This is a genomic window from Streptomyces lomondensis (assembly GCF_014651035.1).
Classification (GTDB): domain Bacteria; phylum Actinomycetota; class Actinomycetes; order Streptomycetales; family Streptomycetaceae; genus Streptomyces; species Streptomyces lomondensis.
The window spans coordinates 1-222,758 of record NZ_BMWC01000011.1; the positions used below are offsets into that span (position 1 = coordinate 1).

Below are 222,758 nucleotides of genomic sequence, written 5' to 3' on the forward strand. Positions count from 1 at the left end.
CGACAACGCGGCAGATGTGCGTGCCAGACCCCGCGTCTGCGGCGTGATCCAAACGACAGGCCCTAGACCGCCTCGTACGCCGCCAGTCCCTCGAAGGCAGGTCCGCCGTACGCCACCGCGCCGCCCCCGCACGACGCCGTGACCTCGCGGGACTTCGCGCAGCGGTCCAGTTCGCACCAGATGCGCTTGCCGGTGCTCTCGACGCTCCAGCCCCAGCGGTCGGCGAGACCGTCGACGAGGGCGAGGCCCCGGCCGCCGGTCGCGTCGTCGTCGGCGCACCGGGGCACGGGGGCCCGGCCGCTGTGGTCGGCGACCTCCAGGCGGACCGTGGCCTCCTCCGTCACCGCCGGCGGCAGGGACAGTCGCAGCACCGCCGGACGGCCGGTGTGCACCACGGCGTTGGTGACGAGCTCGGAGACGAGCAGGACCAGCGTCTCGGCGAGCGGCTCATCGGCCTGTATGCCCGACCCGGCCAGGCGGGAGCGGGCCCACCGCCGGGCACGCCCCACCTCTGCGGGGTCGGGCCGGATCTCCAGCTGCACTTGAAGCACCTGCACCGCTCACACCATCCGAACCGGCGGACACTTAGGCTCGCGCCTCACGAGGGCCACGATCGTAGCCATTTTCTGCATGGCCAGAACAACGGCCGGGACAAGGATCACGGAACGTGAATCCGTTGTGGGACAGCATGGTTGACGTACAGTCACCCCAACAAGCGCTTCGGGCATATTCCAGCGCGAAGGAGTACCCGTGCGGCATACTGTGCGACGCCCGTCGCGGGCAGTCGAACAGGCGGCGTCACTGGGTCGCGCTGCGCTCAGAGCCACTCGCATCTCACACAAGGTACCGGAGCGCGCTGTCGACTTCGGGCCGTGACGAGTCACGCAGAGGACACAAGCCGGTATCAACGCTCCGTGACCCCCGCGTGCCACGATCCGTGACATCTCCGCAGGCATATTCGGCGATGCCGCAGCCAGAGGGCCTGTCAGGCCTCTTCCGCCGTCAGAGCGGCCGCGAGGATTTCCTCACTCTCCGTGACTCCGCCCGCACGTTGGGTTCGAACCCATGCCCGTTTCAGATGGAGATGGACCTCGGACTCCCAGGTGAAGCCCATGCCGCCGTGGACCTGGAGACAGTCGCGGGCGCCGCGCACGGCGGCCTCGTCGGCGAGCAGGCGGGCGGCGGCGATGTCGACCGGGTCGCCGGTGACGGCCGCCGCGTACACCGCGGCACGGGCCGTCTCCGTCCGCACCAGCATCCCCGCGCACAGGTGCGCGACCGCCTGGAAGGCCCCGATGGGCCGACCGAACTGTTCGCGCGCCCGGGCGTGTTGCGCCGCGAGTTCGCCGACGCGGGCCGCTGTGCCGAGCTGCTCGGCGGCGGTGAGGAGCACCGCGACGGGGTCATGCCCGGGACGCCGCGCGGGCACCCGGTGCAGGGGTGTCAGCGGGTCGAGCGAGCGCAGCGGAACGGCCCCGGTGGCGTCCCCGCGTACGACGTCCGCCTCCGCCAGCCACTCCACCAGCGCGCCGTCGACGGCCGCCACGACCGTCTCCCCGGTCGCCGCGCCCGGCACCGCGCCGGCCGCGAGGTGCGTGGCGACCAGCGGCCCGGGCAGCAACGCCCGCCCCGCCTCCTCGAACACCAACACGGCCTCCGGCAGCCCGAGTCCGACCCCACCGTCCGCCTCCGGCAGCCGCAACGCGAAGAACCCGGCGTCACCGAGGGCCCGCCACAGGGCCCGGTCGAGCCGCACCGGGCCCTCCGAGGCGGCCCGCAGTGCCTCCCGGTCGAAGCGCCGGGCAAGCAACTGCCGTATGCCCTCCCGCAGTGCCCGCTGGTCGTCCGTCAGCCGGAAGCGCACGGTCACCGCCCCTTCGGCAGGCCGAGGATCCGCTCGGCGATGATGCTGTGCTGGATCTGCGAGGTGCCGGCCGCGATGGTGTACGAGAGGGAGGAGAGGCGGTCGAGCGTCCAGGGGCGGTCCAGGTCGAGGCAGTCGGCGCCCAGTACCTCGGCGGCGGCGTCGTACAGCTCCTGGCGGGCGTGCGAGTAGCGGAGCTTGAAGACCGAGCCGCCGACGCCGGGCACTCCGCCCGAGGCCTCCGCCGCGCTGACGTTCCACTGCGTCAGCCGCCACAGCGCCCGGAACTCGGCGTGGAGCCCGCCCAGCCGGCGGCGCAGCGCCGGGTCGTCCCACCGGCCGTTCTTGCGGGCTTCGAGGGCCAGTTCGCCCAGCACGCGGCGGCAGGCGACGACCTCGCCGGCGAAGGCCGTGCCGCGTTCGAAGGACAGCGTCACCATGGTCACGCGCCAGCCGTCGTTCTCGTCCCCGACCCGGTTGCCCACCGGCACCCGCACCTCGTCGAGGAAGACCTCGGCGAACTCGGCGGACCCGGCGAGCGTGCGCAGCGGCCGTACGGTGATGCCGGGCGCGTCCATGGGCATGGCCAGCCAGGTGATGCCCCGGTGCTTCGGGGCGCGGGGGTCGGTGCGGACCAACAGCTCGCACCAGTCGGCGACTTCCGCGTGGGAGGTCCAGATCTTGGAGCCGGTCACCACGTAGGCGTCGCCGTCGCGCCACGCGCGCGTGCGCAGGGCCGCCAGGTCGGAGCCGGCCTCGGGTTCGCTGAAGCCCTGGCACCAGACCTCCTCGCCGCGCAGGATCGGCGGCAGCCAGCGCGCCCGCTGGTCCGCCGTGCCCTCGGCGGCGATGGTCGGGCCCGCGTGCAGCAGCCCCACGAAGTTGGCGCCCACGTAGGGCGCGCCCGCCTTCTCGGTCTCCTCCAGGAAGATCAGCCGGGTCGTCGGGGAGGCGTCCCAGTGGACGTCGGCGTATCCGGCGTCGTACAGCATGCGCTGCCAGCCAAGGTCGTACGCACGCCGCCCGGGCCAGTCGTCGGGGTGCGGCCTGGGCGGGAGGCCGGGCAGCACCCGGGCGAGCCAGTCCCGCAGCCGGGCCCGGAACTCCTCCTCCTCGGGCGTGTACGACAGGTCCATCAGCGGGCCTCAGCGGTCCAGGTCCAGGCCGAGCATGCGGATGGCGTTGCCCCGCATGAGCTTGTACACCGTCTCGTCGTCGAGGCCCTTGACGTGGTCGAGGGCGACCTCCTTGGTGTGCGGGAAGGTCGAGTCGACGTGCGGGTAGTCGGTCTCGAAGGTGGCGTTGTCGCGGCCGACCACGTCGATCGAGGCGACGCCGTGCTTGTCGCGGAAGAAGCAGCAGAAGATCTGCCGGTAGTAGTACGTGGACGGCGGCTCGGGGATCGTGTCCCGGACCCCGCCCCAGGCGCGGTGCTCCTCCCAGACGTCGTCGGCGCGCTCCAGGGCGTACGGCACCCAGCCCATCTGGCCCTCGGAGTAGGCGAGTTTGAGGCGCGGGAACCTCACGAGCACCCCGCTGAAGAGGAAGTCCATCATCGAGGCCATCGCGTTGTTGAAGCTGAGCGAGGCCTGGACGGCGGGCGGGGCGTCCGGGGAGGCGGCCGGCATCTGGGAGGACGATCCGATGTGCATGTTGACGACCGTCCCGGTCTCCTGGCAGGCCGCGAAGAAGGGGTCCCAGTAGCCGGAGTGGATGGACGGCAGTCCGAGGTGGGTGGGGATCTCGGAGAAGGTCACCGCCCGGACCCCGCGCGCGGCGTTGCGGTGGATCTCCGCGACCGCCAGTTCGACGTCCCACAGCGGGATCAGGCACAGCGGGATGAGCCGCCCGCCGCTGTCGCCGCACCACTCCTCGACCATCCAGTCGTTGTAGGCGCGCACGCAGGCGAGGGCGACCTCCTTGTCGTGCGCCTCGGCGAAGGTCTGGCCGCAGAAACGGGGGAAGGAGGGGAAGCAGAGGCTGGCCTCGACGTGGTTGAGGTCCATGTCCGCAAGCCGTGCCTTGGGGTCCCAGCAACCGCGCCGCATCTCCTCCCGGGTGATGCCCTCCAGGGTCATCTCGTCCCGGTCGAAGCCGACGGCGGCGATGTTGCGCTTGTACGGGAACTTCAGGTCCTCGTAGACCCACCAGTCGGTGGGCGGGCCGTCCGGGTCCATGGTGATCCGGTACTTGCCGCCGGTGTAGGCGAGTTCACCGATCCCGGCGGTCAGCGGCTTGGGGCCGCGGTCGCGGTACTTGGCCGGCAGCCAGGTGTCGAAGAGGTGGGCGGGCTCGATCACGTGGTCGTCGACGCTGATGATGCGGGGCAGTTCGGTCGCCATGGGTCCCCTCCGCCGGACGGTACTTATCTGATGCAGCGTCAGATAGCATCCCATCTGACGACCCGTCAGCCAAGCAGCAGGGGGCATCCGTGAACGAGACCCCGCACGCCCTGAGCTCCTCCCGCACCCTGTGGGAGCTGGTCACCCGCCGCGCCGCCCTCGCGCCCGACCGCCCGCTCTTCCTCCAGGACGACCGCACGCTCACGTTCGGCGAGCTGGCCGCGCGTGCCGAGCGGGTCGCGGCAGGGCTGTACGGCATGGGCGTACGCCCCGGCACGGTGGTCGCCTGGCAGCTGCCCACCCGTATCGAGACGGCCGTGCTGTCCTTCGCGCTGGCCCGTCTCGGCGCCGTGCAGACCCCGGTGATCCCCTTCTACCGGGACCGCGAGGTGGGCTTCGCGCTGCGGGAGTCGAAGGCCGAGTTCTTCGCGGTGCCGGGCGTGTGGCGCGGCTTCGACCACGCGGAGATGGCCCGACGGCTGGGCGCGCGGGGCGTCTTCAAGGCCTACGACGACCTGCCCGACGGCGATCCGTCCGTGCTGCCTCCCCCGCCCTCCGACGGCACCGCGGTCCGCTGGATCTACTGGACGTCCGGCACGACCTCCGACCCCAAGGGCGTCCTGCACACGGACCGTTCCCTGCTCGCGGGCGGCTCCTGCCTCGCGCACGCCCTGCGGCCCTCGGCGCACGACGTGGGGTCGATCGCCTTCCCGTACGCCCACATAGGCGGGCCCGACTACACCGTGATGCTGCTGCTCTACGGCTTCCCGGCGGTGCTGTTCGAGCAGTTCGCGCTGCCGGACGCGCTGGAGGCCTACCGCGCGCACGGGGTGACGATGGCGGGCGGGTCGACGGCGTTCTACTCGATGTTCCTGGCCGAGCAGCGGAAGCAGCCCGGGGTGCCCGTGGTGCCGTCCCTGCGACTGCTGGCGGGGGGCGGGGCGCCCAAGCCGCCGGAGCTGTACCACGCGGTCGTGCGGGAGATGGGCGTGCAGCTCACCCACGGCTACGGCATGACCGAGGTACCGATGATCACCATGGGGTCGCCGGACGACAGCCCCGAGCTGCTGGCGACGACCGAGGGGCGGCCGCCGGAGGGCATGGAGATACGGATCGTGGACGGGGAGGTGCGGTTGCGCGGGGAGGCCGTGTGCCGGGGGTATCTGGATCCCGGGCAGACGGCACAGGCCTTCGACGAGGAGGGGTTCCTGCGCACCGGCGACCTCGGGCGGCTGACGGAGACCGGGCATCTGGTCCTCACCGGCCGGCTGAAGGACGTCATCATCCGCAAGGGCGAGAACATCTCGGCCCAGGAGATCGAGGCCCTGCTGCACCGGCATCCGGCGGTCGGGGACGTGGCGGTGATCGGGCTGCCGGACGCGGCGCGCGGGGAGCTGGTGTGCGCGGTGGTGGAACAGCCGCCCGGAGCCGGGGCCTTGACGCTGGAGGCGGTGACCTCGTACCTGCGCGCCGAGGGACTGGCGGTGCACAAGCTGCCGGAGCGGCTGGAGGTGGTGGACGCCCTTCCGCGGGGCGAGACCCTGCGGAAGGTACTGAAGTACAGGCTGCGCGAGCGCTACTCGGGCGGCTGACAGGCTCCTCAGGGGCGCGGGGAACTGCGCGAGCAACCACGGACAGCCCGCAGCCGCCCATCCGAGAACAACCCCTACGGCGAAGGGGCGCGAGCGCGGGAACCTACTCGGGCACGGTGAAGTAGCGGGCGAAGGCGGGGACGACATCGGCCTCGCCGACCTTGCCGTCGCCGTCCGCGTCGAGCGTGGCGGCGGCCGGTCCGGCCATCTCCTCGGCAGCGCCCAGGCACTTCAGTACGCGCCCGGCCTCCTCGACCGTCACGGCGCCGTCACCGTCGGTGTCGGCGACGTCCAGGGCCGCGTGCAGGAACGGGCGGGCGATCTCGGCGAACCGGTCGGGGTTGTCGCGCAGGCGCTTGACCGCGCCGGTGACGAACTCCTCGCGCGTGATGCGCTGGTCGCCGTCGCGGTCCGCTATCCCCGCCATGCCCTGCCAGAACGCCTCGGCGCCGCCGTACAGCGCCTGCCCCTTGTCGGAGCGGGCCGCGACGGCGAACTCCGCGAGCAGCGCCTTGGCCGCCCCGTAGAAGTCCTCGCGGTCGATGTAGCCGTTGCCGTCCTGGTCGAAGGTGGCGAACCGGGCGGCGATCCTGCGCTCGTACTCGCTGCTGACCATGTCTCTTTCGGGCCGCCTTACGTCAGGTGGGGTGCGTCTCGGTCGGAGCGTACGACGGAGGGGGGCGTTCGGTCGCGGGAAAACGTCACTTGTGCCAAGACCGGGGGAATTCCGGGACAACAGCGTGTCGGAACGGCAACACTCGGCCTACCGTGCGTGGTGGCCCCGTCACGCGGACAGGGGTTCGCCCTCGTCGCCGAGGGCCGCGTCCAGATCGCCGTACACGTCGAACAGGCGGCGGACCCCCAGCGCGCCCAGGACCCGGTTGACATGGGACCCGTCGGCCGCGCCCCGGGCGGGCAGCACCAGCCGCAGCCGGCCCTGGCAGGAGCGGATCAGGCGGCGGGCGGCGATGAGCACGCCGACGCCGCTGGAGTCGCAGAAGAACACCTCGGACAGGTCCAGGACGAGACAGTGGTGCCCCTCGGCCACCACGTCGTGCACCCGCTGACGCAGCACCGGCGACGTCACCAGATCCAGCTCGCCCGACACCTGGAGCACGGCCCATTCGCCCTGCTCGCCGCCGGTCACTTTGAAGGTCACCACCACGCCCCTCGCTCGCCAAAACGGAAGCAGTCCCTACGCTTCCTTGCAGCGCGGCTGCCCAGCGGCCGTTCCCTGAAACACAACCCGAATAACGGATCCCCCGCGGAAGAGGCTTGTTTTAGTCGACTTCGATCCTGTTCGATCCTCTTCAGTCAGGTCTGATCGGAGGGCGGGTGGGTAGGCGCGGCCCCAGGACACCCGGTACGGGCGCCCGCGACCCTCTACCACCTGCGGCCGGTCAGGGGGCGCACATTGCCACAAAGGGGCGTGCGCAACCGGACGTGCCGACTACATTCGGGGAGACGGCGAGCACAGGCTGAACAGGTCACGGGCGCGGGACACGAGCAGGGGGTGAGGGGGCCGCATGGCGAAAAAGGACGTACCGCCGCGCTGGGACCGCAAGATGCAGCAGCGGCTCGCCCGCGGGGAGGCGGCCGCCCTCGGTGAGCTCTACGACCGCTTCGCCTCCCTCGTGCACGGCCTCGCCCACCGCGTGCTCGGCGACGAGCGCGCCGCCGACGGCATCACGCGCGAGGTCTTCGTCCACGTCTGGGAGCACCCCGACTCCTACGACCCCAGGCAGGGCCCGCTGCGCACCTGGGTCGCCACGCTGACCCACCGGCTGGCGGTGCAGCGGCTGCGCGCCACCGAGACCGCCGCCCTGGCCCGCGCCGGCTCCGGCACAGCGGAGGAACTGGAGCACAAGGTGCGTCACGCCGCGGTCGCCGCCCGCGCCGACTACATCGTCCAGTCGATGCCGGTCCCGCTGCGCTCGGCCCTGGAACGGGCCTACTTCCAGCGCCGCGACTACCGCCAGACCGCCGCCGACCTCGGCATCACCGAGGACGAGGCCCGCCGCCGCCTGCGCCTCGGCCTGCAACTGCTCTCCACCGCCCACGACACCGAGGCACCGGGCGCACCGCCCGGATACGGGGGTGCGGTGTGAACGGGCCGGACCGGTTCGAGGCGTACGACGACCACGAGGGAGAGGGCGCAGGCGGTGCGAGCGGGCATGGCCCTGGAGTCCCGGAAGGGCCGGACGGGCCCGAGCCCGGCCAAGGGCCGGGGCCGGGCCGGGCGCCGCGGATCCCCCTGCCCCGGGCCTCCGTCGAGGACAGCGGGCTGCCGCTGCCCGCGCCGGCGGACCTCGGTGACGCGGCCCCGCCGCCCGTACGGCCCGTGTTCGAGCACCGCGTGCTGAAGACCCTGCTCGGCGCCTGGGCGCTGGCCGCCTGCTCGGCCGAGGAGGCCACGGCCGTCGAGGAGCACCTCGGCGAGTGCGGTGCGTGCGCCGACGAGGCACGGCGGCTGCGCGAGGCGGTCGGGCTGCTCCAGCGCCCCGAGAGCCTCGACCTGGACCCGGGCCTGCGCACCCGGGTCCTGGAGACCTGCCTGGAGCGGCGCCCGCCGCGCATCCCGGTGCCGGACTGGGCCGCCCCGTACGACGCCGAGGCAGCCCGCCTGGACGCCCTGCTCCAGGACTTCGGCGACGCCGAGTGGCACGCGCCGGTACGGCTGCGCTGGTTCCGGGGCGACGAGCCGACGAGCCGCCGCACCACCGTCGCCGGGGTGATCGCGCATCTGCTCAGTGTCGACGGGCTGGTGGCGGTCGCGCTCGGCCTGGACGACCCGCTGGGCGACGTCACGCCCCGGCGCCCGACCCCGGCGGCCCGCACCGAGGCGTACTGGCACGCCTCCCACTTCCCGCCGACCCGCGCGGTGCGGGCGCCCTGGCGGGAGCAGAGCCACCACCTCGTGCGCACGGTGTCCTTCACGGGCAGCGGCGTCGGCCGCATGCCGGTGTCGTACGGCGACTTCGAACTGCCCCTGCACGACGCGATGCTCGACCGGGCCTTCGAGTGCTGGGTGCACGCCGAGGACATCGCGGACGCGGTCGACTACCCCTACGATCCGCCCTCGCCGCGCCACCTGCACCGCATGATCGACCTGGCTGCCCGCATGCTGCCCACGGCCCTGGCCGACCGCCGCCGCGCCGGCCTCGCGGCCCCCGCCCACCACCGCCACCTCGTGGCGGCGGGCGAACCGGGCCGCAGCCTCCGCCTGGAGATCGAGGGCTCGGGCGGCGGCGAGTGGCTGATCCCCCTCGACTCCCCGCGGCCAAGGGCTCCGCCGAACACGAGGTGGCCCACGTGGCCCTGGACGGCGTCGAGTTCTGCCGCCTGGCAGCCGGCCACGTACCCCCGCAGGAAGCGGCGGCAGGCCAGGTAGGAGACAGAGAGGCCATCAGAGACGTCCTCCACGCCGCCGCTTCACTGAGCAGGATGTAGAACCCACCTCAGGGGCACGTCCTCAGGGGCGCGGGGAACTGCGCGAACAACCCCCACACACCCGCACGCGCCCACGAAACAGGAACGACCCGAGCTCCTAGGCGAAAATCACAGTCCGCCGCCCATTGAGCAGAATCCTCCGCTCGGCATGCCACTTCACAGCCCGCGCGAGCGCCTGGCACTCCACGTCCCGCCCGATCGCGACCAGCCCCTCCGGCGTCACGTCGTGCCCGACCCGCTCGACCTCCTGCTCGATGATCGGCCCCTCGTCGAGATCGGCCGTCACATAGTGCGCCGTCGCACCGATCAGCTTCACACCCCGGGCATGAGCCTGGTGATACGGCTTCGCCCCCTTGAAGCTCGGCAGGAACGAGTGGTGGATGTTGATGATCTGCCCGGCCAGCGCCTTGCACAGGTCGTCCGAGAGCACCTGCATGTACCGGGCGAGAACGACCAGCTCCACGCCCTCCTCACGCACGATGTCGAGCAGCCGCGCCTCCGCCTCGGCCTTCGTCTCCTTCGTCACCGGAATGTGGTGGAAGGGAATGTTGTACGAGCCCACCAGCTCGGCAAAGTCCGTGTGGTTGGACACCACACCCGCGATCTCCACCGGCAACGCCCCGGTCCGCGCCCGGAACAGCAGGTCGTTCAGGCAGTGCCCGAACTTGCTGACCATCAGCACGACCCGCATCTTCTCCTCGGCCCGGTGGATCTGCCAGTCCATCTGGAAGGAGTCACCGATCGCCGCGAAGCTCGCCCGCAGCTTCTCCACGGTCACCGGCGGGTCCGCCGAGAAGTGGACCCGCATGAAGAACAGTCCCGTGTCGTGGTCGCCGAACTGCTGGCTGTCCTCGATGTTGCAGCCGGTCATGAACAGATAGCTCGACACGGCGTGCACGATGCCCTTCCTGTCCGGGCAGGAAAGGGTGAGGACGTACTGGTCGGCCGGGACCGCGGCGCTGGTGGACTGCTCGTTCATGCAGGACAGGTTCCCACAAGGAAAGACGGCACCGGCAATCGTCCCGCTAGGCGGACCTGGTCATGATCCGCAGTACCTCCAGGCTGCGCGGCGGTGTGTCCGGCTCCTCGCCGTCGCTCGCGGCGAGCCGCACATGCGCGTCCCGGGCCGCCCGGACCGCCTCCGGCCACCCCTGGTGCTCCAGGTACGCGGCGACCGGCGCGTCCGGCCCGACCTGGTGCATGATCCGCAGCACCCGCAGCACGGCGGTGTCGACGAGGGCCGCCTCCTGGGAGTCGCGGAAGATCGTGCCGACGTACTTCTCGGCGGACCAGTGGTCCAGCCAGGTGTCCTCGACCAGCCGGTACACCGCGTCGGTCACGTCGCCGTAGCCGTCCACGCCGGCCAGCCAGACGTCCCGCTGGAACACGGGATCGGAGAGCATGTGCAGCGCCGAGCGCACGTTGCTGCGCCAGCGCCACCACGGCATGTCATTGACAGGCATGCCGCCCATGGTGGATGAGCGACGGCCACGACGGGAAGAGTTCTCCGAAGCTTGCACGGTCATCGATCGTACGTTCCCCTCCACATGATCCCCACCGACCCCTGCAATTCACCTGCGCGTCACCAATTGTTGACCAAAGATCACTCGCCGGTTAGCCGTGTGACGGAATCGTGCGGAACCATGACCGGCAGGCGACGCACCCCCAGCACATACCTCCCCGGCCTCCTCACCCGTCACGCCAAAAAAGGCGTCCTGTCCGCGGGCACGGCGGTCGCGTGCGCGTCCCTCCTCGCCGGCTGCGGGGTCGTCCCCGGTACCACGGGGGGTGCCGGGGACGACGCGATCACCGTCATGACCTGGGCGCCGGAGAACACCAAGGCCACCAACAAGCCCGGCATGCCCGCCTTCGCCCGCGCCTACGCCCGCTGGATCAACGCCCACGGCGGGATCCACGGCCGCGAGCTCAACGTGCTGACCTGCAACGACCACAACGACAGCGTGGCCGCCGCGAAGTGCGCCCGGCGGGCCGCCAAGGAGAACGTCGTCGCGGTCGTAGGATCCTACAGCCAGTACGCCGACTCCTTCTTCCCCTCCCTGGAGGGCGCGGGCATCCCCTACATAGGCGGCTACGGCGTCACCAACGACGAGTTCACCAGCCCCCTGTCCTACCCCGTCAACGGCGGCCAGCCCGCGCTGCTCGCCGGTCTCGGCAGGGCGCTCGCCGACTGCGGGCCCGTCACGCTGATCCGACCCGACACCATCGCGGGCGACCAGCTGCCCCCGCTGCTCGACTCCGGCCTGAAGGCGGGCGGGCACGAGGCCGCGAACGACCAGCGGGCGGCGGAGGACGCCACCGAGTACGACGGCCAGGCGGCCCGCGCGCTGCGCGCGACGACCGGCGACCCCACGGACAAGGGATGTGTGGTGCCCGCGCTCGGGGACCGCAACGGCACTTTCATGGACTCCTTCCGGCGCGCCCGCGTGGACTACCCCGAGGTACGGACGGCCACCGTGCTCGGCAGCGTCGACCAGACGGTGATCGACGCGACCGGCGGGGCGTCGGGGCCGTACGAGGGCTCGTACATCACCGGGTGGTACCCGGTGGCGAGCGATCCGCGCTGGGACGGGTTGAAGAAGGTGATCCGCGAGCAGGCCTTCGGCGACAACCGCATCGACCCCGCGGACGCCGGCGTGCAGACCACGTGGATCGCCTACACCGTCTTCAAGAAGATAGTCGAGTCGCTCGGCAGCGGAGAGGTGACCGCCGACACGGTGACGGAGGCCCTCGACGACGGCCTCAAGGTCAGCACGGGCGGGCTCACGCCGACACTGCAGTGGAAGTTCCAGGACAAGCTCGCCTCGGCCGGCTTCCCGCGCATGGTCAACGCCAACGTGACCCTTCAGGTGGTGCGGGAGGGGCGGCTGGTGTCGGCGCGGAAGGGCTTCGTCGACACCACGAGGACGCTCCAGGACGCCGACGTGCACTACTGAGCGGCCCGCTCGGCAGTTCACGCCCGGACCGGCTCCGTCACAGCTGCGTCGGCTGACGCTCGGTCAGGCCGTAGGTCTTCGCGATCCCGTTCCACAGCTTGGCCGCCTTGGCCTTCTCGGCGCTCGCCACACCGCTGGCCCGGTTGCCGGCCTGGGTCTGGCCGGTGACCCGGGCCTGGCCCTTCCTGCACCCCTTCTTGCCGGCGGTCTGGTCGGCCCAGGCCGCGTAGTGGTTGTCGGCCGAGGCCGAGGCCTGCCACGCCTTGGTGAGGGCGGTGGTCAGCGCGGCGTGGTCGGGCAGCTGGTCGACCTTGATCCCGCCGAGCCGGGTGACCAGCTGGGTGCGCTGCTTGGCGGCGTCGCGCAGGTCCTTGGCCGCCTGGGCGAGGTTGTCGCAGCCCTTGACGTCGGCCACCGCGTTGATCACGGTGCTGCGGCTGTCGCCGCTGTCGGCCAGGAGCTTGTCCAGTTCGACGGCCTGGGCCCGGGCCGGGTCGGCGGACGGCGAGGCGGAGCCGTCCGTGGCGGGCGCGGAGGCGGCCACGGTCTTGTTGTCGCCGCCGTCGTCGCTCCCGCCTCCGCCGCCGGCGAGCAGCGCGCCGGCGCCGACGCCGAGGACGGCGATGCCGATGCCGACGGCCGCGATCACCGGCACGCGCGAGCCGCCCCGGCCGCCGTGGGACCGGCCCCCGGCGGCCGGGGTGTGGGACGGCTGGGGAGCGCCGTACGAGGGCTGCGGCTGCTCGAAGCGGGGGAGCTGCTGTGTGGCCCCGGCCGGGCTCTCGGCACCGTGGTCGCTGCGGAAGAGGTTGTCGAACTCGGCGGGCGGGTGCTTGTCCCCGCCCGGCACCGGCGGGATGTACTGCGTGGCCTCGGCGTCCGGGTTCGAGGCCGGCGGCAGCGGCCCGGCTCCCGCGCCGGCCCGGGGGCCGGTCCCCAGGAACCGCGTCGTCTCGGGGTCCTCGGCGGCGGGCCTCTCGGGCGGCAGGGCGCCCGGGCCCACCGGGGGTATGTACTGCGTCGCCCCCTCGTCGGCGGCCGGGGCGACAGGCGGCAGGTACTGCGTGGCCGCGGCGGCCCCGTCCGCTGTGACGGGCGGCAGGTACTGGGTGACTCCCTCGGCGGAGGCCGCGGGCCCCTGGGCGCCGCCCGAAGCGCCGCCGTGGGCGTCGGAGGCCGGCGGCAGCGGGGCGCCTCCGGCGGTGTTGCCGTGCGCGTCGGACGCCGGCGGCAGCGGACCACCGCCGGCCGGCCCGTAGGCGGCGGGCGGGTACGCCTCGTTGGCCTGCGGCAGGCCGCCCCCGGTGTGGGACCCGTACCCGGCACCGGCCTGCTGCGACGGCCCACCGGCCGATCCGGCCCCGTGCCCACCGTGTGAAGTCTGCGGCAGCGGACCCCCTCCGGCCGAGGAACCGTACCCGTCGGCCTGCGGCAACGAACCGCCGCCCGGTCCGGACCCGTGCCCACCAGGCGCCGCATGCGGCAGCGAACCCCCTCCGCTCGGGGAGCCGTACGCGGCGGTCTGCTGCGACGGTCCGGCCCCATGCCCACCGTGTGAAGCCTGCGGCTGCGAGCCCCCTCCGGCCGGAGAGCCGTACCCGTCGGTCTGCGGTGGTGGGCCGCCCGCGGCGGGGCCGTAGGCGTCGGAGGCCGGGGGCAGGCCGGTGCCGGGGTGGGACCCGTAGCCGGCAGGCGCCTGGGGCCGGGGGCCGCCGTACGGGCCGTTGTCCGCGGGCTGCTGCGTCCCGGCGTAGGGGTTCGGGGGCTGCTGCGTCCCGGCGTAGGGGTTCGGGGGCTGCGTGCCCTCCGGGGGGAGCGCGCCCGGGCCCTGTGCGCCCCAGGCCGGGGGTTCCGGCGTGGACCACTGCTGGGGCGGTGGGGACTGCCAGGGCTGGCCCGGCGGCGGGGGCGGGGTCTGCTGGTCCGGGCCCCACGGCTGGCCCCAGGTCTGGCCCTCCGCCGGGGCGGAGGCCGGAGCCGGGCCGGGACGGCGGCCCGCGGGAGCGTCACCGGGTCCGCCCGTCATGCCCGGCAGCAGCGGTTCGCCACCGTCGGAGGGCAGCACGATGCCTTCGCGCGCGGGGCGCGCCGAGGGCTCCTCGCCCTGTCCACTCTGCGTCACCGGGACTCCTACTAATGGGGGACCTTGTGAATCGTCGGCTCACGCTACCGGGTCCCCTGAGCCCGGTGCCACGCAGCACAGGGCGCAACCTCCTGCCCTGTGAGCGCGGTAACAAAACCGGGTCACGGCACGCTGTTCATGTCACCTCCCGCGCGCCGAGCAGCCGTTTCCCGCACGTTCACGCATGCGGGGACCTTGTGTTCACGCCGCCGCCTGGAGATCCAGCCGCGCCCCGAACTCCCTTACCACCGCCTCGTCCCGGTACGGCTCCAGCCGCTGCTGGAAGTCCTCCAGATACTCGGCGCCCCGGTTGGAGCGCAGCCCCTCCAGCAGCTCCACGGCCTTCATGCCCGTGCTGCACGCCTCTTCGATCTCGCGCTGCTGCACCTGCGCCGTGGCGAGCAGCACATAGCCGATGGCCCGGCGGCGCGCCCGCGTCTCGGGGTGCCCGGCCAGCGACTCCTGCGCGCACCGCGCCGCCGCCTCGGCCTGCCCCAGGTCGCGATGGCAGTGGGCCAACTCGTCGGCGAGGTAGGCCTCGTCGAAGTGCTTGATCCACACCGGGTCGTCCCCGGCGGCCGGGTCGGCCGCCTCCAGGGCGCTCACCGCGCGCCCGGCCGCGGTCTGGGCGGCGCGCGCGTCGCCCATCAGGGCGTGCCCGCGCGCCTCCGCCGCGTGGAACATCGACTCCGCACGCGGCGTCACGCGCCCCCGCGCCCCCTCCTGCGCCGCGCGCGCCAACTGCGCGATCTCCCGCGGGTTCCCGAGCTGCGCGGCGAGATGGCTCATGGAGGCGGCGAGGACGTACCCGCCGTAGCCGCGGTCCCCGGCCGCCTGGGCCAGTCGCAGCGCCTGGATGTAGTAGCGCTGGGCCAGGCCCGGCTGCCCGGTGTCCACGGCCATGTACCCGGCGAGTTCGGTCAGCCGGGCCACCGCGGCGAACAGGTCCCGCCCCACCGCCTCCCGGTACGACCCCGCCAGCAGCCCGGAGACCACGCTGTTGAGGTAGTGCACGACAACCGGGCGCACATGCCCGCTGCCGTACTGGTGGTCGAGGTCCACCAGCGCCTGCGTCATGGCCCGCACGGCCTGCACGTCGGACTGCCCCACCCGCGGCCCGGCCGAGCGCGACACCTGCGAGTCGGGCGCGGAGATGAGCCAGTCCCGGCTGGGCTCGACCAGCGCCGAGGCGGCGACGGAGGAGCCGGACAGGAAGTCCCGCCGCCCCACGTCACTGCGCCACAGCTCGCAGACCTGCTCGATGGCCCCCAGTACCGTCGGCGAGAACTGGAGGCCCACCCCCGAGGCGAGGTTCTTGCCGTTGGCCATGCCGATCTCGTCGATCGTGACCGTACGGCCGAGTTTGCGGCCGAGTGCCTCGGCGATGATCGCCGGAGCCCGGCCCCGCGGCTGCTGCCCGCGCAGCCAGCGCGCCACGGACGTCTTGTCGTAGCGCAGGTCGAGGCCGTGCTCGGCACCGCACATGTTGACCCGGCGGGCGAGGCCGGCGTTGGAGCATCCGGCTTCCTGGATGAGTGCCTGGAGCCGTTCGTTCGGCTGCCGGGCGACGAGCGGCCTTGCGGCCATGGCGTACCCCCTGTGGCTGCGGTGCCTGCCCACGCACCGAGTTGACGTGTCTTCCGCGGCCGGGGTCCCTCGCGTCCCGGCGAAAAGATCCGGCCGTGAAGATCAATGCCCCGCCGACCAGGCGAAAATGCGAGGCATGTGAGGATTGCCGGGGTATCGGCTGCTGCCGGCCCCACTCCTGGCTACCCACCTCCGGCCACGGATCCTCCTGCGCGCCCCCGCACATGCACCCATGCGCCCCGGCCACGGAAGCGATGCTCCTCCCCGCGCACACGGGCGGGCGTAACCCCTGGTGACGACCAGAGTTGTGTTCATCGTGGAAGAGACGATCGCCGGCACCGAAGCCGCTCAGATCCCGAAGCAGCGCGGGGAATCGCTGCTGGAGACCGCTGTCCGCTACGCCGAGGAGCGCCACTGGGACGTGTTCCCCGGCACCTGGCTGGAAGCCGCCGACGGCGCTCAGCGCTGCTCCTGCGGTGACGCCGAGTGCCCGGCGCCCGGGTCGCACCCGGCGCGTCCGGACTGGGAGTCGCAGGCGACGGGCAGCGCGACCGTCGCGCGGCGGATGTGGCAGAAGCAGCCGACCGCGTCGATCCTGCTGCCGACGGGGCGTACGTTCGACGCGATCTCCGTGCCGGAGACCGCCGGGTTCCTGGCGCTGGCGCGGATGGAGCGGATGGAGCTGACGCTGGGGCCGGTGACGCTCACGCCGGATCGGCGGATGGAGTTCTTCGTGCTGCCGGGGGCTTCCGTGAAGGTGCCTGATCTGGTGCGGAAGCTGGGGTGGTCGTTGTCGTCGCTGGATCTGACGGTGCTGGGTGAGGGCGCGTATGTGGCTGCGCCGCCTACGCGGTTCGGGTCGCGGGGGGCTGTGCAGTGGGCCTGCCGGCCTACGCCTGCGAATCGGTGGCTGCCGGATGCGGAGGAGTTGATCTCGCCGTTGGCGTATGCGTGCGGGCGGGATCGGTGAGCGCCTGATCGTCTGTGTGGCTCGTCTTCGTCGGCGGCTGCGGGTCGTTCGTGGTTGATCGCGCAGTTCCCCGCGCCCCTTGGGCACGACCGAAACCGTAGGGTTCAGGGTGACGGAGGGAGTTGCGGTGGGAACCAGCGCTGTGCGGGTGCGGGGGCTCTGGAAGCGGTTCGGGCAGCAGGTCGCTGTCGCCGGGATCGATCTGGAGTTGCCCGCGGGCAAGTTCATCGGGCTTGTCGGGCCCAACGGGGCCGGGAAGACCACCACGTTGTCGATGGTGACCGGGCTGCTCCGGCCCGACCACGGGACCGTCGAGGTGGTCGGGCACGACGTGTGGCAGGACCCCGTCGAGGTGAAGGCGCGGATCGGGGTGCTGCCGGAGGGGCTGCGGCTGTTCGAGCGGCTGTCGGGGCGGGAGCTGCTGGCGTACACCGGGCGGTTGCGCGGGCTGCCCGGTGCCGAGGTCGACAAGCGCGCCACGCAGCTCCTCGACGTCCTCGACCTGGCCGGGGCCCAGCACAAGCTCGTCGTCGACTACTCGACCGGCATGCGCAAGAAGATCGGGCTCGCCGCCGCGCTCCTCCACAACCCCGAAGTGCTGTTCCTGGACGAGCCGTTCGAGGGCGTCGACCCCGTCTCCGCCCAGACCATCCGGGGCGTCCTGGAGCGGTACACGGCCTCCGGCGCCACGGTCGTGTTCTCTTCCCACGTCATGGAGCTCGTCGAGTCGCTGTGCGACTGGGTCGCGGTGATGGCCGCCGGGCGGATCCGCGCCACCGGCACCCTCGCCGAGGTGCGCGGTGACGCGCCGTCGCTCCAGCGGGCGTTCCTCGAACTCGTCGGCGCCCAGAGCCGGGACGCCGGGACCGACCTCGACTGGCTGGGCGGCGGGCCCCGGTGAGCGCCCCCGCGATCACCCCCGTCTTCGTACGGCTGAAGCTGTCGCTGCTGCGCAACGGGCTGCGGCAATCCGGCGGGCGCAAGGCCGCATACATCGCATCGGCCGTCTTCGCCTTGCTGTTCGCCGCGCTCCAGTTGATCGGCCTGATCGCGCTGCGCGGCCAGGCGCACGCCGAGTCGCTGATCGTGCTGGCCGTCGCGGTGCTGGGGCTCGGCTGGGCGGTGATGCCGCTGTTCTTCCCCAGTGGTGACGAGACGCTGGATCCGACCCGGCTCGTGATGCTGCCGCTGCGGCCCCGGCCGCTGATCCGGGCGCTGCTCACCGCCTCACTGGTCGGGATCGGGCCGCTGTTCACCCTGTGCCTGCTGGTGGGTTCCGTGGTCGCGGTGGCCCGGGGTGGGGCGGCGTTCGCGGTGGGTGTGGTCGCCGTCGTCCTGGCGCTGCTGGTGTGCGTGGCCCTGGCGCGGGCCGTCGCCGCCGCCAACGTACGGCTGCTGACCAGCCGCAAGGGACGGGACCTGGCGGTGCTGAGCGGACTCGTCATCGCGATCGGGGCGCAGGTCGTCAACTTCGGGGCGCAGCGCATCGGTGCCTCGGGTCTTGGCGAGCTCGACCCGGTGGCGGAGGTGCTTCAGTGGGTGCCGCCCGCGTCGGCCATCGCCGCCGTGCACGCGGTGGGCGAGGGGTCGTACGGCCTGGCCACCGCCCAACTGGCGCTGACCGCCGGCGCGCTCGTGGCGCTGCTCGCCGTGTGGTCCCGGCATCTGACGCGGCTGATGACCTCGCCCGACGGGTCCACGCTGGCCACCGCCGAGACGGCCGCCCGGGAGCGGTCGTCGACCGGGCTCGGACGGCTGCTCCCCGCGGGCCGTACGGGCACGGTCATGGAGCGCAGCCTGCGGTATGTGTGGCGCGACCCGAAGATCAAGGCCGCCTGGGTGACCTCGCTGGCCATCGGGCTGATCGTGCCGGTGTTCAACGCCTGGCAGGGCACCGGGTCCGTGTACTTCGCGTGCTTCGCCGCCGGGATGCTCGGCATCCAGATGTACAACCAGTTCGGGCAGGACACCTCGGCGTTCTGGATCGTCGCGATGACGATCTCCTCGACGCGTGACGCGTACGTCGAGCTGCGGGCCCGGGCGTACGCGCTGCTGCTGATCACCCTGCCGTACGCCACGCTGGTGACGGTCGTGACGACCGCGATGCTCGGCGACTGGCGGCGGCTGCCCGAGGCGCTCGGGCTGTCCTTCGCGCTGCTCGGCGCGATGCTCGCGACCGGGGCGTGGACGTCCGCCCGCTTCCCCTACTCCATCCCGCAGGAGGGCTACAAGAACGTCGCCCCCGGGCAGACCGGGCTCGCCTGGATCTCCATCTTCGGCGGGATGATCGCGGCGGCCGTGCTGTGCGCGCCCGTCATCGCGCTCACGATCTGGCTGAACGTGAGCGCGGAGGGCGACGCCTGGACATGGCTGCTGCTGCCGGTGGGCGCTGCGTACGGGGCGGGGCTGACGGCGGTGGGACTGCGACTGGCCGCTCCGCAGACGGCTCGGCGGTTGCCGGAGATCCTGGTGGCGGTCAGCAAGGGCTGACCGGGGCGGGGCTCAGCCGTGGTCGAGGGAGTCCAGGAACGGTTCGATGGCCGCGCGCCAGGCCTCCGGCTGGTCGTAGTGGACCAGGTGACCGGCGTCGGCGACCTCCGCGTACTGGCCGCGGGGCAGGACGCGGACCATCTCCTGGGCCTCGGCGCGGCCCAGCTCGCCGTCCAGGCCGCGCACGACCAGGGCGGGGCACTGGACCTGGGCCAGCTCCTCCCAGTGCGCGTCGTACACCCAGGTCTCGCGGGAGCGGAGCATCTGCTCCGGTTCGAAGACGGGGCGCCAGCCGTCCGGGGACTCGGCCATCACCTCGGCGTAGAACGCGCCGCGGGCCGGATTCGGCCGCTCCACCCAGGGGTCGTCCTCGCCGAACCACTTGCGGACGTCGGCGAGGGTGGCGAAGGGCAGCGGCCAGGACTTGAACCACTGGTCCCACTCGCGCTGCGACGCGGCGCCGAGGGCGGAGGCCCGCATGTCGCAGATGACCAGTCCGCGGACCAGGTCGGGACGCTTGGCTGCGAGCTGCCAGGCGGTCAGCGCGCCCATGGCGTGGCCGATGAGGACGACCGGGGCGAGGCCGAGCTGTTCGAGAGCGGCCTCGGCGTCGTCGACATAGGCGTCACGCGTGAAGGCCCCCTGCGGGGGCTTGTCGCTGCGGCCGTGGCCGCGCTGGTCGAGGGCGACCGGGCGGTACCGCCCGGAGAGCCAGCGCGCGGTGGGGGCCCAGTGCGAGGCGCGGCCCATGAGGCCGTGCAGTAACAGCACGCCCGGGGAGCCGTCCGGTGCGGTCCGCGCGTCCCGCGCCGCATCCGGTCCGGCCGGTCCGGCCGGATCGACGCCGGCCGGATCGGTCTTGGGCGGGTCGCCGAACTCCCAGGCCGCGAGGCGTACGCCGCCCGTCCCGGTCACGTCGATGCGTCGCGCCATGTCCTGGCACCCCCCAAGCTTCGCGCGGACCGCGGCTCCCTCGAGCCGGCCGGTCCTGTGAACCGTGTTCTGCCTGCTGTGCCTGTCGTGCTCTGTCCGCCGGTGGATCCGTGCAAATCCGTGCCTTGCGTCATCCGCAGACTATCGAATGCGCTTTCGAAGATGCCGTTCTCGCGGGCAACACCCCTCCTTCGAGTGACCGCCCGCGGGGATTGATCCCCGCTGCCGAGGGGAGATCTTCAGCGGGAGGCGGACCGCTCGGGGAAAAACGGTCCGAGGGGGATGACCCTGAGAGCTCGGGGCTCCGGGTCAGCACAGGGGAGGACAGGCCCCGGCGCCACACGGCGCCGGGGCCCTCCACTTCTCCACGGCACATCCTCCCGCCCCCTCCCCGGCCGGGCGACATCGCTGTCGAGCCGCGGCCCAGAGCCCCTCAGGTCATATGCCTCACGCGACAGCGTCGCACGGGAAGCGACCGAGCGCTGCCATTCGGCGGACTGAATACGGGATCCCGGTACGGATCACGCCAACACGGCAGGACTACCGCCCCCCGGCGGCAGCCGACGACGGCCGGCGGCGGCCGGCGGCTGCTGCCGGCGGCGGCCGGCGACAGCCCGGCGCGGCTCAGGGCTTGGCGACGAACACGTGGGAGGCGACGTCCGACTCCAGCTCGGCCGCCTCGCCGCCGCTGCCCACCAGCACCCCGCCCGCCGACTCCGTCACGCTCACCACCGAGCCGGGCTGCACGCCCGCCCGCCGCAGCGTGTACATCAGCTGCGCGTCCGTCTGGATCGGCTCGCCGATACGGCGCACCACGACCGTCTTGCCCTCGGCGCCCGGGTCGAGACTGGCCAGCGACACCATGCCCTCGTCCAGGAACGGGTCGGCGCCGTCCTTCTCGCCGAGCTCCTCCAGACCCGGGATCGGGTTGCCGTACGGCGACTCGGTCGGGTGCCGCAGCAGCTCCAGCACGCGGCGCTCCACGGCCTCGCTCATCACGTGCTCCCAACGGCACGCCTCGGCGTGGACCTGCTCCCACTCCAGGCCGATCACGTCGACGAGCAGGCACTCGGCGAGCCGGTGCTTGCGCATCACGCGCGTGGCGAGGCGGCGGCCCTCGTCGGTGAGCTCCAGGTGACGGTCGCTGGCGACGGACACCAGGCCGTCGCGCTCCATCCGCGCCACCGTCTGGCTGACCGTCGGCCCGCTCTGGTCGAGCCGCTCGGCGATACGGGCGCGCATGGGGACCACACCCTCTTCCTCCAGCTCGAGGATGGTGCGGAGATACATCTCCGTGGTGTCGATCAGTCCGGACATACGTGCCCCTCGAATGAGATCTGCCGGAGGCTGGACGGCTCACCGGCTCGTGCGCTGGCCCTGCACCCAATTCTGCCGGATACCACCGACAACCGTGCCGCGGGAGGGACAGCGAGGGGTTACGAGGGCCGGCGGACGGGTACGAACGTCTCTTTCGGGGCCCAGAAGCACACCAGAAGCGCTCGCGGCGCCGCTCTCCCGGCCGTATTGACACCGCACTGGTCCAGACCGCACCGTGATGCGCGACATCAGCCCGCGAGGCCAGCCTGAAGGGACCCCGTATGAGCGACCGCGCGCCGGCCGGCCAGTTCCTCGACGCCGCCATCGGCCTGCTGCGGCGGGTGCGCGACGAGGAGGCCGACAGCATCGCGGCGGCCGGCACGCTCCTCTCCGACACCGTCGAGAACGGCGGCCGCCTCTTCGCCTTCGGCGCCGGGCACTCCTCCCTCGCCGCGCAGGACCTCGTCTACCGCGCCGGCGGTCTCGCCCTGATGAACCTGCTCGCCGTGCCGGGCGCCGTCGGCGTCGACGTCATGCCCGCGCCGCTCGGCTCCGCCCTGGAACGCGTCGACGGCCTCGCGACCGCCGTCCTCGACAACTCCCCGCTCCGCGCGGGCGACGCCCTGCTGATCATCTCCCTCTCGGGGCGCAACGCCCTCCCCGTGGAGATGGCCATGACCGCGCGCGCCCTGGGCGTACGGGTCATCGGCGTGACGTCGGTGGCCTACGCGACGGAGACCAAGTCCCGGCACTCCTCGGGGACGTACCTGAAGGACCACTGCGACCTCGTCCTCGACTCGAAGATCGCGGTCGGCGACGCGGAACTCACCCACGACAAGGTGCCCGCGCCCTTCGCCCCCGCCTCCACGGTCGTCACCTCGGCCCTCCTCCAGGCCGTCATGGCGACGACCGCCGCCGCCCTCGCCGACCGCGGCATCGAGCCCCCGCTGCTGCGTTCCGGGAACGTCGACGGCGGACACGACTGGAACGCGCGGGTGATGGACCAGTACCGGGACCGGATCTTCTACCGGCACTGAGGGGGGCCACGGCGCCGGCCCGCTCACACCTCCTCGGACTCGGACAGCCCCGCCAGATCCAGTGCCGCCGCGATCCGTAGCGCCACGTCCTCCGCGTACACCGCGTCGGACCGCTCGAACGCGCTGCGCCCGGCACCCCGCAGGAACGTCACGACGCCCAGCGTCCGCCCCCGGCTGCGCAGCACCGCGCACAGCGCGTGCACCGCGTCCGGCGGCCACTGGCGGGCCAGCGCCCACTCCCGGGCCTCCTCGGGCCGCACGGCGCCCGCGCTCGCCCGCAGCGCGCCGACCCGCTCCACGCACTGGAGGGCGGGATGCCCCTCGGCGTACCGCACGGGCAGGCCCGCCCGGTCGGCGAGCTTGCTCGGCCCCGGCGCACCGGAGGGCGTCGCCGCGACCCGCACCAGCCGAACCGGCCCCTCGGCCTCCGCGTCGGTGAGCGCGCCGCCCGCCACCCGGTCGATCAGCGCGTGGTCGGCGAAGCCGGCCAGCGCGAAGTCCAGGTGGACGGTCGCCGCCTCCGCCGGGTCCTCGCACTCGGCGGCGGCCCGCGACGCCCGGTGCAGCTGCTGCGTACGGAACCGCAGCAGCGACGCCTCCTGCTCGCTCTGCCTGGCCTCCGTCACGTCCTGGAACAGCCAGCCCACACCCAGCGGAACCGGCTCCTCCGCGAGCGGCGAGGCCAGCCGCAGGAAGCCGCTGCGCCAGCACCGCCGCTTCTCGCCCTCCGGCGTGCGCACACTCACCCACATCTCGGCGGGCGCGGGCGGCGCACCCTCCGCGAGCACATGCTGGAGCGCGCTCTCCAGCTCCTCCACACCCTGCGCGAGCAGCTCCCCGAGCGGCCGTCCCAGTACGGACGTACGCCCCGTGCCCAGCGCCCGGGCCGCGTGCGCGTTCACCACGGCGGGCCGCAGATCGACGTCCACGAGGACGACACCCCAGCTGGCGTCCTCGAACAGCGCCTCACTCAGCGCGATCGACCGCTCCAGATCGATCTGCGCGTGCACCTCGCTGAAGGCGCAGTACACACCCGCCGGCTTCCCGTCAGGCCCCCGCACGGCCGCCGACTGCGTCCGCACGAGCACCCGCCCGCCGTCCTTCGTCAGCAACGCGAACTCGTGCACCTGCCGACCCGGGGCGTGCATCGCGGACAGCAGCCGGCTCTCGACCTCCTCGGCGTCCGCGCTGCGCACGGCCCACCCGGCCAGGCCCCGCCGCCCCACGGCCTCGTCCGCGCTCCATCCCAGGATCCGCTCGGCCTCGCGGTTCCAGTGCGTCACGACACCGTCGGCGTCGAACGCGCACAACGCTGCGTCCATGCCGTCCAGCAGCGCGGCAAGCAGATCCGAACCATCCGAACTGTCCCGCTCGGGCTCGTCCGGCCCCAGCTCGTCGGTGGTCCCACTACGCCGGGAAGCACTCACCTGGACCCCCTGCAGGCTGCGTCCGCACGTACGGCACGTCGGTTCGCTACTTGCAATCATTCAACTGGAACGTGACCCAGCGCACACCGAGTTCCCACAACATTGAGGGAATCGTCGTACGACGGCAATCCCCACGTCAACGCCGCGGAGGCCGGGCCGGTGCCCCTCGGCGCTCCCCCGCCGCGCGTACACCTCGGTCTCGGTTCGCACGAAGGAGCGTTTCCCGGCCCGTGCAGCACCTTCCGCACAGCACGGACCACTAATTTCGACGGCATACACGAGACGGGAGGTCACCCGCTCCCCGGCCGAAGGCCGTCGGGTGACCAGCTCCAGTCCTCACGATCCGAGGGATCAGGGAGGTGCGACCCGATGACTACGTTTCCTGTGGGCGAGCAGACCCACCAGGCTGTGCTTCCTCAGCAGCCTGCTCTGGAATCCGTGGGAGCAGACACCCCTGGGAGCAGGGACGAAACGGCTCACGGCCACTCCGCCGCCGTGCGGGGCACCGGCAGGGAACATGGGCGAGGGGAGACCGGCGGGCGTGGCACCGCGGCCCGTCGGCGTCACGCCAAGCGCGCCGTTCCGGCGGCGCAGGCGGCAGAGACCGGGAGCGGTGACGTTCCCGCCTTGGACCGGAGCGGCCGACCGTATACGGGCGGGACCGGCGCGAGCAGGGTCTTCGTGTTGTCCCGGGACGGGCGACCTCTCATGCCCTGCCATCCCGCCCGTGCCCGTGAACTGTTACGCAAGGGCCGGGCTGTGGTCGTCCGGCAGGTGCCCTTCGTGATCCGTCTGAAGGACCGCACGCACGACGAGTCGGAAGTCGAAGGGGTGCAGTTGCGCATCGATCCCGGCTCCAAGGGCACCGGCCTCGTCCTCACCGATGAGAAGAAGGAGTCCGGCGACCAGGGCGCCGTCATCACCGTCCGGCGTGGCCTGGTCTCCGTCGAGCTGCGGCACCGCGGCGACCAGATCCGCGCCGGTATGCGTCAACGCGCCGGGTACCGACGCCGTAGACGCAGCGCGAACCTCCGCTACCGGGCAGGGCGGTCGGACAACCGGGCTCGCCGAGCAGGCTGGCTGCCTCCGTCCGTTCGCCATCGCGTCGATACGACCTTCTCGCTGGCCGACCGACTGTGCCGCTGTGCGCCCGTGACGGAGATCCACGTGGAACACGTCGCCTTCGACACGCACTCACTGAGCGCGGGCAGGCTGCTCAAAGGAACCGAACACCAACGAGGTCCTTTGGCTGGAACCAGCGTCCGAGATCATCTGCGTGTCACATGGGACGGTTCGTGTGCCTACTGCGGCGTGTCCGGCGTGCCCTTGAACGTCGAACATGTCAGGCCCCGCAGTCGAGGAGGGTCAGACCGGATCTCCAACCTTGTTCTGGCCTGCTCTCCGTGCAACAAGGCCAAGGGCAGCAAGCCGGTCGAGGCCTTCCTGGCGGATAGCGCCGACCGTCTTACGGCGATCCTTACCCAGGTCAGGGCACCACTCGACGACGCCGCCTCCATGAACGCCACCCGCTGGCAACTCACGGACGCGCTGTCCGCCCTCGGCAAGCCCGTGCACACCTGGTCCGGCAGCCTTACCAAGGCAAACCGCGTCGCCATGGGCTTGGACAAGACACACACCCTGGATGCCCTCTGCGTCGGGCCTCTTGATCACGCGGTCGGCGACCGGATCGTGAGGTTCCCCCAGCATGTGCTGACGGCCCGAGCCACTGGCCGAGGTTCTTACGCCCGTACCACTCCGGACAGATACGGGTTTCCCCGTCTGCTGAGGACTCGAGCCAAACGGCACTTCGGATACGTCACCGGAGACCTGGTGCGTGCGGTCGTGCCTGGCGGCAAGTGGGCGGGGACATGGACCGGGAGGGTCTCCGTCCGCGCCAGGGGCCAGCACAGCCTCTCTACGCCCCGGGGCCGGATCAACGTCTCCCACCGGAATCTGCGACTGCTTCAGCGGGGTGACGGATACGGCTGGGCCATGCGGCCCGAATCGCCACAGTCACCCTCTCCGAAAATGGGTTGAGCGGCGACCGAGCAGTTCTTAGTGTGTGGGTCACACTGGAAAGGAGGTGATCCGGCAGATGTATGAATCCCGGACGCGTGAGGTGGCTGCGGGCTAGCGGCCCGACACCACACTCAGTGCGGTGCCGGACCAGCACGTGAGCGAAACGTGCAGCCGGCCCAATCTCAGGCAGTCACCCGACCCGCGAGTCGCCGGTACGTCCGGCCGGCTCCTCCTAGGAGGACCCAGACTCGCGGGTCGTCTGCGTTTCGGGGGGCGATCGTGACGGGTGCGTGGCGCACCGACCGGGTCGGCAGTGCCCTGCGGGGCGAGAATCCGGCCGTCATGCGGAGACTGGACGCCGGGTTCGCGGCGATCGGTGATACGCAGTTCCTGCCCGGCTACTCGGTGCTGCTGACCGATGATCCGGCGGTGGAGCGGCTGTCGGAGCTGCCGCGGGGCAGGCGGCTGGCGTTCCTGAGCGACATGGACCTGCTCGGGGAAGCGGTGGAGCGGGCCTGCCGGCGGGTGGAGCCGGGGTTTCGGCGGGTCAATCTGGAGATCCTGGGGAACACCGACGGGTTCCTGCACGCGCATGTGTGGCCGCGGTACGCATGGGAGCCCGAGGATCTCGTACGGCGGCCCGTGTGGCTCTATCCGCGGGAGATGTGGAGTGAGGAGCGGTACGCGCTCGGGCCGCGGCACGACCCGCTGCGGGAGGCTGTCGGTGAGGAGCTGGACCGGCTCGCGGGGCGGGACAGGCGGACGGCCCCACCCGGAGCCGGGTGAGGCCGTGGGTGGGGCGGGTCAGTGGGCGATGTCCTCGTAGCCCTCGATCTCGCGGGGGTCGCGGGTGCCCGGGCCGACGTAGCGGGCCGAGGGGCGGACCAGGCGGCCCGTGCGCTTCTGCTCCAGGATGTGGGCGGACCAGCCGGCCGTGCGGGCGCAGGTGAACATGGACGTGAACATGTGGGCCGGGACCTCGGCGAAGTCCAGGACGATGGCCGCCCAGAACTCGACGTTCGTCGCGAGGACGCGGTCGGGGCGGCGGGCGTGGAGTTCCGCCAGGGCCGCCTTCTCCAGGGCCTCGGCGACCTCGAAGCGGGGGGCGCCCAGTTCGCGGGCGGTGCGGCGCAGGACCCTGGCCCTGGGGTCTTCGGCGCGGTAGACGCGGTGGCCGAAGCCCATGAGGCGCTCGCCCTTGTCGAGGGTCTGCTTGACGTAGGCCTCGGCGTCGCCCGTGCGCTCGATCTCCTCGATCATGTGGAGGACCCGCGAGGGGGCGCCGCCGTGCAGCGGGCCGGACATCGCGCCCACGGCGCCGGACAGTGCCGCGGCCACGTCCGCGCCCGTCGACGCGATGACCCGCGCCGTGAACGTGGACGCGTTCATGCCGTGTTCCGCAGCACTAGTCCAGTACGCGTCCACCGCCGCCACGTGCTTGGGGTCCGGCTCGCCCCGCCAGCGGATCATGAAGCGTTCGACGACGGACTGCGCCTTGTCGATCTCGCGCTGCGGGACCATCGGCAGGCCCTGGCCGCGGGCCGACTGGGCGACGTACGACAACGCCATGACGGCCGCGCGGGCGAGGTCCTCGCGAGCCTGCTCGGCATCGATGTCCAGGAGGGGTTTCAGGCCCCAGACCGGGGCCAGCATGGCCAGCGCGGACTGCACGTCGACGCGGATGTCGCCGGAGTGCACGGGGATGGGGAACGGCTCGGCGGGCGGCAGGCCGGGGTTGAAGGCACCGTCGACGAGCAGGCCCCAGACATTGCCGAAGGAGACATGTCCGACGAGGTCCTCGATGTCGACGCCCCGGTACCGGAGTGCGCCGCCCTCCTTATCCGGTTCGGCGATCTCCGTCTCGAACGCGACGACTCCCTCGAGCCCGGGTACGAAGTCGGACATCAGGCGGCTCCTCGTGATGTAAGTGACAGATGGTGTTGTGGGGTGTGCGGAAGAACCATGTGTCAGTCAGCTTGCGCAGCGGGCGGACGTCCGGTGGATCCACGGTCGTGTGCGGCGACTCGCGGTCCCGGCCGGTCTCCCCTGTGATGCCCCGTGCGGCTGGCGGTCACCCAACCGGAACGGCACGGAAACGATATCCCCGAGTGCCATCCTTGGGGAGGGTTCACGGCACTCAGTGCCACTCAGTGACGAAGGACACCGTCCATACGGCAAGATGACCGGGTGACCGACCGCGACGCCGTCCCCTTCGATCTGGCCTCGATGCGCAAGCAGTACCGGGCCGAGGGGCTCTCCGAGAACGAGCTGGCCGCCACCCCCGTCGAGCAGTTCGCGCGCTGGTTCAAACAGGCCGCGACGGACGGCGGGCTGTTCGAGCCGAACGCCATGATCGTCTCGACGGCCGACGCCGAGGGCCGGCCCAGCGCCCGTACGGTGCTGCTGAAGCACTTCGACGAGCAGGGGTTCGTCTTCTACACGAACTACGACTCCCGCAAGGCGCGCGACCTGGCGGAGAACCCCTACGTCTCACTGCTGTTCCCCTGGCACCCGATGGCCCGGCAGGTCATCGTGACCGGGCTCGCGCGGCGCACCGGGCGGGACGAGACGGCGGCGTACTTCCGGACCCGGCCGCACGGCTCCCAGCTGGGGGCGTGGGCCAGCGCCCAGTCGTCGGTGGTCTCCACGCGTGCCGACATCGACGGGGCGTACGCCGAGCTGGCCGCCCGCTACCCCGAGGGCGAGCAGGTGCCGGTGCCGCCGAACTGGGGCGGTTTCCGCGTGGCGCCGCAGACGGTGGAGTTCTGGCAGGGCCGCGAGAACCGGCTGCACGACCGGTTGCGGTACGTGGAGCAGGCCGACGGGAGCTGGCGGGTGGAGCGGCTCAGCCCCTGAGGGCCGGGGCGTCAGCCCAGCGCCTCGTCCAGCAACCCCGCCCACTGCGCCACCACCCGTTCCCGTCGTGCCGTGTCGTCCGTGAGGAGGTTGGCGAGGCCCAGGCCGCGGGCCATGTCGAGGAGGCCCTGGACCGTTTCGCGGACGCCGGGGACGGACTCGTCGGCGGACAGGAGGTCGACCGCGATGCGGTGGGTCTCGCGGCCGACGCGGGATTCGAGTTCGGTGACGCGGGAGCGGAGCTGGTCCTCGTTGGAGGCGGCGACCCAGAGGTGGAGGGCGGCGCGGAACAACGGGCCCGTGTAGAGGTCGACCAGGGCGGCGACGACCGCGTGGCGGTCTCCGGACGCGCCCTCGGGGAACAGGGCGCGCAGGGCCGTGGAGCGTTCCTCGGCGACGTACTCGACGGCCGCCGTGAACAGGTCCTCGCGGGTCGGGAAGTGGTGCTGGGCGGCACCGCGGGAGACGCCGGCGCGTTCGGCGACGACGGAGACGGTGGAGCCGGCCCAGCCGTGTTCGGCGAGGCAGGCCACGGCGGCTTCCAGGAGCCGCTGCCGGGTGGCCCGGCTGCGGTCCTGCTTGGGGACTCTCTCCGCACGGTCGACCGTGCTCACACCACCCATGCCGGATCCCGTCGTTCGAGGAAGGCCGTCATCCCCTCGCGGGCCTGCGCGGAGGAGAACAGCCGGGCCGAGAGCGCGGTCAGGTCGGCCGCGTCCCGGTCGAAGGCTTCCAGCACCCTAGCCGTGAGCAGCCGTTTCGTCTCGGCCAGGGCGTCGGGGGCGGATCTGCGCAGGCCGTCGAGGATGGGGGCCAGGGCCGTGTCGACGTCGTCGGCGTGGGTGGTGAGCAGGCCTGTCGCGGTTGCCTCGGCGGCGTCGAAGAGTTCGCCGGTGAGGTAGTGGCGGGACAGGGCGCGTGCGTTCGTGCGGGGCAGGAGCGGCAGGGAGATGATCGCGGGGGCTACGCCGATGCGGACCTCCGTGAAGGCGAAGGTGGACTCGGTGGAGGCGGCGGCGATGTCGCTGGCGGCCAGGAGGCCGAGGCCGCCCGCGCGGACGTGGCCCGTCACCCGGGCGACGACCGGTTTGGGCAGTTCGATGATCTGGCGGAGCAGGGCGACCAGGGCCTCGGGGGGCGGGGGGTCCTTGAGGTCGGCGCCGGCGCTGAAGGTGGTGCCGGTGTGGGTGAGGACGACGGCCCGGACGGCGGTGTCCTCGCCGGCGTCCGTGAGTGCCTCGGCCAGTTCGGCGACCAGGGCCGCCGACAGGGCGTTGCGGTTGCGGGGCGAGTCGAGGGTCAGGGTTTCCACGGCACGCGCGCGCGTGCGGGCTACGAGGGTCATGCGCGCTCCCTGAGCCGGCGGCGGAGGATCTTGCCGGAGGCGGCCCGGGGGACGCCGTCGATGAAGGTGACCTGCCGGATCCGCTTGTAGAGGGCGACGCGTTCGGAGAGGTACCCACGGCGACGGCTTGGTTTTCGCTGTGCCGCCATGCACCGGGCTCCCGAGGAAGCTCTTGTACTTGTTGACCTGCCCCCACCGCGAGCGGCAGGAGACCGACCCTCACGGATCGGCCTTTCTGCTTCGACGCCAGTCGCTGCCCCGGTGGCGATCTGCCGGTGGGTGAGCATCACGCCCTTGGGGGTGCCGGTGGTCCCGGAGGGGTACGGGAGGGCGGCGGCGTCCTCGGCGGGGTCGATGGCGACCTGCGGCTCGGGGGCGGTGGTGGCCGGCATGTCGATCAGGGGGCGGTGGCCGGTCGCGCTGTCGCAGACGTCCTGCGCGGTGGCGAGCGGGTGCACGGTGGCACCGGCGCGCGTGGCGGCGTAGAAGGCGGTCGGGAAGGCGACGGTGTCGGGGCTGTGCAGGGCGAGGACGTCGCCGAACTCGGCGGCCCGGGCCAGGACGGCGTCGTGGATGGGGAGGTCGACGGGCGGGACGTCTGCGTACTCGCTGCGGAACATGGCGGTTCCTCCTCGCGCGCGGGTCGTCTCAGTACGACTTGGGCAGGCCCAGGGTCTGGTGGGAGACGTAGTTGAGAATCATCTCCCGGCTGACCGGGGCGATCCGAGCCACGCGCGCGGCCGTTATCAGCGAGGCGAGTCCGTACTCGCGGGTGAGGCCGTTGCCGCCGAGGGTGTGCACGGCCTGGTCGACGGCCTTCACGCAGGCCTCCCCGGCGGCGTACTTGGCCATGTTGGCGGCCTCGCCGGCGCCCATGTCGTCGCCCGTGTCGTACAGGTGGGCGGCCTTCTGCATCATCAGGCGGGCCAGTTCCAGGTCGATGTGCGCCTGGGCGAGGGGGTGGGCGATCGCCTGGTGGGCGCCGATGGGGGTGGTCCAGACGGTGCGGTCGCGGGCGTACGCGACGGCCTTGGCGAGGGCGTGGCGGCCCATGCCGATCGCGAAGGCGGCCGTCATGATGCGTTCGGGGTTGAGGCCGGCGAAGAGCTGCAGGAGTCCGGCGTCCTCGTCGCCGACGAGCGCGTCGGGGGGCAGGCGTACGTCGTCCAGGACCAGTTCGAACTGCTTCTCCACGGCGTGCAGTTCCATGTCGATGGGGTGGCGGGTGAAGCCGGGGGCGTCGCGCGGGACGATGAACAGGCAGGGCTTGAGGCGGCCGGTGCGGGCGTCTTCGGTGCGGCCGACGATGAGGGTCGCGTCCGCGATGTCGACGCCGGAGATGAAGACCTTGCGGCCGGTGAGGATCCAGTCGGCCCCATCGCGGTGAGCTGTGGTCGTGATGCGGTGTGAGTTGGAGCCGGCGTCGGGTTCGGTGATGCCGAAGGCCATGAGGCGGGTGCCGTCGGCCAGGCCGGGGAGCCAGTGTTGTTTCTGGGCGTCTGTGCCGAAGCGGGCTATCACCGTGCCGCAGATCGCCGGTGAGACCACCAGCATGAGGAGGGGGCAGCCCGCGGCGCCGAGTTCTTCGAGGACGATGGAGAGTTCGGAGATGCCGCCGCCTCCACCGCCGTAGGCCTCCGGCAGGTTGACGCCGAGGTAGCCGAGCTTGGCCGCCTCGGACCAGAGTGCTTCGCGGTCGTAGGCGGGGCCGTGACGTTTGCCGAGGGCGGCGACGGCTGATCGGAGGGTCTTGTGCTCGTCGGTTTCGGTCGTGGGCATGTGGCTCCTTCGTTGTGGCTGGTCGCGCAGTTCCCCGCGCCCCTTAGGTTTCCGACACGACCGCCAGCAATATGCCCGGCTCCACTTGTTGTCCGGGTACGACCGGCAACGCCGTCAGCGTTCCTGTGGCCGGGGCCGTGATCTTGTGCTGCATCTTCATCGCCTCCAGCCAGAGGAGGGGCTCGCCTGCCTTGACGGGCGTTCCTACGGTGAGTCCTTCGGCCACGCGGACGACCGTGCCGGGCATGGGGGCCAGGAGGGAGCCGGGGGCGTGTTGCGTGGTGGGGTCGGGGAAGCGGGGCAGGGCCGTCAGGGCGGTGGCGTTGACGTACACCTGGTCGCCGTAGCGGGAGACCTCGAACCGGTGCTGGACGCCGTCCACTTCGAGGATCACGAGACGCGCGTCGGCGTGCACCACCCGCGCCCCGTCCGCCTCCAGGCCCTGCCTCGTGTGCCGGTAGCGGGCCTCGTGTTGTTCGCCCGCCATCAGGTAGCGCTTGGTCTGCGGCTGTGAGGGGACGTTGCGCCAGCCGCCGAAGCCCGGGCGGGAGCGGCCGTGGGCGTCGGCGAGGGCGGCGGCCAGGGGGGCGTGCGGGTCGGGGGACGGCTCGGTCAGGTCCGGCAGGTGGCGGTCGTAGAAGCCGGTGTCCATGCGGGCCGCGGTGAACTCCGGGTGGCGCAGGGAGCGGACGAGGAGATCGCGGTTGGTGAGGGGGCCGTGGATCGCGGCCCGTTCCAGGGCGGCGGCGAGCTTGCGCAGGGCCTCCGGGCGGGTGGGGGCGTGGGCCACGACCTTGGCGATCATCGGGTCGTAGTGGACGCCGATGGTGTCGCCGTCCGTGTAGCCGGTGTCCAGGCGGACCGAGCCGGGCACCGTCAGGCGGTGCAGGGTGCCGGTCTGCGGGGACCAGTCGCGGGCGGGGTCCTCGGCGTACAGGCGGGCCTCGACGGCGTGGCCACGCGCGCGTGGCGGGTCGGGTTCGAGGGCGTGGCCCTCGGCGATGCGGATCTGCTCCGCCACCAGGTCGAGGCCGAAGACGGCTTCCGTGACGGGGTGTTCGACCTGGAGGCGGGTGTTCATCTCCAGGAAGTGCGCCCGGCCGTCGGCGACGAGGAACTCGACCGTGCCGGCGCCGACGTAGTCGACGGCCCGGGCGGCTCGTACGGCCAGGGCCCGCACCTCGGCGTCGAGTTGCCCGGGCAGGCCCGGGGCGGGGGCCTCCTCGACGACCTTCTGGTGGCGGCGCTGCAGGGAGCAGTCGCGGGTGCCGAGCGGCCACACCGTGCCGTGCGTGTCGGCGAGGATCTGCACCTCGACGTGGCGGCCGTTCTCGACGTACGGCTCGACGAAGACCTCGCCGTCGCCGAAGGCGCTCGCCGCTTCGGCGCGGGCGGCGGCCAGTTCGGCGTCCAGGTCGGCGAGGCGGCGTACGACGCGCATGCCGCGGCCGCCGCCGCCCGCGGCCGCCTTCACCAGCACGGGCAGGTCGGCCTCGGTGACCTCGGTGAGCGGCCGGATGCCCATGAGCTGCTTGGCGCGGGTCTTGGACGCCATGGCCTCGATGGCCTCCGGGGGCGGGCCGATCCACCGCAGGCCGGCGTCCTGGACGGCCCGGGCGAAGTCGGCGTTCTCGGAGAGGAAGCCGTAGCCGGGGTGCACGGCGTCCGCGCCGGCCGCGACGGCCGCCTTCACGATCAGGTCGCCGCGCAGGTAGGTGTCGGCGGGCGCCTCCCCCGGAAGTCGTACGCTCGCGTCGGCCACGCGCGCGTGGAGGGCGTCCTGGTCGGCGTTGGAGTGGACGGCGATCGTGCGGATGCCCAGCTCGCGGCAGGTGCGGAAGACGCGGCAGGCGATCTCGCCCCGGTTGGCGACGAGCACAGAAGTGATCACTGCAGGTTCCTCACATCCGGAAGACGCCGAAGCCGCCGCGCGCGCCCTCGTAGGGGGCGGTGTGGATCGCGGACAGGCACAGGCCGAGGACGGTGCGGGTGTCGCGCGGGTCGATGACGCCGTCGTCGTAGAGCCGCCCGGACAGGAACATCGGCAGCGACTCGGACTCGATCTGCTGCTCGACCATGGCGCGCAGCGCGGCGTCGGCCTCCTCGTCGTACGGCTGTCCCTTGGCCGCCGCCGACTGCCGGGCGACGATCGACAGCACGCCCGCGAGCTGCTGCGGGCCCATGACGGCCGACTTGGCGCTGGGCCAGGCGAAGAGGAAGCGGGGGTCGTAGGCGCGGCCGCACATGCCGTAGTGGCCGGCGCCGTAGGAGGCGCCCATGAGGACGGAGAGGTGGGGGACTTTCGAGTTGCTGACGGCGTTGATCATCATCGCGCCGTGCTTGATGATGCCGCCCTGCTCGTACTCCTTGCCGACCATGTAGCCGGTGGTGTTGTGCAGGAAGAGCAGCGGGATGTCGCGCTGGTTGGCGAGCTGGATGAACTGGGCGGCCTTCTGGGACTCCTCGCTGAAGAGGACCCCTCGGGCATTGGCCAGGATGCCGACGGGGTAGCCGTGCAGGGTCGCCCAGCCGGTGGCCAGGCTCGTCCCGTACAGCGGCTTGAACTCGTCGAAGTCGGAGGCGTCGACGATCCGGGCGATGACCTCGCGCGGGTCGAAGGGGCTCTTCAGGTTGCCGGGGACGATGCCGAGGAGGTCGTCGGCGGAGTACTCGGGCGGCTCGGCCGGTCCGGGATCGCCGTAGGCCTTGCGGTGGTTGAGGCGGGCGACCACGCGGCGGGCCTGCCGGAGCGCGTCGTGCTCGTCGACGGCGAAGTGGTCGGCGAGGCCCGACACGCGCGCGTGCATCTCGGCGCCGCCCAGGGACTCGTCGTCGCTCTCCTCCCCGGTCGCCATCTTCACCAGCGGCGGACCGCCGAGGAACACCTTCGCCCGCTCCTTGACCATGATCACGTGGTCGGACATGCCGGGGACGTAGGCGCCACCGGCGGTGGAGTTGCCGAAGACGACGGCGAGGGTCGGGATCCCGGCGGCGGACAGCCGGGTGAGGTCCCGGAAGATGGCGCCGCCGGGGATGAAGATCTCCTTCTGGGACGGCAGGTCGGCGCCCCCGGACTCCACCAGGCTGATGCAGGGCAGCCGGTTGGCCAGGGCGATGTCGTTCGCGCGCAGGGCCTTCTTCAGTGACCAGGGGTTGCTCGCTCCCCCGCGCACGGTCGGGTCGTTGGCCGTGATCAGGCACTCGACGCCCTCGACGACACCGATGCCGGTGACGAGGGAGGCGCCGACGGTGTGGTCGCTGCCCCAGGCGGCCAGCGGGGACAGCTCCAGGAAGGGCGTGTCGGGGTCGAGGAGCAGCTCGATCCGCTCGCGGGCGAGGAGCTTGCCGCGCCTGCGGTGCCGTTCGACGTACTTCTCGCCGCCGCCCGCAAGGGCCTTGGCATGCTCGGCGTCGAGTTCGGCGAGCCTGGCGAGCATCGCCTCGCGGTTGGCCCGGTACTCGGGACTGTCGAGGTCGAGCGCCGAGGTCAGGACGGTCACAGCAGGGCCTCCGGTATCTCCAGGTGGCGGGAGCGCAGCCATTCGCCGAGGGCCTTGGCCTGCGGGTCGAAGCGGTGCCGGTCGGCGACGCCGGCGCCGAGGATGCCCTCGACGACGAAGTTGAGGGCGCGGAGGTTGGGCAGCGCGTGCCGTACGACGGTCAGCTCGCCGCTCTCGGGGATCAGCTGCCGGAACCGGTCGACGGTCAGCTCGTGCGCGAGCCAGCGCCAGGCGGCGTCCGAGCGGGCCCAGACGCCGACGTTGGCGTTGCCGCCCTTGTCACCGCTGCGGGCTCCGGCGACCAGCCCGAGCGGGGCGCTCCTGCGGGGCCCGGGCGGCAGCGGCTCGGGCAGCGGCGGCTCCGGCACCGGGTCGAGTACGGCGGTGTCCTGGGGCGGGGGCACGGAGACCCGACGTCCGTCATGGAGGACAGCCACATGGTCGACGGCACCATGGGGGACGTACACATCCTCGAAGACCCCATAGGGCGCGCCCTTCCCCGGTGGCGCCAGCACATGGAAGCCGGGGTAGCTGGCCAGCGCGAGCTCCACCGCGGCCCCGCTCAGCGCCCGTCCGACGGTCTCCCGGTCGGGGTCCCGTACGACGAGCCGCAGCAGCGCGCTCGCCGTCTCCTCGGTGCCGGCGTCGCGCCGGTCGGTACGGACCAGTTCCCAGCGGACGTCGGCGACCTTGCCGAGGGCGGGTTCCATCTGCTCCCGCACCAGGGCGGCCTTGGCCTCGATGTCGAGGCCGGTGAGCACGAACACGACCTCGTTGCGGAAGCCGCCGAGCTTGTTGAGCCCGACCTTGAGGGTGGGCGGGGGTGCCTCGCCGCGCACGCCCTCGACACGGACGCGGTCGGGGCCGTCCTGGGTGAGCCGTACGGTGTCCAGCCGGGCGGTGACGTCCGGCCCCGCGTACCGGGCGCCGGCCGTCTCGTACAGCAGCTGGGCCGTGACCGTGCCGACGTCGACGAAGCCGCCGGTGCCGGGGTGCTTGGTGATGACGCAGCCGCCGTCCTCGTGGAGCTCGGCGAGCGGGAAGCCGGGGCGGCGGACGTCGCCCTCCCGGAAGAAGGCGTAGTTGCCGCCGGTGGCCTGCGCCCCGCACTCCAGGACGTGCCCGGCGACGACGGCACCCGCGAGCCGGTCGTGGTCCGCCGGTGTCCATCCGAAGTGGGCGGCGGCGGGCCCGGTGACCAGGGCCGCGTCCGTCACCCGCCCGGTGACCACGACGTCGGCGCCCGCCCGCAGACAGGCCGCGATGCCGAAGCCGCCGAGGTAGGCGTGGGCGGCGAGGCTCCCGGGGTGCGCGGCGGTGAGGTCGTCGCCCTCGACATGGGCGACGCGTACGGGGATGCCGAGCCGGTCGGCCAACTGCCGTACGGCGTCGGCGAGTCCGGCCGGGTTGAGCCCGCCCGCGTTGGTGACGATCTTGACGCCCCGCTCGTGGGCGAGCCCGAGGCAGTCCTCCAGCTGCCGCAGGAAGGTCCGGGCGTATCCGGCTGCGGGGTCCTTCAGCCGGTCCCGGCCGAGGATGAGCATGGTCAGCTCGGCGAGGTAGTCGCCGGTGAGGACGTCGAGTTCGCCGCCGGTGAGCATCTCGCGCAGGGCGTCGAAGCGGTCGCCGTAGAAGCCGGAGGCGTTGCCTATGCGCAGGACCGTCACAAGGCGGCCTCCCCACCGGTGCGCGACGCCGTCACGAGGTGGCCCCCTTCGGCGGGCGTCCGCCGCCCGGTGGTCCCGCGAAGGCCTGCGCGATGTCCAGCCAGCGGTCGGCGTCACCGCCGTCGGCGCGCAGGGCGAGGTCGGCGCGGTGGGCACGCTGGGTGACCAGGAGGCAGAAGTCGAGGGCGGGTCCGGTGACGCGCTGCGGCGCGTCGTCGGGGCCGTAGGTTTACAGGTCGCCGGAGGGCGCGCGGAGTTCGACACGGAAGGGGTCGGCGGGCGGATTCAGTCCGTGCACACCGTAGGCGAAGTCCCGGGTCCGCACCCCGAGCCAGGCCACATGCCGCAGCCGGTCGGTGGGGGTGCGCACCACACCCAGGGCGTCGGCCACATCCTGCCCATGGGCCCAGGTCTCCATCAGACGGGCCGTCGCCATGGAGGCGGCCGACATGGGCGGGCCGTACCAGGGGAAGCGCGCCTTGGGCGGTGCGGCCCGCAGGGCTTCCTCCAGTGCCGCACGGCCCGCGCGCCACCGTGCGAGCAGTTCGTCGGGCGGGAGCCCCGCGTCCTCCTCGGCGCCCTCGTCGACGAACGAGCCCGGCGCGGCGAGCGCCTTCTCGACCAGGGCGCGGAAGCCGTCGGCGTCCGTGACGGCGAGCAGGGCCGAGCGGTCCGTCCAGGCGAGGTGGGCGATCTGGTGGGCCACGGTCCAGCCGGGCGCGGGCGTCGCGAGCGCCCAGCGCGGTGTGCTCGACCCGGCCACGAGGCGGTCGAGTTCCTCGCTCTCCTCGCGCAGGTCGTCGATCACGGACGTCGGATCGGACACGGGCGCTCCCCTCGGGGCACGGCGGTGTGCGGGGTGGTGGGGGGTGGTGCGGCGTGCTGAGGAGCATGACAGCGGGGCCAGAAACAATCAAGCGTGCTTGCATGAAATTAGCACCGGCTGAGGGTGCATTACGGGATCGCGGTACGCGGGACCCTGGTGCGCCGAGGACCGGCCACCAGAGGGCGCCCGATCACCAGGGGCGCCCGATCACCGATACGACGCGACCAGCCTGGCCAGATGCCGCCCCGCCACCTCCAGCGGTGTCCCGCTGCGGGCGACCTGGGCCGCCAGCTCGGCGCCCTCCAGGGTGGCGATCACCGTGTGGGCCAGCTCGTCGGCGTCGGTCTCGGAGAACCCGGCGGCGACCAGCTTCCCGGCGACCACGCCCCGCCAGCGCGTGAACGCCTCGGCCGCCGCCTGCTGGATGCCGGGGGCGCTGGTCGCCGTGCCCACGACCATGGAGGTGACCGGGCAACCGTCGAGCCAGTCGGAGTCGCGCAGACCCTGGGCGAGGGAGGCGGTGAGAGCGAGCAGGGCCTTCTCGGGTTCCGGCTCCGCGTCGAGCGTCTCGCGCAGCAGTTCGGTGAACTCCTCGTCGCCGAGTCGTACGGCGGCCGTGCCGAGCTCCTGCTTGCCGCCCGGGAAGAAGTGGTAGAGGGAGCCGAGCGTCGCCCCGGCCTCGCGGGAGATCTGCTTGATGCCGGTGCCCTCGTAGCCCTGGCGCTGCATCAGGCGGGACGCCGTACGGACGATCCGCTCGCGGGTGCCGGCGGTGTCGAGGTCGTGCGGGGCCTTGGTCTTCACCCCGCCACTCTACCGAGCTAGAACGATCGCTCTAGCCGCTGTGCTAGGTTCCTCACTGGATAGAGCGTTCGCTCTAGTCCCAGTATCTGAGGGGGATCTCCATGAGTACTTCCGTGACCGTCATCGGGCTCGGGCCCATGGGCCGGGCCATGGGCGGTGCCTACCTGGACGCCGGCTACCGGGTCACCGTGTGGAACCGCACCGCGAGCCGCGCCGACGAGTTGGTGGCCAGGGGCGCGGTGCGTGCCGCCACCGTCGAGGAGGCGCTGGCGGCGAACGAGGTGGTCGTGCTGAGCCTGACCGGCTATGCCGCGATGTACGCCGTCCTGGAACCCGCCGCCGCGGCACTGGAGGGCCGCGTCCTGGTCAACCTCAGCTCGGACACCCCGGAGAACACCCGCGCGGGGGCGGTCTGGGCGGCGCGGCACGGGGCACGCCATCTCACCGGCGGGGTCCAGACACCGCCGTCCGGCATCGGCTCGCCGGAGTTCGACACCTTCTACAGCGGCCCGCGCGACCTCTTCGAGCGGTACGAGGACGTTCTGAAGGTCCTCACGGGCACCGACTACCGGGGCGAGGACCCGGGTCTGGCCGCGCTCTACTACCAGCTCCAGATGGACCTCTTCTGGACCACCCTGACCGCCTGGCTGCACATGCTGGCGCTGGCGGACGCGAACGGCATCAAGCCCTCCGAGATCACGCCGTACGCGGCCGGGACGCTGGGCGGGATGGGCCAGTTCCTCGACTTCTACACGCCGCGGATCGAGGCGGGGCGGCACTCCGGTGACGTCGAGCGGATCTCGATGGCCGTGGCGAGCCTGGACCACGTCGTGCACACGACGCGCGACTCGGGCGTGGACCCGGCGCTGCCCGCCGCGGTGCTGGAGACGTTCCGGCGCGGGGCGGCGGAGGGCTACGAAGAGGACAGCCTGACGCGGCTGGTCGAGGTGTTCGGCGGGGGCGCGGCCGCCTGAGACGGCGGGGACGCGGCCGCCTGAGTACGAGCGAGGGCGCCCCGCACACGCGGGGCGCCCTCGGTCACGTACGCGAGAAGGGTCAGAGCTTCTCGATCACGTAGTCGACGCACTTGGTGAGCGCCTCGATGTCCGCCGGGTCGATCGCCGGGAACATCGCGACGCGCAGCTGGTTGCGGCCGAGCTTGCGGTAGGGCTCGGTGTCGACGATGCCGTTGGCGCGCAGGACCTTGGCGACGGCGGCGGCGTCGACCTCGTCCGTGAAGTCGATCGTGCCGATGACCTGCGAGCGCTTGGCCGGGTCGGTGACGAACGGGTTGGCGTACTTGCTGTCCTCGGCCCAGCCGTACAGGGTGCGCGCGGAGGTGGCCGTGCGGCGGACCGACCAGTCCAGGCCGCCCTGGCCGTTGAGCCACTCCAGCTGCTGGTTCAGCAGGAAGAGCGTGGCGAGGGCCGGGGTGTTGTACGTCTGGTTCTTGCGGGAGTTGTCGATCGCCGTCGGGAGCGAGAAGAACTCCGGGATGTGACGGCCGGAGGCGTGGATCCGCTCGGCGCGCTCGATCGCGGCCGGGGAGAACACGCCGATCCACAGGCCGCCGTCGGAGGCGAAGGACTTCTGCGGGGCGAAGTAGTAGACGTCGGTCTCGCTGATGTCGACGGGCAGGCCGCCGGCGCCCGAGGTGGCGTCCACGAGCACCAGGGCGCCCTCGTCGGCACCGGCCACGCGCTTGATCGGCATGGCGACACCGGTGGAGGTCTCGTTGTGGGTGAGGGCGTAGACGTCCACGCCCGCCTCGGCGACCGCCTCCGGGTGCGTGCCCGGGTCGGCGGAGATGACGTCCGGGTCGGCCAGCCACGGGGCGAGCTTGGCAGCCTTGGCGAACTTCGAGGAGAACTCGCCGAAGCTGAGGTGCTGCGACCTGTTCTCGATCAGGCCGTGGGTCGCGATGTCCCAGAACGCGGTGGAGCCGCCGTTGCCGAGGATCACCTCGTAGCCGTCGGGGAGCTGGAACAGCTCGCTGATGCCCTCGCGGACCTGGCCGACCAGGTTCTTGACGGGTGCCTGGCGGTGGGAGGTGCCCATGAGGGAGGTGCCGGTGGCGGCGAGGGCGTCCAGCGCCTCCGTCCGCACCTTGGAGGGACCCGCGCCGAAACGTCCGTCCGCGGGCTTGATGTCAGAGGGAATCTGGATCTCAGCCACGGAGGGGAGCGTAGCCGTTCACGGAAACGCGGGCGAAACGTCGTCCGTCGGGTGAGACGCGATAGGGACGGTGGTGGGCCGGGCCGACGGCCGCGGGGTCGTTACTGTCAGTGGTCGCGTGCATGCTGGAGGCATGACGGATCTTCAGCACGGCCGGGACCTGACGGCCCTCGAGGGCGAGTTGCGCGCGGCCGTCCGCGGTGACGTGGGGTTCGGTGTCATGGACCGCGCGCTGGTCACCATGGACGCGTCCAACTACCGGCGGGTCCCGCACGGGGTCGTCGCCCCGGTGGACGCCGACGACGTGGCCGCCGTGCTGGCCGTCTGCCGGGAACACGGCGTGCCCGTGGTCGCCCGCGGCGGGGGCACGTCCATCGCGGGGCAGGCCACCGGCGCCGGTGTCGTGCTGGACTTCACCCGGTACATGAACCGGCTGGTCGCCCTGGATCCCGGGGCGCGGACGGCCGTCGTGCAGCCGGGGCTGGTGCTCGACCGGCTCCAGGAGGCCGCCGCCCCGCACGGGCTGCGGTTCGGGCCCGACCCCTCCACCCACAGCCGGTGCACGCTCGGCGGCATGATCGGCAACAACGCGTGCGGCGCGCACTCGGTGGCGTGGGGGACGACCGCGGACAGTGTGCGCGAGCTGGACGTCGTCACCGCGCGCGGGGAGCGGCTGCGGCCCGGGCAGGGCTGGGCCGGGGCGCCGGACGGGCTGCGAGCACTGGTGGAGGGCGAGCTGGCCCGGCTGCGCACGGGCTTCCCGGAGCTGCCCCGCCGTATCTCCGGGTACGCGCTGGACGCCCTGCTGCCCGAGCGGGGCGCCGACGTGGCCCGGTCCTTCTGCGGTTCCGAGGGCACGCTCGGCGTGCTGACGGAGGCGGTGGTACGGCTGGTCGAGGCGCCACGCGCGCGTGCCCTGGCGGTGCTGGCGTACGCCGACGAGAGCGCGGCGGCGGAGGCCGCTGCCGGGCTGCTGCCGCTCGGCCCGTTGACGGTGGAGGGCATGGCGGCGGACCTGGTGCCCTCGGCGGCCGCGCTGCCGCGGGGCGGCGCCTGGCTGTTCGTGGAGACCGGCGGGGAGTCGGCCGGGGAGGCACGCGCGCGTGCGGAGGCGATCGTGCGGACGGCCGACGTCGTGGAATCCCTGATCGTCACGGACCCGGCAGGGCAGCGCGCGCTGTGGCGGATCCGGGAGGACGCGGCCGGTACGGCGACGCGCATGCCCGACGGGAGAGAGGCGTGGCCGGGGTGGGAGGACTGCGCGGTGCCGCCCGCCCGGCTCGGGGCGTATCTGCGGGACTTCCGGGCGCTGCTCGGCGCGCACGGGCTGCGCGGCACACCGTACGGGCACTTCGGGGAGGGCTGCGTCCACGTCCGGATCGACTTCGACCTGCTGACCGAGGCCGGTGTCGCCCGTTTCCGCCGCTTCTCGGAGGAGCTCGCCGAGCTGGTGGTGGCGCACGGCGGGTCGCTGTCCGGGGAGCACGGGGACGGGCAGGCGCGGGCGGAGCTGCTGCCCAGGATGTACGGCGCGGAGCTGGTGGGCCTGTTCGAGCGGGTGAAGGGCGTGTGGGACCCGGACGACCTGCTCAACCCCGGGATGCTCGTGCGCCCCGCGCCCCTGGACACCGGCCTCCGCTTCTCCGTCCTGCCGCGCGAGCCCGTCGACGTGGCCTTCGGCTATCCCTCCGACGGCGGTGACTTCTCGGCGGCGGTGCGGCGCTGCGTGGGCGTCGCCAAGTGCCGTACGGCGTCGGTGTCCGGCTCCGCCGTCATGTGCCCGTCCTTCCGGGCGACCGGCGCGGAGGAGCACTCCACGCGCGGGCGTGCCCGGCTGCTGCACGAGATGCTCGCCGGTGAGGTGGTGACCGACGGCTGGCGCTCGGCCGAGGTGCGGGACGCGCTGGATCTGTGCCTGTCCTGCAAGGGCTGCCGCTCGGACTGCCCGGTCGGGGTCGACATGGCCACGTACAAGGCGGAGTTCCTGCACCACCATTACGCCGGGCGGCGCCGGCCCGCCGCGCACTACGCGATGGGGTGGCTGCCGGTGTGGCTCCGGGCGGTGGCGCGTACGCGCACGGCGCCCCTGGTCAACGCCCTCGCTCGCGTCCGGCCGTTCGCCTGGGCGGCGAAGCGGCTGGGCGGGATCGCGCCAGAGCGGGAGATTCCACGGCTGGCGGCACGGACGTTCAGCCGGTGGTGGGAGCGACGGCGCGCACACCGGGCCACCGCGGACGGCGACCTGGTGATCCTCTGGCCGGACACCTTCACCGAGCACCTTTCGCCCTCGGTGGGGCGGGCGGCCGTACGGGTGCTGGAGGCGGCCGGGCTGCGGGTGGCGCTCCCGCCGACCGTGCGTCTGGAGAAACCCCCGGTGGGCGACGGCAGGACGGTCGCCCTCGACCCGCTGTCCCTGCTCCGGGGCCGGGGCCGGGTCTGCTGCGGTCTGACGTACGTGTCGACGGGCCAGCTCGACCGCGCCCGCGCGGTCCTGCGCCGCACGCTCGACCTCATGGAACCGGTCCTGGACACCGACGCCCCGGTCGTGGTCCTGGAGCCGAGCTGTGCCGCGGCCCTGCGCACGGACGTCCCCGAGCTGCTGCACGACGACCCGCGCGCGGCCCGCCTGGCCGCGAAGGTCCTCACCTTCGCGGAGACCCTGGAGCGCCACGCCCCGGGCTGGACGCCGCCCCGCCTGGACCGCCCGGTGGCCGGCCAGACCCACTGCCACCAGCACGCGGTCCTCGGCGACGCGCCCGACCGCCGCCTGCGCGCGGCCGCAGGCCTCACCGGCGAACTGAGCGGCGGCTGCTGCGGCCTCGCGGGCAACTTCGGCTTCGAGAAGGGCCACTACGAGGTGTCCACGGCGTGCGCGGAGGAACAGCTCCTGCCGTCCGTACGAAACGCCCCGGACGGGACGGTCGTCCTGGCGGACGGCTTCTCCTGCCGCACGCAGCTGGGGCAGCTGGCGGGGGTGCGGGGGAGGCATCTGGCGGAGGTGCTGGCGGAGGGGCTGGAGGGGGCGGGGGATGAGAGATGACGCGGCCACGGGCGTGGCCGTTCTCCGGGCCGGCGAGGCCGGACCCGCTTGAGGCGTTCGGGCCACGCGGCGGGCGGACCCGAGTGTCTGAGCCGGGGAAGGGCCGGGGCCGCTCCTAGGCTCACGGGACCAGCCACTGCCCGTCGAGGGCCGCTGCTCGAAGGAGCCCGCGCATGAGCGTCCGCGTCCAGCCCATCACCCGCGACGAGCACCTGGCGTTCGTCTCGGCCCGCCCCTCCGCCAGCCACACGCAGGTCCCGTCCTGGGGCGAGGTGAAGCCCGACTGGCGGGCGGAGAGCCTGGGCTGGTTCGACCAGGGCGGGCAGCTCGTCGGCGCGGGACTGGTCCTGCTGCGCCCGCTGCCCGGCCCGCGACTGCCGGGACTGCGTCGGTACCTCGCTTACCTGCCCGAGGGCCCGCTGATCGACTGGCACGAGCCGGGCCTGGAGCGCCTGCTGGAGCCGATGGTCGCGCACCTGGGGCGGCAGGGCGCCTTCGCGGTGCGGATGGGCCCGCCCGTGGTGGTGCGCCGCTGGAGCGCCGAGGCGGTCAAGGCGGCGATCGCGGACCCGGCCGCCCGGCGGCTGCGGGACGTGCGGGCGACCTCGTACGAACCGCGCGCCGGCCAGGTCGCGGACAGCCTGCGCCGGATGGGCTGGCGGCAGACCGAGGCCGGCGGCGAGGGCGGCTTCGCCGCGGGCCAGCCCCGGTACGTCTTCCAGGTGCCGTTCGCCGGACGCTCGCTGGACGACATCCACAACGGCCTGAACCAGCAGTGGCGGCGCAACATCAAGAAGGCGGAGAACGCCGGCGTGAAGGTCGTGCGCGGCGGCTTCGAGGACCTGCCGGCCTTCCACGAGCTGTACACCGAGACCGCCGAGCGGGACCGTTTCGTCCCGCGCCCGCTGCCGTACTTCCAGCGCATGTGGAGCGCGCTCACGGCCGAACACCCGGACCGGATGCGGCTCTACCTCGCCTACCACGACGGCGAGGTGCTCGCCGCCGCCACCATGCTGACCGTCGGCGACCACGTCTGGTACTCCTACGGCGCCTCCACCAGCCGCCGGCGCGAGGTGCAGCCGAGCAGCGCCGTGCAGTGGCGCATGATGAGCGACGCCCACGAGCTCGGCGCCGCCGTCTACGACCTGCGCGGCATCACCGACACCCTGGAGGAGTCCAGCCACCTGCTGGGCCTGCTCCGCTTCAAGGTGGGCACCGGCGGCGAGGCCGTCGAGTACCTCGGCGAATGGGACTTCCCGCTCAACCGGCTGCTCTACAAGGCGCTGAACCTGTACCTCGCGCGCCGCTGAGGAGCCCGCATCGCGAGACAGTGGCATAAACGGTTTACGCGCCTGACCCAGTCCATTACTCTGGACTCGGCAGTACACCTTGATGCACATGCGCGTGCAAGACGGTGTACGCACCCAGCAGCCTCAAAGCCGAGCCGCGCCGAGCCGAGTACAGGACCGCCCGTGACCACCCCTGACAGCGCCACCTCACCCCAGCCCGCGACCACCGCCGCCGCCCCCGCCCCGGCGACCGGTCCGGGTCGGCTCGGCTCCCTCGGGCCCCTGGGCCTGGTGCTCGCGGGCGGGATCTCGGTGCAGTTCGGCGGCGCGCTGGCGGTGACGCTGATGCCGCGGGCCGGTGCCCTCGGGGTGGTGGCGCTGCGGCTGCTCGTGGCGGCGGTCGTCCTGCTGCTGGTCTGCCGCCCGCGGCTGCGCGGCCACTCGCGCACCGACTGGGGCACGGTCGTCGTCTTCGGCATCACCATGGCCGCGATGAACGGCCTCTTCTACCAGGCCGTCGCCCGTATCCCGCTGGGCCCCGCGGTGACCCTGGAGGTCCTCGGCCCGCTCGCCCTCTCGGTCCTGGCGTCCCGCCGCGCGATCAACGTCGTGTGGGCGGCACTGGCCCTCGCCGGCGTCTTCCTCCTCGGCGGCGGAGACTTCAGCGGTCTCGACCCCGTAGGAGCGGCCTTCGCCCTGGGCGCGGGCGCCATGTGGGCCGCCTACATCATCTTCAGCGCCCGCACGGGCCGCCGCTTCCCGCAGGCGGACGGGCTGGCCCTGGCGATGGCGGTGGGCGCGGTGCTCTTCCTGCCCCTGGGCATCGCCGAGTCGGGCGCGAAGCTGGCCGACCCGGTGACGCTGGGCCTCGGCGCGGCGGTGGCGCTGCTCTCCTCGGTCCTGCCCTACACCCTCGAACTCCTCGCCCTGCGCCGCATGCCCGCCTCCACCTTCGCGATCCTGATGAGCCTGGAGCCGGCCATCGCCGCGACGGCCGGCTTCCTCCTCCTCGACCAGACCCTCACCACCCCGCAGGCCGCGGCGATCGCCCTGGTCATCGCGGCGAGCATGGGCGCGGTGCGGACCCAGGTGGGCCGGGGGAGGACGAAGGGGCTGGAGGGGGCGGGGCTGGAGGGCTAGGGCGTGTTGCGCGCCACGCGGAACCCCACATCGTCGATCCGGAACGTCGGATGGCTCCGGCGCCGTACCGAAGCGCGGCAGCTCCAGTGCTCGTCGGACCAGCCGCCGCCGCGCAGCACCCGGTAGCTGCCGTAGACCTCGGGGTCGTAGAGGTCCCAGCACCAGTCCCAGGCGTTGCCCAGCATGTCGTACACGCCCCAGGCGTTGGGCTGCTTGGCGCCCACGGGGTGGATCCTGTCGTCCGAGTTGGCGCGGTACCAGGCGATCTCGTCGAGGGGGCCGTAGCGCGGGCCCGTGCCGCCGGCGCGGCAGGCGTGCTCCCACTCGGCCTCCGTCGGCAGCCGGTATCCGTCGGCGGAGGTGTCCCAGTCGGGCGTCTCGCTGTCGCTCCGCAGGTGATACGCGGGGGCCAGGCCCGCTCGACGGGACAGGGCGTTGCAGAAGCGGACCGCGTCCCACCAGGACACGCCCTCCACCGGCAGCCGGTCGCCGCCGGCCGTGCTCGGCCGCTCGCCGGTGACCTCGGCGTACCACTCCTGGGTGACCGGGAACGCCGAGAGGCGGAACGGCGTGACCTCGACCGGCCAGCTGCGCTGCGTCCGCCGGTCCGACAGCGTCACCCGGCCGGCCGGGACGGCGATCATCTGGTTCTGCGAGTCCCCACCCATGATCGGCCACCCTACGGGTGGGGGCGCCCGGAGCACACCGGGCGCCCCTGTCACGCCGGCGTCACGTCGCCGTGCAGCTCACACCCGGCGCACCCCCGCCCCCGGGCGCACCCCCGAATCCGAAGCTCGCCGAACCACCCACCGGCACGCTCCCGTTGTGCGCGGCGTTCACCGCCGTGACGCTCGCGCCGCTCTGCGTGTACGACGCGTTCCACATGCTCGTGACCTTCTGGGAGCCGCTCCACGTCCACGTCACCTTCCAGGACGTCAGCGGAGCGGTGCCCGTGTTGGTCACCTTCACCTCGGCGTTGAAGCCGCCGCCCCAGTCGCTGCTGACGGTGTAGGCGGCGCTGCACGCGGCCGCGCCGCCGCCGGGGCCGCCAGGCCCGCCCGGGTCGGTGCCGGGGTCGCCGGTCGCGAACGCCGGGGCCTTGATGGGCGCGAGGTAGGCGTCCTTGGCCGTGTCGACGGTCTGCCAGTCGTCCTTGAGGATGCCGCCGGTGTCACCGGAGTTGGGGTTCCAGGACCAGAACGTCCAGTGGAAGCTGTCGGCGCCGTACGCCGAGGTCGAGCGCAGGTACTTCACCAGCTCGGCCAGCCACTTCCGGTCCACCGCCGGCTGGAGCGTCGTACCGAACTCACCGAGCCACACCGGCGCGATGTTCTGCTTGAAGACGTAACCCCAGTACTTGTCCCAGATGCCCGGCATGTTGGCGGGGAAGGACGGGTCCGAGAACCAGGGCTGCTGGGCCACCGACGTGGCGTAGTCGTGGGCCGAGTACACCAGCCGGTTCGCCACGTCCAGCCGGACCGGGTGCTGGGCCACGCCCATGAGGTTGCCGCCCCACCAGCCGTTCACGCCGTTGTACGACTGCACGCCCTCGACCATGATCAGCAGCTCGGGGTTGACCGAGAGCACCGCGTTGCCCGCGCGCTGGGCGGCCAGGCGCCAGTCGCGGGAGGTGTCGCCGCAGCCCCAGCAGGCGGGGTCGTGGGGCTCGTTGTGCAGGTCGATGCCGACCACGGTGGAGTTGCCCTTGTAACGGGACGCCAGCGCCTTGAGGTTGGTGATCCACGTCGACTCGGGGACCGCGTTCGTGTACCAGAGGGCCGACTGGCCCGCCGCGTCCGGGCGGTGCCGGTCAAGGACGATCTTGAGGCCGGACTGACCGGCGTACGCCACGATCCTGTCGAGCACCTGGAGCGAGGTCAGGCCCCGCAGGTCGGTGTTCTTGCCGTCGTAGCTGATGCTGTCGGGCATCATGCCGGGCTTGAGGATGTCGTCGCTGTAGGGCATCCGGATGGTGTTGTAGCCCAGCGACTTCATCTGGTCGATCATGCTCTTGTAGTCGCGGGCCCACAGGCCGTGGACGACGTGGTTGGCGGTCTCGAAGCCGAACCAGTTGACGCCTGCGATACGGACCGGCTGCCCGGCCGCGTCCAGGATCTGGCGGCCGCTGGTGTGCCAGTAGCCGGCACCGGCGGCCTTCGCGTCCACGTCGGCGTGTGCCGACTGCACACCCGCCAGCGGTAACAGGAGTGCCGCGGCAACACACAGCGCTCTGCGCAGAGTGCGGAACATGTGGCTGCTTCCTCTCGGGGGAGGCGCGGCGTCCGGAACGAATGGGAGCGCTCCCATAAACGCCGCGCACCTCCCAGAGAACTGACGCACCATGAGCACGTCAAGACTCCGGGAGGTGCGCGACTCCGCGTACTACCGGCTGAGCTTCTGGAACCGCCGTACCGCGAGCGGCAGGAAGACCGCCGTCAGGATCACCGGCCACACCCCGGCCATCAGCAGCGCGTGCTGCTCCACCCAGGAGTCGCCGCCCCCGACCGGCGTGCCGAACAGCTCGCGGGTCGCCGCCGCCGTGGAGGAGATCGGGTTCCAGGCCGCCACCCAGCCCAGCCAGTCGGGCATGAGCTGCGGCGCGACGAAGATGCTGGAGATCATCGTGAAGGGGAAGGCGACCGCGAACAGGCCGCCCGCCGCCTCCGGGTTGGGCACGATCAGGCCGAGCCACACACCGATCCAGATCAGCGAGAAGCGCAGCCACAGCAGCAGCCCGAACGCGCCGAGGAAGCCCAGGCCGCCGTCCGGTCGCCAGCCCATGGCGAGCGCGGTGAGCATCATGATCGCCAACTCGGCGCAGGCGACGATCAGGTCGGTGACCCCGCGCCCCGCCACGACCGCGGAGGACGCCATCGGCATGGAGCGGAAGCGGTCGATGACGCCCTTGGTGGAGTCGTAGACCACGAGCGTCGCGGTGTTGATGAAGCCGAACGCCATGGTCATCGCGAACATGCCCGGCATCAGGAAGTCCTTGTAGTCCCCGCCGCCCGGCACCTTCATCGCGCTGCCGAAGACATAGCCGTAGAGCAGCACGGACAGGATCGGGAAGCCGAGCTGCCAGGCGATGTTGACGGGCTGGCGCCGGTAGTGGGTCAGGCCGCGGCGGACGATGTTCCAGCAGTCGGCGAGCAGCCAGTACGCCCCGCTCCGCGTGCCCGGCGTGCCCAGGTCGACGGCGCTCATGCGGCGGCCTCCTTCTCGGTCCGGTGTCCGGTCAGGCGCAGGAACACGTCGTCGAGGCTCGGCCTGCGCAGCCCGATGTCCTTGACGCGGACGCCCTCGTCCTGGAGGGTCCGCGCCACCTCAGTGAGCGCCGTGACCCGGTCGGTGACCGGGGCGTGCACCCGCAACTCGGTGTCGTCCTCCTCGGGTTCGCGGTCCGCGACCCGGGCGACGACCTTCACCACCTGCGGGATCTCGGACCGCTCGGCGACCACGACCTCGATGCGGTCGCCGCCGACCAGGTTCTTCAGCCCGTCCGGGGTGTCGTCGGCGATGGCCCGCCCCTGGTCGATGACGGTGATGTGCGAGGCGAGCTTGTCGGCCTCCTCCAGGTACTGCGTGGTCAGCAGCACGGTCGTGCCGCCCGCCACCAACGCCCGGACGGACTCCCAGACTTCACCCCGGCTGCGCGGGTCGAGGCCCGTGGTCGGCTCGTCGAGGAAGAGGACGGCCGGGGCGAGGATCATGGACGCCGCCAGGTCCAGGCGGCGCCGCATGCCGCCGCTGTACTTGCCGACGCCCCGGTCGGCGGCGTCGGTCAGGTCGAACTGCTCCAGCAGCTCGGCCGCCCGGAGCTTCGCGCGCCTGCCGCCCAGGTGGAACAGGCGGCCGAACATCTCCAGGTTCTGCCGGCCGGTGAGCACCTCGTCCACCGCCGCGTACTGGCCGGTGAGCCCGATCCGGGCCCGCACCCCGCGCGGCTGCCGGGCCACGTCGAGACCGGCGACCGTCGCCCTGCCCCCGTCCAGCCGGATCAGCGTCGACAGGACGCGCACCGCCGTGGTCTTGCCCGCGCCGTTCGGCCCGAGCAGGCCGTGCACCGTGCCCTCGCGCACCGCCAGGTCGAAGCCGTCGAGGGCGCGTTTCTCGCCGTACCTCTTCTCCAGCGCCTCGGCCCGCACCGCGTATCCGTCCATGCCGCCCTCCCTGTGTCCGTGCTCTCCCGGCACCGAACTGAGTACAGCGTACCCTATTACGCGTACGCCGTACCCAGTTTTTTGCGCGGGGACTTAAGCTGGGCACCATGACGAGCGGCACGAGTGGCACGGGCGGTACGGAGACCAGCGGCAGCGGCGATATCGCCCGCACCCTCGAACTGCTGTGGGACACCGGCCGGCGGCCCAGCCGGGGTCCCAAGCCGACCCTGACCCTGGACCGGATCGTGGAAGCCGCCGTCCAGGTGGCGGACGCCGAGGGCCTCGAGGGGTTCTCCATGCGCCGCGTCGCGGCCGAACTCGGCACCGGCACCATGTCGCTGTACCGGTACGTCCCCGGCAAGGGCGAACTGCTCGACCTCATGCTGGACCGGGTCCAGCGCCCCTCCGGCGACCCGGCCGCCCTCGGCGACGGCGGCTGGCGCGCGGCCCTGGAGGCACTGGGCCGCGAGACCCTCGCCCTCTACCGCCGCCACCCCTGGCTGCTCCAGGTCAACCAGTCCCGCCCGATCCTCGGCCCGAGCGCCCTCGACGGCATGGAGAAGGTCCTCACCCGGATCCGCCCGATGGGGCTGACCGACCCCGAACTGATCTCGGCGATCATCATGATCGACGGATACGTCGTCGGGGCCGCGCGCACGCAGCTGTACGAGCAGGAGGCGGAGCGCCGCACGGGCCTGACGGACGCCGAGTTCTGGCAGGCGCAGGTGCCGGTCCTGGAGAAGGTCCTGGCCTCGGGCCGCTACCCGGTCATGGCGTCACTCTCCGAGGACGCCTTCGGATCCGACTTCGACCACTTCGAGTTCGGCCTCCAGCGGATCCTGGACGGCCTGGAGGTCCTGGTGGCGCGGCGCCGGGCCTCGGAACCGGATACCTCGGAAGGGCGACCCTAGTCCCGCCGCCTCAGCCGCCGCAGGCCGAACAGGACGACCAGGGCGGCGGCAGCGGCGATGGCGCCGGTCTTGAGGTTGCCGGTCAGCCCGTCGCCGCCGGTGCCGCCGTCCGAGGCGGCCGAACCGCCGTTGCCGGAGGGCGAGTCGGAGCCGTCGGCCCCGGGGGCGTCCTGCGGCTCGACGGGACTGTCGGCACCCTCGGCGCCGTACATGAGCTTCATCCCGTCGGCGGTGTAGGTGACGGACTCGCCCTGCCCCAGGAACGGCACGCCGAGCCGCTCCTTCCGCTTGATCTCGCCGCCGTTCCAGTCGTACGCGATCGCGCCGAAATAGCTGCGTACGACGAGGTGTTCGCCATCCGGGGAGAGCGTGGCGTCGGTCGCCTCCAGGTCGGGGACGGCGGCGACGGGCCGGAAGACGTTCGTCCCGGACGGGGAGAGGTCGGCCGGGCCCTCGTAGAGATGCCCGCCCTTCTCGTTCTTGTCGACGATGTAGACCCGGCCGGTCTTCGGGTGCACGACGAGCGACTCGGCGTCCCGCGCGCCGTCGGAGTACTTCACGACGTACTGCGTGGCCCGGATCGTCTGGTCGCGCAGCTCCTTCGGCTCCGGCAGCCGGTAGATCCAGACGTGCGGCCAGGTGCCGCCGAGGTTGTCGCCGATGTCGCCGACGTAGATCTGGTTGCCGGGCCCGATGGAGATGGCCTCGACGTCACGTGGGCTGCCCACGCCGGTCATGGTGACCGTCGCGACCGTCTCGCCCGTCGCGCTGTCGACGGCGTACAGGTACGCCCCGTCGTCGCTGTCGTTGTGCGTCCAGTAGATGCCGGGGTGCTGCCGCGAGGCCGCCAGGCCGCTGGACTCGGTGATGCGCGGATCCTTGATCGTGAACTCCTCGTCCCCGTCGGCGGCTGAGGCGGGCACGGCGAGGACGCCCACGAGAAGGGCCGCGGCGAGAAAGACGGAGGGTCTGCGCATGCCCCCAAGCCTGCCATCCCGCTCCGCGGTTCATGGGGTGCTGTTCGGGGACGGCTGCTCTCTACAGTCGGTGACGGCTGCTCTCTACAGACGGTATACAGATCCGCCATCGGGCGGCGGGGGCTTTGGCTCCGCTCTTGGCTGCCACATGGCCTGGGCAGTGAGGGCGCATCACGCCGGTCGGCGTCCGATCGCCAGCAGGTGGGAGCTCGCTGCCAGCAGCTCGGGGTAGGGCTCGGCCATGCGCGCTGCGGTCAGTGCCGACTCGAAGAGGGCCGAGTCGCGGAAGTCGCCGCCGGTGTTGCGCTCGGCTGCCGCAAGCATCGACCAGGCAGGGCCCTCGATGCCGAAGACCTCGGCTCCCTCGAACCCGGCCGCGGCGACCTCGTTGCGCAGTTGCTCGCCGCTGTGGAAATAGGCAGCGGTGAACGCCTTCTTCCCGTCGTGGATTTGGCTGCGCAGGATGCCGCCGATGCTCACCTGTACCGCCTCTTTGTGGAGGTGGGCGAAGGCGGCGTGTTCGAACAGGGACGAGTATCGGTTGATGCCCGCGGCCGCCAGGAGGCCGCCTGGCTTGAGTACGCGGTACGCCTCGGCGAGGGCTCGGTCGCGGTCGGCGCGTTCGATGAGGTGGTAGAGGGGGCCGAGCAGGAGCACGACGTCGTATGAGGCGTCCTCGCCGGTGAGCCGGCGGGCGTCCCCGAGCTCCACGGTGGCGCCCGTGTCCTTGGCCTGCTCGATGTGGCGTGGGATCGGGTCGACGAGGTGCACGGTGTAGTCGTCCTTCACGAGCCAGCGGGCGTGGGCGCCGGGGCCTCCGCCGACATCGAGGACCCGGGCTGGTGGCTGGGGGAGGTGTCGGCGCAGCAACTCCTGCGTGCGTACCATCTCCAGGCGTCCATCGGCAGTGGTGGTCAGCCTGTCCGCCTCGTCGATGGTCTCGCTGTAGAACCGCGTGATCTCCGGCGCTAGCTCAGGGCGCGTCATGCAAGCATTCTGGTGGCCCCCGGGTTCCGCCGAGTGCGAGGGCGGCCCGGCCCCCTGCCGCGACTACTGTGGCCCCAAGAAGTAGACGCCCGGCCCTTGTTACGCACCTGACTTGCTCTGTCACGTGACTTGCTCTGTCACGGACGGCTCTTGAGGCAGTTCCACGGCCGAGGCCGATCATGGCGCGTGGCCCGACTCACACCCCTCCGCACCCCGCCGGAGGCCGTGATCGTCCATGATGAGCGGATGCTCAGGTTCATGCCCGTCGGTGACTCCATGACGATCGGGAGCGCGGGCGACCACACATGGCGCTACCGGCTGTGGCAGCACCTGTGCCGTTCCTACGGCGGCACCTTCACCCTCGTCGGCCCCCGCGAGACGCTCTACGACAAGCTCGCCGAGGCCCCGACGTCGTACGCCTACGCCGAACCGGACTTCCCGCGCGCCCACCTGGCCGGCTGGGGCGAGGGCTGGCTGCACATGGCGCCGCTGATCGGCGAGGCGGTGCGCTCCTGCCGGGCGGACGTCCTCCTGGTCTCTCTCGGTCTCATCGACCTGGGCTTCTACACGAACGCGGAGCAGACCGCCGAGAACGTCCGGGCCTTCGCCGCCGAGGCACGGGCCGCGAACCGGCGGGTGCGGATGGTGTGGCTGCCGGTCACCCCGAACGTGCGGGCCGAGACGGACGCGGCCTTCGCCACCGAGGTCGCCCGCTTCAACGAACTGCTGGCCAAGACGGCCGCGGACCTCGACGAGCCCGGCTCCCCCGTCCTCCTCGCCTCGCCCCCGCCGTCGTACGACGTCGACACCGACACCTACGACGGCACCCACCCCGGCACGAGCGGCGAGCACAAGATCGCGGCGGCCTTCGCGGAGGCGATGTACCAGGGCTGGGACCTCGGCGAGCCCTACGAGGCGTGACTCTCGGTGATCATCCGGGTCAGGAACTCCGCACAGGGCCGGGGCGCCAGGTCGTCCCAGCGCTCCGTCTCCTCCCCCAGGTAGACGGCGCGGGCGCGGGCGAGGACGGGCCGGTGCTCGGCGGGGAGCCGGTCGAGCGCCCACGCGGCTGCCGCGTCCTTCGAGCGGATGGTCCCGGTGGTGAGGGTGGTCCAGATCCGGGCGAGGGTGAGCAGCACGTTGCGGGTGTCGGTGTCCAGCTCGTCCATGAGTTCCGGCACGCCGGCGACGATGGCGCGCCTGAGGTCGTCGTGCGGCACGGGGTCGAGGAGCTCGGCGGGCGGCGGCCCGTGGAGCGGGGCGTCGGCGCGCAGGACCATCGTGAGGAGAGGCGCGAGGTCGGGGCTGGGCTCCGGGCCCGGGATCACTCCGCGCTCGTAGTCCTCGCGCAGCCAGTCGCCGTAGAGGAAGTCGCAGGTGGGCGGGTAACGCCAGGGCCGTACGTCGTCCTGCACGACGACGATCAGCTCCACGTACCGCCGCCCGTCCACGCCGGACACCTTGAGCAACTCCTCTACCAGGGCCCGGCGTTGGCCCTGTGTCGTGCGGTCCCGTACGACGGCCAGGACGTCGATGTCGCTGTGCGGTCGTAGGCCGCCGAGGGTGGCGGAGCCGTGGAGGTAGATGCCGAGGACGGAGTCGCCGAGGGTGGTGCGGAGCAGCTGGACGAGGTGGTCGGTGGTGGGATGGTCTGGCATATGCGCTCTTTCCCGTGTCCTGGTCACCGTGCGTATCGTTGTACTGCGCGGCTGCCCACGTCCATGGGGTGGCCGGGGAGGAGCGCCACGATGACCGTCCTTGAAGACAGGATCGAGATGGCCGAGGCAGACGACGAGCTGACTTTGGACGAGCTGTTCGAGTCGCTCGAGCGGACCACCCCCGAGGGTTACAAGGTCGAGATCGTCGAGGGGGCCATCTTCATGTCGCCGCAGCGGGACACGCACTGGGAGATCATCCTGGACATTGTCGAGCAACTGCGCACCAAGTACCCGCGCAAGCGCGTGAAATCGGACGTCCGCGTCGACTACCCGGGGCACCTCAACGGCTTCGCCTCCGACGTGACCCTGGTGGCCGAGGGGGCCGAGAAGAACGAGAAGGGCCTCTGGCGCTGCCAGGACATCGAGTTCGTGGCCGAGGTGATCTCGAAGGGCACGGCGCACAACGACTACGGCCCCAAGAAGACCGCCTACGCCCTCGCCGAAGTCCCCGTCTACCTCATCGCCGACCCGTACCAGGGCAAGTGCCACCTGTACACCCAGCCCAAGGACGGCGACTACCTCACGGAGACGACGGTCGTCTTCGGCGGGGGCGTCGATCTCAACGTCACGGACATCGGCCTCACCCTCAAGACCGACGAGTTCCCCCGCGACTGACTTCCGGGCCCCCGAGGTCAACACGTGCTTGCTTGGAGCGCACTTCAACACGTTGGCTTGGGCAGCATGGAGTACACGCAGCTCGGACGCACGGGACTCAAGGTCAGCCGGCTCGTCCTCGGCACCATGAACTTCGGCCCGCAGACCGACGAGGCCGACAGCCACGCCATCATGGACGCGGCGCTGGACGCGGGCATCAACTTCTTCGACACCGCCAACGTCTACGGCTGGGGCGAGAACAAGGGCCGTACCGAGAGCATCATCGGCACCTGGTTCGCCAAGGGCGAGGGCCGGCGCGACAAGGTCGTCCTCGCCACGAAGGTGTACGGCAACATGGGCGCCGACGGCCCGGCCTGGCCCAACCACGACAAGCTCTCCGCCGTCAACATCCGCCGGGCCGTGGACGCCAGCCTCAAGCGGCTCCGGACCGACTACATCGACGTCTACCAGTTCCACCACATCGACCGGGCCACCCCGTTCGAGGAGATCTGGCAGGCGATCGACGTCCTCGTGCAGCAGGGCAAGATCCTGTACGTCGGGTCGTCGAACTTCCCCGGCTACAAGATCGCCCAGGCCAACGAGATCGCCGCCCGGCGCGGCGGGACCATCGGGCTGGTCAGCGAGCAGTGCCTGTACAACCTCGCCGAGCGGCGCGCCGAGATGGAGGTCATCCCGGCCGCGCGGGAGTACGGCCTCGGCGTCATCCCCTGGTCCCCGCTGCACGGCGGTCTGCTGGGCGGTGTCCTCAAGAAGGAGGTCGAGGGCGGCCGCCGCACCTCGGGCCGGGCGGCCGACGCCCTCGCCGACCCCGCCACCCGCGCGCGGATCCAGTCCTACGAGGACCTGCTCGACAAGCACGGCGTCGAACCCGGCGAGGCCGCACTGGCCTGGCTGCTCACCCGCCCCGGCGTGACCGGCCCGATCGTCGGCCCGCGCACGGCCGAACAGCTCGCCTCCGCCGTGCGAGCGTCCGAGCTGGAGCTGTCCGAGGAACTCCTGACCGGCCTCGACGAGATCTTCCCGGGCCCGGGGCCGAGCCCGGAGGCCTTCGCCTGGTAAAACGCCTGTTCTTCAGGGGCGCGGGGAACTGCGCGACCGGCCCCCCACCGGCCCGCAGCCGAACAGCGACGGGCAGTCCCCGCCCCCTCACCTCCCCAGCACAGAAGCCAGGGCGACAACGAGGAACATCAGCACAAGCACACCGGCCATGATCCGGTTCCGGGTTTTCGGGTCCACGCTCCGAGCCTAACCGGCACTCCCGAGCGCCCAGCGCCCGACCGCCTCGTACCGGGGCTGCTCCCCCGGAACCCCCGACGTCGGCAGATTGCTCCGCACCAGCGCCAGCTCGTCCACCGTCCAGGTCCGGCTGACGAACGCGTTCAGCGCGTCGAGGCAGGCCCGCACATCGCGTGCCTCCCGGCTCCGGGCCACGGTCACATGGGCCTTGTACCGCCGGTGCTCCCCCATCGCCACCCCCGCCTTCCGCGCCGCCGCCTCCGCCCGCTCGGCCAGCAGCCGCAGGGTCGCCAGGTCGCCTTCGGCCCCGGCCCACAACGCCTTCCCGTGCCCGAACTGGCCTCCACCCCGCACGGCCAGCGAGAACGGCTCGGTACGGTGCGCGGCCCGCGCCAGCCGGGCCGACAGCTCCGGCACGAGGTCGTCGTCGACCTCCCCGTAGAACGCGAGGGTGAAGTGCCACCCGGCCCGCCCGGTCCACCGCATCCCGTCCGCGCCGGGCAGCCCGCGCAGCTCGTCGACCACGGCACCGAGTTCACGACGCACCTCGTCGGGGGGCAGCACGGCGGCGAAGAGTCTCATGCGTCCAGTCTGCCGCCCCCGTCCCGCGGGACCGGGCGTGTCCCGGTCACCGTGCGAGACTCACTTCGAAATCACCTTCGACATCCTGGAAGAGGTACGCGCGAGGACACCGCCGCGAACGACTACGGCCCCAAGAAGGCGGCCTATGCCCAGGCGGGAGTCCCGGTGTACCTCGTCGCCGACCCGTATGAGGGCACGTGCCACGTCTACACGCAGCCCCACAAAGGTGACTACGCGACCGTGACGAAGGTGCCCTTCGGTGACGAGGTCGACCTGACCGGCACCGTGGTCGGCCTCGTCCTCAAGGCCGACGAGTTCCCCCGCGACTGACCCCGCCGAGCCCGTCGACCTCTCGCCGACCCCGCCGACCTCGCCCTACGCCGCCGGAGCCAGTTCCTCCCGCTGCTCCCGCGGCACGAACCGCACCCGTGGATGCCCGCCGTGCCAGCCGATCGACAGGCGCAGGTTGCCGACCCGGGCCAGGATCAGGCCGACCACGGCCGCGGCGACGACCGCCACCGCGCCGCCGGCCGCCAGGCCGACCCGAGCACCGTAGGTGTCGGTGATCCAGCCCACTATCGGGGCGCCGACCGGGGAACCGCCGAGGAAGACCATCATGTAGAGGGCCATGACACGGCCGCGCATGGCCGGGTCCGTGGACATCTGGATGCTGGTGTTCGTCGTGACGTTGACCGTCATGCCGAACAGGCCCAGCGGGACCATGAGCAGCGCGAACATCCACAGCGCCGGCGTCGTCGCCGCCACGATCTCCAGCGCGCCGAAGACCAGGGCCGCCGCGATCAGCAGCCGCAGCCGGGCCGTGCCCCGCCGCGCCGCGAGCAGCGCGCCCGCGACCGAGCCGACCGCCATCAGCGTGTTGAACATGCTGTACGCGCCGGCGCCCGCGTGGAACACGTCGTCGGCGAAGGCGGAGAGGTAGACGGGGAAGTTGAAGGCGAACGTGCCGACGAAACCGACCAGGACGATCGGCCAGATCAGCTCCGGACGGCCGGTGACATAGCGCACGCCCTCCCGCAGCTGCCCCTTGCCGCGCGGGGCGCGTTCGACGACGTGCAGCTCGCGGGCGCGCATCAGCAGCAGGCCGGTGAGCGGCGCGATGAAGGACAGGCCGTTGAAGAGGAACGCGTAGCCCGTGCCGACGCCGGTGATCAGTATGCCCGCGACGGCGGGGCCGACCAGGCGGGCGGACTGGAAGTTCGCCGAGTTCAGGCTGACCGCGTTCTGGAGCTGGCCGGGACCGACCAGCTCGGAGACGAAGGACTGGCGGGCCGGGTTGTCGACGACGGTCGCGAGACCGACCGCGAAGGCGGCGACGTACACGTGCCACACCTGGACATGGCCGGTGAGGACGGCGACGGCGAGGGCGAGGGCGGTGAGGGCCATCGACGACTGCGTGACCAGCAGCGTGGGCCGCTTGCGCAGCCGGTCGACGAGGACACCGCCGTAGAGGCCGAAGAGCAGCATCGGCAGGAACTGCAGGGCGGTCGTTATGCCGACGGCGGCGGAGGAGCCGGTGAGGCTGAGGACCAGCCAGTCCTGGGCGATGCGCTGCATCCAGGTGCCGATGTTGGAGACGACCTGCCCCATGAAGAACAGGCGGTAGTTCCGCACCTTCAGGGAGGAGAACATCGAGGACTTGCGGGCGGGGCGCCCGGCGGGGGCGTCGGAGGTGGGCGGGGAGTCGTGGGGATCAGGTGCGGGGACGGAAGCTGCTCCGGGTCCCGAACTCAAAGGGTTCGCCTCCTTGCGACGTACGGCTTACAGATGCGCGAGCTTCTCCAGCACGGGGGCGGCGGCGCGGAGTTTCGCCCACTCGTCCTCGTCGAGGTTCTCCACCAGCGTGGCCAGGAACGCGTTCCGCTTGGCGCGGCTCTCCTCGAGCATCACTTCTGCCTGCTCGGTGCGCGTGACGACCTTCTGGCGCCGGTCCTCGGGGTGCGGCTCCAGCCGGACCAGCCCCTTGGCCTCCAGCAGCGCCACGATGCGGGTCATCGACGGCGGCTGCACGTGCTCCTTGCGGGCGAGCTCGCCCGGGGTGGCCCTGCCACACAGGGACAGGGTGCCGAGCACCGACATCTCGGTGGGGCTGAGCGACTCGTCGACCCGCTGGTGCTTGAGCCGACGGGACAGCCGCATCACGGCGGAACGTAGGGAGTTCACGGCGGCTACATCGTCGCCATGGCTGAGGTCCGGCATGTTCTTTAGCGTAACTCATTACTCTAACTAAGGACCAGCGCTGACACACAGGAATGACCGTGACACCCGCCACTGAACCGTGACATCACCCATATGGGTGATCCGGTAGCGGAACGCGACACACTGCACCGAAGGGTGCCGCGACCCTCATGGTCATGGGGACCAGTGTGCTCAGCCTACGAATAGACCACGACCTGCTCGAACGGCTCCGGCACCATGCCGCGAAAAGGGGAATGAGCGTCCAGGACTATGTCGTCCGGACGCTCATCCGAGATGACTTCGACGAACGGTTCCAGACCGCCGTCGAGGAGACGGAGAGGTTCTACGGCTCGTCCGACTCCGGCGACGAGGATCAGGTCAGGCCCAGTGCCGGCATCAGGTAGTAGAAGGCGAACACCGCCGCCACCGCGTACATCGCCGACGGCACCTCCCGGCCCCGCCCGGCCGCGAGGCGCAGCACCACGAAGGTGATGAAGCCCATGCCGATGCCGTTCGTGATCGAGTAGGTGAACGGCATCATCAGCATCGTCACGAAGGCCGGGATCGCGATCGTGTAGTCGGCCCAGTCGATCTCCTTCACCGACCCGGCCAGGATCAGGAAGCCGACCGCGACCAGGGCCGGGGTGGCCGCCTGGGACGGGACCATCGTGGCGATCGGGGTCAGGAAGAGCGCGACGGCGAAGAGACCGCCGGTGACGACGTTCGCGAGGCCGGTCCGGGCGCCCTCGCCGACCCCGGCCGTGGACTCGACGAAGGCCGTGGTGGCCGAGGACGAGCTGGCACCACCCGCGGCGACCGCGAGGCCGTCGACGAACAGCACCTTGTTGATGCCGGGCATCTGACCCTGCGCGTCGGTCAGCTTCGCCTCGTCGGAGACGCCCATGATCGTGCCCATCGCGTCGAAGAAGCACGACAGCAGCACGGTGAAGACGAAGAGCACGCCGGTCAGCGCGCCGACCTTGTCGAAGCCGCCGAACAGGCTGACCTGGCCGATCAGCCCGAAGTCGGGGCTCGCGACCGGGTTGCCGGGCCACTTGGGCGTGGTCAGGCCCCAGCTCGGCACCTTCGCCACCGCGTTGATGACCACCGCGACGACCGTCATGGCGACGATCGAGATCAGGATCGCGCCGGAGACCTTGCGCACGATGAGCGCGAGGGTCAGCAGGACGCCCAGGACGAAGACCAGCACGGGCCAGCCGTTCAGATGCCCGTCGCCGCCGAGCTGGAGCGGGACGGTGGTCTGGGCGGCGTCCGGGATCCGCGAGACGAAGCCGGCGTCGACGAGCCCGATCAGCATGATGAACAGGCCGATGCCGATGGAGATGGCCTTGCGCAGCCCGTAGGGCACGGCGTTCATGACGCGCTCGCGCAGACCCGTCGCGACCAGCAGCATGACGACGAACCCGGCGAGGACCACCATGCCCATCGCGTCCGGCCAGGACATGCGCGGGGCAAGCTGGAGGGCGACCACCGAGTTCACGCCGAGGCCGGCGGCGAGCGCGATCGGCACGTTGCCGATGACGCCCATGAGGAGGGTGGTGAGCGCGGCCGTGAGGGCGGTCGCGGTGACCAGCTGCCCGTTGTCGAGCTGGTGGCCGTACATGTCCTTCGCGCTGCCGAGGATGATCGGGTTCAGCACGATGATGTAGGCCATCGCGAAGAAGGTGGCGAGCCCGCCCCGGACCTCGCGGGGCAGGGTGCTGCCCCGCTCGGAGATCCGGAAGAAGCGGTCGAGTGCGCCGTACGTGCGCCCGGCTCCCGGCTGTTCAGGGGCGGGGACCTTGGCGGGAGCCGAGGAGGACATGTCTTGGTGGTTCCTACGAAGAGAAGTGGTCAGACACAAACCGTTTCAGTATGAACATATAAGGCCCCGAACGGCCATCTCCGCGCGTAGACGTGATCGCCTCGTAAGCTGTCCCTCATGGCAGGCTTTTTCTCGGGATCACCCCGACACGAGGCTCCGGAGCCCCTGGAGGGTCCCGTGGTGGCCACCGTCGTCGGCGGCACGATCATCTGGTTCGTGCTGTTCCTGGTGCAGCTGCCCTTCTACGGCTGGTTCGAGGACCACGGTCACACCTGGTGGGTGTGGACCTGCCTGGCCGGGGCCGGGCTCGGCCTCATCGGCATCTGGTACGTCCGCAGGCGCGACGCCGCGATCAAGCGGGCCGCCGCCCAGGAGACGACCCCGGCACCGTCGGCCGACTGAGCTGCTCCCTAGGGCTGCCCCGTACCGCTGCCCGTACGGCTCTCCTCCGTACGGCTCCTCCGGCGAGAAAGGCTCCCCCCGCGTCCCTACGCTCGAAGAAGCGGCGGCGCGGCCGGCGCGTGGAACCGCAGCCGAACGGGTGAGGAGCGCAGCCATGACGAACGGGAACGGCTCGGCCGAGGCCGACCGCACGCTGAAGGCCAAGCACCGGGCGATGTGGGCCCAGGGCGACTACCCGTCCCTGGCCGCCGAGGTCATCTCCGAGCTGGGCCCGGTCCTGGTCGAGGCGTGCGGGGTGCGCTCGGGGCAGCGGGTGCTGGACGTGGGCGCCGGCACCGGCAACGCCGCGATCCCGGCGGCCCTGGCCGGTGCGGAGGTGGTCGCCTCCGACCTCACCCCCGAGCTGTTCGAGGCCGGCCGGCGCGTGGCCGAGGAGCGGGGCGCGCGCCTCACCTGGCAGGAGGCCGACGCCGAGGCGCTGCCCTTCGGCGACGCGGAGTTCGACACCGTGCTCTCCTGCGTCGGCGTCATGTTCGCCCCGCACCACCAGCGGGCCGCCGACGAACTCGTCCGGGTCTGCCGGCCGGGCGGCACGATCGGGCTGCTGAGCTGGACACCCCAGGGCTTCATCGGCCGGATGTTCGCCACGCTGAAGCCGTACGCCCCACCGCCCCCGCCGGGCGCGCAGCCGCCCCCGCTGTGGGGCGACGAGGACCATGCGCGCGCGCTCCTCGGCGACCGGGTCACGGACGTCCGCGCCGAGCGCCGCACCGTCCGGGTCGACCGCTTCGCCACGCCCGAGATGTTCCGCGACTACTTCAAGGAGCGCTACGGCCCCACCATCACCGTCTACAAGAACATCGCCGGCGACCCCGACCGCGTCGCCGCCCTGGACCGCGACCTGGTGGCCCTCGCCCGCGACGCCGACCTCGGGACCGGGCAGGGCGGGACGGTCATGGACTGGGAGTACCTGCTGCTGACCGCCCGCCGGGCCGGCTGACAGGCGGAACGGCACCAGGGTCCGACGACGTACAACTGCCGTACGACCACGGCATGAAGTCGGTCCTTCCCAGGTCGGATCTTCCCCGCATTCGGCAGGTGAACCCGCAAATCCGCACGTACCGTCGAATGCATGACGCATCTCGACGCGGGTGCCCGGCCCGACTCCGCGCGGCCGGCGACGGTCACCTCACGCGAGACCGGACTGACCAGCGCTCAGGTCGCCGAACGGGTGGAGCGCGGCCAGGTCAACGACGTGCCGGTGCGCAGCAGCCGCTCCACTGTCGACATCGTCCGCGCCAACGTCTTCACCCGCTTCAACGCGATCATCGGCGTGCTCTGGCTGATCATGCTGGTCGTAGCGCCGATCCAGGACAGCCTGTTCGGCTTCGTGATCCTCGCCAACACCGGCATCGGGATCATCCAGGAGTGGCGGGCGAAGAAGACGCTGGACTCGCTCGCGCTGATCGGTGAGGTGCGTCCCACCGTCCGCCGGGACGGGGCCTCCGGCGACGTCAGCACCTCCGAGATCGTCCTCGACGACCTGATCGAGATCGGCCCGGGCGACAAGGTCGTCGTCGACGGCGTCTGTGTCGAGGCCGACGGGCTGGAGATCGACGAGTCGCTGCTCACCGGCGAGGCCGACCCGGTGGTCAAGCGCCCCGGCGATCAGGTGATGTCCGGCAGCTTCGTGGTCGCGGGCGGCGGGGCCTTCCAGGCCACCAAGGTCGGCCGTGAGGCGTACGCCGCGCAGCTCGCCGAGGAGGCGTCCCGGTTCACCCTCGTCCACTCCGAGCTGCGCTCCGGCATCTCCACGATCCTCAAGTACGTCACGTGGATGATGGTCCCCACCGCGATCGGCCTGATCATCAGCCAGCTGGTCGTGAAGGACAACGCCTTCAAGGACTCCGTGGCCCGCACGGTCGGCGGCATCGTCCCGATGGTCCCCGAGGGGCTCGTCCTGCTCACCTCCGTCGCCTTCGCCATCGGCGTCATCCGGCTCGGCCGCAAGCAGTGCCTGGTGCAGGAGCTGCCCGCGATCGAGGGGCTGGCCCGGGTCGACACGGTCTGCCTGGACAAGACCGGCACCCTCACCGAGGGCGGCATGGACGTCACCGAGCTGCGGCCCCTCCAGGGCGCCGACGAGACGTACGTACGGCAGGTGCTCGGTGCCCTCGGCGAGTCGGACCCGCGGCCCAACGCCTCCCTGAAGGCGATCATCGACACCTACCCGGCCGTCGACGGCTGGCGCTGCACCCAGGCCCTGCCCTTCTCCTCCGCCCGCAAGTACAGCGGCGCCGCGTTCAGCGAGGGCGACGGGCAGAGCAGTACGTGGCTGCTGGGCGCGCCCGACGTGCTGCTGCCCGACGAGGACCCGGCCCTCGCCGAGACCGAGCGGCTGAACGAGCAGGGCCTGAGGGTGCTGCTGCTCGCCCGGGTCGAGCGGGACCTGGACGATCCGGAGGTCGCGGAGGGCGCGAAGCCCACCGCCCTGGTCGTGCTGGAGCAGCGGCTGCGGCCGGACGCCGCCGACACGCTGCGCTACTTCGCCGACCAGAACGTCCGGGCCAAGGTCATCTCGGGCGACAACGCGGTGTCGGTCGGGGCGGTCGCCGCCAAGCTCGGGCTGTCCGGGACCACCGTGGACGCGCGGCGGCTGCCCGCCGACCAGGACGGGATGGCCGAGGCCCTCGACGACGGCACGGTGTTCGGGCGGGTCACCCCGCAGCAGAAGCGGAACATGGTGGGCGCGCTCCAGTCCCGCGGGCACACGGTCGCGATGACCGGCGACGGCGTGAACGACGTCCTCGCGCTGAAGGACGCCGACATCGGCGTGGCGATGGGCGCCGGCTCGGAGGCCACGCGGGCGGTCGCGCAGATCGTGCTGCTGAACAACAGCTTCGCCACGCTGCCGTCGGTGGTGGCGGAGGGGCGCCGGGTCATCGGCAACATCACGCGGGTCGCGACCCTGTTCCTCGTCAAGACGGTGTACTCGGTGCTGCTGGCCGTCCTGGTGGTCTGCTCGCAGGTCGAGTACCCGTTCCTGCCGCGCCATCTGACCCTGCTGTCGACGCTGACGATCGGCGTCCCGGCGTTCTTCCTGGCGCTCGCGCCCAACAAGGAACGCGCGAAGCCGAACTTCGTCCGGCGGGTCATGCGGTACGCGATTCCGGGTGGGATCCTGGCCGCGGGGGCGACCTTCGCGACGTATCTGATCGCCCGGGGGCACTACACGGGGGCGGGGGCGCTGGACGCGGAGACCAGCGCCGCGACGCTGACGCTGTTCCTCATCTCGATGTGGGTGCTGGCGATCATCGCCCGGCCGTACACCTGGTGGCGGGTCGCGCTGGTGGCCTCGATGGCCGGGGCGTTCCTGCTGGTGCTGGTGGTGCCCTGGCTTCAGGAGTTCTTCGCGCTGAAGCTGGTGGGGATGACCATGCCGTGGGTCGCGGTCGGCATCGCGGCGGTGGCGGCGGCCGCCCTGGAACTCCTGTGGAGGTGGGTGGACCGCCGCTTTCCCGCTTAGCGCCGTCGTGGTTGTTCGCGCAGTTCCCCGCGCCCCTTTCGGGGCGCTTTTACTTCACGTCGACGTAGTCGCCGGTGGCGTTGACGGCCGGGGTGGTCGTCGTGCCGGCGAAGCTGAAGCGCCAGTAGCCGTCGTACTGGGCCGTGGCGGTGGCCTTCAGGTTGCCGTACTGGTCGGAGTACACGGTCTTGACCGTGGTGTACGTGCTGGTGCCCGCCTTGCGGAACTGGAGCTTGACCGGCTGGTTGGTGTAGCCGTGGTAGGCGTTGTCCTCCCAGTTGGCGCGGGACAGCTTGCCGGTGGACGTGATCGTCTTGCCCTTGGAGACGGGTTCGGGGCCGGCGTTGACGGTCAGCTTGGAGTAGCGCTGCACCTTGGTGGTGGCCAGGCCGCCCTGCTCCTTCTCGTCGCCGTTGCTGGTGACGGCGAGGGCACCCGCGCCCCAGGTGCCGGCGTCGGAGTTCCACAGGTCGCCGTCGGCGGGGTGGATGCTGATGACGCCCTTGCAGTTCAGGACGGTCGACGAGACGGCGGTGCAGGTGGCCGGGTCGTCGCTGATGAAGATGTTGTCCGCGGTGTCGATCGAGGAACCGTGGTAGATCAGCGGGCCCGTGGCGAAGTTGTCGGAGCTGGTGTCCAGGTCCGCGGCGTGCGTCACGGTGTACGTGACGGGGAAGCTGACCACGTTCGTGGTGCCGACGACGATGTTCTTGCCGCTGTTCACCTTCATGTCGGAGAAGGTGACGTCGAGGTTCGACGCGGTGGTGCTGCCCGAGTCGGCGTCGGCCGCGGCGGAGCTGAAGGCCGCCTTGCCGGACGGCGCGTCGGCGGCCTGGGCGGCCGGGACGACGAGGGCGGAGAGGGCCAGGGCGCCGGCGACGGCGGCCACGGTGGCTCGCATGTGCATGTGTTCCCCAGGTGGAGAAGTGATCGTGGAGTCTGTTGACTCACGCGATCAGATACCTCAGCACTGCGCTTGGTTGTACGACAGGTGAAAAATATGTGCGGAAGTTCTCACCTGCCGTACGTCACCACCGGATCAGTCGAACCACCGGTCCCGCGCCAGCTCCTCCGTCCGTGACGGGTCCTCCAGCAGCGCCGCCACCTCGAACCGCCGCGGCCACTGCCCCGCCGCCCAGGCCAGCCCAGCGGCGACGCCCTCCAGCGTGGCGGCGTGCAGGACGTCGTCGTCCGTGAGCCGCCAGTCGATCTCCACGCCGTCGACGACGAGTTCCTCGTGCTCGACGTAGGAGGCCGGGGTCCGTCGGCCGAGCAGCACCCGCACCGCCTCGGGCACGTCGTGCTCGACGCCCTCGGAGGTGACCTCCCCGGTGACGGACTCGCTCAGCCGCCGCACCTGGAACAGCTCGGCCAGCTCGGCGGCGCGGGACGGCCGTACGGGCAGCAGCGGGACGCCCTCGGTGAACGGCAGCAGGTCGGGCGAGTCGCACACCACGGCGTCGGCCGCGTCCACGACCTCCACCCGGCCGTCGACGACCGCGCGCAGCTCGTCCGGCAGGGTCACCTGCTCCGGGTCCAGCTCGGCCAACGCCCCGTACAGGGCGTGCAGCTGAACCCCCGTCACCTCGCGCTCGGGGTCGGCGAGCCGGTCGAGCAGCTCGGCGGCCCCGCCGGGCTCGTCCAGCAGCGCGGCGACCGAGGTGCGCACGCCGAGCGCGCGCAGCACCTGCTCGTCCTCGAAGCCGGTCGCGTCGGCCTCGTCGTACAGCCCGCGCAGGAGAGGGTCGCCGCCGGCGGCCCGCAGACCGGCCGGGCGGCGGCCGTCGAGGACCGGGTTCCCGCGCAGCCACCACGCCGTGTACGGCCGGACGACCTCGTGCGTCCCGTCGTGCAGCAGGATCCGCACGGGCTGCGCGATCGCGTCCCGCAGGGGCGGCCGGGACAACAGGGCCAGCGCCTGCGGCCACTTGTCCTCGTCCACGAGATCCAGGTCCCGTACGGCGATGATCTCAGTCGCGACCGGCGGCACCGGGCTGTCCGGGAAGCGGTCGAGGATGTCCTCGCACCACACGTCCACGGCGTCCAGCAGGCCCGGGTCGTCGGGTTCGGCGAAGTCGCCCTCGCGGGGCTCCAGTTCGTCCGGGTCGAGGACGACGTCGGTGGCCCGGACGACGGCGAAGTTCACCAGGACCCCGCAGGCGGCCAGCGGCTGCTCGCCCCACTTCGCGGCCAGCTCGGCGTCCACGGCGGCCAGTTCGCCCTCGCGCATTACCTGGGCGAAGGGGCCGCCGGGGAAGACCAGTTCGCAGGCCGGGGCCGGTTCGCCGTCCTCGTCGGGCAGCGCGAGCGCGCCGAGCCAGGGCTCGTCACCGGGCTCCAGGCCGGCGTCCCGCACCAGGGCCAGCACGGTGTCGGCCAGTTCGTCGGCGTCGAGGGCGTCCTCCTCCCAGTTCACCCCGCCCTCGTCGTCCAGGGACGCGGCGACGGCGGCCCGGACCTGCGGGGTGGTCAGGACGGCCCGCGGGGTGGCGGGCAGGGCGCCGAGCTTCTCCAGGATCGGATGGGCGGCGTCCGGGTGGGCGACCTTCAGGCCGAGCCGGGCCAGCACCTCCGGGTCGATCCGGGCGGCCTCCCCGCCGGGCAGCAGGACCTGCCGGGGCCCGATGGTGGTACGGCCGTCCGCGAGCGGCACCGGCAGCCCCGACAGCCGGTCCGGGTCGACCCCGGCCAGGCTGTCGTAGAGCCGCCGCCACCAGCCCGGGTCCTTCTCCAGCCCGGCCAGCCGGTCGATCGCGTCGGTCAGCGGGACCCGGGCGACGCCCAGGGTGCGCAGCTCCGCGCGGCGTTCGAGCCCGGCGGGCAGCAGGGTGGGCAGCACCTCGGCGAGGACCCGCACGGTGTCCGCGCCGGCGCCCTCGACGACCTCGGCGTCCCGGGGCCGCAGCGATTCCGGCAGGTCGTCACCGTCGCGGGGCGGGACCGCGGGCGGCAGGAAGGAGGTCCGGGGCAGCCGCTCCAGGATCGCCTGGCGCAGGGCGCCGTCCAGCTCGCCCTTGCCGAGCGGGCCGGGCACGAGGCCGATGATCCCGGCGGTGACGGGCCGCCAGTCGGCGAGGAGTTCGGCGTAGGCGTCGGCCGCGCGCTGGACCAGGAAGTCGGTCAGCGGGCCGGGGGCGGCGTGCCGGCGGGTGGAGTCCAGCGGGAACGAGGCGATGAGCAGGGCCGGGACGCCGAGCGGCTCGTCGCTGGGTGTGGGGGCGTGCACGACCGGGCTGGTGCGGGGCCGGACCGGGCTGCCGTCGCTGTCCACGGGCACGGCCCAGGTGACCGACCAGTGGGGCCGCAGCCGCTCCTCGACGGGCCGGTCGGCGAGCAGGTCGGGGGTGAGGGGGCCGTGGGCGGCGGCGGTACGCCAGTGGGTGACGCCGTCGCCGGAGTCGTCGACGACCGTGAAGGGCCCGTCGGTGCGGCGGGTGAGGGTCCGGGGGCTCTCGCCGTTCACCTCGACGACGAGCTCTTCGAGGCCCGGGAGGGTGAGCAGCAGGGCGTCGTCGACGGCGTGCAGGAGCCGCTCGGCGAGATCGGCGGCGGCCGCGTCGCGCAGCGGCAGGATGACGGCGGTGTCGTACGAGTCGGGGGCCGTGCCCTCGGCGGCGAACGGCAGCCGCAGCAGCGGTACGTGCCCGTCCCGCCGCCGGATCTCGTCCCCGAGGCCGGGGCTGTGCCGGGCGGTCTCGGCGGCCCGCTCCCGGGCCTCGGCGAGGGACCAGCGGACCCCGCCGTGCCGGCCGACGACGGCGGGCTCGTCGGTGACGGCGAGGACGGCGGCGAACCCGACGCCGAACCGGCCGACGGCCCGCTCGTGGGTCTCCCGCTTCGCGGAGGCGCGCAGCGTGGACAGCGACTCGACGCCGGCCGCGTCCAGCGGGGCGCCGGTGTTGGCGGCGACGAGCACCCCGTCGCGCAGGGTGAGCCGCAGCTGCCCCGGCACCCCGGCCCGGGCGGCCGCGTCGGCGGCGTTCTGGGCGAGTTCGACGACGAGCCGGTCCCGGTAGCCGCCGAGGACGAGGTCCTCCTCGGCGTTGGCGTCCTCACGGAACCGGGCCGGGCTGGTGGCCCAGGCGTCGAGGACCCCGCGCCGCAGACGTGCCGTACCGAACGGGTCGGCACCCTCGGCGGCCGGGTGCACGAACTTGCTCACGTTCACTCTCCTCATCGGCGGCGTGGGCCGTGAGGTTGAAGGTACCGCGACCGGAAGGGGCCCTCGGACCAGGTCCTAGGAGTGCCCCAGCTCCGCGGACGACTCGTCCTCCGTGACCGGCACCGAACCCGAGTCGGAGGCCGGGCGCAGCGGGAACGGGTCCACCCGGGTCTCGTCGATCACCGGCGGGGCCGGCTGCGGCGGCTTGGGCATGACGGCGGCCTCGGAGTGGCCGCCGCAGCCGTAGGCCAGGGAGACCATGCGGCCGTCGGCCGGGGAGAACTCGTTGGCGCAGACGCCGAAGGCCTGGCCCAGGGAGCCGCCGACGGGGACGAGGAAGCCGCAGGTGACGCAGGCCGCGGGGGCCGACTGGGCCATGGGGGTCTTGGGCCCGAACGCCTCCTCCCAGCGGTCGGCCGCGGTGTGCAGCCCGTAGCGGGAGAGCACCCGGGCGCGGCGCATGCCCAGTTCCTCGGCGATCGCCGCGATCGACCCGCGGGACGGGGTGACCGGCAGGCGGGACGGGGGGCCCTCGGTGACGTCCGCGTCCTCGGCCTCCACCAGGTCGGCCATCTCGTGCGACACGGCGGAGTTCGGCGGCGGCTCGTCCTCGCCCGAGTAGCCGGGCTCCAGGCGCAGGTCCTCGGCGTCCGTGGGGAGCAGGTCGCCCGGGCCCATGTCGCCGGGGCGCAGCCGCTCGCTCCACGGCACCCACTCGGGCGCGAGCACCGCGTCCGGGCCGGGCAGCAGCACCGCCTCGTCCACCGTGACGATCTTCGCGCGGGACGCCCGGGCCACCGTCACGGCCCAGCGCCAGCCCCGGTAGCCGAGCTCCCGGCACTCGAAGAAGTGCGTGACAACGCGGTCCCCCTCGGAGACCAGCCCCACATGCTCGCCGACGATCCCTGGCGCGGCGGCCTCCTCGGCTGCGGCGCGTGCGAGGTCGACGGCCTCGGCGCACAGACGGTCAGGGGTGCGGCTTCGCGTTGTCGCTGCGCTCACAGGTATCGCTTCTCTCCATACGCCGTCTCACGGGTGCGCCACTCCCAGCGCGGGGGCGGGGACGGAGCGGACCGGAGGACCGCGTCGACGTCCTTCATCCATTCTGCGGGATGGCTGAGATACGCACGCTACCCTTCCGCCCCACTTCGCGTACACCGACGGTTGTGTTCGCCGTCGGCCCGGTCATGAGCCGCCGCCCGGCCGCCGCCCCCGGACAGTCACCCCACAGGCCCTATACAAGCGGTAATGGCACTACCCACAGCCGTATCGGGGCACTATGACGTCGTGGCAGCCGCGAAGACACCCCAGGACGCCACCGGGACCGGTGGGTCGAAAGGGGTCAAGGGAAGCAGCCGACCGCGCGGACCGGGCCGCCTGGGCGGCTCCCTCCGCGCGGTCGGCCGTGCCCTGCACTTCCCGGTGACCGGCACCGCCCGCGGCATCCGCAAGGCGACCCACGCGCACGGCGCCGGTGAGTCGGGCCTGGGCAAGCTGATCGAGCTGCACGGCGTGAACGGCGCCGGCGACGTGATGATCACCGTCGCCCTCGCCTCGACCGTCTTCTTCTCCGTGCCGACCGACGAGGCCCGCGGGCGGGTCGCGCTGTACCTCGCCATCACCATGGCGCCCTTCACCCTCCTCGCCCCGGTGATCGGGCCCCTCCTCGACCGCATCCCGCACGGCCGCCGCGCCGCGATGGCCGGCGCGATGCTGGCCCGGGCGCTGCTCGCGATCGTGCTGTCCGGCGCGGTCGTCAGCGGCAGCATCGAGCTGTACCCGGCCGCGCTGGGCGTCCTGGTCGCGTCGAAGGCGTACGGCGTGGTCAGAAGCGCCGTCGTGCCCCGGCTGCTGCCGCCCCGCTTCTCCCTCGTGAAGGCCAACTCGCGCGTCACCCTCGGCGGCCTCCTCGCCACCGGCATCGCCGCGCCCATCGGCGCCGGCCTCCAGCAGATCGGCCCGCGCTGGCCGCTCTACGGCGCCTTCGTGATCTTCGTGGCGGGGACGGTCCTGTCGTTCACGCTGCCGCCGAAGGTCGACTCCGCCAAGGGCGAGGACACCGCACTGCTCGCGGCCGACGAGCAGCACCTGCACGGGCCGCACCGCAAGCCGGTCAAGCGCCCCGGACTGCGCACGGTCGGCCCGGCCGTCACCCACGCCCTGGCCGTCAACGCCTCCATCCGCTGCCACACCGGCTTCCTGATCTTCTTCCTGGCCTTCCTGCTGCGCGAGCACCCGATCTCCGGCCAGAGCGCCGCCGTGTCCCTGGGGATAGTGGGCGTCTCGGCGGGCGCGGGCAACGCCCTCGGTACGGCCGTCGGGGCGTGGCTGCGCTCCCGGGCGCCGGAGCTCATCATCGTGACGGTCGTGGCGTGCGTGCTGGGCGCGGCGATCACGGCGGCGGTGTTCTTCGGGGCGGTGCTGGTGGCCGGCCTGGCCGCGATCGCCGGCTTCGCGCAGGCCCTGGCCAAGCTGTCCCTGGACGCGCTGATCCAGCGCGACGTGCCCGAACTGGTCCGCACCTCGGCCTTCGCCCGCTCCGAGACGCTGCTCCAGATGTCCTGGGTGCTGGGCGGCGCGGTCGGCATCGTCATGCCGCTCAACGGCACGCTCGGCCTCGCGGTGGGCGCCGCGATCGTCGGCACGGGGTGGCTGACGACCGTACGGGGGCTGCTCGGGTCGGCCCGGCGTGGGAGTACGGGGCGGCCGCGGGTGGCGTAACGCTATGGGCACGGCCGACCCCACGTGGGAGTGGGGCTATGCGCGCCCGATAGCCTTCGCCCATGAACACGTTGCAATCCGCTGTGCGACGCCGCCGCGCCGTCGCCGCCGCCGGCGTCGTTTCCGCCGGACTGCTCGTCCTGTCGGCCTGTGACAAGCCGACGGCGATGGCCACGGTCACCGTGGGCAGCTCCTCGGTGAACTCCGAGGCGACCTGTGGCGGCGAGGGCAAAACCCTGAAGTCCGCCGACCTGACCCAGTGCCTGAAGGACAAGGGCATCAAGAGCATCTCCGTCGACCCGGACGAGACCGTCCGCTTCGGCGTCGACCCGGAGATCGCCGACAAGGGCTGGACGATCCTGATGAACGGTCAGCCGCTGACCGACGCCAGCACGAAGACCTACCGCACCATCCCGGGCAGCGTGTTCTTCAACGCCCAGTACGGCGCGCAGGGCAACTCGACGCTGGTGTCCATCAAGGAGGGCGAGAAGGACACGTCGGGGCTCTGGAACTTCAAGCTCGAGAAGGACGCCTGATCGCTGCCGCTGGGCTTGGCCGGGTGCTTGTCGCCACCGCGGTTTCCGTGGAGAGGGACGCGGTGGTTCGGGCGCTGTCCACGGGGTCCGATGACACGGAACTCGGCGTTGCAGGCCGTGCCCACCCGTGCCGCCCCAGCGGCACGACTGCCCACGGCGGGACAAGCGGTGCCGCCGGCCACGGCGGGACCAGCGGTGCCGCCGGCCACGGCGGTGGCTGGGATGTGATCGTCGCCGGGGTCGGGGCCGCTCTCGCCGCCGCCAATACCGCTTCCGCTCTCACCGCCGCCGCCCTGAACGGCACCCCCTACGACCTCGTCGTCTCGGCCGGGATCGCGGGCGGGTTTGTGCCCGACGCGCCCGTGGGGGCGCTCGTCGTCGCCGATGAGATCGTCGCGGCCGATCTGGGGGCCGAGACCGAGGACGGGTTTCTGTCGGTCACCGAGCTGGGGTTCGGGACCGTCCGGCATCGGCCGCCCGGGGAGCTGGTGCGGCGGGTCGCCGAGGCCGTGGGGGCGCGGGCCGGGGCCGTGCTCACCGTGTCGACCGTGACCGGGACGGCCGAGCGGGCCGCCGTGCTCCGCGAGCGGCATCCCACCGCCCTCGCCGAGGCCATGGAAGGGTTCGGTGTCGCCGAGGCCGCCATCGCGCAGGGTGTGCCCGTGCTGGAGATCCGGGCGATCTCCAACCCGGTCGGGCCGAGGGACCGTGCCGCCTGGCGCATCCCCGAGGCCCTGGCGGCCCTGACCGAGGGCTTCGGGAAGCTCGTGCCCGTACTGGAGGGTTGGAACCGGCATGACAGTTGAGCAGCTGAAGACCGCCTACTCCCCCTGCCCGAACGACACCTTCGTCTTCGACGCCCTGGCCCACGGCCGCGTCCCCGGCGCCCCCGGCCTTGACGTGACCTTCGCCGACATCGACGTCACCAACGGCATGGCCGAACGCGGCGAGTTCGACGTGCTGAAGGTGTCGTACGCCGTGCTGCCGTACGTCCTCGACGAGTACGCGCTACTGCCCTGCGGAGGCGCGCTGGGGCGGGGCTGCGGCCCGCTGGTGCTCAGCCGGGAACCGGGGCTCGACCTCACCGGGCGGACCGTCGCCGTGCCGAGTGAGAAGTCGACCGCCTATCTGCTGTTCCGGCTGTGGGCCGCGGACACCGTGGCCGACGGGGTCGGCGAGATCGTCGTCATGCCGTTCCACGAGATCATGCCGGCCGTGCGGGACGGGAAGGTCGACGCGGGGCTCGTGATCCACGAGGCGCGCTTCACGTACCGCACCTACGGGCTGCACAAGCTCGCCGACATGGGCGAGCACTGGGAGAACACCACCGGGCTGCCGATCCCGCTGGGCGCGATCATCGCCAAGCGGTCACTGGGCGAGCAGAAGCTGCGGCTGCTGGCCGACTCCATCCGGACGTCCGTACGCGCCGCCTGGGACGACCCCGAGGCGTCCCGGCCGTACGTCATGGAGCACGCCCAGGAGATGGACCCGGCCGTCGCCGACCAGCACATCGGGCTGTACGTCAACGAGTTCACCGCCGACCTCGGCGAGGACGGCTACGCGGCCGTACGCGGTCTGCTGACACGCGCGGCGGCCGAGGGGCTGGTGCCGCCCCTCGGCCCGAACGCGCTCGCTTTTCCCTGAGTGTTTCCCTGAGCGGCGGTCACACGTCCAGCTGGTCGGCGACCGCGCGCAGCAGGCCGGCGATCTTCTTTCCGGCGGTCTTCTCGGGGTAGCGGCCCCGCTCCAGCATCGGGGTGATGTTCTCCAGGAGCGTCGTCAGGTCCTGGACGATGGAGGCCAGCTCGTCCGGCTTCTTGCGCGTCGCGGCGGCGACGGACGGGGTCGGGTCCAGGATCGTCAGGGACAGCGCCTGGTCGCCGCGCTGTCCCGCCACGACCCCGAACTCCACTCGCTGCCCCGGCTTGAGCGTCTCGACTCCGGCGGGGAGGACCGAGGAATGGACGAAGACGTCACCGCCGTCGTCGCGGGAGAGAAAGCCGAAGCCCTTCTCGCTGTTGAACCACTTGACCTTGCCGGTAGGCACGTCTGTCCTCGTCCTCGTACTCGTCGGAAAACTGCTTCTGAAACGGCTCTTGATAGCACTCGGGCGGGTCGTACGGACCCGCCGGTACCAAGGCTAATGGTCTTCAGGCCGGTGACAAGACGTCACCCGGTTGTTCCTTCGCGCTGGGAACTACCCTGGTCCGGTGCGTGACAAAACCCAAACGAATTCCGCCGCTCCCGGTGACCGCCTGGTCCGTGCCGGTGCCGTCGTCTTCTTCATCGGCGCCGTGGCCACACTGGTCACGGTCGCCCCGCTGTTCCTCGGGACGACACCCTTTCCGACGTACATGTTCGGATTGAGCATGCTCATGGCAGTCGGATTCCTGATGGCCGGTGCGGGAGTGCTGCGTTCCGTGGCGGCCGGACGGCGTCAGGCGCGCGCGGGGCGGTAGTCCGAAAGCCACCCGGGGAATTCCGTCAGGTCGGTGAGGACGACGTCCGCGCCCGCCGCGCGCAGTTCCTCCGGGGAGCAGGGCCCGGTGGCCACCGCGACCGACAGCGCGCCGGCGACCCGGGCGCCGCGCACGTCGCCGACGTGGTCGCCGACGTAGACACCCGCGTCGTGCTCGCGCAGCGCCTCCGCCTTCTGCTCGGCCCACAGGTCGCCGATGACCGCGTCGGGCTCGATGCCGAGGTGGGCGAGGTGCAGCTTGGCGTTGGGCTCGTACTTGGCGGTGACGACTATCGCGCGCCCGCCGGCCTCCCGTACGGCCGCGATGGCCTCCCGGGCGCCGGGCAGCGCCGGGGTCTCGGCGATCGCGATCGCCGGGTACATCTCCCGGTACACGTCCGCCACGGTCTCGACCTCCTCGGCCGGGAACCAGTTGATCAGTTCCTCGGCCAGCGGCGGCCCGAGCCGCGTGACCGCCAGATCGGCGTCGATGTACCTCCCCGTCCGCTCGGACAGCGCCTGGTAGCAGGCGCGGATGCCGGGGCGGGAGTCGATGAGGGTCATGTCGAGGTCGAAGCCGACGGTGAGCGCGGGCGAGGTCGTGGAGGCCATGGGGGCCATTGTGCCCAGAGGGTGTGAACGGCAGTCGTCACCCTGTGAACGGCTATCGCGGGCGCTGTGAGCGCCACACCAGGAACAGCGCCGACGCCACCGCCGCCCCGCGCACCACCCACGGCCACGTCTCCGCCACCGCGGCGTTCATGTGGCCCTCGGCGATGGGCGCGCCCCAGCGGCCGTTCATCCTGCCCCACAGCCAGACCAGGCCCCCCGCCACCGAGAGGCCGGGCAGGATCACCACCGCCCACTTCGTCTCCGCCTGGGTCAGCCGGCGGGAGGCGTACGCGATGAGCCAGCCGAGGAGCAGCACGAACCAGTTGCCGAGCACGGCACCCGCGACCAGGAGCCCGGCGGCGACCAGCAGGAGCGGGTTGCTCCAGCCGCCCGCGGGCAGGCGCGGCAGACGGCGGCGGGTCCCGGTCTCCTCGGCCTTCTCCACCGCCTCGACGACCGCGGCGGGTTCCCCGGCCGCCTGCTCCTCGACCGGCTTCCTCGGCTGCGGCGGCTTCAGCAGGTCCGGCAGCTCCACCCCGCCCACGAAGCCCGGCACCTCCTCGCCCACGCCGAACGGGCTGCTGTCCACCCGCCACCAGTCCGGCTGGACGACGCTGTCCCCGAGCTCGTGCCCGGCGGCCAGGTGCGGCGGCGCGGCGCCCTCGGCGGCGGCGGGGCTGGGCTCCTCGGCGGACCGCGCCGGGCGGGGACGCGGTACGACGCGCCGCAGCACCCCCTTCGCCCGCTCGCCCCGCTCCTCCGGCTCACGCTGGACGGGGACGGCGGCGGGGGAGGCACTGTGCGGCTCACCGCCCGAGCCGGAGCCCGTACCGCCCGCTGCCGCCGCCACGACCTCGTCGGGGCTGCCGAGGCGGGACAGGATGCGGCGGACGGCGGCGGGCGAGTCGACGGGGGCCTTCGCGCGGCGCCGGTCGATCTCGCCGCGCAGGTCCGCGACCAGGCGCATGCGGGTGGCCGACGACAACTGCCGCTGCTGGGCCACATCGCCGACGCGGCTCAGATACTCGTAAACGACCTGGTCGCTCTCAATCCCCACGAAGTCCCCTCCGGGGCGGGTGCGTTGCGTGACGCCGTCGGACGACGGTACCGCGAGGACCAGCGGCGCTACCAAAAAGCCGACCGCGCACAGTCGGCTCACCCGCCGGAGGCGACCCGCTACCGTGGACCGGATGAGCACCGAGGACACGCCTTCGGCCCCCCGCTCCCTCGCGGAAGCGCTCCGCGCGCGGGGCGACGCCGCGCTGGGCGCGCTGCTGCGCAGCCGACCGGATCTCATCACGCCCGTGCCCACCGACCTCACGCAGCTCGCGACCCGCGCCGGCACCCGCGCCTCGGTCGTGCGCGCCCTGGAGCGGCTGGACCGGTTCACGCTGCAGACGGCGGAGGCGCTGGCCGTGGCGGCGGACCCGGCGACGTACGGGGAACTGCTCGGGCTCACGGCCGGGGACGACGCCGACCCGGCCGTCACCGCCGCCCTGCCGCACGCCCTGGACGTCCTGCGCGAGCAGGCCCTGGTCTGGGGCGGCGACGACCGGCTGCGGCTGGTCCGCACGGCCCGTGAGCTGCTGGCTCCCTCGCCGCAGCACCCCTCGCCGACCGGGCTCGGCCCCACCGTCCAGGAGGCCACGGCCGGGATGTCCCCGGGGCGCATCCAGGAGATCGTCGCGGCCGCCGGGCTGCCCTCCACCCATGACTCGGTCTCCGCGGTGGCCTCCCTGACCGGCCTGTTCACGGACCGGAAGCGGATGGCGGCCCTGCTCGCCCAGGCCCCCGCCGATTCCCTGGAGGTGCTGGAGCGCCTGGTGTGGGGGCCGCCGTACGGCCAGGTCACGGCCGATCCGGCGCCCCGGCTGCGCTGGCTGCTGGACCGCGGGCTGCTGCTGCCGACGGCGCCCGGGACGGTCGTGCTGCCGCGCGAGGTCGCCCTGCATCTGCGGCGCGGGCTGGCGCACCGGACGCCCGAGCCCGTGCCGCCGGCGGTCGAGACGGCCGCCGCGCATCGTCCACAGGTTGTGGACAGCACCGCGGCCGGGCAGGCGTACACCGCCCTCGCGACCGTCGAGGAGCTGCTGAAGGACTGGGACGAGGGCGGCCCCGCAGTGCTGCGCGCCGGCGGGCTGAGCGTTCGGGACCTGAAGCGGACCGCCGTCGCCCTCGACGTGCCCGAGCCGGTGGCCGCGTTCTGGGTGGAGCTGGCGTACGCGGCCGGTCTGATCGCCTCGGACGGGGAGGCCGACGAGCGGTACGCGGCGACCCCCGCCTACGACGAGTGGCTGGAGCGGCCCGCCGCCGAGCGCTGGGCGCGGCTGGCCACGGCGTGGCTCGCGGCGACCCGGACGGCCGGGCTGGTCGGCGGGCGGGACGCGAAGGACCGTACGTTGTCGGCGCTCGGGCCCGGCCTGGACCGCTCGGCGGCGCCCGAGGTGCGGCACCGGGTGCTGGCGCTGCTGGCCGGGCTGCCGGAGGGGGCCGCGCCGGAGGCCGAGTCGGTGCTGGCCCGGCTGCGCTGGGAGCGCCCCCCGCGCGGCGCCCGGCAGGAGGACGACCTGCGCACCCGCCTTGCCCGGTGGGCCCTGTCCGAGGCGGAGCTGCTGGGCGTCACCGGCCGGGGCGCCCTGTCGGCCCACGGCCGGGCTCTGCTGGGCGCGCCCGCGGCGCCCGTGAAGGGTCCCGACGCGGAGCCTTCCGGGCCGGGGGACAAACTGCCCGTCCACCACCACCGGTCCGCCCCGCTCACTCCCCTCTCCCCCGCCGGGCAGGCCGTCGCCTCCGCCGCCGCGGCCCGGCTCCTCACACCCCTCCTGCCCGAGCCGCTGGACCACGTCCTGCTCCAGGCCGACCTGACGGCGGTGGCGCCCGGTCCCCTGCAGCGCCCGCTCGCCGACATGCTGGGCGTGCTCGCGGACGTCGAGTCCAAGGGCGGGGCCACCGTCTACCGGTTCACGCCCGGTTCGGTGCGGCGCGCCCTGGACGCCGGGCAGGCCGCCTCCGACCTGCACGCCTTCCTCGCCGCGCACTCCCGTACACCGGTGCCGCAGCCGCTCACGTACCTCATCGACGACGTGGCCCGCCGGCACGGGCACCTGCGCGTCGGCGCGGCCTCGGCGTACGTCCGCTGCGACGACGACGCGGTACTCAACGAGATCCTCGCCGACAAGCGGGCCGCCGCCCTGGGCCTGCGCCGGCTCGCCCCGACCGTGCTGGCCGCGCAGGCCGACCCGGCGGGGCTCCTGGAGGGCCTGCGGGCGATGGGGTTCGCGCCGGCCGCCGAGTCCGCCGAGGGCGATGTGCTGATCACCCGCGCCCTCGCCCACCGCACCCCGCCGCGCACCGCGCCCGAGCCGGTCCCGGACGGCCCGCCGGTCCCCGACGACACCCTGCTCGCCGCCGCGCTGCGCGCCATCCGGGCCGGCGACCTCGCCTCCACCACCCCGCGCAAGCCCGGCACGGCTCCGGCGGTCGACGGCGAGCTGCCCCGCACCGGTTCCGCCGAGACCCTCGCCACCATGCAGGCCGCCGTCCTGACCGGCGAGGCCCTGTGGATCGGCTACGTCAACGCCGAGGGCGCCGCCAGCCAGCGGGTCATCGCCCCCATCCGCGTCGAGGGCGGCTTCGTCACGGCGTACGACCACACCGCGGACGAGGTCCGCACGTACCCGCTGCACCGGATCACCGGGGTGGCGGAGCTCGCCGACGACGCGGGCTGACGGCCTCGACGCCGCAGGCCGGGCGTGTCTCACCCGTTCGGGTGCACGCCGGGGTTCATGCACGCCACGCCGGGGATGTCCCACGCTCGGGCGACCTTCCCGGGCGTGCCGCATCACGCCGCGCACGCGGGGGCAGCCACCGGGTGTCCTGTGAGCCTCACCGAAAGGAAGTCCCAGCATGCGCGCTGTCCGTCGAGTCGCCGCCGTCCTGGCCACCGCCGCCCTGATGACGTTCGGTGGGCTGGCCACCCCGGCCGCCGCGGTGAGCATCGATGTCGCCGGCCTCGTCGTGGAGACACCGCAGATCTGATCCGCGTCCCGCGCACCCGTGGGCCGGCCCCGGTGTCTTCCGGGCCGGCCCGGGGTGCGGTGTCCTCGTCTCTCAGCCCGTGAAAGGCCCTGTCGTCCTCATGCGTGAAAAGCTGCCCGCCGCCGCCCTCTGCGCCGTCGCCCTCGTGGGCGTGCTCGCGCCGTCCGCCGCCGCGGCCCCCGCGCTGCCGCTGCCCCTGCCGGCCGCCGGCACCGAGCCCCTGCTCTCCGAGGCGATCGGCATCGAGGGCCCGCTGATCCAGAACGTCAGTCTGCCCACGCTGAAGTAGCGCGCCGCATCCGGTAGCTGTCGCCGTCCAGCCGCACGATCTCGGCGTGATGGGCCAGGCGGTCCGCCATCGCCGGGGCACAGGCGCCGAAGACCTCGTCCCAGCGGCCGAGCGGGCGGTCGCTGGTCACGATCAGCGAGGCGCGCTCGTAGCGGTGCGCGACCAGCTGGAAGAACAGGCCGGCTGTGGCCGCGTCGAAGGGCGTGTAGCCGACCTCGTCGACGATCAGCAGAGCGTGTTCGTCGAGAGCGGCCAGCTCCGCGTCGAGCCGTCCGGCGGCCCGGGCCTCGGAGAGCCTGGTGGCCCACTCGGCGGCGGTCGCGAACAGCACCCGGTGCCCGGCCTGGCAGGCCCGCACGCCGAGGGCGATGGCCAGATGGGTCTTGCCGGTGCCGGGCGGGCCGACGAACACGACGTTGCGCCGGGCGGCGACGAAGTCCGCCTTGCCGAGCCGGGCCACGGCCTCCCGGTCGAAGCCCCGGGGGTGCTGCTCGTCGAAGTCCTCCAGCAGCTTGCGGGCCGGGAAGCCGGCGGCGCGGATCCGGGCCTCGGCGTCCGCGTCCGGCTCCGGCTGCCGAGGGAGGGGCGGCAGGGCCGCCGGGGTCTCGGGCTCCGGCGGCCGGTGCCGCTGGTCTCCGTGCCCGGGCTCGGCCTGCGGGTGCTGGGCCGGAGCGCGGTCGGCGTGCCCGCGATCCCCGTGGGCGGCCATCGGTCCGGACATGTACGCGAGGATCGCGGCCGAGGCGATGAACGCCATGTGGATCACCGTCCCCCACAGCAGGGCGTGCCGGGAGGTGTGGTGGACGTCCACGAACATCTGGAGCAGATGGACGGAGGAGATGCCGACGATCGCCGTGGCGAGCTTGACCTTCAGCACGTTGGAGTTGACGTGCGAGAGCCATTCGGGCTGGTCGCGGTGGCCCTGGAGGCCGATGCGCGAGACGAACGTCTCATAGCCGCCGACGATCACCATGATCAGCAGGTTGGCGATCATGACGACGTCGACCAGCTTGAGCACCGCGAGCATCACGTACGTCTCGGTGGCGTGCCCGCTGACGCACATGAGGATTAAGGTCCAGAGCTCCTTGAAGAACTTGTAGACGTAGACGCCCTGGGCGGCCACGAGCCCGAAGTACAGCGGGGCCTGGAGCCAGCGGGTGGCGAACAGGGCGTATCCGAGCGTGGTGGTGGTGGGGTTCCGCACAGTCGGCCATTCTTCGGGGCCGCGCCGGAAAACCTGAATTCACACCACACGTTGGAATGAAAAGGCATTAAGTACGACCGGACGCGCAGATCACACCACCGGGCGCGGTCGATCAGGCACACTGGACGTTTGGCCGAGGCGTCGAGCTGTCGAGCCGTCCGAGCCGTCCGGCCCGAGAAAGGGTGCCCGCGCGTGAATGGTCCGCTGATCGTCCAGTCCGACAAGACCCTGCTCCTGGAAGTCGACCACGAGCGGGCCGACGACTGCCGTCGGGCCATCGCCCCGTTCGCGGAGCTGGAGCGGGCGCCGGAGCACATCCACACCTACCGGGTGACCCCGCTGGGCCTGTGGAACGCGCGCGCGGCGGGCCATGACGCCGAGCAGGTCGTGGACGCCCTGGTGGAGTACAGCCGCTACCCGGTGCCGCACGCGCTGCTCGTCGACATCGCCGAGACGATGGACCGCTACGGGCGGCTGTCCCTGGTCAAGCACCCGGCGCACGGGCTGGTCCTGACGTCCACGGACCGGCCGGTGCTGGAGGAGGTACTGCGCTCGAAGCGGATCGCTCCGCTGGTCGGCGCCCGGATCGACCCGGACACGGTCGCCGTGCACCCCTCCGAGCGCGGGCAGATCAAGCAGACGCTGCTGAAGCTGGGCTGGCCGGCCGAGGACCTCGCCGGGTACGTCGACGGCGAGGCGCACGCGATCGAACTGGCCGAGGACGGCTGGGCGCTGCGGCCGTACCAGAAGCAGGCGGTGGAGAACTTCTGGCACGGCGGGTCGGGCGTCGTCGTCCTGCCCTGCGGCGCCGGGAAGACGCTGGTCGGCGCCGGGGCGATGGCGCAGGCGAAGTCCACGACGCTGATCCTCGTCACGAACACGGTCTCCGCCCGGCAGTGGAAGCACGAGCTGGTGCGGCGGACGTCGCTCACCGAGGAGGAGATCGGCGAGTACAGCGGGACGCGCAAGGAGATCCGGCCCGTCACGATCGCCACGTACCAGGTGCTGACCACCAAGCGGAAGGGTGTCTATCCGCATCTGGAGCTGTTCGACTCGCGCGACTGGGGGCTGATCGTCTACGACGAGGTGCACCTGCTGCCCGCGCCGGTCTTCAAGTTCACCGCCGACCTCCAGGCGCGCCGGCGCCTCGGCCTGACGGCGACCCTGGTCCGCGAGGACGGCCGCGAGTCGGACGTGTTCTCCCTGATCGGGCCCAAGCGGTTCGACGCGCCGTGGAAGGAGATCGAGGCGCAGGGGTACATCGCGCCCGCCGACTGCGTCGAGGTCCGGGTCAATCTCACGGACGCCGAGCGGCTCGCGTACGCCACGGCCGAGACGGAGGAGAAGTACCGCTTCTGCGCGACGACGGACACCAAACGGAAGGTCACGGAGGCGATCGTCCGCCGCTTCGCCGGGCAGCAGATCCTGGTGATCGGCCAGTACATCGACCAGCTCGACGAGCTGGGTGAGCACCTGGACGCGCCCGTGATCAAGGGCGAGACGTCGAACGCGCAGCGGGAGAAGCTGTTCGACGCCTTCCGGGAGGGCGAGATCAGCGTGCTCGTGGTGTCCAAGGTCGCGAACTTCTCGATCGACCTGCCGGAGGCGACCGTCGCCGTCCAGGTCTCGGGCACCTTCGGCTCGCGCCAGGAGGAGGCCCAGCGCCTCGGCCGGGTGCTGCGCCCCAAGTCGGACGGCCACCAGGCGCACTTCTACTCCGTGGTCGCCCGGGACACCATCGACCAGGACTTCGCCGCCCACCGGCAGCGCTTCCTGGCGGAGCAGGGGTACGCGTACCGGATCATGGACGCGGACGAGCTGCTGGCCGAGGAGGCGTAGCGCTCGGCGGTCCGGTCACCGGTGGCGCCGGACCACGCCCACTTCCTCTTCGTACTGGCCGAGGATGATCACGTCGAAGTCGGCGCCGGCGAAGACCCTGACCGCGCGCAGGGCGTCGCCGAGGGGGTGCCGGTGGCTGCCCGTCGCTGCGGTCGCGCCCGGAGGGCGGCCCGATGCCGGGGCGGGGGAGATGGTTGCTGCGCTCATGTCTCCATAGTGCGTTTTCGCACGTAAAGCCCGCGTCGGCCTGGGGGCCCACTCTCGGTACCGCGCTCGTACGCCTGCGGGCCGACTCCTGCCCCTCCGGGAGGAGGGTCTCGTCCCCTAGGGGATGAGAAACAGGGGATGAGAAAACCGTTCGCGGCCACCGCCCCCGCTCCTCTAAGATCTCCGCTCTTCCCGCCTCCCCCACGGAGTGCCGCCGACCGGACGGAAACCGGCCGGCATCTCACCGCCCTCTCCTCAGCAGGTCCTTCCGGAGGCACCCCCGTGTCCACGCCCGTCGGCGACCCCCTTTCCCGTGAGCGCTCCCACCTCGCCGCGTCCCGCTCCGCCCTGCGGGCGATGCGCGAGGACGTCGAGGCCCTCGACATCAGCGACGTCACCGCGAACTGGGTCAACGCCGAAGTCCTCGCCCACCAGATCGACGAGCGCATCAAGGCCCTGGCCGACCTCAGCGACACCCCGCTGTTCTTCGGCCGGCTCGACTACCTGCGGGCGCCCGGCGCTTCACAGGCGGAAGGCGCCGAGGGCGAGCGCTTCTACATCGGGCGGCGGCATGTGCACGACGCCGACGGCGACCCCATGGTCATCGACTGGCGCGCACCGGTCTCCCAGCCGTTCTACCGGGCCTCCAAGAAGGACCCGATGGACATCGCGCTGCGCCGCCGCTTCGGCTACACGGGCGGCGACCTCACGGCGTACGAGGACGAGCACCTCTCCGATCCCGCGGAGGCCGCGCGGACCAGCAAGCTGCTCCAGCAGGAGATCGAGCGGCCGCGTGTCGGCCCGATGCGGGACATCGTCGCGACGATCCAGCCGGAGCAGGACGAGATCGTACGGTCCGGCCTAGCCGGCTCGGTGTGCGTGCAGGGCGGCCCCGGCACCGGGAAGACCGCCGTCGGCCTGCACCGGGTCGCCTACCTCCTCTACGCGCACCGCGAGCGCCTGGCCCGCACCGGCACGCTGGTCATCGGCCCGAACCGGTCCTTCCTGCACTACATCGAACAGGTGCTGCCCGCGCTCGGCGAGTTGACGGTGCGGCAGGCGACCGTCGAGGACCTCGTGTCGCACGTCGAGACCAAGGGCGCGGACGACGCCACGTCCGCGGTCGTCAAGGGCGACGCCCGCATGGCCGAGGTACTGCGCAGAGCCCTCTACTCCCACGTCACGATGCCCACCGAGCCGGTCGTGGTCGTGCGCGGCTCCCGCCGCTGGCGGGTCCCGGCGTACGAACTTCAGGACAGCGTCCGCGAGTTGCTCGACCGCGACATCCGCTACGGCGCCGCCCGCGAGGCCCTGCCGCAGCGCATCGCGCACGCGGTGCTGGTGCAGATGGAGCGCTCGGGTGAGGCGCCGGACGACCGGGTGCAGGACGCGGTGGCCCGCAACAGCGCGGTGAAGGCGGCGGTCAAGGCGGTCTGGCCTGCCGTCGACCCGGCGAAACTGGTGCTGCGGCTGCTGGCGGACGCGGACTTCCTCGCCGCACACGCGGACGGGATCCTCGACGAGGACGAGCAGAAGGCGATCCTCTGGGCGAAGCCGGCGCGCAGCGTGAAGTCGGCGAAGTGGTCGGCGGCCGACGCCGTCCTGATCGACGAGGCCACCGACCTGATCCAGCGCACGCACTCCCTCGGGCATGTCGTCCTCGACGAGGCGCAGGACCTCTCCCCCATGCAGTACCGCGCGGTCGGCCGCCGCTGCACGACCGGCAGCGCGACGGTCCTCGGCGACCTGGCGCAGGGCACCACGCCGTGGGCGACGCGCAGCTGGCAGGAGGCGCTGACCCACCTGGGCAAGGGGGACGCGGTGATCGAGGAACTGACGGCCGGTTTCCGCGTACCGACGGACGTCATCACGTACGCCTCCCGCCTGCTGCCGCACATCGCCCCCGGCCTCACGCCCGTCGTGTCGATCCGCGAGAACCCGGGCCGCTTCGAGGTCCGCGAGGTCTCCGGGACCGCCGACGTGGTCACCGCCTGCCGCGAGTCCCTGCGCCACGAGGGCTCGACGGGCCTGATCGCGGCGGACGCGCGCGTACCGGAACTGGCCAGGGCCCTGACGGAGTCCGGCATCCCGTACCTCGGCCCTGGCGAGGAAACCACCCAGGACACCCGCCTGACCCTGGTCCCGGCGTCCCTGGCGAAGGGCCTGGAGTACGACTACGTCGTCCTGGACGAGCCCCGGGCGGTGGTCGACGGCGAACCGGACGAACGGACGGGGTTGCGGCGCCTGTACGTGGCACTGACGAGGGCGGTATCGGGCCTGACGGTGACACACGCGGCCCCGCTGCCGCCCCAACTCACCGCTTAGCTCGCGCAGCTCGCAGCTCGCAGCTCGCTTAGCTGCGGGCAATCGTGCCGCTAAGGGCGGCACGGGTGGGCGCAGCGGCACCCCGCGGCGCCGGGCTGCGCACCCACCCGCCCCCAGCCACAACACCGGGCACCCTTCAAGCCCCGTCCACCGCAGCCCGCCACTCCGCAACGGCATCGGCAGACACCGGCTCGTCCCAGCCCCCGGGACGAGCCGCCCCACCGATGTGAAACCCGTCGACCCCGGCCTTCAACAGCACCGGCACATGACCGAGCCGCAACCCACCCCCCACCAGCAACTGCTGCTCATACCCCGGCTCCCCCGCCCGACCCGCCTCCGCGAGCAGCACAGGCAGCCCGTCATCGACCCCGCCCACAGCCCCCGCCGTCAGATACGTGTCCAACCCCGGCATCCCATCCAGCTGCTTCCGCAGCGCATCCCGGTCCGCGGCCCGGTCGATCGCCCGGTGAAACGTCCAGGGGCACCCGTCCAGCACCCCCACAACCCGCTCCACAGCCCCCAGATCCACGCCACCCCCCGCGTCGAGGAACCCGAGCACGAACTCCTCCGCCCCGGCCTCCCGCAGCTCCCCCGCCACCCGCACCAGCCGGTCCACGTCCCCCGCCGCGAAACCGTCGGCCGACCGCAGCATCACCCGCAGGGAGATGTCGACGGCCCGGCGGATCCCGGCAACGGTGGCGGCCGACGGCGTCAGCCCGTCGGCCGCCATGTCGGTGACCAGTTCGAGGCGGTCCGCGCCTCCCGCCTGGGCGGCGACCGCGTCCTCGACGCCGAGGGCGATCACCTCCAGGACTGCACGCTTGCTCATGGGGCCCCTTCGTCGGTCGGCATGGCGTCGGCGTTCGGCGACAGGTCTAGTCCAATCAAAGACTACGCTGCCCACTCCCGCCGACTCCCAAGCCCACAGGGCCACGCCCTCACCCGAAGATGTTCAGCTCCTTCGCCTCCACCCCGGCCAGCTCGAACGCCGGCGCCCCGTCGACCGGCCGCCCCGTGTACAGCCGGATCAGGGTCGGCCCGTCCCCGATGAACCGCCCCGGGGGCCGCTCCCCGCCGCTCTCGCCCAGCCGCAGCGGCTCGTCCCGGTCGTCGAGGTCGGCGTGCAACGGCACCTGCCCCCGCTCGCGGGTGATCCGGGCGAGCAGCGCGAGCGCGTCCGGCAGCCCGGCCCCGCCGTACGCCCCCGGCTCCCCGAAGGCCTCGCGCACGTCCCCGGCGTGCACCCACTCCCCCAGCGCGATGGCGTCCAGCTTCCCGCCGGCCCCGGCGATCACGGGCCCGGCCTCGGTCATCCCGCGCTCCAGCTCGTCCACGATCCGCGCGTTGCTCCAGCCGTCCCGTTCGGCGATGTCCCGGTCGTTCGACTCGGGCGAGAACACGCCCTTCTCGAACCGGTTCTCCACCACGCGCGTCAGCGCGGCCGAGCAGTGCGCCAGCACCGCCCGCACCGTCCAGCCCGGACACGCGGCGACCGGCAGGGCGAAGTCGTCGTCGGCCCTGCCCCGCAGCAGCGGAACGAGAGCGTCGCGCTCGGTCGTGAGCAGCCGCCCGGGCTGCTCGGGGTCCCGTACGTCGTGCACATCAGCAGGAGTCGTCATGCACCCCACGCTAGGTCGTGTCCCCCGGTCGGCGGGAGAATGACCCCATGGCCGATCTCGACACCCTGCGCACCCGCTTCGCCCGCGCCCTGGAAGCGGCCCGGGGACCGGCCGGCGGCCCGGACCCGGCGCCGTACGCCGACAACCTGCTCACCCGCTGGCAGGAGCCGCAGCGCCGCTACCACACGGTCGGGCACCTCGCGGCGGTCCTGGACCGCGTCGACGTGCTGGAGAAGTACGCGCACGACCCGGACGTGGTCCGCCTGGCCGCCTGGTTCCACGACGCGGTCTACCTCCCCGACCGCTCCGAGAACGAGGAACGCTCGGCCCGCCTCGCCGAACGCGCCCTCACGGAAGCCGGCGTTCCGGCCGCGAAGACCGCCGAGGTGGCCCGCCTGGTCCGCCTCACCGCCGGCCACGACCCCGCCGACGACGACCCCGACGGCCAGGTCCTGTGCGACGCCGACCTGTCGATCCTGGCCTCGCCGCCGTCGGCGTACGCCGCCTACACGGCCGCCGTCCGCGAGGAGTACCACTTCGTCCCGAACGACGCCTTCCGCACGGGCCGGGCCGCGGTCCTGCGCCAACTCCTCGCCCTCCCGCGGCTGTTCAGGACGCCGTACGGAGCGTCGGAGTGGGAGGCGACGGCCCGCTACAACCTGCGGTCGGAACTGGAACTGCTCCAGGACTCGCCCTCCGGGCCCTAAGGTTGGCCCCACCGCACTACGGGGAGGGGAGCACGGATGGACGACACCAGCGAGCCCGAGGTCATCGAGCCGAGCCTGCCGTTCTGGGTCACCGTCACCGAGGAGGGCGACGACGACTCGATGGGCCTGTTCGGCGGCGGGGGCGGCGAACCGGCCCTGCGGTCCGTCCCGCTCGGCCCCCTGCGCAAGAACCTCACGGAAACCGTCGACGCCCTCCAGCAGCTGTTCGAGGACGCCGCGGCCCGGGGCGGCACCCTGCCGCTCGCCGAGGCCCAGCTGTCCTTCCAGGTCACCGCGAGCGGCGGCATCCAGCTCGTCGGCACCGGCCAGATGCAGGGCACCCGCGGTCTGACCCTGGTCTTCAAGCGGCCCTGAGAACAGGGTTCATCGAGGGACGCAACGGCCGTCCCGTGAACTAAAGTTGTCGGACGAACGGCCGAGGGTCAGGGGGACGGCATGAGCGGCGACGCGGCGAACCGGAGCAGGACGGCGACGACGGCCGCGGGAGCCGAGCCGGTCCACCCCGCCTGACCCCGCCGCGCATGCCCCAGCACAAGGCCCTGCTCATCGGGGCGAGCGAGTACGACGACCCGCGCATCCAGGACCTGCCGTTCGTCCGCGACGACCTGCAGCGGGTCCGGGACGCGCTGGTCGAGCGCGGGTTCCAGGCCGCGGACATCGTCGAGAGCAAGCGCGGCATCACACCGAACACCGTCAACGGCAGGATCCGCGGCTTCCTGCGCGACGCCGGCCCGGGCGACACCCTGCTGGTCCTGCTCAGCGGGCACGGCCAGCACTTCGAGGGCAAGGACTTCCTGATCCCGGAGGACGCCACCTTCGACGTCGGCGTCTTCGCCGACAGCTGTATCGAGATCGGCTGGGAACGCGAGCTGGAGGACTCCCCGGCGAGCCATGTCGTCTTCCTCGTCGACGCCTGCCGCGAGGGCGTCGACCGGGACACCATGGCGGCCCCGCCCGGCGTGCAGCCCTGGCCCCGGCGCAAGGTCGCCAACGCGCTGCGGCGCAAGGTGGCGTACGTGTACGCCTGCACGGCGCCCCAACTGGCCCTGTTCGTCGGCGAGAAGGAGACGGTCCGGCCGGGCTTCGACCCCGGCACGCAGCCGGGCGAGTCGTTCAGCCTGTTCTCCCGCGCCCTCGCGGACACGATCGCGGCCGACCCGCACGCCCTGCGCCTGCGCGAGTTCGCGGCGCGGATCCAGACCCGGGTCGAGGAACTGCACCGCGCCTACGGCAAGACGCGCCCGCCGCAGCAGATCACGGTCGTCACGGAGACCGCGGCCGCCCCGGGCGGCGAGGACTTCCCGCTGCTGCCGGGCCCCGACCGCCGCGCCGAGACCCACCCGTGGATCCGCTCCACGGAACGGCACCCCATCTGGCAGCGCACCCCCGACGGCCCCGCCCGCCACCTGCTCCAGGAGACCTGCACGGCCCTGGCGGCCCGCCTGGCCACGGCGTACGAGGGCACGGCCCACGCCCTGCGCGACGACCCGTGGCACGACGCCGAACTGGCCCAGCGCACCCACGCCAGACTGGGCTTCCTCACCCGTCTGCTCGCCGACGGCGTTCAGCTGTCTCCCTCCGAGGCCGCGCTGGCGGTCCTGCTGCCCCTGGTCGAGCAGACCTTCTGGGCCCAGGAGGCCGCACAGCGCGTCGGCGTACTCGGCACGGACCTGTGCGCCGGCGGGCCCGACCACAGCCGCTTCCGCAAGTTCGGCCAGGGCTTCCCGCGCCTGAAGCGCCGGCTGCTCACCCTGCACGACAAGACGGCGGCGCGCGGTTCCGTGGAGCGGATCCGCTGGTGGCTGTTCCACCGCTGGCTGATCCAGCAGCCCGAGCTGTACGCGGCGGAGGCGCTCAAGTCCCTCCTCGGCGAGGTGACGAGCGGTTCCGACCAGCCGCCGTGGGTGGCCGACGCGCTCTCCGCGGACCGCCTGATGCGGCTGCTGAAGGACCACCGCACGTCCCCCTTCTCGGTACGCCGCACCCCCGCCCACCCCTCGAACAGTGCCTCCCACGAGGACCACGACGTCATCGCCGCCACCACGGGCGACGAGCACGAGGTGCGCGCGCCCCTGGTCTCCGCCCTGCTCAAGGCGGCCTACGCCATGGCCGTGGACCCCGTCGACCTGCCCGAGATCGTCGTGGAGCACATCGGCATCTACGACAGTGTCGACCTCGGCGAACTCATGGTCACCGTGCGGCGCTCCGACTGGCGCCACTCCGGTGTCGGCCGCTCCCTGAACGCGGTGTGCACCCACCCGGCGGTCCAGATCGCCCTGCGGGACCACGCCACCCGCGTCGACACCCTCCTCCGCGAGATCAACCGCGGCGACAACCCGGCCCTGGCCCCGCTCGGCGCGCTGCCGCCGTACGCCGACGGCAGCCGGGTGCGCCTCGACGGCAACACGCCCGACCAGCTCTCCGACGGGATCCGCTTCCAGCTCGCCGAGGACCGCGTCCAGGAACTCCTCATGGGCGAACAGCTCTACGGCGACCGCGAACTGGCCGTCCGCGAGCTGTACCAGAACGCGCTGGACGCGCTGCGCTACCGAGACTGCCGCACGCAGTACCTGCAGCGCACGGGCCGGCCGACGGCCTCCTGGGAGGGCCGGATCGAGTTCGTCCAGGGGGTCGGCTCCGACGGGCGCCCCTACCTGGAATGCCGCGACAACGGCATCGGCATGGGCATCACCGAACTCGGCAGCGTCTTCTCCCAGGGCGGCACGCGCTTCGTCGACCTGCCCGAGTACATCGAGGAACAGGTCGCCTGGAGCGAACTCCCCGAACCCAAGCTCCGCCTGTACCCCAACTCCCGCTTCGGCATCGGCGTCCTCAGCTACTTCATGCTCGCCGACGAGATCGTCGTCCGCACCTGCCGCATGGACCGCGACGGCCGCCCCGGCCGCCTCCTCCAGGTGACGATCGCGGGCCCGGGGAACTTGTTCCGGGTGGAGGACCTGGGCGAGGGCACCGAGCCGGGGACGACGGTCCGGCTGCTGCTCTCCCGCCAAGGGAAGCACGTGTCGTGCGTGGACGCGCTGCAGCGGTTGCTGTGGGTGGCGCCGTATCGGACGTCGGCGGTGCATGGGTCTCGGGGGCATGAGTGGGTGCCGGGGGAGTTGTCCCTTACGGGGCTTGCGATCGAGACGTCGAAGCATCAGCCGGGCATGCGGAACGAGGACCATGTGTGTCTCGCATCGGACTCACCCGACCTGTGGTGGATCGACCGCTCGGGCATCCTCCTGTCGGACGGCCTGTTGACGGAGTCCCACTCGGCCCTTCAGGCGGTGCACCTGTTTCCGCACGGGGTCATCGTGAATCTGCATGGCGAGCACGCGCCGGTCCTCACCGTGGACCGGCGGAAGGTGCGCTCCTTCGACCGCGATCACGTGAGAGCCGTCGTGACCGCCGCCGCCGCGAGCTTGACACGTCCCGGTCTGCCCCTTCCGACGGTCGACTGGCTGACCTCGGTCAGCGCAACCACACCCTGGTTCGGTGACCTCGTGGCGGACCACGCCCGGCGTGCCGGTCTGGAGTGGCGGATCGAGAACATTTCGATGCCCTTCCGCGAGGTCGGCTACTTCCTCCCGGATGCCGACCTCGCGCCCCTGGTGACCGGCAACTTCCCGGGAGGACCGCAGCCCCTGGCCGCCCGCTACTTCTGCACCATGCCGGCGGCAGTGCTGCGCTGGCGGCTGCGCGCGCTGTACCGCGCGGGCCTTGGGAGCTCACTGCCCCGGCTGGAGGCGCACTTGTCCGACGAGTTGTGTGCACGGCCCTCGGACATGCTGCTGCTCACCCGGTCCCGTCAGCAGCCCTGGGACACGTTCTACCGCGACTGGCAGAGGCAGCTACCGTGGGACCACACGGTGAAGCTCGTCGGCCTCCTCTTCGACTGGCGCCACCCCACCCAGCCGCTTAGCGCCACCGACATCTTCAACCTGAGCCAGAAGTCGCAGCGCCCACCGGGGGAGGTGGCCGATCGGCTCACGGCTCTGGGCTATCAGGTCGGGCCGCTCTCGGGATGCGCCGCCGCCGGGTACGACGATCTTCCGCTGTTGCGGAGTATGGGGTCCTTGTGGGCCTGGCTGACTCCGGGAACGGCGCTTTCCGGGGTCCAGGTCTGCATCAGTGCGATGCGCCGTGGCTGCTCCACTCGTCAGGCCGCGCAACGCCTGCGAGAACTGGGCTTCACCGTGTCGGCAGACCACCCGGTCCGGGAACGCTGGATCGACGAGGAGCGGCAGATCCTCAGGTGCCTGTGGTCGTCTCACTCCGAGCCGCTGGAGCCGGAGGCGGCTTTGCACGTCTCCCAGGCCCAGCTGGTCTCGGTGGCCCGTCGGGCGGACACCACCGTGCGGCGCGTCACCGAGTTCCTGTCCGAGCTGGGCTTCGTGTTGCCCGCCAACGCCGCGAACAGCCCCGACCTGACCGAGGACGACCGGTCGATCCTTCAGTACAACGCACAGGAACCCTGGGTGGATCAGGAAGTCTCGCTCCTCTACATGACGGCTGTCGCCCGCTACCTCCACAGGCCCGTCCAAGCTGTCGCGGCGCGGCTGGAGGAACTCGGCTATGCCGTGGCTGCCGTCCCCGGTGATGGGGACCAGCTGCCCTCGCCGGAGCAGACAGCACTCGTCAACGCCAGCGTCAGACTGGACGTGAACCGTCCCCTCCGCGTGCGTGATGTGGCCCGCAGTGCGCAGCAGGCGGGGATCCCTCTGGCCCGGGCGATCTCTCACTTCGAGGCATGGGGCTACCGGTGCTCCATGACCGCCGAGGCCGCCGCCAGCGTGGAGGAAACCGACCAGTCGCTGTTCTCGTACGGCCCGTTCTCCGATCCTGTCGCGTTCGGTCCGGTGCCCCCATTCGTCGTGCAGGCCTTGAGCGACCGAGCCTCTTCCCTCACCCAATTCGGCTACGACGTCGTACGTCCCTCTGCGGCCTGGGTGAGAGAACGCCAACTGGAGAAGGACCTTGTCCTCACGCTCACAGACCCAGCCCACTCCCCGCCCCCCACCCACCCCGACGACCCCCCACTCACCCTCGTAACCCTGGCCGTCGTAGCAATGTCAGCCGCCAAGACGCTCCGCGAGACCGCCCTCAAAGCCACCGAACTCGGCATGCGCCACGAGATCGAGGACTGGTTCCCGGCCCCGGAAAACCCGTCGCCCTGACCCGGCACCCCCCGTAGCCTGCCCCCCATGTGGGCAACAGGCGCGGAACAGGTGGAGCAAGCCGTCGACGAGTGTGTCGGGCTGCTGGGGACGGTCGCCGGGCGGGACTGGGAAGGGGTCCGGGCCGGGGGGCTGGAGTGGAGTTGTCGGCAGACCGCCGTGCACATCGCCGAGGATCTGATCGCGTACGCGGGGCAGCTCGCGGGCCGGGAGCCCGAGGGGTACACGCCGTTCGAGATCTCGCTGGAGGAGGGGACCGACAATGCCGGCGCGCTGCGCGTCATCCGCACGATGGGCGCGCTGTTCGCCTCCGCGATCCGGACGGCCCCGCGCGAGGTCCGGGCCTTCCACCCGTACCCGTTCCGCAGCGCGAACCGCGAGGGCTTCGCCGCGATGGGCGTGGCCGAGGTGCTGCTGCACACCCATGACATCGCCGAGGGCCTCGGCACCACCTACGAACCCGACCCCGCGCTGTGCGACTTCGTGCTCACGCGGATCTTCCCGCACGTGCAGCCCGGGCCCACGCCGTGGCGGACCCTGCTGTGGGCCACCGGCCGCGGCGAGCTGCCCGGGCGCGCGCCCGTCACCGCGTGGCGCTGGAGCAACAACCTGGTGATCGAGACCGACCGGCTCACCCTCGAGGGCGTCACCCCGGCGGCGGCCACCGACCTGTCCACGGTCGGCGACGGCGGCTTCGCATGGCTGGAGGGCGGCCCGGTCGAGGGCACCCGGGTGGGCGCCGGACTGGTGTACAAGCAGTACGAGGACGGCGTCCACCGGCCGGAGTGGGGCATGTACGTGATCGTCCGCAGGGAGGACGACCGTGCGCTCGGCGCCATCGGGTTCCACAGCGTCCCGGACGAGGCAGGGCGGGTCGAGGTCGGCTACGACCTCGTGCCGGGCGCTCGCGGCCAGGGCTACGCCACCGAGGCGCTGCGCGCGCTGTCGGCCTGGGCGCTGGCCCGGGACGAGGTGCGGACCATCGTCGCGAACGTCGAGCGGGACAACCAGCCGTCGCACAACGTCCTCGCCCGGGCGGGCTTCACGGCCGTCGCCGAGGACGCCGAACAGGTCACCTACGAACTGCGCGAACCCGGCGCCCCGTAACGCCCCTTCGGCCGCCGCAGCCCCGCCCCGTGCAGCAGCCGCACCACCTCGCGGCTGCTGACCTCCACCGCCCCGGCGGCCACCACGTCCGCGTACCGCTGCGCGGGAATGTCGTAGTGGTCGCGTTCGAAGGCCCGGCGCGGCACGCCCAGGCGGGCGGCGAAGGTGTGGAGTTCGTCGTAGGAGACGTCGCTGATCAGGTGGGACCACATGCGGCCGTGGCCGGGCCAGGTCGGCGGGTCGATGTAGATCGTCACCGGGGCCTCACGAGGACGCCCCCGCCCCGCCGATGGCCTCGCCCAGCGATCCCACCGCCGCGACCTTCACGCCCGCCTCGCTGCACACCCAGTGCGGGTCGGGCCCCAACTCCGGTTCCACGTCCAGCGCGTGCGGGTCGCCCGTGCCGCACACCGGGCACAGCGGCCAGCGCCCGTACCGCTCCAGCAGGGCGTCCTGGACGTCCTGCGCGACCAGTCCGGCGACGTACTGCGCGCCCTCCGGCCACTGCTCGACCCACCACCGCCGCTGCGTGACGGACTCCTCGACGAGCGACACGACGTCCGCCTCGGCGACGCGTCCCGCGACGAGGTCGGCCAGCACGAGGGCGCGCGCGGCGTGCAGTGCCTGCTCCAGGGGGCTGATGGGGTCCATGCACCCATTGTGCGCACTCTTGACCACAACGCCGAGCCGAAAATATCTTTCAGTAGTGACCCGAAGAGTGAAGGAAATTTTCGCCAGCGACCGCGACGGCTCGGGTGGCGCGGGTGGCACCCCGCCCGCCCCCGCCGCCCTCGCGGCCAAGGTCCGCACCCTGGCCCCGTCGATGACACGCTCCATGCAGCGTGTCGCCGAGGCCGTCGCGGGCGACCCGGCCGGCTGCGCGGCCCTCACGGTCACCGGCCTCGCCGAACTCACCGGCACCAGCGAGGCGACCGTCGTCCGCACGGCCCGCCTGCTCGGCTATCCGGGCTACCGCGACCTGCGCCTCGCCCTGGCCGGCCTCGCCGCCCAGCAGCAGTCCGGCCGCGCCCCGGCCATAACGACGGACATCGCGGTGGACGACCCGATCGCCGACGTGGTCGCCAAGCTCGCCTACGACGAGCAGCAGACCCTCGCCGACACCGCCGCCGGCCTCGACACGGCCCAACTGGCCGCGGCCGTCACCGCGCTGGCCACGGCCCGCCGCACGGACGTGTACGGCGTCGGGGCGTCGGGGCTGGTCGCCCAGGACCTCACGCAGAAGCTGCTGCGCATAGGGCTGGTCGCCCACGCCCACAGCGATCCGCACCTGGCCGTCACGAACGCCGTGCAGTTGCGGGCGGGCGACGTCGCGATCGCCATCACCCACTCGGGGTCGACGGGGGACGTCATCGAGCCGCTGCGGGTCGCCTTCGAGCGCGGGGCGACGACGGTGGCGATCACCGGCCGCCCGGACGGACCCGTCAGCCAGTACGCCGACCACATCCTCACCACGTCCACCGCGCGCGAGAGCGAGCTGCGTCCCGCGGCGATGTCGTCCCGGACCGGACAGCTCCTTGTGGTGGACTGCCTGTTCGTGGGGGTGGCGCAGCGGACGTACGAGTCGGCGGCGCCGGCGCTCTCGGCGTCGTACGAGGCGCTGGCCCACCGGCATCGTTCCTGAGGCAGCCGCCCCGCCCAGCACCGGAAAGACACGGAAAGAGCCGTCCATGACCTCCACCTCCGACCCCCGTGAGCTCAGAGCCGAGTTGGAGTCCCTGACCACCGAGGCCTTCCGGCCGGACCTGGCGGACATCGACCGGCTGCCCACCCTGGACATCGCGCGGCTGATGAACGGCGAGGACGCGACCGTGGCCGGGGCGGTCGCGGCGCGGCTGCCCCGGATCGCCGCCGCGATCGACGCCGTGGCGGAGCGGATGGCGCGCGGCGGCCGCATGGTCTACGCGGGCGCGGGCACAGCGGGCCGGCTCGGCGTCCTGGACGCCTCGGAGTGCCCGCCCACCTTCAACACCGACCCCTCCCGGGTCGTCGGCCTGATCGCGGGCGGTCCGCAGGCCGTGGTCACCTCGGTCGAGGGCGCGGAGGACTCCCGGGAGCTGGCCCGGGCCGACCTGGAGCCCCTCGGCCTGACCCCCGACGACACGGTGGTCGGCGTCTCCGCTTCCGGCCGCACGCCGTACGCCATCGGCGCCGTCGAGTACGCCCGCGCCCGCCGCTCCCTCACCATCGGCCTCGCCTGCAACCCCGGCAGCCCGCTCGCGGCCGCCGCCGACCACGGCATCGAGATCGTCGTCGGCCCCGAACTGCTCACCGGCTCCACCCGCCTGAAGGCCGGCACGGCGCAGAAGCTCGTCCTCAACATGATCTCGACGATCACGATGATCCGGCTGGGCAAGACCTACGGGAACCTGATGGTCGACGTCCGCGCCTCCAACGACAAGCTCCGCGCCCGCTCCCACCGCATCGTCTCCCTCGCCACCGGCGCCGCCGACGAGGAGATCGAGCGGGCCCTGTCCGCCACGGACGGCGAGGTGAAGAACGCGATCCTGACGATCCTGGCCGACGTGGACGGCCCGACGGCGGCCCGCCTGCTGGAGCAGTCCGACGGCCACCTGCGCGCGGCCCTCGCGGCGGCGACGACCGGCTAGCCAGGGCCTGTCAGGTCACCGGAACACTCTGCGTGACCCGCCACAGCCGCCGCGGCAACTGCCCCTCCTCGAAAGCGTGCACCTCATCAAGGACCCAGTCCCCGGCGAGGGCGTCGACGAGCTCCCGGGAGAAGAAGTGCACGGCGAACCCCCCGTGCTCCCAGATGTCGTCGCCGTGCCCGGTCCCGGCACCGAAGTGGGCGTCACCGGTGTGGCGCACGGTGTAGACGAACACCCCGCCGGGCCGCAGCACCCGCCGCACCTCCCCCACCAGCCGGTGGATCTCCGCCGTGGACAGCGCCATGCACAGCAGCATGTGCGCGAACACGGCGTCGAAGGACGCGTCCGGCAGGCGCAGCGGCTCCCGGACGTCCTGCACCGCACCCGTCACGCGCCGGGCGATGCCCTGCTCCCGGGCGGCGGCCCGCAGCTGCTCGATCGCCACCGGGCTGAAGTCGGTGGCGTGGACGGAGAAGCCCTCCCGCGCGAAGAACAACGCGTCACGCCCGTGCCCGGCGCCCAGCTCCAGCACGTCAGTGGCCCCGGCGTCCAGGAACACCCCGGCGGCATGGACGGCGGCGTCGGACGGCCGCTCCCCGTACATCCCGGGGTGCTCCCCGTACGTCCGCTCCCAGTGCGCCCGCTGGCCCTCGCCGAGCGTCCCGTCATCCGTCACGCTGTCCACCCTAGGACCACCGCGCCACCGAGTTCACGACATGCACCGCCCCTCCCGGTTCAGCTGCCGTACCCGCGCCCGCAGCGCCTCACCCACCGGCAGCGAGCGGAGCACGTCGGTCAGGTGCTCGGCCGTGCGTACGTTGCAGCGCCCCAGGTCGACCAGCGCGAACGGCTCGTCGCTCGCGGCCGTGACCGGATCCACGCACAGGGACGGCAGCACGACACCGACTCCCGCGAGAGCTTCTCGCAGCGACTCCACGATCTCTTCGGTCGAGCGCACCTTTTCCTACCTCCACGCTGAGTTTGTGATTCACCACACAGCGTGGTCGCCGGGCGCCTAACCTGGCCATACACGGCGTTCCAACAACCCCAGGTGTACGACAGGGAGTTGCCCATGCCCGGATCCAGGGACCTCGACCCGTCCTCCTCCCCTCGGGCCCTCCTCGGCGCCGAACTCCGCCACGCCCGCGAGAAGGCCGGCCTGAGCCAGGAGGAGTTGGGCCAGCGGTTGTTCGTCAGCGGCTCGTTCATCGGCCAGCTGGAGGCGGGCACGCGGCGGATGCAGCGGGAGTACGCGCGGTTGCTTGACGAGGTGCTGGGGACGGAGGACTTCTTTCAGCGGAACTGTGCCGCGGCAGCCAAGTCGAAGTACCCGGAGCATTTCGCGGAGGCGGCGGAAGCGGAGGTGCAGGCGACCGAGATCCGGGAGTACGCGCCACTCCTGATCCCCGGCCTGCTCCAGACGCCCGCCTACGCGCGGGCCGTCTGCCGGGCTTACCAGCCGACGGCTCCCGAGGAGAAGATCGAGGAGTTCGTCGCCGCGCGGATCGAGCGCGCCCGCCTCCTCAGCGATCCAACAGAGCCTCTGTTGTGGGCGGTACTCGACGAAGCCGCACTGCGGCGGGTGGCAGGGGGACCCGAGGTGATGGCGGAGGCGTTACGCCACATCGCAGACCTGGGCCGCCGTGGCCGGACCATCGTCCAGGTGCTGCCGTTCGACGCGGGACCGCATGCGGCCATGGAGGGCTCGATCAAGCTGATGGACTTTGAGGACGCTCCTCCGCTGGTCTACTTCGAAGGCGTTGGCACCGGACGGCTGGAGGACGACCCGGCCGTCATCAAGCACCAGAGATTCACCTACCAACTCCTCACGGCCAGCGCACTCTCCCCCAAGAACTCCCTGGCCGTCATCGAGGCGATGGCGGAGGATTACGCCCATGAGGAGCATCACTGAGGCCAGCTGGCGCAAGTCCAGCTACAGCGGTGGCAGCGGCGGCAACTGCCTGGAAGTAGCCGGCGGCCACCCCACCGCCGTCCCCGTCCGCGACTCCAAGAACCCCCACGGCCCGAAGCTCGTGTTCCGGACCACCGCCTGGGCCGCGTTCGTCGCAAACCTCAAGGACGAGACGGCCTGAGCTTCGGGCTCCGAGCTTCGAGCCCTCTTTCCAAGGAACGGGTGGAGGGTCTCAACCCACCCTCCCACCCCGCGAGTTGACGTGACGCGTTCGGCTTGCCACGGACAGTGACAGACCTCTAACGTTCGTGCACAAGCAACAGCCCCCGCCAGGTGCGCCAACACCTGCGGGGGCTTAACCAACGAGATCGAAGGACAAGTTCGATCCCATGGCTGAGACCCAGCTTAGTGCTGCCTCCCTGCCCGCGCACCCGATGGCCAACCCCGGCTACGGAAAGCGCTCCGCCCCCGACCAACTCCCCCGCACGAAACACGACTTCGCCCACCTCCCACCCCGCGAAGCCGCCATCGCCGCCTACCTCGACCGGCTCCCCGACGGCGCCGACATCTCCGTGAAGACGCTGGCCAAACAGCTCCCGTACGGACAGTGCGCCCTCGGCACGGCTCTCAACCACCTCCAGCGGGCAGGACACTTACGCCGAGGCCGGGAGTGCGTGACGGCGGACGACGGCAGCTCCCGCTGGATCACCCGTTCGTGGTGGTCCCGTACCGCCCGGGACGACGACTGGTGGGCCGCCTTCACCCGGGGCGACGTACCGCGGCAGCGGCAACGTCCCACCCGCTCCCGCGCCCACATCCTCCTGGCAGCCCTCGGCCGCACCGCGCCCGTGCTGTCGCTCTCCCAGGCCGATTGCGGCGCCCTCGCCCCGCTGGTGGAGGAGTGGTTCACGCGGGGCGCCTCGGAGGAGGCCGTACTGCGTGCGCTCACGGCCGGCCTGCCGACGCCCGTCCACCACCCCGCCGCACTGGTCCACAGCCGCCTGACCAGCAAAATCCCGCCCCCGCCCGCCCCGCGTCCACCCCTACGGGTCCTGGAATGCGCGACCTGCGGCGCCCCGGGGCGTCCGGAAACCCTGCCGGGGGGTCGTTGCAGCGCCTGCCGGGGCGAACGCACCCCCGCACAACCCGCCGCACCCCTTTCCGCCCCTACGGTCCACGCCCGCGCGGCCGAGATCCGCGCCGCGATGTCCCAACGACGCCGAGAGAAGGCATCCACGTGACAGCTCCTACGGTCCGACGCCACCAGCCCGGGGCACGATGGAGGGAAGGAGGCGACGCCATGACCCGAGACACGACCGACCGCCCGCAGATGGATGCCGAGGACTTCGACGAACTCGTTCGCAGGGCCCCGAGGGAGATCCGGAACAGGCTGGAGTTCCTGGGCGGGCGGCTGTGCATTCGGCACGGCCCGCTCGACGTGGACGAGTTCGAGGAGCTTGCAGCGGTGGCCCCCGAAACCGTGCGGCTGGAGTACATCAATGGGAAGGTAGAGGTCAAAGCCATGCCGGACGGCAACCACACGTCGATCTTCATGTGGCTGTTGCGCCAGTGCATGCAGCAACGACCTGACCTGGATCTCGCGCCTGAGCGGGGTGTCAAGGCAGAGGCTTACCGCAAGGGGCGGGCCCGCACGGATGGATTCCTGGCGCCAGTGGACCACTTCAAGGGCGACCGCGAGTGGTCCGACCCTGATGGTTCCCTCATGGCCGTGGAGATCACCTCCCACGACCGCGACACCGATCAGCGCGACCGCATCGACAAGCCCCTCGGCTACGCGGCCGCCGACATCCCCGTCTACCTCCTCATCGACCGCGACAACCACACCCTCACGGTCTTCAGCGAACCGAAGGACGGCCGCTACCAGCAGATCTCGCCGTACCCCTGGGGCGCCACCGTCGAGCTCCCCGCCCCCGTGGACATCACCCTGGACACCGAGAAACTCAAGGACTACGCCGACTGAGGACAATAGGCAGCATGAACCACGCCCAGCTGACCGCCCTAGGCCGTGCCCTCCGGCTTCTCGGTGAACACGGGGAAGCCCTCACCGCCGACACCCCGGACGCCAAGCTGCACGAGGTCAAGGCGGATCTGCGGCGGGCCCTCGACCTGCTGGAGGAGAGCGTCTCGAACGCCGCCCCCAGCACCCGGTGCCCCGAGCACCCGAACGGCCCCGTCGACGAGGCCGCCCCCGACCTGTGCCTGCTGTGCGAGACCCGCCGCAGGGCCGCCCGCCGGGCGGAGTTCAACGGACCGGCCCCGCACCACCCGCAGCCCACCGAGCCCGTCCAGTCCCGCTACGGCGCCCGCGGCGACCGCCCCCAGCCCCAGCAGCGCTGGCTGCCGGAGCTGTGGAACGGCCAGACGTGGCAGCTGTGCGGCACCCCGCGCCGGGACCGCCGCGAGGCCGAGCTGTACATCGCCGCCCAGCGCCGCGCGCCCCGGGCCGCCATGGCGTACCGGCTGGTGCACGAGTTCACCGACTACGAGGTGCTGCGCGTGTGGGGGACGCCGGTCCGGGTCGACATCGAGCCGATGGGCAACCTGTAGCCCGTCACAGCAGGGGCAGCGGAGTGAAGTCGTACCCCTCCCACAGGCGCCGCGAGGCCTCCTCCGGATACGCCGTGACCACCGGCTCGGCGTCCAGCACCTGCACCAGCCGCCGCTCGTCGTCGTACGCCGGCCAGCCCGGGTCGCCCGTCCTCGCGAACGCCGTCCAGGAGGCACGGAAACGGGACGACAGCGCGAGGGCTTCGGCGGGTGGCTCCGCGCCCGCGAACAGCAGGGCCCCGAGGTCCGCCCCGTACGTGCCGAAGAGCAGCGGGATGTCCAGACCGTGGCAGGCGCCGAGCGCGCCGCCGTTGCCGGGGGCCGGCCAGGTCAGCTCGTAGAGGTGCGCGCTGCCACCGCCCGCGCGCTGCGCCTGGGCCAGGTGCAGGGAGGGCATGTTGAACAGCCAGTCCGTCTGGACGCGTTCGTACAGCTCGGTCGGGGAGGCGTCGGGGAAGGCCGCTCGGTAGGCCTGCTCGCCGTCGGGGCCCGGGGCGAACAGGCGCAGGGCCGAGGCCGCCCGCTCGTCGGTGATCCGGCCCAGTTGGTTCGCCAGGGCGAGGAAGAGGCGGTACTCGTCGCGGTTGTGGCCGACCAGCAGGTCGATGTCCTTCGCGGCACCGGCCGCGAGCGCCTGCCAGGGGGTGGTGGGCAGGATCTCGCCGTCGACCACCGGGGAGAAGGGCGTGACCGTGGGGGCCGCCTGACCCCAGCGGTCGAGGTACTGCGGCATCTTGGGGCCCAGTGTCTCGCCCGCCGAGGTCAGCCGGTGCGGGGGCAGCGTCGAGAGGTCGGCGACCGTGGGGCGCAGGCCCACCTCGGCGGCGAGGGCCGTACCGATGTCCCGGGCCAGCTCGGCGGAGAAGAACGTCCCCGGCACGCTCTGCGCGATCGCCCGCCGGAACAGGCCGGACGCGCGGTCCATCACGAGCAGCGAGGCCACCGACCCCGCACCCGCCGACTCACCGAAGACCGTGACCTGCTCCGGGTCGCCGCCGAACGCCTCGATGTTGTCGCGCACCCACTCCAGGCCGGCCACCTGGTCGAGCAGGCCGCGGTTGGCGGGCGCCCCCTCGATGTGGGCGAAACCCTCCATGCCGACGCGGTAGTTGAGGGACACGACCACGAGGTCGCCGTCGGTGGCGAGGTGCCGGGCGTCGTAGCCGGGGCTGCCGGAGTGGCCGAGCTTGTAGGCGCCGCCGTAGATCCACACCATCACGGGGCGGCGGGCGGCCGGGTCGGGGTCGGGGGTCCAGACGTTGACCGTGAGCCACTCGTCGCCCTCGGGCACGTCGAACAGGCCGGGTCCGCCCATCAGCCCGAGGTCTTGCGGGGGCGGCGGGCCGAAGGCGTACGCGTCCCGTATGCCGTCCCAGGCGGGGGCGGGGCGCGGAGCCATGAAGCGGGCTTCGCCCACGGGGGGCGCGGCGAAGGGGATGCCGCGGAAGACGGCGAGCCCCTCCTCCCTGCGGCCCCGGACCGCCCCGGCAGTGGTGCGCACCACCGGGGCGGGCTGCTCGGCCGGACCGTCCGTGGGCGGGCGGGACTCGGTCGTCGTCATCTGGATCTCCTCACGTGGCCGGTGAACAGGCGCTCGGTCAGTGTCCTTGACTGACGCAAGCAGATCCAGAGCCTCGGGTTCCGGGGTCAGCCGAGGCGTCAGCTGAGCGACTTCAGCGACGCCGGGTCGTACGGCGCCAGGTCCTCGAAGCGCCCGTCCAGGACCTTCCGGGCCCACTCGGGGTCCTGGAGCAGGGCGCGGCCGACGGCGACCATCTCGAACTCGTCGCGCTCGAAGCGGTCCAGGAGGTTGTCGAGGTCGCCGACCTCGGCGCCCTGGCCCTGGAAGGTCTTGATGAAGTCGCCGTTCAGGCCGACCGAGCCGACGGTGATGGCGGGCTTGCCGGTCAGCTTCTTGGTCCAGCCGGCGAGGTTGAGGTCGGAGTCGTCGAACTCGGGCACCCAGTAGCGGCGGGTGGAGGCGTGGAAGGCGTCGACACCGGCCGCGGCGAGCGGGGTCAGGATGGCCTCCAGGTCCTCGGGCGTCTCGGCGAGGCGGGCGTCGTAGGCGTCCTGCTTCCACTGGGAGTAGCGGAAGATGACGGGGAAGTCGGGGGAGACGGTCTCGCGGACGGCGGCGACGATCTCCGCCGAGAACCTGACGCGGGCGACCGGGTCGCCGCCGTAGGCGTCAATGCGGCGGTTGGTGCGCTCCCAGAGGAACTGGTCGAGCAGGTAGCCGTGGGCGCCGTGCAGTTCGACGCCGTCGAAGCCGATGCGCTCGGCGGCGGCAGCGGCCTCGGCGAACGCGCCGATGACGGCGTCGATGTCGGCCTGGGTCATGGCCTTGCCGGTGCCCTCGGTGCCGTCCGTGCGGATGCCGGAGGGGCCGACGGCCGGGGCGTCCGCGACCGGGGGCTCGCCCTGGTTGCGGACCATGCCGATGTGCCACAGCTGCGGCACGATCGTGCCGCCCGCGGCGTGCACCGCCTCGGCGACCTTGGCCCAGCCCGCGAGCTGCTCCTCGCCGTGGAACCGCGGCACGCGGTCGCTCTGCCCGGCCGACTCGTGCCCGACGTAGGTGCCCTCGGTGACGATGAGGCCGACTCCGGCCGCCGCGCGGCGCGCGTAGTACGAGACGACGTCCTCGCCGGGGACGCCGCCCGGGGAGAACATGCGGGTCATCGGCGCCATCGCGATCCGGTTCGGAACGGTCAGGCCGCCCAGCGATACGGGCCGGGACAGGATTTCGGCGGCGCGGGAGGCGGCGGCGAGAGTCACGTAGGGGCTCCTCTTTGGATACCGGAAGGTATGTGCACACGCATAAGTCATACGTTTCAACCACCCGGCCCCACCCCGGCATCCCGCTCCCCCTGTGATCCCGGACACGCCCGAGGGCGGCACCCCCTGTTCCCAGGGAGTGCCGCCCTCGATGCTGAAGGACGGTGATCGACCGGAGTCGATCAGAAGTCCATGTCACCGCCCGGCATGCCGCCGCCGGCGGGCGCGGCGGCCTTCTCCGGCTTGTCGGCGATGACGGCCTCGGTGGTGAGGAACAGCGCGGCGATGGAGGCGGCGTTCTGCAGAGCGGAACGGGTCACCTTCGCCGGGTCGATGATGCCTTCGGCGATCATGTCGACGTACTCACCGGTCGCGGCGTTCAGGCCGTGGCCGACGGTGAGGTTGCGGACCTTCTCCACGACGACGCCGCCCTCGAGACCACCGTTGACGGCGATCTGCTTCAGCGGGGCCTCCAGCGCGAGCTTCACGGCGTTGGCGCCGGTCGCCTCGTCACCCTCCAGCTCCAGCTTCTCGAAGACCTGGGAGGCCTGCAGCAGGGCCACGCCACCACCGGCGACGATGCCCTCCTCGACGGCCGCCTTGGCGTTGCGCACGGCGTCCTCGATGCGGTGCTTGCGCTCCTTGAGCTCCACCTCGGTGGCGGCACCGGCCTTGATGACGGCCACGCCACCCGCGAGCTTCGCCAGGCGCTCCTGGAGCTTCTCGCGGTCGTAGTCCGAGTCGCTGTTCTCGATCTCGGCGCGGATCTGGTTGACCCGGCCCTGGACCTGCTCGGCGGAGCCGGCACCGTCGACGATGGTGGTCTCGTCCTTGGTGATGACGACCTTGCGGGCCTTGCCCAGGAGGTCGACCGTGGCGTTCTCCAGCTTGAGGCCGACCTCCTCGGAGATCACCTCGCCGCCGGTGAGGATGCCGATGTCCTGCAGCATCGCCTTGCGGCGGTCACCGAAGCCCGGGGCCTTGACGGCGACGGACTTGAACGTGCCGCGGATCTTGTTGACGACCAGGGTCGACAGGGCCTCGCCCTCGACGTCCTCGGCGATGATCAGCAGCGGCTTGCCCGACTGCATGACCTTCTCCAGGAGCGGGAGCAGGTCCTTGACGTTGGAGATCTTGGAGTTGGCGATCAGGATGTACGGGTCGTCGAGGACGGCCTCCATACGCTCCATGTCGGTGGCGAAGTACGCCGAGATGTAGCCCTTGTCGAAGCGCATACCCTCGGTGAGCTCCAGCTCCAGACCGAAGGTCTGGGACTCCTCGACGGTGATGACGCCTTCCTTGCCGACCTTGTCCATCGCCTCGGCGATGAGCTCGCCGATCTGGGTGTCGGCGGCGGAGATGGAGGCCGTGGAGGCGATCTGCTCCTTGGTCTCGACGTCCTTGGCCTGCTCCAGCAGGGCGGCGGAGACGGCCTCGACGGCCTTCTCGATACCGCGCTTGAGGGCCATCGGGTTGGCGCCGGCGGCTACGTTGCGCAGGCCCTCCTTGACCAGGGCCTGGGCGAGGACGGTCGCCGTGGTCGTACCGTCACCGGCGACGTCGTCCGTCTTCTTGGCGACTTCCTTGACCAGCTCGGCGCCGATCTTCTCGTACGGGTCCTCGAGCTCGATCTCCTTGGCGATGGAGACACCGTCGTTGGTGATCGTGGGGGCGCCCCACTTCTTCTCGAGGACGACGTTGCGGCCCTTCGGGCCGAGGGTCACCTTGACGGCGTCCGCGAGCTGGTTCATGCCGCGCTCGAGGCCGCGCCGCGCCTCCTCGTCGAACGCGATGATCTTGGCCATGTGAAGTGGTCCCTCCAGGACTGGGGGTGATTCCTTCGGACCGCGCCCGCGCCCGCGACGGACGGCTCGCCTGCCTCGTGGTTCCTTCCCACCCGGCCTGCGGGCCTCACCGACCCGGTCCTTCGTTGTCACTCTCACCTTCAGAGTGCTAACGCAATGATTAGCACTCGGGCATGGCGAGTGCAAGCGCCTCCCCGGGATCGGGCCGGGCCGTCAGCCGCCCGCGAACACCGCTCGAAGGGCCTTCGAACAGGCCGAAGGGCCCGCACCCCGGGGGGTACGGGCCCTTCTGAGAAGACCGGTCGCTTGCGGTTGGTCGTGGAACGCGTTCAGCCGGCGACGCGAACCATGTCGGCCTGCGGACCCTTCTGGCCCTGCGAGATCTCGAACTCAACCCGCTGGCCCTCTTCCAGGGTGCGGTAACCGTCCATCTGGATCGCGCTGTAGTGGACGAAAACATCCGCACCACCGTCGACCGCGATGAAGCCGTACCCCTTCTCCGCGTTGAACCACTTGACGGTGCCCTGAGCCATGCCTAACTCCCCTATTACTGGCCCTTGCACAGATCCACACTTCGCGGATCCGGGTCAGACCTCACCCCCCACGGTTGGGGGCGTGCGCCGGAACGCGTCGACCGCGGCTGAATGTATCTGTCCAACTGCCGTCTGCAACAGGTCAATCGGACGAGAATTCTGGACGCGCAGGGTCCGGAATGTAGGGAGAATTCGCCCGAATTCAGGGCAAGTCGGGCCACACAAAAGGAACAAAAGCCGCGAAAGATACACACACTTTGGCTACATCTTGTCGGGCGTGCGGCAGGAATTCAGGGTGCGCGATCAGGGGAGCGGCATCGCGTTCCCCAACTGTACCGCGCTCAATCACACTGAATTGCCCCCTCCGCTTCTCTCACGGAGGGGGCAATTCGATGAACTCTCGGTGACGACCGTTACCGCAAGTAACAATCGGGCCGGTCGACTGGTTCAGCCGCCGGCGACGGCCGGGATGATCGACACACCGGCACCGTCCGGCGTCGCCGTCTCCAGCCCCTGCTCGAACCGCACGTCGTCGTCGTTCACGTACACGTTGACGAACCGGCGCAGCTTGCCCTGGTCGTCCAGCACCCGGGCGGCGATCCCGGTGTGGTTCTTCTCCAGATCGGCGATGACCTCCCCGAGGGTCGCGCCCTCGGCGGACACCTCGGCCTGACCGCCGGTGTAGGTACGCAGGATGGTGGGGATGCGAACGGTAACGCTCATGACTTCAGAACCTCCGGTTGGGTAGCGGACCTGCCTTTAGGGGCGCGGGGCTGTGTCGATATGCGGCTCCGCCGCGTGGGCGCGACCAGCCCCCACCGGCCCGCAGCCGACAACGATCAGACGAGCCCAGCCTCACGGAACGACTCGAGGTTGGGACGAATGGTCGCGGTAAGCCCGGTCCCCGCCACCGCATCCAGCGTCTTGAGACCATCCCCGGTGTTGAGCACCACGGTCGTCTTCGACGGGTCGAGCACCCCGTTCTCGATCAGCTTCTTCGTCACGCCCACGGTCACCCCACCTGCGGTCTCCGCGAAGACACCCTCGGTCCGGGCGAGGATCTTGATCGCGTCGACGACCTGCTCGTCGGTCACGTCCTCCACGAACCCACCCGTCCGCCGTGCGATGTCCAGCACATACGGCCCGTCCGCCGGATTGCCGATCGCCAGCGACTTGGCGATCGTGTCCGGCTTCTGCGGCCGGACGACGTCGTGCCCCGCCTTGAACGCCGTGGACACCGGCGAGCACCCCTCGGCCTGCGCACCGAAGATCTTGTACGGCTTGTCCTCGACAAGACCGAGCTTGATCAGCTCCTGAAGGCCCTTGTCGATCTTCGTGAGCTGGGAGCCGGAGGCGATCGGCACCACGATCTGGTCCGGCAGCCGCCAGCCGAGCTGCTCGCAGATCTCGTACGCCAGGGTCTTGGAGCCCTCGGCGTAGTACGGCCGCAGGTTGACGTTGACGAAGCCCCAGCCCTCGCCCGCCGGGTCGCCGATCAGCTCGGAGCAGAAGCGGTTCACGTCGTCGTAGTTGCCCTCGATGCCGACGAGCTCGCCGCCGTAGATCGCGGCCATGACGACCTTGCCCTGCTCCAGGTCGTGCGGGATGAACACGCAGGAGCGGAAGCCCGCGCGGGCCGCGGCGGCACCCACGGCGCCGGCGAGGTTGCCGGTGGAGGAGCAGGAGAGGGTGGTGAAGCCGAAGGCGCGGGCGGCCTCCAGGGCCTGGGCGACGACCCGGTCCTTGAAGGAGTGCGTCGGGTTGCCGGAGTCGTCCTTGACGAAGAGCTTGCCGGCGTCGACACCCAGCTCGCGCGCCAGGTTGTCGGCCTTGACGAGCTTGGTCCAGCCCGGGTTCAGGTTCGGCTTGTCCGCCACGTCGGCCGGGACCGGCAGCAGCGGGGCGTAACGCCAGATGTTCGCGGGACCCGCCTCGATCTGCCTGCGGAGCTCCTCGGCGTCGTACGCGGAGAAGTCGTAGGCGATCTCCAGCGGGCCGAAACACTCCTCGCAGGCGAAGACCGGGCCGAGGGGCACGCGGTGACCGCACTCGCGGCAGCTCAGGGCGGCGGCCGGGCCGAGGTCTACGGTGGAGTTCGTGGTGCTTGCAACAGTCTGCACAGCCATGTGAGGCGAGGCCCTTTCTCCTCATCTTCCTCACGACGCATCTCGCCGTGAGACGGATTTGGCACCTTCCCTAGCCGGGAGCCTCGCGCTGTGGTCGCCAGTGACCTACGAGTACCGACTGGAGGGTTGCCGGGGCTTCATCGGGCCGTATCCCTCTGCCCCTCTGGATGAGCTGTATGTGGTTGTAAACGACGGACGACCTCGGACATGCGATGGTCATCCGCGTTGTTCAAGACTGTAACCGACGACCAGGACCCTTGAGATAGTCGTCCGAACCGCGAGATGGCTCACAGTCCGTCCCGCCGAGAGAACGCTAAGGAGCCGCCACGGTGCTGGAAGAAGTCGAGCGCTGGCTGAGCACCCGTTCCTGGTCCGCGACCGAGCGTCCGCTCCACCGGATCCTGGCCGCCAAGCAGCGCACGGGCCAGACGGTCAGCGTCGTGCTGCCCGCGCTCAACGAGGAGGAGACGGTCGGCGACATCGCCGCCGTCATCCGCCACGACCTGATGCGGCAGGTCCCGCTCGTCGACGAGCTGGTCGTCGTCGACTCGGGCTCGACCGACCGCACGTCGGAGGTGGCCGCCGCCGCGGGCGCGACGGTGGTGCACCGCGACGACATACTCCCGCGGCTGCCCGCCGTGCCCGGCAAGGGCGAGGTGCTGTGGCGCTCGCTCCTGGTCACGCGCGGGGACATCGTCTGCTTCATCGACGCGGACCTGAGGGACTTCTCGTCCGACTTCGTCTCCGGGATCGTGGGCCCGCTGCTCACCGAGCCGGACGTGGACCTGGTGAAGGGCATGTACGACCGCCCGCTCGGGGGCGCCGCCGGGCAGGGCGGCCGGGTCACGGAGCTGATGGCGCGCCCGCTGCTCAACATGCACTGGCCGCTGCTGGCCGGCTTCGTGCAGCCGCTCGGCGGGGAGTACGCGGCCCGCCGCTCGCTGCTGGAGCAGCTGCCGTTCCCCGTCGGGTACGGCGTCGAGCTGGGCATGCTGGTCGACGCCCTGCATCTGGTGGGCCTGGACGCCCTCGCCCAGGTGGACATCGGGGTGCGCAAGCACCGGCACCAGGACGGGCAGGCGCTGGGCCGGATGGCCGCCGCGATCTACCGCACGGCCCAGCTGCGGCTGGCCCGCGGGCATCTGATCCGGCCGTCCCTGACGCAGTTCGAGCGGAGCGAGGACGGCTTCGAGCCGCGGACGTACTCGGTGGACACCGAGGAGCGTCCGCCGATGGTGGAGATCGCCGAGTACCAGCGGCGGAGGGCGGCCTGACCGGAGTCGTTTTCGGCCGGACACGGCAGGCCCGTACGTTTGAGCGTTTACAGGCCGGGCTAGGTTGAGGCGTATGGCTTCAACGTACGGTGCTCCACAGGTGCTGGTGGCCTCCAACCGCGGTCCGGTCTCCTACGCGGTGGGCGAGGGCGGTTCGCTGAACGCCAAGCGGGGCGGCGGCGGGCTGGTCTCGGGGCTGTCGGCGATCGGGGCGGACGCGGACGCGCTGTGGGTGTGCTCGGCGCTCTCCGACGGCGACCGGGAGGCGGTCCGGCGCGGGGTCGGCGAGGACGGCGTGCGGATGCTGGACATCCCGGCCGACGTGCACGCCGACGCCTACAACGGCATCGCCAACTCGGTCCTGTGGTTCGTGCACCACATGCTCTACCAGACGCCGCTGGAGCCGGTCTTCGACGCGGAGTTCCGGCGCCAGTGGGCGTCGTACGAGACGTACAACCGGGCGTTCGCCGAGGCGCTGGCCGAGGAGGCGGCGCGGGGGGCGGTGGTCGTGGTGCAGGACTACCACCTGACGCTGGTCCCGGGCATGCTGCGCGAGCTGCGCCCGGACCTGAGGATCGGCCACTTCTCGCACACGCCGTGGGCGCCGCCCGAGTACTTCCGGATGCTGCCGGACGACGTGGCCGGGCAGGTGCTGCGCGGCATGCTGGGCGCGGACCGGCTGGGCTTCCTCACGCAGCGCTGGGCGGACGCGTTCACCGCGTGCGCCGAGCAGTTCGCGGGCGGGCTCGGGGGCACGCGGATCGGCGTGCACGGGCTGGGCGCCGACGCGGACTTCCTGCGCAAGCGGTCGCACCAGCAGGACGTCGAGGAGCGGATGGCCGCGCTGCGGGAGGAGATCGGCGAGGGCCGCCGCACCATCGTCCGGGTCGACCGCACCGAGCTGTCGAAGAACATCGTGCGCGGCCTGCTGGCCTACCGCCGGCTCCTCGAGACCCACGCCGAGTGGCGCGAGCGCGTGGTGCACGTCGCCTTCGCGTATCCGTCGCGGCAGGACCTCGCGGTCTACCGGGACTACACGGCCGAGGTGCAGCGGCTGGCGGAGGAGATCAACGCCGAGTACGGGACGCCCGGCTGGACGCCGGTCGTGCTGCACGTCAAGGACGACTTCGCGCGCTCCCTGGCCGCGTACCGGCTGGCCGACGTGGCGCTGGTCAACCCCATCCGGGACGGCATGAACCTGGTCGCCAAGGAGGTCCCGGTCATCTCCGACGCGGGCTGTGCGCTGGTGCTGTCGCGGGAGGCGGGGGCGTACGAGGAGCTGGGCGAGGACGCGATCACGGTGAACCCCTACGACGTGACGGGCACGGCGGCGGCCCTGCACGAGGCGCTGTCGATGCGCCCGGAGGAGCGGGCCGAGCGCAGCAAGCGGCTGGCCGCGGCGGCCACGGCGCTGCCACCGGCGCGGTGGTTCCTGGACCAGCTCCAGGCGTTGAGGGGCTGATCGGCGGATGAGCGGCACGCTGCCCACGCCCACCACACAGGCCGGGAAGGAGGGCCTGGACGCCCTCCTCGCCCGCCCGGGCAAGGCCCTGATCGGGCTCGACTTCGACGGGACGCTCGCTCCGATCGTGGCCGACCCGGAGCGGGCCCGGGCCCATCCGGAGGCGATGCCGGCGCTGGCCGCGCTCGCGCCGAAGGTGGCCGCCGTGGCGGTGATCACGGGCCGGCCCGCCGAGGTCGCGGTGCGCAACGGCGGGTTCGCGGACGTGCCGGGGCTGGAGCACCTCGTCGTCCTCGGGCACTACGGCGCCGAACGCTGGGACGCCCGCAGCGGCGAGGTCAGCGCCCCCGAACCGCATCCCGGTGTCGCGGCCGTCCGCACCGAGCTGCCCGGGCTGCTCGAAGGGAGCGGTGCGGGACAGGGCACCTGGGTGGAGGAGAAGGGCCGGGCCGTGGCCGTGCACACCCGGCGGGCCGCCGACCCGCAGGCCGCCTTCGAGGCCCTGCGCGCGCCGCTCACCGACCTGGCGGCCCGGCACGGCCTGATCGTCGAGCCCGGCCGCATGGTCCTCGAACTCCGCCCGCCCGGCATGGACAAGGGCGTTGCCCTGAGCGAGTTCGCTCGGGAGATCGGCGCCGGGTCCGTCCTCTACGCCGGCGACGACCTGGGCGACCTGCCCGCCTACGCGGCGGTGGACAAGCTCCGCTCGGACGGCACCCCGGGCCTGCTGGTGTGCAGCGGCAGCGACGAGGTGACCGAGCTGCGGGAGCGGGCGGACCTGGTGGTGGACGGTCCCGAGGGTGTCGTACGACTGCTGCGGGATCTGGCGGACCGGCTCGGCTGACGGCGCGCACGCACTCAGGGGCGCGGGGCTGTGTCGATATGCGGCTCCGCCGCGTGGGCGCGAACAACCACGACGCACCTGCACCCGGCAGCGCAGGCCAGGCCCCCCGGGCCCTCACCGCTCCGCCCGGCGGGCCTCCCGTATCCGCCGCAGCCGGTTGACCGTCACCGGGTCGTGGGCCAGGGCCCGGGGGTCGTCCAGCAGGGCGTTGAGGAGCTGGTAGTAGCGCACGGGGGCGAGGCCCAGCTCCTCCCGTATGGCCCGTTCCTTCGCGCCCGGGCCGGAAAAGCCCCGGCGTTCGAGCGCGAGGATGTCCTGCTCCCTGCGCCCGAGCCGGGCCCGGTCGGTCTCCTCGTCCATGCCCGGCACCGTAACGCCTGCCACCGACAGCGGGGCCGGCTACTCGGCGCTCTCCGCCCGGACGGCCGTCGCCTGGAGGTGGCCCAGGACGCCCGAGGGGCTGCCGCCGGGGGCGACCGCCTTGCCGATCTGCTGCTTGACCTGGGCGCTGACGTCGGCCCAGGAGGTCTTGCCGACCGGGTAGAGCTCGGAGGCCGGCAGCTCCTCCAGGAACGGCCTGAGGTGCCGGTCCCGGTCGGAGGCGGCCATGGTCGCGGACGCGGAGGTGGTGACCGGCAGCAGGTCGTACTCGCGGGAGAAGGCCAGCACGTTCTTCTCGCTGTAGACGAAGTCGAGGAAGTCGCCGACCTGGTCGCGGTTGCCGTTCTTCCGGAAGGCCGTCATCCAGTCGGCGACACCGAGCGTGGCCTTGCTCGTGCCCTCCTGGCCGGGCATGGGCACCATGCCGTACTCGACGCCCTTCTTGGCGGCGATCTTCATCAGGGAGGGGTGGCCGTTGACCATGCCGACCTCGCCCTTCGCGAAGGCGGCGAACGCGTCGGCCCGGTTGAGCTCGCCCGGCGGGACGGGCCCGGTCAGGTCCTTGCCGACCAGTTCGTTCTTCAGCCAGGAGAAGGTGTCGATGTTCTCCGGGGAGTCGATGCCGTAGCTGTCGACGCTGTCGGTGTAGCCGCCCCCGCCGCTGAGCATCCACTGCATGGTCTCGGCCTGCGCCTCCTCCGGGCCGAGGGGTAGGGCGTAGGGGTACTTCACGCCCTCGCCCTTGAGCGCCTCGGCGGCGTCGGCCAGCTCGTCCCAGGTCTCGGGCGGGGTGATGCCGGCCTTGTCGAAGAGGGCCTTGTTGTAGAAGAGCACCCGCGTGGAGGAGGCGAACGGCATGCCGTACTGCACGCCCTTCACCTGGCCGGCGGAGGCCAGCTGCCCGACGAAGTCGGCCTGCACGGGTATGGAGAGCAGGTCGTCGGCCTTGTAGAGCTGGTTCTGGGCCACGTAGTCGGCGTACGCGCCCATCTGCGCCATGTCCGGCGGGTCACCGGCGGCGACCATCTCCCTGACCTTGCGGTCGACGTCGTTCCAGGAGTAGACGCTGACGTCGATCCGGACTCCGGGGTGGTCGGCCTCGTACTCCTCGACGAGCTTGTCCCAGTACTTCCGGGAGCTGTTGGCCGCACTGTCGCCGTAGTCGGCGGCGACCAGTTCCAGGGTCACGTCGGCCGAGCCGCCCGTGATTCCGCAGCCGCCGAGGACCGCCGTCATGCCCAGTGCGGACACCACCGCGATCGTTTCTGCCATCCGCCGCCGCTGCACCGCTGTTCTTCCCCAACCCTGGCGTCGCCGCCACTGAAACTTTTCGATATGCGGACCAAGGTCTACACCACGTAAGTGGACTAGACCTCTCGCGGGTCCCCGGGTCACACTGTTCCCCGTGAGACATGTCATCGCCCTCGACGTGGGCGGCACCGGAATGAAGGCCGCCCTGGCCGGGCCGGAGGGCGAGGTCCTGCACCGGGCCCGCCGGGCCACCGGCCGCGCGCAGGGCCCGGACGCCGTGGTCGCGGGCATCCTCGACTTCGCCGCCGAGCTGCGCGCGTACGGCGCCGAGCACTTCGGCACGCCCGCCGTCGCCGCCGGGGTGGCCGTCCCCGGCATCGTCGACGAGGCGCGCGGCGTCGCCGCCTACGCGGCGAACCTCGGCTGGCGCGACGTCCCGCTGCGCGACCTCCTCGTGGAGCGGCTGGGCGTCCCCGTCGCCCTCGGCCACGACGTGCGCACCGGCGGCCTCGCCGAGGGCCGGGTCGGCGCGGGCCGGGGCGCCGACCGGTTCCTGTTCGTGGCGCTGGGCACCGGCATCGCGGGCGCCATCGGCGTGGACGGCCGGGTGGAGGCGGGCGCGCACGGCTTCGCGGGCGAGATCGGCCACATCGTCGTACGCCCCGGCGGCACCCCCTGCCCCTGCGGCCAGCGCGGCTGCCTGGAGCGCTTCGCCTCGGCGGCGGCCGTGAGCGAGGCCTGGGCAACGGCCTCCGGCGCCCCAGGCACGGACGCGGCGGACTGCGCCAAGGCGGTGGACTCCGGCGACCCGAGGGCCCGGGCGGTCTGGCAGGAGGCGGTGGACGCCTTGGCCGACGGCCTGGTCACCGCCCTCACCCTGCTGGACCCCCGCACCCTGATCATCGGCGGCGGACTGGCGGAGGCGGGGGAAACCCTCTTCACACCCCTGCGGGAAGCGATCCGCAGCCGCATCACCTTCCAGAAGCAGCCGTCGATCGTCCCCGCGGCGCTGGGAGACGGTGCCGGTTGTCTGGGGGCGGGCCTGCTCGCCTGGGATCTTCTGCTGTCGACCGACCGTTCGGAGGTAACCACCTGATGGCAACGCCCCCAGGGGCGCGGGGAACTGCGCGACCAGCCCCACACCACCCGCACCCCGCAACGGCCGAACACCCCACGGTCCTCACCGGCGCAACCGTGGTCCTCCCCACAGGAACCGTCCACAACGGCCGGTTGATCATCGACGGCACCCGCATCACCGCCACCGCCCCGCAAAACGCCCAGATCATCGACGTAACAGACCACTACGTGATCCCCGGCTTCGTAGACCTCCACAACCACGGCGGAGGCGGAGCCTCCTTCACCTCGGGGTCGGTCGAAGACGTACTGCGCGGCATCCACACCCACCGCCTGCACGGCACGACCACCCTGGTCGCCTCCACCGTCACCGGCGACATGGACTTCCTCACCCGGCGCGCCGGCCTGCTCAGCGAACTCGCCGAGCAGGGCGAGATCGCCGGCATCCACTTCGAGGGCCCGTTCATCTCCCCCTGCCGCAAGGGCGCCCACGCCGAGGACCTGCTGCGCGACCCGGACCCGGCCGAGGTCCGCAAGCTGATCGACGCGGCCCGGGGCAGGGCGGCGATGGTCACGCTGGCCACCGAACGGCACGGCGGCCTCGACTCCGTACGCCTCCTGGCCGAACACGGCGTGATAGCCGCGATCGGCCACACGGACGCGACGTACGAGCAGACGGTCGAGGCCATCGACGCGGGCGTCACGGTCGCCACCCACCTCTTCAACGCGATGCCGCCGCTCAGCCACCGCTCCCCCGGCCCGATCACGGCCCTCCTGGAGGACGACCGGATCACGGTCGAGCTCATCAACGACGGCACGCACCTGCACCCGGCCGCGCTCCAGCTGGCGTTCCACCACGCGGGCGCACACCGGGTGGCGTTCATCACGGACGCGATGGACGCGGCCGGTTTCGGCGACGGACGCTACTGGCTCGGCCCGCTGGAGGTGGAGGTCGCGGACGGCGTCGCCCGTCTGGTCACGGACGGCACGATCGCCGGCTCGACCCTCACCCTGGACCGGGCCTTCCGGCGGGCGGTCACGGTCGACGGCCTGTCCGTCGAGGACGCGGTGACGGCCCTCTCGGCCACCCCGGCCCGGCTGCTCGGCATGGACGACACGATCGGCTCATTGGAGCCCGGGAAATCCGCCGACCTGGTGCTCCTGGACTCCGCGTTCGAGCTCAAGGGCGTGATGCGCCGGGGCGAATGGGTGGTCGGTCCCCAACTGGGCTGATCCCTCCCGCAGTCGGGAGACGGTGGCCGACTCCAGGACTGGGCCGACCGCCGTCTCTTTGGCATGATCGGGTTTCCGGGGACTCACGGCAGGAGCTTCCGGACGTCACGGCAGCAAGCGCGTTCTCGGGGGAGGTCGGCCCAGGTGATCCTCACCGTCACGCTGAACACCGCTCTCGACATCACCTACCGCGTACGGTCCCTCAGGCCGCACGCCTCCCACCGCGTCTCCGAGGTGACGGAACGCCCCGGCGGCAAGGGCGTCAACGTGGCCCGGGTGCTGGCGGCGCTCGGGCACGAGGTGACGGTGACCGGTTTCACGGGCGGGGCGACGGGCCGGGTCGTGCGGGAGAAGCTCGCGGCGGTGCCGGGCGTGGTGGACGCCCTCGTCCCGGTCACGGGCGCGACCCGCCGCACCATCGCCGTGGTCGACGATCGGACGGGCGACACGACCCAGCTGAACGAACCCGGCCCGACGATCACACCTGCCGAGTGGTCGGCCTTCCAGGAGGCGTACGAGGACCTGCTTCCCGCGGCCTCGGCGGTGGCCCTGTGCGGCAGCCTGCCGCCGGGCCTGCCGGTGGGCGCGTACGCGGGCCTGGTCCGCACGGCACGAGCCGCCGGCGTCCCCGTCCTCCTCGACACCAGCGGCGAGGCGCTGCGCCGGGGCGTCGCGGCCCGCCCCGACATCATCAAGCCGAACGCGGACGAACTGGCGGAGCTGACCGGCTCCCACGAGCCGCTGCGCGCCACCCAGGACGCCCGCCGCCGAGGCGCCGCCGCGGTCGTCGCGTCCCTCGGCCCCGAGGGCCTCCTCGCCGCCACCCGAGAGGGCCGCTGGCGAGCCACCCCACCCACCTCGATACGAGGCAACCCGACAGGCGCCGGCGACTCGGCGGTCGCGGGTCTGCTGTCGGGCTTGGTCGACCATTTGCCCTGGCCGGACCGCCTCACCCGGGCGACGGCCCTCTCGGCGGCGACGGTGCAGGCGCCGGTGGCCGGGGAGTTCGACCGGGGGGTCTACGAGGAGCTGCTGGGGAGGGTGGCGGTTTCTGGGGAGGTCAGCGCCGCGTGAGCGGAGCGCTCACTGCTGCAGCCAGAGCTGGTCGAGCACCGCGTCGCACTGGTTGCCCTGGTTGCAGGCGAGCTCGATCGTGTTGGTGCCCTTGGTCAGGGTGACGTTGGACCAGGTTTCCTTCCAGCCCTTTTCCCAGTCGCCCTTCGGCGTGTTGCCGAAGTTCTTCATGTTCACGGGCCGGGACTGGGCCTCGCCGTTGACCACCAGCGTCGCGTTGGCGTCGACGCCCGGGATGCCGTAGCGCACGTAGAGCCGGTAGGTGCCGGCCTTCTCGATGCCGTCCACCGTCCACGTGACCTTGGCGCCGACCTGGTTGAAGCCCGTCACATAGACGCCGCCGTCGGCCTGCGCGCCCTTGATGTCCGACGCCGTCGTCACACCGGGGCTGAGCCGCAGGGCCTTCGCGTCGATCTTCGGAAGCTCCTGCTGGGCCGCGCCGCTCTCGCTGCTCGACGGGCTCGGCTTCGCGTCCTGGGACTGGGACGGGGGCGTGTTCGCCTCGTTGCCCGAGTCGCCCTTGTCCTTGTCCCCGCCCAGCATGGCCACGCCGATGCCGATCACGACCGCGGCGACCACCGCGATCGCGCCGATCAGCAGGCCCTTGGTGTTGGGCCCGCGACCGCCCCGGCCGCCATGGCCGCCGGACGCCATCGCCGTCTGCGTCGTGGGAGCACCGCCGGGCAGCGTCTCCGGTGCCGCGTAGTGCGCGTTCGGCTGGCCGTAGCCGCCCTGCTGCTGCGGGACCTGGCCGTAGGGCGCCGCCTGCGCGTGCTGCGGCTGCTGGCCGTACTGGCGTGTGCCGACCGCCCGCACCCGGTTGACCGAGTTCGGGTAGCCGTAGCCCCCGGACGGCGGCTGGGCCCCGTTGGCCTGCCCGTCGGCGTAGAGATAGCCGAACGGGTCGTCGTCCTCGGGCGTGCTCGCGCCGTTGTTGCCGGGCGTCATCCCTTGGTCTCCTCAGTCAGGTGCGGTGCGATGCGGTACGGGTCGTGAGAGGGCGAGCCTACCCGCTCCCAGTGACCCAAACGGGTGACTCAGACCGCATCAACTCGCTGACCTGGGGTTCACCCCGCGCGTCTGTGTTGTTTGGGACGAGATCGTTTCTCGACGTACATCCGCTCGTCAGCGGATTTCAACACTTCGTCCGCCGTCATTCCACAGTGTGCCCATCCGATGCCGAAGCTGGCGCCCACCCGGACGGCCCGCCCCTCGGCGCGGATGGGCTGGATGATCTCGTTGCGGAGGCGGACCGCGAGGTCCTGGGCGTCGGCGCGGCCGAGCCCGTCGGCGAGGATGACGAATTCGTCACCCCCGAGCCGGGCGACCGTGTCGCCGTCGCGGACGCCGTTGCTCAGCCGCCGGGCGACCTCGATGAGCACCGCGTCACCCGCGTTGTGCCCGAACCGGTCGTTGATCGACTTGAAGCCGTCGAGGTCGCAGAAGAGCACGGCGAGGCCCTTGGTGCCGTCGTCGTGGTCGCCGTCCGGGGCGACGGTGTGCACATGGTGGTCGTAGGCGTCGTACGGCTCGGCGCTCTGCCGGAAGTCGAAGCCGGGCCCGACGACGTCGAAGGCGTGCCCGTAGGCGGCGTCGTGGGACTCGACGGCGGCGGCCGGCGGCGTGGCCCGCTGGCACAGCCGCGCGGACAGCCGGGAACGCAGCTCCGCGGAGTTCGGCAGGCCGGTCAGCGAGTCGTGCGAGGCGCGGTGGGCGAGCTGGAGCTCGCGGCGCTTGCGCTCCTCGATGTCCTCGACGTGGGTGAGGAGGAAGCGCGGGCCGTCGGCGGCGTCGGCGACCACGCTGTTGCGCAGGCTGACCCACACGTACGTGCCGTCCCGGCGGCCGAGGCGGAGCTCGGCGCGGCCGCCCTCGGCGGAGGTGCGCAGGAGCGTGCCTATGTCCTCGGGGTGGACCAGGTCGGAGAACGAGTAGCGGCGCATCGCGGACGCGGGGCGGCCCAGCAGCCGGCACAGGGCGTCGTTCGTGCGCAGGATCCGGCCGTGCTGGTCGCCGCCCATCTCCGCGATGGCCATGCCGGACGGGGCGTACTCGAAGGCCTGCCTGAAGCTTTCCTCGCTCGCCCGCAGGGCCTGCTGCTCGCGCTCCAGCCGGACGAGGGCGCGCTGCATGTTGGCGCGCAGCCGGGCGTTGCTGATCGCGATGGCGGCCTGGAAGGCGTACATCTGGAGCGCCTCGCGGCCCCAGGCGCCGGGCCGGCGGCCGTTGCGCGGCCGGTCCACGGAGAGCACGCCGATCAGCTCGCCGCACGCCGCGTTGCCCTGCGGGCCCGGCGCGTACATGGGCGCGAAGAGCCGGTCGGCCGGGTGCCACTCGTTCTCGAAGCGGGGGGCGGGGCCGTCGGTGTACCACTGCGGGACGTCGTCGTCGTCGAGGACCCAGCCCTCGGTGTGCGGTATGAACACCAGGTCGCCCCAGTGCTCGCCCATGCCGAGGCGGCGCTCCCAGGACTCGCGCGAGCCGACGCGGCCGGTGATGAGGGCTTCGGCCGCCGGGTTCCCGGCGAAGGCGGCGACGACGAGGTCGCCGTCCGGCCGTACGAGGTTCACGCACGCCAGCTCGTACCCGAGGGCGGCGACCACGCCCTCCGCGACGGTCTGCAGGGTGTCCGCCAGGCTGCGGGCCGTGTTCATGTCGGCCATGACCTGGTGCAGTTGTCGCAGGGACGCAAGACGGACGTAGGGCTCCGACTCGGTCTCCATGCTCGCCCTCCCCCCGAGTACCTCGCAGCGAATCAAGGGTTCTCATCGGCGTATCGTCCTGGCAGCTTCCCCGCCACTGAATCACAGCGCGCTGCCCACTCGGTACACAGGGTCAACAATTCCTGCCTCTTGTGACTCAAGTCACAGGCAAACCTGAACAATTGAGTGGAGTTTCTGCGTTCTTCACGTGCGTCTACCGAACGCAAAGTTTGTCAGGTTGCGCACATCTATTTCCCGGGTGTCCGTCGGGAGCCCATTGGGCAGTCTGTCGGGGAGTCCGTCGGGAGTCCTAGGACCGTGATCGGGCGGGAGCCCGATGCGGGGCGGGCGGGACGGAGATTAGCGTTTCCGGTGTGCCGAACACTCCCCCTGCCACGTCCCCGATCATTCCGAGGCCCGCCTCCGGGCATGCTGAGGGGGTGAGCAACGACGAGTTCCGCGCCGCCATGTCCCGGCTGGCCTCGGGCGTGGTCCTGGTGACCGCGCAGGAGCCGCCGCTCGACCCGGACGACCCCGGCGCGCCGGGCAGCGAGGACGTGGGCATGACGGCCACGGCCTTCATGTCGGTCTCCCTGGACCCGCCGCTGGTGCTCGTCAGCCTGCGCGACGGTTCCCGCATGGACGAGCTGCTGGAGGAACAGGACCTGTGGGCGGTCTCGGTCCTCTCCGAGAGCCAGCGGCACATCGCGGGCCGTTTCGCCATGAAGGGCCGCCTCAGCGACCGCCTGCTGTTCGCCGACATCCCCTACACCCGCGGCGCGTACACGAACGCGCCCCTGGTGGGCGGCGCCCTGGCCGTCCTGGAGTGCCGCACCGAGCAGCGCGTACGGGCCGGCGACCACACCCTGGTGATCGGCCGGGTCCTGACGGCCGGCGTACCGAGCGCGGAGGGCGGCCCGCTGACGTACTTCCGGGGCCGCTACCGGCGCTTGGGCTGAAGAGACCCTGGGCTGCAGAAACCATTGGCCGGGGGGTGAGCCGCCCGCCTAGGGTGCGCGCATGACGACGACCGGCCCGCGACTGGAAGAGATCACCCCGGCGAACCTGGACGCCGCCCTCGGCATCCGCGTCCATCCCGCCCAGGAGCACGCGGTCGCCCCGGTGGTGAAGTCCCTCGCGGAGGCGTACGTCCATCCCGGTGTCGCCTGGCCCCGCCTGATCGTCGACGGCGACCGCCCGGTCGGCTTCCTCATGGCCTTCCTCGACATCGACTGGTACGAGGACGGCAGCGTGCGCCGCTCGGGCCTGTGGCGGCTGAACATCGCGGCCGGGGAGCAGGGCATGGGGTACGGCCGTTTCGCCGTCGAGTCGGTCGCGGAGGAACTGCGCCGGCGCGGCACCGAGCAGCTCTACGTCTCCTGGCACCCGGGCCCGGACGGACCCGAGGGCTTCTACCTGGGGCTCGGCTTCCGCCCGAACGGGGAGACCAGCGGGGATCAGACGGTCGGGGTGCTGGACCTGGCCTGAGCCGGACCCCCGGCTCAGTTCCAGTTCTGCGGGGAGCGCCCCCGCTTCGTCTCCGAGCGCTGCTTCTTCTCGCGCAGCCGGCGTTCGTTGATGCCGCGCGGGATGCGGGTCGGTTTGCGGGGCTTGGGCGGGGGTGCGGTGGCCTCGGCCAGGAGCGCGGCGAGGCGTACGGCGGCGGCCTCGCGGTTGCGCCACTGGGAGCGGTGCTCGGAGGACCGTACGGTGACGACCCCGTCGACCAGGCGCCCGGCCAGCCGCTCCAGCGCCCGCCGCTTCCACACCTCGGGCAGCGCCTCGGTCCGCGCCAGGTCGAAACTCAGCTCGACCTTCGAGTCGCTGGTGTTGACGTGCTGCCCGCCCGGCCCCGACGACCGCGAGAAACGCCACATGAGCTCGGCCTCGGGCAGGGCGACGGAGCCGCGGATGACGTGGGGACCAGACATGCCGTCCATGTTCCCGCTCCTGTCCCGTCCACGTCATCCGAATATCCGCGGGTAAAGAAAGTAAAGGACCTGGAACCTCGTGTACCCCTCTCCACGTTCATGGGGGTAGCTGTAGCTTCGGTGCCGCAGCTTCTTTGCCGCACAAACGAGGGAAGGGACTCCCAACAATGGCTGTAAGCCTGTCCAAGGGTGGCAACGTCTCGCTCACCAAGGAGGCTCCGGGCCTGACCGACGTCACCGTGGGCCTCGGCTGGGACGTCCGCACCACCACCGGCACGGACTTCGACCTCGACGCCTCCGCGATCGCGGTCAACACGCAGGGCAAGGTCTACTCGGACGCCCACTTCGTCTTCTTCAACAACAAGCAGACGCCGGACAACACGATCGTCCACACGGGCGACAACCGCACGGGTGAGGGCGCCGGCGACGACGAGGCGATCAAGGTCAACCTCGCCGCCCTCCCGGCCGACATCGACAAGATCGTCTTCCCGGTCTCGATCTACGACGCCGAGAACCGCTCGCAGAACTTCGGCCAGGTCCGCAACGCCTACATCCGCATCGTCAACCAGGCCGGCGGCGCCGAGATCGCCCGCTACGACCTGTCGGAGGACGCGGCCACGGAGACGGCCATGGTCTTCGGCGAGCTGTACCGCAACGGCGCCGAGTGGAAGTTCCGCGCGGTCGGCCAGGGCTACGCCTCGGGCCTGGTCGGCATCGCCCAGGACTTCGGCGTGAACGTCTGACGGACACCTGAGCGTTGTGAGGAGTCCCCCGGGCCGGACCACCGGCCCGGGGGACTCCTCGTCAGGAGCGCGGGGCTGTATCGACCTGCGGCTCCGCCGCGTGGGCGCGACAAGCCACAACCAGCCCGCACCGGACGCAGCACCCGAGCCCCTACGGCGCGTCGAAACACTCCCCACCCGGGATACGTTTCCCACGTGATCCTCGACCCCCTGCCCCCGGCCCCCCTGGGGGACTCCCTCCTCGCGGAGCTGACCGCCCTCTACGCCTCCAACCACGAGTTCCACACCCTCAGCGGCGACTTCCCCGACCCGAAGGACATCCGCCCCGAGCAGGTCGCGGCCGCCCTGGCCGAGGAGTGGGAGCAGCCCGGCACCGACATCCTGCTCGCCCGCAGCTTCGGCCGGCTCATCGGTATCGCCGTCACCCTCGCCCACCACCCCGACCCCGCCGACCCGGACCCCTGGATCGGCCTGCTGATGGTGGACGCGAGCCTGCACGGCCAGGGCCACGGCCGCCGCCTGGCCGGCCTCGTGGAGGACCGCCTCCGCGACTCCGGCCGCACGGCCGTACGCCTCGCCGTCCTGGCGAACAACCCCAAGGCCCTCGCCTTCTGGACCGCCCTCGGCTACGAGATCATCGACGACCGCCGGGACCTCCGGCTGGACCGCCCGTGCGCGGTGCTGCGCAAGGAACTGGTCACGCCGTAAGGAACTGGTCACGCCGTAGGGGGCTCAGGCCCGCTCAGGCTTGCCCTCCCCGTACAGCCAGTCCTCCCAGACCGCCTCGAAGTCCACGCCGGGCGCCTGTTCCTCGACGTACGCCGTGAAGTCGGCCGTGTCGGCGTTCCCGTGCCGGTACTCGGCCGCCCAGCCCTTCAGGATCCGCCAGAACGCTTCGTCGCCGACGGCCTGTCGGACCTTCTCCAGCACCATCGCGCCCCGCCAGTACACCGGCGGCTCCGAGATCCGCGCGGCGCTCGGCGGCTCCGCCGGCGGGAACGCCCAGACGGCCTCGCCGGCCTCCTCGGTGGCGAAGTAGTCCCCCGAGTACAGCGCGTCGAACGTCTCCCGCGCGCTCCGGCCGCCGTGGTCCTCCTCCCACAGCCACTCCGCGTACGTCGCGAAGCCCTCGTTGAGCCACATGTCCCGCCAGCTCTTCGGCGAGACGGAGTCGCCGTACCACTGGTGGGCGAGTTCGTGGACGAGGAGGGTCATGCCGGGGGCGCCGGGGAAGACGGGGCGGTTCTGGGTCTCCAGGGCGTAGCCGAGGTCGGCAGCGCGGTCGACGATCGCGCCGGTGGAGGAGAAGGGGTACGGCCCGAACCGCCGCTCCGCCCAGCGCAGCACCTCGGGGATCCGCTCCAGCACCGGCCGGCTCGCCGCCGCCTCCACCGGGTCGACGGCCGTGTACACGGGCAGTCCGCCCCCGGCTCTGGAACGGCTGATGTCGAAGCGGCCGATCGCGAGCGTGGCGAGGTAGCTCGCCATCGGCTCGCCGGTGCGCCACACGAACGTCGTACGGCTCCTCGCGGTCGTCTCGCTCCGCAACTCCCCGTTGGACACCGCCCGCAGCCCCCGCGGCACGCTCACCGTCAGGTCGTACGCCGCCTTGTCGGAGGGGTGGTGGTTGCCGGGGAACCACGTCATCGACCCGGTCGGCTCGCCGAGCGCGAGCACCCCGTCCGAGGTGCGCAGCCAGCCCTCCCGGGAGCCGTCCGGGTCGGTGACGGTCTCGGGGGCGCCGGAGTAGCGGACGGTCACGCGGAACGTGTCGTCCCGGTCGATGTCGCCGTGCGGCCGGACGGTGAGCTCCTGCCCGGCGCGGTTCCAGCGGGCGGTCTCACCGCCGACGGTGACCTTCTCGACCTCCATGCCGAGCAGGTCGAGGTTGAAGGCGGAGAGGTCCTGCGTGGCCCGTGCGGTGAGGGTGGCCGTGCCGGTGAGGCGGTGGGCGTCCGGGTCGTAGGCGAGGCGCAGGCCGTAGTGGCTGACGTCGTAGCCGCCGTTGCCCGCCTTCGGGAAGTACGGGTCGCGTACGCCCGAGCCGCCCGGGGTGCCGTGCACTCCGCCGCCGCACGCGGTGAGGGTGAGGACGGGGGCGAGCAGGGCGGGGACGAGACGTACAGATCGGGCCACGCTCGCGATCCTACGATCGCGTGACACCATCACCTCCGTGCTCGACATCGGCTACGCCCTCTCCAACCGCTTCCCGGACCCGCCCCAGACCGACTACCGCCGCGCGGACGTCCGCGCCCTGCGGCACGACCTGTTCTGCGGTGACGTCTACCTGGCGGACACCAGGACCGACCACGAGGTGTCCACAGCCTGGGGATGGGTGCCGGTGCTCGACTTCGCGTGGGCGCTGTGCGACATCGTGGAGCGCATCGACCGCGACCCGGCGGGCTCCCGGGCGTCCCGGCCGCAGCGGGCGGAGCTGGACTTCACCGAGTCGACCGACCGGATGCTCTTCGAGCGCCGCTTCGGGTGGGTGGACATCGAGGCCGACTGGATGCGCGCGGAGGAGCCCCCGCTCACCGTCTCCCACGCCGAACTGCGCCGCGAGGCCCGGGACTTCCTGCACGACCTGATCGCCGACCTGACCGACCTGCACGACGACCTCGCGGAGAACCCGGCGATCTGGACCCTCCAGGCCCGGTTCCCCAGGGTCCCGTAACGAGCGTCGACGGCACGGTGACACCATCACCCGTGATCGATACCTGACACGGGGAGAAGCAGGAGCATGGCGCAGGGGCGTGTGACCTACCGGCTGGACTACCGGGTGCATCCACCGGCCCTCGTGGGCGACGGCGGACCGGGCCAGGGCACCTCCGCCCGGCTCTGCCGGGACCCCGACAGCCCCGCGCCGGACCGGCTCCGCTCCCTGCGGGCCTTCCACCTGCGCGCCGAGGACGGAGCGCCGGTCGCCCGCGTGGTCACGGAGCAGGCCCTGGGTTCACGGCTGAGCGGGCGCCCGGCGGTGTACCACGTCCTTGATCCCTACGGTGCGCCGCTCGGGCGGATCACGCTGCGGCGCCGCCGCGCCTTCCGCTGGGGCCGCAGACGCTGGACCGTCGAGCCCGTCGCCGGACCCGTCCTCCAGGGCTACCAGGGCCGACTGGTGTGGTGGGTGCTGTGGTGGCCCTTCGGCCTGCCGGTCTATCTGCTGTTCCTCCTCTGGGTCCTCATGGCGGAGGCCGACGACGGCTTCCGCCCGCCGCGGCGCATCATCTGGCGCGACCCCGCACGCCGCGCCCACCTCGTCTTCCGCGCGGTGGCCGAGGACTACCGGCTGCTGAGCCAGGACCTGGACCCGCGTCTGATCAACGCCCTCATCGCACTGCACCAGTCCTACGACTGCCCGGAGGAGGCGGGGACGGGAGGCTGGTACGGAGGGTGAAACCCGCTCACGCTCACCCCTCCACCCTGATCCCCCACTGCGCCGCCAGCACCGGCGCCAGGTCCAGCAGCTGCGCCGTACTGATCACCGCCCCCGAAAGCCGGTCCAGACCCCGGCTGATCTCCAGCGACGCGGCCCCGCGCAGGTCGACGTCCACGAGGGTCGCCGCGTGCAGGTCGGCGCCCTTCAGCGCGCAGTCCACGAACTCCACCCGCTCCAGGCGGGCGCCGCCGAAGTCCGGCTCGACGAGGACGCAGCCCTCGAAGACGACGTCTCTGAGCCGGGCCGTGCGCAGGTTCAGATAGTCGATCTTGCCGCCGCGGATCAGCACCCGCTCCAGCACCGCCCCGTGCAGCTGCGGTCCGCCGAGGCGGGCGTCGGTCAGCTCCACGTCCCGCAGGGTCGCCTCGGCGAGGTCCGTGCCGACGCCCCGGACGCCGCTGAGGGTCGCATCGAGGACCCGGGCGTGCCGCAGCCGGGTCTCGTCCAGCGCGCAGCCCGTCAGCGCGCAGTCCATGAAGCGGGCGCCCGACCCGTCCTGCCCGGTGAGGTCCGCGTCCCGGAACTCCAGCCCGTCGTAGTCCCCGTCCGGCTCCAGCCCCCCGCCCTCGTACGGCTCCAGCGCGGGCAGCCGCACCTCCGGTCGCCGCGCGCCCTTCACTCCCGTACCGCCCGCCGCTCTCCTCGCCATGCCCCCATGCTGCACCCCACCACTGACAACAGGCCTTGACCTGCACAAACACCCTCGATGTCACATTCCGGCGCCCCCGACCGGTCGTACTCCCAGAAGGCCACCACGACGACCGCAGGGAGACCCCCAGCCATGCACCGCATCACCGTGATCGGCGGCGGCTTCGCCGGACTGACCGCGGCCATCACCGCTGCCGAGGCCGGCGCCAAGGTCACCGTCCACGAGGCCCACCACACGCTCGGCGGCCGGGCCCGCACCACCGAGGGCCCCTACCGCACGAACGAGGGCCCGCATGCCCTCTACAACGGCGGCCCGCACTGGGCCTGGCTCCGGCAGCGCGACCTCATCGGCCCGCTCGCCCCGATCCCGCCCCTGGAGGCGGCCCGGCTGCGGCTGCGGCACCACGGCGTGCTGCGCCGCACCCCGCCCTTCCCGATGCTGAAGCTGCTGCGCCGGACCGCCGAACAGGCGCCCATGGACGTCGACTTCCTCACCTGGGCGACCGCCATCGCGGGCGAGGAGGGGGCCCGGGCCGCCGCGCACTACTCCGCCGTCGCCCTCTTCCACCACGACCCTGGATCCCTGTCGGCCGCGTTCGTGCAGGAGCGCCTGCGCCGCGCCACCAAGCTGCCGCCCGAGGCGCACTACCCGCGCGGCGGCTGGGCGAGCCTCATCGACCGCATGGCCGCCCGCGCCTGGAACCTGGGCGTGCGGATGGAGACCCTGTCACGCATCGACACGCTCCCCACCGACACACCGGTCGTCGTCGCCACCTCCCTCGACGCCGCCCGGCGGCTGCTCGGCGACGACTCGCTGAGCTGGCCGAGCGGCCGTACCGTCCTCGTCGACCTCGCCGTGCGCACCCGGCGCGGGGACGCCTTCGCGGTCTCCGACCTCGACGCGCCCGGCTGGCTGGAACGGTTCACCGCCCAGGACCGCAGCCTCGCCCCCGCTGGGGAGCAGTTGATCCAGGGCCAGATCCCCATCGCCCCGCACGAGTCCAAGGCCGACGGCACCGCCCGCGCCGAGCAGCTGCTCGACCTGGGCTTCCCGGGCTGGCGCGAGCGCGTCACCTGGCGGCGCGAGGCCGTGGCGCACGGCCGTACGGGCGCGGTCGACCTGCCCGGCACCAGCTGGCGCGACCGGCCGGCCGTGGACCGGGGCGACGGTGTCTACCTCGCCGGCGACCAGGTGGCGGCCCCCGGCGTGCTGTCGGAGGTCTCCTTCAACAGCGCCCTGACGGCGGTGTCCCTGGCCCTCGGCCGACGGGAGCTTGACCTCAAGCAAGCTTGAGGTTGAAAGCTGGGGCGCAGACCACGGCAACGCGCGGACCACGAGACACCGCACAGCCCACGACACCGCGCAGCCCATGACCCCGCGAGGAGCCCCATATGCACGCCATCCGCCTGCACGCCTTCGGCCCGGCCGAGAACCTCACCTACGAGCAGGTCGAGGACCCCCGCCCGGGCCCCGGCCAGGTCCGTGTCGCCGTCCGGGCGGCGGGCGTCCACCTCCTGGACACGGCCCTGCGCGAGGGCATGCAGGGGCCCGCGCCCGAGCCGACGCCCCTGCCCACCATCCCCGGCCGCGAGGTCGCCGGGGTCGTCGAGTCCCTGGGCGAGGGCGTCGCCGGCCTGTGGCTCGGCAAGCGGGTCGTCGCCCACCTCGGCTTCGCCCCCGGAGGCTACGCCGAGCTGGCCGTCACCGCAGTCGAACGGCTGCACGAGATCCCGGAGAACCTCGACTTCGCCGAGGCCGTCGCTATGATCGGCACGGGCCGTACGACGATGGGGATCCTCCAGTTCGCCGACCTCGGCCCCGACTCGGTCGCCGTCGTCCCCGCCGCCGCGGGCGGCATCGGCACCCTCCTCGTGCAGTACGCCAAGAACGCCGGAGCCACCGTCGTCGGCCTCGCGGGCGGGCCGGAGAAGGTCGCCCGCGTCCAGGCCAACGGCGCCGATCTCGCCGTCGACTACACGGACCCCGGCTGGCCGGCGAAGGTCCGCGCCCACCTCGGCGGCCGGACCGCCACCGTCGTCTTCGACGGCGTCGGCGGCGACGCGGCCCGCGAGGCCGTCGCCCTGCTCGGCCCCGGCGGGAAGCACATCGTCTTCGGCTGGTCCGGCGAGGGCCTCCACGACGGCGAGCCCTACCTCGTCGACGGCGTCTCCGAGCAGGTCCTCGGCCCGGTCATGCTCCAGAAGGCCGGCGGCCCCGACCCCGTCCGCACCCTCGAACTGCGCGCCCTCACCGAGGCCGCCGCCGGCCGGCTCACCCCGGCCGTCCACCGCTTCCCCCTCGCCCAGGCCGCGGCCGCGCACCGCGCGCTGGAGACCCGGGGCACGACGGGAAAGGTGGTCCTGGAACCGTGACGCCCCGCCCCGGATAAATCGCATGCTCAGCCCGCCCCGCCCCCACTACCGTGCCAAGGGTGATCGACATCCCCCGGGAACTGGCGGCATCACAGGAGAAGTTCAACGGCGAGGCGGGCCGCGCCTTCATCGCCGGGCTGCCGGACCTGACGGCCGGCTTCCTCGACCGCTGGGAACTGGAACCCGACGGACCACCCATGCACGGCGTCTCCGCCCTGGTCCTCCCGGTCCTGTGCCGCGACGGCACCCCAGCGGTCCTCAAACTCCAGATCCTCGACGAGGAGAGCGAAGGCGAACCGGTCGCCCTGCGCGTCTGGGACGGCGACGGGGCCGTCCGCCTCCTCGACCACGACGAGCCCACCGGCACGATGCTGCTGGAACGCCTCGACGAGACCCGCATGCTGTCCTACGTCCCGGACCCCCACCAGGCCGTCGTCACCATCGCGGAGCTCCTCGCCCACCTCACCTCCTTCCCCGCCCCGCCCGGCATGCGGCGCCTCGGCGACATCGCCCGGGCCATGCTCGACCAGACACCCTGGGCACTCGACCGCATCCCCGACCCCGAGGCCCGCCGCCTGTTCGCCGACTGCGCCGCCGCCGTACGCGAGGTCGTCGACGAACCGGGCGACCGGCTCCTCCACTGGGACCTCCACGACGAGAACGTCCTCGCCTCCGACCGCGCCCCCTGGCTCGCCATCGACCCCAAGCCCCTGGCAGGCGACCCCGGCTTCGAACTCTGGCCGGCCCTCGCCAACCGCTACGACCCCGACGACATCCTCTGGCGCTTCGACGCCATGACCGACATCCTCGCCCTGGACCGCGCCCGCGCCCACGCCTGGACCCTCGGCCGCCTCCTCCAGAACGCCCTGTGGGAGATCGAGGACGGCCGGCCCCTGGACACCGACCAGCTGGAAATCGCCCGCCGCCTGAAAAGGCCGAGGTCCGGAGCGGGCCGGCCTGGGCGATGAAGAGGCCCCTGTCGGATTCGAATCGACGGCCTACGCATAACACGGGCCCAGGATCACCGCAAATGTCACATGTATACCCTCGGCAGGATTCACATATGCGGTTCTCCCCCGTGCAGGAAACTGCGCTCCGCGGCAGAGTATCTGATGCGGAGCGCAGTCGTTCCTGATGCCTACTTGGCTAGTTCATCGATCCGCCAACCAATGATTCCGGATGATCCCGCAAGTCCATCGACATCGATCTCGATTTGCGCCGTGACATCCGTAATACGTTGACGGACTGGGACACTGTCGCATGCCACGGTCTGCCGCTCTGGACGTTTCATGGTCACAGTGAGGCGGACCTCCCCTACCCCTGAGCAGACAACAGCAAGCGTGTAGGACTTGCCGCTCGACAGGACCGGGCGGTGATGGATTCCGTCGCTTACGCGCTCCAATCCCGACTGTACGAACAGGTCGCCAAGTTCGTCGATTTCTACAATCCCTAGCGCCTCTTCCGCCCGCTTCTCGAGAACCTTCCTCTGGCCACTTGTCGCAGAGGGGGAAGCGCTGGGTTTGGGATTCTTTGACGGCCCGCCGTTATCCTCAGACTCGCCACTGCATCCAACGAGGAAGGCAGCAGAAAGGATCGGGACGAGGAGGGTAGCACCGCGGCGCGTGAACCAATTTCCGTAGATCATGTCCGAGTTTCCCAGTAACGCCACCCTTCCTCCTTGGTCGGCATCTTCACGCTACCGGACCCAAGCTTCTTCTTGCCGCAGCGGTTGGCACTAGTTTCGTACTTTACCCAGTTATACTTCTCACCCCAGGAGCCGTACCGCATGTGCCCGTAGTACCCGCTCTTGATGCGTTGGGTGTACTTGTGCCCCGTTCCAATTCCGAGCTCGCCAACCACCTTGGCGCCAAACTCCGTCTTGGCCTTCGCGAGGAGAACGCCGGCCTCGGCCGAGATGGTCCCGCTCAGCTCAAGGCTGATCTTGCCGGATTTCGTGACCTCGACCGTCATCGTCCCACCCGGCCCATCCTTGTATGAGGTGCCGTTCCACCAGGACGGGATGTGATAGTTCTTCTTCCGACCCGAAAGCGCGTACCACTTCTTGTAGGGGTTGTCGCAACGCTGCGTCCCTACATCACCCTCGCCCGTCACTTCTGGCAGAGCGTTGAGCTCCCTCTCGGCGGCCATCTCTTGGGCCGACATCACAGGCCCCTCGACCGCAGTGCTGCTCGTCTCCTGGGTGACAATTTGATCTGGCGTGACCTCCTCAGGAGGTGTACCAACCGGCTCCTCAACCGCATAGGAAGTAGCCGTCATTACTGCCCCGAGGGCCAACACTGTGGCCGAAACGAGTAAGCGTCGCACCGGTGCTCTACGCAAGTGGATTCCCCTCCCTTGCCGCCTGGATTGGCGGGCTGAGAGGAATATATAGCGTGACAGCTGTGACAGTCCGTCGATAGTAGATCTACTGAGGGAAACTTGAGGTTGGCGAAGCAGTTGATTCACAGCCTCAGCGGCCTGGCAGTCGCACGGCGGACGGATCCTCGCCCTGCGCATCACCTCCGGCGAGCGCCTGGTCCGCCGACTGCGACCCGGGGTCGAAGCTTGGGCTAGGCGACGAGCTGAGAAATTGGGAGGGACAGCACGTGTCGCAGCAAGCCAGCCCTCGGGGGCCCTTTCTTATGATTGCGGACGCTTTGAAGGCCCGGATTGCAGCCGACCCGGACATGACGGAGCTTCCATCCCTGGCTGAGGTCATGCGCGACCACAAGGTCTCACGCGGGCTCGCCCTCCGCGCATTCGGCGTGCTGCGGCAGGAGGTGTGGCCGAACCGGCACCGGGTGCGGATGGTGGCGCGTCGTGCGTTCGGGTACTCGAATCGACCGGCGTCCGCTCGATCAGCGCATCGCCGGCATCATCACGGCTGAAGGGCTCGAAGTGGAAGAAGCCTTCCCGAGCGCTTCCGCGCTGGCCGACCGGTTCGGGGTGTCACGCCCCCGAAGGGCAGGTCCCACCTCGCCAAGGCTGCGATGCGCCGCATGGGAGACGCCTTCATGCCCGGCCAGAGACCCGCATCCGAGACCACAACTGAGACCCAAGACAGCCGCGCGGCCCGCGCCAGGCGCCGCCGCCGTATCCCCTGACGACGAAACCCAAAGTCAGAAGCACATCCAACCTGGGGTCCCACCAGAGCCCCCTGTCGGATTCGAACCGACGACCTACGCATTACAAGTGCGTTGCTCTGGCCAGCTGAGCTAAGGAGGCACGCGTACTACAACGCCGTACGCGAAGGCGGCACCACTGTACACAGAGCCCGTTACCCCGAGCCACGAAGTTCCGCTCCGCCCGGTCTCCCGGCCGGTCTCACTCCATCTCGTACTCGAACCGGTACGCCACCGCCGTCTCCCCGTGCCGCGCGGTGAACGTGCCCTTCCCCTTCAGTCCGGACAGCTCGCCGCTCCCGGAGCCCTCCACCACCTCGAAGGAGCAGTGCACGGTTCCGTCCTCCCCGAACCAGCCCCGTTCCTCGACGGCGAAGCTCCCCTCCCGGCCGTCGAGGCGGCCGGTGAGCAGTTCCATGCCGGCGAAGGAGCCGGTCTTGGCGGTGACGTAGGCGATGGTGTACTCGCAGAGCGTCCCGGCCGCCTCGATGCCGCCGCTGAAGGTGTTCCGGACGGAGGCGTGGGCGAGCCGGGGGTTCGTGTCCTCGTCGGGGCCGATCACGCGTTCCTGCCAGTCGGCGAAGGTGAAGTGGCCGGTGGTCGTGGTGGTGCGGGGGCCGGGCATGGAGAGTCCTCTCGGTCAGGTGGTTCAGGCCCCGGGCGGGCCCGTGGAAGCGTCCGGGATCCAGCCTGATCGCCGTACCTGACATCTCCTGTCAGGTACGGCGGCGTACGCCGGACAATGGCCGCCATGCGCGCCGACCGGCTCCTCTCCCTGCTCCTGCTGCTCCAGAACCGCGGGCGCATGACCGCGCCCGAGCTCGCCGCCGAGCTGGAGGTGTCGGTGCGGACGGTCTACCGGGACGTCGAGGCGCTGGGCGCGGCCGGTGTGCCCGTGTGCGCGGACCGGGGGCCCGAGGGGGGCTACCGGCTGGTCGACGGCTACCGGACGCGGCTGACCGGTCTGACCGACGCCGAGGCCGGGTCCCTGTTCCTCGCCGGGATGCCCGGTCCGGCGCGGGACCTGGGGCTGGGGGCGGTGCTGGCCAGTGCCCAGCTGAAGGTGCAGGCCGCCCTGCCCGCGGAACTGGCCGGGCAGGCGCGGCGGGTCCAGGAGCGGTTCCACCTGGACGCGCCGGCGTGGTTCCGGGAGGCCGATCCGGTGCCGTGCCTGGAGGCGGTCGCGGCGGCCGTGTGGGAGCAGCGGGTGCTGCGGATCCACTACCGGCGGTGGCGCGGCGAGGTGCACCGGGAGGTCCGGCCGCTGGGGCTCGTCCTGAAGGGCGGCATCTGGTACCTGGTCGCCCTGGCGGAGCAGGCCGTCCGGACCTACCGGGTGTCGCGCGTGCTGGAGATGGAGGAGACCGGGGAGGGTTTCGACCGTCCGGCCGGGTTCGATCTTGCCGCCTACTGGGAGGAGTCGTCGCGGCGCATGGAGGCCGCCGTGCAGCAGGGCGTCGCGCGGGTGCGCCTGTCGCCGCGGGGGCGGCGGCTGCTGCCGATGCAGTTCGGGGCGGCGGGTGCGCGGGCCCTGGAGAGCGCGGGGGCGCCGGACGGCGACGGCTGGGTGGAGGTGGAGCTGCCCGTCGAGACGGAGGCCGTGGCGGTCGGTGATCTGCTCCGGCTGGGCGCGGAGGCGGAGGTGCTCGGCCCTCCCGAGCTGCGGCGGGCCGTCGCCCGGACGGTGGCGGAGCTGGCGGGCCGGTACGGGGAGCCGTGAACCATGCCTTCGAAAATTTCCGCGAAGTTCACAGGCCCGGAGGTACTGACAGGGACGTGAACGCCAGGTACCGTCCTGAGCCAGTTCACACGCGTGGACTACACCACAACGGAACCTCCGTCGTGGCACCGCCTTCCTACTCGGATCGTCCGGCACGTTCCTGCCGGTAGAAGGGGTTCAGTCACCATGGCCACAGTCTCGTTCGACAAGGCGACCCGGATCTACCCGGGTTCCACCAAGCCCGCTGTTGACGCGCTCGACATCGACATCGAGGACGGCGAGTTCCTCGTCCTCGTCGGCCCGTCCGGCTGCGGCAAGTCCACCTCGCTCCGCATGCTCGCGGGGCTCGAGGACGTCAACGCCGGCGCCATCCGCATCGGCGACCGCGACGTCACGCACCTGCCGCCGAAGGACCGGGACATCGCCATGGTGTTCCAGAACTACGCGCTCTACCCGCACATGACCGTCGCCGACAACATGGGCTTCGCGCTCAAGATCGCCGGCGTCAACAAGGCGGAGATCCGGCAGAAGGTCGAGGAGGCCGCGAAGATCCTCGACCTCACCGAGTACCTGGACCGCAAGCCGAAGGCGCTCTCCGGTGGTCAGCGCCAGCGTGTCGCCATGGGCCGCGCCATCGTGCGTGAGCCGCAGGTGTTCCTCATGGACGAGCCGCTGTCCAACCTGGACGCCAAGCTCCGTGTCTCCACGCGTACGCAGATCGCCTCGCTCCAGCGCCGCCTGGGCATCACCACCGTCTACGTCACCCACGACCAGGTCGAGGCCATGACGATGGGCGACCGCGTGGCGGTCCTCAAGGACGGTCTGCTCCAGCAGATCGACACCCCGCGCAACATGTACGACAGGCCCGCCAACCTCTTCGTGGCCGGCTTCATCGGCTCCCCGGCCATGAACCTGGTCGAGGTGCCGGTCACCGACGGCGGCGTGAAGTTCGGCAACTCGGTCGTGCCGGTGCAGCGTGACGCGCTCTCCGCCACCAGCGACAAGACCGTCACGGTCGGCGTCCGCCCCGAGCACTTCGACGTGGCCGGCCCGGAAGCCGAGCTGGGCCTCGCGGTCACCGTCAACGTCGTCGAGGAGCTCGGCGCCGACGCCTACGTCTACGGCACCGCGAAGGTCGGCGAGGACTCCAAGGACCTCGTCGTCCGCGTCAGCGGCCGTGACGTCCCGGAGAAGGGCAGCCAGCTGCGCGTCGTGCCCCGCTCCGGCGAGACCCACGTGTTCTCGACGTCGACCGGCGAGCGCCTGTCGGACTGACCCGTCACCAAACGCACAACCCCGGGTGATTCACCCAGGTTGACGAAGAGGGCCCCGCAGAATGCTGCGGGGCCCTTCTCGTTGTCGACAAATACCCCGGCAGACCGGACGTTTCGAGCGGTGTGCGTCAACGCCTTACCCAAAAAGTAGTGCTCTCTCATCCCCCGAACCGGTGACTAAATGTCTACAAACCATTACCCCGCGCTACCCTCACACGCGTGAAGCACTCCAACACCCAACAGACGCGACGCGGCCGGGGCCCCGCCCGCCGGATCGGCCGCACCCTCGCTTTCGTCCTGCCCGTCGTCCTGGTGCTCTCCGGGACCCTCGCGGTCACCCGAGTCAACTGGTCGGGGAACTCCACCGACCCGGTGCTCACGGCCGCGGACGCCTCCGTCGGCACTCCACGGGCCGCCAAGCGCGCCCCGCAGGACGTCCTGCGCGACAAGCTGCTGACCGAACTCCAGGAGGAGAACCCGGGCGTCGCCCTCACCCACCTCCAGCAGGCCGTCAACGGCCGTCCGTCGCTGGCCCGGCACTGCAAGTCCATCGCCCGAGCCCTCGGCCAGGCCGCCGTCCGGGTCTACGGCCCGACACGCGCCCAGTCCTACGCACGACCGGTGTGCGACACCGCCTTCGCCACCGGCGTCGCCGCCGCGCACGGCTGAGCGCGGCCGAGCACAGCGCCCTGGCGCCGGGTGAGGAGGGTGGGAAGTCGGTAACGGCCGACGCCGCAAGAGTCGTCCGCCGTTGCCCCGGGCGGGACGCCACGTACAGTTCGGCTCATGAGCGATCCGAACGCCGCGTCCCGCCCCGTTCAAGCCGTCGTTCTGGCCGGTGGCCAGGGTTCCCGGCTGCGTCCGTACACCGACGACCGGCCCAAGCCGATGGTCGAGATCCCCGGTACGGGGACTCCGATCATCGGCCATCAGCTGTCCTGGCTCGCCGAGGAGGGCGTGACGGACGTGGTCGTCTCCTGCGGCCACCTCGCCGAGGTCCTCCAGAAGTGGCTGGAGACGGCCGATCTGCCCGTCTCCGTCACCACGGTCGTGGAGTCGGAGCCGCTCGGCCGTGGCGGCGGCCTCAAGTACGCCGCGGCGCATCTTCCCCACCCGGACCAGCCCTGGTACGCCACGAACGGGGACATCTGGACGCGGTTCTCGCTGCGGGACATGGCGGACTTCCACGCCGAGCGGGACGCGATCGCGACGCTGGCGCTGGCGCGGCCCCGGCTGCCGTGGGGCGCGGTGCAGACGGACGGCTTCGGGCGTATCACCGACTTCATCGAAGCACCGCCGTCGACGTTCGAGATCAACGCGGGTGTGTACGTCTTCTCGCCCGAGTTCGCGGGGCTGTTGCCGCGTCGGGGCGACCATGAGCGGACGACGTTCCCGCGCCTCGCCCGGGAGCGGCGGCTCGCCGGGTTCACGATCCCTCAGGGGTCGTATTGGCGTGCCATCGATACGGCGAAGGACCTGACGGAGGCCGCGAAGGAACTGGCGGCGTTGGGGCGCTGAGAGCTCGGGGGGTTGCTGTCTGCCGGCGGCTGCGGGTTGTTCGTGACTTGCCGCGCCGTTTCCCGCGCCCCCGTCAGATGCCGAGCATCCGGTTGAGCTCGTCCAGGGACTTCACCGGCACGTAGTCGTAGCCGTGGGTCACCGGGTCGCAGCCACGGTCCAGGAGGACCAGGTTGCGGAAGCCCATGTCGTGCATCGGCATCAGGTCGTAGCGGGTGTGCGAGGAGACGTGCACGAAGTCCTCGGGCGAGGCGTCCAGCTGGTCGAGCATGTACTCGAACGCGGCGTAGCGGGGCTTGTAGTAGCCGGCCTGCTCGGCGGTGAGGACGGCGTGGAAGTCCGCGCCGAGCCGGGGCACGCTCTCCTCCAGGAAGGAGTCGTCGGCGTTGGACAGGATGACCAGCTTGTAGTGCTCGCCCATCTTCTTCAGCGGCTCCGGCACGTCCGCGTGCGGACCCCAGCTGCGCACGCCGTCGGCAAAGCGCTTGCCCGCGTCCGGCGCGGCCTGCACACCCCACTTGCGGCAGACCCGCTCGAAGGAGTCCTGGAGCACCTGCTCGTAGGGGTAGTACGCGCCGCGGACCTGGTCGTAGCGGTAGCCGCGGAACTCGCGCACGAACTGGTCCCACTGCTCGGCCGGGATCTGGTCGCCGACGAGCTCACGCGTGATGGGGGTCATCGGCCACTCGATCAATGTGCCGTAACAGTCGAACGAGACGTACTTCGGACGGAAGGAGGGGTTACTCATGATGGTGCTCCAGTCTTTGCAGCGAGGAAGTCGGCGGGGTGGTCCGTGGTGCCGTCGAGCGCCAGGTCGGCGGCGATCTCGCCCATCGCGGGCGAGAGCTTGAAGCCGCTGCCGGAGAATCCGGCCATGACGACGATGTCGTCCTCGCCGGGGAGATGACCGACGAGCGGGTTTCCGGACTCCGTGTAGCCCTCCATGTAGGCCGACAGCCTGACGGGGTCGGGGTTCAGGTCGGGCATGAGTTCACGGATGAGCTCGCGGAAGGTGCCGAGTTCCTCGGGGCGGACCGTACGGTCGAGCCGTTCGGGCTCGGGCACCGGCTGATGGCGTGCGAAGGAGAGACCGAGCTTGACGGAGATGCCGTCGGGCGACGGAATCCCGAAGCAGTCATGGGGTGTGCTGCGCACGAACGGTGGGGCCCCGCCCGCGAACCAGTCATGGCGGGTGGGCAGGTGCCAGGAGCAGATCACCCGGCGGACGTCGACGGTCCGCGGGAGGTCCGGGAGCAGTGTGTTGATCCAGGGGCCCACGGTCACCACGGCGGCGTCCACGTGGTCCGTGCCGTGGTCGGTGACGATCCGCACGCCGCCGCCCGCCGCGGGGGCGATCTCCCGCACCGGGGTGTAGCGGTGCAGCCGGGCGCCCAGCTGCTCGGCGCGGGCGGCGGCGGCCTGGATCGACGCCTCGGGCCTGATGACGGCGCCCATCCGGTCGAGCACGGCGGTGTGCCCGTCCGGGAGGCGGTGCTGCGGGTAGCGGCGGCCGAGTTCCGCCCGGTCCAGGACCTCGTGGTCCAGCCGGTGGGTGGCGCTGGAGGAGAGCAGGAGGCGCATGGACGGCGATGCGGTCTCCCCCATCACGAGGCAGCCGCTGCGGCGTCGCAGCGACCGGCCCGTCTCCGCCTGGAGCTGCTCCCACATCCGGTCCGCGAGTCGCAGCAGCGGAATGTACCCGTGTTCGCCGAGGTGGGCGGCCCGGAAGATACGGGTCTCGCCCCCGGCCGCGCCGCGGTCGTGACCCGGGGCGTACCGGTCGTAGCCGATGACCTCGGCTCCGCGGGCGGCCAGTCGCCACATGGCCTGGCTGCCCATGCTGCCGGCACCGATCACGGCGACGCGCTTCGAGGTGCGCATGAGGTCGCTCCTTTCGATGGTGTGGTCTGGGTGGTGGTCGGGCCCCAGCACCTGTCCCTGCCCCCCGGCCGAGGAGGAGATGGCTCAAAGGAGCTCGATCAGCTTGTCGGTGAACTCGGCGGTGGTCGCGGTTCCGCCCAGGTCGCGGGTGCGGGTATCGGTTTTGGCCAGGACCGAGGCGATCGCGTCCGTGATGTCCCTGGCCGCGGCGGGATGGCCGAGGTGGTCGAGCATCAGGGCCGCGGACCAGATCGCGCCCAGCGGGTTGGCGATGCCCTGGCCCGCGATGTCGGGCGCGGAGCCGTGCACCGGCTCGAACATCGAGGGGAAGTCCCGCTCGGGGTTGAGGTTGGCCGCCGGGGCGATGCCGATGGATCCGGCGACCGCGGCCGCGAGGTCGCTGAGGATGTCGCCGAAGAGGTTGGAGGCGACGACGACGTCGAAGCGGGCCGGCTCGAGGACGAACTTGGCCGCGAGCGCGTCGATGTGCTCCTGATCCCAGGCGACCTGCGGGAACGAGGCGGCCCGCTCGGTGACGAGCTGGTCCCAGAACGGCATGGTGTGCACGATGCCGTTCGACTTGGTCGCCGAGGTCAGGCGGCCGCCACGCCGGGAGGCGAGCGCGAAGGCGTAGTCCAGCACCCGTGTGACGCCGGCCCGGGTGAACACGGCCTCCTGCACCGCGATCTCGTCCGGGAAACCGCGGTTGAGCCGGCCCCCGACCTCGCTGTACTCGCCTTCCATGTTCTCCCGCACGACGACGAAGTCGACCTCGCCCGGCCGTGCACCGCGCACCGGACTGTCGATGCCTTCGAAGACACGGATGGGCCGGAGGTTGACGTACTGGCGGAAGCTGCGCCGGATCGGGATCAGCAGCCCCCACAGCGAGACGTGGTCGGGCACCCCCGGGTATCCCACCGCGCCCAGCAGGATCGCGTCCTTGTCGCGCAGCTGGTCGATCCCGTCGGCGGGCATCATGGCGCCCTCCCGCAGGTACCGCTCGCACGACCAGTCGTCGTACGACGTGTAGGAAAGGCTGAAGCCGTGGCGGCGGCCGAGAACATCGAGCACCTGCCGTGCCGGGGGCAGTACCTCGGCGCCGATGCCGTCACCGGGAATCAGGGCGATGCGGTGGTTCGTCGTCATGCCGTCGATTGCAGCAAGGCGGTCCGCGGCACGTCCAAGACGCAAAGCGGATCTCCCTTATAAGCGGCACCTATCAGCCCTCGCCGTCGCCGGCCGAAGTCGCGGCCGTGACGAACGCGGCGGCCGCGGGCGACAGGCTGCCACGGCGGCTGACAAGGGCGATGTCCAAGCCGGTCTCCGGCTCGATGTCCAGCACGCGAGCGCCCAGCCGCCGGGCCAGGTCCCGCCAGGAATCCGTGACCACCGCCAGCCCCACCCCGGCCAGGACCAGAGGCATCAGCGACACCCGGTGCTCGGTCTCGGCGGCCACGGTGAACTCGATGCCCCGCTCCCGCAGCCCGTCGACATAGGCCCGCATCCCGGTACCCCGCTGCCCGACGATCAGCCGCTGCCCCACAAGCTCCCGCCACTCCACCGCCGTCCGACCAGCGAACGGTCCCTCGGCCGGCACCACCAGCACAAAACGCTGCCGCCCCAGCGCATGGGAGACGACCTCCTTGTCGGAGACCGGACCGGCGGACGCCAGGAGCCCCAGCTCCACGGCACCCGTGCGCACCATGTCGATCACATCACGCGGCGTGAACGCCGCATGGATGGCCACCGAGACGCCGGGATACCGGTGGCTGAAGGCACTCACCAAGGTCGTCAGCGGCTCCACCGCCTGCGACGGCATCGACGCCACATCCAGGCGCCCCGCACGCAGCTCATGCACCGCCGCGACACTCGCCCGCGCCGTCTCCAGACTCCGCACGGCCTCCCGGGCAGGCTCGATCAGGGCCCTTCCGGCCTCCGTCAGCACGGCCCTGCGCCCGATGCGATGGAACAGCTCGGAGCCGAGATCACGCTCCAGAGCCCGCACGGCCTGCGACAACGACGGCTGCGACACGTACAGAGCCGCGGCCGCACGGTTGAACCCCCCACGATCGACAATCGCAAGGAAGTACTCCAGCTGCCGAATGTCCATACGCGCCTCTGCCCTCAAGAAACGAACCGACGACTCGATCGACGACTCGATCGGTCCCGACCATGGTTGCTTGAAGGATCGCCTCGACGAAGGCAAGGGCCCCGCACCTCGAAGGTGCGGGGCCCCGTTACCCGAGTCGGCCGGTCAGCCCAGCAAGCCGCCCACCAGGCCGGGGCGGCCGGTGGAGGAGGAGCCGCCGTCACCCGAGCCGCCGGTCGAGCCGGTGCCGCCCGTCGCCGTGCCGCCGGAGGTGGGGCCGGACGTGGTGCTGGGGGCCTGGCCCGCCGGGGAGGACTGCTGGGGCGGGGCCTGGCCCGCGCTGCCCTGCGTCTGGCTGGGGGAGCCGCCGGTGACGGTGCCCGCGTCCCGGGTGGCGCCCGGCGTGGTCGTGCTGCCCGCGCTGGGGCTGGCCGAGCCGGCCGTGGCGCCCTGGGTGGGCGAGGTGGAGGCCGACGGGGTCCGCTTGTCCCGGCGCTCGCCGGGCTCCTCCGGGAGCGGGGAGCCGGGCAGTTCGTTGCGCGGGGCCTCGCCGGGGCCCGGGACGACGACCCGGTCGGCGTCGCGGACGGCGCCGCCGAGCAGCGAGCCGACGAGCAGGGTGAGGCCGGTGGCGATGGCCGTGACGAGGGCGCCCCGGCGCAGCACGTAGCGACGCAGGTCCCAGATGTCGGCGCGGGGGCCGAGGCGGCGCCAGGCGCTGCCGGCGAGGCGGCCGTCGACGGAGTAGACGGGGGCGCCCGCGATGATCAGCGGCGACCAGGCGGCGAGGTAGATGATGTCGGGCGTCTCGTAGACGGGGACGCTCTTCCAGCTGACGGTGACCAGCAGCGCGGCCGAGAGCAGGGCACCGAAGGCGGCGGCGACGCGCTGCCAGCAGCCCAGGACCGTCAGGACGCCGACGATGACCTGCGCGAAGGCGATGACCAGGCCGGACCCGACCGGGTGCTCCAGGGCGAACTGGCGCAGGGGCTCGGCGACTTCCCAGGGGTGCAGGGTGTTGAGCCACTTGACCATGGAGCCGCGCTTGCCGCCGTCGAAGTAGACGGGGTCGCACAGCTTGCCCATGCCGGCGTAGATGGAGATGAAGCCGAGGAAGACGCGCAGCGGGAGCAGGACGACGCCGAGGTTCATCCGGCGGCCCGGGTAGTAGGCGTGCCGCGCCGGGTCGTCGCCGTGCCGCCTGACGGGCCGTTCGGTCTCGTCCGCCTCGGCGGCGAGGTCCTCGAACCGCCCGTCCGCGTAGGCGGGTTCGTCGTAGGCGCTGCCGACGGTGCGCATGGGGGGCAGCAGCCGGGTGCCGTCCGCCGGGTCGTGGGTGCGCTGGGGGCCGACGACAGGGGTCTCGACGGTCTGGGTGAGGTCGTCCTCGTAACCGTCGCTCCCGTAGCCGTCACCCTCGTAGCCGCCGCTGTAGCCGGCGCCCTGGTAGCCGGGGTTGTCGTAGCCCGGGCCCACGCGGTCGATGACCTGGGTGGCTCCCGTGTCGGAGGCGGGCTCGTCGGCGTGCCGGACGCTCTCGTGCCGCACGGCCTGGAGGAGGCGGTGGGCGCCGGTGTCGTCGGGCGCGGATCTGCCGCTCCAGACGACGGGCCGGCGGCGGGCGGTGGCCCCGTCCGCCTCGCCCCCGGCGACGATGGGGATGCGGGCGGTGTCCTCGGTGGCGGTCAGATGCCGTGCGACCCGGGGGGACTGGACGCGACGCGTCGATACGCCCAACTGCACGCGGAAACTCGCGTGATTGACGATGACCTGCGCCGGGTCGCTCGGCACCTTCACCATGCTCAGCGCGGGAGCGTCGTCGAGTCCCGACGAGCGGTCCCCCGTGGGTGTGCGGGGTGTTCTGGTGTCCACACTCATCTAACCGAGTGACGTCGGGATAGGACACTGCTTTGACCCGCCGGATCTGTCCGGACCCCGTCAAGCTTGTCCTCGTCGCCCCGATGACCCCGGAATTACCCCGTACGGGTGAAGTGTTCGGACGTCTGTTCAGGCGCGCCTGCGGGCCGCCTCGTACAGCACGATCCCCGCCGCCACACCGGCGTTGAGCGACTCGGCGCCGCCCGGCATCGGGATCCGCACCCGGAAGTCACAGGTCTCCCCGACCAGCCGGGACAGTCCCTTGCCCTCGCTGCCGACGACGATCGCGACGGGGCCCTCCAGGGCGTCCAGCTCGGTGAGTTCGACGTCCCCGTCGGCCGCCAGACCGACGACCACGACGCCGGCCTTCTTGTACGCCTCCAGCGCGCGCGTCAGGTTGGTGGCGCGGGCGACGGGCGTCCGGGCGGCCGTGCCCGCGGACGTCTTCCAGGCACCGGCCGTCATCCCGGCGGCCCGCCGCTCGGGTACGACGACGCCGTGCCCGCCGAAGGCGGAGACGGACCGGACGACCGCGCCGAGGTTGCGCGGGTCGGTCACGCCGTCGAGCGCGACGATCAGCGGGTCCTCCCCCGCGTCGGCGGCGGCGTCGAGAAGGTCCTCGGGGTGGGCGTACTCGTACGGCGGGACCTGGAGCACCAGGCCCTGGTGGTTGAGCCCGTTGGTCATCCGGTCGAGCTCGGGGCGGGGGGCCTCCATGAGGTTGATCCCGCCGCGCTCGGCGGCGAGTTGCAGGGCCTCGCGCACACGCTCGTCGTTGTCGATGAACTGCTGGACGTACAGCGTGGAGGCGGGCACGCCCTCGCGCAGCGCCTCGTAGACCGGGTTGCGGCCCACGACCAGCTCGGAGGTGGACTTGCCGCCGCGGCCCCGGGGCGCGGGGCGGCGGGCTGTCTGCCGCGCCTTGGCACTGGCGACACGGTTCTTCTTGTGTCCCTTGCGCATCTCGGCGGGCGGGGTGGGGCCCTTGCCCTCCAGGCCCTTGCGCCGCTGGCCGCCACTGCCGACCTGCGCGCCCTTCTTGCCGGACATGCGGCGGTTGTTGGCTGCCATGACCTACCTGTCTCTGCTGTCGCCGTGAGGCGGTGAAGTGCGTACGTCTATGAAGTGTGCCGCCCGGAGGCCCGAGCGGCACAATCGATCTTCGGATCGGGGTCGGGGCTAGCGCGGGCCGAGGCTCCAGCGCGGGCCCTGCGGGCTGTCCTCGATGACGAGGCCGGACTGGCTCAGCTGGTCGCGGATGGCGTCCGCGGTGGGCCAGTCCTTGCGGGCCCGGGCGGCCTCGCGCTGGTCGAGGACCATCCGCACGAGCGTGTCGACCACGCCGTGCAGGTCCTCGCCGCGGTCGGTCTCCCCGGCCCAGTGCGGGTCGAGCGGGTCGAGGCCGAGGACGCCGAGCATCGAGCGGACCTCGGCGAGCCGGGCCACCGCGGCCTCCTTGTCGTCGGCGGCCAGCGCGCTGTTGCCCTGCCGGACGGTGGTGTGCACGACGGCGAGCGCCTGCGGCACGCCCAGGTCGTCGTCCATGGCCTCGGCGAAGGCGAGCGGCACCTCGGCGGCCGGCTCGACGGCACCGGCCTTCTCCACCACGCGCTGCACGAAGCCCTCGATCCGCGCGAACGCCGACTCGGCCTCGCGCAGCGCCTCCTCGCTGTACTCGATCATCGAGCGGTAGTGCGGGGTGCCGAGGTAGTAGCGCAGCACGATGGGCCGCCAGCGCTTGACCATCTCGCTGACCAGGACCGAGTTGCCGAGCGACTTGGACATCTTCTCGCCGCTCATGGTGACCCAGGCGTTGTGCACCCAGTACCGGGCGAAGTCGTCGCCGTAGGCCTTGGCCTGCGCGATCTCGTTCTCGTGGTGCGGGAAGACCAGGTCGAGGCCGCCGCCGTGGATGTCGAAGGCGGTCCCGAGGTACTTGTGCGCCATCGCCGAGCACTCCAGGTGCCAGCCCGGGCGGCCGCGGCCCCACGGCGTCTCCCAGCTCGGCTCCCCCGGCTTCGCCGCCTTCCACATGGCGAAGTCCCGCGGGTCGCGCTTGCCGGTCTCGCCGGCGCCGGACGGCTGCTGGAGGTTGTCCAGCTCCTGGTTGGACAGCGCCAGGTACTCCGGGAAGGAGCGCACGTCGAAGTAGACGTTGCCGTCGGCCTCGTAGGCGTGCCCGCGCTCGATGAGGCCGCGCATCATCTCGACCATCTCGGTGATGTGGCCGGTGGCGCGCGGCTCGTAGGTGGGCGGCAGGCAGCCGAGGGCGTGGTAGCCGTCGTTGAACGCGCGCTCGTTCTCGTAGCCGATGGCCCACCAGGGGCGGTTCTGGTCGGCCGACTTGGCGATGATCTTGTCGTCGATGTCCGTGACGTTCCGCACGAACGTGACGTCGTAGCCGCGGTAGTCGAACCAGCGGCGCATGATGTCGAAGTTCAGCCCGGACCGGATGTGCCCGATGTGCGGGGCGGCCTGCACGGTGGCACCGCACAGGTAGATCGAGACACAACCCGGCCTGAGCGGGGAGAAGTCACGGATCTGCCGGGCGCTGGTGTCGTACAGGCGAATAGTCACGGTTCCTAGGGTAGTGGGCCCCGGGGGGTGGGTGCGGCCGGTCGGCCCACCGGCACGACCAAGGCCGTCGCCACCGCCATGAGGCCCTCCTCGCGGCCCGGGAAGCCCAGGCCGTCCGTCGTCGCGCCCGACACGGAAACCGGTGCTCCGGCCGCCTCCGACAGCAGCTTCTGCGCCTCGTCCCGACGCTTGCCGATCTTCGGGCGGGGACCCACCACCTGTACGGCGATGTTGCCGATCCGGAAGCCGGCCTCGCGGACGATCCGGGCGGCCTCGGTCAGGAGGGTCACGCCGGACGCGCCCGACCACTCGGGGCGGCCCGTGCCGAAGTGCTGTCCGAGGTCGCCGAGGCCCGCCGCTGAGAAGAGGGCGTTGCACGCGGCGTGCGCGACGACGTCCGCGTCGGAGTGACCCGCCAGCCCGGGCCCCTCGCCCTCCCACTTCAGGCCGGCGCACCACAGCTCGCGGCCCTCCTCGAAGGCGTGGATGTCCGTGCCGATGCCGACCTGGGGCAGGGGGATCTCGTCAGAAGCCATCGTTGAGCCTCCTGCGGGCCAGGACCGCCTCCGCGAGGACCAGGTCCAGGGGGCGGGTGACCTTGAAGGCCTCCTCGTGCCCGGGGACGGCGACGACCGTGAGGCCGAGTTGCTCGACCATGCCGGCGTCGTCGGTGACCTCGCCGGTCACCGTCTCGTGCGCCCGGACGAGCGTGGCCCGGTCGAAGCCCTGCGGCGTCTGCACCGCCCGCAGCAGCGCGCGCTCCGGCGTGGCGACGACCGGCTCCGGCTCACCGGGCGTCGCGGCGGGCTCGACCTGCTTGACGGTGTCGGCGAGCGGCAGCGCCGGGACCACGGCCGGGGCGCCTTCGCGTACGGCCTCGATCACCGCGTCGACCGTGTCCACCGGGACCAGCGGCCGGGCCGCGTCGTGCACCAGCACGATGTCGTAGCCGGGCGGCAGGGCGTCGAGGCCGAGCTTCACGGACTCCTGGCGGGTCTGCCCGCCCGGTACGACGAGGAAGTCGGTCCGCTCGGGCAGCGCGTGCGCGTCGAGCAGCGACTTGACCTCGGCGGCGCCGTCCGGCGGGGCCACGACCACGACCAGCGAGACGGCGCGGGAGGCGGCCATCGCGCGGACCGCGTGGATGAGCATGGGGGTGCCGCCCAGCGCGCGGAGCGCCTTGGGGGCGCCCGGGCCGAGCCGTACACCCCGGCCGGCGGCCGGGATCACGGCCGCCGTACGGGCCGCCGCGGGGGTGGCCGGCGGTGAGGGACGCGAATCGTCAGACATCGGTTCCTGTCAGGTTTGTGTGCTGGCCTGGCGTGGGTATGGCCTGGAGGAGTGCCGGGCGCGACGCGCTCGACCGGACCCTTCCGTGACGCTGGTCGAGCCGGCTGCCCGGGCCCGGCACGCCAGGCAACCGGGTCGTGAGTGATAACACATCCCGGGCGGACGGCGCATCGGCGTCCGAGTGTGAACATGCCGCAGCGCCCGGCGACAGAAGATATGTCATCGGGCACCGCGGCATTTCGATGTGCAGGCGCTTGAAAAGCAGTGCTGAGCGACCGGCCTCGCCTCAGGAGGCGAGAACCTCGTCGAGCAGGGCCTCGGCCTTGTCCTCGTTGGTGTTCTCCGCGAGGGCGAGCTCGCTCACCAGGATCTGGCGGGCCTTGGCGAGCATGCGCTTCTCTCCGGCGGAGAGTCCGCGCTCGCGCTCACGACGCCACAGGTCACGCACCACTTCCGCGACCTTGATGACATCGCCCGAGGCGAGCTTCTCCAGGTTTGCCTTGTATCGACGGGACCAGTTCGTGGGCTCCTCGGCGTACGGCGCGCGCAGCACCTCGAAGACCCGGTCCAGCCCGTCCTGACCGACCACATCACGCACGCCGACGAACTCCGCATTGTCCGCTGGCACACGTACCGTCAGGTCACCCTGGGCGACCTTCAGCACCAAGTAGGTCTTGTCCACGCCTTTGATCTGGCGAGTTTCGATAGCCTCGATCAGCGCGGCCCCGTGATGGGGATAGACCACGGTGTCGCCAACCTTGAACGTCATGTGACAGGTACCCCTTCCGTGGCTATCCAGGGTAACACGGAAACTGCGGGTTCTGAATGGCGTTTTCGCAGGTCAGGGCATATCTCGGGGCTTGACAAGTCCAACCGGAACGTGCTTCGGACAGGGAGTGGAAGAAGGTATTCGCAGGTCGGAGCGGCTCTCCGGGGTGAGCGAAACGCGTACGTTACACGCATCCGGACCCCCCTCCAGATGGCCGAACATCCCCATATGTCCGCTTCCAAGTGATCGACTTCCGCTACTCCGTTCGGCGGCCCGAGCCGGGTTCCGGTCGAATCCGGAATTGATCACGAGGCCCCCGGGTGTGCCGCGGGTGATCAATTCCCGGGCCGTCGCGCATTCCTTCACGGAAAATTTGCCCTGCTGCCCGGACTCTTATGTGAATGCCGGACGAGCACCTCGCCAATGTGACGCAGGAGTCACATGTGACAGCTGAGTCAGTCGTGGCTGACGAGACGAGCGGCTTGTGGCCTACGCGGGATCCGAGGTGCCGGGGGGTCGGGTGCGGCCGGGCGGGAACGGCTCGGTAACCTAAGGCCCGCTGACAGACACTTAGGGCGGCTTTATCGGCCGCTCCGCTCGAGTCAAGGAGTTGCCGCCGCCGTGAGCAGCAGCCTTCGACGCGGCGTCCTCGCCGCGGCCGCCATCGCGTTCTCCGTTGCCTCGCTCGCCGCGTGCGGTGCCGGCAACAACGCGCAGACCCTCCAGATCCAGCCGGACCACGCGGCGACGAGCGTCGGCAACATCAAGATCCAGAACGCGATCGTGATCACGCAGCCCGACCGCGAGTCGACCGGCCCGGCCGCGATCTCCGCGACCTTCTTCAACTCCGGCAGCACCGCCGAGACGCTGGAGTCCATCACCCTGCCCGGCACGGGCAAGACCGCCGAGCTCAAGCCCGCCAAGGGCGGCAGCCTGAGCATCCCGGCCGGCGGCTCGCTGATCCTGGGCGGCAAGGACAACGCCACCGCCCTGCTGCCGAGCAGCCGCGAGGCCGTCCAGGACGGCAACGCCCAGCGGGTCACCTTCACCTTCAGCAAGACGGGTGACGTGAGCCTGCGCGCCTTCGTCGTCCCCGCCGAGCACTACTTCGCCGAGTGGGGCCCGACCGAGGTCCCGGCCGCGCCGGGCGCCTCGGCGTCCCCGTCCGGTTCGCCGTCGGGCAGCCCCTCGGGTTCGCCGGCCGGCACCGAGAGCCCCGCCGCCGGCGAGACGCCGGGCGGCCACGAGTCGCCGGCCACGCCGACCGACGCGGCCTCCGCGAGCGCCACGGCCGGCGCCGGGCACTGAGCCCCGCGGGACGGTCGTAGCGGAAAAAGGGCGGGACCTCTCCTGGGAGAGGTCCCGCCCTTCGTGGTGCCGTCGCCGGTCTACGGCTCGAACTTGTAGCCCAGGCCGCGGACCGTCACCAGGTAGCGCGGGGCGCCCGGGTCCGGCTCGATCTTGGCGCGCAGGCGCTTGACGTGGACGTCGAGGGTCTTGGTGTCACCGACGTAGTCGGCGCCCCAGACGCGGTCGATGAGCTGCATGCGGGTGAGCACGCGGCCGGCGTTGCGCAGCAGCATCTCCAGCAGGTCGAACTCCTTCAGCGGGAGGTCGACCTTGGTGCCGCCGACCGTGACCACGTGGCGGTCGACGTCCATGCGGACCGGACCGGCCTCCAGGGCCGCCGGAGTGACCTCCTCCGGCTCGCCTCTGCGGCGCAGCACGGCCCGGATGCGGGCGACCAGCTCGCGCGAGGAGAACGGCTTGGTGACGTAGTCGTCGGCTCCTATCTCCAGCCCGACGACCTTGTCGATCTCGCTGTCCTTGGCGGTCACCATGATGACGGGGACGTTGGAGCGGCCGCGCAGCTGGCGGCACACCTCGGTGCCCGGCAGGCCGGGCAGCATCAGGTCGAGGAGGACGAGGTCGGCGCCGTTGCGCTCGAACTCGTCGAGTCCGTCGGGCCCGGTGGTCGCGACGGCGACCTCGAAGCCCTCCTTGCGGAGCATGTACGACAGGGCGTCGGAGAAGGACTCCTCGTCCTCGACGACGAGCACACGGGTCACGGAAGGACCTCCGGGGCGGGAAGCGTTTCGTACGCGGTTGATTCAGGGGATGTGGGGGTGGACCGCCCGGCCTCCTCTTCGAGGCCCGCGCCTCCTGCGCGTTCGTCTCGGGCGGGCTGCTGATGTGCGCGGTCGCGGGCCGCACCGGCCTCCGGCAGCCGCAGGGTGAAGGTGGAGCCCTGGCCTTCGGCGCTCCACACCGTGACCTCCCCGCCGTGCGAGGCGGCCACGTGCTTCACGATCGCCAGCCCCAGTCCCGTACCACCCGTGGCACGGGAGCGGGCGGGGTCGACGCGGTAGAAGCGCTCGAAGATGCGCTCCTTGTCCTTGTCGGAGATGCCGATGCCCTGGTCGGTGACGGCGATCTCGATGTGATCCGCGCCGGCCGCGGTCACCCTGCGGGCCGCTATGCCGACGCGGGTGCGGGCGGGCGAGTAGTTGACCGCGTTCTCGACGAGGTTGCCGAGCGCGGCGGCGAGCTGGCCGCGGTTGCCCCACACGTGCAGGTCGGCGGTGCCGCCCGCGGCCATGGTGATCTGTTTGGTGCCGGCCTGGTGCCGGCAGCGGTCGATGGCCTCGGCGACGAGCTCGTCGACGCGGACGGGTTCGGCGTCCTCCAGGGGGTCGTCGTTCTGCACCCGCGAGAGGTCGATGAGCTCCTGCACCAGGCTGGTGAGCCGGGTCGCCTCGATCTGCATGCGCCCGGCGAACCGCTCCACGGCCTCGGGGTCGTCGGAGGCGTCCATGACGGCCTCGGAGAGCAGGGAGAGGGCGCCGACGGGCGTCTTCAGCTCATGGCTCACGTTGGCGACGAAGTCGCGCCGGACCGCCTCGATGCGGCGGGCCTCAGTCAGGTCCTCGACGAGCAGCAGCACCAGGCGGGAGCCGAGCGGCGCGACCCGCGCGGAGACGGCCAGGGCCTCTCCGCGTCCGGTCCCGCGCCGTGGCAGGTCCAGCTCGACCTGGCGTATCTCCCCGTCGCGCCTGGTGTCGCGGGCCATCCGGAGCATCGGCTCGACGGCGAGCTTGCCGCCGCGGACCAGGCCGAGGGCGTACGCCGCCGAGCTGGCCTTGACCACCGCGTCCGCCTCGTCGAGTACGACGGCGGAGGACCTGAGGACCGACAGGACGGTGTCGACGCCCGGCGGAAGCACCGGGTCCGTGTGCAGGGAGGTACGTGTGGGGCGCTTCTGCTCGCGCTCGCTCCAGCGGAACGCCAGCATGGCGATGACGCCGGTGAGTACCCCGGCGATCGCTGCCGCTGCGGCGACCGCCGCGTTCACGTCCATGCACCCAGGTTAGGCATGGGTCGGGCACGGACCACAGCCGTCGGGCTGCCGGCTCGAACACTCGTCGCCCAGAGTTCACCTTGGAGCCAGTATTGATTCATTTGGGATGCCGGAAACGGACGCGTACGGGCCGGAACGTGGGAGCGTGGGGTTCGGACCGTTGGTTATAAGACGGTCGTACCGCCGGTTTGTCGGTGGGCCCCGGCCCTTGGACCCCCGACTTGAACGCACGAGAGGGACACCTGATGCGGGACGCGTACCACGAGGAACTGGACTCGATCGGCGACGGTCTGGTGGAGATGGCCCGGCTGGTCGGGTCGGCGATCGGGCGCGCCACGACCGCCATCCTCGACTCCGACCTGAAGCTGGCCGAGAACGTCATCGAGGCCGACCAGAAGGTCGACGAACTCCAGCACGACCTGGAGGCCCGGGCGATAGCCCTGCTGGCGCGGCAGCAGCCGGTGGCGACCGACCTGCGGATCGTCGTCACGTCGCTGCGGATGTCGGCCGACCTGGAGCGCTCGGGTGACCTCGCCCAGCACGTGGCGAAGCTCGCGCGCCTGCGCTACCCGGAGCGCGGGGTCCCGAGCGACCTGCACGCCACCATTCTGGAGATGGGCCAGCTCGCCCAGCGCCTGATGGCCAAGGCCGCCGAGGTGATCATCACCAAGGACGTCGACCTGGCGCTCCAGCTGGAGCAGGACGACGACGCGATGGACCTGCTGCACCGCACGCTCTTCCAGCACCTGATGGACGACCGCTGGAAGCACGGCATCGAGACGGCCGTGGACGTCACGCTGCTGGGCCGCTACTACGAGCGGTTCGCCGACCACGCCGTGTCGGTCGCCAAGCGGGTGGTGTACCTGGTGACCGGCGAGCACGCGGACGAGCTCCAGACGGATGTGCAGCCGGAGATCCAGGCGGTGCCCGGGGCGGAGAGCGCCTGACCTCCGGTCGTGCGAGGGCTTCGGTCTTGCGAGGGCTTCGATCCAGGGCTTTGATCCTGCCAGGGCTGCGATCCTGCCAGGGCTGCGATCCTGCCAGGGCGTGAAAGGGTCGGGTGGGGGTCGGCCGGGGCGCGCGGGCGCCTCAGTGCGCCGTTGATGCGCCCAGGGGAACGGGCATCCAATGGGCACAGGCACCAGCCTTGAGGAGGGACCCATGGCCGAATCCCCCAGCACCATGCCCGACCCCACGCAGGACCGCGAGACCGAGCAGCCCGCCGAGATCAGGAGCCTGCCCCTGGTCGCCGCGTGCGGCTGCGGCTCGGGCTGCGGCTGCGGGTGCCAGTCGGGCAGCCCCTGCCAGTGCGGCTGACGCACGTTTTTGTACGACCTGTACGACCTGTCTGTCTGTAGGGCTCCGGCTGGGTGGCCGGGGCCCTACGGCGTTGTGGGTCGCCTTTGTGGCCGTACGGGCGGAGCATGGAACGTACGGGGGCGCCACAGCAAACGCCGTAGCGGGCCGTACGGGAAGGAGGCGCGGGCCATGGCCAAGTTCATGGATGTCCACCACGGCATGAAGGGCATCACGGAAGAGCAGCTGCGCGAGGCCCACGACGCGGACCTCGCCATAGAGAAGGAAGAGCGCGTCCACTTCGAGAAGGCCTGGGCGGATCCGGAGTCCGGCCTCGTCTACTGCCTCTCCGAGGCCCCCTCGGCCGAAGCGGTCCAGCGCATCCACGAGCGGGCGGGGCACAAGGCGGACGAGGTTCATCCGGTGCCGTTGTCGGTTCAGTGAGGTGGTCGGTTCAGTGAGGCGGGGGTGAGGGCCGGGGCTCGGCCCCGGGCCCCTGCCCCGACCGTCGGTAGGGGCCTTACGCCGAGGCGCGGTACTCCGCTCGAGTCAGCGACCAGACCTGGACCGGCTGCCCGTGGGCGGGGACGCGAGTGGTGCGGTCGTGGGCCAGGCCAAGCTTGGCTATGACGCGCGCCGAGGCGTGGTTGTCGACGTGACAGACGCTGACGACGCGCTCCAGACCCACGGCGTCGAAGGCGAACGCCAGGACCTCCCAAGCCGCCTCGGTGGCATAGCCCCGGCCCCAGGAGCGGCGGCGCAGCCGCCATCCGATCTCCACCGCGGGCATGATCTCGGGCAGATAGGCCGGGACGGCCAGTCCCACCCAGCCGATCAGCTCACCGGTCGCGGTCTCCTCGGCGGCGAACAGGCCGTAGCCGCGCTCGTCCCAGCACGCGCGCGTCCGAGCCAGTGCCGCGGCGGTCCGCTCCCGGGTGCCGGGCGAGCCGTCCCCGATGTACCGCATGACCTCCGGGTCGGCGTCCATCTCCGCGAGCGGGTCGAGGTCGGCCTCGGTCCACTGACGCAGCCGGAGCCGTTCGGCGTGGCGCTCAGGGCGCTCGGGGCGCTCTGGGGTGGTGCGTCGGCGCGTGATCACTGCCCTACTCGGCCGTCGATCCGCTCGCGCAGGAGGTCGGCGTGGCCGCAGTGGCGGGCGTACTCGGCGATCTGCGCGAGCAGGACATCGCGCAGTTGGAGTTGTCCGCCGGGTTCCGGGCCGAGGTCGGAGTGGCCGGCGTTGAGGGTGCCGAGGTCGGTGACGCCGGCGAGGTAGCGGTCGGTGAGCTCCGCCTCGGTCCGCCACTGCCGCCAGGCGTCCTCCACGATCGCCGGGTCCGGGAGCGCGCCGTTGAAGGCGCCGTCGCGGTCCTCGTCGGTGCGGTACAGGTTCGGCGCGTCATCGCCCGCCATCACCCGGCGGAAGTGCCGCTCCTCCTCGGTCAGGTGCCGCACCAGCCCGAGCAGGGACATCGTGGACGGCGGTGCGGAACGCCGGGCCATCTGCTCGGCGTCCAGGCCCGCACACTTCATTTCCAGGGTGAGACGGTAGGCGCGCAGGTAGTCGAGGAGAATCCCGCGTTCGTCGGCAGGCGCGGCGTCGGTCTCGCGGGGGTCGTCGTCGGGGTCGACCCACATGTCGGGGTAGATGGTCGACTGCGTCCAGCGCGTCGTCGCTTCTTCACCGGCGTGCTCGTCTTCACCGGCGTACTCATCTGCAGTAGCGTGCTCACCCGGGACCATGCGGGCATGGTGGACCGGGTCGGTGCGGGCCCGCCACCCAATATCCGTCCCGTCAGCCGGTATCGCGCCCTCAGCGGAGCTGCTCGGCCAGGGTGACGATGATGCCGCTGGGGCCGTGGACGTAGCGGAGCCGGTACAGGTCCTCGTGCTGGGCCACTTCACCGACGAGTTCGGCACCGTGGGTGCGCAGGCGGGCGACTGTGTCATCGATGTCGTCGACGGCGAACATGAGGCGCCGTAGGCCCGGGGGGCGGTGCGATCTCCGGCTCGGTACGGATCGCCGCCGGTCAGTGGAACTTGGTCAGCTCCAGCAGGCCGCAGCCGTGCGGGGTCCGCATCATCGCGATGTCGCCCCTAACGCCGTCGAGCCCTACGACCTGGGCGGCCCAGGGTCCTCCACGGGCATGGTGGCGGGGAAGTCGGTTACAACGATGCCGATGTGGTCCATGTGTAACGCCATGAGCTTGAGGGCAGCACGGGTGCTGCCTGGTGTGGTGACACTCTGATGTCGATCAGCAGGCTGCTCATCGAAGTCCATACTGGCGCAGAGCATTTGTTTTTCAGCTGCTGTATTCCTGGGCGAGAAGGTTCGGTGGCCCCTTCTGCGTGGCCCCTGAGCTGTAGGAATTCGCTGGTCAAAACCGGGTCGGTACGGGATGCTGCACGCGTGATCGAGCGAGAAGCCGCCGTTCGAGCCGTCGAAGAGCAGCTGGAACGCGACTATCAGCAGTGGCGGGCTGTGAGCGCGGAAGCAGTGAGGATGGCTGTGGTCCGTGTCAAGGAGCACGAGCTGGTGTGGATCGTCTCCTGGCAGTCCGAGGACTTCGTACGCACCCGGAACTCGAAGTACGCGCTGATTGGCAACGGGCCGTATCTGGTCGACCGCGTCGACGGGGGATTGCACCGGATCGGCGTCGTCTCCGCGGTAACCGGAGAGTGGGAGGCCGACTACCGGGTCCGGATACGCGGGCTGCCGGTGCACACCGCAGTGGACGATCTACACGATGCGCTCCGCGAAATCGCGCCTACGCGCGGACGCATGCATGCTGTGCGGACACTGCGCCAAAGACTGCCCGTGCTCTCGCCCGCGGAGGCCATCGAATACGTGAGCGCGTTGTTGGAGGGTGATGCACCCGCCCGCCTCGTGGCCGTCGCCACCAAGGAACTTGTGGAGCCTCTCAACCCGGTACTTGCGGTGAAGACCGTTCTGAGCGGGACGACGATCCGAGCCGGTCAGAGACCCGAGGGATGACTGGAAAGCCAGTCGGCATGCCAATCGCGCATCTGGTCCCGCTCGTCGGGCGTGGCGAGGAAGATGTCGGCGCCACCGTCGTAGGGGTGGTGGATGCGCTGCATGCGGGTGTCGGTGATGAGGATTCCCGCCACCTTGTCGTCGGCGGTATCTCAGAGCAAGTCGTCGATACAGCCGCGCTGCCAGAGCCAGCGGGCAGCGAAGACGTGGCAGTACGTGCGGAACTCAGGGTCTGGATCGTCCTCCACCAGCATGCTCTGCCAATTCTCGTGACGGGTTCCAATGACGGAACCTCGGCTTCGGTCGTCCAGAGGGGAGTGATGACATACACGTCCGCACCAGCGACAACTCATCGAGGACGGTGTTGTAACGCTCCAGGACGACGTGTACTCGCTCTCGTCCTCCGCACGCACAGCAACAAGCCCCCTACCAACGGAGACCCGCAGGCAGGGGGCTTCTTCAGCTCTCGAGTTACTTCTTCTTGCCCTGGGTCTTGTCGGGGATCTTGGTGGCCTGCGTTTTCGCTGTTCAGGAGCAATGGGCACGTGCGCCTGGTAGTCGACGTTGGTCATCATCGGCCACTGTCGAGCGACCTCGGACGGCCCAGGGACGGCCCGAAAGCTGGGACTTACTCGTCGCTGCCGGCCACCTGGACCACTACGCGCCGGGGGCCCGGTACTGGACTTGCCCGGCCTTGCGCAGGGCATCCATGGTTTCGTCGATGCTCAGGAGGACGGTCGTCTCAAACGAGCTGAGTGCGCCGCCTCCGCTGATCGCCAGGGCGACCGCGGCCATGGAGACGTTGTCGGGGGCCTCCCACAAGTTGTAGCCGTCGTGTGTGCCGAACGCGTACCAGAAGCCGTGTAGCTTGCCGCCGACGGACTCGATGTACGACTGAGCGGCCTTTGCACGGTCCTCGGGGTGGCCGATGAGTCTCGCCCAAGTCTCCGGCGTGTAGCTGAACCTTGATAGATAGAGCGGCATCATGTCTCCCTTTCGTCCCAGCAAGGGATGCCCCCGCAGGGTGAGAGACGCCCCAAAGGGCGCGCGCATCTCCCCCGAATGGCCGGGATGATGACCGGCATAGCCACTGCCGTGAGCGACTCCACCCGCATCGGAACTACAGCATCGAAGCCCTCAGCTTGGGAAGCCTGGGTTGTCTACGAGTGGTCGCTGAGCTGACGTGCGGTGGCGCAGCCCCGGAGCCTGACAGGCTGGCGCCCTGGTCCCCGCCATTCCCCGTGGTTCCCTGCACGATCTGGCACGGTTCTGGCACGATCTCTTCGTCTGCTTGTAGCAGTACTGGGCCGGTGCCTGGCCGGTATGCGAAGGCTGGGCAGTGGCCACGCGATGGGGAGGGGCAATGAGGATCAAGGACCCGGAGTACCCGACAGCGGTCGAAGCGGCTGTGGAGATCCTGCGGGAGTGGGCCCGTCGGGGACAGACCGTCACGTACGGGGAGTTGAGCGCCGAGTTGGCGGTACGGGGCTTCGACTCCATTCCGCCTCACCGCGGAGTTATGACCTACCTGCTCAAGGATGTCTGCCTCCACCGTAACGAGGACGGACGAGCACCGATGCTCTCGGCGATCGTGGTGAACAAGGCGAGCCGAGAGCCATCCGACCAGTTCTCCGGCCTTGCTCGAAGCCTGCCCTTCTCCCGGCCGGCCAACTGGACCTGGCGGGACGAGCAGCAGCAGGTGTTCGCTCAGCACCGCGAGGAATGACGTCAGCCCTCGCCACTCGCTTCAGGAGTTCGATCCGATTCCCCTTCGGTGCGGCCAGCGACTGGTGCGATGACTGGACAGAACCATTGGTGGCCCCGGACCTGGCGGCCGACGAGCGGATGCGGCTGGAATGCGTGCGGCTGTCGGCACAGGGTCGGATAGCGCCCGAGATCGCGAAGATCGTCAACCGGCACGTGGCCACCGGCGTGCCGGGCTGCGCCGGTTCCTCGACGGCGGATTCGATGCGCTGGCGGATGCGCCCCGTTCGCACTGGCCTGCGTGCCGCCCTATCCTGACCAGCCATGCGCCGCGATGCCCGGCCTGACGTGTGGCCGGGTATCGCGGGCTCAGCGCCTCTGACGTGTGCGCACTGCTACCGCGAATTTTCACTTCGCTGGCAGGAGATCTCATGCCCACAGGCCCAAAGCACCAACGCTTTATCTTCGTCGAGTTCAACGAAGACGGGCGGGAGAGCGGCTATTGCGAGGACTGCCGTTAATGATCGAGGAAGACCATGACGGCGACGGAGGCAGCGAGTCGCTAAGCGTGCATGACGCGGCAGACATCTGGCTGTCGAAGGGGCTGAACGAGGACTACATGTTCGGCTACAACGACTCTGAGTTGAAGCGCGCCGCCGGTCTCAGCTGAACTACGACTCGCTGCGTCGGCCTTCGGTTCCCGCACTGGCCTGGGTGCCGCTCCCATGCGAGCGGTCACCTGAGAACACCGCTCCGAGGCGAAGGCCCTTCCTCAATCACGGTGAGGGTGTGCCTTCGTCATGTTTCTGATGAAGCTAGCAATATGCCCGTCTTCGACTCGCGGCGTCGTGCCGCCCGGTGCTTAGAAGAAGCGGGAACATGGTGTGGTGGCAGTCAGCCAGCACGCCGTCGGCGCCGTGCCGGGCTGTTGAGTGCCGCTGGCGTCCGCCGTAGTTGCCGTCACTGCCGTCGGCGTCGACGGCGTCTGACCACCGCATTAGGAGTTCGATCCGAGCCCGTTTCGGCTGCTGCCGTCGCCTGGTGCGACGGCCGGACCGGGGCGCTGGTGTGCGCCCCGGTCCGGCGTCGTTGATGTCAGCCGTGGATGTCAGGTCGCTCCTCGATGCGAACTACGGGCAGGGAGGTCGCTGAGGTCATTCGCGCTGGCCATGAGGTCGCTAGTGACTCCTGGCCGTCACCTGCAGTTGCCGCAGTTGCTGTACTTCCGTGCTGTACTACAACAGCTCCACGCCGCGCGCATCTTCAGCATGAATCCCGCGGCCTCGGCGGCAGTTCCTGACACATTACCAACTGGAATTCATTGTAGGCGTCAATGAACCGCTCTTCCTGGAACTCAATACGCGGGCTTGTTGGAGGTGGGTCCCACAGCGATTTCGGGAGCGAAGCGGAGACTGCACGGCTCGCATTCACGGCGTCATAACTTCCGTAGACATACACGGAATTCAGACTTCCCTGATACGCCGAGCGAGCCTCATCCCATGCACTCCTGTCAAATTTACAAGGAATCTTCTTGGTGCAGTTTGAAATTGCATCGCTCGTTTCAACGGCGAACCGGTCGGCCGAGTTAAGGAATTTGCTGTAGACTTCCGCACGCTTTTCTCGCTCTTCCGACCTGCGCTCTTCCTGAGCCTGAGACTCCTGCGCCTTCTCGGTCGACCTAGATTGCTGCCATGCCGCAAGCCAGGAGAAACCTCCGGCTATTACAGCACCAACCACAATCCCTATGAGACCGATTAGGACATCCGATTTCTTGCCGTCTGAGACGGATGCATTACCGCCCGATGAGCTCGAATTGGTGTTACTGGAATCGGTAGAAGCATCATCAGCAGTAGCGTCCTGGCTAGGCGATCCCGACGCATCATCCGGCGAAGTCATGCGTCAGATTATAAGTGTCAACCGCATGACCGCCTCATCAGTTCCTTTCTGCGCGCTTGCATCTGTCCACCGAGGTCGGCGTAGCGACTTTGGCCAGGAGCTGCTTTGGCGCGAGTGATCATGGCCCCGTAAGCTTCCGGCGCGTCGGGCAGCCTGTTGACCTGCCCGTTAAAGCACAACGTTGGGGCCATGATCTTCGAGGCTCGCGCCAAAGTGGCTGGCTAAAGTCGCGGAGTCGACCGCCCCAGCCGAAGAGGGTTTCTCCCGTCCCATGCCCGCACTCGCCAGCGCGCCGCCTGGCGCGGCCAGCCGGGGCGAAGACAGAGGCGGGCCGCGCAGCGGCGGCGCGCGCCCGCGCCGTGCGCGGGCCTTGAACCAGTAGAGAAAGTTGTAACTCAGTCGGGGAGCCGGGGCCGTCGTGCCCGGATGGCTACTCGCTGCGGGCGCCGTCGTAGCACTCGGACGCCATGGTGTGCCGACGCGACGGCGCCCCGATCCGACGAGAACCCCGAACCCTCCGCAGTCTGCGGCCTCGGACCCGCAGCGCAGGATGTACGCCTAGGCCGCCTCGACGACCTCGTCCCGCATCGCAGCGGCCCACTCCGCGACCAGATGCTCGTACCGGCCGCGCTGTTCGCCGTAGAGCCAGCCGCCGCACGCTACGACGAGCACACGGATCTCCTCGTTCACGACGGCAGCAGACCGCGCGGAACCGGGGAGTGGGGAGTGGTGGACAAGTCGTAGAGCCACGGCCACGCAGTGACGGCGAATGCCCCGGGGTCAGTCGTCGAGGTCGATGCGGAAGTCGACGATGGTGGTGTCGCCGCGCCGTACGATCGGGTGAGCCACCTCGACAACGCGGCCGGTGTCGGCGATGTGCCTGCGGGTGTATCGCAGCACGGGCACGCCGGCGCCGATCCGGAGCGTGGCGGCCTCCAGTTCCGTGGGCATGGCCGCTGTGAAGGACTCGGTGATCTGCGTGACGCGGATGCCGAGGCTGCCCAGTTGGGCCCTTGTGCCGCCCGGCCAGGGCTCGTTGATGGGGTCAGCGACGGGGGTGTCGGCGACATCGGCCCAGCGCAGGTATGAGGTGCTCATCTGGGTGGGCTGATCGTTGTCGTAGAAGACGAAGTGCCGCGCGAGCAGCTTCTCGCCCGGTTCGCACTCGAACTGCGAGGCCAGCTCGGCGTCTGCCTGGACCCGCTCGAACCTCTTGTCCAGCCGGTATTCGGACCAGCCGATGCCCTGGTCCTTGGTGTACGGGGTCGACTTGGCGCCCGGTGTGGAGCGGTACCGGTCGGCCGCCATGCGGTGGATCGCTGGCCGGGGACGGACGCGCGTGCCGGCGCGTGCCGGCGCGTGCCCGGCTCTCAGTGAGGCCCTCGCTGGCGAGTAGGCGCAGCGCGCTGCGGACGGGCGCTTCAGATACGCCGTACTGGCGGCACAGCTCGGGGATTGTGGGGATCTGGTCGCCCGGCCCGTACTCTCCGGAGGAGATGCGGCGCCGCAGGTCGGCGGCGATCCGCAGGTACTCAGGCTGTGCCACCACGGCACCCCCACTTCGGCCGATCCGTCAATCCGGATACACATACTCTCCCGTCCCGCTTGACCGGCGCCAATCACCCCGACAATCTGGATACAGATAAGAGGTACCCGTATCCGGAAACCAGCGAAATCCGGGGGACAGTCATGCCCGAGTCGGGACATTCGTGGCAGAAGCCGTTCAAGGCAGAGCCCATCGAGGCCCGTCACGTCCGCCTGTGGGTGGCCGGCCGCGTGAGGCACCCCGATGCCCCGACTGTCGCGTCCGAGCTGTACGTCGCGATCCTCAGCTCTGGCGCCCCCGCCGTGGAGATGACCCTGTCGACGGCAGGGCCGCGCATCCGCATCACGGCGCTCGGGCCGGACCCGCTCCCGCTCCTCTGCAGCCACGGACCCGGCTGGCAGATCATCACCGGCCTCGCCACCTCCTCCGGGCTCACCACCGACGAATGCGGACTGTGGGCGCAGTTAGGGACGAGCCGGTGACCTACCCCCCGGGGAACCGCCCCCGCCGACCAGCAAGCACGAGGGACAGCCGATGAGCAGCACACACACCGAGACCACCCCCGTCGAGCAGGCGCTGGCGCTCCTGGCTCTGCCCAGTCTCGACGACCTCACCACAGACCAGGTCCGCGGCATCGCCTGCGTCTGGGACAGCAGCGAGAAGGTGCTCACCGAGGAGGGCGCCGTCGTCCTCGGGCCGCGCCGCAGGAAGTGCCCAGGCGGTGAGGACGAGTGGCACCCCCGCGGCTGCCCGGAGCACGTGGCGTCCGCCGCATACGAGGCGCTGTTCGCCCACTGCATGGGGGACTGCGAGGCGTGCAGCCGACCGGAGGAGACCGGCGTGGACGGAGGCGCACAGGAGACCTCGTGCGAGGTCGGCGTCACCCTGCGCCGTCTGGTCATCCGGAAGGGGCGGCTGTGACTCCCCGCCCCGTCCACCTCGGCCTGCCGCTCATCGACCCGGAGCCGGTGCGTGGCTGCAAGGAGTGCGCGCGGCTGGCCCGCGAGCGAGAGGAAGCGCGGACAGTGGGCGACGCGGCGCGCGTCTCCGACTGCAACGTCTGCATCCGACGCCACCCGCACGAAGCACCGGTACCCCAGTGACCCCCGGTGCCGGTGCGCCGCCGACCGCGCCGACGGCGGGATGGCTCGTCCCCTCCCACCTGGACTGACGAGCGCGGGCCCTCGCCCTGACGGCACACAGGCGGCCCCGGAGTGCGAAAACGCCCCCTCCCAGCGGAGAACCCGCAAGCAGGGGGCGTGTCCGTGCCGGCTTACTTCTTCTTGCCCTGGTTCTTGACCGCCTCGATCGCTGCCGCGGCCGCCTCGGGGTCCAGGTACGTGCCGCCCGGGTTCACCGGCTTGAAGTCGGCGTCGAGTTCATAGGACAGCGGGATGCCCGTCGGGATGTTGAGGCCCGCGATGTCCGCGTCGGAGATGCCGTCCAGGTGCTTGACCAGGGCGCGGAGGGAGTTGCCGTGCGCCGCGATCAGGACCGTGCGGCCGGTCAGCAGGTCGGGGACGATCGCGTCGAACCAGTAGGGGAGCATGCGGACGACGACGTCCTTCAGGCACTCCGTGCGCGGGCGCAGCTCGGGCGGGAGGGTCGCGTAGCGCGGGTCGGAGAACTGGGAGTACTCGGCGTCGATGTCCAGCGGCGGCGGCGGGGTGTCGTAGGAGCGGCGCCACAGCATGAACTGCTCCTCGCCGAACTCGGCGAGCGTCTGCGCCTTGTCCTTGCCCTGGAGGGCGCCGTAGTGGCGCTCGTTCAGGCGCCACGAACGGTGGACCGGGATCCAGAGGCGGTCCGCGGCCTCCAGGGCCAGCTGGGCCGTGCGGATCGCGCGCTTCTGGAGGGACGTGTGAACCACGTCGGGGAGGAGATCGGCGTCCTTCAGGAGCTCGCCACCGCGGACTGCCTCCTTCTCGCCCTTCTCGTTCAGGTTCACGTCCACCCAGCCGGTGAACAGGTTCTTCGCGTTCCACTCGCTCTCGCCGTGGCGGAGGAGGATCAGCTTGTACGGTGCGTCGGCCATGACCCAGAGCGTAATCCACGCATTCGCCCGTTCGCGTGGCTGCCCGGCAGGCGGACGTTTGACGGGATCTGTTAATTGAGTGGTCCCCGTCAACCGGCGGATTGTAACGTTCGATTACCGCCAGCGCCGCTTACATCCTGTTGCATCCGGGGGAGTCCATGCCGTACGCCACGCGCGCCCGACGGGCCGTTCGAGAGACGGTCTCGGGGCTGCCCCGCGAGTTCTGGTGGCTGTGGACCAGCACCCTCGTGAACCGGCTCGGCGGCTTCGTCGCCACCTTCATGGCGCTGTACCTGACCCTCGACCGCGGCTACTCCGCCACGTACGCCGGCCTGGTCGCCTCCCTGCACGGGCTCGGCGGGGTGATCTCCTCGCTGGGCGGCGGGGTGATGGCCGACCGGCTGGGGCGGCGGCCGACCCTGCTGATCGCGCAGGCCTCGACCGCCGTGTCCGTGGCGCTGCTCGGGTTCGTGCGTGACCCGGTCGCGATCGCGGCCGTCGCCTTCCTGGTCGGTATGGCGAGCAACGCGTCGCGGCCCGCCGTGCAGGCGATGATGGCCGACATCGTCCGGCCCGAGGACCGTATCCGCGCCTTCTCCCTCAACTACTGGGCCATCAACCTCGGCTTCGCCGTCTCCTCCATGGCCGCCGGGTTCATCGCCGAGGTCAGCTATCGCGCCGGGTTCCTGATCGAGGCCGCGATGACGATGGCCTGCGCGATCCTCGTCTTCCTGCGGCTGCCGGAGTCCAAGCCGGCCGAGGCGGTGAGGACGGCCGCCGCCCGGTCCGACGACTCCGTCAGCCTCGGGACCGTGCTGCGTGACGGGCGTTTCATGAGCGTCGTCGGACTGTCGTTCCTCGTCGCGCTGGTCTTCCAGCAGGGGTCGGTGGGGCTGCCGGTGGCGATGGGCGAGGCCGGGTTCACGCCGGCCGAGTACGGCATGGCGATCGCCGTCAACGGCGTACTGATCGTCGTCCTCCAGATCCCGGTCACCCGGTTCATCGAGCACCGTGACCCGCGCCGGCTGCTCGTCGTCTCGTCCCTCCTCGCGGGGTACGGCTTCGGGCTCACGGCCTTCGCCGGGTCGGTCGGCGTCATCGCCCTCACGGTGTGCGTGTGGACGCTCGCCGAGATCGTCAACGCGCCGACGCAGACCGGGCTCGTCGTACGGCTCTCCCCGCTGCACGGGCGCGGGCGCTACCAGGGCATGTACACGATGTCCTGGTCCGTCGCGGCGCTCGTCGCTCCGCTGCTGTCCGGCTTCGTCATCGACCGGTTCGGGGCGGAGTGGCTGTGGGGGCTGTGCGCGGTGGTCGGGACCGTGGCCGGGCTGGGGTACGGGGTGCTGATGGGGCGGGTGCCGGAGGAGAAGGCGGCGGCGGTGGTCGAGCCTGAGGTCGGGGTGCGGGCGCAGCCGGAGGTCGGCACGGGATGAGCCGGAGGAGGAGGGGGCCTGTGGTGACAGCGACGGTCCGTGAGTGGGACGACGGGCAGAAGCGGCAGAGACCCGCCTTACCTCCGGCGTAATCGACGCCCCCTACCGCCCCGGGCAAAGCTGGCCCCATGACGACAACGACAGCAGCAGCCGCCACCGCAGAAGCCACCCGCGCGACCGTCCAGAAGTTCCTCGAACTCCGTCTCGCCGGCGACACCGCGGGCCTCACCGCGCTCTTCGCCGACGAGGTCGACTGGATGCTGGCCGAGAACCCGGGGGTTCCCTGGATCCGGCCGCGGTCCACCGCCGCCGAATGTGCCGCTCAAGCCGAGGAGTTGGCCCGGTACACCGTGCCCGAGGACGCGCGCGCGTCCGTCGACGCCTTCCTCGTCGACGGTGCCGACGCCGTTCTGCTGGGGCAGCTCTCGGGGACCGTCCGGGCGACGGGCAAGTCCTTCTCGGGGCCGTTCGCCCTGCGGCTCACGGTCGAGAACGGGCGGATCACCCGGCACCACCTGTACGAGAACAGTGTGTCGATCGCCGCGGCTTGTACCCCCTGATGCCCGGAGGTCTGGGCGCCTATTCCCCGCTGTCGCCCCGGCGCAGCGCCCTCGCGCAGGTGCCGATGATCGCGGCGTTGACCAGTGCGCCGACTGCGACGGCGGTGATGAGCATGGAGCCGTGGTCCGGGAGGACGAGCAGGACCAGGCTGGCCGGGGCCGTCGCGAGCAGGGGGATGACGCCCGCCATCGACTCGTCCGAGCTGTCCATCAGGGTCACCGTCAGCGCCCACGCGAGCAGGATCGCGCAGACGGCGAGGTAGACGAGGGCGGCGGGGTGCCGTAGGGCGTGGCCGAGGCGGCGGGCCGCTTCCTGAGGGAGCGATCGGCCGGAAGCTGGGGTTGTCATGGCGTGGACTCCTGGTCGGGCGGTCAGAGGTGGGTGCCGGGTGGGTTCGGGCGGGCCAGGCCCAGGTCGTACGCGAGGATCGTCGCCTGGACGCGGTCGCGCAGGCCGAGTTTGCGCAGGAGCGCGTTCACGTGGGACTTGACCGTGCCTACGGTGATGCCCAGTGACTCGGCGATCTCCGCGTTGTTGAGGCCCGCGGCGACCAGGCCCAGGACGTTCCGCTGGCTCGTGGTCAGGGTGTTCAGTTCGCGGGGGCCGTCCGTGTTCGGCCGCTCGGGGGTCGAGGCGTAGTGGGCGATCAGGCGGCGGGTCGCCGACGGGGCCAGCACCGACTCGCCCGTGGCCACGACCCGGATGCCGTCCAGGAGTTCGGAGGCGTGCACGTCCTTCAGGAGGAAGCCGGAGGCGCCGGCGCGCAGGGCGTCGAAGACGTAGGCGTCCAGGTCGAAGGTGGTCAGGACGAGGACCCGGGGCGCGTTCTCCCGGCCGGTGATGATGCGGGTGGCGGCGATGCCGTCCAGCTCGGGCATGCGTACGTCCATGACGACGACGTCGGGCGACAGCTCCCCGGCGAGGCGTACCGCTGCCGCGCCGTCGGCGGCTTCGCCCACGACCGTCATGTCGTCCTCGGCGTCGATCACGGCCGCGAACCCCGCCCGGACGATGCCCTGGTCGTCGACGACCAGCACCTTGAGGCTCATCGCTCGGTTCCCTCTTCTCCGGACAGGGGCAGCCGGAGGCGGAGCGTGCCTCCCGGGCCCGTGGTCAGGGTGCCGCCGAGGGTCCCGACCCGGGTCGCCAGGCGCTCGCGCAGGGCGGGTCCGGCCGCGTCGGGTACCCCGGTGGCCGTGAGGGTCAACGTATCGCCGTCCGCGTCGAGTTCGAGCAGGGCCGGTTCCCCGCCGCCTGCCGCCAGCACCGTCTCGGCGGCGTGGTAGGCGGCCAGGTCCACGGCGGTGGGCACGCGCTCGGGGACCCGGTCGGTGCGTCGTATCTCCACGTCCCTGCCGGTGGCCCGGCACTGGTGGGCCAGCAGGTCGAGGGCCTGGAGGGTGGGCTGCGGGCGGAGGCCGGGCGGTGCCGCCTCGCCCTCCGCGACGGTGTCCAGCAGGGCGCGCATCGCCGCCAGGGCCTCGCGGGCGCGTTCCGCCGTCGCGTCGAGGCGGCCCGCCTCCGCCTCGGCGACCATGTCGGCGGTGCGGGCCAGGACGGTGGTCTCCAGGCCGGTGGCGATGCGGCGGCGCTCCGCCCAGGCCTCCCGGACGGCCTCCTCGGTCCACAGGGCCAGGCGTTCGTCGCGCGTTCCGCGGTCGGCCCGGACGCGGCGGCCGCGCCCGGTTCCGTACCAGTGGGCCGTGCCGAGGGCCAGGGCCGCGCCGGCCGTCGCGCACACCGCGACCGCCCAGGCGGGCAGCGTCGTACCCCGGTTCAGGACGGCGGCGGTCGCGGCCGTGGCGTGCGCCGCCACGGCCGCGCACCAGGCCGCCGCGCACCAGGCCACCGCCGCGCGCCGGTGCGGGGCGGTGGCCGGCGACGGGCCGGCCGCCCGGCGCGCGGCCGCCAGCCCGATCGCCCCGCACATGGGCAGCATGCTCAGCAGCGGCGGCAGGACGACCGGTCCGCCGTACTCGCCCAGGGCCATCGCCGGCGGCCAGAGCAGGGCCAGCCCCAGCAGGGCCCCGAAGGCGGCCCGGGGCGCCCGCCGCAGCCACAGCAGCGCGACGCCCTGCGCCGCCGCCAGCAGCGCGAAGAGGACACCCGCGGACACCTGCGGCCCGCTCGGCGTGCTCTCCGCGCGGATGACCAGGACCGGGAGCAGCGGCTGGAGGCACAGGCCGAGGGCGGCCGTCAGCTGGGCCACGCGGTGGGCGCGCGGCACGGTGCGTTCCACGGGGGCGGCGATCCGGCCGGGCAGGACCGCGCGTACCTCCCAACCGCCGTCCGGTGTCGGGCCGCTGGTGAGGGTGCCGCCCGCCTCGCGGGCCCGGGAGCGCAGGAAGCCCTGGCCCCGGCCCGAGCCGAGACCCGAGCCGTGCGAGGGCGTTCCGGTGGGTGGGGCCGCGCTCGTGATCACGACGTCCGTGCGGGTGTCGCCGTACCGGCACAGGACGGTCGTGTGCGCCCCGGGCGCGTGCCGGGTCACGTTGGTCAGCGCCTCGCGGACGATGCCGTACGCCGCGTCCGCGACGGTGCCGTCCGGGAGGGGGTCGATCGCGCAGTCCACCTGCTGGTCGAGCCGGCGGAACCCGGCGACCAGCGCCCGCAGCCGTTCCTCCGGTGACGGCAGGTCCTCCCGCGACGGCGCAGGTGCCCGGACCGCTCCGAGCGCCCGGGTGACCTCGCGGCCGGTGTCCCTCGCGAACTCCAGGGCCTCGGCGGCCAGTTCGGGGCGCCGGTCGCGCAGCCCGAGGGCCGCCCCGGCGGTGACGACCACGGCGGTCAGATGGTGGGCGCTGACGTCGTGCAGCTCCCGTTCCATACGGCGCCGCTCGGCCGCCGGGAGCCGGTGGCGTTCGGCCTCGGCCCGCCGCAGCAGGTGCTCGGCGGCCCGCCGGGCGCGACGGGTGCGCCGGACCAGCAGGCCGGAGCCGCACGCGGCGGCGTACAGCAGGGCGGTCAGGGCGAGGTCGAGGCCGTCCGGGGCGCTCAGTCCGTGCAGGGTGAGGCCGTGCAGTGACTGCCAGGCGGCGAGCGTCACGACGCACAACACGGCGGTGAACGTGTCACGTTCCGCCGCCACGGTGAACAGGGCCAGGGCGGCGCCCGCGGTGCCCAGGACCGCCACCGCGCCCGTGGGCAGCGGACCGGCGCCCAGTGCGCAGGCGGCCGCGACGACGACGAGGGCCGTCACCGGGCGGGTCCGGCGCAGGGCGAGCGCGGCCGTCACCACGCCGCCGGCCAGGGCCGCCACGAGCAGGGCGGACGCCGGCGGTACGGTGCCGCGCGACAGCACCGCGCCGGGCCACACGACGGCCTGGGCGCAGAGCAGTGCGACCGGGAGAAGTCGGTCGTCGGTTCGATTCATGAGGTGACCAGGCTAGGACCGCAGGTCGGCGAACCCCCTCCGGCTGGGGGCGGATTCGGTTCTCTTACCTGGGTTACAGACGCCGCGGAAACGACCCTCCCGCAGCCCGATGGCTGTGCGGGACGCCGTCCATAGGCTCGATCACATCGACATCTCGCCTTGAGGAACGTCGAGTTCATCCATCGCGATTCACCCACCGCGATTCACCCATCGCGATTCACCCATCGATTCCGGAGGACTCCCCATGTCCAAGCGCAATGTCGTGTCGTCACTCGTCGCCGTCGCCGCCATCGGGGGGATCGCCGCCGGCGGCATCGCCGTGGCCTCGGCCTCCGGCACCTCCGAGCCGGCCCTGAAGAACAGTTCGGCCCGCTTCAGCGGCACGGGCACCGGCACGCTCACCTTCACCACGGACGTCACGGACGACTCGGGTGTCCGCGGCCTCAAGGTCCTGGCCTGGCCCGCGAGTTCGAAGCTCGACCCGACCGAGGCGGAGCTGCGGTCCGTCGAGAGCGCCACGTGCGAGAGCACCGGCGAGGAGACGTCCCGCTGCACGTACACCGTGCGGGCCACCAAGGAGGAGGCGGCGGAGCTGGGCACCGGCACCTGGTACGTCTCCGCGCTGGCCACCGCCAAGGACGGTGACACGACGTTCGTGCCCCGGGCCGCCACCTTCGAGGTCACCCGCTGACGTCACGACACGTCGACGTCAAGACAGGTGGGGCTCACGGGTGCATCCGCGCCCCCTTCACCACCTTGTCCACCGCGTTCTTCGGGCCGTAGACCGCCAGACCCACCAGGTCCAGGTCGGCCGTCGGCACCGCCCGTACGGCCGCGCGGTTGTCGCGGTCGTTGCCGGTGGCGAAGAGGTCGGCAGTGAAGACCGAGCGGATCAGGGAGCGCGACAGGGCGCGGGCGTGGGCCGTGGTCAGGGTTTCCTTCGTGGCCTCGAAGACCAGCACCGGCTGACGGAACATCGGCAGGTAGGGCACGCCGTCCGCGTCCTCGTACGGCTCGCCGATCACTTCGGGTACCTGTGTTCCCAGGCCGCTGACCAGGAACGATGTCACGTTGAGACGCTGCCAGGTCTCCAGGTCCGCGCGCAGCAGCACGGCGATCTTCGTGTCGAAGCGGATCGGTTCGGTGTTCATGGTCCGAGCGTGCCCGGCGGTGAGTACCGGGGTCTTGTACGTTCTTTGCATGGCCGCACAGCCCTCCCGCACGCCCCTGCCGGACCGGCCGGTCCGGCCGGACCGGCAGCGGATCGTCTCCGCCTGGCGGCCCGAGGTCCGGGGAGTCGTCGAGGTCTTCCACGCGCGGTTCACCGAGTACGCGTATCCGATGCACGTCCACGAGGCCTGGACGCTGCTGATCGTCGACACCGGCGCCGTCCGTTACGACCTCGACCGGCACGAGCACGGCACCCCGCACGACACGGTGTCGCTGCTGCCGCCGCACGTGCCGCACAACGGCTCCCCGGTCACTCCGGAGGGCTTCCGCAAGCGGGTGCTGTATCTCGACGGCACGTACCTCGGGGACGAGCTCATCGGGGCCGCCGTCGACCGGCCCGATCTGCGCGATCCGCTGCTGCGGCGGCGCGTCGGCCAGCTGCACGGCGCGCTGCTGCGGCCCGGCGAGGAGCTGGAGGCCGAGAGCAGGCTGATGTTCGTCGGGGAGCGGTTGCGCGCGCATCTGCGAGGGGAGAGCGACAAGCCCCGTCCCGCCGATCCCGTCCTCGCGCGCCGGCTGCGGGAGCTGCTGGACGAGCGGGTCGTCGAGGGCATCGGGCTGCACGAGGCCGCCGGGCTGGTGGGCGCCCATCCCGCCCATCTCGTACGGGCGTTCAGCACCGCGTACGGCATCGCACCGCACCAGTACCTGACGTCCCTGCGCGTGGGGCGCGCCCGGCGGCTGCTGCTGGAGGGGCGGTCGCCGAGCGACGTGGCGGTGGCGACCGGGTTCTACGACCAGTCGCACCTCACCCGGCACTTCCGGAAGCTGGTGGGTGTGCCGCCCGGGCGTTACCGGGCCGGTTAGCGCTCCGGGCGTTGCGTGAGGTGCGCGAACGCGTCCAGGTTGCGCGTCGACTCGCCCCGGGACACCCGCCACTCGTACTCCTTGCGGATCGCCGAGGCGAAGCCCAGCTCCAGCAGCGTGTTGAAGCTGCCGTCGGAGGCCTCCAGGACCTGGCCGAGCAGCCGGTCGAGTTCCTCGGCGGTCACGGCGGACAGGGAGATCCGGCCGGTGACGTAGACGTCGCCGTGCTGGTCGACGGCGTAACTCACGCCGTACAGCTTGAGGTTGCGCTCCAGGAGCCAGCGGTGGACGCCCTGCTCGTTCTCGTCCGGGTGGCGGATGACGAAGGCGTTCAGCGACAGGGAGTGGCGGCCGACGATCAGGGAGACCGTCGTCTTGAGCTTGCGGGTGCCGGGGAGCTGCGCCACGTAGGTGCCGGGCTCGGGGCTCTCCCACTCCAGGTCGGCGTCCTTCAGCACTCCCTCGATGACCTGTGCCGCACGCTGTTCCAGATCGGTTTCACCCATGCAGCGAGCGTACGTGACGGCGGTGTGCCTGCATCGCGGCCGTGTAGACGTCCGCCGTGGCGGCGGCCGCGGTGTCCCAGCCGAAGGACTGGGCGTGGCGGGCGGCCCGCGCGCCCATCCGGGGCGACAGCCGCGGGTCGTCGGCGAAGTCGCGCAGCACGCGCGCGTAGTCGGCGGGATCGTGGCCGCGGACGAGGAAGCCGGTGTGTCCGTCGCGCACGGCGACCGGCAGACCGCCGACCGACGCGGCGAGCACCGGGGTGCCCGCCGCCTGGGCCTCTATGGCGACCAGGCCGAAGGACTCGCTGTAGGAGGGCATGACCAGGACGGAGGCGGCGCGGAACCAGTCCGCGAGCTGCTCCTGGCCGACCGGCGGGTGGAACCGTACGACGTCCGCGATGCCGAGGCGCGCGGCCAGCTTCTGGAGGCCCTCGGGCTTGGCGAGGCCGCTGCCGCTGGGGCCGCCGACGACCGGCACGAGGATGCGCGAGCGCAGCTCCGGGCGCTCGTCGAGGAGGACGGCGACGGCGCGCAGCAGCACGTCGGGGGCCTTCAGGGGCTGGATACGGCCCGCGAAGAGCGGGATCAGCGCGTCCTGGGGCAGGCCCAGCCGGACCCGGGCGGCGGCGCGGCCGTCGGCGGGCGAGAAGCGGCTCAGGTTCACGCCGGGGTGGACGACGGCGACCTTGTCGGTGTCGGCCGCGTAGTGCCGGACGAGTTCGTCGGCCTCTTCGGTGGTGTTGGCGATGAGCCGGTCGGCGGCGTCGACGATCTGGGTCTCGCCGATGACGCGGGCGGCCGGTTCGGGGGTGTCGCCGTCGGCCAGGTTGGCGTTCTTGACCTTGGCCATGGTGTGCATGGCGTGCACCAGGGGGGCGCCCCAGCGCTGGGCGGCGAGCCAGCCGACGTGGCCGGAGAGCCAGTAGTGGGAGTGGACCAGGTCGTAGTGGCCGGGGCGGTGGCCGGCCCAGGCCTGCATCACGCCGTGCGTGAAGGCGCACAGCTGGGCGGGGAGGTCCTCCTTGGCGAGGCCCTCGTAGGGGCCGGCGTCGACGTGCCGGACGAGGACGCCGGGTGCCAGCTCGACGGTCGGCGGGAGGGCGGCGGAGGTGGCGCGCGTGAAGATCTCGACCTCGATGTTGATCGCGGCGAGGCGCTGCGCGAGTTCCACGATGTAGACGTTCATGCCGCCGGCGTCGCCGGTGCCCGGCTGGTGGAGCGGGGAGGTGTGCACGGAGAGCATGGCCACGCGGCGGGGCTTGCGGTGCAGCCGCAGGCGCGCGGGAGCGGACGCGGACCGCCTCCCGAGCCTGCCGATGTACTGGCTCACGTGGCGTTCCTCCTCGCTCCGGGCATGCCTTTGCAGGGCGCACGTGCCCTTCAGGGGGTGGAACACCGGAGGGGTGGACTCCATTTCCTGATTCGCGAGTTTTACCGAATCATTACCGCTTCTCGCTCAACCGTTCGAGGGAGTGGGGCGAAGGGGTAAGCCTGAGGGAGAGAGGGATGAGGTGGTGCGTGATGAAGCTGGTGGTGCAGGAGTTTCTGTCGCTCGACGGTGTCTCCCAGGGGCCGGGCGCCCCGGACGAGGACACCAGCGACGGTTTCGAGCGGGGCGGCTGGTTCGTGCCCCATCTGGACGAGGAGTTCGAGCGGCTGGCCGGCAGCTGGCTCGGCGAGGCGGACGCGTTGCTGTTCGGGCGGCGCACGTACCAGAACTTCGCCCGGGACTGGCCGGCGATGACCGACCATCCCCTCGCCGGGATCATGAACGGCCTGCCGAAGTACGTCGCCTCCCACAGCCTCACCACGGCCGGCTGGAACCCGACCACGATCCTGTCCGGCGACGTCCCCGCCCAGGTGGCGGAGCTGAAGCGGCGGCCCGGCCGGGAGCTCCAGATCCACGGCAGCGCCCGGCTCGCCCAGTCCCTGCTGGCCGCCGGGCTGATCGACACGCTGCGGCTCGTGATCGCCCCGGTCGTGGTCGGCCAGGGGCGTCGCCTCTTCCCGGACGGCGGCGCACCGGCGGGGCTGCGGCTGACCGACCACCGGACGACGCCGGGCGGCCTGTCGGTGCATGTGTTCGAGTCGGCGGGAGTTCCGGAGTTCGGGACGTACGGGGGCGGGGCCGGGTCCTAGGGGGCGGCTCAACCCTGAGGGCCGTTCAACCCTGGGGGCCGTTCACGCCTCGGGGGCCGCTTAACCTCGTACGCATGACCCGCGCAGCTTCCCGCCCCGTGGGAACGGTGACGCGCGGGACGACCAACCCCAACCGCCTGCGCCGTATGGACCGCTGGATCGCGGCCACCCACGGCGCGGAGCTGCGCCGTGCCGCCGACCCCGTGGCGGTCGACCTCGGGTACGGCGCCGCCCCCTGGACGGCCGTCGAGCTGCTGCACCGCCTGCGTACGGTCGCGCCACGCGCGCGTGTCGTGGGCGTCGAGATCGAGCCGGCCCGGGTCGCGGCGGCACTGCCGTACGAGCGGGCGGGGCTCGTCTTCCGGCACGGCGGGTTCGAGATCCCGGTCCCGCAGCGGCCGCTGCTCGTGCGCGCGGCGAACGTGCTGCGGCAGTACGCGGAGGGCGAGGTCGCCGCCGTGTGGCAGCGGCTGTGCGCGCGGCTCGCACCGGCCGATCCGGCGGCCGGTTCGCGCGGCGGGCTGCTGGTCGAGGGAACCTGCGACGAGATCGGCCGCCGGCACGTGTGGGTCGCGCTCGGCCCGGAGGGGCCCCGCACGGTCACCTTCGCGACCCGTCTCGGCTCCCTGGAACGCCCCTCGGACCTGGCGGAACGCCTGCCGAAGGCGCTCATCCACCGCAACGTCCCGGGCGAGCCGGTGCACGCCTTCCTGCGCGACTTCGACCGCGCCTGGGCCGCCGCCGCGCCCTACGCCTCCTACGGCGCCCGCCAGCGCTGGATCCGGGCGGTGCGCGACCTGACGGCCGACTGGCCGGTGGCGGACGGGCCGGTGCGCTGGCGGCAGGGTGAAGTGACGGTGCGGTGGGAGGCGTTGGCGCCGCGGACCTGAGACCCGGGGCACGCGTCGCGAACTCCCCGGCGGGACCCGCGGGGAACGATCTCTTTGAGTCGTTCGTCACACACGCGGGGAGATCGTCATGCCGGAGGCATACCGGGGAGGGGGCGGCGGGAAGCACTACCTCTGTCGCTTTGGGCGCCGACGTGGCAGCATCCCCACGCGAACCGGAAGTTACTGACGGTTAATCACTTTGGGGGCCGAGGTATGGGTACGGGCAAGCGTGGCCTGATCGCGACGGCGGTGGCCCTGGTCTGCGCGGTCACCGTGCTGGCGGCACCGGGCACGGCGTTCGCGAGCCCCAGCCCCGACCCCAGCCCCTCCCCCACCCCGAGCACGGGCCCGACGCTCGCACCCGGCAGGGACCTCGAAGCCGTACGCAAGAAACTGGACAAGCTCTACCGCGCCGCGGCCCGGGCCACCGACGAGTACAACGCCGCCGAGGAGAAGGCGGACAAGCAGTCCGCCGAGGTCGTGAAACTGGCCAGGAAGATCGTCAAGGGCCAGGAGCGGCTGGAGAAGCTCAAGGACCGCGCGGGCGCCGCGGCCGCCGCCCAGTACCGCGGCGGCGGACTGCCGCCCGAGGCCCATCTGATGCTGAGCGACGACCCGCAGGAGTTCCTCGACGGCGCGGGCCGGGTCCGCCAGGGCCAGCACGCGGCCAAGGGCCTGATCGGCGAACTGACCCGCACCCAGGAGGACCTGAAGCAGTACGCCGAGGACGCCACCGCCCAGTGGAAGAAGCTGGAGGCGGGCCGCAAGGCCAAGGCCGTCGCGCAGAAGAAGATCGAGCAGCAGATCGCGCAGGCGGAGAAGCTGGAGTCCGAGCTGCGGAAGGAGGAGCAGGAGCGCCTCGCCGAGCTGGAGAAGGAGGCCGCGCACCAGGCGCAGACCGCCTGGCTCGACTCCGGCATCCTCGAAGAGATCAGCGGAAAGGCCACCGAGCAGGGCAAGGAGGCCGTCGCCTACGCCACGGCCCAGATCGGCAAGCCGTACCAGTGGGGCGCCGAGGGCCCGAAGAGCTACGACTGCTCGGGGCTCACCTCACAGGCCTGGATATCCGCCGGGCGCGGCATCCCGCGCACCTCGCAGGAGCAGTGGAAGCAGCTGCGCCACATCGACGTCCGGGACATGCGGCCCGGCGACCTCATCATCTACTTCGACGACGCCAGCCATGTCGCGATGTACGTCGGCGACGGCGCGATCGTGCACGCGCCCCGGCCCGGGCGGGACGTGACCCTCGCGGGAGCGGGGTCCATGCCCATCCTCGGGGTGGTACGGCCGGACGCCGGCTGAATCCCCGACCGCACACCGGTTATCGGACACGGGGCGCACTCGCGGTGACCTGGCCCACGTGACCCACCCCACCCCGAACCGGCCGCCAAACGCCGCGTTGACGTGACGTTCGTCATCCCCGCAGCATCCCGGGGCTGTCCAACTGCGGTACATATCGCGGCATATGACACTGGCCGATGGCGCAGCGGCGTGGCTCACACCATTCCAATGCGGCGCCGACACCCGCTATGGTCCCGGTCGGTGGGTCGAGGTCCCTCGCCCCCGCCATGCCCTCGGGGGGAGGGAAGGAACCCAAGACGATGCCCGTACCCATACCGCGGCAGAGAGCGATCCCGGCCGTGGAGAGTGGTCAGGCGCAGGCCGCGTCCCCGTGCGACGGCCACGCCGAGCAGTCCGCCCCGGACACCTCGGCAGCGGTCCCGCGTACGCCCGACACCACCGGGAACACCACGGACAAGGCCGGGAACACCACGGACAAGGTGGAGACCAACACCGCCCACACCAACCTGACCCTGCTGCTGATCGAGGACGACCCGGCCGGTTCGCCGATCGTGCCGGACATGCTCGACCAGGCAGGCAAGCCGATCCGCGTCCGCACGGCCCGCAACCTCACCGAGGCCGGGCGGCTGCTGACCGACGACGTCCACTGCATCCTGCTGGACCTGGCGCTGCCCGCGCCCGGCCGCAGCGACTCCGACGACGAGCTCGCCGTGCTCAAGCACGTGCTGGAGCTCGCGCCCCGGCACGCCGTGCTGGCGCTGACCGCGTCGGGTGACGCCGAGCGCGGTGCGGAGGCGGTGCGCGTCGGCGCCCAGGACTACCTCTTCCGCGACGAGCTGGACGGCCGGCTGCTGAGCCGCGCGATCCGCTACGCGGTGGAGCGCAAGCGCTCCGAGTCGGCCGAGCGCCGGCTCGCCGAGGGCCGGCTGCGCGCCCAGGAGAACCGCCGCCTGGAGCGCGGTCTGCTGCCGACCCCGCTGCTGGACGGCTCCCCGCTGCGGTTCGCCGCCCGCTACCGCCCGGGCCGCTCGCGCGCCCTGCTCGGCGGCGACTTCTACGACGTCGTCCGCACACCGGACGGCACCGTGCACGCCATGATCGGCGACGTCTGCGGGCACGGCCCGGACGAGGCCGCCCTCGGGGTGGAGCTGCGCATCGCGTGGCGCGCGCTGACGCTGGCGGGCCTGTGCGGCGACCAGCTGCTGGGCACGCTACAGCAGGTGCTGGAGCACGAGCGGGCCGACGACGAGATCTTCGCGACCCTGTGCACGGTGGACATCGCGCCGGACGGCCGCCGCGCCGGCCTGTGCCTCGCCGGTCACCCCTCGCCGCTGCTCGCCGGCCCGGGCCGGCCGGCCCGCCTGCTGCCGTACGACAACAACGGCCCGGCGCTCGGGCTGCTGCCCGGGGCCCGCTGGCCGCGGATGCAGGTGGAGCTGGGCGCCGAGTGGAGCCTGATGCTCTACACCGACGGCCTGATCGAGGGCCGGGTCGGCGAGGGCCGGGAGCGGCTCGGCCAGGACGGCATGACGGAGATGGTCCGCCGCCAGTTCGCCGAGGGACTGCGGGGCGAGGAGCTGCTGCGGGCGGCGGTGAACGAGGTCCGCGACCTCAACGGCGGCGAGCTGGCGGACGACGTGGCGGTACTGCTGCTCGACCGGGTGCCGTAGCCCCCGGCTCCCTGACCGCTGAGGGGCCCTACCGGCCGCCGTTCCACGGGCCGTACGGGCCGTCGCTGCTGGAGCCGCGCCGGCTGCGGCCGCCGCCCGGGAGCGCCCGGATCGCCGGCCGGACGTCGACCATGTACACGATCGTCGCGATGAGGCCGATGATCGGCAGGAACGACAGGATCGGGAAGAGCAGGTTCACCACGAAGGCGAGCCCGAGGATGATCAGCCAGAACGGCTTGGTCTTCTTGTCCGCCGCGCGGTAGGCGTCCTCCCGGCGCACGGCCGCGTCGATCAACGCGAAGCCGCTGAAAACGATCAGGGCCATGCTCAGAAGCCACATCAACCCTGCGAAGCCCTGCATCAGCACTACGTCCACCACCTGACTCGGCTGGTCCCTACGCGGTCACCGTACCCGTACAACGGGCCGGGCACCCCCAGGGTGCCCGGCCCGCGTGCGCCTGCGTGCCTACTTCGCCGGCGGCGTGGTCTTCTTCGCGGTGGTGGGCTTGCGCGCCGGGGCCTTCCGGGCCGGGGCCTTCTTCGCCGAAGCGGTCTCGGCCTTGGCGTCGGCGGGCTTCGCCGGCTCCTCCTTGACCGCGACCGGCTCGCGCTTCGGCTCGACGGCCACGGCCAGCTCCTCGACGCCCTCAGCGATGTCCTCGATGCCCTCGGCGGCCTCGCCGCGCCAGGTGCGCACGGCCTGCTCGCCGTGCTCGGCGACCTTCTCGTAGGTCTCCCGGGCCTTGACGGCGTACTCGGCGGCCACGCCGACCCCGCGCAGCGCGAGGTCCTGGGCCGTCTCGCCGACCTTCTTCAGGTCCGCGTCGATGGTGCTGCCGAGCTTCTTGATGTCGACGTCGATGGAGCCGATGAACTCCGTGACCTTGTTCTGGAGGGTCTCCTGCGTCTCCTTGACGCGGGCGGTGGCCTCCCTGGCCCGGGCGGACGCCTTCTCCTGGACGGCCTTGGTGTCGGTGTTGCGTACGGCCTCGATCCGCGCGGGGGCCTCGGAGCGCAGCTGCTCCACCAGGGCCGGCACCTTCTTGGCCTGCTGAAGGGCGAGGTCGGCGGTGCCCGCGGCGAAGTAGAGCGGGGTCGGGTCGCTGAGGGTCTTGCGCAGGTCGTCGGTGATGGCCATGGTGATGGTCCTCCCGGATTCTGTCTCGCTTGAGGGTTCGGCTGAGGGTTGTGTGATCCGCAGTCGGCGGCCGGTGCCCTGGTCCGGCTCAGCCGGCCGTCTGCTGCGGGTCGGTGTCGCTGCCGCCTTCGCCCTTGCGGGTGCGGCGGGCGGTGGACGTACCGCCGGTTTCCTTGCGGGTGCGGCGGGTGGCGGACGTACCGCCGGTGTCCTTGCGGGTGCGGCGGGCGGTGGGCGTACCGCCGTCGTCCCCGCCGGTACGGCGCGCGGCGGGCGGTCCGCCGTCGGCCGTGCGGGTCCGTCGTATCCCGGTGCCGCCGTCGGGAGCGTCCCCGTCCGCGTCCGCCGCGTCCTCGCCGATCACGACGCCGACGACAGCGGAGCCGCCCGAGCCATCGGCGCCGTCGGCGCCGTCGCCGGTCCCGAACCCGTTCTCCTTGCGGAAGGACTCGTAGATCTGGAGCAGCACCTGCTTCTGCCGCTCGCTCAGCGTCGGGTCCGCGAGGATGACGGCGCGCGTCTCCACCTCGTCCCGGTCCCGCTCGGCGTCGAGGATGCCGGCGCGGACGTACAGCGTCTCGGCGGAGATCCGCAGGGCCTTGGCGACCTGCTGGAGCACCTCCGCGCTCGGCTTGCGCAGCCCGCGCTCGATCTGGCTCAGATACGGATTGGACACCCCGGCGGCGTCGGCGAGCTGCCGCAGCGACAGCTGCGCGTTGCGCCGCTGCTCGCGCAGGTAGTCACCGAGATTGCCGACGTTGAGCGATGCCATGCCTCCACAGTGCCCCACCCCGCTAACTATTGCAAGCACCCGCTTGCAATAGTGCGCCACGCCACCCTCGGCCGGATCGCCGTGTCCGGTCCCAGCGATGTGTAGGCAGTCCCGCTCTTCTGTGGGCAAGCGGGCCAGGGATCCGGCGGACGTTCGTCGCCGGGGGCCGTTGAGCGGGCTGTGGTCGGTGCGGTTCGAGGGCGTACGGCCTGAGCGCCGGTTTCCGGCTTTCCGGGGACAAGGCAACTGGTGCGGCTTGACACCTCCACCGAGGATGGCCGCGGCGCCGGCAACGGTTCCCGGATGGCCGGCCCAATATCCTGCGCGACGTATGGACTGGAGGTTCCGGTCGGCGGCGGAGACCAAACACTAATGATCACCGGAGTCACCAGGGGGAGCCTGCAGCATGACCGGCACCACGGAGGCCCTTGGCGGGTCGGCTGCAGTCGACGATGCAGCACGAAGTGTCACGCGCCCGTTCTACGTATACGCCGTGCTCGCCAACACGCTGTTCCAGCGCGGCGTATTCGTCCTCTTCCTTTATCAGCGCGGCTTCTCCGTCGGGCAAGTGGCCCTACTGCAGACACTGCTCTACCTGGTCAGTGGACTTGCGGAGTTGCCGACGGGAGTCATCGCCGACCGAATCGGCAGGCGTGCCGGCATCGTGATCGGCCAGATGCTGATAGCTGGATGTCTGCTCGGTCAGGTGGCGTTCTCCAACTACTGGGTGTTCCTGGCGCTGTTCATCGGGCAGGGCGTGGGCATGGCATGTGTGTCCGGTTCGGACACCGCCCTGCTGTACGACCTGCTCGTGCGTCGTGGTGCAACGGCCGGCTACGTCAAGATCAAGTCCCGGTTCACCATGCTCGGGACGGTCACCTCGGGAGCCGCCATCGTCCTCGGCGGCCAACTGCAGCAGATTTCCTGGGGAGTCGTCTACGTCGGTTCGGCGGCGTGCCTCGTCCTGGCCATGGTGGTGCTGATGTCAGGGGTGCCCGAGATCCGCGGCGCGGACGCGGTGGACGAGCAGGACGGAGCCGGGGAGCACGGCGACGCCACAGCATGGCGGGCGATGCTTCGGGTCGCCACGCCGGCGCTCGTGACGCTTGTCGTGGTGTCCGGATTGATGCACGCGACGTTGACGCCGTACATCATCTTCACGCAGAAGACCCTCTCCGATCAGGGAGCGGGCACCGCATGGGTCAGCGTGGTCATGTCGGCGGGATTCTTCGCCGGCGGGCTCACTCCATTGCTGTCGGACCGCGCGGACCGGCGCATCGGGTATCGGGTCATCGTCCCGGTGTCTCTCCTGACGCTCGCCGTGGCGCTCGGCCTGAGCGGCCTCGGCCTTGTCTGGGTCACCATCGCCGCGTTCCTGGTCCTGGCCGGGATTCCCGAGATCACCGCCGTGATCGTGGACAACGTGTTCAACGAGGCAGTGCCCTCGCGCCACCGGGCGAGCCTGCTGTCGATGATCGCATTCGTGGAGTCGGCGCTCATCGGCATCGGCTATCTCGTCCTCGGCGCGCTCATGGACGGGTTGGGCTCCAGTGTGGGCATGGCCACCTACGCCGCGGTCCCCCTGCTGGCATGTCTCCTGTGGCTCCCGGTGCTCTTCCGAGGGGCACGGGTGACCACCGAGATCGAGAAGCCCGCCGACCAAAAGGCACCCTGAACAGGTCATCTCGCGCAACGTCCTGCCCGATGGCAGGGGCGCTGCTCGTTGACATGCCGCTCCCAGTCAGCGACGAAACCGTCTAATTGCGTGTCCGCTTCTCGATCTTCCGCTGTACGTGGACGATCGCGGTGCGCGCGGCTTCGAGCCTGATGCCCTGCACGCGGGCGAGAGCGAGGTGATCGTCCAGCAGGCTCTCGTCAGCGGCGAGCCTGTCGGCGTGGTTCTGTGGCAGCACGTTCGCCCGGTAGCCCTCCAACTCCGCGACGATCACACCGAACGGCAGTTCCGGGGAGCGCTGTTCGGCGATCCTGAGCCGGCTGACCACGTCGACCAGCTCACGCAGCTCGGCCGTGACGCCCTCGACGGCCGTCGTGAGCGACAGCCGGTTCAGCACGAGGAGCGCATCGCTCGCCGTGTCGTAGTCGGGCTGGTGCCACTGGACGGTCTGGTCACGGTGGCGGTGGTGGACGACGAGCCAGGTGCTGACGACCAGGGCGACGAGGGCGATCACCGCTCCCCAGGTCCAGGAGGAGGAGAAATCGCCGGCGCCGGGAGAAGTAGTGGAAGAAGCAAGGGGCAGCATCGTGTTGTCCTTCCTGAGGATGGATGCTCACCAGGTCGCCACTTCCACAGGGTCTGGTGAGCGTCGGTGCTCTCCACACCGGTACACGGTGTGTTCCGGCCGCGGCCTCGGGCTCTCGCACAGTCCGGGGCCGCGGTGTTCTAGGGAGTGCGGCGGCCCCGCATCATCGGCGGGTACAGCAGGTCCGCCGTGCCCCGGCGGAACAGGGCAGGCGGTTTCCCGGGCCCTGACCTGCGCACCTTGTCGGTCCTGACCACGAAACCCGCGGTCTCCTCCACGACCTTGCGGTGGAAGTTCCCCGGGTTGAGCTCGTATCCCCACACCGCCTCGTAGACCTTGCGCAGGTCGGTGATGGTGAAGAGGTCGTCGCAGAAGGCGGTCGCGACGGTGGTGTGTTCCAGCCGGGTCCGGGTGTGTTCGAGCCCGTGCTGGAGGATCTTGCCGTGGTCGAAGGCGAGGCTGCTGTTGGGTCCCCACAGCGATTCCTCGACCTCGACCCAGTCGGCATCGCGGGCGTCGCTCGCGCCGGTCACCTCCGGCGGGTCCGGCATGACCGCCAGAAAGGCGGTCGAGATGATCCGGCCCCGGGGGTCACGCTCCGGGCGCGAGTACGTGTGCAGTTGTTCCAGCCGGATCCCGGAGCCGTTCAGCCCGGTCTCCTCCCGGAGCTCCCGCTCCGCCGTGTCCTCCAGGGACTCTCCCGGCCGGACGAAACCGCCGGGCAGGGCGAGCATCCCGCGATACGGCTTCTTGCCGCGCCGCACGAGCAGGACCCGCAGTTGCCCCTCGCGGATCGTGAAGATCACGATGTCGGCCGTCGGCTGCGCCGCGACCCGTGGCCGCCTGACCGGGGCGGGTCCCGGATCGCTCCCGGCGATGATCTCCACCAGGCGGCGCGCCTCGACGACTGTTCCCTCCGGGACGGCGATGGGGAGGTCCTTCGGCGGCTCCGCGTAGTAGACGGCCATGCCGCGTTCGTGGACGCACCCCAGTTCGTACGCGGTCGTGCGGCCGATGTATCCGCCGGGGTTCACGACGTACACCAGGTCCGAGGCGAAGATCTTCTTCAGCGTCGCCGCCTGGAGTTCTTGGTCCGAGGACTCCGGAGGGTCGGACTCGAAGCGCACGAACTCATGGCCGTGATTGACGATCCGGCAGATCGGCGGGCTTTTCACGGTCAGCCCGGCGTCCGCGAACGTCCGGGCGGCCGCCAGGACTTCGGGGTAGTGCTGCCGGAAGCTCCCGATGAGAGCGACAGAGCCCTTGGTGGAGGTACGCATAACGGGACTGTGCCAGTCGAACGCCGCCGACCCGAACTCCCGATAGTGCCGCCCTGACAAGAATCCGGGAGTTGTCCGAGGTGAGAGCGGGTTTTCCGGCAACGTGTCAGAACGAAAAGAACCAGCTCCGGTTGCTGTGCTGGTGACCGGCTCGGCAGTTCGAGACGTACGAGATCCAGGCGCGGAACCTCGGACACGCCTGGGTAGGGCAGCAGCAAGAGCGGTGGTCCGGCCCGTCTCTACGATCAATGGTGCGCAGGCGAGTGCGTCTCAAACGTCCGCTGCGGCGGGCAACAACAGCGATGTCACACTGTCCCGCAGCGACTGCGCAGGAGTCCCGCACCGGCGCCTTCGAGTGCGTCGCAGTACGTCGCGCGTCCGGTCATGGCCATCACCAAGGCCACGGTGGGGCCGGACACGACCGGCCCCGAACCGGTCGTGAAAGGGCCGTCGTCCGCAACGAGTCTCAGCCCGTTGATGCGTCCCTTGGCAACGACCACGAGGTCCGAGCCCTGGTAGTACTCGGCGACCCGAGTGACGACCTCGATCGGGTAGTCGCGGCGGATGCCCAGCGGACGCCGGATGTCTTCCCCGTGCACGATCGTCTCGCCCAGCATGGCCATGGCAGGCAAGGGAGGCTTGGTGGTGCTCGGGATGATGCGCCGGAATCGCTCAAGGGTCTCGGCCGGGGTCGTGCCCAACTGCTCGGCCAGCCGCATGGCCACCTGCTTGTCGAAGTCGAACCGGCAACGGATCACCCCTGCCATCCAGCGCACGGCGTTGAGGCTCGCGCCCGCGGTGAGGTGCGCGACCACCTCACGCACCGTCAAGCCAGTGCAGAGCGAGGGCGTTTCCCACTGCGCGTCGGTCATCTCCGCGAGATCGGCCGCCAACGCGGATCGCTCAGCGCGGATCAAGGGCCAGGCCCCGGTCGTGCGGCCACGGGCCGCTGTCACCGCCGGATCAGTCATACGGGAGAGTCTCCTGCCACGAGTCGTGCTCCAACGTCGCTCCCGGGCCGGTTTGGGCGTCTGGCACGGGCGTTCGTGAGGAAGACTGGTACTCCAGAGCAAAGTCATCGCCCCTGAGCGGCTTTCCTCCGTGCGGCCCAAGCACCGCACGGCAGGCCGACCCCGGCCTCGGCGCCGACCGCCGCCGCGAGTTCGGTACGGCGGTCCAAGGGCAGCAATGCGGTGGGGAAGCCGTCGGTGCCGTAGAACGCATGGCACAGGCCCGCGAGCTGGAGGGCGGGGCGTGCGTCCCACAGGGCGAGTTGCTCCTGGACGCGCTGGAGGTGCGCGAGGAGAGTCCCTCCAGGATGCGCGATCTCGGCGCCACCAAGCTCGCAGGAGCGCGATCGCCGCGCCGGAAGCGGCAGGGGAATCAGGCACGGGGCGGGATCCTTCCGTCGCTTGGGTCGGCACCCGTCCGTGCCTTCGCATGAGGTCCGGACCCGCGCACGAAAGCGCCGGACGGGTTGCCGCCTGAGCCCTGTGCCGATCACCGCGGGCGCCGCGAACCCCAGTCAATCCTAGGGACTTCTAGCGATACCCAAGCTGTAACTTGGGGCCGCAGCGCCCCGTCGTCGACCTGCCCTGGGTCTTGGCCGTCCGGGCCGACGATCCACTCGCACGCCGGACTCGTATAGACGCGGCCGACCTTGCCGGCATCCGACTCATCCGGCTGCCCCAGAACTCCACCTCAGGTGCCCGCCTCGACGCCGCGTTCGCCGAACGGGGTGTCCGGAGCAGCTCCGACACCAGTGTCGCCGACTGGGACACCGCCCTCCTGCTGGCCCCTCCGTCTCATCCCCCTTCCCGACCTGCCTCCGCTCCCCGTGGGTGGGGCCGTGCGCCGGTGGGACGCCCTCACCCCACTCGCCCGGGTCTTCGCCGACACCGTCGCCCGCAGCTGTACGGAGAAGGCCGCCGATGTCCATCGTGAGCGAGACGACTGCCCGACGGACGCTGCTCAGTAGGCTCGGCCCACGATGCAGAAGGGATGCCCGGCCGGATCGGTGAGGACCCGCCACCTGCCCTCCTCCGGCTGCCGGTCCGGCCTGCCCGCGCCCAGCTCCAGCAGCCGGGCCTCGGCCTCGTCCAGGTCGACGACCCGGAAGCAGCAGTGCAGTTGCTGGGGAACGGCCGGGTCGGGCCAGCTGGGCGGCCGGTGGTCGTCGACCCGCTGAAAGCCCAGGGTGAGCCCGTCCGCGCCCTCCAGAGCAGCGAAGTCGCCGTTCGACTCCGGGTGCGGTGCCAGGCCGGTGGCCTGCTCGTAGAACGCCGCCAGGGCGAGGGGGTCGGGGCAGTCCAGGGTTATCGCGCTCAGCTTCATGTGCACGGGCATGCCGCCTTTCGGGCCGATCCGATCAGTGGGGACTCTCGCGAGGCACACACCCTAGAAGCGACCGTCGGGCCGACGGCCGGTAAATCGCTCGACGGGCCGGGCGCACGCGGTCATGATCCGCACTCGTGACGACTTCCCAGCGGTTCCTCGTCCGGGCGGCCGCCCGCGACAACGCCGAGTGGTGCGCGGCGATGTGCCGGGCGCACGGGATCGACGGGGAGTTCGGGGAGGAGGCCTGGGCCGCCGCGGCGCGCACGCCGCTCCTCTACCCCGACGCCGTGACGCTGGCGCCGGGCGCCGACCGGGACGCGCTCCTGGCCCGGATCGACACGGCGTCACCCGGCGCCTCGGTCAAGGACAGCTTCGCCGACCTCGATCTGACGGAGGCCGGCTTCCGGGTGCTGTTCGAGGCACAGTGGATCCACCGGCCGCCCGGGCCGCCCGCCGTGCCCCCGGATCTCACGTGGGACGTGGCGGGCGACCCGGAGACGCTGCGCGCCTGGGCACTGGCCTGGGACGACGGCGCCGGCCACGCGGACCTCTTCCGCACGGGGCTGCTCACCGACCCGGACGTCCTCATGCTGACCGGGCGGTCCGCCGACGGGCGCGTGGTCGCCGGAGCGGTGGCCCGGCGCGGCGACCACGTGGTCGGAGTGTCCAACGTCTTCGGACGGGACGGCGGGCCCGACGCCGCCTGGCCTCTCGTCCTGCACGCGCTCGACCGGCTCTGCCCCGCCCTGCCCGTGGTCGGATACGAGCAGGGCGACGACCTGGCGGCCGCCCTCCGGCACGGATTCGAGGCGGTCGGGCCGTTGCGGGTGTGGCTGCACGACCCGTCCGCCTGATCCGGGCCGGGGTCACTCCGGCTTGTACGCCAGGAACGTGCCGACCTGCCGCTTGGTCTCGCCCTCCGGTTCCTGCACCATCCGTGTCGTGACCACCAGCCCGGCCCGGTGCAGCAGGTCGGCGATCCGGTCCGGCGGCAGCAGGTACGACTCGTAGGACACCGGATGGCCGCCGTACGCGTGCGTGGGGCGCAGGTGCTCGTCCTCGCCCACATGGCCGGCCAGCATCAGCCGGCCGCCGGGCGCGAGGGTGCGGTGGAACTCGGCGAACACGGTCGGCAGCCACTGGGGCGGGGTGTGGTGCGTGGTGTAGTAGGCCAGGATGCCGCCAAGATCGCCGTCGCCGATGTCCAGCGCGGTCATCGAGCCGACGGTGAAGCGCAGTTCCGGGTACGCCGCCCGGGCCAGCTCGATCATCCGCGGCGACACGTCCACGCCGAACGCCCGCACGCCCAGGGCGGCCAGATGTGCCGTCACCTTGCCGGGGCCGCAGCCCAGGTCGGCGACCGGGCCCCGGTCCCGTACGAGATCGGCGAAGGCGGCCAGCATGGCGCGGGACACCGGGTCCAGCTCGGCCGGTTCCTTGACGCGCCGGGCGTAGTCGGCGGCGACGGCGTCGTAGGAGGCGCGGACGGCGGAGAGGTGGGGAGGTTCGGTCATGCCGCGACGCTAGGGGACGGCACTGACACAGCCTGCGGCACGCCCGTACGCCGAAGGAGTACACCCGGTTACTCCCGCCGTAAGACGACCCCGCCGCCCCGGCCCGGCACCGTGGTCAGCGTGAATCCGAAGCCGATGCCGAAACTCAGCCGCCCGGCGCGCCGGGCCGTCCTCGTCGTCCATGTCACCGCCTCCGCGAGCTGGCTCGGGCTCACGCTCGGGCTGCTCGCCCTCGGGACCACCGCGGTCACCACCGGGTCGGCCCCGACCGTGGAGGCGTCCGTCCGGGCCATGAAGCTCTTCGCCGACTGGCTCCTGCTCCCCGTCGCGCTCCTCACGCTCCTCAGCGGTCTGGTGCTGTCGCTGGGCACGGCGTGGGGCCTGGCGCGGCACCGATGGGTCTGTACGAAGTTCTGGCTGACCCTCGCCACGACCACCGCCACGGTGTTCGCCCTGCGCCCCGGGGTGAACTCGGCGGTCACCGCCGTCGCCGCGGGCGGGCCGCTGCCCGACGCCGGTGACGTGCTGTTCGGGCCGGTCGTCTCGCTGTCCGCGTACGTCTTCATGACGGTGATCTCCGTCCTGAAGCCGTGGGGCCTGACCAGGCGGGGAAGGCGACTGCGCACACCCGCCCGGCGCGCCCTCCAGGACGCCTGAGCCGTAACCGGATCCGTAACCGAATCTGTAACCGGATTTGCCTAAAGCTATTAGGCAGATGCACACTCTCTTCAGGCAGAAGGGAGTCGCCATATGGCACGGGTAGGCCTGACCGCGGAGCGTCTGACCCAGGCGGGCGCGGAACTCGCCGACGAGGTCGGCTTCGACCAGGTGACCGTCTCGGCGCTCGCCCGGCGGTTCGACGTCAAGGTCGCGAGCCTGTACTCGCACGTGAGGAACTCCCAGGACCTGAGGACCCGCATCGCCCTGCTCGCCCTCGCGGAACTCGCCGACCGGGCCGCCGACGCCCTGGCCGGACGGTCCGGCAAGGACGCGCTGACCGCCCTCGCGAACGTGTACCGCGACTACGCCCGGGAACACCCCGGCCGGTACGCCGCGGCCCAGCTGCGGCTCGACCCGCAGACGGCGGCGGCCAGCGCCGGCGTCCGGCACGCGCAGATGACCCGGGCCCTGCTGCGCGGCTACGACCTGACGGAACCGGACCAGACCCACGCGGTCCGGCTGCTGGGCAGCGTCTTCCACGGGTACGTGAGCCTGGAACTGGGCGGCGGCTTCAGCCACAGCGCCCCCGACACCGACGTGACCTGGATCCGCGTCCTCGACGCCCTCGACACCCTGCTGCGGAACTGGCCCCCGCCCCCCACGGAACCCCAAGGCTGACACCATGCGCACCGAGCACGACTGGATCACCACCCCCCTCACCCTGGAGCTGCTGCGCGGCGCTCTCGACCTGGAGCGCACCGAGCACGGGCTGCTCCCGCACCGGCTGCCCGCCCGGGCCCGCGCCCAGAACACCGACGCGCAGCTGGCCATGGCCGAGGCGCAGCCCTCCGGCGTCCGCCTGGCCTTCCGCACCGCCGCGACCGCCGTGGAACTGGACACGCTGCGCACCAAACGCGACTACATCGGGGCCCCGCCCCGCCCGGACGGGCTGTACGACCTGCTCGTCGACGGCCGTCCGGCCGGCCAGGCCGCCACGACCGGCGGCAACGTCCTCACGATCGACATGGCCACCTGGAACGCCGAGCTCACGCCCGGCCCGGTCGGCACCGTCCGCTTCACCGGCCTGCCCGAGGGCGACAAGGACGTCGAGATCTGGCTGCCGCACAACGAGACCACCGAGCTCGTCGCCCTGCGCACCGACGCGCCGGTCGAGCCCCTGCGGGACCGGGGCCGCCGGGTGTGGCTGCACCACGGCAGTTCCATCAGCCAGGGCTCGGACGCCGCCAGCCCCACGGCCATCTGGCCCGCGATCGCCGCGTCCCTCGGCGGGGTGGAGCTGATCAACCTCGGAATGGGCGGCAGCATGATGCTCGACCCGTTCACCGCGCGGACCATGCGGGACACCCCGGCGGACCTGATCAGCGTGAAGATCGGCATCAACATCGTCAACGGCGACGTGATGCGGCTGCGCGCCTTCGGCCCGGCCGTGCACGGTTTCCTCGACACGATCCGGGAGGGACACCCCGACACGCCGCTGCTGGTCGTCTCCTCCGTCCACTGCCCCATCCACGAGGACACGCCCGGCCCCAGCGCCCCGGACCTCGGCGAGATCGGCAAGGGCCGGCTGCGGTTCGCCGCGATGGGCGACCCGGCGGAGAAGGCCGCGGGCAAGCTCACGCTGGGCGTCATCCGCGAGGAGTTGTCCCGCATCGTGCGCCTGCGGGCGGCCGACGACCCGAACCTCCACTACCTCGACGGCCTCGACCTCTACGGCGCGTCCGACGCCGCCGAACTCCCCCTGCCCGACAACCTCCACCCGGACGCCGCGACCCACCGCCGCATCGGCGAACGCTTCGGCACCCTGGCCTTCGGCCCGGGAGGCCCCTTCACGGAACAGGGCTGAGCGGGGGCGGGTGTCAGGCGGGCTGGATGACCAGGGCCGTGACGGCGGCGCAGATTCCGGGCGGGTCGTCCGGAAGGCCCGCGAGGAACACTTGCCGCCCGGCCGCTGGGCGGGTGTGGGGGCCGGGGAGGGAGTAGTCGAGCGCGTCGGCGGTCACGGGTGGGGAGCGTAGGGAGCGGGTCGGCGGTCACGGGTGGGGAGCGTAGGGGGCGGGTCGGCCTGACCGCTCTCGACCCGGCCCCGCAGCACCACCCCCGCACCCCGGGGAACCGGGTCGTCGGCACCTCCCGCCACTTCGCCACCCTGACCTGCGCGCTACTGCGGGCCAGGGGCGCCCCCGCCCGGGCCCGCCTGTTCACGGACCCGCACTTCGCTGCGCCGCGGCAACTCGCCCCGGGCGGCCCCGCCGGCACCCACTTTTTTGTGGGTACTGGGCAACGCCCGAAGTCCCGGCCAAGCTGGTCGCAGGGCGGCCGGTGGGGCGGCGGAGCGGGACAGGACGGGGGTGACGTACAGGTCAGGAGGCCGGCCGGGTGGCCTCCGCCAGTTTCTCCAGGCGACGGTGGCCCCAGTCGGACAACGGGGCCAGCGCCTCGGCGAGTTCGCGGCCGAACGCGGTCAGGGAGTACACCGTCTTCGGCGGCAGGACGTCGTACACCTCCCGGTGCACCAGCCCGTCCGCCTCCATCTCCCGCAACGCCTCGGTCAGCACCTTCTCGGTGAGGCCGGGCAGTTGCCTGCGCAGCTCGCCCGGGCGGCGCGGACCCGACTCCAGCTGCCAGAGCAGGGTCGTCTTCCACTTGCCGTCGATCACGGCGATCGCGGCCGTCACTCCGCAGACGTTCGGATCCTGGCGCCGGCGCGTCATCCTCGCCCCTCTTCGTCATCCATGGTCGGCCCTGGAAAGCCATGGTCATCACTCTCGAAGGCGTTTCCAGCGTGTCCACGTACAGCACCTCCCCGTCCACGGGGTATTCCGGCCACCTGCCCGCCGAGGGCGCCGGCACGGTCACCGTCCTCGGTCTCGGCCCGATGGGCCGGGCCCTGACCGGGGCGTTCCTGGACGCGGGCCTGCGCACCACGGTCTGGAACCGCACACCGGGCCGGGACCGGGAGCTGCTCGACCGCGGTGCGGCAGGCGCCGCGTCGGCGGCGGAGGCGGTCGCCGCGAGCGAGGTGACCGTCGTCTGCGTGGTGAACTACGACGCCGCCGACGCCGTCCTGCGCCAGGACGAGGTCGCCGCCGCCCTCAAGGGCCGTACGGTCGTGAACCTGACGGCCGACACCCCGGCCCGGGCCCGGGACACCGCCGGCTGGGCCGCCGCGCACGGCATCCGCTACCTGGACGGCGCGATCATGACCCCGACGACGACCATCGGCACCCCCGACGCCGTCTTCCTGCACAGCGGACCGGCCGACCTCTACGAGGAACTGGCGTCCGTGCGCCAGGCGTTGGGCGGCACCCACACCCACCTGGGTGAGGAGCCGGGCCGGGCCGCGGCCTACGACATCGCTCTGCTCGACATCTTCTGGACGGCGATGGCGGGCTACGCGCACGCCCTGGCGGTGGCCCGCGCCGAGGGCGTCTCCGCGACCGAACTGGCGCCCTTCGCCCAGGGCATCGGCGCGATCCTGCCGCCGGTGTTCGCGGAGACCGCCGCGGACGCCGACGCCGGCACCTACTCCGGCGAGGGCAATCCGCTGACGTCGGCCGTGTCGTCCATGGCCCACATCGTCCACGTCTCGGAGGCGCACGGCATCGACGCCGGCGTCATGCGCGCGGCCGAGGGCATGGCCCGCCGAGCCATCGGCCTCGGCCACGGGGAGGACGGCTTCATCCGCATCGCGGAGGTCATCGGACGGCGGTGAGACAGGGCCGGGCAGTGTGGTGGTGGGTGCCACCCTGATCAGAAAGGCAGCGGCCTCCCCCGCACCACCTCCAGCCGCGACACCGCCCGCGTCAGCACCACGTACAGCCGGTGCAGCCCCCGTTCCTCCGCCTCGGCGACGGCCGCCGGCTCGACGGCCACGACATGGTCGTACTCCAGGCCCTTCACCACGCTCACCGGCACCAGGGACACCCGCGCGCCGGGTTCCTCGGGGCCCGCCGCCGCGATGCCCGCCGCGTCCAGTGCCGCCCGGACGCGGGGCACGTCCGCGTCCGCCGCGACGACCCCGACCGAGCCCTCCCGCCCCAGCGCGTCCCGTACGGCGTCCACGACCGCCGCGGGCACCCCGTCCGGAGTGGTCTCCCGCATCCGCAACTCGCCGTCGCCGCGCAGCGAACGGGCCGCCGGCACATCGACGTCCAGCCGCTCCAGCAGCCGGTTGGCCAGCCCGACCACCGCCTGCGGCACCCGGAAGCCGGTGGTCAGCTCGACCACGGCCGCGTCCGGCTTCCCCAGATGCGCCAGGACGGTGCGCCACGAGCGGGCCGCCCACGGCGTCGTCCCCTGCGCCAGGTCGCCCAGCACCGTCAGCGACCCGAAGGGCGCCCGGCGGGCGATGGCCCGGCACTCCATCGGGGACAGATCCTGTGCCTCGTCGACGACGACATGCCCGTACCCCTCCGGGTGCTCGATCAGCCCGGCCACCTCGTCGAGCAGCACCAGGTCGGCGGCCGACCAGCGCGCCGACTTCCACGACCGCGGCGGCCCGGCCCACAGCAGCGCCCGCTGCTCACCGGCATCGAGCAGCCCCTCGGCAGCGGACGCCAACACCGCCGGGTCGCCGAGCAGTTCGGCCACGACCTCCTCGGGCCGTACCCGGGGCCAGACGGCATCGACGTACGCCGACACCGGCCGCGCCCGCTCGACCCGGCGCACCCAGGCGTTGCCCGGCGGCCCGGCCCGCCGCTCGACCTGCTCGCGCAGACACCGCACGATCCGCGCCCGCACCCGTTCCCGCCCGACCCCGTACGGCGGTTCCTCCTCCCGCACGTCCGACACGATCCGCGCCAGTTCCGCCTCCGGCACCCGCCACCGGTACGACCCGTCCGGCACGGCCAGCGAACCGGCCCCCTCGGCGCGCACCCGCGCGTACAGCGCCCGCCGCAGCACCTCGGCCATCCGGGCGTCGTGCTTGACCACGGCGGCCGGCGTCTCGTCGACGGCCCGGACCGGATGCCGCGCGATCTCCTCGCCCAGCGTCGACTGCCGTACGCCGGTCTCGCCGAGGGCGGGCAGGACCTCCGCGATGTACGACAGGAAGGTGCGGTTGGGCCCGAGGATCAGCAGGCCGCCGCGCCGGACGCGCTGCGGGTGGGTGTAGAGCAGATACGCGGCCCGGTGCAGGCCGACGGCGGTCTTGCCGGTGCCGGGCGCGCCCTGCACGCACACCGACAGCGCGAGGTCCCCGCGTACGAGGTCGTCCTGCTCGGGCTGGATGGTCGCGGCGATGTCCCGCATGGGCCCGACGCGGGGCCGCTCGATCTCCCGGGCAACGATCTCGCTGGTCCGGGTCTCCCCCCGCCCCAGGTACTCGTCCTCCAGGCCGGTGAGATCCCCGGAGTCGCCCCGGCTGCCGGGCGCCCACCCGAACCGGCGGCGCACAGCGACGTCCTGCGGGTCACGGGCGGAGGCCTGGTAGAAGGCGCGCGAGACGGGGGCGCGCCAGTCCACGACGAGGGGCGGTTCGGCCGGGTGCTCGGAGATGCGCAGCCGCCCGATGTGCAGGCGCCCGCCCGCGCCCTCGAACTCCAGGGCCCCGAAGAACAGGGGCCCTTCGGGAAGCTCCCGCAGTTCCTTGGCCCGGCTGCGCAGCCGGTACCCGAGGACCTCGGCGTCGGCACCCGACGCGGAGACGTCCTCCCCGATGACGACCTGTTCACCGGCGCCCTCGACCATCGCGGCGAGGGCGGCCCGGCAGCGGTCGTGGTGGGCGCGTTCCTGGGTGAGGGCGTGCTGGAGGGCAGGTTCGGTCGACGTCATTCCACCGATCGTAAACGAAAAACGTGACCGAGTTAAATAAATTACCGAGTATTACGAGCGCTGGAGGCGCGGCGGCATCCCGGCCGCCAGCCTCCCGAAGGCCCGCTCGGCCGCCGCCACCGCCTCCGCCCGCACGTCCGCCGCCCGCTCCCCCGCCGCGATCCGCCGCCAGTTCTCCAGCGCGAGGACCCGCTGCACGGCCATGATCTGCCCGGCCGCGAGCCGAGCGTCCAGATCACCCCCGAGCACCTCGGCGAGCGCGGCCTCGGACCGCTCCTGGTGCGTGTGCGCCCGGGCGACCAGGGAGGGCGTCCCGTAGAGCAGGGCGTGGAAGGCCAGCACCTGGGGATCGTCGTTGAGCCCGGTCACGGGATCACCCCGCTCCAGCCCCGCCAGGAAGTGCCGCCGCAGCGCCTCCACGGGCGGCTCGCCGGACTCCGCCACCACCCGCGCGGCCTCCCCCTCGTGGTCGGCGATCCGGTACAGCACCAGATCCTCCTTGGCCGGGAAGTACCGGAACAGCGTCGGCTTGGAGATCTCGGCCGCCGCCGCCACCTCGGCGACGGACACCGCGTCGAAGCCCTTCTCCATGAACAGCCGGATGGCGATGTCCGACACGGTCTCGTACATCCGCCGCTTCTTGCGCTCACGCAGGCCGGTCTCGCTCATGGGGCGAGCCTACGCAGTGGGGCGACGAGCGCCCTAGGCGAGGGCGCGGGCGGGGCCGACGCCGGCCGGTCCGGCCTGGGGCAGGGCGCGGGCCAGCTCGACGGGCCGGGCCGGCAGGCCGAGGGAGGCTGTGGCGGCCGCCAGGGTCATGGCGTACGAGTCCACCGCCCTGCGCACGTTGGGCGCGTCCAGGCCGGCGCCCGTGACCAGCCGGTCGAGATCGACGTAGGCGGACCGGACGATCTCCACCCAGCGGTAGACCCGCCAGTCCCGCCGCCAGTCCCGGGTGTACTCGGCGGGCAGCGTCTCCTCCCACCGCCGGACCATGCGTTCCCGGATCTCCGGCCTGGTCGGGGTGAGGTGGATGTGCCGCACCAGGTCGTACAGCGGGTCGCCGACCATCGCCATCTCCCAGTCGATGATGGTGAGGGCCAGACGGTCGCGCCGGGAGTGGCGGACGAGGTTCCAGGGGTTGAGGTCGCCGTGCAGCAGGGCGTGCCGGCGCGGGGTGACGCGGTGCCGGGCGAGGATCTCGCTCAGCCGGTCGGCGTCCGGCAGCCCCAGCGCCTTGGCCAGCTGCTGCGACTCCTTGGGCAGCCCCCGGACCAGGGCGACCAGCTGCTGGCTGAGCCAGGTGTAGAAGTCCCACGCCCCGGCGAGGGGGTCGAGCCCGGTGTAGTCGACCCGGGTCAGCTGCCCGAGCTGGTACACGAGCCCGTCCGCCTCGTGCGGCAGCAGGCCGTTCACCGGGTGGCTGGGGGGCCGGTCGCTGTGCAGCGGTCCGACGTAGGTGTGCACGGCGAAGGCGTCCCCGCCGTGGCTCCTGCCCAGTGCCAGCACCCGGGGGGCCGTCACGTCGACCTCGGAGCGCGCGATGGCGCGCAGCACGGCGTGCTCGCTGAGGTGGCTCGGCTCCCGGCGGCAGAACGAGGCGATCCTCCGCCGCACCACCACGGGCACGTCGACGCCCGGCACGCGGACCACGGAGTTGAGGTGCGCGGTGCCCTTGAAGACCCGGCCGGCCGGGGCCGTGCCCTCGGCGACCAGGGCGTCGCGTACGGCGGTGTACGGGAAGTCGGGGTGCTCCGGCACGCGCTTGTCGGGCGTCCAGGTGAGCGTCGGGACCGGGCGGAAGCCGGTGGGCCGCCGGTGCCGGGAGTCCCGCCGGCGCAGCAGCACCCGCTCGATCTCCGTCTCGGACGGCACCCTGGCCAGCCCGAGCGGCTCGGCGGCGGACTCCAGCGCCCGGTGCACGGTGGCCGTGGCCTCGGCCAGGCTCCGGTCGTCGAGCCGGTCGTCCAGCGACGTGGCGGCACGCAGCACGTCCGGATAGACCGACTGGGCCCGTTCGAAGGCGACGTAGTGGCGCAGGTCCCTGGCCAGGCCCTTGACCGCCGAGGGCCGGCACTCCTCCATGGCCTCGGCCCAGGCCTGCTGGACCTCGTCCCACTGCGACGCCGGGTACCGCATCCGGACCAGGTGCGTCGCGAGCTCGTGCAGCGGGTCGCCGTAGGTGGCCAGCTCCCAGTCGACGCAGGCGATGGACCGGTCCTCCGCGGCGACGATGAGGTTGGCGCGGTGCAGGTCCGTGTGGAGCAGGGTGTACGGCCGTCGCGCCATGGCGGGAATCCGCTCGGCCAGCCTGGTCAGGGCGTCGGCGGGCACTCCCAGGGCCTCGAACATCCCGCCGAAGGCGCTCCAGTTGGGCTGCCGGATCTGCCGGTCGGCCAGGTGGGCCAGGGTGCGCAGGAAGCCCCGGCTGTCCTTGTCGCTGCTCGGCCGTACGCCCGGCACGGGCGGCAGGGCCTCCCTGCGGACCTGGGACATCCGGGCGACCGTCCGCATCAGCGACGTGATCAGGGGGCGTTCGACCGGTTCGCCGTTCCCGCGGAGGCGGGAGAGCGGGACGCCCTCCACATAGCTGTGGACCGCTGAACCGTTCCGCCTGGCCAGGCATTCCGGCGTCCTGGGCAGCACGCCGTTGATGGCCCGGAGGACGTCGGGCTCTTTCCAGGTCCGGATCACCACGGGCAGCGCGTTCCGGACCCGCACCCGCACTATCGCCGGGGTACCCGCCTCACGCCGCACGTACCGGGCCATGGGCTCGGTCAGGGGCAACACGAAGTTCCGGTTGTGATGGCCGTCGTACATCACGCCGTCTGTCTTCGCCCGCCGCACGAACTCCCCGTAAGGATCGTGCGCGGGGAACCTCCCCGGGGGAGGTGGGGGAACCGGCTGCGCGGGCACCGGCTGCTCCTGGATCAAAGTGCGAGGCTCCGGAAAGTTTTGCAGAGCCTATCGCCGCACCGATGCCCCCACGACTCGAGCCCGGCGATCCCTGGTCTCAATGAGGTAACCGTGACGGTGGGTCACCTGTGTGCGGATCAGCCCATGCCCTTCAGCGCGACCAGCACCTCTTCCAGGGAGCGCACGATATGGGTCGGGGCGACGCCCGCGGCCACCAGCGCGTCCGCCTTCCGGTCGTCGCGCGCGTAGCCGAGGAACGGGACGTGCAGTTCCTGCGCCGCCTGGTAGTCCGTCCTGGCGTCGCCCAGCATGAGCGCCTGCGAGGGGTCCGCGCCCAGGGCCTTGAGGGCCTGGGACAGGCAGTGCGGGTGGGGCTTCATCTGGTCGAGGTCCTTGGTGCGCCCGTATATGTAGGGGAAGCAGCCCTTGAGGTACCGGGTCTCGATGTAGGAGGCCGCCGCGAGCGCGGAGTTGTTCGTGGTGATGGCGAATCTCGCACCCAGCGCCGACCACGTTCTGATCAGCGGATCCGCGTACGGCGTGGGCAGCGCGGTGGGAACGGCGGTGAGTTCCTGCTGGGTCAGCCAGTCCTCCAGCAGGGTGATCAGGTCGCTGTCCGGATGCCGTTCGTTCACACCCAGCAGCACGGCCTGGGGATCGGGGTCGAAACGTTCCTTCTCCTTGAGCAGCCCGCCCAGCCCCAGCCGTTGGATCAGCTTCACCAGCTCCCGGGCCACGTCGTCCGCCGGGTGACCGGCGAACAGCCGGCAGATCGGCCCGTCCAGGTCCCAGAGGACGTAACGAACAGGAGCGAGCAGCTTCCGCAGTTCTTCGGTCGATGCCATCACCGGACCAGTCTGCGTCGTATCAGAAGTCACTAGGAGAGTGTCAGGTCCGTCGTGATGGTTTCCCAGAGGGCGTCGAACCACTTCTGGGATTCCTGCACGAACGCCGCGTCCCGCCGGCCCGACCGCTTCACGAAGGAGAAAAGGAGGGACTGGGAGCCGAGGACGTCGTACATGTCCAGGGTCTGGCTGCCCCACTCCTCCGCGCGCCTGGTCAGCATGTAGTAACCGATCAGCGCCTCCTCCCCGTTGAGGAGGTACAGCTTCACCGGCGGGGTGAAGGGCAGCGCCCGGAAAGTGACATGGACGTCGATGCCGTGCGTGGAGCGCAGCGCCAGCAGGTTGTGCTGGAGCACCTGCCCCTGCGCGTTGCGCATCGACAGCCAGCGCTCGTGGACCGGGTTGTCGTCGCCGTGCGCCTCCACGGGGACAGGGAAGGCCAGTTCGATGTCCCGGGACGGGACGAGGATGCGGACGTCGATCGACTCGGGGCGGATGCGGCCCTCGTGGATCAGCCGGAGCGGCTCGCCGATGGCGACCATCAGCGTCTCCGCGGTGTGGCAGACGACGTCGACACGGACCCGCGGGGCCGAGAACGCCTCCGTCAGCCGCGGCGCCAGCCCCACCATGGTCGGCTGGGGCTCGCCCCGGGCCGGGGCGGGTGCGGCGATGCGCGGCGGGCTGCCCTTGCTGACGTTGGTCAGGAGTCCGTCCTCCTGGAGTGCCCGCAGGGCCTGGCGGACGGCACCGCGTTCCACGCCGAACTCCTCCGCCAGTTCGGCCTGGGTGGGCAGGCGGTCCCCCGGCTTCAGCTCACCGGCGCGGATACGTTCCCGCAGGCGGTCGGCGATCTCCTGGGGCGAGAGCCTTCTGCTGCCGTTCACTGCCACGTTCTCCTGAGTCACGACCAAACGCTACAACTCTGATCCATCTGGCGGGAGATGCTTGAAAGTTGTTTATAGCTAGGAGCCAAGTGGGGACAACTTAAGCATAGTTGGTTGCCAACTTCTCAGAGTTGGCGGAAGTTTTGCTTCCGAACTTCCGAAGGGGGAACACCGATGCCAGCCCTCGCTCTCCTCTCCGCCGCCTTCGTCGTCGCCTTCGAGCAGCTCGTCGAGTGGAAGTACGGCCCGGCCGGCATCGTCGGCCTCCTCCTTCTCACCGTGGGCATCAAGGCCAAGAGCCCGGCGGTCAGCTCCGCCGGAGCGGTCGTGCTCGCGCTGCTGATGACCGGCCCTGCCCGATAAGTCAGCTGGTGAGCACCAGCTCCGAACTGATCGTCTCCCACAGTGCGTTGAACCACAGGTGCGACTGCTCCACGAACGTCGTGTCGCGCAGGCCCGGCCCCTGCCGGAAGGAGAACAGCATCGACTGGGTGCCCTGGGCGTCGTACATCTCCAGGTGCTCGTGGTCGATCTCGGCCTCCCGGCGCGTCAGCGTGTAGTACGCGAACAGCGCCTCCGTGCCATTGAGCAGGTACAGCTTCACCGGCGGCGTGAAGGGCAGCGCCCGGAAAGTGACATGGACGTCGATGCCGTGCGTGGAGCGCAGCGCCAGCAGATTGTGCCGGAGCACCTGCCCCTGCGCGTTGCGCATCGACAGCCAGCGCTCGTGCACCCAGTCGTCGCCGCGCCCCTCGACCGGCACCGGGAAGGCGAGGTCGATGTCCCGGCTCGGCAGCAGGACCCGGACGTCGACCTTGGCCGGTTTCAGCCGTCCGGCGTGGATCTGGCGCAGCGGCTCGCCGATCGCGAGCGTGAGGGAGATCGACGTCAGGCACACGGCGTCGATCTCCACGTGCTCCGCCGCGAACGCCGCCGCGATCCGGGGCGCGAGGGCCACCGTCGTGGGCAGCGGCGGGGCTTCCGGGCCGGTCAGCGCCCCGGCGGGGTCGGGAGCGACGGTCGCCGGGCTGCCCTTGGAGACGTTGGTGAGCAACTGCTCGGACTGCAGGATGCGCAGCGCCTGGCGCACCGCACCGCGCTCGACGCCGAACTCCTGTGCCAGCTGAGCCTGGGTGGGCATGCGTTCACCCGGCCGCAGCGCCCCTGACCTGATCCGGGCGCGCAGCTCGTCGGCCACCTCGTGATGTGTCCTCTGTGGCCGTTGCGACCTCTTCCGTCCATTGACGGGGGCGTGTTCCGGGTCCACACTCCAACGCTACAACTTCCCGCCATCTTTCGGCAGTTCACGGGAAGGTGGTTATGAGCCGCTTCCAAGCGGAGATAAGTACAGTGAAGTTGGTCGCCAACTTGAGCGACATGGTCAGACCTTCAGGAGGTTGGCCACCCGCCACGGGACTCCCTTCCGGAGGGGAGCCGGGAGCCCCGCCAGATCAGCACCACCGCACAACAACCACAACCGAACAGCTCGCTACGGATGCGGGTCCCTGTCCACCGGCAGAAGGGAGCGGCTCAGAACAGGTCCGGGCACCACGGCCGCCTGGACGTACGCAGCAGGGCGTCGGCCTTCCGGGCGGCGCCCGCTCGTTCTTCCCGCACCCGCCCCGCCGCCGCCAGCCGCACCGCCGACTCGTCCCCGAGCCACAGCGCCCCCAAGTCACCGAGACCGAGCGCGAGTTCCGCACTCCGCGTCGTCGGCGTACAGGACGCCCCCGCGGCGGAGGCCTCCAGCCGGTAGCGCCCGCCGGTCAGTCCGTCCACGCCGGCGACCTCCAGCACCAGCGTCCCCTCCCCCTCGTACGTCCGCGCCTCCAGGGCCCGTTCGACGTCGAGGATCCGCACCCACAGCCAGTCCGCCAGCGACGTGATCCCGGCCGCCCGCGGATCCGGCAGGAACAGCGGGAGCAGATCGTCCGGCGCCCGCCGGCCGCTCCTGACCCGCACGACCCAGTCGATGGAGCAGAGGTACTGCCACAGGGCCCGCTCCGCGGCCGGGGTCACGCCGATCAGCCACCTCACGGTCGCCGTGTTCAACGGCTGCTTGGCCTCACCCCAGTTGTCGTCCACGTCGTACGCGGCCATGCCTTCGACCTCGCCGGACGCCGAGCGGTACACGGCGAAGAAGGGCAGCGTCCACGACGGGTCGACCCGTACGGCGCCGGTGTCCCACTTCCACCACGACTCGTCCCGGTCGACGGCGCCGGGCTGGACACGGCACAGCCGCTCGTGCAGGTCGGGGCCGAGCTTGCGGACCTCCTCGCCGTCCACCAGGTCGATCCGCCCGCCGTCCGCAGGGCCCGCCCAGCGGGCGTCGAGGCCGGCGCGCGGCACGTCGACGGTCCACTCGGCCGTCCAGGCAGCCGGCCCGAAGCCGTACCGGCCGTAGATCGGGTACTCGGCGGCGATCAGCGTCGCGACGACGTCACCGCGGTCCTTGGCGGCCGCCAGGTCCCGCGCCATCATCCGGCTGAGCAGCCCGCGGCGCCGGTGCGTGGCGGTGACGGTGACCCCCGAGACGGCGTGGGCCGGGACGATCACCCCGCCCACGGCCGTGAGCCTCTGATCGAAGGAGCGGAACGTCGCCACACACCGGCCGCCGTCGAAGGCACCGAGGTAGCGGCCCGGGACGAACCGCGCGCGACGCCCCTCGATCTCCTCCTCGGACACGGCGGGCACCCGCAGGAAGCCGGTGTTCACGGCCCGCAGCCAGTCGGCGAACTCGGCCTCGGTGATCGGGCGTACGTCGATGCCGTCGGCACCGGAAGTGGGGGCCATGGCCTCACGCTAAGGGGAGGGCCGGTCGGTGTCGCGTCAATATCCGACCGGCCCTCCCCGACGCCCCAAGGCGCTCACACCAGCAGGTCGTCGACCTGCGCCTCCCCTTCCCGGTACCGGCGGGTGATCTCCGCGCTGCACTCGTCGGCCGTGCGCTGGAGCCGCTGGCGGCGCCGGGAGACCTGCTGCTCGTAGCGCACGAGCCGCCCGAGCCCGGTGTTCAGCTCCAGGTCCGTGCGCGCGCCCAGGTCGGACAGCTCGACCTCGGCGAGCATCTCGGCGGCCAGCCGCCGGTACTCCTCGCCCTGGGGCGTGCCCAGGGTCACGTGCCGGGCGGAGGAGCGGTGCCGGGCCGGGGCGTCCCGCAGGATCTCCGCGAGCCGCTCGACGACGGACGCCTCCGCGGGTGCCGTGACGGAGGCGGCGCCCTGCGGGGTACGGCGTGCCAGTTCCGCGCGGAGGATGTCGATCCGCCCCTGGAGCAGCCGCCGCAGGTAGCTGAGGTCGGCCTCGTCGCGCTGGGCCTCGCGGCGCAGCGTGCGCAGCTCGGTCAGGCGCAGCCCGGTCAGGTCGTGCTCGGGAGTGTCCGAGGGCAGCCGCGGGCTGTCTGTGCGCTGCGTGGGGGGCCGGTGGTACTCCGGCGCCCCGATCCCCGTGTACGTCGACCAGACAGCCCCCGGCTGCTGCCCGGTGCTTGGTGTGCTCATGTGCCTCAACCGTCCCCTCGACCGGTGTGTGAATGCATCGTGCCACCCCAACTGGCCGCTATGGGAACGAGTGCCCCCGATAGACCCCAGATGGGCGGTTAAGCAGCAAAATACGGCCGTGCGCGGCCCGTTGGCGCCCGGCGCAAACCACCCTTTCGGGCCATGCGCGCACCGACCGCGGCGCCGACATCACCGCCCTGCATGATGGACGTATGCGAGCAGTGGTGCAGAGGGTGGACGGCGCGAGCGTCGTCGTGGACGGCGAGACCGTGGGGGAGATCGAGGGCGAGGGGCTGTGCGTCCTCGTCGGCGTCACCCACGAGGACACCAAGGAGAAGGCGGCCCAGCTGGCCCGCAAGCTCTGGTCGATCCGCATGCTGCACGAGGAGAAGTCGTGCAGCGACATCGACGCCCCGCTGCTGGTGATCAGCCAGTTCACCCTCTACGGAGACGCCCGCAAGGGCCGCCGCCCCACCTGGAACGCGGCCGCCCCCGGCGACATCGCCGAACCCCTCGTGGACGAGGTGGTCGCCCAGCTGCGCTCGCTGGGCGCGACGGTGGCCACGGGCCGCTTCGGCGCGGCCATGCGCGTATCACTGACGAACGACGGCCCGTTCACCGTGCTGATCGAGATCTGACCCGAAAGAATGACAAGCTCTACGGCTCGACGACGACTTCCTGGGCCGCGGCCGTGTCGCCGGCCACCAGGGGCGCGTCCACGGGCACGTTCCGCTTCACCAGGGCGAGGGCGACCGGGCCCAGCTCGTGGTGACGCGCGGAGGTCGTGATGAAGCCGATCTTCCGGCCGTCGGGGCCGTCCTCCGCGAGCCGCAGCTCGGTCCCGGCCACCGGCAGGTGGACCTCGCTGCCGTCCAGGTGCAGGAAGACCAGCCGGCGCGGCGGCTTGCCCAGGTTCTGCACCCGGGCGACCGTCTCCTGGCCCCGGTAGCAGCCCTTCTGGAGGTGCACCGCCGAGCCGATCCAGCCCAGCTCGTGCGGGATGGTGCGGTGGTCGGTCTCGAAACCGAGCCGGGGCCGGTGCTGCTCCACGCGCAGCGCCTCGTAGGCGAGGATCCCGGCGGGCGGCCCGGCCTGCGCGGCGTACGCCTCCAGGTCGGCGCGGGGCAGGAACAGGTCCCGGCCGTGCGGTGTCTCCCGTACGACCACGCCCTCGGGCACCTCGGCGATGGAGCCGGCCGGCAGGTGCACCACCGCGATGTCGGCCGTCCGGTCGGCGACCTCGACCTTGTAGAAGAACTTCATCGACTCCAGGTACGCGATCAGCGCCTCCTGGGTGCCGGGCTCCACATGGGCCCAGACCGTCCCGCCGTCGTCGACGAGGTACAGCGCGTGCTCGATGTGGCCGTTCGCGGAGAGGATCAGCGACTCGGTGGCCCGGCCCGGGGGCAGCTCGCTGACGTGCTGGGTGAGCAGCAGGTGCAGCCAGGTGAGCCGGTCCTCGCCGGTGACGGTGACGACCCCCCGGTGCGAGAGGTCCACGAAGCCGGTGCCGTCGGCGAGGGCGCGCTGCTCACGGAACAGGTCGCCGTAGTGGGCGGCGACGCCTTCGTCCACGCCCTCGGCGGGGACGGCGCCGGGCAGGGTCAGCAGGGGGCTCTTCATATCCGTAAGCCTACGACTCGGTAGTTGAAGCCTTGAGCGTGCAGTCCTCGCACCGGCCGAAGATCGCGAAGTGCTTCATGTCGGTGTCGAACCCGAACTCGGCACGCAGCTTGGCGGTGAACTCGGCGGCCACGGAGACGTCGGCCTCGATGACGTTCTGGCAGTCCCGGCACACCAGGTGGATGTGGTGGTGCCGGTCCGCGAGGTGGTACGTCGGCGCCCCGTGCCCCAGATGCGCGTGGCTGACCAGCCCGAGCTCCTCCAGGAGCTCCAGCGTCCGGTACACCGTGGAAATGTTGACCCCCGACGCCGTCTTCCTCACTTCCACGAGGATGTCGTCGGGGGTCGCGTGCTCCAGGGTGTCCACGGCTTCGAGCACGAGTTGCCGCTGCGGGGTCAGCCGGTAGCCGCGCTGCCGCAGATCGCTCTTCCAGTCGGTGCTCACCACACGGACGAGTCTAGAACTACTTGAAGAAAGCGATGCCGTCGTCCGGCAGGTCGTCCGGCAGGGCCTTGGCCCAGCGCTCGACCTCCTCCGGGGTGACGACCTTCTTCAGGTGGGCCGACATGTAGGGGCGCAGCTCGACCTCGGGGGTCTGCTTCTCGCCGACCCACATCAGGTCGCTCTTGACGTAGCCGTACAGCCGCTTGCCGCCGGTGTAGGGCTGGGAGGCGGCCGTGCGGGCCACCGCGTCGGTCACGAGGTCGATCTGCGGCTTCTTGTCGGCCAGCTCGCCGTACCAGATCTCGATGACGCCGTCGTCGCGGGTCATCGTCACCTCGACCTTGCGGTCGGCGTCGACGCGCCAGTAGCCGTGCTCGGACTCCAGCGGGCGGACCTTGTTGCCGTCCTTGTCCAGCACCCAGGTGTGGGAGTGGTACTCCAGGAAGTCCCGGCCGTCGTGCGTGAAGGTGACCTCCTGCCCGAAGTTGCACTTCTCGGAGCCGGGGAAGTCGTGCACACCGGCCCCCGCCCAGTTGCCGAGCAGGAAGGCGAGCGGGACGAGGTCCTTGTGGAGGTCGGACGGGATCTCGATCATCAGAACTTCCTAGACGTGGGTCAGCGCTGGCCCTGGTACAGCTTCTTCACGGTCAGTCCGGCGAAGGCGAGGACGCCGACGGCGACCAGGACCAACAGGATTTCGAAGAAAAGCTCCACGGGGTGCTCCTTGAGCGGGGTGCGGATGTGTGCACAGGGCCGGCCCCAGCTTACGCGGGCCCCTTCGGCCCTACGATTCCGGACTACGATTCCGGCTATGGCGAAGAAGCTCGTGATCAAGGTGACGGCCGGGGCGGACGCCCCCGAGCGGTGCTCCCAGGCGTTCACGGTGGCGGCGGTGGCGGTGGCCAGCGGCGTCGACGTGTCCCTGTGGCTGACCGGCGAGTCCTCCTGGTTCGCCCTCCCCGGCCGCGCCGCCGAGTTCGAGCTGCCGCACGCGGCGCCGCTGCCCGACCTGCTCGACTCGGTCCTCGCGGCCGGCCGCGTCACCCTGTGCACGCAGTGCGCGGCCCGGCGCGAGATCACGGAGAAGGACGTCATCGAGGGCGTCCGTATCGCGGGCGCGCAGGTCTTCGTCCAGGAAGCGCTGGCGGACGAGACTCAGGCGCTCGTCTACTGAGACTCCTGCGCCGTCTCCGTGTAGAGGCAGAACGGGTGGCCCACCGGGTCCAGGAGCACCCGGACGTGGGCCTGCGGCTGGAACCCGGCGAGACGCGCGCCCTCGGCGACGGCCCGCGCGGTCTCCCGCTCCAGGTCGTCGACCTCGATGTCGAGGTGGGTCATCATCTGCTGCCGGTCCGGGCGGCTCGGCCAGACGGGCGGCACGAAGACGGGCTCGCTCTGGAAGGACAGCCCCGTACCGCCGTCCGGCGGCCGGATGTGCACCCAGTCGGGGCCGTCCTCGTCCCGCCAGACGCCCCAGCCGGGCAGCAGCCGTAAGTAGAAGTCCGCGAGTTCCCGGGCGTTCGGTGCGTCCAGCACTGCCGCTGTCAGTCTCATGAGGCCGGGATACCCCCCGCGGGCGAGAAGACGCCGCTCACCTCGGCCGCTTCTTGCCGTCCAGCTCGTCCCACCACTCGTCGGACTGGGGGTCGCCGGAGGGGTCGTCCCACCAGCGGTCCTCGGGCCCGCGCCGGTTGGCGACCATGGCCGCCACGGGCGGGATGACCATGGCGACGACGCACATCCCCACGGCCACGGGAATCGACCACAGCCGCACGACACCCCACGCCAGGACGAAGAGGCCGATGCAGAGGCCCATCATCGCGAAGTACGTGTGCCGTCGCCGTGCGTACATACGTCCAGCGTAGGTCCGGGCACGCCGAAGGGCCGCACCCCAGGCGTCCAACCCGAGGGGTGCGGCCCTTCGAGGACCGGTCGCCGTCAGACGGCGATCGCGACCTCCGCCAGGCCGCCCTTCTGGGCGACGACCGTGCGGTCGGCGGTGGCGCCGGGCACGAGGGCGCGGACGGTCCAGGTGCCCTCGGCCGCGTAGAAGCGGAACTGTCCGGTCGCCGAGGTCGGCACCTCGGCCGTGAACTCGCCGGTCGAGTCCAGCAGACGGACGTAGCCCACCACGGGCTCGCCGTCCTTGGTCACCTGACCCTGGATCGTGGTCTCACCGGGCTTGATCGTCGAGGCGTCGGGGCCGCCGGCCTTCGCACCACACATGTCGTACTCCTGAAGAGGTCTGGAAAGGTCGGTCGGGTCTCTTACTTGTTGGCGCCGAGCTCGATCGGCACGCCCACCAGGGAGCCGTACTCGGTCCAGGAGCCGTCGTAGTTCTTGACGTTCTCCACGCCGAGCAGCTCGTGCAGCACGAACCAGGTCAGCGCGGAGCGCTCACCGATGCGGCAGTAGGCGATGGTGTCCTTGGCCAGGTCGACGCTCTCCTCGGCGTAGAGGGCCTTGAGCTCCTCGTCCGACTTGAAGGTGCCGTCGTCGTTGGCGTTCTTGGACCACGGGATGTTGCGGGCGCTGGGCACGTGGCCGGGGCGCTGGGACTGCTCCTGCGGCAGGTGGGCCGGGGCGAGCAGCTTGCCCGAGAACTCGTCGGGCGAGCGCACGTCGACGAGGTTCTGCGACCCGATGGCGGCCACGACGTCGTCGCGGAAGGCGCGGATCGACGTGTCCTGCGGCTTGGCCTTGTAGTCCGTCTTCGCGCGCTCCGGCACCTCGGTGCCGTCGACCAGCTCGCGGGCGTCGAGCTCCCACTTCTTGCGGCCGCCGTCGAGGAGCTTGACGTTCTCGTGGCCGTACAGCTTGAAGTACCAGTACGCGTAGGAGGCGAACCAGTTGTTGTTGCCGCCGTAGAGGACCACGGTGTGGTCGTTGGCGATGCCCTTCTCCGACAGGAGCTTCTCGAAGCCCTCCTGGTCGACGAAGTCACGGCGGACCGGGTCCTGGAGGTCCTTGGTCCAGTCGATGCGGATCGCGTTCTTGATGTGGTTCTTGTCGTACGCGGACGTGTCCTCGTCCACCTCGACGATCGCGATGGTCGGGTCGTCCAGGTGCTCCTGAAGCCAGTCGGCGTCGACCAGGACGTCGCTGCGGCTCATGCTCTTTCTCCTCCGGGGCAGTTACGGCGGGGCGTGCGAGGTCTGCGGGGCGCGCGCCCATGACGAGGGCGGCGCACGGGTGCCCTTGATGCAGGGCGGCGGGGATGCGCGCGCCGGCTCACGGGCCGACGCGGTCGCTCAGAAGGTGCGACAGAGCATGGCGGCGACGCGGCACAGGTCTACTGCCCGCCGCTTCGTGAGATCCGCCTGTCGCTTCATGCCGTCGATCGTAGGGACGGCAGGGCGGGCGTGTCACCGGTGTGTCGCATACTGAGACGAGATGGTCCGGGATGTGGGATCAGCAGACTGTCAAAGCGGTCACCGCAAGGGCTCCCGCCGACTGTATCCGCCGTCACATCTACGCTGCGGACGCCGCCGTCTCGCCCACCGGACAGGGCGGGTCGATCCCGCCGTGCCCGTTCCTACCCGGCGAGCCGGACGTCGGAACCCTTCACCGTGATCTCGACGCCACCCGGAGCCGCCTGGACCTTGTCCAGCTGGATGCCGCCGGGCAGGCCGTCGATCTTCTGCTGGAAGTCGGTGATCGCCCGGACCCGGTTCTCGGCGAGGTCGACACCGGCGAAATCGGGCAGGCCGTCGGCCTTCACGCGCACGGTGTCGCCGTCGACCACCGTCACCGTGCTGAGCACCGAGACCGGCTCGGGCAGCTTGGTGCCGAGCACGGTGGCCTCGACGGTGACCTTGATCTTGCCGTTGCCGCCGTCGGAGAGGCCGACGACGTTGGCGGTGACGCCCGGGGCGACCTGGGTGGGCTCGGACTTCGCCGTCTTCAGCAGCTCGTCGTAGGCGATGGTCGCGGTGCCGGTGGCGCTGGTGGCGGTGGCGGAGCTGTAGTCGCCGGAGAACTCGACGCCCTTCATGTCGGCCCGGAGGTCGTCGATACGGATCTTCTGGGCGCCGTTGCCCGCGGCGGCCTCGTAGTTCTTGATGCCGACCTCGATGTCGTCCAGGGAGCCGCCGACGACCTGGGTGAGGAACGGGAAGCCCTTGATGCTGACGTCGGGGGTCGTCGCGAGGTTCTCCGTCGTCTTCAGCCGGTCGGCGGCCTCGCCCTCGGCGAAGTTCACGGCGACGCGGTCGGCGATGACGAAGAGTCCGCCCAGGATCACTATGAAGATCAGCAGTATTCGCAGTGCGCGCATGCGGTGTTTCCCCCACCTAGGCGGTCGTGACGGCGGTCATCCCTGACGACCCGGGTGGCCGTCCCAGCGTGAGGGTAACTCCGTGTCCGGTGAGGGGCCTGGGATTGTCGATCACCTGTGACAGCTGCGAGGCGTTGATGCCGGGGCCGGGTGGGTGCGCAGCCCGGCGGAGCGGGGTGCCGCTTCTTTGGGACGGGCGCCGCCCTTAGCGGCACGATTGCCCGCAGCTCAGCGGACCCGCAGCGGTTGGCGCGTCAACGGACAGTCAGTCGGCGTCCGACCCCATCGCGCCGTTCCGAGGACGGACACCCCCCGGCGCGGCCCCGACCCACACCCGGCGAATAGGCGCTACGCCAGCGCCCGCCCCAGCACGTAGACGACCGGCGCCGCCCCCGCCAACGGCAGAGCCACCCCCGCCGTGAAGTGGACGAAGCGGGACGGGTAGTCGTAGCTCGCGACCCGGTGGCCGATCAGGGCGCAGGCCGCCGCGCCCGCGCCCAGCAGGGCGCCCGACGTGCCCAGGCCCGTCAGCGAGCCGGCCGCGACACCACCGCCCGCCGCCGCGAGCAGCGCCACCACCACCGACGCCACCGTCGGCAACGGCAGGGCGCGCGCCAGGACGGCGACGGCCACGGCCACCGCACCCACCGTCACCGCGTCCGCGTCGGCCGCGAGGTACCCGCCCGCCACGATCGCCAGCGCCGACGCCGCGACCGTCGCCATCAGGCCGTACATCCGCTCGTCCGGGTCGGCGTGGGACCGCAGCTGGAGCACCAGCGCGAGCAGCACCCACACCCCCAGCGTCCCCAGGATCGCCGCCGGCGAGCGTCCCGAGGCCAGCAGCGCGGCATCCGCGGCCAGCGCCCCCGCGAAGCCCAGCGCGATGCCCTGCCGCGCCGGCCACATCCCGTTCAGCCGGAACCAGCCCGCCGCGGTGACGGCCTGGAGCACGACGAGCGGCACCAGCAGCGCGTACGTCCCGACCGCCGCGGCACCGGCCAGCAGCAGCCCCAGCAGCGCGGTCAGCGCGGCCGGCTGCATCCCGGGCTCGATGATCGGCGACCGCCCCTCCGCCCGGGCCCGCTGCGCGTCCGTGACGCGGGTGTTCCCGCCGAGGGAGGGTGGCCCGTACTCGGGAGCGGGGCCGGAAGCCTCGGCGACCTCAGCAGGAGCCGGGGCCGGAGCGGGCGCCGGAGCCGCGTACCCCTGCTGCGGCAGATACGCGGTCTCGGCGGCAGCCGGCGCGGACACCGGCTGGTGCGTCTGCGTCTCCCACGTCTGCCCCTGCCACTGCTGCGTGTACTGCTGCGCGGCGTGCGGATCCTCGTACGCGGGATACCCCTGGTTCCCCTGATACCCCTGGTTCCCCTGCCCGGGCCACGCCTGCTGCTGCCCATAGGAGCCGTAGCCGTCATAGCCGTCGTAACTCTCGTAACCGTCATACGGCTGGTTGGTCATCGTCACCCTCCTGCGAACGGCGGGAGCACCTCGACCGTGCCGCCGTCGGCCAGCCGTACCGTCTCATGGTCGCGGGTGCCCACGGGGTCACCGTCCACGAGGAACGAGCATCGCCGCAGGACGCGCTCCAGTTCCCCGGGGTGTCGCGCGCGCACCCCCGCGAGCGCCTCGGCGAGCGTGGCCGCCTCGTACGGCTCCTCGGCCACCCCGGCCGCGGCCTTGGCGGCGGCCCAGTAGCGCACCGTGACCTTTGGCATCTGCTTCCTCAATCGCACAGTCACAACGGACTCACCCGATGGTGGCCACCGTCAGGCTAGCCCGCCCGGCCGACGACCCACTCCCCGATCCGGGCCAGCAGCTCGTCGCTCGCCGCGTGCTCGGCATGCCCCATGCCGGGCTCCAGCCACAGTTCGCCCTGGTCACCGGCGGCCGCGGCCAGCATGCGCGGATGGTCGACGGGAAAGTAGCCGTCGGCGTCGCCGTGCACGATCAGCAGCGGGGTGGGGGCGATCCGCGGCACGGCCTGCACCGGCGACAGCGGCACCGGGTCCCAGTCCCGGTGGTGAATGCGCGTACGGAAGCCGTACCGCCCCACCACGCGCCCCTCGGGCCGCGTCACCAGCCAGTGCAGCCGCCGCATGGGGGCGGTGCCCCGGTAGTACCACCGGGCCGGCGCGCTCACCGACACCACCGCGTCCGTCCCCGTCCCGCCGCCCGCCTCGTGCAGCGCCGCGTGCCGCAGCGCCACCGAGCCGCCCATGGAGAACCCCACCGTGCCCACGCGCGCGTGCCCGAGCTCCCGCGCCCAGCGCACCGCCGCCGCCAGGTCGAGCACCTCCCGGTCCCCGACCGTGGACCGCCCGCCGGACGCCCCGTGTCCCCGGAAGGAGAACGTGACGACGGCCCCGTACGGGGTGAAGGCCTGGGCCACCCGCCGCACGTGCGGCCGGTCGACGGCACCGGTGAAGCCGTGGGCGATGACGAACACGGGGTGAGCGGAAGGCGTCCGGGAGCCGTCGTATACAGCCGCTCCCGGGTCGTATACGGCGTCGATCGTCACGCCGTCCGAGGTGCGCAGAAACCTCCGCGCGGGCCTCCGCACAGACGCTCCACAAGTCGTCTCGGAGTGCGGACGATCGATGGAACGCGCCACATGACCTGCCGGACCAGAGCTCATGTGGGCTATTCTGCTGGGCAGAGGACTCGGGCAGCGTAGCCCCCGGGTCCTTTTGTGCTTTCGGAAGCGTTGTATACGACGCGGGAAACCGCAGGTGTACGGGCCTTCGGGATCGCAGAGCAGTGCTGTGCCAACAAACGTCCTCGCAGGGACCGAGGAGGAACCAGACGTATGAGTTCTCTGCTGCTCCTGACCAACGCCCTCCAGCCGTCGACGGAGGTGCTCCCCGCCCTCGGCCTGCTCCTGCACAACGTGCGGGTGGCCCCCGCGGAGGGCCCCGCCCTCGTCGACACCCCCGGCGCCGACGTCATCCTCGTCGACGGCCGGCGCGACCTGCCGCAGGTGCGCAGCCTGTGCCAGCTGCTGCGCTCCACCGGGCCGGGCTGCCCGCTGATCCTCGTCGTCACCGAGGGCGGTCTCGCCGCCGTCACCGCGGACTGGGGCATCGACGACGTCCTGCTCGACACCGCCGGCCCCGCGGAGGTCGAGGCGCGGCTGCGGCTGGCCATGGGCCGGCAGCAGATCGTCAGCGACGACTCCCCGATGGAGATCCGCAACGGCGACCTGTCGGTCGACGAGGCGACGTACTCGGCCAAGCTCAAGGGCCGGGTCCTCGACCTCACCTTCAAGGAGTTCGAGCTGCTGAAGTACCTCGCGCAGCACCCCGGCCGCGTCTTCACGCGCGCCCAGCTGCTCCAGGAGGTCTGGGGCTACGACTACTTCGGCGGCACCCGCACGGTCGACGTGCACGTACGGCGGCTGCGCGCCAAGCTCGGCCCCGAGCACGAGTCGCTCATCGGCACCGTCCGGAACGTCGGTTATCGATTTGTTACGCCGGAGAAGGTCGAGCGCGCCGCCGAGGAGGCGAAGGCCAAAGCAGCCAAGGCAAAGGCGGACAAGACGGACGAGTCGGCCGCCCTGGACGCCGCCGAGGTCCGCGCCGAGGCGTGACAGGCATATCCCGGCGCCGACCTGGGCATCGCTCTCCGCGGAGCGTGCGCCGGACGGCGGTCGGGATATCGTACGGATCCTCCTTTACGCCCTGCCCAGAGCGGGTATATCCGCGTAGACTCCGCGCGTGGCCAAGGTGACTCGGGATGATGTGGCGCGGCTGGCAGGGACTTCCACTGCCGTGGTCAGCTATGTCATCAACAACGGACCCCGGCCGGTCGCCCCGGCCACGCGCGAGCGTGTCCTCGCCGCGATCAAGGAACTGGGGTACCGGCCCGACCGGGTGGCCCAGGCCATGGCCTCCCGGCGCACGGACCTCATAGGCCTGATCATCCCGGACGCGCGCCAGTCCTTCTTCGGGGAGATGGCGCACGCGGTCGAACAGGCCGCCTCCGAGCGCGGAAAGATGGTCCTCGTCGGCAACACGGACTACGTGGGCGAGCGCGAGGTCCACTACCTGCGGGCGTTCCTGGGGATGCGGGTCTCGGGCCTGATCCTCGTCAGCAACGCGCTCAACGACCTGGCCGCCGCCGAGATCGAGGCCTGGGACGCCCGGGTGGTGCTGCTGCACGCGCGGCCCGAGGGCATCGACGACGTCGCCGTGGTGACCGACGACCTGGGCGGCGCCCGGCTCGCCGTGCGCCACCTGCTGGAGCACGGCCACGAGTACGTCGCCTGTATGGGCGGCACAGCGCAGACCCCGGAGGTCGGCGACCCCGTCTCCGACCACGTCGAGGGCTGGCGGAGCGCCATGGCCGAGGCCGGGATCTCCACCGAGGGCCGCCTCTTCGAGGCCCTCTACAGCCGCTACGACGCCTACCAGGCCGCCCTGAAGATCCTCTCCGGCCCCGACCGCCCGCCGGCGATCTTCTGCTCCACCGACGACCAGGCGATCGGCCTGCTGCGCGCGGCGCGCGAGCTGCGCATCGACGTCCCCGGCGAGCTGGCGGTGGCCGGCTTCGACGACATCAAGGAGGCGGCGCTGGCCGACCCGCCCCTGACGACGATCGCCTCCGACCGCTCGGCGATGGCCCGGGCCGCGGTGGACCTCGTCCTCGACGACGGGCTGCGGGTCGCGGGGGCGCGGCGGGAGCGGCTGAAGGTGTTCCCCTCGCGGCTGGTGGTCCGCCAGTCCTGCGGCTGCGCGTAGCCCGCCGGGGCCCTGCGGGGGCGTCTTTATATCGGGCATACGAGGTTCTGTCGGGCTTCTCAGCAAGCACTCAGGAAGCTCTCATGGTCGGGCGCCAAGCTCGGTTCCATGACCGAGAGCTTCCACCGCAGTGGCGAGTACGAGAACCCTTACGAGGGTCAGCAGCAGGCCCCGGTGAACCCCGAGTGGCCGCCCCCGCCGGCGTACGCCCCGGCGCATGCTCCGCATTCGAAGAAGCGCAACCGCGGCCCCGTCGCCCTGATCGCCGCCGTGGCGATCGTCGCGGCGGCGATCGGCGGCGGCACCGCCTACGGCATCCAGGAGCTGACCGGCCACGACACCGTCGCCTCCAGCTCGACCAGCACCAACGTGGTGCCGTCCAGCCAGAAGGGCACGGTCGCCGGGGTCGCGAAGGCGGTCAGCCCCAGCATCGTCGAGATCAACGCCGACTCCAACGCCGGGTCCTCCACCGGCTCGGGCGTGATCATCACGAGCGACGGCGAGATCATCACCAACAACCACGTCATATCCGGCGCCTCGCAGATCAAGGTGACCACCAGCGACGGCAGGTCGTACACCGCGAAGGTCGTCGGCACCGACAGCAAGAAGGACCTGGCGCTGATCAAGCTGGAGAACGCCTCCGGCCTGAAGGCGGCGACGCTCGGCGACTCCGCCGGTGTCCAGGTCGGCGACCAGGTCGTGGCGATCGGCTCCCCCGAGGGGCTGTCCGGCACCGTGACCAGCGGCATCATCTCGGCCCTGAACCGTGACGTCACCGTCCCGACCGACCAGGACCAGGGCCAGCAGCAGTTCCAGCAGGGCGACGGGTGGCCGTTCGAGTTCGGCGGCCGGCAGTTCAACGGCGACACCGGCTCCGACACGACGACGTACAAGGCGCTCCAGACCGACGCGTCCCTCAACCCGGGCAACTCCGGCGGCGCGCTGATCGACATGAACGGCAACATCATCGGGATCAACTCCGCGATGTACTCGCCGGCGGGCGCCGCCTCCTCGTCCTCCGACGCGGGCAGCGTCGGCCTGGGCTTCGCCATCCCGATCAACACCGTCAAGGCCGACCTCGCCAAGCTGCGGGCCGGCTCCACCGACTGAGTCCCACCCGACCGAGTCCCGTCCACCGAGGAGTACGGCGATGATCCAGCAGGTTGCGCACACGGAGCCCGGCACCGACCCGGCGGGGGTCGCGCTGGCCCTGGCGGTGGCGTACGCACTGCACGCGCCGGCGGGCCGGGCGCCCGAGGTGGCGCCCGCCGCGGCCCGGTCCGGCCGCGGGGCCGCCGAGCCGACCGCCGAGCGGGCCGCCACGCGGACCGCGGCCGGCAAGCGTGCCGCCCACCGGCGCCGGGCCGCCCGGCGCCGCACCGTACGGGGCTGACACCGCTCCCGGCACCGCCCGCCGCCGTGCGAGGCTGAGAGCGTCAGACCACCCCTGCCCTTCCACACCCGAGGACCCCGACCCATGAGCCCCGCAGACGGCGACCGTGACCCCCAGCGCATCCTGATCGTCGACGACGAGCCGGCGGTACGCGAAGCACTCCAGCGCAGCCTCGCCTTCGAGGGGTACGGCACGGAGGTCGCCGTCGACGGCGCGGACGCCCTGGAGAAGGCCGCGGCCTACCGCCCCGACCTGGTCGTCCTCGACATCCAGATGCCCCGCATGGACGGCCTGACGGCAGCGCGCCGCATCCGCGCCACCGGCGACACGACACCCATCCTCATGCTCACGGCCCGCGACACGGTCGGCGACCGCGTCACCGGCCTCGACGCCGGCGCCGACGACTACCTGGTCAAGCCCTTCGAACTCGACGAACTCTTCGCCCGCATCCGCGCCCTGCTGCGCCGCAGCTCCTACGCGGCGGCCGTGGGCGCGGGCGGCGCGGGCGACGACGACGCCCTCACCTTCGCCGACCTGCGCATGGACCTCACCACGCGCGAGGTCACCCGGGGCGGCCGCCAGGTGGAACTGACCCGCACGGAGTTCACGCTCCTGGAGATGTTCATGGCCCACCCGCGCCAGGTCCTGACCCGCGAGCAGATCCTCAAGGCGGTCTGGGGCTTCGACTTCGAGCCGTCGTCGAACTCCCTGGACGTGTACGTGATGTACCTGCGGCGCAAGACCGAGGCGGGCGGCGAACCCCGGCTCGTGCACACCGTGCGGGGCGTGGGCTACGTGTTGCGGCAGGGCGGCGCGGAGTGAACAAGGTGGTACGCCGCTTCCGCTCGCTGCCGATCCGGTCGCGCCTGGCGCTGCTGGTGGCGGCGGCGGTGGCGTTCGCCGTGGCGGCGGTGTCGGTGACCTGCTGGTTCATCGTGCAGGGGAAGCTGTACGACCAGGTGGACGGGGATCTGAGGTCGTCCTACCGGACCATCCAGGAGGACGACTTCGAGGCGCTGGTCAAGACGTGCCCCCAGACGCCGTCCAGCACGCTCGGCGGCGCTCCTCGCCCGCAGACGTACGCGCAGCTGGTGCGGGTCGACGGCAGGGTCTGCCTGTTCAGCAACCTCATGCCGCAGGTGAAGGTCACGAGCACCGACAAGGCCGTGGCGCGGAACCCCGACCCCAGGACGGCCCAGCTGCGCAACGGCAAGGACAGCGACGGCAACTCGGTGCGCGTACTGACCACGGCGGTCATCGTCAAGGACGGCCCGTTCGACCAGGGTGTCGCAGCCGACTACGCGCTGGTCATCGCGGTCCCCCTCAAGGGCACGGAGTCCACGCTCAACGAACTGGCGCTGATCCTGCTGCTGGTGTCGGGCATCGGGGTGGTGGGCGCGGGGGCGGCCGGTCTGACGGTGGCCAGGGCGGGACTGCGCCCGGTCGACAAACTGACGGAAGCGGTCGAGCACGTGGCCCGCACGGAGGACCTGGACGTCCGTATCCCCGTCGACGACGACAGCGACGACGAGGTGGCCCGCCTGTCCCGCTCGTTCAACTCGATGACGTCGGCCCTGGCCAGCTCCCGCGAACTCCAGCAGCAACTCATCGCGGACGCCGGCCACGAGCTGCGTACGCCGCTGACGTCGTTGCGTACCAACATCGAGCTCCTCACCCGCAGCGAGGAGACGGGCCGTCCCATCCCCGAGGCGGACCGCAAGGCGCTGCTCGCGTCGGTGAAGGCGCAGATGACGGAGCTGGCCGCGCTCATCGGCGACCTCCAGGAACTGTCCCGGCCGGACACGGGCCAGCACGCGGGCCGGACCCAGATCGTCGCCTGGCACGACACGGTCGAGTCGGCGCTGCGGCGGGCCCGGCTGCGCGGCCCGGAACTGACGATCACGGCGGACGTCGAGCCCTGGTTCGTCCGCGCGGAGCCCTCCGCGCTGGAACGGGCGGTGGTGAACATTCTGGACAACGCCGTGAAGTTCAGCCCCGAGGGCGGCACAGTCGACGTACGGCTGTCCGAGGGTGTCCTCACGGTCCGCGACCACGGCCCGGGCATCCCCGCCGACGAACTCCCCCACGTCTTCGACCGCTTCTGGCGCTCCCCGAGCGCGCGGGCACTGCCGGGCTCGGGGCTGGGGTTGTCGATCGTGGCACGGACGGTGCAGCAGGCCGGGGGTGAGGTGTCCTTGTCCCCGGCGGAGGGCGGCGGCACGGTGGCGACGGTACGCCTGCCGGGGGCGGCGGTACCTCCGCCGGAGGAACCGCCTACTGCGTGACGTAGGCGAGGAACGACGCCCAGGGGTTCGGGCCGAACACGAGTATCGGGCCGTGGGGCTGCTTGCTGTCTCGGACCGGGACTGTGCCGGGGCAGTTGTCGGCGACTTCCAGGCAGTTCGAAGCTCCCCCGTCGCTGTAGGAGGACTTGCGCCACGCCGCGGTCATGAGGTCAGGGGTTCGGTTCATGGTCTGCACTCCTCCAGAAGGCGCTTCATGAACGCCGTCGACTCAGCCGGGGTCAGCGCCGCGTCCCGGACGAGATCGTAGGACAAACGGAAGCGCAGCACCTTGTCCGGATCCTGGCTGCCAGAAGAGCCAGAGGTGACTGTCCATGAGGTCGTGCACGCCCGCCGTGAAGGGGAGCACCTGGATGACGACGTTGGGCAGCTCCGCCGCGTCCACCAGATGTGACAACTGCTCTGACCACACCTTCGCGTTGGGCACCGGCCGCCGAAGCGCACCCTCGTTCAGGATCACCCGCACGTTCGGTGCCGGGTCGCGAGTCAGCAACTCCTGCCTTCCCATGCGCGCGGCCACCTGTTCCTCGAGATCATCGCCGTTGCCAGCTGTTGTCTGAGCTCCGGACAACCCTGACAACACCGTGCGGGCGTAGCCCTCGGTCTGCAAGAGACCCGGCACCCTGAGCTAACTGTCCAGGTCCTCCATGACCGTCCGCTTGGAGAGCCGGTCCCCCTTCTCCAGGCGGCTCAGGTAGCTCTTGTCGTAGCCGGTGTCCTCGGCCAGCTGGCCGAGCGACTTGCCCGCCTGCTCCCGCAGGAACCTCAGCGTCCGGCCGAGTGCGGCACGCCCCGACTCTTCCTGTTCGTCCACGACTCGTTCTCCGCTCCTAGCTGTCAATGTCCTGTCATACCCGTCGGTAGCGCGAACTCCCGCTCGTGGTCTGACATCTTCATCACCGTCACAGAACCGCAAGCAGGAGTGAGCCCCCCACATGCGTCTCACACGCAAGTCAACTCTTAAGAAGTACGGCGTAGTTGTCGCTTCCACCGCCCTCGCGATAACCGGTCTGCTGGCCGGCGCGGGGACCGCCACCGCCGGGCCCGCCGGGGCCACGAACATCCGGGGTGTCGACCCCGGTGACACCGACCGGATGATCGAGCGGCTGTGCAGCCAGGAGACGAGCCTGACCGGCGTCTACGGCGCGCTGAACGTCGACACCGGCGAGTTCAAGACCCGCGACGAGTACCTGCGGGACGTCTTCGGGCTGTGGAAGCCCGCCGGGCCGTGGGAGCTGTTCCGCGGCTGGTGCGGGTACGCCGAGGCCTCCACCTGGTCGATCAAGGGCGACACCGTCCGCACGTCCCGGTGGATCGGCAACAAGGGGTCCGCCGACGACAAGGAGACCTTCGTCAGCAGCTACAGCACCAAGACGTTCGCCAAGAAGAGCGTCGGCGGCACCATCAGCCTCTCCCTCGCCAAGAGCATCTTCTCGGGCACCGTCGGCGGCAGCGCCGGCTACGAGTGGGGCTGGGAGAAGGAGTCCCGGTTCGAGACCCGCAGCGAGAAGACCATCCCGCCCTGCCGGCAGGTCGCCGTGACCTGGACGCCGTACCAGCGGGTCGTGCGCGTCAACCCCGTCTTCCACGTCGAGGACTACCAGTGGAACAAGGGCGACGGCGACCGGACCGTGCACAGCTGGCGTGACCGGGGCTACCAGACGATCTACTCCCACGGGTACTACATCGACGGCATCTCCGACAAGCTCCTCCCCAACGGCCAGCCCGACGGCCGCGAGGACAAGATCGAGGAGAAGCTCGACCCCAAGTCCTGCACCTCGTAAGGAACATACGCACGGCACGGCAACCTTTCCGTGCGGGGCGGCGACCCACTCCCGGATCATCCCCCCGCACGGAACGGATTCGCCGCATGAGTGAGCTGCGCAGCACCCCCAGGCACCGCAGAAGCCGCACAGCCCTGGCGGCCGGGGTCCCCCTGGCCCTGGCCGCCGCCGGCACCCTCGCCTACGGCGCCGACCTCGGAGCCCTCGGGCTCACCGCACAGCGGGCCTCCGCCGCCGCCCCCTCCTGGGCCGCCGACACCGCCGACGGGTTCGCCTCCGTCAACTCCCTCGGGCAGAACGGGACGTACGGCGGGCGCGGCGGCCAGGTCGTCACCGTGAGGACGCAGGCCGAGCTGGAGAAGTACGCCACCGCGACCCAGCCGTACGTCATCGTCGTCGCCGGGGCGATCACCATGAACCCGGTCGGCAAAGAGATCAAGGTGCAGTCCGACAAGACCATCGTCGGGGCCGGGACCTCGGGGCACATCGTCGGTGGTGGGTTCTTCCTCGGTTCCGGGGTCCACAACGTGATCATCCGGAATCTGACCATCCGGGACTCGTACCAGGGGATCTGGAACGACAAGGACCATGATTTCGACGCCATCCAGATGGACGGCGCCCACCATGTGTGGATCGACCACAACGACCTGCGGCACATGGCCGACGGGCTCATCGACGTCCGCAAGGACAGCACGAACGTCACCGTCTCCTGGAACAAGCTGAGCGACAACAACAAGACGTTCGGCATCGGCTGGACCGAGAACGTCAAGACCGACATCACGATCCACCACAACTGGATCCGCGAGACCGAGCAGCGCAACCCGTCCACCGACAACGCCGCCCACGCGCACCTCTACAACAACTTCCTGGAGGACGTCCCGGGCACGGACATCTGGTCCTCGTACGGCAACTACGCGCGCGGCGCGACCAAGATGGTTCTGGAGAACTCCTACTTCCAGGGCGTCAAGAACCCGGTCATCAAGGACAGCGGGGCCGCCGTCGTGCAGCGCGGCAGCGTCTTCTCCGGGACCAGCGGGCGTAACGAGAGCGGCGGCACCGCCTTCGATCCGAAGGCGTACTACCCCTACAGCCTCGACAAGGCCGCCGATGTGCCGGGGCTGCTCAAGTCGGGGACGGGGCCCCGCGCCTCCATAGGGACGACGGCCGGTACCAAGGCCGCGGCCGCCACCACCCTCACCGTCGCCCAGGACGGCTCCGGCCAGTACCGCACCGTGCAGGCCGCCGTGAACGCCGTACCGGCGAACAACCCGTCGCGGGTCGTGATCGCCGTCAAGCCGGGGACGTACCGGGAGACCGTGAAGGTCCCCTCCAACAAGCCGCACGTCACCATCCAGGGCACCGGCGGCAGCCGCAAGGACACGACGATCGTCTACAACAACGCCGCCGGTACGCCGAAGCCCGGCGGCGGCACGTACGGCACGAGCGGCAGCGCCACCGTCGCCGTCGAGGCCGACGACTTCCAGGCCCGCAACCTGACCATCTCCAACGACTTCGACGAGAAGGCCAACCAGGGCCTCAGCGGGCAGCAGGCCGTCGCCCTGCGCACCGCCGCCGACAAGGTGTTCCTCGACAGGATCATCGTCAGCGGCGACCAGGACACGCTGCTCCTCGACACGGCGGCCAAGGACCGGCTGGGCCGGGTGTACGTCAGCGACTCCTACGTCATCGGCAACGTCGACTTCATCTTCGGGCGGGCCACGGCCGTCGTCGACAGGTCCGTCATCACGCTGAAGAAGCGCTGGAACGGCGCCTCGGGCGGTTACGTCACCGCCCCGAGCACGGCCGCGAACCGCAAGGGCATCCTGATCGCCAACTCCACCGTGAACGGGGACGTCTCGGCCGGCAGCTTCCACCTCGGCCGGCCCTGGCACGCGGGCGGGGACGCTTCCCTCGACCCGCAGACCACCGTCCGCAACACCAACCTGAGCGCCGCGATCAAGTCCACGCCGTGGACCGACATGAGCGGCTTCTCGTGGAAGGACGACCGGTTCGCCGAGTACAAGAACAGCGGTGCGGGCGCCGGTTCGGCGAGCGCGAACCGGCCGCACCTGACCGATGCGCAGGCCGCCGACCAGGAGGTCGCGGACTGGCTCGCGGGCTGGACGCCTTCGGCGTCCTGACGGCTCCCTTCCGGGTTCGGCTGACAAGCGGCGCCGAACCCGGAAGGGCCACCATCCTTACTGGTTCCAGGCGTAGTGCAGCCGGTCCAGGCCGCTCTGGTTGTTCACCTTCAGGCTGAGGTTCGTGCCCGTGCCCTGGAGGGTGGTGAGGGAGTAGGTGTCGCCGTTGCGCAGGCCGGGCCAGTAGACCGAGCCCAGGCCCAGCTCCCGGATGATGTCCGTCGCGGCCTGTATGTAGGCGACCTCGTTGGAGCCGTTGACCGGGCCGTTGTAGTCCAGGCCGGTGGTCATGGAGGCGCCGAACTCGTCGAGGATCGTGCGCGAGGCGCAGTCGCCGATACGTGCCTTGAAGTCCTGCTTCCACTGGTCGACGCTGGTCCAGTCGGTGTGCCAGAAGCCGTAGTTGTGCAGGGCCAGGCGGGTGCCCTTCAGGCGCGGGTCGGCGCACACCGGCTTGACGTCCTCGCTGTACTTGTACCCGCCGATCAGGACCCGGTCGCGGGGCACGTTGTTGTGGGTGGTCACCCACTTCGCGGCGATGTCCGTCCACTGCTGCGCGGTGTAGCCGAACGGCTCGTTCATCGGCTCGAAGTACACCTTGGAGTTGCGGGCGTAGGAGGAGGTGATCCGCGCCCACATCTGGTCCCAGGACGCCTGGTTGTCGATCTTGCCGTCCTTGGCGTTGTCGGCCTCCCAGTAGCCCAGGATGACCTTGAAGCCCTTGGCGGTGGCGGCGTCGATCGCGCCCCGGTACGACTTCCAGAACGGGCCGTTCACCGAGGTCGGGTTGACCGGGAGGCGGACCGTGTTGGCGCCGAGCTTGGCGAAGCCGCCGATGATCGCCTGCGACTTGGCGTAGGTGGTGGCGTAGCTGTCGGACGTGGACAGGCCCGAGGGCACGACCGCGTCGTCGGCGTAGTTGTCGCGCGGGTCGGCCCAGTTGACGCCCTTGAAGTCGCTGACGGGCGGCGGTGCGCTGGGCGAGGCGGCTGCGGGGGTGGCGAGGGCCCCGCCGAATGCCGTGGCGCAGGCGAGCAGCGCCCCCAGGCCGGCTGTCCCCCGATGAGTCTTTCGTGACACGACATCCCCTTCTGAGCAGTTGCGTGCGCGAGAACTCGCGTACAGATCGGCGGCTCGTTGGCTCCCGCAAACTAGAAGAGGCCTCGAACAGAGGTCAACACATCTGCACATCAAATTTCATCAAGAACGCAGGCGCTGCCGACGGCAGCTCACCGCCCCACCGTCAGCCCCGACCCCGACACCCGCACCCGGATGCCGTCCTCCTCCACCCGTACGTCCCGCAGCCGCACCTCGCCCTGCTCCGGCTCCGGCAGTTCGAACGCCAGTGACAGCCGGTCGGCCAGGACCGGGCGGGTCAGGCCGGACAGGGAGTCGAGGAGGGCGGGGTCGAGACCGAGGCGGCGGAGCACCTCGGGGTTGTCCAGGGCCAGGTCGATGAGGTTGAGGCGCTGGGCCTGGCGGGCGAAGCGCGGGGAGCCGGTCAGCTCGGCGAGCTTGCCGTCGTCGGCCAGGGCCTCGCGGACCGTCGCCTCGGGCACGCCCATGCGCCGCACGATGGCCGGGACCGACAGCAGCGCCTTGGCCTTGCGGGTCTCCCGGGCCAGATCGGCGGACCCCTTGGGCGTCAGGTGCAGGCCTTCCGAGGGGCGGGTGCCGGGGCGGTAGGTGGCCAGGTCCCCGATGTCCAGGCGCATTCCGCCGATCTCCGTCGTGATGCCCCGCTCGCCCTGCCGCTGGATCCGGGCCTCGGCCCGCAGCCGCAGGTTGTGCCCGGCGACCGGCAGGGTGCCGCGGGCCCGTACCCGGTCGCGACCCTCGCCGGTGAACGTCACCTGGGAGGCGCCGAGTTCGCGGTTGAGATCAGCGAAGGAGAGCACGACCTCGCCCTCGAACCGGGGGACGTGGGCGCCGCGCACGGACGTGAGGCCGTCGGCGTCCAGCCGGATGTCATGGGCCGTGGCCGACACCTTCGCCAGCGAGACCCGGTCGGCGGCGACGTCCGGGACGGTCACCTTCACCGAGTCCAGCCGCTTGTCGGCGAGCTGGGTGAGGAAGGGGAACCCGCCGATCTCCACCTCGGGCGCCGCCGCCAGGTCGAGGCGGTCCTTGAGGGTGTCGGCGGCCCGGTGCTCGGCGTACAGCAGGGCCCAGCGGTCGCCGAGCGCGGTGAACGCGGCGAGCACGGCCAGGCCCACCACCGCCTTCACCGCGAGCGGCAGTCCGGCGAAACGATTCTTCCTTCGACGGCCGCCCCGGCGGTGCACCGGCGGGGCCCAGGCGTCCTCGGCGTCCTCGTCGGAGCCCTGGGAGTCCCAGGACTCCTTCCGGAACTCCTCCAGGGGGGTCTCCTCCAGAGGCCCGTCGTCGAGGGCGGCGAGTTCCTCGTACGGGTTCGGACGCGGATGCGCATCAGAGTGGTGGGGGGTACGCATCGATCCATCCGATCATGCGCACGACCCCCACCCCAACCTGTACCCCAGGTATGCGACTTACTTCACGACCGTGATCCGGTCGGCCTTCGGCGGTGCGATCGGGCTGCCGGCCGAGGAGTTGGCCGTCAGGTACTGCTCCAGCGCGGTCAGGTCGTCGGCGCCGACGACGTCGTTCGTGCCCTGGCCGAGCGTCGGGAAGCCGTCGCCGCCGCCCGCGAGGAAGCTGTTGGTCGCGACGCGGTAGGTGGCGGCCGGGTCGATGGCCTTGCCGTCCAGCCTGATCGAGTCGGTGACGACCCGGTCGGCGCCGGACTTGGTGAGGTCCAGCGTGTACGTCAGACCGGCGGAGACCTGGAGGACCTTCGGCGACGCCGCGTTCGGGCCGGACACCTGCTCCTTGAGCACCTGGATCAGCTGGGCGCCCGTGAAGTCCTGGAGGTTCACGGTGTTGGCGAACGGCTGGACCGTGAAGCCCTCGGCGTACGTCACGACGCCGTCGCCCTCACCGGCCTTGGCCGCGTACGTCAGCGGTGCCCGGATGCCGCCGGGGTTCATCAGCGCCAGGTCGGTCTCCGGATCCAGCTGCTTGCCGTGGGCGAGCTGGGCGTCGGCGATGAGGTCGCCGAGCGGGGACTCGGTGCCGGTGTTGCCGATGTCGCCGGAGATGTAGCCGATCGGGCGGTTGCCGATGGGCGCGGCGAGGGTGTTCCACTTGCTGATCAGCTCGGTCATGTCGGGCGCCTTGGGGACGTCCCGGGTGACCACGTGGTTCGCCGACTTCACGGCCGTACGGGCGATGTCGCCGGTCAGACGGTCGTACGTCAGCGTCGTGTCCGTGTAGAGACGGCCGAAGGACGCGGCCGAGGTGACCATGCGGGGCTTGCCCGCCGGGTCGTTGATCGTGCACACGTACGGGGCGTGGGTGTGACCCGTCACCAGCGCGTCCACCTGCGGCGTGATGTTCTTGGCGATGTCGACGATCGGGCCGGACACGCCGTCGCCCGCGCCCGGGGAGTCGCAGTCGTAGTTGTACGACGTCGAGGCCGGGAAGCCGCCCTCGTGGATCAGGGCGACGATCGACTTCACGCCCTGCCTCTGCAGCACCTTGGCGTACTTGTTGATCGTCTCGACCTCGTCCTTGAAGACCAGGCCCTTGACGCCCTCGGCGGAGACGATGTCCGGGGTGCCCTCCAGGGTCACGCCGATGAAGCCGACCTTGACGTCCTTCTTCTTCCACACCCAGTAGGGCTTGAGGATCGGCTTGTTCGTCTTCTCGTCGAGGACGTTGGCCGCGAGGTAGGGGAAGTCGGCGCCCTCGAACTCCTCGTCCGTGTAGCAGCCGTCCTTGGGGTGGCAGCCGCCGTTCTGGAGGCGGGCCA

Annotated in this window: 223 protein-coding genes, 1 tRNA gene, 8 pseudogenes and 1 riboswitch (1 of these 233 running past the window's edge); of the genes and pseudogenes, 102 read left to right on the forward strand and 130 right to left on the reverse strand. The window is 71.6% G+C overall.

Annotation, left to right across the window (positions count from 1 at the left end; translation table 11 throughout):
- Positions 1-62: 62 nt before the first annotated feature.
- From IE255_RS30115 to IE255_RS30130, 4 genes are all read right to left on the reverse strand, one after another.
- A complete protein-coding gene (locus IE255_RS30115) occupies positions 63-542 on the reverse strand; it encodes an ATP-binding protein (protein ID WP_190053783.1) in 480 nt (159 codons plus the stop codon).
- A 443-nt stretch (positions 543-985) separates the two neighbouring features.
- Positions 986-1,864 (reverse strand): acyl-CoA dehydrogenase family protein, encoded by an 879-nt coding sequence (locus tag IE255_RS30120; protein WP_190053784.1) that lies wholly within the window; start codon positions 1,862-1,864, stop codon positions 986-988.
- 2 nt (positions 1,865-1,866) lie between these two features.
- Positions 1,867-3,000, reverse strand: coding sequence for an acyl-CoA dehydrogenase family protein (locus IE255_RS30125; RefSeq protein WP_190053555.1), 1,134 nt, complete (start codon positions 2,998-3,000; stop codon positions 1,867-1,869).
- A 9-nt stretch (positions 3,001-3,009) separates the two neighbouring features.
- Positions 3,010-4,206, reverse strand: coding sequence for an amidohydrolase family protein (locus tag IE255_RS30130; protein WP_190053556.1), 1,197 nt, complete (start codon positions 4,204-4,206; stop codon positions 3,010-3,012).
- An 89-nt stretch (positions 4,207-4,295) separates the two neighbouring features.
- Between IE255_RS30130 and IE255_RS30135 the strand changes: the two genes are divergently transcribed.
- Complete coding sequence (locus IE255_RS30135; RefSeq protein ID WP_190053557.1) at positions 4,296-5,798, forward strand: class I adenylate-forming enzyme family protein; 1,503 nt, start codon at positions 4,296-4,298, stop codon at positions 5,796-5,798.
- A gap of 103 nt (positions 5,799-5,901) precedes the next feature.
- Here the strand turns inward: IE255_RS30135 and IE255_RS30140 are convergent, their stop codons facing one another.
- Together IE255_RS30140 and IE255_RS30145 are read right to left on the reverse strand one after the other, a co-directional pair.
- Positions 5,902-6,414 (reverse strand): EF-hand domain-containing protein, encoded by a 513-nt coding sequence (locus IE255_RS30140; protein WP_190053558.1) that lies wholly within the window; start codon positions 6,412-6,414, stop codon positions 5,902-5,904.
- Positions 6,415-6,582: 168 nt separating this feature from the next.
- A complete protein-coding gene (locus IE255_RS30145; RefSeq protein WP_010035749.1) occupies positions 6,583-6,963 on the reverse strand; it encodes an STAS domain-containing protein in 381 nt (126 codons plus the stop codon).
- Between the two features lie 361 nt (positions 6,964-7,324).
- On the opposite strand from IE255_RS30145, the gene IE255_RS30150 reads away from it, so the two are divergent.
- Positions 7,325-7,906 carry a sigma-70 family RNA polymerase sigma factor gene (locus IE255_RS30150; RefSeq protein WP_190053559.1) on the forward strand — a complete coding sequence of 194 codons (582 nt, stop codon included), beginning with the start codon at positions 7,325-7,327 and terminating at the stop codon, positions 7,904-7,906.
- 146 nt (positions 7,907-8,052) lie between these two features.
- A pseudogene (locus tag IE255_RS30155) lies at positions 8,053-9,248 on the forward strand (zf-HC2 domain-containing protein).
- A 97-nt stretch (positions 9,249-9,345) separates the two neighbouring features.
- Here the strand turns inward: IE255_RS30155 and purU are convergent.
- A complete protein-coding gene (purU, locus tag IE255_RS30160; RefSeq protein ID WP_190053560.1) occupies positions 9,346-10,227 on the reverse strand; it encodes a formyltetrahydrofolate deformylase in 882 nt (293 codons plus the stop codon).
- Positions 10,228-10,273: 46 nt separating this feature from the next.
- Positions 10,274-10,774 carry an SCO4402 family protein gene (locus tag IE255_RS30165; protein WP_190053561.1) on the reverse strand — a complete coding sequence of 167 codons (501 nt, stop codon included), beginning with the start codon at positions 10,772-10,774 and terminating at the stop codon, positions 10,274-10,276.
- 117 nt (positions 10,775-10,891) lie between these two features.
- Between IE255_RS30165 and IE255_RS30170 the strand changes: the two genes are divergently transcribed.
- Positions 10,892-12,202 carry an ABC transporter substrate-binding protein gene (locus IE255_RS30170; RefSeq protein ID WP_190053562.1) on the forward strand — a complete coding sequence of 437 codons (1,311 nt, stop codon included), beginning with the start codon at positions 10,892-10,894 and terminating at the stop codon, positions 12,200-12,202.
- 37 nt (positions 12,203-12,239) lie between these two features.
- Here IE255_RS30170 and IE255_RS30175 read toward each other — a convergent pair whose 3' ends face one another.
- Both IE255_RS30175 and IE255_RS30180 read right to left on the reverse strand, forming a co-directional pair.
- Positions 12,240-14,324 carry a hypothetical protein gene (locus tag IE255_RS30175; protein WP_229906647.1) on the reverse strand — a complete coding sequence of 695 codons (2,085 nt, stop codon included), beginning with the start codon at positions 14,322-14,324 and terminating at the stop codon, positions 12,240-12,242.
- A gap of 201 nt (positions 14,325-14,525) precedes the next feature.
- Positions 14,526-15,911 (reverse strand): NsdA family TPR-like regulatory protein, encoded by a 1,386-nt coding sequence (locus tag IE255_RS30180; protein ID WP_190053563.1) that lies wholly within the window; start codon positions 15,909-15,911, stop codon positions 14,526-14,528.
- A gap of 307 nt (positions 15,912-16,218) precedes the next feature.
- Between IE255_RS30180 and IE255_RS30185 the strand changes: the two genes are divergently transcribed.
- The 3 genes from IE255_RS30185 (at position 16,219) to IE255_RS30195 (ending at position 19,371) form a co-directional block, all read left to right on the forward strand.
- Positions 16,219-16,881: a bifunctional DNA primase/polymerase gene (locus IE255_RS30185; RefSeq protein WP_190053786.1), complete on the forward strand. Its 663-nt coding sequence runs from the start codon at positions 16,219-16,221 to the stop codon at positions 16,879-16,881.
- A 109-nt stretch (positions 16,882-16,990) separates the two neighbouring features.
- Entirely contained in the window at positions 16,991-17,782 is a 792-nt protein-coding gene (locus tag IE255_RS30190; RefSeq protein WP_190053564.1) for an ABC transporter ATP-binding protein, read from the forward strand.
- A complete protein-coding gene (locus IE255_RS30195) occupies positions 17,779-19,371 on the forward strand; it encodes a transporter (protein WP_190053565.1) in 1,593 nt (530 codons plus the stop codon). The genes IE255_RS30190 and IE255_RS30195 overlap by 4 nt, the downstream gene beginning before the upstream one ends.
- Before the next feature lie 12 nt (positions 19,372-19,383).
- On the opposite strand, the gene IE255_RS30200 is transcribed toward IE255_RS30195, so the two are convergent.
- Positions 19,384-20,304 (reverse strand): alpha/beta fold hydrolase, encoded by a 921-nt coding sequence (locus IE255_RS30200; protein ID WP_190053566.1) that lies wholly within the window; start codon positions 20,302-20,304, stop codon positions 19,384-19,386.
- Between the two features lie 624 nt (positions 20,305-20,928).
- Complete coding sequence (locus IE255_RS30205) at positions 20,929-21,621, reverse strand: iron-dependent transcriptional repressor DtxR (protein WP_010035781.1); 693 nt, start codon at positions 21,619-21,621, stop codon at positions 20,929-20,931.
- Between the two features lie 281 nt (positions 21,622-21,902).
- On the opposite strand from IE255_RS30205, the gene IE255_RS30210 reads away from it, so the two are divergent.
- Positions 21,903-22,658 (forward strand): SIS domain-containing protein, encoded by a 756-nt coding sequence (locus IE255_RS30210; RefSeq protein WP_190053567.1) that lies wholly within the window; start codon positions 21,903-21,905, stop codon positions 22,656-22,658.
- Between the two features lie 23 nt (positions 22,659-22,681).
- Here IE255_RS30210 and IE255_RS30215 read toward each other — a convergent pair whose 3' ends face one another.
- Positions 22,682-24,145, reverse strand: coding sequence for a PAS domain-containing protein (locus IE255_RS30215; protein ID WP_190053568.1), 1,464 nt, complete (start codon positions 24,143-24,145; stop codon positions 22,682-22,684).
- A gap of 621 nt (positions 24,146-24,766) precedes the next feature.
- On the opposite strand from IE255_RS30215, the gene iscB reads away from it, so the two are divergent.
- On the forward strand, positions 24,767-26,122 hold the full coding sequence (gene iscB / locus IE255_RS30220) for an RNA-guided endonuclease IscB (RefSeq protein ID WP_268255763.1): 1,356 nt from the start codon (positions 24,767-24,769) through the stop codon (positions 26,120-26,122).
- 261 nt (positions 26,123-26,383) lie between these two features.
- Positions 26,384-26,890 carry an HIT family protein gene (locus IE255_RS30225; RefSeq protein ID WP_190053570.1) on the forward strand — a complete coding sequence of 169 codons (507 nt, stop codon included), beginning with the start codon at positions 26,384-26,386 and terminating at the stop codon, positions 26,888-26,890.
- 18 nt (positions 26,891-26,908) lie between these two features.
- Here the strand turns inward: IE255_RS30225 and IE255_RS30230 are convergent, their stop codons facing one another.
- Positions 26,909-28,009: a citrate synthase 2 gene (locus IE255_RS30230; protein ID WP_190053571.1), complete on the reverse strand. Its 1,101-nt coding sequence runs from the start codon at positions 28,007-28,009 to the stop codon at positions 26,909-26,911.
- A 282-nt stretch (positions 28,010-28,291) separates the two neighbouring features.
- Between IE255_RS30230 and pdxH the strand changes: the two genes are divergently transcribed.
- Positions 28,292-28,960 (forward strand): pyridoxamine 5'-phosphate oxidase, encoded by a 669-nt coding sequence (gene pdxH, locus IE255_RS30235; protein WP_190053572.1) that lies wholly within the window; start codon positions 28,292-28,294, stop codon positions 28,958-28,960.
- 11 nt (positions 28,961-28,971) lie between these two features.
- Here pdxH and IE255_RS30240 read toward each other — a convergent pair whose 3' ends face one another.
- The 9 genes and pseudogenes from IE255_RS30240 to IE255_RS30280 form a co-directional block, all read right to left on the reverse strand.
- A complete protein-coding gene (locus tag IE255_RS30240; protein ID WP_190053573.1) occupies positions 28,972-29,583 on the reverse strand; it encodes a TetR/AcrR family transcriptional regulator in 612 nt (203 codons plus the stop codon).
- Positions 29,571-30,305 (reverse strand): enoyl-CoA hydratase family protein, encoded by a 735-nt coding sequence (locus IE255_RS30245; protein WP_190053574.1) that lies wholly within the window; start codon positions 30,303-30,305, stop codon positions 29,571-29,573. The genes IE255_RS30240 and IE255_RS30245 overlap by 13 nt, the downstream gene beginning before the upstream one ends.
- Positions 30,306-30,556: 251 nt before the next feature.
- Positions 30,557-30,925: pseudogene (locus IE255_RS40435) on the reverse strand (AMP-binding protein); the annotation flags it as partial.
- A gap of 28 nt (positions 30,926-30,953) precedes the next feature.
- Positions 30,954-32,084, reverse strand: coding sequence for an acyl-CoA dehydrogenase family protein (locus IE255_RS30255; RefSeq protein WP_190053576.1), 1,131 nt, complete (start codon positions 32,082-32,084; stop codon positions 30,954-30,956).
- Between the two features lie 43 nt (positions 32,085-32,127).
- The gene (locus tag IE255_RS30260; RefSeq protein ID WP_190053577.1) at positions 32,128-33,975 is read right to left on the reverse strand and encodes an acetyl/propionyl/methylcrotonyl-CoA carboxylase subunit alpha; all 1,848 of its coding nucleotides are present in this window, start codon (positions 33,973-33,975) and stop codon (positions 32,128-32,130) included.
- Between the two features lie 10 nt (positions 33,976-33,985).
- On the reverse strand, positions 33,986-35,584 hold the full coding sequence (locus IE255_RS30265) for an acyl-CoA carboxylase subunit beta (RefSeq protein WP_190053578.1): 1,599 nt from the start codon (positions 35,582-35,584) through the stop codon (positions 33,986-33,988).
- Positions 35,581-37,251 (reverse strand): acyclic terpene utilization AtuA family protein, encoded by a 1,671-nt coding sequence (locus IE255_RS30270; RefSeq protein WP_190053579.1) that lies wholly within the window; start codon positions 37,249-37,251, stop codon positions 35,581-35,583. Before IE255_RS30270 ends, IE255_RS30265 begins: the two co-directional genes overlap by 4 nt.
- 31 nt (positions 37,252-37,282) lie before the next feature.
- Positions 37,283-38,077 (reverse strand): annotated as a pseudogene (locus tag IE255_RS30275) (TIGR03084 family metal-binding protein).
- A gap of 207 nt (positions 38,078-38,284) precedes the next feature.
- A complete protein-coding gene (locus IE255_RS30280) occupies positions 38,285-38,881 on the reverse strand; it encodes a TetR/AcrR family transcriptional regulator (protein ID WP_190053580.1) in 597 nt (198 codons plus the stop codon).
- A gap of 101 nt (positions 38,882-38,982) precedes the next feature.
- Between IE255_RS30280 and IE255_RS30285 the strand changes: the two genes are divergently transcribed.
- A complete protein-coding gene (locus tag IE255_RS30285; RefSeq protein ID WP_190053581.1) occupies positions 38,983-39,855 on the forward strand; it encodes an NAD(P)-dependent oxidoreductase in 873 nt (290 codons plus the stop codon).
- A gap of 82 nt (positions 39,856-39,937) precedes the next feature.
- Here the strand turns inward: IE255_RS30285 and serC are convergent, their stop codons facing one another.
- Entirely contained in the window at positions 39,938-41,056 is a 1,119-nt protein-coding gene (gene serC, locus IE255_RS30290; RefSeq protein WP_190053582.1) for a phosphoserine transaminase, read from the reverse strand.
- 133 nt (positions 41,057-41,189) lie between these two features.
- Between serC and IE255_RS30295 the strand changes: the two genes are divergently transcribed.
- The 3 genes from IE255_RS30295 to IE255_RS30305 all read left to right on the forward strand — a co-directional run bounded on the left by IE255_RS30295 (position 41,190) and on the right by IE255_RS30305 (position 46,525).
- The gene (locus IE255_RS30295; protein WP_229906649.1) at positions 41,190-44,096 is read left to right on the forward strand and encodes an FAD-binding and (Fe-S)-binding domain-containing protein; all 2,907 of its coding nucleotides are present in this window, start codon (positions 41,190-41,192) and stop codon (positions 44,094-44,096) included.
- Between the two features lie 173 nt (positions 44,097-44,269).
- On the forward strand, positions 44,270-45,406 hold the full coding sequence (locus IE255_RS30300) for a lipid II:glycine glycyltransferase FemX (protein WP_190053583.1): 1,137 nt from the start codon (positions 44,270-44,272) through the stop codon (positions 45,404-45,406).
- A gap of 162 nt (positions 45,407-45,568) precedes the next feature.
- Positions 45,569-46,525: an EamA family transporter gene (locus IE255_RS30305; protein WP_190053584.1), complete on the forward strand. Its 957-nt coding sequence runs from the start codon at positions 45,569-45,571 to the stop codon at positions 46,523-46,525.
- On the opposite strand, the gene IE255_RS30310 is transcribed toward IE255_RS30305, so the two are convergent.
- From IE255_RS30310 to IE255_RS30325, 4 genes are all read right to left on the reverse strand, one after another.
- Positions 46,522-47,193, reverse strand: coding sequence for a formylglycine-generating enzyme family protein (locus IE255_RS30310; protein ID WP_190053585.1), 672 nt, complete (start codon positions 47,191-47,193; stop codon positions 46,522-46,524). The two genes, IE255_RS30305 and IE255_RS30310, sit on opposite strands and share 4 nt — an antisense overlap.
- Positions 47,194-47,254: 61 nt before the next feature.
- Positions 47,255-48,775: a cellulase family glycosylhydrolase gene (locus tag IE255_RS30315; protein WP_190053586.1), complete on the reverse strand. Its 1,521-nt coding sequence runs from the start codon at positions 48,773-48,775 to the stop codon at positions 47,255-47,257.
- Positions 48,776-48,907: 132 nt separating this feature from the next.
- On the reverse strand, positions 48,908-49,729 hold the full coding sequence (locus IE255_RS30320) for an ABC transporter permease (RefSeq protein WP_190053587.1): 822 nt from the start codon (positions 49,727-49,729) through the stop codon (positions 48,908-48,910).
- Entirely contained in the window at positions 49,726-50,685 is a 960-nt protein-coding gene (locus tag IE255_RS30325) for an ATP-binding cassette domain-containing protein (RefSeq protein ID WP_190053588.1), read from the reverse strand. Before IE255_RS30325 ends, IE255_RS30320 begins: the two co-directional genes overlap by 4 nt.
- Before the next feature lie 107 nt (positions 50,686-50,792).
- Between IE255_RS30325 and IE255_RS30330 the strand changes: the two genes are divergently transcribed.
- On the forward strand, positions 50,793-51,596 hold the full coding sequence (locus tag IE255_RS30330) for a TetR/AcrR family transcriptional regulator (RefSeq protein ID WP_190053589.1): 804 nt from the start codon (positions 50,793-50,795) through the stop codon (positions 51,594-51,596).
- Here the strand turns inward: IE255_RS30330 and IE255_RS30335 are convergent.
- Positions 51,593-52,573 (reverse strand): WD40 repeat domain-containing protein, encoded by a 981-nt coding sequence (locus IE255_RS30335; protein ID WP_190053590.1) that lies wholly within the window; start codon positions 52,571-52,573, stop codon positions 51,593-51,595. The genes IE255_RS30330 and IE255_RS30335 overlap by 4 nt on opposite strands.
- Before the next feature lie 171 nt (positions 52,574-52,744).
- Positions 52,745-53,560 (reverse strand): class I SAM-dependent methyltransferase, encoded by an 816-nt coding sequence (locus tag IE255_RS30340; RefSeq protein ID WP_190053591.1) that lies wholly within the window; start codon positions 53,558-53,560, stop codon positions 52,745-52,747.
- 246 nt (positions 53,561-53,806) lie between these two features.
- Here IE255_RS30340 and IE255_RS30345 point away from each other — a divergent pair, with 246 nt between their 5' ends.
- A complete protein-coding gene (locus IE255_RS30345; RefSeq protein WP_190053592.1) occupies positions 53,807-54,481 on the forward strand; it encodes a GDSL-type esterase/lipase family protein in 675 nt (224 codons plus the stop codon).
- On the opposite strand, the gene IE255_RS30350 is transcribed toward IE255_RS30345, so the two are convergent.
- A complete protein-coding gene (locus IE255_RS30350; protein ID WP_190053593.1) occupies positions 54,469-55,218 on the reverse strand; it encodes an aminoglycoside adenylyltransferase family protein in 750 nt (249 codons plus the stop codon). The two genes, IE255_RS30345 and IE255_RS30350, sit on opposite strands and share 13 nt — an antisense overlap.
- Positions 55,219-55,308: 90 nt before the next feature.
- Here IE255_RS30350 and IE255_RS30355 point away from each other — a divergent pair, with 90 nt between their 5' ends.
- On the forward strand, positions 55,309-55,893 hold the full coding sequence (locus IE255_RS30355; protein WP_190053594.1) for a Uma2 family endonuclease: 585 nt from the start codon (positions 55,309-55,311) through the stop codon (positions 55,891-55,893).
- A 66-nt stretch (positions 55,894-55,959) separates the two neighbouring features.
- Positions 55,960-56,952 carry an aldo/keto reductase gene (locus IE255_RS30360; RefSeq protein ID WP_190053595.1) on the forward strand — a complete coding sequence of 331 codons (993 nt, stop codon included), beginning with the start codon at positions 55,960-55,962 and terminating at the stop codon, positions 56,950-56,952.
- Positions 56,953-57,138: 186 nt separating this feature from the next.
- Here IE255_RS30360 and thpR read toward each other — a convergent pair whose 3' ends face one another.
- Positions 57,139-57,711, reverse strand: coding sequence for an RNA 2',3'-cyclic phosphodiesterase (thpR, locus tag IE255_RS30365; protein WP_190053596.1), 573 nt, complete (start codon positions 57,709-57,711; stop codon positions 57,139-57,141).
- Positions 57,712-57,762: 51 nt separating this feature from the next.
- Between thpR and IE255_RS30370 the strand changes: the two genes are divergently transcribed.
- Complete coding sequence (locus IE255_RS30370; protein WP_308280869.1) at positions 57,763-58,041, forward strand: Uma2 family endonuclease; 279 nt, start codon at positions 57,763-57,765, stop codon at positions 58,039-58,041.
- Between the two features lie 45 nt (positions 58,042-58,086).
- On the opposite strand, the gene IE255_RS30375 is transcribed toward IE255_RS30370, so the two are convergent.
- Both IE255_RS30375 and IE255_RS30380 read right to left on the reverse strand, forming a co-directional pair.
- Positions 58,087-59,463: an MFS transporter gene (locus IE255_RS30375; protein WP_190053597.1), complete on the reverse strand. Its 1,377-nt coding sequence runs from the start codon at positions 59,461-59,463 to the stop codon at positions 58,087-58,089.
- Between the two features lie 27 nt (positions 59,464-59,490).
- Entirely contained in the window at positions 59,491-59,928 is a 438-nt protein-coding gene (locus IE255_RS30380) for a MarR family winged helix-turn-helix transcriptional regulator (protein WP_190053598.1), read from the reverse strand.
- Positions 59,929-60,077: 149 nt separating this feature from the next.
- Between IE255_RS30380 and IE255_RS30385 the strand changes: the two genes are divergently transcribed.
- Complete coding sequence (locus IE255_RS30385) at positions 60,078-60,311, forward strand: ribbon-helix-helix protein, CopG family (protein WP_190053599.1); 234 nt, start codon at positions 60,078-60,080, stop codon at positions 60,309-60,311.
- Here the strand turns inward: IE255_RS30385 and IE255_RS30390 are convergent.
- Entirely contained in the window at positions 60,281-61,732 is a 1,452-nt protein-coding gene (locus IE255_RS30390; RefSeq protein WP_190053600.1) for an NCS2 family permease, read from the reverse strand. The two genes, IE255_RS30385 and IE255_RS30390, sit on opposite strands and share 31 nt — an antisense overlap.
- A gap of 117 nt (positions 61,733-61,849) precedes the next feature.
- Between IE255_RS30390 and IE255_RS30395 the strand changes: the two genes are divergently transcribed.
- The 3 genes from IE255_RS30395 to IE255_RS30405 all read left to right on the forward strand — a co-directional run bounded on the left by IE255_RS30395 (position 61,850) and on the right by IE255_RS30405 (position 65,660).
- Positions 61,850-62,134, forward strand: coding sequence for a DUF2530 domain-containing protein (locus IE255_RS30395; RefSeq protein ID WP_190053601.1), 285 nt, complete (start codon positions 61,850-61,852; stop codon positions 62,132-62,134).
- A gap of 154 nt (positions 62,135-62,288) precedes the next feature.
- Positions 62,289-63,134, forward strand: coding sequence for a class I SAM-dependent methyltransferase (locus tag IE255_RS30400; protein ID WP_190053602.1), 846 nt, complete (start codon positions 62,289-62,291; stop codon positions 63,132-63,134).
- A 132-nt stretch (positions 63,135-63,266) separates the two neighbouring features.
- Complete coding sequence (locus tag IE255_RS30405; RefSeq protein WP_190053603.1) at positions 63,267-65,660, forward strand: HAD-IC family P-type ATPase; 2,394 nt, start codon at positions 63,267-63,269, stop codon at positions 65,658-65,660.
- Between the two features lie 49 nt (positions 65,661-65,709).
- Here the strand turns inward: IE255_RS30405 and IE255_RS30410 are convergent, their stop codons facing one another.
- From IE255_RS30410 to IE255_RS30420, 3 genes are all read right to left on the reverse strand, one after another.
- The gene (locus IE255_RS30410; protein ID WP_190053604.1) at positions 65,710-66,567 is read right to left on the reverse strand and encodes a hypothetical protein; all 858 of its coding nucleotides are present in this window, start codon (positions 66,565-66,567) and stop codon (positions 65,710-65,712) included.
- 132 nt (positions 66,568-66,699) lie between these two features.
- Positions 66,700-69,822: a sacsin N-terminal ATP-binding-like domain-containing protein gene (locus IE255_RS30415; RefSeq protein WP_190053605.1), complete on the reverse strand. Its 3,123-nt coding sequence runs from the start codon at positions 69,820-69,822 to the stop codon at positions 66,700-66,702.
- Between the two features lie 75 nt (positions 69,823-69,897).
- The gene (locus IE255_RS30420) at positions 69,898-70,824 is read right to left on the reverse strand and encodes a DUF3027 domain-containing protein (protein ID WP_190053606.1); all 927 of its coding nucleotides are present in this window, start codon (positions 70,822-70,824) and stop codon (positions 69,898-69,900) included.
- A 285-nt stretch (positions 70,825-71,109) separates the two neighbouring features.
- Between IE255_RS30420 and IE255_RS30425 the strand changes: the two genes are divergently transcribed.
- The 4 genes from IE255_RS30425 (at position 71,110) to IE255_RS30440 (ending at position 74,723) form a co-directional block, all read left to right on the forward strand.
- Positions 71,110-72,543: an MFS transporter gene (locus IE255_RS30425; RefSeq protein ID WP_190053607.1), complete on the forward strand. Its 1,434-nt coding sequence runs from the start codon at positions 71,110-71,112 to the stop codon at positions 72,541-72,543.
- 62 nt (positions 72,544-72,605) lie between these two features.
- Positions 72,606-73,079: a DUF2771 domain-containing protein gene (locus IE255_RS30430; RefSeq protein ID WP_190053608.1), complete on the forward strand. Its 474-nt coding sequence runs from the start codon at positions 72,606-72,608 to the stop codon at positions 73,077-73,079.
- Between the two features lie 23 nt (positions 73,080-73,102).
- On the forward strand, positions 73,103-73,885 hold the full coding sequence (locus IE255_RS30435) for a futalosine hydrolase (RefSeq protein ID WP_190053609.1): 783 nt from the start codon (positions 73,103-73,105) through the stop codon (positions 73,883-73,885).
- The gene (locus tag IE255_RS30440) at positions 73,875-74,723 is read left to right on the forward strand and encodes a 1,4-dihydroxy-6-naphtoate synthase (RefSeq protein WP_190053610.1); all 849 of its coding nucleotides are present in this window, start codon (positions 73,875-73,877) and stop codon (positions 74,721-74,723) included. Before IE255_RS30435 ends, IE255_RS30440 begins: the two co-directional genes overlap by 11 nt.
- A gap of 19 nt (positions 74,724-74,742) precedes the next feature.
- Here IE255_RS30440 and IE255_RS40215 read toward each other — a convergent pair whose 3' ends face one another.
- A complete protein-coding gene (locus tag IE255_RS40215; RefSeq protein WP_010035896.1) occupies positions 74,743-75,126 on the reverse strand; it encodes a cold-shock protein in 384 nt (127 codons plus the stop codon).
- Positions 75,127-75,289: 163 nt separating this feature from the next.
- Here IE255_RS40215 and IE255_RS30450 point away from each other — a divergent pair, with 163 nt between their 5' ends.
- A complete protein-coding gene (locus IE255_RS30450; RefSeq protein WP_039932946.1) occupies positions 75,290-75,538 on the forward strand; it encodes a hypothetical protein in 249 nt (82 codons plus the stop codon).
- Here the strand turns inward: IE255_RS30450 and IE255_RS30455 are convergent.
- Complete coding sequence (locus IE255_RS30455; protein WP_190053611.1) at positions 75,517-76,149, reverse strand: HAD family hydrolase; 633 nt, start codon at positions 76,147-76,149, stop codon at positions 75,517-75,519. The two genes, IE255_RS30450 and IE255_RS30455, sit on opposite strands and share 22 nt — an antisense overlap.
- 52 nt (positions 76,150-76,201) lie before the next feature.
- Positions 76,202-77,206 carry a hypothetical protein gene (locus IE255_RS30460; protein WP_190053612.1) on the reverse strand — a complete coding sequence of 335 codons (1,005 nt, stop codon included), beginning with the start codon at positions 77,204-77,206 and terminating at the stop codon, positions 76,202-76,204.
- A 133-nt stretch (positions 77,207-77,339) separates the two neighbouring features.
- Between IE255_RS30460 and IE255_RS30465 the strand changes: the two genes are divergently transcribed.
- The 3 genes from IE255_RS30465 (at position 77,340) to IE255_RS30470 (ending at position 80,476) form a co-directional block, all read left to right on the forward strand.
- The gene (locus tag IE255_RS30465; protein WP_190053613.1) at positions 77,340-79,877 is read left to right on the forward strand and encodes a helicase C-terminal domain-containing protein; all 2,538 of its coding nucleotides are present in this window, start codon (positions 77,340-77,342) and stop codon (positions 79,875-79,877) included.
- A gap of 178 nt (positions 79,878-80,055) precedes the next feature.
- Positions 80,056-80,187, forward strand: a complete 132-nt coding sequence (locus IE255_RS40000; RefSeq protein ID WP_267974250.1) for a hypothetical protein — start codon at positions 80,056-80,058, stop codon at positions 80,185-80,187.
- A gap of 100 nt (positions 80,188-80,287) precedes the next feature.
- Complete coding sequence (locus tag IE255_RS30470; RefSeq protein ID WP_190053614.1) at positions 80,288-80,476, forward strand: hypothetical protein; 189 nt, start codon at positions 80,288-80,290, stop codon at positions 80,474-80,476.
- On the opposite strand, the gene istB is transcribed toward IE255_RS30470, so the two are convergent.
- Positions 80,454-81,680: an IS21-like element helper ATPase IstB gene (gene istB, locus IE255_RS30475; protein ID WP_190053615.1), complete on the reverse strand. Its 1,227-nt coding sequence runs from the start codon at positions 81,678-81,680 to the stop codon at positions 80,454-80,456. The genes IE255_RS30470 and istB overlap by 23 nt on opposite strands.
- A gap of 192 nt (positions 81,681-81,872) precedes the next feature.
- Between istB and IE255_RS30480 the strand changes: the two genes are divergently transcribed.
- The gene (locus IE255_RS30480; protein ID WP_190053616.1) at positions 81,873-83,519 is read left to right on the forward strand and encodes a DNA repair helicase XPB; all 1,647 of its coding nucleotides are present in this window, start codon (positions 81,873-81,875) and stop codon (positions 83,517-83,519) included.
- A gap of 15 nt (positions 83,520-83,534) precedes the next feature.
- On the opposite strand, the gene IE255_RS30485 is transcribed toward IE255_RS30480, so the two are convergent.
- Complete coding sequence (locus tag IE255_RS30485; RefSeq protein ID WP_190053617.1) at positions 83,535-83,726, reverse strand: hypothetical protein; 192 nt, start codon at positions 83,724-83,726, stop codon at positions 83,535-83,537.
- A 282-nt stretch (positions 83,727-84,008) separates the two neighbouring features.
- Here IE255_RS30485 and IE255_RS30490 point away from each other — a divergent pair, with 282 nt between their 5' ends.
- A complete protein-coding gene (locus IE255_RS30490; protein ID WP_190053618.1) occupies positions 84,009-86,051 on the forward strand; it encodes a HelD family protein in 2,043 nt (680 codons plus the stop codon).
- A gap of 136 nt (positions 86,052-86,187) precedes the next feature.
- On the opposite strand, the gene IE255_RS30495 is transcribed toward IE255_RS30490, so the two are convergent.
- Together IE255_RS30495 and IE255_RS30500 are read right to left on the reverse strand one after the other, a co-directional pair.
- Positions 86,188-86,880 (reverse strand): copper homeostasis protein CutC, encoded by a 693-nt coding sequence (locus IE255_RS30495; protein ID WP_190053619.1) that lies wholly within the window; start codon positions 86,878-86,880, stop codon positions 86,188-86,190.
- Between the two features lie 109 nt (positions 86,881-86,989).
- The gene (locus IE255_RS30500; protein ID WP_190053620.1) at positions 86,990-87,670 is read right to left on the reverse strand and encodes a maleylpyruvate isomerase family mycothiol-dependent enzyme; all 681 of its coding nucleotides are present in this window, start codon (positions 87,668-87,670) and stop codon (positions 86,990-86,992) included.
- A 47-nt stretch (positions 87,671-87,717) separates the two neighbouring features.
- Here IE255_RS30500 and IE255_RS30505 point away from each other — a divergent pair, with 47 nt between their 5' ends.
- The 4 genes from IE255_RS30505 to IE255_RS30520 all read left to right on the forward strand — a co-directional run bounded on the left by IE255_RS30505 (position 87,718) and on the right by IE255_RS30520 (position 94,682).
- Positions 87,718-88,377, forward strand: a complete 660-nt coding sequence (locus tag IE255_RS30505; protein WP_190053621.1) for an HD domain-containing protein — start codon at positions 87,718-87,720, stop codon at positions 88,375-88,377.
- Between the two features lie 36 nt (positions 88,378-88,413).
- Positions 88,414-88,752, forward strand: coding sequence for a Pepco domain-containing protein (locus IE255_RS30510; RefSeq protein WP_190053622.1), 339 nt, complete (start codon positions 88,414-88,416; stop codon positions 88,750-88,752).
- Positions 88,753-88,919: 167 nt separating this feature from the next.
- A complete protein-coding gene (locus IE255_RS30515) occupies positions 88,920-93,575 on the forward strand; it encodes an HD domain-containing protein (protein WP_190053623.1) in 4,656 nt (1,551 codons plus the stop codon).
- Positions 93,576-93,626: 51 nt separating this feature from the next.
- Positions 93,627-94,682, forward strand: a complete 1,056-nt coding sequence (locus IE255_RS30520) for a GNAT family N-acetyltransferase (protein ID WP_190053789.1) — start codon at positions 93,627-93,629, stop codon at positions 94,680-94,682.
- On the opposite strand, the gene IE255_RS30525 is transcribed toward IE255_RS30520, so the two are convergent.
- Positions 94,652-94,939, reverse strand: coding sequence for a DUF4031 domain-containing protein (locus IE255_RS30525; RefSeq protein ID WP_190053624.1), 288 nt, complete (start codon positions 94,937-94,939; stop codon positions 94,652-94,654). The genes IE255_RS30520 and IE255_RS30525 overlap by 31 nt on opposite strands.
- 7 nt (positions 94,940-94,946) lie before the next feature.
- Positions 94,947-95,333, reverse strand: a complete 387-nt coding sequence (locus IE255_RS30530; RefSeq protein ID WP_190053625.1) for a DUF8819 family protein — start codon at positions 95,331-95,333, stop codon at positions 94,947-94,949.
- Between the two features lie 55 nt (positions 95,334-95,388).
- Here IE255_RS30530 and IE255_RS30535 point away from each other — a divergent pair, with 55 nt between their 5' ends.
- Complete coding sequence (locus tag IE255_RS30535; RefSeq protein ID WP_190053626.1) at positions 95,389-96,324, forward strand: MurR/RpiR family transcriptional regulator; 936 nt, start codon at positions 95,389-95,391, stop codon at positions 96,322-96,324.
- Positions 96,325-96,370: 46 nt separating this feature from the next.
- The gene (gene murQ, locus IE255_RS30540) at positions 96,371-97,309 is read left to right on the forward strand and encodes an N-acetylmuramic acid 6-phosphate etherase (RefSeq protein WP_190053627.1); all 939 of its coding nucleotides are present in this window, start codon (positions 96,371-96,373) and stop codon (positions 97,307-97,309) included.
- Between the two features lie 10 nt (positions 97,310-97,319).
- Here murQ and IE255_RS30545 read toward each other — a convergent pair whose 3' ends face one another.
- Both IE255_RS30545 and IE255_RS30550 read right to left on the reverse strand, forming a co-directional pair.
- Positions 97,320-97,985 carry a class I SAM-dependent methyltransferase gene (locus IE255_RS30545; protein WP_229906651.1) on the reverse strand — a complete coding sequence of 222 codons (666 nt, stop codon included), beginning with the start codon at positions 97,983-97,985 and terminating at the stop codon, positions 97,320-97,322.
- Between the two features lie 33 nt (positions 97,986-98,018).
- Positions 98,019-98,267, reverse strand: coding sequence for a hypothetical protein (locus IE255_RS30550; protein WP_190053628.1), 249 nt, complete (start codon positions 98,265-98,267; stop codon positions 98,019-98,021).
- 114 nt (positions 98,268-98,381) lie between these two features.
- Here IE255_RS30550 and IE255_RS30555 point away from each other — a divergent pair, with 114 nt between their 5' ends.
- The 5 genes from IE255_RS30555 to IE255_RS30575 all read left to right on the forward strand — a co-directional run bounded on the left by IE255_RS30555 (position 98,382) and on the right by IE255_RS30575 (position 101,789).
- On the forward strand, positions 98,382-99,221 hold the full coding sequence (locus tag IE255_RS30555; protein WP_190053629.1) for a helix-turn-helix domain-containing protein: 840 nt from the start codon (positions 98,382-98,384) through the stop codon (positions 99,219-99,221).
- Positions 99,205-99,402, forward strand: coding sequence for a DUF397 domain-containing protein (locus IE255_RS30560; protein WP_190053630.1), 198 nt, complete (start codon positions 99,205-99,207; stop codon positions 99,400-99,402). Before IE255_RS30555 ends, IE255_RS30560 begins: the two co-directional genes overlap by 17 nt.
- Positions 99,403-99,610: 208 nt before the next feature.
- Positions 99,611-100,462, forward strand: a complete 852-nt coding sequence (locus IE255_RS30565) for a hypothetical protein (RefSeq protein ID WP_229906652.1) — start codon at positions 99,611-99,613, stop codon at positions 100,460-100,462.
- Positions 100,463-100,521: 59 nt separating this feature from the next.
- Entirely contained in the window at positions 100,522-101,202 is a 681-nt protein-coding gene (locus IE255_RS30570; protein ID WP_229906653.1) for a Uma2 family endonuclease, read from the forward strand.
- Positions 101,203-101,216: 14 nt separating this feature from the next.
- The gene (locus IE255_RS30575) at positions 101,217-101,789 is read left to right on the forward strand and encodes a hypothetical protein (RefSeq protein ID WP_190053631.1); all 573 of its coding nucleotides are present in this window, start codon (positions 101,217-101,219) and stop codon (positions 101,787-101,789) included.
- A 4-nt stretch (positions 101,790-101,793) separates the two neighbouring features.
- Here the strand turns inward: IE255_RS30575 and IE255_RS30580 are convergent, their stop codons facing one another.
- The 6 genes from IE255_RS30580 to thrC all read right to left on the reverse strand — a co-directional run bounded on the left by IE255_RS30580 (position 101,794) and on the right by thrC (position 109,034).
- A complete protein-coding gene (locus IE255_RS30580) occupies positions 101,794-103,350 on the reverse strand; it encodes a carboxylesterase/lipase family protein (protein ID WP_190053632.1) in 1,557 nt (518 codons plus the stop codon).
- 98 nt (positions 103,351-103,448) lie between these two features.
- Positions 103,449-104,621, reverse strand: coding sequence for an NADH:flavin oxidoreductase (locus IE255_RS30585; protein WP_229906654.1), 1,173 nt, complete (start codon positions 104,619-104,621; stop codon positions 103,449-103,451).
- A gap of 131 nt (positions 104,622-104,752) precedes the next feature.
- A complete protein-coding gene (groL, locus tag IE255_RS30590) occupies positions 104,753-106,375 on the reverse strand; it encodes a chaperonin GroEL (protein WP_190053634.1) in 1,623 nt (540 codons plus the stop codon).
- A gap of 329 nt (positions 106,376-106,704) precedes the next feature.
- Positions 106,705-106,908 (reverse strand): cold-shock protein, encoded by a 204-nt coding sequence (locus IE255_RS30595; RefSeq protein WP_003986833.1) that lies wholly within the window; start codon positions 106,906-106,908, stop codon positions 106,705-106,707.
- Positions 106,909-107,355: 447 nt separating this feature from the next.
- On the reverse strand, positions 107,356-107,631 hold the full coding sequence (locus IE255_RS30600; protein WP_141312348.1) for a ubiquitin-like small modifier protein 1: 276 nt from the start codon (positions 107,629-107,631) through the stop codon (positions 107,356-107,358).
- A gap of 116 nt (positions 107,632-107,747) precedes the next feature.
- Positions 107,748-109,034 (reverse strand): threonine synthase, encoded by a 1,287-nt coding sequence (gene thrC / locus IE255_RS30605; RefSeq protein ID WP_190053635.1) that lies wholly within the window; start codon positions 109,032-109,034, stop codon positions 107,748-107,750.
- An 18-nt stretch (positions 109,035-109,052) separates the two neighbouring features.
- Positions 109,053-109,208, reverse strand: a riboswitch (SAM riboswitch).
- 155 nt (positions 109,209-109,363) lie between these two features.
- Between thrC and IE255_RS30610 the strand changes: the two genes are divergently transcribed.
- The 3 genes from IE255_RS30610 to otsB all read left to right on the forward strand — a co-directional run bounded on the left by IE255_RS30610 (position 109,364) and on the right by otsB (position 112,614).
- A complete protein-coding gene (locus IE255_RS30610; protein ID WP_190053636.1) occupies positions 109,364-110,308 on the forward strand; it encodes a glucosyl-3-phosphoglycerate synthase in 945 nt (314 codons plus the stop codon).
- Between the two features lie 73 nt (positions 110,309-110,381).
- Entirely contained in the window at positions 110,382-111,770 is a 1,389-nt protein-coding gene (locus IE255_RS30615) for an alpha,alpha-trehalose-phosphate synthase (UDP-forming) (RefSeq protein ID WP_190053637.1), read from the forward strand.
- 7 nt (positions 111,771-111,777) lie between these two features.
- Positions 111,778-112,614 carry a trehalose-phosphatase gene (gene otsB / locus IE255_RS30620; RefSeq protein ID WP_190053638.1) on the forward strand — a complete coding sequence of 279 codons (837 nt, stop codon included), beginning with the start codon at positions 111,778-111,780 and terminating at the stop codon, positions 112,612-112,614.
- A gap of 114 nt (positions 112,615-112,728) precedes the next feature.
- Here the strand turns inward: otsB and IE255_RS30625 are convergent, their stop codons facing one another.
- Both IE255_RS30625 and IE255_RS30630 read right to left on the reverse strand, forming a co-directional pair.
- A complete protein-coding gene (locus IE255_RS30625; RefSeq protein WP_190053639.1) occupies positions 112,729-112,974 on the reverse strand; it encodes a DUF3263 domain-containing protein in 246 nt (81 codons plus the stop codon).
- A gap of 39 nt (positions 112,975-113,013) precedes the next feature.
- Positions 113,014-114,267 carry an ABC transporter substrate-binding protein gene (locus tag IE255_RS30630; protein ID WP_190053640.1) on the reverse strand — a complete coding sequence of 418 codons (1,254 nt, stop codon included), beginning with the start codon at positions 114,265-114,267 and terminating at the stop codon, positions 113,014-113,016.
- A gap of 133 nt (positions 114,268-114,400) precedes the next feature.
- Between IE255_RS30630 and IE255_RS30635 the strand changes: the two genes are divergently transcribed.
- From IE255_RS30635 to IE255_RS30645, 3 genes are all read left to right on the forward strand, one after another.
- A complete protein-coding gene (locus tag IE255_RS30635; RefSeq protein ID WP_190053641.1) occupies positions 114,401-115,342 on the forward strand; it encodes an ROK family protein in 942 nt (313 codons plus the stop codon).
- Positions 115,343-115,440: 98 nt separating this feature from the next.
- Entirely contained in the window at positions 115,441-116,553 is a 1,113-nt protein-coding gene (gene nagA, locus IE255_RS30640; RefSeq protein ID WP_190053642.1) for an N-acetylglucosamine-6-phosphate deacetylase, read from the forward strand.
- 144 nt (positions 116,554-116,697) lie between these two features.
- Complete coding sequence (locus IE255_RS30645; RefSeq protein WP_190053643.1) at positions 116,698-117,627, forward strand: 1-phosphofructokinase family hexose kinase; 930 nt, start codon at positions 116,698-116,700, stop codon at positions 117,625-117,627.
- Positions 117,628-117,636: 9 nt separating this feature from the next.
- Here IE255_RS30645 and IE255_RS30650 read toward each other — a convergent pair whose 3' ends face one another.
- Positions 117,637-118,575, reverse strand: coding sequence for a CBM35 domain-containing protein (locus IE255_RS30650; RefSeq protein ID WP_190053644.1), 939 nt, complete (start codon positions 118,573-118,575; stop codon positions 117,637-117,639).
- A gap of 119 nt (positions 118,576-118,694) precedes the next feature.
- The gene (gene cdgB / locus IE255_RS30655) at positions 118,695-120,350 is read right to left on the reverse strand and encodes a diguanylate cyclase CdgB (protein ID WP_190053645.1); all 1,656 of its coding nucleotides are present in this window, start codon (positions 120,348-120,350) and stop codon (positions 118,695-118,697) included.
- Between the two features lie 353 nt (positions 120,351-120,703).
- On the opposite strand from cdgB, the gene IE255_RS30660 reads away from it, so the two are divergent.
- A complete protein-coding gene (locus tag IE255_RS30660) occupies positions 120,704-121,288 on the forward strand; it encodes a flavin reductase family protein (RefSeq protein WP_190053646.1) in 585 nt (194 codons plus the stop codon).
- 61 nt (positions 121,289-121,349) lie between these two features.
- Positions 121,350-121,817 carry a GNAT family N-acetyltransferase gene (locus tag IE255_RS30665; RefSeq protein WP_190053647.1) on the forward strand — a complete coding sequence of 156 codons (468 nt, stop codon included), beginning with the start codon at positions 121,350-121,352 and terminating at the stop codon, positions 121,815-121,817.
- A 14-nt stretch (positions 121,818-121,831) separates the two neighbouring features.
- Here IE255_RS30665 and arfB read toward each other — a convergent pair whose 3' ends face one another.
- Entirely contained in the window at positions 121,832-122,269 is a 438-nt protein-coding gene (gene arfB / locus IE255_RS30670) for an alternative ribosome rescue aminoacyl-tRNA hydrolase ArfB (protein ID WP_190053648.1), read from the reverse strand.
- Positions 122,270-122,427: 158 nt separating this feature from the next.
- Here arfB and IE255_RS30675 point away from each other — a divergent pair, with 158 nt between their 5' ends.
- Both IE255_RS30675 and IE255_RS30680 read left to right on the forward strand, forming a co-directional pair.
- The gene (locus tag IE255_RS30675) at positions 122,428-123,003 is read left to right on the forward strand and encodes a TerD family protein (RefSeq protein ID WP_190053649.1); all 576 of its coding nucleotides are present in this window, start codon (positions 122,428-122,430) and stop codon (positions 123,001-123,003) included.
- Between the two features lie 195 nt (positions 123,004-123,198).
- Positions 123,199-123,711: a GNAT family N-acetyltransferase gene (locus tag IE255_RS30680; protein WP_190053650.1), complete on the forward strand. Its 513-nt coding sequence runs from the start codon at positions 123,199-123,201 to the stop codon at positions 123,709-123,711.
- A 24-nt stretch (positions 123,712-123,735) separates the two neighbouring features.
- Here the strand turns inward: IE255_RS30680 and IE255_RS30685 are convergent, their stop codons facing one another.
- Positions 123,736-125,169, reverse strand: a complete 1,434-nt coding sequence (locus IE255_RS30685; protein ID WP_190053793.1) for a M1 family metallopeptidase — start codon at positions 125,167-125,169, stop codon at positions 123,736-123,738.
- Positions 125,170-125,176: 7 nt separating this feature from the next.
- Between IE255_RS30685 and IE255_RS30690 the strand changes: the two genes are divergently transcribed.
- Both IE255_RS30690 and IE255_RS30695 read left to right on the forward strand, forming a co-directional pair.
- On the forward strand, positions 125,177-125,677 hold the full coding sequence (locus IE255_RS30690; RefSeq protein ID WP_190053651.1) for a hypothetical protein: 501 nt from the start codon (positions 125,177-125,179) through the stop codon (positions 125,675-125,677).
- A gap of 66 nt (positions 125,678-125,743) precedes the next feature.
- A complete protein-coding gene (locus tag IE255_RS30695) occupies positions 125,744-126,400 on the forward strand; it encodes a hypothetical protein (protein ID WP_190053652.1) in 657 nt (218 codons plus the stop codon).
- 13 nt (positions 126,401-126,413) lie between these two features.
- Here IE255_RS30695 and IE255_RS30700 read toward each other — a convergent pair whose 3' ends face one another.
- Positions 126,414-127,091: a pentapeptide repeat-containing protein gene (locus IE255_RS30700; RefSeq protein ID WP_190053653.1), complete on the reverse strand. Its 678-nt coding sequence runs from the start codon at positions 127,089-127,091 to the stop codon at positions 126,414-126,416.
- A 132-nt stretch (positions 127,092-127,223) separates the two neighbouring features.
- Here IE255_RS30700 and IE255_RS30705 point away from each other — a divergent pair, with 132 nt between their 5' ends.
- The 3 genes from IE255_RS30705 to IE255_RS30715 all read left to right on the forward strand — a co-directional run bounded on the left by IE255_RS30705 (position 127,224) and on the right by IE255_RS30715 (position 130,431).
- On the forward strand, positions 127,224-128,384 hold the full coding sequence (locus tag IE255_RS30705; protein ID WP_229906656.1) for an NAD(P)-binding protein: 1,161 nt from the start codon (positions 127,224-127,226) through the stop codon (positions 128,382-128,384).
- A gap of 98 nt (positions 128,385-128,482) precedes the next feature.
- Positions 128,483-129,463 carry a zinc-binding dehydrogenase gene (locus IE255_RS30710; RefSeq protein ID WP_190053655.1) on the forward strand — a complete coding sequence of 327 codons (981 nt, stop codon included), beginning with the start codon at positions 128,483-128,485 and terminating at the stop codon, positions 129,461-129,463.
- A gap of 50 nt (positions 129,464-129,513) precedes the next feature.
- Positions 129,514-130,431: an aminoglycoside phosphotransferase family protein gene (locus IE255_RS30715; protein ID WP_372487525.1), complete on the forward strand. Its 918-nt coding sequence runs from the start codon at positions 129,514-129,516 to the stop codon at positions 130,429-130,431.
- 170 nt (positions 130,432-130,601) lie between these two features.
- Here the strand turns inward: IE255_RS30715 and IE255_RS39495 are convergent, their stop codons facing one another.
- Both IE255_RS39495 and IE255_RS30725 read right to left on the reverse strand, forming a co-directional pair.
- Entirely contained in the window at positions 130,602-131,132 is a 531-nt protein-coding gene (locus IE255_RS39495) for a DUF6023 family protein (RefSeq protein WP_229906657.1), read from the reverse strand.
- Complete coding sequence (locus IE255_RS30725) at positions 131,105-131,740, reverse strand: hypothetical protein (RefSeq protein ID WP_229906658.1); 636 nt, start codon at positions 131,738-131,740, stop codon at positions 131,105-131,107. Before IE255_RS30725 ends, IE255_RS39495 begins: the two co-directional genes overlap by 28 nt.
- 683 nt (positions 131,741-132,423) lie before the next feature.
- Here IE255_RS30725 and IE255_RS40660 point away from each other — a divergent pair.
- A pseudogene (locus IE255_RS40660) lies at positions 132,424-132,567 on the forward strand (tyrosine-type recombinase/integrase); the annotation flags it as partial.
- Between the two features lie 47 nt (positions 132,568-132,614).
- Here IE255_RS40660 and IE255_RS30730 read toward each other — a convergent pair.
- Together IE255_RS30730 and IE255_RS30735 are read right to left on the reverse strand one after the other, a co-directional pair.
- Positions 132,615-132,688 (reverse strand) — tRNA-Thr (locus tag IE255_RS30730).
- A gap of 99 nt (positions 132,689-132,787) precedes the next feature.
- On the reverse strand, positions 132,788-133,210 hold the full coding sequence (locus IE255_RS30735) for a DUF3224 domain-containing protein (RefSeq protein ID WP_190053657.1): 423 nt from the start codon (positions 133,208-133,210) through the stop codon (positions 132,788-132,790).
- A gap of 126 nt (positions 133,211-133,336) precedes the next feature.
- On the opposite strand from IE255_RS30735, the gene IE255_RS30740 reads away from it, so the two are divergent.
- The 4 genes from IE255_RS30740 to IE255_RS30755 all read left to right on the forward strand — a co-directional run bounded on the left by IE255_RS30740 (position 133,337) and on the right by IE255_RS30755 (position 137,097).
- Positions 133,337-134,305 carry a helix-turn-helix transcriptional regulator gene (locus tag IE255_RS30740; protein ID WP_190053658.1) on the forward strand — a complete coding sequence of 323 codons (969 nt, stop codon included), beginning with the start codon at positions 133,337-133,339 and terminating at the stop codon, positions 134,303-134,305.
- Between the two features lie 186 nt (positions 134,306-134,491).
- Positions 134,492-135,580, forward strand: coding sequence for an ABC transporter ATP-binding protein (locus IE255_RS30745; protein WP_190053659.1), 1,089 nt, complete (start codon positions 134,492-134,494; stop codon positions 135,578-135,580).
- Between the two features lie 218 nt (positions 135,581-135,798).
- Positions 135,799-136,248, forward strand: a complete 450-nt coding sequence (locus IE255_RS30750) for a hypothetical protein (protein WP_190053660.1) — start codon at positions 135,799-135,801, stop codon at positions 136,246-136,248.
- A 117-nt stretch (positions 136,249-136,365) separates the two neighbouring features.
- Positions 136,366-137,097: a nucleotidyltransferase family protein gene (locus IE255_RS30755; protein WP_190053661.1), complete on the forward strand. Its 732-nt coding sequence runs from the start codon at positions 136,366-136,368 to the stop codon at positions 137,095-137,097.
- 73 nt (positions 137,098-137,170) lie between these two features.
- Here IE255_RS30755 and IE255_RS30760 read toward each other — a convergent pair whose 3' ends face one another.
- From IE255_RS30760 to IE255_RS30805, 10 genes are all read right to left on the reverse strand, one after another.
- Positions 137,171-137,845 carry a haloacid dehalogenase type II gene (locus IE255_RS30760; RefSeq protein ID WP_190053662.1) on the reverse strand — a complete coding sequence of 225 codons (675 nt, stop codon included), beginning with the start codon at positions 137,843-137,845 and terminating at the stop codon, positions 137,171-137,173.
- Entirely contained in the window at positions 137,842-138,978 is a 1,137-nt protein-coding gene (solA, locus tag IE255_RS30765; RefSeq protein ID WP_190053663.1) for an N-methyl-L-tryptophan oxidase, read from the reverse strand. Before solA ends, IE255_RS30760 begins: the two co-directional genes overlap by 4 nt.
- 84 nt (positions 138,979-139,062) lie before the next feature.
- The gene (locus IE255_RS30770; RefSeq protein ID WP_190053664.1) at positions 139,063-140,124 is read right to left on the reverse strand and encodes a tartrate dehydrogenase; all 1,062 of its coding nucleotides are present in this window, start codon (positions 140,122-140,124) and stop codon (positions 139,063-139,065) included.
- Between the two features lie 73 nt (positions 140,125-140,197).
- The gene (locus IE255_RS30775; protein WP_190053665.1) at positions 140,198-141,088 is read right to left on the reverse strand and encodes a LysR family transcriptional regulator; all 891 of its coding nucleotides are present in this window, start codon (positions 141,086-141,088) and stop codon (positions 140,198-140,200) included.
- Positions 141,089-141,232: 144 nt separating this feature from the next.
- Complete coding sequence (locus IE255_RS30780; protein ID WP_190053666.1) at positions 141,233-142,945, reverse strand: DoxX family membrane protein; 1,713 nt, start codon at positions 142,943-142,945, stop codon at positions 141,233-141,235.
- A gap of 129 nt (positions 142,946-143,074) precedes the next feature.
- Positions 143,075-144,016, reverse strand: coding sequence for a 23S rRNA (guanosine(2251)-2'-O)-methyltransferase RlmB (gene rlmB / locus IE255_RS30785; RefSeq protein ID WP_190053667.1), 942 nt, complete (start codon positions 144,014-144,016; stop codon positions 143,075-143,077).
- A gap of 108 nt (positions 144,017-144,124) precedes the next feature.
- Complete coding sequence (gene cysS / locus IE255_RS30790; protein WP_190053668.1) at positions 144,125-145,522, reverse strand: cysteine--tRNA ligase; 1,398 nt, start codon at positions 145,520-145,522, stop codon at positions 144,125-144,127.
- A gap of 5 nt (positions 145,523-145,527) precedes the next feature.
- Entirely contained in the window at positions 145,528-146,058 is a 531-nt protein-coding gene (ispF, locus tag IE255_RS30795) for a 2-C-methyl-D-erythritol 2,4-cyclodiphosphate synthase (protein WP_190053669.1), read from the reverse strand.
- Positions 146,048-146,812, reverse strand: a complete 765-nt coding sequence (ispD, locus tag IE255_RS30800) for a 2-C-methyl-D-erythritol 4-phosphate cytidylyltransferase (protein ID WP_190053670.1) — start codon at positions 146,810-146,812, stop codon at positions 146,048-146,050. The genes ispF and ispD overlap by 11 nt, the downstream gene beginning before the upstream one ends.
- Positions 146,813-147,098: 286 nt before the next feature.
- Positions 147,099-147,581: a CarD family transcriptional regulator gene (locus IE255_RS30805; protein WP_003953493.1), complete on the reverse strand. Its 483-nt coding sequence runs from the start codon at positions 147,579-147,581 to the stop codon at positions 147,099-147,101.
- Between the two features lie 621 nt (positions 147,582-148,202).
- Between IE255_RS30805 and IE255_RS30810 the strand changes: the two genes are divergently transcribed.
- Entirely contained in the window at positions 148,203-148,889 is a 687-nt protein-coding gene (locus tag IE255_RS30810; RefSeq protein ID WP_190053671.1) for a copper chaperone PCu(A)C domain-containing protein, read from the forward strand.
- A gap of 80 nt (positions 148,890-148,969) precedes the next feature.
- Here the strand turns inward: IE255_RS30810 and phoP are convergent, their stop codons facing one another.
- Both phoP and phoR read right to left on the reverse strand, forming a co-directional pair.
- Positions 148,970-149,641, reverse strand: coding sequence for a two-component system response regulator PhoP (gene phoP, locus IE255_RS30815; protein ID WP_465270560.1), 672 nt, complete (start codon positions 149,639-149,641; stop codon positions 148,970-148,972).
- A gap of 5 nt (positions 149,642-149,646) precedes the next feature.
- Positions 149,647-150,939: a two-component system sensor histidine kinase PhoR gene (phoR, locus tag IE255_RS30820; protein ID WP_190053672.1), complete on the reverse strand. Its 1,293-nt coding sequence runs from the start codon at positions 150,937-150,939 to the stop codon at positions 149,647-149,649.
- A gap of 245 nt (positions 150,940-151,184) precedes the next feature.
- On the opposite strand from phoR, the gene phoU reads away from it, so the two are divergent.
- From phoU to IE255_RS30835, 3 genes are all read left to right on the forward strand, one after another.
- Positions 151,185-151,886, forward strand: a complete 702-nt coding sequence (phoU, locus tag IE255_RS30825; protein ID WP_190053673.1) for a phosphate signaling complex protein PhoU — start codon at positions 151,185-151,187, stop codon at positions 151,884-151,886.
- A gap of 214 nt (positions 151,887-152,100) precedes the next feature.
- A complete protein-coding gene (locus IE255_RS30830; RefSeq protein ID WP_190053674.1) occupies positions 152,101-152,256 on the forward strand; it encodes a hypothetical protein in 156 nt (51 codons plus the stop codon).
- 171 nt (positions 152,257-152,427) lie between these two features.
- Complete coding sequence (locus IE255_RS30835) at positions 152,428-152,679, forward strand: SCO4226 family nickel-binding protein (protein ID WP_190053675.1); 252 nt, start codon at positions 152,428-152,430, stop codon at positions 152,677-152,679.
- A 76-nt stretch (positions 152,680-152,755) separates the two neighbouring features.
- Here IE255_RS30835 and IE255_RS30840 read toward each other — a convergent pair whose 3' ends face one another.
- The 3 genes from IE255_RS30840 to IE255_RS40220 form a co-directional block, all read right to left on the reverse strand.
- On the reverse strand, positions 152,756-153,334 hold the full coding sequence (locus tag IE255_RS30840; RefSeq protein WP_229906659.1) for a GNAT family N-acetyltransferase: 579 nt from the start codon (positions 153,332-153,334) through the stop codon (positions 152,756-152,758).
- Complete coding sequence (locus IE255_RS30845) at positions 153,331-153,873, reverse strand: DinB family protein (RefSeq protein ID WP_190053797.1); 543 nt, start codon at positions 153,871-153,873, stop codon at positions 153,331-153,333. Before IE255_RS30845 ends, IE255_RS30840 begins: the two co-directional genes overlap by 4 nt.
- Before the next feature lie 175 nt (positions 153,874-154,048).
- Positions 154,049-154,207, reverse strand: a complete 159-nt coding sequence (locus tag IE255_RS40220) for a VOC family protein (protein WP_308280868.1) — start codon at positions 154,205-154,207, stop codon at positions 154,049-154,051.
- 438 nt (positions 154,208-154,645) lie between these two features.
- Here IE255_RS40220 and IE255_RS30855 point away from each other — a divergent pair, with 438 nt between their 5' ends.
- Positions 154,646-155,230 carry a YrhB domain-containing protein gene (locus IE255_RS30855; RefSeq protein WP_190053676.1) on the forward strand — a complete coding sequence of 195 codons (585 nt, stop codon included), beginning with the start codon at positions 154,646-154,648 and terminating at the stop codon, positions 155,228-155,230.
- Here IE255_RS30855 and IE255_RS39505 read toward each other — a convergent pair.
- Together IE255_RS39505 and IE255_RS30865 are read right to left on the reverse strand one after the other, a co-directional pair.
- Positions 155,212-155,364, reverse strand: a complete 153-nt coding sequence (locus IE255_RS39505) for a DUF3885 domain-containing protein (RefSeq protein WP_229906660.1) — start codon at positions 155,362-155,364, stop codon at positions 155,212-155,214. The genes IE255_RS30855 and IE255_RS39505 overlap by 19 nt on opposite strands.
- Before the next feature lie 523 nt (positions 155,365-155,887).
- The gene (locus IE255_RS30865; RefSeq protein ID WP_190053798.1) at positions 155,888-156,214 is read right to left on the reverse strand and encodes a GYD domain-containing protein; all 327 of its coding nucleotides are present in this window, start codon (positions 156,212-156,214) and stop codon (positions 155,888-155,890) included.
- Between the two features lie 379 nt (positions 156,215-156,593).
- Between IE255_RS30865 and IE255_RS30870 the strand changes: the two genes are divergently transcribed.
- The 3 genes from IE255_RS30870 (at position 156,594) to IE255_RS30880 (ending at position 157,604) form a co-directional block, all read left to right on the forward strand.
- Positions 156,594-156,956 carry a hypothetical protein gene (locus IE255_RS30870; protein WP_190053677.1) on the forward strand — a complete coding sequence of 121 codons (363 nt, stop codon included), beginning with the start codon at positions 156,594-156,596 and terminating at the stop codon, positions 156,954-156,956.
- Between the two features lie 89 nt (positions 156,957-157,045).
- Positions 157,046-157,252, forward strand: a complete 207-nt coding sequence (locus IE255_RS30875; RefSeq protein WP_190053678.1) for a hypothetical protein — start codon at positions 157,046-157,048, stop codon at positions 157,250-157,252.
- A gap of 202 nt (positions 157,253-157,454) precedes the next feature.
- Positions 157,455-157,604, forward strand: coding sequence for a hypothetical protein (locus tag IE255_RS30880; RefSeq protein WP_190053679.1), 150 nt, complete (start codon positions 157,455-157,457; stop codon positions 157,602-157,604).
- Between the two features lie 593 nt (positions 157,605-158,197).
- On the opposite strand, the gene IE255_RS30885 is transcribed toward IE255_RS30880, so the two are convergent.
- The 4 genes and pseudogenes from IE255_RS30885 to IE255_RS39510 all read right to left on the reverse strand — a co-directional run.
- Positions 158,198-158,830 carry a hypothetical protein gene (locus IE255_RS30885; protein WP_190053680.1) on the reverse strand — a complete coding sequence of 211 codons (633 nt, stop codon included), beginning with the start codon at positions 158,828-158,830 and terminating at the stop codon, positions 158,198-158,200.
- A 558-nt stretch (positions 158,831-159,388) separates the two neighbouring features.
- A complete protein-coding gene (locus tag IE255_RS30890; RefSeq protein WP_267974370.1) occupies positions 159,389-159,520 on the reverse strand; it encodes a hypothetical protein in 132 nt (43 codons plus the stop codon).
- Between the two features lie 90 nt (positions 159,521-159,610).
- The gene (locus IE255_RS30895; protein ID WP_229906662.1) at positions 159,611-160,138 is read right to left on the reverse strand and encodes a UTRA domain-containing protein; all 528 of its coding nucleotides are present in this window, start codon (positions 160,136-160,138) and stop codon (positions 159,611-159,613) included.
- Between the two features lie 97 nt (positions 160,139-160,235).
- Positions 160,236-160,379 (reverse strand): annotated as a pseudogene (locus IE255_RS39510) (GntR family transcriptional regulator); the annotation flags it as partial.
- A 56-nt stretch (positions 160,380-160,435) separates the two neighbouring features.
- Between IE255_RS39510 and IE255_RS30900 the strand changes: the two are divergent.
- Genes IE255_RS30900 through IE255_RS30910 form a run of 3 tightly spaced genes read left to right on the forward strand, consistent with a single transcriptional unit; the run spans position 160,436 to position 161,479 of the window.
- A complete protein-coding gene (locus IE255_RS30900; RefSeq protein ID WP_229906663.1) occupies positions 160,436-160,858 on the forward strand; it encodes a hypothetical protein in 423 nt (140 codons plus the stop codon).
- A 52-nt stretch (positions 160,859-160,910) separates the two neighbouring features.
- On the forward strand, positions 160,911-161,297 hold the full coding sequence (locus IE255_RS30905; RefSeq protein ID WP_190053682.1) for a hypothetical protein: 387 nt from the start codon (positions 160,911-160,913) through the stop codon (positions 161,295-161,297).
- Positions 161,294-161,479 carry a hypothetical protein gene (locus IE255_RS30910; protein ID WP_190053683.1) on the forward strand — a complete coding sequence of 62 codons (186 nt, stop codon included), beginning with the start codon at positions 161,294-161,296 and terminating at the stop codon, positions 161,477-161,479. The genes IE255_RS30905 and IE255_RS30910 overlap by 4 nt, the downstream gene beginning before the upstream one ends.
- Positions 161,480-161,649: 170 nt before the next feature.
- On the opposite strand, the gene IE255_RS30915 is transcribed toward IE255_RS30910, so the two are convergent.
- On the reverse strand, positions 161,650-162,411 hold the full coding sequence (locus IE255_RS30915) for a phosphoglyceromutase (protein ID WP_190053684.1): 762 nt from the start codon (positions 162,409-162,411) through the stop codon (positions 161,650-161,652).
- Positions 162,412-162,569: 158 nt separating this feature from the next.
- Between IE255_RS30915 and IE255_RS30920 the strand changes: the two genes are divergently transcribed.
- Both IE255_RS30920 and IE255_RS30925 read left to right on the forward strand, forming a co-directional pair.
- Positions 162,570-163,847, forward strand: a complete 1,278-nt coding sequence (locus tag IE255_RS30920; RefSeq protein ID WP_190053685.1) for an MDR family MFS transporter — start codon at positions 162,570-162,572, stop codon at positions 163,845-163,847.
- Between the two features lie 128 nt (positions 163,848-163,975).
- Positions 163,976-164,407, forward strand: coding sequence for a nuclear transport factor 2 family protein (locus IE255_RS30925; protein ID WP_190053686.1), 432 nt, complete (start codon positions 163,976-163,978; stop codon positions 164,405-164,407).
- A 19-nt stretch (positions 164,408-164,426) separates the two neighbouring features.
- Here IE255_RS30925 and IE255_RS30930 read toward each other — a convergent pair whose 3' ends face one another.
- From IE255_RS30930 to IE255_RS30940, 3 genes are read right to left on the reverse strand one after another with little or no spacing between them, the layout of a single operon-like run.
- Complete coding sequence (locus IE255_RS30930) at positions 164,427-164,756, reverse strand: SCO4225 family membrane protein (RefSeq protein WP_190053687.1); 330 nt, start codon at positions 164,754-164,756, stop codon at positions 164,427-164,429.
- Between the two features lie 23 nt (positions 164,757-164,779).
- On the reverse strand, positions 164,780-165,457 hold the full coding sequence (locus tag IE255_RS30935) for a response regulator (RefSeq protein WP_190053688.1): 678 nt from the start codon (positions 165,455-165,457) through the stop codon (positions 164,780-164,782).
- A complete protein-coding gene (locus IE255_RS30940; protein WP_190053689.1) occupies positions 165,454-167,781 on the reverse strand; it encodes a sensor histidine kinase in 2,328 nt (775 codons plus the stop codon). The genes IE255_RS30935 and IE255_RS30940 overlap by 4 nt, the downstream gene beginning before the upstream one ends.
- A gap of 244 nt (positions 167,782-168,025) precedes the next feature.
- Between IE255_RS30940 and IE255_RS30945 the strand changes: the two genes are divergently transcribed.
- The gene (locus IE255_RS30945) at positions 168,026-168,472 is read left to right on the forward strand and encodes a DUF5707 domain-containing protein (protein WP_190053690.1); all 447 of its coding nucleotides are present in this window, start codon (positions 168,026-168,028) and stop codon (positions 168,470-168,472) included.
- A 34-nt stretch (positions 168,473-168,506) separates the two neighbouring features.
- On the opposite strand, the gene IE255_RS30950 is transcribed toward IE255_RS30945, so the two are convergent.
- Positions 168,507-168,932: a DUF2000 domain-containing protein gene (locus tag IE255_RS30950; protein ID WP_190053691.1), complete on the reverse strand. Its 426-nt coding sequence runs from the start codon at positions 168,930-168,932 to the stop codon at positions 168,507-168,509.
- Positions 168,933-168,981: 49 nt separating this feature from the next.
- Here IE255_RS30950 and IE255_RS30955 point away from each other — a divergent pair, with 49 nt between their 5' ends.
- A complete protein-coding gene (locus tag IE255_RS30955; RefSeq protein ID WP_190053692.1) occupies positions 168,982-169,818 on the forward strand; it encodes a helix-turn-helix transcriptional regulator in 837 nt (278 codons plus the stop codon).
- Here the strand turns inward: IE255_RS30955 and IE255_RS30960 are convergent.
- Together IE255_RS30960 and mshA are read right to left on the reverse strand one after the other, a co-directional pair.
- A complete protein-coding gene (locus tag IE255_RS30960) occupies positions 169,815-170,324 on the reverse strand; it encodes a type III secretion system chaperone family protein (RefSeq protein ID WP_190053693.1) in 510 nt (169 codons plus the stop codon). The two genes, IE255_RS30955 and IE255_RS30960, sit on opposite strands and share 4 nt — an antisense overlap.
- The gene (mshA, locus tag IE255_RS30965) at positions 170,317-171,654 is read right to left on the reverse strand and encodes a D-inositol-3-phosphate glycosyltransferase (RefSeq protein WP_190053694.1); all 1,338 of its coding nucleotides are present in this window, start codon (positions 171,652-171,654) and stop codon (positions 170,317-170,319) included. Before mshA ends, IE255_RS30960 begins: the two co-directional genes overlap by 8 nt.
- Positions 171,655-171,845: 191 nt before the next feature.
- On the opposite strand from mshA, the gene IE255_RS30970 reads away from it, so the two are divergent.
- The 4 genes from IE255_RS30970 (at position 171,846) to IE255_RS30985 (ending at position 176,325) form a co-directional block, all read left to right on the forward strand.
- Entirely contained in the window at positions 171,846-172,463 is a 618-nt protein-coding gene (locus tag IE255_RS30970; RefSeq protein ID WP_190053695.1) for a dihydrofolate reductase family protein, read from the forward strand.
- 74 nt (positions 172,464-172,537) lie between these two features.
- Positions 172,538-173,353 carry a class I SAM-dependent methyltransferase gene (locus IE255_RS30975; protein ID WP_190053696.1) on the forward strand — a complete coding sequence of 272 codons (816 nt, stop codon included), beginning with the start codon at positions 172,538-172,540 and terminating at the stop codon, positions 173,351-173,353.
- A 213-nt stretch (positions 173,354-173,566) separates the two neighbouring features.
- Positions 173,567-174,655: a C40 family peptidase gene (locus IE255_RS30980; RefSeq protein ID WP_190053697.1), complete on the forward strand. Its 1,089-nt coding sequence runs from the start codon at positions 173,567-173,569 to the stop codon at positions 174,653-174,655.
- A gap of 299 nt (positions 174,656-174,954) precedes the next feature.
- On the forward strand, positions 174,955-176,325 hold the full coding sequence (locus IE255_RS30985) for a PP2C family protein-serine/threonine phosphatase (protein ID WP_190053698.1): 1,371 nt from the start codon (positions 174,955-174,957) through the stop codon (positions 176,323-176,325).
- A gap of 28 nt (positions 176,326-176,353) precedes the next feature.
- On the opposite strand, the gene IE255_RS30990 is transcribed toward IE255_RS30985, so the two are convergent.
- The 3 genes from IE255_RS30990 to IE255_RS31000 all read right to left on the reverse strand — a co-directional run bounded on the left by IE255_RS30990 (position 176,354) and on the right by IE255_RS31000 (position 178,235).
- Positions 176,354-176,686 (reverse strand): DUF2516 family protein, encoded by a 333-nt coding sequence (locus IE255_RS30990; protein WP_190053800.1) that lies wholly within the window; start codon positions 176,684-176,686, stop codon positions 176,354-176,356.
- Positions 176,687-176,791: 105 nt separating this feature from the next.
- Positions 176,792-177,463 (reverse strand): hypothetical protein, encoded by a 672-nt coding sequence (locus IE255_RS30995; protein WP_190053699.1) that lies wholly within the window; start codon positions 177,461-177,463, stop codon positions 176,792-176,794.
- An 88-nt stretch (positions 177,464-177,551) separates the two neighbouring features.
- On the reverse strand, positions 177,552-178,235 hold the full coding sequence (locus tag IE255_RS31000) for a helix-turn-helix domain-containing protein (RefSeq protein ID WP_190053700.1): 684 nt from the start codon (positions 178,233-178,235) through the stop codon (positions 177,552-177,554).
- Positions 178,236-178,641: 406 nt separating this feature from the next.
- On the opposite strand from IE255_RS31000, the gene IE255_RS31005 reads away from it, so the two are divergent.
- Positions 178,642-179,910: an MFS transporter gene (locus IE255_RS31005; protein ID WP_190053701.1), complete on the forward strand. Its 1,269-nt coding sequence runs from the start codon at positions 178,642-178,644 to the stop codon at positions 179,908-179,910.
- An 82-nt stretch (positions 179,911-179,992) separates the two neighbouring features.
- Here the strand turns inward: IE255_RS31005 and IE255_RS31010 are convergent, their stop codons facing one another.
- The 4 genes and pseudogenes from IE255_RS31010 to IE255_RS39515 form a co-directional block, all read right to left on the reverse strand.
- The gene (locus tag IE255_RS31010; protein ID WP_190053702.1) at positions 179,993-180,496 is read right to left on the reverse strand and encodes a hypothetical protein; all 504 of its coding nucleotides are present in this window, start codon (positions 180,494-180,496) and stop codon (positions 179,993-179,995) included.
- A 140-nt stretch (positions 180,497-180,636) separates the two neighbouring features.
- Positions 180,637-181,776, reverse strand: a complete 1,140-nt coding sequence (locus IE255_RS40225) for an NUDIX hydrolase (RefSeq protein ID WP_308280867.1) — start codon at positions 181,774-181,776, stop codon at positions 180,637-180,639.
- A gap of 305 nt (positions 181,777-182,081) precedes the next feature.
- Positions 182,082-182,747: a maleylpyruvate isomerase family mycothiol-dependent enzyme gene (locus IE255_RS31020; RefSeq protein WP_190053703.1), complete on the reverse strand. Its 666-nt coding sequence runs from the start codon at positions 182,745-182,747 to the stop codon at positions 182,082-182,084.
- A gap of 164 nt (positions 182,748-182,911) precedes the next feature.
- Positions 182,912-183,218, reverse strand: a pseudogene (locus IE255_RS39515) (DUF6817 domain-containing protein); the annotation flags it as partial.
- A 130-nt stretch (positions 183,219-183,348) separates the two neighbouring features.
- Between IE255_RS39515 and IE255_RS31025 the strand changes: the two are divergent.
- Positions 183,349-183,754: pseudogene (locus tag IE255_RS31025) on the forward strand (LysR family transcriptional regulator substrate-binding protein); the annotation flags it as partial.
- On the opposite strand, the gene IE255_RS31030 reads toward IE255_RS31025, so the two are convergent.
- Positions 183,748-184,122: a VOC family protein gene (locus IE255_RS31030; protein WP_190053704.1), complete on the reverse strand. Its 375-nt coding sequence runs from the start codon at positions 184,120-184,122 to the stop codon at positions 183,748-183,750. The pseudogene IE255_RS31025 and the gene IE255_RS31030 overlap by 7 nt on opposite strands.
- Before the next feature lie 125 nt (positions 184,123-184,247).
- Here IE255_RS31030 and IE255_RS31035 point away from each other — a divergent pair, with 125 nt between their 5' ends.
- The gene (locus IE255_RS31035) at positions 184,248-184,967 is read left to right on the forward strand and encodes a hypothetical protein (protein WP_190053705.1); all 720 of its coding nucleotides are present in this window, start codon (positions 184,248-184,250) and stop codon (positions 184,965-184,967) included.
- Between the two features lie 12 nt (positions 184,968-184,979).
- On the opposite strand, the gene IE255_RS31040 is transcribed toward IE255_RS31035, so the two are convergent.
- Positions 184,980-185,627, reverse strand: coding sequence for a class I SAM-dependent methyltransferase (locus IE255_RS31040; RefSeq protein ID WP_190053706.1), 648 nt, complete (start codon positions 185,625-185,627; stop codon positions 184,980-184,982).
- 135 nt (positions 185,628-185,762) lie between these two features.
- On the opposite strand from IE255_RS31040, the gene IE255_RS31045 reads away from it, so the two are divergent.
- From IE255_RS31045 to IE255_RS31055, 3 genes are all read left to right on the forward strand, one after another.
- On the forward strand, positions 185,763-186,284 hold the full coding sequence (locus IE255_RS31045; RefSeq protein WP_190053802.1) for a DUF2269 domain-containing protein: 522 nt from the start codon (positions 185,763-185,765) through the stop codon (positions 186,282-186,284).
- A gap of 93 nt (positions 186,285-186,377) precedes the next feature.
- Positions 186,378-186,965: a TetR/AcrR family transcriptional regulator gene (locus tag IE255_RS31050; RefSeq protein WP_190053707.1), complete on the forward strand. Its 588-nt coding sequence runs from the start codon at positions 186,378-186,380 to the stop codon at positions 186,963-186,965.
- Positions 186,966-186,969: 4 nt separating this feature from the next.
- Positions 186,970-188,151: a GDSL-type esterase/lipase family protein gene (locus tag IE255_RS31055; protein ID WP_190053708.1), complete on the forward strand. Its 1,182-nt coding sequence runs from the start codon at positions 186,970-186,972 to the stop codon at positions 188,149-188,151.
- 13 nt (positions 188,152-188,164) lie between these two features.
- Here the strand turns inward: IE255_RS31055 and IE255_RS31060 are convergent, their stop codons facing one another.
- Both IE255_RS31060 and IE255_RS31065 read right to left on the reverse strand, forming a co-directional pair.
- The gene (locus IE255_RS31060; RefSeq protein ID WP_190053709.1) at positions 188,165-188,308 is read right to left on the reverse strand and encodes a hypothetical protein; all 144 of its coding nucleotides are present in this window, start codon (positions 188,306-188,308) and stop codon (positions 188,165-188,167) included.
- A gap of 360 nt (positions 188,309-188,668) precedes the next feature.
- Positions 188,669-189,019, reverse strand: a complete 351-nt coding sequence (locus IE255_RS31065; RefSeq protein WP_190053710.1) for a winged helix-turn-helix transcriptional regulator — start codon at positions 189,017-189,019, stop codon at positions 188,669-188,671.
- A 116-nt stretch (positions 189,020-189,135) separates the two neighbouring features.
- On the opposite strand from IE255_RS31065, the gene IE255_RS31070 reads away from it, so the two are divergent.
- Positions 189,136-190,020, forward strand: a complete 885-nt coding sequence (locus IE255_RS31070; RefSeq protein ID WP_267974281.1) for an NAD(P)-dependent oxidoreductase — start codon at positions 189,136-189,138, stop codon at positions 190,018-190,020.
- Positions 190,021-190,058: 38 nt separating this feature from the next.
- Here IE255_RS31070 and IE255_RS31075 read toward each other — a convergent pair whose 3' ends face one another.
- From IE255_RS31075 to IE255_RS31095, 5 genes are all read right to left on the reverse strand, one after another.
- The gene (locus IE255_RS31075; protein WP_190053712.1) at positions 190,059-192,080 is read right to left on the reverse strand and encodes a HelD family protein; all 2,022 of its coding nucleotides are present in this window, start codon (positions 192,078-192,080) and stop codon (positions 190,059-190,061) included.
- A 51-nt stretch (positions 192,081-192,131) separates the two neighbouring features.
- The gene (locus IE255_RS31080) at positions 192,132-192,749 is read right to left on the reverse strand and encodes a TetR family transcriptional regulator (protein WP_190053713.1); all 618 of its coding nucleotides are present in this window, start codon (positions 192,747-192,749) and stop codon (positions 192,132-192,134) included.
- 33 nt (positions 192,750-192,782) lie between these two features.
- The gene (locus IE255_RS31085; protein ID WP_190053714.1) at positions 192,783-194,900 is read right to left on the reverse strand and encodes a phosphotransferase family protein; all 2,118 of its coding nucleotides are present in this window, start codon (positions 194,898-194,900) and stop codon (positions 192,783-192,785) included.
- 233 nt (positions 194,901-195,133) lie between these two features.
- Positions 195,134-195,844: an HAD family hydrolase gene (locus tag IE255_RS31090; protein ID WP_229906664.1), complete on the reverse strand. Its 711-nt coding sequence runs from the start codon at positions 195,842-195,844 to the stop codon at positions 195,134-195,136.
- Positions 195,845-195,873: 29 nt separating this feature from the next.
- Positions 195,874-196,752: a winged helix-turn-helix domain-containing protein gene (locus tag IE255_RS31095; protein WP_190053716.1), complete on the reverse strand. Its 879-nt coding sequence runs from the start codon at positions 196,750-196,752 to the stop codon at positions 195,874-195,876.
- Positions 196,753-196,899: 147 nt separating this feature from the next.
- On the opposite strand from IE255_RS31095, the gene IE255_RS31100 reads away from it, so the two are divergent.
- Positions 196,900-197,088 carry a hypothetical protein gene (locus IE255_RS31100; RefSeq protein ID WP_190053717.1) on the forward strand — a complete coding sequence of 63 codons (189 nt, stop codon included), beginning with the start codon at positions 196,900-196,902 and terminating at the stop codon, positions 197,086-197,088.
- A gap of 1 nt (position 197,089) precedes the next feature.
- Here IE255_RS31100 and IE255_RS31105 read toward each other — a convergent pair whose 3' ends face one another.
- From IE255_RS31105 to IE255_RS31115, 3 genes are all read right to left on the reverse strand, one after another.
- A complete protein-coding gene (locus tag IE255_RS31105) occupies positions 197,090-197,992 on the reverse strand; it encodes a FadR/GntR family transcriptional regulator (RefSeq protein WP_190053718.1) in 903 nt (300 codons plus the stop codon).
- Positions 197,993-198,255: 263 nt separating this feature from the next.
- A complete protein-coding gene (locus IE255_RS31110) occupies positions 198,256-199,518 on the reverse strand; it encodes a GNAT family N-acetyltransferase (protein ID WP_190053719.1) in 1,263 nt (420 codons plus the stop codon).
- Positions 199,519-199,592: 74 nt separating this feature from the next.
- Positions 199,593-200,225, reverse strand: a complete 633-nt coding sequence (locus tag IE255_RS31115; protein ID WP_190053720.1) for an RsiG family protein — start codon at positions 200,223-200,225, stop codon at positions 199,593-199,595.
- A 212-nt stretch (positions 200,226-200,437) separates the two neighbouring features.
- Between IE255_RS31115 and dtd the strand changes: the two genes are divergently transcribed.
- A complete protein-coding gene (gene dtd / locus IE255_RS31120) occupies positions 200,438-200,863 on the forward strand; it encodes a D-aminoacyl-tRNA deacylase (RefSeq protein ID WP_190053721.1) in 426 nt (141 codons plus the stop codon).
- A gap of 19 nt (positions 200,864-200,882) precedes the next feature.
- Here the strand turns inward: dtd and ygfZ are convergent, their stop codons facing one another.
- Genes ygfZ through IE255_RS31135 form a run of 3 tightly spaced genes read right to left on the reverse strand, consistent with a single transcriptional unit; the run spans position 200,883 to position 202,888 of the window.
- Positions 200,883-201,848 carry a CAF17-like 4Fe-4S cluster assembly/insertion protein YgfZ gene (ygfZ, locus tag IE255_RS31125; protein WP_190053722.1) on the reverse strand — a complete coding sequence of 322 codons (966 nt, stop codon included), beginning with the start codon at positions 201,846-201,848 and terminating at the stop codon, positions 200,883-200,885.
- Positions 201,849-201,858: 10 nt separating this feature from the next.
- Positions 201,859-202,296: a Fur family transcriptional regulator gene (locus IE255_RS31130; RefSeq protein WP_190053723.1), complete on the reverse strand. Its 438-nt coding sequence runs from the start codon at positions 202,294-202,296 to the stop codon at positions 201,859-201,861.
- Positions 202,297-202,312: 16 nt separating this feature from the next.
- On the reverse strand, positions 202,313-202,888 hold the full coding sequence (locus IE255_RS31135) for a heme-binding beta-barrel domain-containing protein (protein ID WP_190053724.1): 576 nt from the start codon (positions 202,886-202,888) through the stop codon (positions 202,313-202,315).
- Between the two features lie 216 nt (positions 202,889-203,104).
- On the opposite strand from IE255_RS31135, the gene IE255_RS31140 reads away from it, so the two are divergent.
- Positions 203,105-203,467, forward strand: a complete 363-nt coding sequence (locus tag IE255_RS31140; protein ID WP_190053725.1) for a DsrE family protein — start codon at positions 203,105-203,107, stop codon at positions 203,465-203,467.
- Here the strand turns inward: IE255_RS31140 and IE255_RS31145 are convergent.
- From IE255_RS31145 to IE255_RS31180, 9 genes are all read right to left on the reverse strand, one after another.
- Complete coding sequence (locus tag IE255_RS31145; protein WP_190053726.1) at positions 203,461-203,847, reverse strand: VOC family protein; 387 nt, start codon at positions 203,845-203,847, stop codon at positions 203,461-203,463. The genes IE255_RS31140 and IE255_RS31145 overlap by 7 nt on opposite strands.
- 37 nt (positions 203,848-203,884) lie before the next feature.
- On the reverse strand, positions 203,885-204,145 hold the full coding sequence (locus IE255_RS31150) for a DUF3099 domain-containing protein (protein ID WP_190053727.1): 261 nt from the start codon (positions 204,143-204,145) through the stop codon (positions 203,885-203,887).
- Between the two features lie 86 nt (positions 204,146-204,231).
- Positions 204,232-204,519 carry a DUF1416 domain-containing protein gene (locus IE255_RS31155; protein ID WP_031121416.1) on the reverse strand — a complete coding sequence of 96 codons (288 nt, stop codon included), beginning with the start codon at positions 204,517-204,519 and terminating at the stop codon, positions 204,232-204,234.
- A gap of 41 nt (positions 204,520-204,560) precedes the next feature.
- Positions 204,561-205,406, reverse strand: coding sequence for a sulfurtransferase (locus tag IE255_RS31160; RefSeq protein WP_190053728.1), 846 nt, complete (start codon positions 205,404-205,406; stop codon positions 204,561-204,563).
- Between the two features lie 138 nt (positions 205,407-205,544).
- Complete coding sequence (locus IE255_RS40440; protein WP_350310325.1) at positions 205,545-205,625, reverse strand: putative leader peptide; 81 nt, start codon at positions 205,623-205,625, stop codon at positions 205,545-205,547.
- Between the two features lie 203 nt (positions 205,626-205,828).
- A complete protein-coding gene (locus IE255_RS31165; protein WP_190053729.1) occupies positions 205,829-206,569 on the reverse strand; it encodes an LmeA family phospholipid-binding protein in 741 nt (246 codons plus the stop codon).
- 348 nt (positions 206,570-206,917) lie between these two features.
- On the reverse strand, positions 206,918-208,027 hold the full coding sequence (locus IE255_RS31170) for a hypothetical protein (RefSeq protein WP_190053730.1): 1,110 nt from the start codon (positions 208,025-208,027) through the stop codon (positions 206,918-206,920).
- Positions 208,028-208,029: 2 nt separating this feature from the next.
- Entirely contained in the window at positions 208,030-208,284 is a 255-nt protein-coding gene (locus IE255_RS31175) for a MoaD/ThiS family protein (RefSeq protein ID WP_190053731.1), read from the reverse strand.
- A gap of 56 nt (positions 208,285-208,340) precedes the next feature.
- On the reverse strand, positions 208,341-209,204 hold the full coding sequence (locus IE255_RS31180) for an alpha/beta hydrolase (RefSeq protein ID WP_190053732.1): 864 nt from the start codon (positions 209,202-209,204) through the stop codon (positions 208,341-208,343).
- Positions 209,205-209,375: 171 nt separating this feature from the next.
- On the opposite strand from IE255_RS31180, the gene IE255_RS31185 reads away from it, so the two are divergent.
- From IE255_RS31185 to IE255_RS31210, 6 genes are all read left to right on the forward strand, one after another.
- A complete protein-coding gene (locus tag IE255_RS31185; protein ID WP_190053733.1) occupies positions 209,376-210,155 on the forward strand; it encodes a response regulator transcription factor in 780 nt (259 codons plus the stop codon).
- Between the two features lie 127 nt (positions 210,156-210,282).
- Complete coding sequence (locus tag IE255_RS31190; RefSeq protein ID WP_190053734.1) at positions 210,283-211,305, forward strand: LacI family DNA-binding transcriptional regulator; 1,023 nt, start codon at positions 210,283-210,285, stop codon at positions 211,303-211,305.
- 108 nt (positions 211,306-211,413) lie between these two features.
- Positions 211,414-212,415, forward strand: a complete 1,002-nt coding sequence (locus IE255_RS31195) for a S1C family serine protease (protein ID WP_190053735.1) — start codon at positions 211,414-211,416, stop codon at positions 212,413-212,415.
- Positions 212,416-212,455: 40 nt separating this feature from the next.
- Positions 212,456-212,698, forward strand: a complete 243-nt coding sequence (locus tag IE255_RS31200) for a hypothetical protein (protein ID WP_190053736.1) — start codon at positions 212,456-212,458, stop codon at positions 212,696-212,698.
- An 84-nt stretch (positions 212,699-212,782) separates the two neighbouring features.
- Positions 212,783-213,520, forward strand: a complete 738-nt coding sequence (locus IE255_RS31205; RefSeq protein ID WP_190053737.1) for a response regulator transcription factor — start codon at positions 212,783-212,785, stop codon at positions 213,518-213,520.
- On the forward strand, positions 213,517-214,983 hold the full coding sequence (locus IE255_RS31210; RefSeq protein ID WP_190053738.1) for a sensor histidine kinase: 1,467 nt from the start codon (positions 213,517-213,519) through the stop codon (positions 214,981-214,983). The genes IE255_RS31205 and IE255_RS31210 overlap by 4 nt, the downstream gene beginning before the upstream one ends.
- Here the strand turns inward: IE255_RS31210 and IE255_RS31215 are convergent.
- Both IE255_RS31215 and IE255_RS31220 read right to left on the reverse strand, forming a co-directional pair.
- A complete protein-coding gene (locus IE255_RS31215) occupies positions 214,973-215,170 on the reverse strand; it encodes a DUF397 domain-containing protein (RefSeq protein WP_190053739.1) in 198 nt (65 codons plus the stop codon). The genes IE255_RS31210 and IE255_RS31215 overlap by 11 nt on opposite strands.
- A pseudogene (locus tag IE255_RS31220) lies at positions 215,167-215,842 on the reverse strand (helix-turn-helix domain-containing protein). Before IE255_RS31220 ends, IE255_RS31215 begins: the two are co-directional and overlap by 4 nt.
- Before the next feature lie 94 nt (positions 215,843-215,936).
- On the opposite strand from IE255_RS31220, the gene IE255_RS31225 reads away from it, so the two are divergent.
- Together IE255_RS31225 and IE255_RS31230 are read left to right on the forward strand one after the other, a co-directional pair.
- Positions 215,937-216,785: a hypothetical protein gene (locus tag IE255_RS31225; protein WP_190053740.1), complete on the forward strand. Its 849-nt coding sequence runs from the start codon at positions 215,937-215,939 to the stop codon at positions 216,783-216,785.
- Between the two features lie 86 nt (positions 216,786-216,871).
- Positions 216,872-218,926, forward strand: a complete 2,055-nt coding sequence (locus IE255_RS31230) for a pectinesterase family protein (protein ID WP_190053741.1) — start codon at positions 216,872-216,874, stop codon at positions 218,924-218,926.
- 57 nt (positions 218,927-218,983) lie between these two features.
- Here IE255_RS31230 and IE255_RS31235 read toward each other — a convergent pair whose 3' ends face one another.
- The 3 genes from IE255_RS31235 to IE255_RS31245 all read right to left on the reverse strand — a co-directional run.
- Positions 218,984-220,006 (reverse strand): glycoside hydrolase family 5 protein, encoded by a 1,023-nt coding sequence (locus IE255_RS31235; RefSeq protein ID WP_190053742.1) that lies wholly within the window; start codon positions 220,004-220,006, stop codon positions 218,984-218,986.
- 149 nt (positions 220,007-220,155) lie between these two features.
- Positions 220,156-221,379, reverse strand: a complete 1,224-nt coding sequence (locus IE255_RS31240) for an LmeA family phospholipid-binding protein (RefSeq protein ID WP_190053743.1) — start codon at positions 221,377-221,379, stop codon at positions 220,156-220,158.
- A 57-nt stretch (positions 221,380-221,436) separates the two neighbouring features.
- Positions 221,437-222,758, reverse strand: partial view of a bifunctional metallophosphatase/5'-nucleotidase gene (locus IE255_RS31245; RefSeq protein ID WP_190053744.1) — the 3' portion only. Its footprint extends 496 nt past the window's final position; 1,322 of the gene's 1,818 nt are visible here — the last part of the coding sequence; the start codon falls outside the window, past its right edge — the gene reads right to left on this strand; the stop codon is at positions 221,437-221,439.

Bases quoted from the DNA above. Each gene is read 5' to 3' on its own strand.
- IE255_RS30125 (WP_190053555.1), bottom strand. From the start codon at position 3,000: ATGGACCTGTCGTACACGCCCGAGGAGGAGGAGTTCCGGGCCCGGCTG.
- IE255_RS30130 (WP_190053556.1), bottom strand. From the start codon at position 4,206: ATGGCGACCGAACTGCCCCGCATCATCAGCGTCGACGACCACGTGATC.
- IE255_RS30140 (WP_190053558.1), bottom strand. From the start codon at position 6,414: ATGGTCAGCAGCGAGTACGAGCGCAGGATCGCCGCCCGGTTCGCCACC.
- IE255_RS30150 (WP_190053559.1), top strand. From the start codon at position 7,325: ATGGCGAAAAAGGACGTACCGCCGCGCTGGGACCGCAAGATGCAGCAG.
- purU (WP_190053560.1), bottom strand. From the start codon at position 10,227: ATGAACGAGCAGTCCACCAGCGCCGCGGTCCCGGCCGACCAGTACGTC.
- IE255_RS30165 (WP_190053561.1), bottom strand. From the start codon at position 10,774: ATGACCGTGCAAGCTTCGGAGAACTCTTCCCGTCGTGGCCGTCGCTCA.
- IE255_RS30170 (WP_190053562.1), top strand. From the start codon at position 10,892: ATGACCGGCAGGCGACGCACCCCCAGCACATACCTCCCCGGCCTCCTC.
- IE255_RS30180 (WP_190053563.1), bottom strand. From the start codon at position 15,911: ATGGCCGCAAGGCCGCTCGTCGCCCGGCAGCCGAACGAACGGCTCCAG.
- IE255_RS30200 (WP_190053566.1), bottom strand. From the start codon at position 20,304: ATGGCGCGACGCATCGACGTGACCGGGACGGGCGGCGTACGCCTCGCG.
- IE255_RS30205 (WP_010035781.1), bottom strand. From the start codon at position 21,621: ATGTCCGGACTGATCGACACCACGGAGATGTATCTCCGCACCATCCTC.
- IE255_RS30210 (WP_190053567.1), top strand. From the start codon at position 21,903: ATGAGCGACCGCGCGCCGGCCGGCCAGTTCCTCGACGCCGCCATCGGC.
- IE255_RS30215 (WP_190053568.1), bottom strand. From the start codon at position 24,145: ATGATTGCAAGTAGCGAACCGACGTGCCGTACGTGCGGACGCAGCCTG.
- IE255_RS30230 (WP_190053571.1), bottom strand. From the start codon at position 28,009: ATGTCCGACTTCGTACCCGGGCTCGAGGGAGTCGTCGCGTTCGAGACG.
- IE255_RS30240 (WP_190053573.1), bottom strand. From the start codon at position 29,583: ATGGGTGGTGTGAGCACGGTCGACCGTGCGGAGAGAGTCCCCAAGCAG.
- IE255_RS30245 (WP_190053574.1), bottom strand. From the start codon at position 30,305: ATGACCCTCGTAGCCCGCACGCGCGCGCGTGCCGTGGAAACCCTGACC.
- IE255_RS30255 (WP_190053576.1), bottom strand. From the start codon at position 32,084: ATGCCCACGACCGAAACCGACGAGCACAAGACCCTCCGATCAGCCGTC.
- IE255_RS30285 (WP_190053581.1), top strand. From the start codon at position 38,983: ATGAGTACTTCCGTGACCGTCATCGGGCTCGGGCCCATGGGCCGGGCC.
- IE255_RS30295 (WP_229906649.1), top strand. From the start codon at position 41,190: ATGACGGATCTTCAGCACGGCCGGGACCTGACGGCCCTCGAGGGCGAG.
- IE255_RS30300 (WP_190053583.1), top strand. From the start codon at position 44,270: ATGAGCGTCCGCGTCCAGCCCATCACCCGCGACGAGCACCTGGCGTTC.
- IE255_RS30310 (WP_190053585.1), bottom strand. From the start codon at position 47,193: ATGGGTGGGGACTCGCAGAACCAGATGATCGCCGTCCCGGCCGGCCGG.
- IE255_RS30315 (WP_190053586.1), bottom strand. From the start codon at position 48,775: ATGTTCCGCACTCTGCGCAGAGCGCTGTGTGTTGCCGCGGCACTCCTG.
- IE255_RS30320 (WP_190053587.1), bottom strand. From the start codon at position 49,729: ATGAGCGCCGTCGACCTGGGCACGCCGGGCACGCGGAGCGGGGCGTAC.
- IE255_RS30325 (WP_190053588.1), bottom strand. From the start codon at position 50,685: ATGGACGGATACGCGGTGCGGGCCGAGGCGCTGGAGAAGAGGTACGGC.
- IE255_RS30330 (WP_190053589.1), top strand. From the start codon at position 50,793: ATGACGAGCGGCACGAGTGGCACGGGCGGTACGGAGACCAGCGGCAGC.
- IE255_RS30335 (WP_190053590.1), bottom strand. From the start codon at position 52,573: ATGCGCAGACCCTCCGTCTTTCTCGCCGCGGCCCTTCTCGTGGGCGTC.
- IE255_RS30340 (WP_190053591.1), bottom strand. From the start codon at position 53,560: ATGACGCGCCCTGAGCTAGCGCCGGAGATCACGCGGTTCTACAGCGAG.
- IE255_RS30345 (WP_190053592.1), top strand. From the start codon at position 53,807: ATGCTCAGGTTCATGCCCGTCGGTGACTCCATGACGATCGGGAGCGCG.
- IE255_RS30350 (WP_190053593.1), bottom strand. From the start codon at position 55,218: ATGCCAGACCATCCCACCACCGACCACCTCGTCCAGCTGCTCCGCACC.
- IE255_RS30355 (WP_190053594.1), top strand. From the start codon at position 55,309: ATGACCGTCCTTGAAGACAGGATCGAGATGGCCGAGGCAGACGACGAG.
- IE255_RS30360 (WP_190053595.1), top strand. From the start codon at position 55,960: ATGGAGTACACGCAGCTCGGACGCACGGGACTCAAGGTCAGCCGGCTC.
- thpR (WP_190053596.1), bottom strand. From the start codon at position 57,711: ATGAGACTCTTCGCCGCCGTGCTGCCCCCCGACGAGGTGCGTCGTGAA.
- IE255_RS30380 (WP_190053598.1), bottom strand. From the start codon at position 59,928: ATGCCGGACCTCAGCCATGGCGACGATGTAGCCGCCGTGAACTCCCTA.
- IE255_RS30385 (WP_190053599.1), top strand. From the start codon at position 60,078: ATGGTCATGGGGACCAGTGTGCTCAGCCTACGAATAGACCACGACCTG.
- IE255_RS30390 (WP_190053600.1), bottom strand. From the start codon at position 61,732: ATGTCCTCCTCGGCTCCCGCCAAGGTCCCCGCCCCTGAACAGCCGGGA.
- IE255_RS30395 (WP_190053601.1), top strand. From the start codon at position 61,850: ATGGCAGGCTTTTTCTCGGGATCACCCCGACACGAGGCTCCGGAGCCC.
- IE255_RS30400 (WP_190053602.1), top strand. From the start codon at position 62,289: ATGACGAACGGGAACGGCTCGGCCGAGGCCGACCGCACGCTGAAGGCC.
- IE255_RS30405 (WP_190053603.1), top strand. From the start codon at position 63,267: ATGACGCATCTCGACGCGGGTGCCCGGCCCGACTCCGCGCGGCCGGCG.
- IE255_RS30410 (WP_190053604.1), bottom strand. From the start codon at position 66,567: ATGCACATGCGAGCCACCGTGGCCGCCGTCGCCGGCGCCCTGGCCCTC.
- IE255_RS30430 (WP_190053608.1), top strand. From the start codon at position 72,606: ATGAACACGTTGCAATCCGCTGTGCGACGCCGCCGCGCCGTCGCCGCC.
- IE255_RS30440 (WP_190053610.1), top strand. From the start codon at position 73,875: ATGACAGTTGAGCAGCTGAAGACCGCCTACTCCCCCTGCCCGAACGAC.
- IE255_RS30455 (WP_190053611.1), bottom strand. From the start codon at position 76,149: ATGGCCTCCACGACCTCGCCCGCGCTCACCGTCGGCTTCGACCTCGAC.
- IE255_RS30465 (WP_190053613.1), top strand. From the start codon at position 77,340: ATGAGCACCGAGGACACGCCTTCGGCCCCCCGCTCCCTCGCGGAAGCG.
- IE255_RS40000 (WP_267974250.1), top strand. From the start codon at position 80,056: ATGCGCGCTGTCCGTCGAGTCGCCGCCGTCCTGGCCACCGCCGCCCTG.
- IE255_RS30470 (WP_190053614.1), top strand. From the start codon at position 80,288: ATGCGTGAAAAGCTGCCCGCCGCCGCCCTCTGCGCCGTCGCCCTCGTG.
- IE255_RS30485 (WP_190053617.1), bottom strand. From the start codon at position 83,726: ATGAGCGCAGCAACCATCTCCCCCGCCCCGGCATCGGGCCGCCCTCCG.
- IE255_RS30495 (WP_190053619.1), bottom strand. From the start codon at position 86,880: ATGAGCAAGCGTGCAGTCCTGGAGGTGATCGCCCTCGGCGTCGAGGAC.
- IE255_RS30500 (WP_190053620.1), bottom strand. From the start codon at position 87,670: ATGACGACTCCTGCTGATGTGCACGACGTACGGGACCCCGAGCAGCCC.
- IE255_RS30505 (WP_190053621.1), top strand. From the start codon at position 87,718: ATGGCCGATCTCGACACCCTGCGCACCCGCTTCGCCCGCGCCCTGGAA.
- IE255_RS30510 (WP_190053622.1), top strand. From the start codon at position 88,414: ATGGACGACACCAGCGAGCCCGAGGTCATCGAGCCGAGCCTGCCGTTC.
- IE255_RS30515 (WP_190053623.1), top strand. From the start codon at position 88,920: ATGCCCCAGCACAAGGCCCTGCTCATCGGGGCGAGCGAGTACGACGAC.
- IE255_RS30530 (WP_190053625.1), bottom strand. From the start codon at position 95,333: ATGGACCCCATCAGCCCCCTGGAGCAGGCACTGCACGCCGCGCGCGCC.
- murQ (WP_190053627.1), top strand. From the start codon at position 96,371: ATGACCTCCACCTCCGACCCCCGTGAGCTCAGAGCCGAGTTGGAGTCC.
- IE255_RS30555 (WP_190053629.1), top strand. From the start codon at position 98,382: ATGCCCGGATCCAGGGACCTCGACCCGTCCTCCTCCCCTCGGGCCCTC.
- IE255_RS30560 (WP_190053630.1), top strand. From the start codon at position 99,205: ATGAGGAGCATCACTGAGGCCAGCTGGCGCAAGTCCAGCTACAGCGGT.
- IE255_RS30565 (WP_229906652.1), top strand. From the start codon at position 99,611: ATGGCTGAGACCCAGCTTAGTGCTGCCTCCCTGCCCGCGCACCCGATG.
- IE255_RS30570 (WP_229906653.1), top strand. From the start codon at position 100,522: ATGACCCGAGACACGACCGACCGCCCGCAGATGGATGCCGAGGACTTC.
- IE255_RS30575 (WP_190053631.1), top strand. From the start codon at position 101,217: ATGAACCACGCCCAGCTGACCGCCCTAGGCCGTGCCCTCCGGCTTCTC.
- IE255_RS30580 (WP_190053632.1), bottom strand. From the start codon at position 103,350: ATGACGACGACCGAGTCCCGCCCGCCCACGGACGGTCCGGCCGAGCAG.
- IE255_RS30585 (WP_229906654.1), bottom strand. From the start codon at position 104,621: ATGACTTATGCGTGTGCACATACCTTCCGGTATCCAAAGAGGAGCCCC.
- groL (WP_190053634.1), bottom strand. From the start codon at position 106,375: ATGGCCAAGATCATCGCGTTCGACGAGGAGGCGCGGCGCGGCCTCGAG.
- IE255_RS30595 (WP_003986833.1), bottom strand. From the start codon at position 106,908: ATGGCTCAGGGCACCGTCAAGTGGTTCAACGCGGAGAAGGGGTACGGC.
- IE255_RS30600 (WP_141312348.1), bottom strand. From the start codon at position 107,631: ATGAGCGTTACCGTTCGCATCCCCACCATCCTGCGTACCTACACCGGC.
- thrC (WP_190053635.1), bottom strand. From the start codon at position 109,034: ATGGCTGTGCAGACTGTTGCAAGCACCACGAACTCCACCGTAGACCTC.
- IE255_RS30615 (WP_190053637.1), top strand. From the start codon at position 110,382: ATGGCTTCAACGTACGGTGCTCCACAGGTGCTGGTGGCCTCCAACCGC.
- otsB (WP_190053638.1), top strand. From the start codon at position 111,778: ATGAGCGGCACGCTGCCCACGCCCACCACACAGGCCGGGAAGGAGGGC.
- IE255_RS30625 (WP_190053639.1), bottom strand. From the start codon at position 112,974: ATGGACGAGGAGACCGACCGGGCCCGGCTCGGGCGCAGGGAGCAGGAC.
- IE255_RS30630 (WP_190053640.1), bottom strand. From the start codon at position 114,267: ATGGCAGAAACGATCGCGGTGGTGTCCGCACTGGGCATGACGGCGGTC.
- IE255_RS30650 (WP_190053644.1), bottom strand. From the start codon at position 118,575: ATGACGCCCGGCAACAACGGCGCGAGCACGCCCGAGGACGACGACCCG.
- cdgB (WP_190053645.1), bottom strand. From the start codon at position 120,350: ATGGAGACCGAGTCGGAGCCCTACGTCCGTCTTGCGTCCCTGCGACAA.
- IE255_RS30665 (WP_190053647.1), top strand. From the start codon at position 121,350: ATGACGACGACCGGCCCGCGACTGGAAGAGATCACCCCGGCGAACCTG.
- arfB (WP_190053648.1), bottom strand. From the start codon at position 122,269: ATGGACGGCATGTCTGGTCCCCACGTCATCCGCGGCTCCGTCGCCCTG.
- IE255_RS30675 (WP_190053649.1), top strand. From the start codon at position 122,428: ATGGCTGTAAGCCTGTCCAAGGGTGGCAACGTCTCGCTCACCAAGGAG.
- IE255_RS30685 (WP_190053793.1), bottom strand. From the start codon at position 125,169: ATGGTGTCACGCGATCGTAGGATCGCGAGCGTGGCCCGATCTGTACGT.
- IE255_RS30695 (WP_190053652.1), top strand. From the start codon at position 125,744: ATGGCGCAGGGGCGTGTGACCTACCGGCTGGACTACCGGGTGCATCCA.
- IE255_RS30700 (WP_190053653.1), bottom strand. From the start codon at position 127,091: ATGGCGAGGAGAGCGGCGGGCGGTACGGGAGTGAAGGGCGCGCGGCGA.
- IE255_RS30705 (WP_229906656.1), top strand. From the start codon at position 127,224: ATGCACCGCATCACCGTGATCGGCGGCGGCTTCGCCGGACTGACCGCG.
- IE255_RS30710 (WP_190053655.1), top strand. From the start codon at position 128,483: ATGCACGCCATCCGCCTGCACGCCTTCGGCCCGGCCGAGAACCTCACC.
- IE255_RS30725 (WP_229906658.1), bottom strand. From the start codon at position 131,740: ATGACGGCTACTTCCTATGCGGTTGAGGAGCCGGTTGGTACACCTCCT.
- IE255_RS30735 (WP_190053657.1), bottom strand. From the start codon at position 133,210: ATGCCCGGCCCCCGCACCACCACGACCACCGGCCACTTCACCTTCGCC.
- IE255_RS30740 (WP_190053658.1), top strand. From the start codon at position 133,337: ATGCGCGCCGACCGGCTCCTCTCCCTGCTCCTGCTGCTCCAGAACCGC.
- IE255_RS30745 (WP_190053659.1), top strand. From the start codon at position 134,492: ATGGCCACAGTCTCGTTCGACAAGGCGACCCGGATCTACCCGGGTTCC.
- IE255_RS30755 (WP_190053661.1), top strand. From the start codon at position 136,366: ATGAGCGATCCGAACGCCGCGTCCCGCCCCGTTCAAGCCGTCGTTCTG.
- IE255_RS30760 (WP_190053662.1), bottom strand. From the start codon at position 137,845: ATGAGTAACCCCTCCTTCCGTCCGAAGTACGTCTCGTTCGACTGTTAC.
- solA (WP_190053663.1), bottom strand. From the start codon at position 138,978: ATGCGCACCTCGAAGCGCGTCGCCGTGATCGGTGCCGGCAGCATGGGC.
- IE255_RS30770 (WP_190053664.1), bottom strand. From the start codon at position 140,124: ATGACGACGAACCACCGCATCGCCCTGATTCCCGGTGACGGCATCGGC.
- IE255_RS30775 (WP_190053665.1), bottom strand. From the start codon at position 141,088: ATGGACATTCGGCAGCTGGAGTACTTCCTTGCGATTGTCGATCGTGGG.
- IE255_RS30780 (WP_190053666.1), bottom strand. From the start codon at position 142,945: ATGAGTGTGGACACCAGAACACCCCGCACACCCACGGGGGACCGCTCG.
- rlmB (WP_190053667.1), bottom strand. From the start codon at position 144,016: ATGGCAGCCAACAACCGCCGCATGTCCGGCAAGAAGGGCGCGCAGGTC.
- ispF (WP_190053669.1), bottom strand. From the start codon at position 146,058: ATGGCTTCTGACGAGATCCCCCTGCCCCAGGTCGGCATCGGCACGGAC.
- ispD (WP_190053670.1), bottom strand. From the start codon at position 146,812: ATGTCTGACGATTCGCGTCCCTCACCGCCGGCCACCCCCGCGGCGGCC.
- IE255_RS30805 (WP_003953493.1), bottom strand. From the start codon at position 147,581: ATGACGTTCAAGGTTGGCGACACCGTGGTCTATCCCCATCACGGGGCC.
- phoR (WP_190053672.1), bottom strand. From the start codon at position 150,939: ATGGACGTGAACGCGGCGGTCGCCGCAGCGGCAGCGATCGCCGGGGTA.
- phoU (WP_190053673.1), top strand. From the start codon at position 151,185: ATGCGGGACGCGTACCACGAGGAACTGGACTCGATCGGCGACGGTCTG.
- IE255_RS30830 (WP_190053674.1), top strand. From the start codon at position 152,101: ATGGCCGAATCCCCCAGCACCATGCCCGACCCCACGCAGGACCGCGAG.
- IE255_RS30835 (WP_190053675.1), top strand. From the start codon at position 152,428: ATGGCCAAGTTCATGGATGTCCACCACGGCATGAAGGGCATCACGGAA.
- IE255_RS30845 (WP_190053797.1), bottom strand. From the start codon at position 153,873: ATGTGGGTCGACCCCGACGACGACCCCCGCGAGACCGACGCCGCGCCT.
- IE255_RS40220 (WP_308280868.1), bottom strand. From the start codon at position 154,207: ATGTTCGCCGTCGACGACATCGATGACACAGTCGCCCGCCTGCGCACC.
- IE255_RS30865 (WP_190053798.1), bottom strand. From the start codon at position 156,214: ATGCCGCTCTATCTATCAAGGTTCAGCTACACGCCGGAGACTTGGGCG.
- IE255_RS30870 (WP_190053677.1), top strand. From the start codon at position 156,594: ATGAGGATCAAGGACCCGGAGTACCCGACAGCGGTCGAAGCGGCTGTG.
- IE255_RS30880 (WP_190053679.1), top strand. From the start codon at position 157,455: ATGATCGAGGAAGACCATGACGGCGACGGAGGCAGCGAGTCGCTAAGC.
- IE255_RS30885 (WP_190053680.1), bottom strand. From the start codon at position 158,830: ATGACTTCGCCGGATGATGCGTCGGGATCGCCTAGCCAGGACGCTACT.
- IE255_RS30895 (WP_229906662.1), bottom strand. From the start codon at position 160,138: ATGGCGGCCGACCGGTACCGCTCCACACCGGGCGCCAAGTCGACCCCG.
- IE255_RS30905 (WP_190053682.1), top strand. From the start codon at position 160,911: ATGAGCAGCACACACACCGAGACCACCCCCGTCGAGCAGGCGCTGGCG.
- IE255_RS30915 (WP_190053684.1), bottom strand. From the start codon at position 162,411: ATGGCCGACGCACCGTACAAGCTGATCCTCCTCCGCCACGGCGAGAGC.
- IE255_RS30920 (WP_190053685.1), top strand. From the start codon at position 162,570: ATGCCGTACGCCACGCGCGCCCGACGGGCCGTTCGAGAGACGGTCTCG.
- IE255_RS30925 (WP_190053686.1), top strand. From the start codon at position 163,976: ATGACGACAACGACAGCAGCAGCCGCCACCGCAGAAGCCACCCGCGCG.
- IE255_RS30930 (WP_190053687.1), bottom strand. From the start codon at position 164,756: ATGACAACCCCAGCTTCCGGCCGATCGCTCCCTCAGGAAGCGGCCCGC.
- IE255_RS30935 (WP_190053688.1), bottom strand. From the start codon at position 165,457: ATGAGCCTCAAGGTGCTGGTCGTCGACGACCAGGGCATCGTCCGGGCG.
- IE255_RS30940 (WP_190053689.1), bottom strand. From the start codon at position 167,781: ATGAATCGAACCGACGACCGACTTCTCCCGGTCGCACTGCTCTGCGCC.
- IE255_RS30945 (WP_190053690.1), top strand. From the start codon at position 168,026: ATGTCCAAGCGCAATGTCGTGTCGTCACTCGTCGCCGTCGCCGCCATC.
- IE255_RS30950 (WP_190053691.1), bottom strand. From the start codon at position 168,932: ATGAACACCGAACCGATCCGCTTCGACACGAAGATCGCCGTGCTGCTG.
- IE255_RS30955 (WP_190053692.1), top strand. From the start codon at position 168,982: ATGGCCGCACAGCCCTCCCGCACGCCCCTGCCGGACCGGCCGGTCCGG.
- IE255_RS30960 (WP_190053693.1), bottom strand. From the start codon at position 170,324: ATGGGTGAAACCGATCTGGAACAGCGTGCGGCACAGGTCATCGAGGGA.
- IE255_RS30970 (WP_190053695.1), top strand. From the start codon at position 171,846: ATGAAGCTGGTGGTGCAGGAGTTTCTGTCGCTCGACGGTGTCTCCCAG.
- IE255_RS30975 (WP_190053696.1), top strand. From the start codon at position 172,538: ATGACCCGCGCAGCTTCCCGCCCCGTGGGAACGGTGACGCGCGGGACG.
- IE255_RS30980 (WP_190053697.1), top strand. From the start codon at position 173,567: ATGGGTACGGGCAAGCGTGGCCTGATCGCGACGGCGGTGGCCCTGGTC.
- IE255_RS30985 (WP_190053698.1), top strand. From the start codon at position 174,955: ATGCCCGTACCCATACCGCGGCAGAGAGCGATCCCGGCCGTGGAGAGT.
- IE255_RS30990 (WP_190053800.1), bottom strand. From the start codon at position 176,686: ATGCAGGGCTTCGCAGGGTTGATGTGGCTTCTGAGCATGGCCCTGATC.
- IE255_RS30995 (WP_190053699.1), bottom strand. From the start codon at position 177,463: ATGGCCATCACCGACGACCTGCGCAAGACCCTCAGCGACCCGACCCCG.
- IE255_RS31000 (WP_190053700.1), bottom strand. From the start codon at position 178,235: ATGGCATCGCTCAACGTCGGCAATCTCGGTGACTACCTGCGCGAGCAG.
- IE255_RS31005 (WP_190053701.1), top strand. From the start codon at position 178,642: ATGACCGGCACCACGGAGGCCCTTGGCGGGTCGGCTGCAGTCGACGAT.
- IE255_RS31010 (WP_190053702.1), bottom strand. From the start codon at position 180,496: ATGCTGCCCCTTGCTTCTTCCACTACTTCTCCCGGCGCCGGCGATTTC.
- IE255_RS40225 (WP_308280867.1), bottom strand. From the start codon at position 181,776: ATGCGTACCTCCACCAAGGGCTCTGTCGCTCTCATCGGGAGCTTCCGG.
- IE255_RS31020 (WP_190053703.1), bottom strand. From the start codon at position 182,747: ATGACTGATCCGGCGGTGACAGCGGCCCGTGGCCGCACGACCGGGGCC.
- IE255_RS31030 (WP_190053704.1), bottom strand. From the start codon at position 184,122: ATGCCCGTGCACATGAAGCTGAGCGCGATAACCCTGGACTGCCCCGAC.
- IE255_RS31040 (WP_190053706.1), bottom strand. From the start codon at position 185,627: ATGACCGAACCTCCCCACCTCTCCGCCGTCCGCGCCTCCTACGACGCC.
- IE255_RS31045 (WP_190053802.1), top strand. From the start codon at position 185,763: ATGCCGAAACTCAGCCGCCCGGCGCGCCGGGCCGTCCTCGTCGTCCAT.
- IE255_RS31050 (WP_190053707.1), top strand. From the start codon at position 186,378: ATGGCACGGGTAGGCCTGACCGCGGAGCGTCTGACCCAGGCGGGCGCG.
- IE255_RS31055 (WP_190053708.1), top strand. From the start codon at position 186,970: ATGCGCACCGAGCACGACTGGATCACCACCCCCCTCACCCTGGAGCTG.
- IE255_RS31065 (WP_190053710.1), bottom strand. From the start codon at position 189,019: ATGACGCGCCGGCGCCAGGATCCGAACGTCTGCGGAGTGACGGCCGCG.
- IE255_RS31075 (WP_190053712.1), bottom strand. From the start codon at position 192,080: ATGACGTCGACCGAACCTGCCCTCCAGCACGCCCTCACCCAGGAACGC.
- IE255_RS31080 (WP_190053713.1), bottom strand. From the start codon at position 192,749: ATGAGCGAGACCGGCCTGCGTGAGCGCAAGAAGCGGCGGATGTACGAG.
- IE255_RS31085 (WP_190053714.1), bottom strand. From the start codon at position 194,900: ATGTACGACGGCCATCACAACCGGAACTTCGTGTTGCCCCTGACCGAG.
- IE255_RS31100 (WP_190053717.1), top strand. From the start codon at position 196,900: ATGCCAGCCCTCGCTCTCCTCTCCGCCGCCTTCGTCGTCGCCTTCGAG.
- IE255_RS31110 (WP_190053719.1), bottom strand. From the start codon at position 199,518: ATGGCCCCCACTTCCGGTGCCGACGGCATCGACGTACGCCCGATCACC.
- IE255_RS31115 (WP_190053720.1), bottom strand. From the start codon at position 200,225: ATGAGCACACCAAGCACCGGGCAGCAGCCGGGGGCTGTCTGGTCGACG.
- dtd (WP_190053721.1), top strand. From the start codon at position 200,438: ATGCGAGCAGTGGTGCAGAGGGTGGACGGCGCGAGCGTCGTCGTGGAC.
- ygfZ (WP_190053722.1), bottom strand. From the start codon at position 201,848: ATGAAGAGCCCCCTGCTGACCCTGCCCGGCGCCGTCCCCGCCGAGGGC.
- IE255_RS31135 (WP_190053724.1), bottom strand. From the start codon at position 202,888: ATGATCGAGATCCCGTCCGACCTCCACAAGGACCTCGTCCCGCTCGCC.
- IE255_RS31140 (WP_190053725.1), top strand. From the start codon at position 203,105: ATGGCGAAGAAGCTCGTGATCAAGGTGACGGCCGGGGCGGACGCCCCC.
- IE255_RS31145 (WP_190053726.1), bottom strand. From the start codon at position 203,847: ATGAGACTGACAGCGGCAGTGCTGGACGCACCGAACGCCCGGGAACTC.
- IE255_RS31150 (WP_190053727.1), bottom strand. From the start codon at position 204,145: ATGTACGCACGGCGACGGCACACGTACTTCGCGATGATGGGCCTCTGC.
- IE255_RS31155 (WP_031121416.1), bottom strand. From the start codon at position 204,519: ATGTGTGGTGCGAAGGCCGGCGGCCCCGACGCCTCGACGATCAAGCCC.
- IE255_RS31160 (WP_190053728.1), bottom strand. From the start codon at position 205,406: ATGAGCCGCAGCGACGTCCTGGTCGACGCCGACTGGCTTCAGGAGCAC.
- IE255_RS40440 (WP_350310325.1), bottom strand. From the start codon at position 205,625: ATGAAGCGACAGGCGGATCTCACGAAGCGGCGGGCAGTAGACCTGTGC.
- IE255_RS31165 (WP_190053729.1), bottom strand. From the start codon at position 206,569: ATGCGCGCACTGCGAATACTGCTGATCTTCATAGTGATCCTGGGCGGA.
- IE255_RS31170 (WP_190053730.1), bottom strand. From the start codon at position 208,027: ATGACCAACCAGCCGTATGACGGTTACGAGAGTTACGACGGCTATGAC.
- IE255_RS31175 (WP_190053731.1), bottom strand. From the start codon at position 208,284: ATGCCAAAGGTCACGGTGCGCTACTGGGCCGCCGCCAAGGCCGCGGCC.
- IE255_RS31180 (WP_190053732.1), bottom strand. From the start codon at position 209,204: ATGAGCTCTGGTCCGGCAGGTCATGTGGCGCGTTCCATCGATCGTCCG.
- IE255_RS31185 (WP_190053733.1), top strand. From the start codon at position 209,376: ATGAGTTCTCTGCTGCTCCTGACCAACGCCCTCCAGCCGTCGACGGAG.
- IE255_RS31195 (WP_190053735.1), top strand. From the start codon at position 211,414: ATGACCGAGAGCTTCCACCGCAGTGGCGAGTACGAGAACCCTTACGAG.
- IE255_RS31200 (WP_190053736.1), top strand. From the start codon at position 212,456: ATGATCCAGCAGGTTGCGCACACGGAGCCCGGCACCGACCCGGCGGGG.
- IE255_RS31205 (WP_190053737.1), top strand. From the start codon at position 212,783: ATGAGCCCCGCAGACGGCGACCGTGACCCCCAGCGCATCCTGATCGTC.
- IE255_RS31215 (WP_190053739.1), bottom strand. From the start codon at position 215,170: ATGAACCGAACCCCTGACCTCATGACCGCGGCGTGGCGCAAGTCCTCC.
- IE255_RS31225 (WP_190053740.1), top strand. From the start codon at position 215,937: ATGCGTCTCACACGCAAGTCAACTCTTAAGAAGTACGGCGTAGTTGTC.
- IE255_RS31230 (WP_190053741.1), top strand. From the start codon at position 216,872: ATGAGTGAGCTGCGCAGCACCCCCAGGCACCGCAGAAGCCGCACAGCC.
- IE255_RS31240 (WP_190053743.1), bottom strand. From the start codon at position 221,379: ATGCGTACCCCCCACCACTCTGATGCGCATCCGCGTCCGAACCCGTAC.